The sequence below is a fragment of the Mesorhizobium sp. WSM1293 genome (genome assembly GCF_000513875.1).
GTDB lineage: Bacteria > Pseudomonadota > Alphaproteobacteria > Rhizobiales > Rhizobiaceae > Mesorhizobium > Mesorhizobium ciceri.
Window position 1 is genome coordinate 59,291 of the sequence record NZ_AZUV01000005.1, and the last position, 227,806, is coordinate 287,096.

Sequence of the window (227,806 nt, forward strand, 5' to 3'; positions counted from 1 at the left end):
GCCTGGTCGCGGGCTTCCTGTCCTCGCATGAGCTGTAGTCCTCGTGGCTAAATTTGTCTATTGATATAGACAACTATACAAATTATACCTATTATCTAACGGGTGTCCATGACGGGTGGATGACAGCGATAGAAGACTGGGCGCTGGAAGATTGGGGCAATGATGGTCGGGCGGCTAGCAGCGGACAGCATCGAGCGGCGCAGTGGCGTTTCGCTGTGGCGGCAGATTGCCGACAAGATGCTGCATGCGATCGCCATCGGCGATTTCACGGAGAATGCAGCGCTGCCGCCGGAGGTGGCGCTGGCAGAGCGCTATGGCGTCAACCGCCACACGGTGCGCAGCGCCATATCAGCCCTCGTAAGGGAAGGCGTGCTGCGGGCCGAGCAGGGGCGCGGCACCTTCGTGCTGTCGCGCAAGCGGCTGTCCTATCCGATCGGGGCGCGCACACGGTTTTCGACAGGGCTGCAAGCGCAGACGACGGAACGGCACATCGCCTTGCTCGCCTCGTCGGTCGAGCCGGCCAGCCAGCGCGTCGCCGAGGGACTGGGTCTTGCCAAGGGAGCCGATGTGATCCGCCTGGAAACGCGCGGCGAAGCCGATGGACGGCCGGTGTCGCGCGCGGCGGGCTGGTTCGAAGCCCGGCGCTTTGCCGGTATCGATGCCGCGATGGCCGAGACCGGCTCGATCACCGCCTCGCTGGCGCGGTTCGGCATAGACGATTACCTCAGGCAATCGACCGTGCTGTCGGCGCGCCATGCCGATGCGGCGGACCTTGCCGACCTCGACCTGCAGCCCGGCGCTATCGTGCTGGTCACGGTCGCCGTCAACGTTACGCCGGACGGCCAGCCGATCCAGTTTTCCGAGTCGCGCTTTCCGGCCGAACGGGTGGAGCTGAAGCTGTCGGCGCTGTAGGGAGTGCCCGGCCCAGCTCGGCCGCATTCACTTGCCAGCGGCGGCGCATTTGAGGACCGGCTTCGCCGCCTGCCATGTTATAACCCCACCTCGATCACAGCCTTGATCAGGCCGGATTTCTCATGCGCCCAACGAGCCAGATCGCGCGGCGTGGCGGCGAGTGTGGTGCGGTGTGTGACGAGCTTGGCCAGTGGTACGGCCCCGTTGCGGATCGAGGCGGCGACATGATCGAAGTCGGCGCGCAGCGCGTTGCGGCTGCCGATCAGCGTCATCTCTCGCTTGTGGAATTCCGGGTCGGAAAAGCTGATATCGTCCTTGACGACGGAGACCAGCACCAGCGTTCCGCCATGCGCGACATGGGCGAAGGCCGACTGCACCGACTGGGTGTTGCCGGTGGCGTCGAAGACGACATCGAAGTCTTCGCCTGATGTCGCTTCCCTGACCAGATCGGGCACCGCGCCGCGCGAGCCGTCTAGCGTCTGGAAACCAAGCTCGTTTGCAGCGAAGGCGAGCCTTTCACTGCTCATGTCGAGCAGCGTCACGTCGAGCCCGGCGATGCGGGCGAAGATGGCGGTGCCGAGCCCGATCGGGCCGGCGCCGATGACCAGCGTGCGGGCGCCGGGGTCGGCGCGGGCGCGCCACACGGCATGCGCGCCGATGGCCAGGAACTCGACGGCGGCGGCGTCGGCCAGCGACAGGCCGTTGGCCGGATAGAGATTTTGCGCCGGCACCAGGATGCGTTCGCACATGGCGCCGTCGCGATGCACGCCAAGCACCTCGATCCTGACACAGCAATTGGGCTTGCCGTGCCGGCAGGCGATGCACTTGCCGCAGGAAAGATAGGGGTTGACGACGACGGGCTCACCAATGGCCAGTTCGACGCCTTCGCCGGTCTCCATCACGGTACCCGAGACCTCATGACCCATGATGCGGGGATAGGCGAGGAACGGGTGCTTGCCCTCGAAAATGTGGTAGTCGGTGCCGCAGATGCCGACATGGCTGACCGCCACCAGCGCCCAGCCGGGAGGCGGTGCCTCGGGTGCGGGCCGGTCTTCAAGGACAAGATCGCCGGGCGAACGGCAGAGGACGGCTTTCATGCGCTAATCCAGTCATGAAATCGCCGGCCCGTTGGTGTGGCGGACCGGCGGTTGATTGCGGGGTCGCTACTTGCCGCGGCGGCGCAGGCCGTCGAAGTAGACGATGATGATGATCAGCGCGCCGGTGATGATGCGCTGCCAGAACGAGTTGACGTTGAGCAGGTTGGCGCCGTTGTTGATGGTGGCCAGGATGAAGGCGCCGAGCAGCGGCCCATGCACCGAGCCGACGGCGCCGAACAGCGAGGTGCCGCCGATGACCGACGACGCGATCGCCTGCAGTTCCCAGCCCTCGGCCTGCGTCGGGTTGCCGATGCCGATGCGGGCGGCCAGCAGCACCCCGACGAAGGCGGCGCACAGGCCCGACAGCGTGTAGGCCATGTAGATGGTGCGCTGGACATTGACGCCGGACAGGCGCGAGGCCTCGGCGTTGGAGCCGACCGAAAACAGGTATCTGCCCCAGCGGCTGTGGTGCAGGAAGATATAGGCCGGAATGCCGACCAGGATCACCATCCAGAACAGGTTGGGGATGCCGATGAAGGAATTGCGCGAGAAGGCGGTGAAGGTGTCGCTGTTGATGTTGATCGAATTGCCGTTGGTCATCAAAAGGCCGATGCCGCGCAGCGAGGTCAACGTCGCCAGCGTGATGATGAAGGGCGGCAGGCCCATCTTGACGATACCGAAGCCGTGGAACATGCCGATGGCGACACCGACCAGCAGCGTCACCAGAATGGCGAGCCAGATGGGGAAGCCGGCATTGATCATCATGGCCACGACCACGGTGGCGAAGCCGACCACGGCGCCGACCGACAGATCGATGCCGCCGGTGATGATGACGAAGGTCTGGCCGACCGCCATGATGGCGATCATCGAGCCCTGGCGCAGGAGATTGGCTAGGTTGTTGGCCGAGGCGAAGCTCGTCGTCGTCACGGAGAGGAGGATCCAGAGCAGAACCAGCAGCGCCAATAGCGTCAGCCCGAACAGGACATTATAGTTGCGCTTCGGTTTTTCGACGGCGATCGCCTCGGTGCTCATATCTGTCCTCCCTGCTTTTCTTGTTTCTCGGCGAGCGCCTGAGTGAGAATATCCTCGTGGCTGGCGGCGTGAAAACCGTGCGTCGCCACCAGTTTGCCGCGCCGGAACACATGCAGCGTATCGGCGAGTTCATAGACTTCCGGCAGATAGGACGAGATCAGGATGATGCCGGCGCCCTTTGACAAAAGCGCGCCGAACAGGCGGTAGATCTCGGCCTTGGTGCCGACATCGACGCCGACGGTCGGTTCGTCGAAGATGAACAGCTTGGCGCCGTGCGCCAGCCATTTGCCGATGACGATCTTCTGCTGGTTGCCGCCCGACAGGCTGGATGCGAGCGCGCCACGTGTCGGTGTCTTGATGCGCAGATCGGCGATCTGGCGATCGGCCTGCGTCTTCTCCTGCGTGCTCGAAATCAGCAGATTGTTCGAGATGCGCTTGTAGATCGGCAGGTTGAGGTTGAAGCCGACCGGCAGGTTGAGGCAGAGGCCCTGGTCGCGGCGGCTCTCCGGCGCCAGCGCCATGCCGAGCTTGATCGCGTCATGTTCGGAATTGACCTGTACCTCCTTGCCTTCCCAGAGGATCTGGCCGGCGGATTTGCGGTGGCGGCCGTAGAGCGTGGTGACGAACTCGCTGCGTCCGGCGCCGATCAGCCCATAGAGTCCGACGATCTCGCCGGCGCGGACCGTCATCGAGACATTTTCGAAGCCCTTGCCGGACAGGTTTTTCGCCTCGATGATGGCGGCGCCCGGCGTGAAATGCTCCTTGTGATAGACCTGCTCGATCGAGCGGTTGATCATCATCTTGACCAGTTCGGCATCGTTGGTCTCTGCGATATTGCGGGTGCCGACCAGCGTGCCGTCGCGCAGCACGGATACCCGGTCGGCGAGTTCGAACACTTCCTCCATGCGGTGGCTGATGTAGATGATCGTCACGCCTTCGCCCTTCAGACGGCGGATCAGCGTGAAGAGCTGGTCGGCTTCCTTGCGGGTGAGGTAGGCGGTCGGCTCGTCGAAGATTAGGAATTTGGTGCCGCGCACGGTGGCGCGGGCGGCGGCTATCAGCTGCTGCTGGCCGATGGTCAGGTCGCCGAGCGTGACATGCGCCGGCAGGTCGAAGCCCAGGTCGTCGATGATCGTCTGCGCCTGCCTGACCATGGCGCGCTGCTGCAGGATGCCGAAGCGCGAATTCTCCTCGCCGAGGAACATGTTGGCGGCGACCGTCAGGTGACGGCACAGCACGACTTCCTGGTGCACGGCATTGATGCCGAGCGCCATCGCCTCGTGCGGCGTCGCCAGGGCGGCCGGCTGGCCCTCCCAGACAATCTCTCCGGAGGTGCGCGGCATGACGCCGGTCAGAAGCTTGATGAGCGTGGATTTGCCGGCGCCGTTTTCGCCGACGATGGCGTGGATCTCACCGGACTTGAAGGCGAGGTCGACCGGTTTCAGCGCGTGGGTGCCGGGATAGCGCTTCTCCAGCCCACGCAATTCGAGGATAGTCCGCCCCTGTTCCAGAACGGGTGCGGGATGCAGTTCCTGCGCCGTCGAAATCATGACAATCCTCCCAGATTGGCCTCCCGGATTGGCTTCGCAGGCTGGCCTCACGATTGGCACGCGGCGAGGCAGGGATATGCCTCGAAAACAGCCTGGCTCAGGCGTGCGGATTGCCAAGCCGTTTGTGCGGCAGTTTGTGTCTCCGGGGCGAGGTGCCCCGGAGACGATTGCGGATGCGACGGCTCAGAGCTTCGGATTGAGCAGCGCGTCGATCTTGGGGTCTTTCATGTTGTCCTTGGTCACCAGATTGGCGCCGGTGTCGACATTGGCTTCGACCTTCTCGCCCTTGGAGGCGGCGAGCGCGGTCTTGATGCCGTCATAGCCCATCCGGTACGGATCCTGGACGACGAGGGCGGAAATGACGCCGTCGTTGAGGAACTTGATCAGCTTCTCGTCGCTGTCGAAACCGACCAGCGCCAGCTTGCCGCCAAGGTTGTTTTCCGCGACGGCCTGGCCGACGCCCTGCGCCATGATCAGGTTGGAAGCGAAGATGCCCTTGAGGTTCGGGTTGGCGGTGATCAGGTCGGTGGCGATGTTGAGGCCGGTGGTGGCCTGGCCGTCGGCGTATTTGTCGGCAACCAGCTTGAGGCCCGGATATTTGGCGGCCAGCTGTTCGGTGAAGCCCTGCTTGCGCTGTTCGAGCGAGCCGGCGCCAGGTGCGTTGGTGATCAGGGCAACGTCGCCCTCGATCTTGCCGCCGTTGGCGGCGCCGATGGCGGCTGCGAGGCCGTCGGCAGCGACGCGGCCGCCCTGGACGTTGTCGGTGGTCAGGAACGAGGTGAAGGCCTTGGAGTCGGCACCGGAGTCGATGCCGATGACCTTGACCTTGGCAGCGGCTTCATCGATCGGCTTGCCGAGCGCCTTGAACTCGGTCGGCGCAATGACGATGGCCGCCGGGTTGCTGGCAACGGCGTTCTCGAGGATCGAGACCTGGCCGTTGACGTCGGTTTCAGCCTGGGCGCCGAGTTCCGGCACGTTGACGCCGAGATCCTTGCCGGCCTTGCGGGCGCCGGCCAGAACGATCTGCCAGTAGAAGGACGTGGTGTCCTTGACGATGATCGGAATGGTGACGTCCGCCGCCGAAACCGGCGCCGGATGTATGACGCCGGCGAGCATTGAAGCTGCTGCCAGCGCCATGACGGCGCGGCGGTTGAGAATGTTGGTCACGAATTTCATGAGGTTTCCTCCCTAAGTCGCCCGGTGAACGATACGGAAGCTCCGTTCGGATAGGCGCGGTCCCAAACAGAACTTTATCAATAAAAAACAGTTGCCCTGTTTTGATAGTGCATCGAACAGATCGATGCAAGCGGTGTTTGATCAGTCGTTGCGAGGTCTGGCAGAGGCAGATCCCCAGCCCTGTTCTCCCATTGGCGCCGTCACGCTTCCGTTCCGTTCTGGGAATGTATGGAATATTAATTCCACCAATTCGTCAATATGGAATATCCATTCCTCCATGTGCCGCAGGAACATGAAGTTTCACACCAGCTCCTGCACCAGCGTGTAGGGACGATATTTGGCGTATTCCGTTTCCGGTACGTCGATGTCGAGCAGCTCGAGGTTGCGCGTCAGATTTGCCAGTTTGGCGGTGCCGGTCAGTACGGTGGCGACGGCAGCTTCATGCAAGGGGAATTGGAACGCTGCGGCGGCGAGCGGATAGCCACCCTCGGCGGCGATCCTCTCCATTGCGCCGACGCGGTCGAGCACGTCATGGCTGGCGGGGCGGTAGTCGAAATGTGCGCCTTGCACCGGGCCGGTCGCCAGGATGCCGGAGTTGAACACGCCGCCAATGACCAAGGAGGTCTGCTGTGCCCGGCATAGCGGCAGCAACTCGGCTTCGGCACTGCGGTCGAGCAAGGAATAGCGGCTGGCAAGCAGGATGCAGTCGAGCGGCGCCCGGCGCATCACGTCCAGGCAGATCTGCACCTCGTTGACGCCAAGCCCATAGGCAGAAATGACGCCAGTCCGTTTCAGCTCTTCGAGTGCCTTGAGGCCGCCATCCATCAGGTCGCGAAAATGCAGCTTGGTCTTCTCGATACCATGGGTGTAGGCGCCGATGTCGTGGACAAACAGGATGTCTATCCTGTTTAGGCCAAGCCGCGCATAGCTGAACTCGACCGACCGCATAATGCCGTCATAGGAATAGTCGTAGTCGAGCGCGAAGGGCAGCGGATCGACATAGGAGTGATCGGGAACCTGATCGTCCGGCACCGGGCGAAACAGCCGGCCGACCTTGGTCGACAGCACATAGGAATCGCGCGGCTTGTAACGCAGGAAGTCGCCGAAGCGGCGCTCCGACAGTCCGAAACCGTAGAAGGGTGCGGTGTCGAAATAGCGCAGGCCGGCATCCCAGGCGCCCTGCAGCGTCTCCATCGCCGCTTCGCGCGAACAGGCGCGGTAAAGGCCGCCAAGTGCGGCGCCGCCGAAACTGACTTCGGTGACCTCCAGAGCTGTCCGACCGATACGGCGTTTTTCCATGCAAAACCTCCCCGTTGCCCGCCGCTGACCGGCGCGCAGTCTACTTTATATCAGTAAAATCTAAAGTGTTGCGCCCAGATGCCAGGGCACGAACTCGTTGTCGCCGTAGCCGAAGTCCTCGCTCTTGGTCTTGCGGCCGGAAGCCGTTTCGACGATCAGTTCGAAGATCTCGCGGCCCATGCCGGCGATGGTCTTTTCACCCGAGGCGATGACGCCGCAATTGACGTCCATGTCCTCTACCATCTGGTGGTACATGGTCGAGTTGGTGGCGACCTTGATCGACGGCGTCGGACGGCAGCCGAAGCAGGAGCCGCGGCCGGTGGTGAAGACGATGACGTTGGCGCCGCCCGCCACCTGGCCGGTCGCCGAAACCGGGTCGTAGCCAGGCGTATCCATGAACACGAGGCCACTGCCGGTGACTTTTTCGGCGTAGCCGAAGACGCCGTTGAGCGGCGTCTGGCCGCCCTTGGCGACCGCACCGAGGGACTTCTCCAGGATGGTGGTGAGGCCGCCGCGCTTGTTGCCGGGCGAGGGATTGTTGTCGATCGAGGCGCCATGCTTGGCGACGTGGTCCTCCCACCACTTCACGAAGCCGTCGAGCTTCTGCGCGATCTCCGGCGTTGCCGCGCGGTAGGCAAGCAGATGCTCGGCGCCGTAGATTTCCGTGGTCTCGGAGAGGATGCCGATACCGCCGACGCCGGCCAGGATGTCGACAGCCGCGCCCAGCGCCGGATTGGCCGTGATGCCCGACATGCCGTCGGAGCCGCCGCATTGCAGGCCGACGACGATCTCGCTGACCGGGATCGGCTCACGCTTCAACTGGCCGACTTCCTCGGCGATCTCGGCCAGCACGCCCATCGCTTTTTCCACCGATTTGCGCGACCCGCCGGCGTCCTGGATGTTGAAATGGCGCTTGCCGGCAGCGACGCCCTTCTGGCCGTAGAGGGTGAGCTGGTTGACCTCGCAGCCGAGGCCGACCATCAGCACGCCGCCGAAATTCGGGTGGCGGGCATAGCCGGCAAGCGTGCGGTGCAGCACCATCATGCCGTCGCCGGTGCCGCTCATGCCGCAGCCCTGGCCGTGCACGATCGGCACGAAGCCGTCGATGCCGGGGTATTTCGGCAACAGCGTGCGGTTGGCGGTATCGGCGATGGAATGGCAGACGGTGGCCGAGCAATTGACGCTGGCGACGATGCCGATGAAGTTGCGCGTGCCGGCGCGGCCATCGGCGCGGCGATAGCCCATGAAGGTGCGGGCGCGGTCGGCCTCCGTCGCGTGCTCGGCCTCGCTCGGCGGCACGACCGGCAAGCGGCCGGATTCGAAAACCAGATTGTGCGAATGCACGTGCTCGCCGGCTGCGATGTCCTGTGTCGCGCGACCGATCGCCTGGGCGTATTTCACCACGGCCTCGCCGGCGGCGATCGGCTTGATCGCCACCTTGTGGCCGGGCTCGATCAGCGCACTGGCGACGGCACCGCCCGGCAGCGCGGTGCCGATCTCGATGCGGCCGTTGGCGACGGCGACATTGTCGGCGGGGGACAGAAGAATGCAGTTGGAGGCGTTCACGGGCGGTTTCCTGGGTGATCCTGGGTTGCGCGGGGCGGATTGACACGCGCCTGTTTAGAGATATTGTCTTTTATCGTGAAAAAACAGTTTTGCGTCAATTGTTTTTTCGTGGGGAGTTCCGCATGTCTCCGGGTTGTTCCGGGAAGCAATTTCGCTTCTCAGAGCCATGCGAACGTCATATTGCGCTTCAAACCGTCCGCTGCAAGCGACGGCGTGCAACGGGTCAGGGATGTCGAAGAGCAACAACGTCTACAAGGATGCCTACAACCGCTGCCTGCGGCTGCTCGACGAAACGCGCAGCCTGCCTTCGGAGCCGGAACTGGGCACCTTGCTTGGCGTCAGCCGTACCACGGTGCGCACCATTCTCGCGCGCATGGAAGAGACCGGGCTGATCGCCTGGAACAAGCGCGCCAAGACGGTGCTGCGCGAACCGCTTCCCGATGATTTCTTCCCCGAGGAAGAGACAGACACGCTGGCCGAGATCATCGAACGGTCGTTCATGCGTCGGCTGCTCGCCGGCGGTGCCGAAGCCGGCATGCAGATCAACGAACTCGAACTGGCGCGCGAGATCGGCGTTGGCACCACCAGCGTGCGCGAGTTCCTGATCCGCTTCTCCCGCTTCGGCCTGATCGAGAAACGTCGCAACAGTCATTGGGTGCTGAAGGGCTTTACGCGCGCCTTCGCGCTGGAGCTGACCGAAATCCGCGAGATGTTCGAACTGCGCTCGGCGGCCGCCTTTGCCGCTTTACCGCAGGACAGCGCAGTCTGGACCGATCTCGACCGCCTGGAAGACGAGCATCGCCAGCTGGCAAACGACATTGCCGCCCGCTTCACCGAGTTCTCCGAACTCGACGAGCGCTTCCACCGGCTGATCCACCGGGCATCGCGCAATCGCTTCATCGTCGATTTCTACGATGTCATCGCCATGATCTTCCACTACCATTACCAGTGGAACAAGGCGCAGGAACGCGAGCGCAACGAAGTCGCGATCGGTGAGCATCTGGTCTACATAGAAGCGCTGAAATCACGCGATCTCGGCAAGGTCGACGCCGCTTGCCGCAAGCATTTGAAGTCGGCGCGCCAGACATTGCTGACCTCGATCCCGGAGAGCCGGTCGCTGCAAAAACACTGAGCCGCATCGCGGCTCGCAGCCTTGTTTCATGCATGTCGTTGTCCCAAAACCGCTATACACTTCTGGGCGACATGCCTTGGGTCTGCCGCGTTGCCGCCGCGGCGATTTGGCGATTTTCCACCCGCCGGCCCCGTGCTAGATATGGTTGGTTGCTGCGAAGAGGCAGGGCTTTGGGCGTATCGAGGAGACGATGGAGCATGCCGGTCGCGCTTGTCGCGGCCTATCTGCTGTTGCTCCAGTCGACGCTTGGTGCCTTCGGCGCCGGTCCCAATGCATCGCAACTCGACGCTTTCGGCAATGTCATCTGTACCCATGAAGGCGCAACCCAGCTTCCGGGCGGCAACCAGCCGCCGTCCCATCTGCCGGCATGCTGCGTGCTCGGCTGCAGCATGGTTTTGGCGGCCTTTGCGCCGCCGCCCAATGCCGGTCTGGCGCTGGGCAGCCTTTCCTTTGAAACGGTCGCCTTTGTCTTCCCGGCGGCCATCCATCTCGACTTTGCGCGTGAGCGCTCGCCGTCGAACCCGCGCGCGCCGCCGCTGACGGCCTGAGCCTGTTTGCCCGGCGGAACCTTTCGTGGGCGTACCCATCCAAAGATCTAACTGCTCGCGACCGGCAACGGTGCGACCTTCACTTCATGGAGCAACCATGTCCTATTTTTTCCCTGACGCCGCGCGTCCTATGGCCGGCAGCATTCTACGCGGCATCGAAGAGCGTGTCGGCATTGCCGTGCTGGCTCTTGCGCTGCTGTTCACAGGCGCGCAGTCCGTCTTCGCGCATGAGTTCAAGGTTGGCGATCTTGAGATCGGCCACCCCTGGTCGCGCGCCACGCCGGCCGGCGCCAAAGTGGCCGGCGGTTATTTCACCATCACCAACAAGGGCAGTGCGCCGGACCGGCTGGTGTCGATTTCCTCCGATGTCTCCGAAAAGGCCGAGCTGCATCAGATGGGCGTCAAGGACGGCGTCATGACCATGCGGCCGGTTGCCGGCGGCCTGGAAATTCCGGCCGGCGGCAAGGTAGCCCTTGCACCTGGCGGCTATCATTTGATGTTCATGGGCCTGAAGCGGCAACCCAAACAGGGCGAAAAGTTCTCCGCCACCCTGACCTTCGAAAAGGCCGGCGCCGTCAGCGTCGATTTCGCCGTCGAAGGCATGGGCGGCGGCGCCGTGGACGATCACGCCAATTGACCGCGCCAGCTCGACAAATCTTGAAAATCCGAGGGACCATCATGAACAAATATCTTTTGTCGGCCGGCGCACTTCTCGCGCTCGGAACCAGCGCCGCCTTCGCGCATATCACGTTCGAAACCCAGGAGGCGGCGGTCGGCTCGACCTACAAGGCCGTTTTGCGCGTGCCGCATGGCTGCGACGGCAAGGCGACGACCGCCGTGCGCGTGCAAATTCCGGAAGGGGTGATCGCGATCAAGCCGATGCCGAAGCCCGGCTGGACGCTGCAGACCAAGAAGGGCAAGTACGAGAAATCCTACCAGCTCTACGGTCAGGCGGTGACCGATGGGGTCAAGGAGGTCGACTGGAGCGGCGGCAACCTGCCCGATGAATTCTATGACGAGTTCGTTTTCCGCGCGACGCTGACGGCGGACCTCCCCGTCGGCCAAAAACTCTATTTCCCGGTCGTGCAGGAATGCGACGGTGCAGCCGATCGCTGGATCGAGATTCCAGCGGCAGGGCAGGATGAAGACGCACTGGAAAGCCCGGCACCCGGCATCAAGCTGCTGCCGAAGAAATGATCTCCCAGGCGGCGCGCTCTTTCGAGTGCGCCGCTCTTTTTCGTGGCGGTGACATGAGCACGACCTCCCTCCTGCAAACGGCTTGCATGACCGGCAAACGCACCGGCCGGCTTGCCGTCGGCCTGTTGGCTGTGATCGTGTTTCTTGCCAGCCTTGCCGTGTCAGATCAGGCCTTTGCCCATGCCGCGCTGATCAAGACCGACCCGGCCGACGGCGCGGTGCTGGCACAGGGACCGGCGCAGTTCTCGCTGACCTTCAGCGAGCCGGTCTCGCCTCTGGTGCTGACGCTGGTGAAGCCCGACGGCAAGCCGGTTCCACTGACTGTCTTTCGTCTCAGCGACCAGACCGTCGAGATCGACAATCCGCAGCCGCTCAAGTCGGGCACGCATGTCTTGAGCTGGCGCGTCATCTCCGCAGACGGTCATCCCGTCGGCGGATCGCTGCTGTTTTCCATCGGCGCGCCCAGCGAACCGCCGGCCGTATCCGAAGCCATCGACTGGCCGTTGCGGTCGGCTATCTGGGCGAGCAAAATCTTTCTCTACGTCGGCCTCTTCCTCGGCGTTGGCGGCGCCTTCGCGCTTGCCTGGTTGGCCGGAAGTGCCCGTGCCGGGCAGCGCTTCGTTGCAGCTGCAATCCTGAGCGGGCTGGTCGCGTCGTCCCTGTCGCTCGGATTGCAGGGGCTTGATGCACTCGGGGCGCCGCTCTCCCATCTGGCACAATCGGTCATCTGGCGGACCGGGCTCGGCACCAGCTTCGGCTGGACGGTGCTGGTCGCGCTGATCGCGCTGGGGCTTGGCCTGCTGTCGCTGGCCGGTCCCCGTGCCACCGCCAAGCCATTGGCGCTGGCCGGCCTGGCCGGGGTGGGGATTGCCCTTGCTGCCAGCGGCCATGCCAGTGCCGCCGAACCGCAATGGCTGACGCGGCCGATGGTGTTCCTGCATGGCGTCTGCATCGCGTCGTGGGTCGGCGCATTGGTCCCACTCGGGCTGGCGCTCAAGGGGCAATCGGCGGAGGCCACGCCATTCCTGCGGCGATTTTCTTGGGCGATCCTGCCCGTGGTGGCCGTGCTTGCCGCTGCCGGCACCGTGCTTGCCGTCATCCAGGTGCAAACGCCCGCGGCATTGGTCGACACCGCCTATGGAAGGCTGCTGCTGATCAAGCTCGGGCTGCTGGTCTTTCTGTTCACGCTCGCTGCCGTCAACCGCTGGAAACTCACGGCATCGGCCGAAGCGGGATCGACGGAAGTTCAACGCAGGCTGGTCCGCTCGATCGGCGTCGAGATGTTGATCGTGTTGGCGATTTTCGGCGTTGCCGCGGGCTGGCGCTTCACACCGCCGCCACGAGCCCTGGCGATCGCGGCAGCGCAACCGGTGTCGGTCCATATCCACGCGCTGCAAGCGATGGCCGATCTCAACTTCACTCCCGGCCATGCCGGCCCGGTCGTTGCCTCGATGGTCATCATGAGCGGCGATTTCGGCCCGCTCGACGCCAAGGAGGTAACGCTTGTGCTGTCAAAGCCCGATTCCGGCATCGAACCCTTGAAGCGCACGGCAACCAAGCCCGGCGACGGCAGCTGGCGCGTCGACAACCTCGTCATTCCGGTGCCTGGCCGGTGGACGGTGCGCATCGACATACTGGTCTCGGATTTTCAGATGGTGAAGATCGAGGCGCCCGTCGACATCAGGCCGTAGGCGGGACTGCCAGGTACCTCTACACGGGCACGACCGACAATCCGGGCAACACAATTCGGCGAGGCGGTTGACGCAGGCGTCAAGGCCCGTCAATCATCGCCCGCAAAATCGCGGTCTCAACAAACGATCCGAGAGCAGGGAAGAAACGATGGAAAAAGCCGAAATCGGCCTGATCGGCCTTGGCACGATGGGCTCCAACCTGGCGCTCAACATCGCCGAGCACGGGCACCGCATCGCTGTCTTCAACCGCACTAGGGCGCGCACCGATGCCTTTGTCGAGAATGCCGGCGCGCTCAGGGACATGGTCGTGCCCTGCTACAGCCTTGAAGAACTCGCCGCCGCGATCCGGCCGCCGCGCCCGATCATCATCATGGTGCTGGCCGGCAAGCCGGTCGACGAACAGATCGCGGCACTGCGTGGCGTGCTGTCGGCCAACGACATCGTCATCGATGCCGGCAACGCCAATTTCCGCGACACGATGCGGCGCTTCTCCGAGCTTTCCGGTTCGGGTCTCACCTTCATCGGCATGGGCGTGTCCGGCGGCGAGGAGGGGGCACGCCACGGGCCGTCGATCATGGTCGGCGGCACGGAGGACTCATGGAAGCGCGTCGAGAAGGTGCTGACGGCGATCTCCGCCAAATTCAAGGACGAACCCTGCGCGGCATGGCTCGGCACCGACGGCGCCGGACATTTCGTCAAAACCATCCACAACGGCATCGAATATGCCGACATGCAGATGATCGCGGAGATCTACGGCATCCTGCGCGACGGCCTAGGCATGGGTCCGAAAGAGATCGGCACGGTGTTTGCCAACTGGAACAAGGGCCGGCTCAACTCCTACCTGATCGAGATCACCGCCAAGGTGCTGGCGGCTGACGATCCGAAGACCGGCAAACCGGTGGTCGACATCATCCTCGACCGCGCCGGCCAGAAGGGCACCGGCAAATGGTCGGTCATCGAGGCGCAGCAGCTCGGCATCCCGGCCACCGCGATCGAGGCGGCGGTGGCGGCGCGCGTTCTGTCGTCGATCAAGGACGAGCGGCTGGCGGCGGAAAAGGCCTATGGCAACATCGGCGTGACGAAGATTTCCGGTGACAAGGACGCCTTGCTGAAAGATCTGGAACTGGCGCTGTTCGCCGGCAAGATCGCCGCCTACGCCCAAGGTTTTGCGGTGATGAGCGGCGCGTCGAAGGAATTCAACTGGAACCTGCCGATGCCGACCATCGCCAGGATCTGGCGCGCCGGCTGCATCATCCGCTCGCAGATGCTCGACACCATGGCGGAAGCCTTCAGCAAGGGCGGCGCCTCGACCAACCTTCTGATGGCGCCGGCCTTCATCTCGCTGATGCAGGGAGCGCATCCGTCGCTGCGCCGCATCGTGGCGAGGGCTTCGGAGGCCGGCTCGCCGGTTCCGGCGCTGTCTTCCGCACTTGCCTATTTCGACAGCTATCGCCAAGGCCGCGGCACCTCGAACCTGATCCAGGCGCAACGCGACTTCTTCGGCGCGCACGGCTTCGAGCGTATCGACGACAAAGGCGCGTTCCATGGGCCGTGGGGAAGCGGTGCGGCTGGCTGACAAGCCGGCCCAAGAGCCTAAACGGAAACCGGCGGGCTGAACGCCTGAACCTCGCTGGTGGCGACCAGGCGCTGCAACGATCCGGGTGCGGCGCCGCCGATCCAGCCGAGCACGGAGCGGGCGAGATCGGAGCCGGCCAGGCGGAAGTTCTCGTTGACGACGAGCAATTCCGGCCGGAACAAGTGCAACAGGTCCGACGACTGCTTGGACACGACATCGACGTCGCGGCCAAGCTTGAGGCCGGCATCTTCAATGCCGGCGACGATAGCCAGTGTCGCGGCGGCAGCGCTGCTGACGAAGCCGTCCGGCCTGTTCTCGCGGCGCATCACCTGCGCGGTCCTGGTCCTGATCTGCTCGATCGTGTGATCGATGGAAACGGTGTTGAACGGAATTTCGCTGGCGCCGACCTCGCTCAGCGCATCGGCAAAGCCGTTCAGCGTGTGGCCATAATAGGTCAGCCCGGGTGGCGGCGACAGAAGCGCCAGCTTGCGCCTGCCCATGCTCGCCAGGCGGCGCACGGCTTCCATCGCGAATACATGGTTGTCGAAGTCATGGTAGGGGTGGACCAGGCCCATGTCGGTGCGGCCATGCGTGGCAAAGGGCATGCCGTGCTCGAGCATGTAGCGGGCGCGTGGATCGTTCGGTTGGGTGCGCGAGATGATGACGCCATCGGCCGAGCCGGTCTCGACGAGATAGCGGATCGGCTCCATCGGATCCTGCGAGCGGGAATAGGGCGTGACGATCAGGTGATAGGGCGTTTCGGCGAGCACTTCCGAAACGCCGTAGATGATGTCCGAGACGAAGCTCATGATCTCGCGGTCGGTGTTGAGCACGAGGCTGATGACATTGGTCCTGCCGGTGCGCAGACGCACGCCGGCGCGGTTCGGCCGGTAGCCGATCTGCTTGGCGACGAGTTGGACGCGGCGCCTGGTCTCGGCGCCGATTTCCGGAGCATCCTTCAAGGCGCGTGACACGGTGGTGACGCCGAGCCCGGTCATGAAGGCAAGCGTCTTCAACGTCGGCCGTCCCTGTGCCGAGTTCTCCCCGTTCTTGTCCGTACGCTGTCTGTCCATTCGTCCCGCCCGTCAGGCGCATAGCAGCCGCGGGCCATGTCGGCAATCGCCGTCATAGCGATACGATATGCGTCCCAGCCCCGGCAAAGCGTCAGTATACTGAAACGTTACAGATTGCCAGTATCGAGATGTATGTCCTCGTCATGAGGTGGATGGTTCTTTTTGCGAAACGCATTGGGATTCCAGGAGAAATCGCCCCTGCCGCCGCCTTTTGCCCGTATCAGGCGGCATTTCGGTGTTTGCGCCGCAGCAAACCATGCTGCAGTGCATGAGAAGCGCGATCATTCAGGCGGATTTGTTCGCGGCCCGAAAAAATATCGAGGGCGCTTCGTTGATGGGTTGCACAGCCCGCGCAATTGCCGTATCGAAAATCTGTAACGTTTCAGATTCTGGGAGGAGCCGAAATGCGATACAGATTTTTGACCGCTGCCCTGGCGGCGACGGCTGCACTGCAATTTGCCGGCCAGGCGGCCGCGACGGACCTGGAAGTCACCCATTGGTGGACTTCAGGCGGCGAGGCCGCGGCGGTTGCGGAACTTGCCAAGGCATTCGATGCGACCGGCAACCACTGGGTGGACGGCGCCATTGCCGGCTCCGGCGGCACGGCGCGGCCGATCATGATCAGCCGCATCACCGGTGGCGATCCGATGGGCGCCACGCAGTTCAACCACGGCCGGCAGGCGGAAGAGTTGGTGCAGGCCGGCCTGATGCGCGACCTCACCGACGTCGCCACCAAGGGCAAGTGGACTGATGTCGTGCGGCCGAAGAGCCTGCTCGACGGCTGCACCATCGACGGCAAGATCTATTGCGTGCCCGTCAACATCCATTCCTGGCAGTGGCTGTGGCTGTCCAACGAAGCCTTCGCGAAGGCCGGCGTGCCGTTGCCGAAGGACTGGAATGAATTCGTGGCGGCAGCGCCGGCACTGGAGAAGGCCGGCATCATCCCGCTCGCCGTCGGCGGGCAAGCCTGGCAATCCTCCGGTGCCTTCGACGTGCTGCTTGCGGCTGTGGGCGGCACGGACACGTTCCTCAAGGTCTACAAGGACAAGGATGCCAAGTTCGCCGCCGGGCCCGAAGTCGCCAAGGTCTTCAAGGCCGCGGACGATGCCCGCAAGATGGCGAAGAACACCAATGTGCAGGACTGGAACCAGGCGACCAACCTGGTCATCACCGGCAAGGCGGGTGGCCAGATCATGGGCGACTGGGCACAGGGCGAGTTCCAGGTTGCCGGCAAGACCGCCGGCAAAGATTATACCTGCCTGCCGGGCCTTGGGCTGAACGAGGTCATAGCCACGGGCGGCGACGCCTTCTACTTCCCGCTGCTCAAGGATGCCGACAAGAGCAAGGCGCAGGAGGTGCTGGCCGAGACGCTGCTCGATCCCAAGACGCAGGTTGCCTTCAATCTGAAGAAGGGTTCCCTGCCGGTGCGCGGCGACGTCGATCTCAACGCGGCGAACGACTGCATGAAGAAAGGCCTCGCCATCCTCGCCAAGGGCGCCGTCATTCCATGGACGGACCAACTGCTTTCACAGGACACCCAGAAGCAGAAGGAAGACCTTTTCGCCGAATTTTTCGCCAAGCCGGAATTGACCGTCGAAGACGCACAAAAGCGCTTCGCCGACCTCATCGCTTCGGCGGACTGACGCTGGCGGCAACCCACCTCGCTCCCGGCCTTGCGAATGCAGGGCCGGGAATGCACCGCCCTTACCCAGCCGGCTGACGAGATGAGCAAGAGCGAACGCCCGAACCTTCTGTTCCGCAACCTCAATGCGAAGGTCGCCTCGATCCCGATGATCCTCACCGCCATGGTGGTTTTCGTCGGCGGCACCGTTTGGACGGTGCTCTATTCCTTCACCAATTCGAAGCTTCTGCCGCGGCTGAATTTCGTCGGGCTCGACCAGTACTACCGGCTGTGGGCGACGCCGCGCTGGCTGATCTCGATCGAAAACCTGCTGATCTACGGCGCGATCTCGCTGGTGTTCTCGCTGGTCATCGGCTTCCTGCTTGCAGCACTGCTCGATCAGAAGATCCGCTTCGAGGACACGTTGCGCACCATCTTCCTCTATCCTTTCGCGCTCTCCTTCATCGTCACCGGCCTGGTCTGGCAGTGGCTGCTCAATCCGGATTTCGGCATCCAGCATGTGGTCCGCGACTTAGGCTGGACGAGCTTCAGCTTCGATCCGCTCTACAATTCCAGCATCGTCATCTACGGCATATCGATCGCGGCGCTGTGGCAAGGCACAGGGCTCATCATGTGCCTGATGCTGGCTGGCCTGCGCGGCATTGACGAGGACATCTGGAAGGCGGCGCGGGTGGATGGGATCCCGATGTGGAAGACCTATCTGTTCATCGTCATCCCGATGATGCGGCCGGTCTTCATCACCACGCTCGTCATCATCGCTGCCGGCATCGTCAAGGTCTATGACCTCGTCGTGGCCCAGACCAGCGGCGGCCCGGGCATCGCCTCCGAAGTGCCGGCCAAATACGTCTACGACTATATGTTCTTCGCCCAGAACCTCGGCCAGGGCTTTGCTGCCTCGACCATGATGCTGCTCTCGGTGGTGATCGTCATCGTGCCCTGGGCCTATCTCGAGTTCGGGCGGCGCAAATGAGCATGGCAGACATCACCGCTCAAGCAAGCACCGCCGCCGGCGCGCGCCAGGGCATCACCGATCCCTACGGCCCGAAGCCGCGCCGCGTGATTTCGCGCCGCAACGTCTTCCTATACGGCACATTGTTCGTCATGGCGGTCTACTACCTCTTGCCGCTCTACGTCATGGTCGTCACCTCGCTCAAGGGCATGCCGGAGATCCGGCTCGGCAACATCTTCTCACCGCCGCTCGAGATCACTTTCGAACCGTGGGTCAAGGCGTGGTCGACTGCCTGCACCGGCCTTAACTGCGACGGACTTTCGCGCGGCTTCTGGAATTCGGTGCGTATCACCGTGCCGTCAGTGCTGCTGTCGATCGCCATCGCCTCGGTGAACGGTTATGCACTGGCCAATTGGCGCTTCAAGGGCGCCGATACGTTCTTCATCATCCTGATCGTCGGCGCCTTCATTCCCTACCAGGTGATGATCTATCCGATCGTCATCATCCTGCGCGAGATCGGCCTCTATGGCAGCCTCAGCGGGCTGGTGATCGTCCATTCCATTTTCGGCATGCCGATCCTGACGCTGCTGTTCCGCAATTATTTCTCCTCGATGCCGGAGGAGCTGTTCCGGGCGGCACGTGTCGACGGTGCCGGCTTCTGGGGCATCTTCCTGCGCATCATGCTGCCGATGTCGCTGCCGATCTTCGTCGTCGCCATCATCCTGCAGGTGACCGGCATCTGGAACGACTTCCTGTTCGGCGTCGTCTACACCCGCCCCGACACCTATCCGATGACGGTGCAGCTCAACAACATCGTCAATTCGGTGCAAGGCGTGAAGGAGTACAACGTCAATATGGCCGCAACCATCCTGACCGGGCTTGTGCCGCTCATCGTCTACTTCATCTCCGGCAAGCTTTTCGTACGCGGCATCGCCGCCGGCGCGGTGAAGGGGTGATGGCGATGACGGCAGCCAACGATACCAGCGTTTCGATCCAGGACCTGTCGCTGAATTTCGGCGCGGTGACCGTCCTGGAGACGCTCAATCTGGATGTCGCCGATGGCGAGTTCATCGTGCTGCTCGGGCCGTCCGGCTGCGGCAAGTCGACCTTGCTCAATTGCATTGCCGGCCTGCTCGACGTTTCCGAAGGCCGCATCTTCATCAAGGGCAAGAACGTCACCTGGGAAGAGCCCAAGGACCGCGGCATCGGCATGGTGTTCCAGTCCTATGCGCTCTATCCGCAAATGACGGTGGAGAAGAACCTGTCCTTCGGGCTGCGTGTCGCCGGCACGCCAAAAGAAGAGATCGCCAAGCGGATCACGCGGGCGGCTGAAATCCTGCAGATCGAACCGCTGCTGCAGCGTAAGCCGGCCGCACTTTCCGGCGGCCAGCGCCAGCGCGTCGCCATCGGACGGGCGCTGGTGCGCGATGTCGACGTGTTCCTGTTCGACGAGCCGCTGTCCAATCTCGATGCCAAGCTGCGCGCCGAACTGCGCGTCGAGATCAAGCTGCTGCATCGCAAGCTGCAGAACACCATGATCTACGTCACCCACGACCAGATCGAGGCGATGACGCTGGCCGACCGCATCGCGGTGATGAAGGGCGGCGTCATCCAGCAGCTCGATGCGCCGCAGACCATCTACAACCGTCCGGTCAACCGCTTCGTCGCCGGCTTTCTCGGTTCGCCCGCAATGAACTTCGTCGATGGCCACCTGGAAGACGCCGACGGCGGCTGGCGGTTCGCGGCCGGGGATATCAAGATCCCGCTCGGCACTTACGACTTTGCCAAGCCTCCGGCTCCCGGCCCCGTCACATTCGGTATCAGGCCCGAGCATGTCAGCCTGAACAGCGGCACCGGCTGGCCGTTCTCGATGGCCGCCAATGTCGAGGTGGTCGAACCCATGGGCTCCGACACGCTGGTCTGGCTGAAGCTTGCCCAGCAGAATTTCAGCGTCCGAGTGACCTCGGAACGCACGCCCAAGAACGACGAGGCGGTGACGCTTGGATTCGATCCGATGCGCGCCTCGCTTTTCGACACCGCAACCGGCACACGCATCTAGCTTCCGAGAACCAACCTTCCAACGACGATCCCCAAGCAAAACGGACAGAGACGATGAATTGGTCATTCCAACTTTACAGCGCCCGCAATTTCCAACCCTGGGACGGTGTGCTCGCCATGCTCGGCAAGCTCGGCTACGCCCAGGTCGAAGGTTTCGGCGGCGTCTATGATGATCCCAAGGCATTCCGCGCCGAGCTCGACAGGAACGGGCTTGCCATGCCGACTGGACATTTCTCGATCGATGCGCTCGAGAACGATTTTGACGGCGTGCGCAGAACCGCCGACGCACTCGGTATCACGCTGCTCATCTGCCCTTTCCTGATGCCCGACCAGCGGCCATCCGACGTGGCCGGCTGGCGTGGTTTCGGCGAACGCCTGGCCAAGGTCGGTGACGCCGCGAAAAAGGCCGGCTACGGCTTTGCCTGGCACAACCATGATTTCGAGTTCAAGAAACTTGCCGACGGATCGGTGCCGCAGGACCACATCCTGTCATCCGCGCCCGATGTCAGCTGGGAGATGGACGTTGCCTGGGTGGTGCGCGGCGGCGATGATCCGCTGCCGTGGATCGAGAAACACGGCAAGCGCATCAGCGCCGTCCACGTCAAGGACATGGCCAAGCCCGGCGAGGGGCTGGATGAGGATGGCTGGTCGGATGTCGGCCATGGCACCATCGACTGGGCGGGCCTGATCAAAGTGTTGCGTGCCAGGAGTGCTGCCCAATACTACGTCATGGAACAGGACAACCCCAACGACATCGAGCGTTTCGCCCGCCGCTCCATCGCAGCCGCCAAAACCTATTAGGAGCAACCAGCATGGCAAAGAAACTTGGCATCGGCGTCATCGGCTGCGGCAACATCTCGAAGGCGTATTTTTCGCTGGCGCCGCTGTTTCGCGGCATTGAAATGCGTGCCTGCGCCGACATCAACGTGGAGGCGGCCAAGGCTCGGGCGAAGGAGTTCAAGCTGCGCGCCGACGCCGTCGAAGACCTGCTCAAGGCCGACGACATCGACATCATCGTCAACCTGACCATCCCGGCGGTGCACTATGAGGTGTCAAAGCAGGTCCTCGACGCCGGCAAGCACGTCTATTCGGAAAAGCCGTTCGTGCTGTCGGTCAAGGAAGGGCTCGACCTTAAGAAGCGGGCGGAGAAAAAGGGTCTGCGCATCGGCTCGGCGCCAGACACTTTCCTCGGCGGCGCGCATCAATTGGTGCGCAACCTGATCGACACCGGCAAGCTTGGTAAGGTCACGAGTGGCACGTGCCATGTCATGGGCCACGGCATGGAGCACTGGCACCCCAATCCGGATTTCTTCTTCCAGCCAGGCGCGGGGCCGGTGCTCGACATCGGACCATATTACATCACCAATCTGATCCAGCTGATCGGGCCGGTGAAGCAGGTCGCGGCCTTCGCCACGACGCCAGCCAAGGAGCGCACGATCAGTTCAAAGCCGCGCGCGGGTGAAAAGATACCGGTCAACACGCCGACAACCATCCACGGGCTGCTGGAGTTCGAGAACGGCGCCGTTATCACGCTCAACACCAGCTGGGACGTCTGGGCCCACGGCCACGCGCCGATGGAGCTTTATGGCGAGGCGGGTACGGTGTTTGTGCCGGACCCGAACTTCTTCGGTGGTGACGTTCGCTTCACCGTCGCGGCCAAGCCGGTCAAGAAGCTGCCGAACTGGCCGCATCCGTTCGGCGTGCCCAACGAGATGCATTCGCAAGGCATGATGGCCAACTACCGCACGTCAGGCCTTGCCGATATGGCGGTGGCGATCGCGGAAGGTCGGCCGCACCGCTGTTCGATGGAGCTGGCGCTGCACGCCGTCGACGTGATGACCGGCCTGCTGCGTTCCGGCGAAACCGGCAAGTTCGTCGCCATGCAGACCACCTGCGAACGGCCGGCCGCACTTGGCGTCAAGGAAGCCAAGGCGCTTTTGGCGAAGAAGAAATAGGGCAGCACACCTCAACCCTCTCCCCGTTTCGACGGAGAGAGGGTAAGGGTGGGGGCAGAGCCAACTCGCCGCGTTGTGACGATGCAGCCGACCGGCTCGTTTCCATTCGAGGATTTTCCGATGCCCTACACGCCCGCCGAAAACCGTTACGAGAAAATGATCTACAATCGCTGTGGCCGCTCCGGCCTGAAGCTGCCGGCGATCTCGCTGGGCCTGTGGCACAATTTCGGCAACGACACGCCGCACAAGACCAAGCAGGCGATCGCGCGCAAGGCCTTCGACCTCGGCATCACGCATTTCGACCTCGCCAACAATTACGGTCCGCCGCCCGGTTCTGCCGAAACCGCCTTCGGTGAGATCCTGCGCACCGACTTCGCTGCCTACCGCGACGAACTGATCATCTCGACCAAGGCCGGTTACCAGATGTGGGCCGGGCCCTACGGCGAATGGGGTGGGCGCAAATACATTCTGGCCAGCCTCGACCAGAGCCTCAAGCGGATGGGGCTCGACTATGTCGATATCTTCTATTCGCACCGTTTCGATCCCGACACGCCGCTGGAAGAAACGATGGGTGCGCTCGACCATGCCGTGCGCTCGGGCAAGGCGCTCTATGCCGGCATCTCGTCCTACAATTCGCAGCGCACGCGCGAGGCGGCCGATATCTTGAAGCAGCTTGGCACGCCTTGCGTCATCCACCAGCCGAGCTATTCGATGCTGAACCGCTGGGTGGAGGAAGACGGCTTGCTCGACACGCTCGAAGGGCTCGGCGTCGGCTCCATCGTGTTCTCGCCGCTGGCGCAAGGCATGCTGACGGACAAGTATCTCGGCGGCATTCCGGACGGCAGCCGTGCGTCGCAGGGCAAGTCGCTGAAGACAGCCTTCATCAACGACAAGACCATCGCCAACATCAAGGCGCTCGACGCCATCGCCGGCAGGCGCGGACAGACGCTGGCGCAGATGGCGCTGGCCTGGGTGCTGCGCAAGGGGAGGGTGACCTCGGCACTGATCGGCGCCAGCCGGCCGGAGCAGGTCGAGGACTGCGTCGGCGCGCTCAAGGCGCTCGACTTCAGCGATGCCGAACTCGCCGAGATCGACACCTACGCGCGCGAATCCGACATCAATCTGTGGGCGGCTTCTGCCGAGCGCAAAGGCCCGCCGAGGAAATAGGTCCGCTCGATAAGCCGGCAAAGCGAAAAACGGCGGGCAACCTGCCTGTTGCCCCGCTCCGATCGATGTTCTCGGCCGCCTTGCGGGCAGAATGCTGGAAACAGTAGCAAAAATGCCTGTTCGTCGCTATCTGGGTGGGACATGGATCGTTTGTGCGCGGCGCAAGCGACGCAAGGCGAGTTGGAAACAGGATCATGGCGGCAAGGGATGTGCTGACGAAAAACCAGCTGTGCGTGCTCGAGAAACTCGAGACCGCCAGCGGACCGCTCAGTGCCTACACCTTGCTCGACCAATTGCGCGAGCGCGGTTTTCGCGCACCGCTCCAGGTCTATCGCGCGCTCGACACGCTGGTGAAGTCAGGTTTCGTGCATCGGCTTGAAAGCATCAATTCCTTCGTCGCCTGCGCCGAGCCGCATGACCACAGCCATTCGATGACTGCCTTCGCCATTTGCGACACATGCGGGCAGGTCACCGAGATGTCCGACCACGATGTCGGCCACAGCTTGGACGAATGGGTGCGCTCCACCGGCTTCGCCGCCAAGAAGGCGGTGATCGAGTTTCGCGGGACGTGTGCCAAGTGTTTGGCTGAGGCGGCTTGAGGTGAGTTGAGATTCGGATGATGCCGGCCTGCAAATGGCGGCTTCCTGCCGCTTCCGGTGCTCACGTACGAAAAGTACGCTCCGCTCCGGTTCTCGGAATCCACCATTTTCGGCTCGGCCTGATCTGAATCTCAACACACCTTGCGTTGGTGCTAATGCGCCTCGTCCCAGTTGTTGGCGGCTCGCGCGTCGACATGCAGCGGCACCGACATCGAGACCGCCGGCATCGCCGCGTTTTCCATGACATGACGCACGACCGGGATCGTCGCCTCGACTTCCGCCTCGACGGTCTCGAAGATCAGTTCGTCATGCACCTGCAGCAGCATGCGTGCCGAAAGGCCTGCTTTTTCCAGCGCCTCCTCCATGCGGATCATGGCACGGCGGATGATGTCGGCGGCGGTGCCTTGCAGGCGGGCATTGATCGAGGCGCGTTCGTTGAAGGCGCGGAGCGAGGGGTTGGACGATCTTATGTCGGGGTAATGGATGCGGCGGCCGAAGATCGTTTCGACAAAGCCGTGCTCGCGGGCATAGGCCTTGGTCTCCTCGATGTAATCGCGGATGCCGGGGAAGCGCTCGAAATATTTCTTGATGTAGTTGCCGGCTTCCTCGCGCGGGATCGACAGCTGGTTGGCGAGACCAAAGGCCGAAATGCCGTAGATGATGCCGAAATTGATCGCCTTGGCGCGGCGGCGAACCTCCGAGGGCATGCCCTCGACCGGCACGTTGAACATCTCCGACGCGGTGATGGCGTGGATGTCGGCGCCGTCGGCGAAAGCCTGCCGCAACTGCGGGATCTCGGCGACATGGGCGAGCACCCGCAATTCGATCTGGCTGTAGTCGGCCGAGACCAGCCGATGGCTCTTGTCGGTGATGAAGGCGGTCCTGATCTTGCGGCCTTCGGCGGTGCGCACCGGAATGTTCTGCAGGTTCGGGTCGGAGGACGACAGGCGTCCCGTCGTCGTCGCGGCCAATGCGTAGGAGGTGTGGACGCGCTTGGTGTCGGGATGGATGAAGCCGGGCAGCGCATCGGTATAGGTCGATTTCAGCTTGGTCAGCTGGCGCCAGTCGACGATCTTGCGCGGCAGTTCGTGACCTTCGGCGGCGAGATCTTCGAGAAGCTGCGCCGACGTCGACCACTGGCCGGTCTTGGTCTTGGAACCGCCGGGCAGGCCCATGCGCCCGAACAGGATGTCGCCGAGCTGCTTTGGCGAACCGATGTTGATGCGTTCGCCGATGAGCTGGTAGATTTCCTCTTCGAGGCGAGCGGCGCCCTGCGCCAATTCGCCGGAGAGCCGCGACAGGATCTGCCTGTCGACCGAGATGCCGCGCTGTTCCATGCGCGCCAGCACCGGCACCAGCGGCCGCTCCAGCCGCTCATAGACAGACACCAGGCCCTTGGCGGCAAGCCGCGGTTTCAGCACCAGCCAGAGCCGCAGCGTCACATCGGAGTCTTCGGCGGCATGAGCCGTCGCCTTGTCGATGTCGACCTGATCGAAACCGACCGAGCTTTTGCCCGAGCCGGTCACGTCCTTGAGCTGGAGAGGGGTATGACCGAGCCACTTCTCGGCAAGCGCATCCATGCCGTGACCATGGGGCGTACCGGCATCGAGCACGTAGGAGATCAGCATGGTGTCGTCGAACGGTGCGACATCGATGCCGTAGCGGCTCATGATGACAAGATCGTATTTCAGGTTCTGCGCGATCTTGAGAACCGATCTGTCTTCGAGCAGCGGTTTCAGCACCGCCAGCGCCTCGCGCAGCGGAATCTGGTTTTCGAGCGCGCCACCACCGAGCAGGTCGCCATTGCCGCTCATATGGGCGAAGGGAATGTAGGCGGCGCGTCCGGGAGCCGTGGCGATGGCCATGCCGATCAGTTCCGCCTGCATCGGATCGGCGGATGTCGCCCTGACGTCGAAGGCGGCGATGCCAGCCTCCCGTGCCTCGGCGACCCAGGCTTTCAGGGTCGAGATATCGCGGATGCAGTGATAGGCCGAAATGTCGATCTTGCCGGTGGCCGCGCGCTCCAGCCTTAGTGCCGCGAGCAGGGAGGGGGTATCGCCTTGTTTTGACGTCTCCGCCGTCCCGCCGGCTTCGTCCGGTTCAGTGCCAGGCGCGTTCCGGGCAGCCGGCGGCAAACCGGCGCCAACGTCCGGGCCATGGGCATGATCGGTGCGTTCGACGGTGACCGCGACGGCCTGGACGTCGCCGGCCTCGGTGCTGGTCGCTTCCGCGACACGGCGGGTCAGCGAGGTGAATTCCATGGTCTTGAGGAAACCGATCAGCTTCGGGCCGTCGGGCGCGTGCAGGACGAAATCCTCCAGACCCTCGGTCACCGGTACGTCGTTCATCAGCGTCACCAGCTGACGAGAAATGCGCGCCTTGTCGGCGTTGGCGATGATCGATTCCCGGCGCTTGTCCTGCTTGATCTCGCCGGCCCGGGCCAGCAGCGTGTCGAGGTCACCGAACTGTTCGAGCAATTGCGCCGCCGTCTTCGGCCCGATGCCGGGCACACCAGGCACATTGTCGACCGAATCGCCGGTCAGTGCCTGCAGGTCGACCATCTTCTCCGGCGGCACGCCCCATTTCTCGATGACCTCCGGAATTCCGATCTGGCGGTCCTTCATCGGGTCGTACATGGCGACCGTATCGCCAACCAGTTGCATCAAATCCTTATCGGAGGAGATGATGGTGGTATCGCCGCCGGCTTCGCAGGCGAGCCTCGCATAGGTGGCGATCAGATCGTCAGCCTCGTAGCCTTCGATCTCGACGCAGGGCAGGTTGAACGCCCTGGTCGCCTGGCGGATCAGGCCGAATTGCGGGATCAAATCTTCCGGCGGTGCCGAGCGGTTGGCCTTGTATTCGGGGTAGAGGTCGTTGCGGAAGGTTTTTGACGAATAGTCGAAAATGACGGCGAAATGCGTCGGCACGATGCCTACATCGGTATTGCGGGCGTCGAGCATCAGCTTCCACAGCATGTTGCAGAAGCCGGAAACGGCGCCGACCGGCAGGCCGTCGGATTTGCGGGTCAGCGGCGGCAGCGCGTGATAGGCACGGAAGATGTAGCCGGAGCCGTCGACAAGGAAGAGATGATCGCCTTTTTTCATGCCGGCAGGGATAGCGCGGCGCGGCGGCTTGGTCCATGCCAAAGGCAGCCTCGACTATCGGTTCCGGCAACACCCTGACAGATCGCCGTCACCCTGCTCACGCCCATGTTACAAAACTGTAATTTTCGTGCCCTTGAATCGCCACGTTCAGAGACCCAAATACACGTTATCGGCAGTTTTCGCCGAGTCCGGAGCAAGGCCCGTCCCCCGCCTATCCCGGACACTTGCGGCAGCCTATCCCCCCTCTCCGGGCTGCCGCATCGTTTCGAGTAGAAGGCCGCCGTGGTTCCCCCTCCACCACGGCGGTCTTTTTTTGCCTCGCAGAGACGTTTGCAGCCCGTGGTCCAATGATCGCGGGCTTTTCGTTTTCCCGTCATGCCTTTACGGTTCCGGTTCTGAATCGAAAGGCTTCACATATGTCCGCAGTTTCCCCCGTCCTCGACCGTCTCGACAAGAATCTCGACCAGAGCCTCGAGCGCCTGTTCGGCTTGCTCAGGATCAAGTCCATCTCCACCGATCCAGCCTATGCCGCCGACTGCCGCAAGGCGGCGGAATGGCTGGTGGCCGAACTCGAGCTGATCGGCTTCGACGCCAGCGTTCGCGACACGCCCGGCCACCCGATGGTGGTTGCGCACCATGACGGCCCGGCCGGTTCGCCGCATGTGCTGTTTTACGGCCATTATGACGTTCAGCCGGTCGACCCGATCGAATTGTGGGAAAGCGATCCGTTCGCGCCTGCTGTCAAGGAGGTCGGGCCGGACCACAAGGTGATCGTCGGTCGGGGGTCGGCCGACGACAAGGGCCAGTTGATGACCTTCGTCGAGGCTTGCCGCGCCTGGAAACAGGTGCATGGCAATCTGCCTTGCCGCATCACCATCCTGTTCGAGGGCGAGGAGGAATCCGGTTCGCCTTCGCTGAAGCCGTTCCTCGAGGCCAATGCCGACGAACTCAAGGCCGATTTCGCGCTGGTCTGCGATACCGGCATGTGGGATCGCGACACGCCGTCGATCTGCGTCGGATTGCGCGGGCTGGTGGGTGAGGAGATCACGGTGAAGGCCGCCGACCGCGACCTGCATTCGGGCCTCTATGGTGGTGCCGCCGCCAACCCGATCCGCATCCTGGCCAGGGTGCTGGCCGATATCCACGACAAGGACGGCCACATCACCATTCCCGGCTTCTATGATGGCGTCGAGGAAACGCCGTCGCAGATCCTGAAATCATGGGAGACGCTCGGCGAGACTGCCGAGACGTTCCTGGGACCGGTCGGCCTGTCGATCCCGTCGGGCGAAAAGGGCCGCTCCGTGCTGGAATTGACCTGGGCGCGGCCGACGGCCGAGTTCAACGGCATCATCGGCGGCTATACCGGCAAGGGCTTCAAGACGGTGATCGCGGCCGAAGCCTCGGCGAAGGTCTCGTTTCGCCTTGTCCACAAGCAGGACCCGAAAAAAATCCGGGCCGCGTTCCAGAAGTTCGTCAAGGAGCGCATTCCGGCCGACTGTTCCGTCGAATTCCATCCGCATGGCGGCTCGCCGGCAATCCAGCTTTCCTACGACTCGCCCTTCCTGGCCAAGGCCAAGAATGCGCTGTCCGACGAATGGCCGAAGCCGGCGGTAACGACGGGCAGCGGCGGCTCCATTCCGGTTGTCGGCGATTTCCAGACCTATCTCGGCATGGAATCGCTGCTGGTCGGGTTCGGCCTCGACGACGACCGCATCCACTCGCCCAACGAGAAATACGAGCTCAGCTCCTTCCACAAGGGTCAGCGCTCCTGGGCGCGGATTCTCGATGCCTTGACGCGCTGAGCAGCGGAACCCCTGTTTTCCTGTTGATTTTTCAGCCGATCGCGGCGAGGACGGGCCACAAGATAAAGCGCTGCAGCATCCCCTGCGGGTCAGGGGGCACTGTAGGGCTCGACCGGAGAAGACAATGGCCGATATCCGTTTCCATAAAAACGACCTGCCCGACCTCTCGCACTACAATGTCGGGGCAGTGGCCATCGACACCGAAACGCTCGGGCTCAATCCGCATCGCGACCGGCTGTGCGTGGTGCAGATTTCGCCCGGCGACGGCAGCGCCGACGTCATCCAGATCGCGCCCGGCCAGAAGAAGGCGCCGAACCTCGTCAGCCTGCTGAGGAACCGTGGCGTAACCAAGCTGTTCCACTACGGCCGCTTCGATCTTGCCGTTCTCTACAATGCGTTCGGCGTCATGCCGGAGCCGGTGTTCTGCACCAAGATCGCCTCGCGGCTGACCCGCACCTATACCGACCGCCACGGGCTCAAGGACATCTGCTTCGAGCTTCTCGGCGTCGGGCTGTCCAAGGCGCAGCAATCGTCGGACTGGGCGGCCGAGACGCTGTCGCCCGAACAGCTCGAATATGCGGCTTCCGACGTGCTCTATCTGCACCGGTTGCGCGATGTACTGGCCGGACGGCTGGCGCGCGATGGGCGGACCAAGGAGGCCGATGCCTGCTTCCGCTTCCTGCCGACGCGTGCCAAGCTTGACCTGATGGGCTGGGACGAAGAGGATATTTTCGCCCATAGCTGAGGGCCGTTGGCGCGCTCCGCGGGCCGGTGACCGTTTGGAACCGGATACAGGCCGTCGCGTTCTGTCGGCTCAGTTTGTCGGTGCAATTGGGGATAATGACATGGCGGACAGAAAGCCGATTGCGACCGCGCCGACAGACGGCTCCAAGGTCTCCGTGACCTGGAAGGACAGCGACGGCGTCATCAACGAATCCATCGCGCAATATCGCGACGACGGCTGGTGGGTCTATATCGACAGTCACACGCAAAAGAAGGTCGAGCCGACCAGCTGGCGCCCTGCCGCAAGCGACGACGACGATCAATGAGCGCGCCGCTGGTGAGGCCGGCTGCTTTCGAATAGCCTGAAGCCGTTGATATCGAGGCCGATTCGGGGCTTTCCGGTCCGCGGTCGCCCTCTTGCTCGGAGGAAATCGCTATGGGTGTCGAAAGCCTGCTCGTCTTCATCATCATCGGTGCCATCGCCGGCTGGCTCGCCGGTCTCATCGTTTCCGGCTTCGGCTTCGGCCTGATCGGCAACATCATCGTGGGCATCGTCGGTGCGTTCATCGCCGGCTGGCTGTTTCCGCGGATCGGCTTTTCCATCGGCGGCGGCACTCTCGCCGCGATCATCCATGCCACGATCGGCGCCATCATCCTGCTGGTGCTGGTCAAGGTTCTGAAACGAGCCTGAGGCTCGACAACGCAAAGAGCGCGCAATGAAACAGAATACGCTCTATCTCGTCATCGGCGCGCTCGTCGTCGTGGTCATCGCGCTCGGTATCTATGTCTATCGCGAGCAGACCAAACCCAAGGGCGTCGAGCTCAAGATCGACGACAAGGGCATTTCGATCCAGCAGAACTAAGCCATGCGGGGGCGCGACATGGTTGCTTCTGACGCCCCGGAAGACGTCGATCAGCCCCCGATCACCGTGGCGGAATGGGAGAGGCTGAACAGACCGCCAAGGCGCGAGGCGCTGCTGCGCTATCGTTGGCGGGTGTTTCGCTTTCTGAGGACATCCGCGCCGGTCAGCGAATTGCAGGGGCAAGAGCAGGTATTCCGCGATGCGGTCGTCGCCACCGTGGCCTTCAACCGGCCCGAAATGATCGAATGGCAGATCCACCTGGTACGCCGATACCTGGCCGAGCACGAAAGCTACATCGTTTTCGACAACAGCAACAAGGGCGAGGCAAGGGAAGCAATCCGCGATCTCTGCCGTCGCCAGCATGTCCCCTATGTCGCATTGCCGAAGAACAGGCTGGTCGTCAGCAGATCGCACGGTCAAGCGCTCAACTGGATCGTGCGGAATTTTTTGCCCAGGTTCGGGCCGAAGCTGTTCGGCTTCATCGATCATGACATCTTTCCGACTGAACCGTTTTCGATCCGCGCCCGGATGGAGGGCAAAAGCCTCTACGGCAGCGTGCGGCGCGATACGCCGACGCCAGGCGGCTGGTTCCTGTGGCCCGGCTTCTGTTTTTTCGACGGAAGCCTGTTGCGGCGACGGCTGGATTTCGCCCCGAGCTACAAGTTTCATATGGATTCCGGCGGCGGCAACTGGCCTGTGCTCTACAGGTCGATCGATCCGGCGCTGGTTCGATTCGCTGAAAACAAATCGCTTCGCTTCGGCGCCGGACATGATCAATCCGAGGATTTTTTCGTGATGGTCGATGGCTGGCTGCACGTCACGAACGCCTCGAACTGGAGGCGACAGCCGGTTGACAGGGGCGAACACATTGTCGCGCTGTTGCGGCAAGCCGGCGGTCCCGACCAGCCGGATGTGAAGTTCGAGCCCATCTGAACGAGACAGCGAACAGCGTGGCGTCAGTAACCTGCAAAGAGCAGACGCTGGCCTTTTTGGCTGCCCAACCCCAAGGCCGGCATTCGAACACGACTTAACCCGCCCTTAAATCGCCGCATCTACTCTTCAACCCGAACGCCATAGGCATCGGGGACATCAAGCACAGCGCATGGCGAACCGCAGAGACAGTCGCATCGAACCCAGTTTCGAGGGGCCGCCGCAGGCGCGGTCCTCGGCGGGTCTTTCGGTGAACGAGGAGGATCGCGTCGTGCCGAGCAATCGCAAAGCCTCCGCAAAACGCAAGCCGGCCAAAGGGAAATCGTCGCGGGTCAAGCGCGGCAGAAGCCGGCGCGGCCTGTTCGGCGTGCTCGGCCGGCTATTCTACTGGTGCTTCGTGCTCGCCATCTGGGGCGGCATCGCCGTGGCCGGCATCGTCATCTACTACGGTGCCAAGATGCCGGCGGCGACGACCTGGTCGATTCCCGACCGCGCCCCCAACATCAAGATCGTCTCGGCAGATGGCCAATTGCTCGCCAATCGCGGCATGAGCGGCGGCGAGGCGGTCGGCCTGCACGAAATGTCGCCCTATATCCCGGAAGCCGTCATCGCCATCGAAGATCGGCGCTTCTACTCGCATTTCGGCATCGACCCGATCGGGCTTTCCCGCGCGATGGTCACCAATGTGCTTGGCGGGCATTTCTCGCAGGGTGGCTCGACGCTGACCCAGCAATTGGCCAAGAACCTGTTCCTGACACCCGACCGCACGCTGGAGCGCAAGGTGCAGGAAGTGCTGCTGGCGCTATGGCTGGAGCACAAGCACACCAAGGACCAGATCCTCGAAATGTACCTGAACCGGGTCTATTTCGGCTCTGGCGCCTATGGCGTCGAAGCCGCCTCGCGCCGCTATTTCGGCAAGAGCGCGCGCGACGTCACCCTGTCGGAAGCCGCATTGCTTGCCGGCCTGCTGAAGGCGCCGTCGCGGCTGTCGCCGGCACGCGATCCCAAGGCCGCCGAGGAGCGCTCGCAGCTGGTGCTTGCCGCCATGCGCGACGAGGGCAAGATCAGCGCCAAGGAACTGACCTCGGCGATGAGCGCGCCGGCAACGCGTGCGCCTTCCTATTGGACCGGCTCGGAGAATTACGTCGCCGATACCATCATGGAGGAACTGCCCGACCTGATCGGCGACGTACGCGGCGATATCGTCATCGACAGCACCGTCGACCTGAACCTGCAGAAGCTCGCCGAGCAATCGATCCGCAGGCTGATCGACGACAGCGGCAAGAAACTCAACGTCAGCCAGGGCGCCCTGGTGTCGATCGACGATTCCGGTGCGGTGCGCGCCATGGTCGGCGGCTACGACTATTCGACCAGCCAGTTCGACCGTGCTTCGGAGGCACGTCGCCAGCCGGGCTCGGCATTCAAGCCGTTCGTCTATATGGCCGCTCTTGAAGCCGGCCGCACGCCCGACAGCATCCGCAACGATGCGCCGATCAAGATCGGCAACTGGACGCCCGACAATTACGGCGGCAAGTATTTCGGCAAGGTGACGCTGGCCACCGCGCTGGCCAAGTCTTTGAATTCGGTGGCAGCGCAGCTGACCATGGAGGTCGGGCCGAACGCGGTTGTCGAGGCGGCGCATCGCATGGGCATCCAGTCCGACCTGACAGCCAACACCTCGATCGCGCTCGGCACTTCGGAAGTGACGCCGCTGGAGTTGACATCGGCCTATGTCCCCTTTGCCAATGGCGGCTACAAGCCCGACATCCATTTCATCCGGCGCGTGACGACCACCGAGGGCAAAGTGCTTTACGACAGCGGCGGCGGCAGCGCGCCGCGCGTCATCAAGCCTGAGATCGTCGGCATGATGAACTCGATGATGACGGGCACGGTTGAGATCGGCACTGCCCGGAAAGCGGCTTTCGCCTGGCCATCGGCCGGCAAGACCGGCACCAGTCAGAATTCGCGCGACGCCTGGTTCGTCGGCTACACCGCCAACCTCACCACCGGTGTGTGGTTCGGCAATGATGATGGCAGCCCGATGAAGAAGGTCACCGGCGGTGCACTGCCGGCGCAGGCCTGGCACGAGTTCATGGTTGCGGCCCACGAGGGTGTGCCGGTGCGGCCGCTGCCCGGCACCTGGAAATCGACGCCGGCCGACACAATCGTCCCCGACGAGATACCCTCGGCGAACAACACGGCGCCGGTTCCGTCGACGTCGGTCGGCCAGCAGGCACCAGCGCGGCCAGCAGCGCCGGTTGCCCAAGCGCCGGTCCGCGCGGCTCGTCCCGCCCAAACCGTCGATGCCGATGGCCTTTCCATGCCGGAGGATGACGGCGCCACCGCGTCGATCAAGCACCCGGTGCCGCCAGGCGACGTCGGCGGCCCGCGCAAGAAGCGGCAGACCTCGATCCTCGACCTCCTTGGCGGCTGAGTAGACCCGCTAATTCGCCTTTGGTTTGGCGCTGCCCAGCTTCTTGCTGTCAAAGGTCAGTTTGTCGCTGTGAATCTTGCCGTCGCTGATGGTGAGGTGCTTGGCGCAGGAAAGCGCGCCGGACGACTCTGTCATCAAGTCATACATAAGCAGCGCCTGGTGGTCGTCTCCGAAGGCCGCGATCATGCGCACACCGGTCACATCCTGTGAAAGTTTGGTCAGGCCCTCGAGGTAGGGGGCCTTGCCAGTCGACTGTTGCATCGGCCCATCAAAAACGACGTCGTCGGCGACATAGGATGCTGCCTTTTCGAGGTCGTGTCCTGTCCACGCTTTGGTGAAGGCGGTGGCGATGTCGAGGGGTGCTGTCTGTGTCATGGCTTTGTCCTGATAGATTGATTCAGAACCCCGCACCCTTTCCGCATTCAAGGACCAACGGCGAGCCGGCTTCCCGGTTCCTCCTTTGAGGTGAATGGTGACATTTCGGCCTCTCGCCACCTCGGCGGCGTTCGGCTACATCTGCCGGCTGGAGACCTGAAATGACTGAACTCGACACCCGAAAGACCATCGTGCTGACCGGCGCCAGCCGCGGCATCGGCCACGCCACCGTCAAGCGTTTTTCGCGCGAGGGCTGGCGCGTCATCACCTGCTCCAGGCAGGCTTTCGCCGAGGACTGCCCGTGGCCGGCCGGGCCGGAAGACCACATCAAGGTCGATCTCGCCGATCAGGAGGATGTCGGCATCGCCGTCTCCGAAATTCGCCACCGGCTGGAAGCGCATGGCGGCCAGTTGCATGCGCTGGTCAACAATGCCGGCATTTCGCCGAAGCTCAAGGACGGCAACAGCCGCATGAATTCGATCGACACGCCGATGCATGTCTGGCGCGACGTGTTCCAGGTCAATTTCTTCGCGCCGATCATGCTGGCGCGCGGGCTGTTCAAGGAACTGGCGGCGGCCAAGGGCTCGATCGTCAACGTAACCTCGATCGCCGGAACCCGCGTGCATCCTTTCGCCGGCACGGCCTACGCGACATCGAAGGCGGCACTCGGCTCGCTGACGCGCGAGATGGCGCATGATTTCGGTCCGCACGGCATCCGCGTCAACGCGATTGCGCCGGGCGAAATCGATACCGCGATCCTGTCGCCGGGCACGGACAAGATCGTCGAGACCATTCCTCTCAGGCGCCTTGGCACCACGGCCGAAGTCGCCGACATCATCTTTTTCCTGTGCTCGCAGCAGGCGTCGTATGTGACTGGCTCGGAAATCCACATCAATGGCGGCCAGCACGTGTGACAAAACAGGATGCTCATCCTGTTATGGTGAGAACAGCCTTGCCGCTGAAGCTGCGCTGGCGCAGTGCGTCCAGCGCTTGAGCGACGTCTGTCCACGGCGCCGTCAAGGCCACGCGCGTTTCGAGCCGGCCGGCTGCGACCAGAGCGAGCAGTGAGGCGATGTCCTCGCCGATGCCTGGACCAGACGTGTAGTACGCAAAAGTCTGAAGCCTTGCCCCTTCATGATCCGGAACGAACTGGCGGAATCCGACGGGCGTCAGCTCGCCGCTGCTCGAACCGAACATGACGATGGTCCCGCCAGGTGCGATACGTTCGATCGCGCGTGCGAGGCTTTGGCCGCCGACCGACTCGGTGACCAGCGAGAACGGCCCCTCGGCCAGATCGATCGCTTCGACAACCTGCTCGGCTCCCAGACCGCGGAGATCGTCGGCGTGCCGGGCTGCGGCGATTGCCGTCACCGAGGCGCCTTGCTCGCGGGCGATCTGGATCTGAAAACGGCCGACCGCTCCGCTTGCACCGGTGATCAAGACCTGCTGGCCGGCGAGGTCGCCGCCATGGCGTAGAGTCCTTAGTGCCGTCGTACCGGCGACAGGAAGCGTGGCTGCGGAAACGAAACTGACGTCATCCGGCAGGACGGCGAGACGGTCGATTGGGACTGCGATGCGTTCGGCCCAACCGGCCTCGTCGACCAAAGCAACAACCCGGGCGCCGACGGCTGGCCCGGAACCATCGGCTGCTCTTCGTTCGACAATCCCCGCGATGTCCTGGCCGGGTATCCAGCCCTCGGGGCGTATGGCAAGCAGGCGCAGTTCGCCCCGGTTCAACGAAGTTGCGTGGACAGAGACAAGCGCTTCGTTCGAAGCCGGTTGAGGCTCGGCGATGTCGACGAGCCTCAACCCGGTCGCGCTTTCGGGAGAGATGACCAGGGCGAGCATGGCGTACCTTGTTGCTGGCTTGTCGGTGCCAGCTTGCTGTGGAAAGCACGGCAAGCTGAGTACGAGCCGGAGCTTATCGACTTTCGCTGTTAAAGAATTTAGCTATCATGGCGTTTAATCGCTAAAAACAGTCAACCATGAGACAACCCCTCAGCTACCCCTGGCTCGATCTCGATGTGGATGACCCTGCCGCGCCGGCGATTGTCGTGCGCGTCGACATCCCCGAGACCAGAGCGGAAGTCCCCGCCCATCGGCACCGCAAAGGCCAACTCGTCTTCGCACTCGGCGGTGGCGTCACATGCCGCGTTCCAAGCGGTCTATGGATGGTGCCGCCGCATTGCGGGGTGTGGATCCCCGGCGGCATGGAGCACAGCAATGTCGCAACCGCCAACGCCCGGATTTTCTTCGTCTACATAGAGCCGGGAGCCGCCGATCTACCGGAGCGGTGCTGCACGTTTTCAATCTCGCCCCTGCTGCGCGAATTGATCATCGAGCTTTCCGATCGGGTGGGGGGTGACGGGGCGAGGGGCGAACTCTTGACCAAGATGCTGCTCACCGAATTGCCACGCATGCCTGTCCAGCAATTGCACCTGCCGATCTCGTCCGAGCCACGCTTGAACAGGATCGCCGAAGCGTTGGCGCAAGACCCTGCCGACCGCAGCACACTGGCGGAATGGGCCAACCGCATCGCGCTCAGCGAGAGCAGCCTCGCCCGCCTTGTGGCAAAGGAGACGGGGCTGAGTTTCGGGCGCTGGCGCCAGCAATTGCACTTGATCGTTGCAATTCGGGAACTGGCTTCCGGCAAGAGTGTCCAGCAGGTCTCGGGCGATCTCGGCTATGGTTCCGTTACGGCCTTCATCACCATGTTCAAGAAGGCGCTTGGGAAGCCGCCGGCCAAATACCTCAGCGGTATCGCGCAAAATGGCGGCTCTGCATTCGTGGCGTGATGCTCGCTTGAAAGGGTGGTCGAGCCGATCACGTTGCCAGCGTGCGAGAGTGCAGCTTGGGCTTTGGGACTCAGGCCACCGACGGCTCGGCGGTTTCGCGCCTCAACTCCGGTTTGGAACCGAGAACTTCTTCCACAATCCCGCGCGCAATCTCGCGCTCGCCCATGATCACCGTATCGGCGCCCAAACCCTTGAGATGTTCGACCTCGGCATCGGAATGGGCACGGGCGATGACGTTGATAGCGGGATTGGCGGCGCGGGCGCGGAGCACGATCTGGCCGGCTTCGAAGGCATTGGGGATCGCAAGGATCAGCCGGCTGGCGCCCTCGGGATTGGCGGCGGCGAACACTTCGGCATTGGCCGCATTGCCGGCGACGGTCTCGACGCTGTCCGCTTTCAGCTTCGCCAGCGTCTTGTCGGCGTCCTCGATGACCAGGAAGGGCATTGCCGCGCCTTTCAGGGCCGAGCCGACCAGGCCACCGACACGGCCGTAGCCGATCAGGATGGCATGGCCGGTGAGTGTCGTCTTTGGCGGCGGCCCGTCCTCCTTTTTCGCCGCTGCCGCGACAGAGGCCACCTGGCCCGGCTCCGTCGCCGGACCAACCGGTTTTGCCTCGACCGGTGGTGCCGTCCTGGCGGCGCGCCGTTCCAGCCATGGCTTCATCCAGTCGATGGCCAGGAACATCAGCGGGTTGAGGACAATCGACAGGATCGCACCGGCCAGAATGAGGTCGCGGCCCTGTTCCGGCAGCAGCTTCAGCCCGACGCCGAGTTCAGCCAGGATGAAGGAGAACTCGCCGATCTGGGCGAGGCTTGCCGAGATTATCAGCGCCGTGGCGATGGGATAGCCGAAGGCAACAACGATGGCGAACGCGGCCAGTGATTTGCCGATGACGATGATGGCGAGCGTCGCCAGGATCGGCCAACCATTGCTGATCAGGCTGAACGGGTCGAACAGCATGCCGACCGAGACGAAGAACAGCACGGAGAAGGCATCGCGCAGCGGCAGCGATTCTTCCGCCGCGCGGTGGCTGAGTTCGGATTCGCTCATGATCATGCCGGCGAAGAAGGCGCCCAGCGCCAGCGAGACACCGAACAGTTTGGCCGCACCGAAGGCGACGCCGAGCGCGATGGCCAGAACCGCTAGCCGGAACAGTTCGCGCGAGCCGGTATGGGCGACATAGTGCAGGATCCAGGGAATGACCCGGCGGCCGACCACCAGCATGACGATGACGAAAGCGGTGACCTTGGCCAGTGTGATGCCGACGACGCCCCAGATGCCGTAGCTGGCCGGCAGCGACAGCAGGCCGCTGGCATGGGCGTCGGCCTGCTCCTGGCCGCCGAGCACGCCAGCGAGCGCCGGCAGCAGCACCAGCGCCAGCACCATGGCCAGATCCTCGACGATCAGCCAGCCGACGGCGATGCGGCCGCGCTCGGTCTCGATCATCCGCCGTTCCTGCAGGGCACGCAGCAGCACCACGGTCGAGGCGACCGACAACGCCAGGCCGAACACCAGCCCCGCGCCCATCGACCAGCCGAGCATCCAGGCAAGACCAGCGCCAAGCGCGGTGGCAAAGCCGATCTGGACGATGGCGCCCGGCACGGCGATGGCACGCACCGACAGCAGATCCTTGAGCGAGAAGTGCAGCCCGACGCCGAACATCAGCAAGATGACGCCGATTTCGGCCAGTTCGTTGGCAAGCCCGGCATCGGCGACGAAGCCGGGCGTGTTCGGCCCGACCAGCACGCCGGCTATGAGATAACCGACCAGGGGCGGAATGCGGAAGCGGTTGGCGAGAGCCCCGAAGACGAAAGCCAGCCCCAGACCGGCGACGATGGTGGCGATAAGGGGCGTGTCATGCGGCATTGTCTATGGAGCGCCTTTCAAGTCAGCGATGTTGGATGAGCGCCGCCCAAGGCCGCCGCCTGTTTGCAATATGGTGGATGGTATGTCGGCGATGCAACCCGCAAAGCCGTGAAATCGACGGCGCTGCCGCGAAAATTTGACCGGCAGCTGAGAAAGCTGCCGGCCGGATCGGAATTTGTGCGGAGCTATTCGTCTCGATTCGTCAGGGCCGATCGATGATCAGGCTGCCCGCAGCAAGGCCTCGATTTCCGGTATGGCATGGTTGGTCAATGTCTTGGGAATTTCGGCGGTCACCTTGTCCCCGACCTCCTTGTGCAGCTTTTTGCGCATTGTCCCAAGCACCACCGGCGGCGCGACGAGCACGATCTCGCTGAACTCGCCGTCATGCGCGAGCTTGTAGAGCCGGGCGGCGATTTCATCGGCAAAACGCTCCTTGCCGATGCGGTGCCAGTCCGTATCCTCGACTGCGCTGCGGTGTACGGAGGGACCATCACTGTATCGGCCGGGGCTGTCACTGCCTTGCTCGCGGGTGGGCGGGTTGTCCTGCTGCATTTCCTGCACCACCTCGAGATTCGGATATTTATTGTCACCGGCGTTCCTGAGGAAAAGCGCCTTCTCGCCATCGGCCACGATCACCCAGATACCGTGCTTGAGTATGATTGTGTTCATGATGACAGGGCTCCTTTTTAGCCGCGTGGCGACCTTTAGTTGGCATTCCGCAGCCGGATTTCGATCCGACATGACGGGCCTTTTGAGAACGCACCTCGAGCCGGTAATGTTCCAGTCGGCAGCCACGTCGGCGTTGGACATTCTGGCTATCCCGAGGTCGCGACTTTAATCTACTAACTTGGTAGAATTTAGAAAAAACAGTTTTGCGGCTTTTCTCGCCGGGCGCTAAAAGAGCCACAAATCAAGGCCTGCGACAGCAGCTTGAATCCGCTCTATCTGTAAATGAGAAATATTTTTCTCTTGGCCGGGATGCTTTCAGAAAAGCAATTGCATCCCGATAAGGGATGCGCGAGTGCGTTCCTTCTGGTTTCTCGCGCTCGCGCGTAGAACTGCAGCTCATTGAGGATTCCGCTCGCGTCCATGTCGCACACTGCTCCCAAGCTCAACGCCTTCCCCGTGTTCATGCGGGTTGAGGGCGAAGCTGTGGCCATCGTCGGGGGCGGCGAAGAGGCGCTGGCCAAGGCGCGGCTGATCGGACAGTCGAACGCGGTCCTGCGGATCGTCGCGGAACATGCCGAGCCCGACCTGCTCGCCTTCGTCGCCCAGGCCGGCGCGACGCATTTTGCCGCGGCTTACGAGGCGTCGCAGCTCGAAGGCGCGGTCATGGTGTTTGCCGCCAGCGGCGACGAGGAACTCGACCGCCGGGTGGCCGCGGATGCGCGCCGCCTAGGCATTCCGGTCAATGCCGTCGATCGGCCCGAGCTTTGCGATTTCTTCACCCCGGCGCTGGTCAACCGCGCGCCGGTGGCCATCGCCATCGGCACCGAGGGTGCAGGCCCGGTGCTTGCCCAGATGTTGCGCGGCCGCATCGACCGCATGCTGTCGCCGTCGCTCGGGCCGCTGGCAATTCTTGCGGCTTCGTTTCGCGGGGCTGCCGAGAAGCTGCTGCCGAGAGGCAATGCCCGCCGCCGCTTCTGGAATGATTTCTTCGCTGGCGCTCCTGCGCGCGCGGCTGAAGCCGGCCAGCTTTCGCAGGCGCATGACGCCGCCGTCGATCTTCTGCTGTCGAACACGCCCGCTTGCGGTCACATCGCGCTGGTTGGCGCCGGTCCGGGCGCCGAGGATCTATTGACCTTGCGAGCCCATCGTCTGCTGATGGAAGCCGATGTCATCGTCCATGACGCCCTTGTGCCCGAGGCGGTCGTTGCCATGGGTCGCCGCGATGCCGAGCGCCTGCCGGTCGGAAAGCGCAAGGGCTGTCACACCAAGAGCCAGGCTGAGATCAATGCGCTGCTGGTCGAGCTTGGCCGTGAAGGCAAGCGTGTCGTGCGGCTGAAGTCTGGCGATCCGCTGGTGTTCGGCCGGGCCGGCGAAGAGATGGCGGCACTTCGCGACGCCGGCATCGCCTATGAGGTGGTTCCGGGCGTCACCGCGGCCTTTGCCGCCGCCGCCGATTTCGAACTGCCGCTGACCTTGCGCGGTGTCTCCTCGTCGATGGTGTTCACCACCGGCCACGACCTCAAGGGCAATTCGCTGCCCGACTGGGCCAAGCTCGCGATTTCGGGCGCCACCGTCGCCGTCTATATGGGCCGCTCGGTGGCGGCCGAGGTTGCCGGACGGCTGATCGAGGCCGGTCTGTCGCCGGACACTGCGGTGGCCGTGGTCGAGAATGCCAGCCTCGCCAACCGGCGGCGCTTCCACGGCACGCTTGCCGACCTGCCGTCGCTGGAAGCGCGCGCCGATCTTTCCGGCCCAGTCATGACCATCATCGGCGATGCGGTCGCCGGCGCCAACTTTGAACGGTCCGAGCCGCTGGCGGCATACAGGCATGAAGGCGCGTCCAGTTCGGTCGCCGAAGGAGTTCAGCAATGAAGATACTGACCGCCAACCGCCTCACCGACGGCATCGCCGTCTGGTACGCCGATGGCGGCTGGGCCGAGACGGTGGATCATGCCGACCTCGCCCATGACAAGGCAGCCGATGACAGGCTCGAGGCGATCGGCGCCAAGGCCTATGCCGCCAACGAAGTGGTCGACGTCAATTTGATCGACGCCGAAGTCGTCAACGGCGTCGTCCAACCGGTGCGGCTGCGCGAGAAGATCCGCGCCGCCGGCCCGACCATCCGCAACGATCTCGGCAAGCAGGCTGCGCGGGCAGCATAACCAAGACACCAGGCATGGGCGGACGCGCCCTGAAAGACCAAGCATGTACCGTTACGATGAGTTCGACCACGATTTTGTCCAGGCCCGCGTCGCCGAGTTCAGCGACCAGGTGCAGCGCCGTCTTGCCGGCGAGATCACCGAGGACCAGTTCCGGCCATTGAGGCTGATGAACGGCGTCTATCTGCAGCTGCATGCCTACATGCTGCGCATCGCGGTGCCCTATGGCACGCTGAACGGCAAGCAGTTGCGCATGCTCGGCCACATCGCCCGCAAATACGACAAGGGCTACGGCCATTTCACCACGCGCCAGAACATCCAGTTCAACTGGCCGGCGCTGTCGGACATTCCGGCGATCCTGGCCGATCTCGCAAGCGTCGAGATGCACGCCATCCAGACCAGCGGCAATTGCATTCGCAACGTCACCGCCGACCACTTCGCCGGCGCTGCCGCCGACGAGGTCGCCGATCCGCGTCCCTACGCGGAAATCCTGCGCCAGTGGTCGTCGGTGCATCCGGAATTCTCGTTCCTGCCGCGCAAGTTCAAGATCGCGGTGACGGGGGCCGAGCGCGACCGCGCCGCCATCCAGACCCACGACATCGGCCTGCACCTGAGGAAGAACGCCGCCGGCGAACTCGGTTTCGCCGTCTATATCGGCGGCGGCCAGGGCCGCACGCCAATGGTTGCCCGCAAGATTCGCGACTTCCTGCCGGAAGCCGACCTTTTGTCCTACTGCACGGCGATCCTGCGCGTTTACAACCTCTATGGCCGCCGCGACAACAAGTACAAGGCGCGCATCAAGATCCTCGTCCATGAGACCGGGGTCGAGGAGATCACCCGCCAAATCGAGGCCGAGTGGCAAGAGTTGAAAGACGCCCAGCTGAAGCTGCCGGAAGCCGATATCCGCGCCATCGAGGCCTATTTCGCGCCACCGGCACTCGCTGAGCGGCCGGAAGGCGACCAGGCGGTCAAGCTGGCGCGGCTCGATTCCAAGGGGTTCTCGGAGTGGCTCGACCAGAATGTCGTGACGCACCGCCATCCGGATTATGCGGCTGTGACGATCTCGCTGAAGGGCATCGGCGAGGTGCCCGGCGACGCCTCGGACAGCCAGATGGACGCAATCGCCGACATCGCCGAGACATATGGCTTTGACGAGCTGCGTGTCAGCCATGAGCAGAACCTGATCCTGCCGCATGTGGCCCGCGCCGACCTCAAGGCGGTCTATGATGCGCTGGTCGGCATCGGCCTGGCGACGGCCAATTCCAACCTGATATCGGACATCATCGCTTGCCCGGGCCTCGACTACTGCGCGCTGGCCACGGCGCGCTCGATCCCGATCGCGCAGGAAATCTCGCGCCGCTTCGCCTCGCTTGAGCGGCAGCGCGAGATCGGCGAACTGAAGCTGAAGATCTCCGGCTGCATCAACGCCTGCGGTCATCACCATGTCGGCCACATCGGCATCCTCGGCGTCGAGAAGAAGGGCTCCGAACTCTATCAGGTGACGCTGGGCGGCTCGGCCGACGAGAACACCTCGGTCGGCGAGATCATCGGCCGCGGCTTCTCTTCGGAAGAGATCACCGACGCCATCGAACAGATCGTCGAGACCTATCTCGGCCTTCGGCTCGACCCACAAGAGAAATTCATCGACGCCTACCGCCGAGTCGGTCCCGCGCCGTTCAAGGAGGCGCTCTATGCTGGCGAAGCCAAGGCCGCTTGACCGTATTGGAGACGTCGATGACGGCATCGCCGCCAAAGCGGCGGGGCTCGATGCGCTCTATGGTCATCTGAAGCCGCTCGAGATCATCGAACGCTCGGCCCGCGAACTGTTCCTCGACGAGATCGCGGCGGTGTCGTCGTTCGGCGCGGATTCGGCTGTGCTGCTGCACATGATCGCCAAGATCGACCGGACGCTGCCGGTCATCTTCCTCGACACCGGCAAGCATTTCGAGGAGACGCTCGGCTATCGCGATGCGCTTGCCGCCGATTTCGGGCTGACCAACATAAGGGTGATCAAACCCGAGGAAGCAGCACTCGAACGGATCGATCCGACGGGCAATCTGCACCAAAGCGATACCGATGCCTGCTGCGACGTGCGCAAGGTGGAGCCGCTGGCGCGCGGTGTCGCGCCATTTCGTGCCTGGCTCACTGGCCGCAAGCGTTTTCAGGCCGAGACGCGGGCAGCGCTGCCGGTGTTCGAGGCGGTCGGGCCGCGCATCCGCATCAATCCGCTGGCGCATTGGACGACATCGGACCAGGCCGACTATATGCGCGCGCATGCGCTGCGCGAAAATCCGCTGGTCGCTTATGGCTATCTGTCGATCGGCTGCTTCCCGTGCACGCAGCCGGTGCAGCCGGGCGAGGACGCGCGCAGCGGCCGCTGGGCCGGTCATGCCAAGACCGAGTGCGGCATTCACCTGTCGGGGCTGGAGAAGTCGCTGACCGACGCATCCCTTTAGGATATGCTGATATTCAGGTGGGGCTGGCCTGCAAACGGCGGCTTCCTGCGCTTCCGGTGCTCACGTACTTCAAGTACGCTCCGCTCCGGTTCTCGGAAGCCGCCATTTTCGGCGCAGCCTGACCTGAATCTCAACACATCCTTGGTTCGTTTGACTGTTTAGGAACTTTTTGATGACTGGACCGACGACACCGGAGACCCGGCTCTGGACCCCTGCGGGTTTTCAGGAGGATGAGTGGACGCATGCCGAAAGCGCCGATGCGCTGTCCGGCAACGGCCGCTTCATCCTGCCGTTGCAAATCTTCCTCGATCTCGATCCGGAGGTGCGCCGCTCGGCCAAGGAACGGCTCGGCGTCCTGCTGCAGCCGGGTGATCAGCTCGAGAAGATCGCCGACCTGCTCGACCAGCTGTCGCTGGTGGCGCTGGCCTTTCCGGCCTTCAGCGACGGCCGCTCCTTCTCCAAGGGAGAACTGCTGCGCGGCCGCTACCATTTCGAAGGTGCCGTTCGCGCTACCGGCCAGGTGCTGGTCGACCAACTGCCGCATATGCTGCGGCTGGGCTTCGGCGAGTTCGAGATATCAAACCCCGTGCTGTTGAAGCGCCTGGAGGAGGGCCGCACCGGCGGATTGGGGCTCTACTACCAGCCAGCCGCCGTGCCGGAACCAAAAGGCCCGAAATACTCCTGGCGGCGCGTTCGCAGCAGCTGACGTTGCGGTAATTCCGCGCGTCTTTACAACGCCCCCTGTTCAAGCCTTCTCTTGAGCTTCCGGATGGAAAATCTGGAATGATCGGGGAGGGGTCTTCATGCGTTACGACTATGTCATAGCCGGCGGTGGGTCCGCCGGCTGTGCGCTTGCCGCACGGCTTTCGGAAGATCCCTCGAAAACGGTCTGCCTGATCGAAGCTGGCGGCGAGGGCAGGGATATGCTGATCCGCGCTCCGGCTGGCATTATCGGTATGCTTTCCGGCCGGCCCAGGATCAACAACTGGGCCTTCGAAACCGTGCCGCAGCAAGGTCTTGGCGGCCGCAAGGGCTACCAGCCGCGCGGCAAGGCGCTGGGCGGCTCCAGCGCCATCAATGCGATGCTCTATGTCAGAGGCCATCGCAGCGACTATGACGAATGGGCCGATCTGGGCTGTGAGGGCTGGTCGTGGGATGAGGTGCTGCCCTATTTCCGGCGCGCCGAAGGCAATGAGCGCGGCACTGATGCCCTGCATGGCGGGGACGGCCCGCTGAAAGTGTCGAACCAGCGCTCGCCGAGGCCAATCGCCAAGGCCTTCATAGAGGCTTGTGCCGAAAACCAGATTCGCGCCTTGGACGATTTCAACGGACCGGAACAAGAGGGCGCCGGCTATTTCCAGGTGACCCAATTTGCCGGTGGCGCCCGTAATGGCGAGCGCTGTTCGACTGCCGCCGCCTATCTCCATCCGGTGATGCAGCGGACCAATCTGACCGTGATCACGCGGGCGCACGCCACAGGCATCGTCCTTGACGGCAAGCGGGCCACCGGTATCCGCTACCGGACACGCAAAGGCGAGGCAGTGGCGCAGGCGTCGTGCGAGGTGATCCTGTGTGGCGGTGCCTTCGGTTCGCCGCAGCTTCTGTTGCTGTCGGGTATCGGCCCGGCGGCCGAACTTGCCGTGCATGGCGTTCCCGTCGTCCACGAATTGCCGGGCGTCGGCAAGAACCTGCAGGACCACCTCGATTTCATCGTCGGCTGGAGATCGAAGGACACCGATATGCTTGGCATGAGCCCGCGCGGCGCGTTGGGTTTCCTACGGCATATCGCGCAGTGGCGGCGGGATGGGACCGGGCTGATCGCCTCGCCGGCGGCCGAGAGCGGCGCTTTCGTCAAATCCGACCCGGCGCTTGAGCGCCCTGACCTGCAGCTGCAATTCGTCATCGGGCTGGTCGAAAACCATGCGCGCACGCTGCACTACGGCTTCGGCTTCTCCTGTCATGTCTGCATATTGCGGCCGCACTCGCGTGGCGAGGTTGGGCTGGCCAGCGCCGATCCACTTGCCGCGCCGCGCATCGATCCGCGCTTTCTCAGCGACCAGCGCGATGCGGAGCTGCTGTTGAAAGGCGTGAGGATCACCCGGCAGGTGCTGGCTTCACCGGCGCTGACGCGCTACCGGCACAAGGAAATGCACATCGCCGGCGAGCCAAGCGATGCCGATCTGATGACCCATATCCGTACCCGCGCCGACACGGTCTATCACCCGGTCGGCTCCTGTCGGATGGGCGTCGACGAGATGGCGGTGGTCGATCCGCAACTCAAGGTGCGCGGGCTTGAAGCCTTGCGTGTCGTGGACGCCTCGGTGATGCCGACACTGATTGGTGGCAACACCAATGCGCCAACCATCATGATCGCCGAAAAGGCCGCCGACATGATCAGGGCTGCCTGATAGGAGCTCCAGGCGCGGTGCCTATAGACTGGCGGTCGTTTTACTTTTCTTGGTTTGACGCAATTGCCCCAGGGAAAACGCTACGCGCTTTCCCTGGAAACCGTTCACACCTCTGCTGGAATTGCTTAAGCCGCCGCCCGTGCCTCGCGGAACGACACCAGCTTGCGGCGGTTCTCGTCCCACAACGCCAGTTTAACGCAGCGCAGGCTTTCCAGCAGCGTGACACGGCCGATGTCGCGCAGCTCGGGATAATCCCGCAGCACTTCCTGCAACCGGTAGCACGGCACCTTGGCGGAGAGGTGATGGACGTGATGGACACCGATGTTGCCGGTGAACCAGTTCAGCACCGGCGGGAGGTCGTAATAGGACGATCCGTGCAAGGCAGCGTGCTGGAATTCCCAGTCGACATCCTTCGCCCATTCCGTTTCCTCGAACTGGTGCTGGACATAGAACAGCCAGATGCCGGCCGAACCGGCGAGGATGACGATCGGCAGGTGGACCACCAGGAACGCGCCGGGACCGACGAACCAAATGAGGATGGCTGCTGCGACCGCGATGCCAAGATTGGTGGTCATCGACGACACCCAAGGGGTCAGGCCGCCGCGCATCATGCCGACGGGCAGCCTTTGCTCGAAGATGAACAGCCAGATCGGACCGAGCCCGAACATCACCAGCGGGTGGCGATAGAGACGATAGGCAAGGCGGCCTCGCCACGACATCTGCCGGTATTCTGCAACGGTCAGCGTCCGGATGTCGCCCATGCCGCGTTCGTCAAGATTGCCGGCGCTGGCGTGGTGCGTCGCGTGGGCGCGCCGCCAGCAATCGTAGGGCGTCAGCGTCAGGATGCCGAGCGCGCGGCCGATCCAGTCGTCCGCGTAGCGATTGGCGAAGAAGGAGCCGTGGCCGCAATCGTGCTGGATCATGAAGATGCGCACCAGAAACCCGGCCGCGGGAAGGATGAGGATCAGTCCCCACCAATGGCCATAGGCATAGGCCGCCGAGGACAGGCCCCAGAGTATGGCGAATGGAATGAGAGTGATGGCGAGTTCGACGGTGCTGCGCCGCCTGTCAGGCTTCTTGTAGCGGGCGAGAATCTTCAGCCAGGCGCGCTTGCTGTTGGCGACCGTCTCAGGGGAAATCATGTTCATCAGGAAGCATAGGCGGGGTGCCTCGCCGCCGCAAGGCGACATCACGCAAAATTACTGTGCGTAATTGTCGCGTGGCCCGGCGGTCGAGCCAGCCAACCGCCGGTTCGACCTGCTGATGATTCTGAGCGTCGGTTTTCCGCTGGGGTCGATCGCTATTCGCGATCGAGGATGGGACAGCCGCGCTCGGTGCCAAAAGTCACGCGCACGCGGTCGCCACCCTGTCTGCCGCGGACTGTGATCTCCCGGCGGCCGACGGACTCTATCCTTGCGCGGCGGATGCGCATTCGGTCTGCCTTGTCGAGGGCCCGGTCCTCCGTGCAGCCTCGTTGACGGCGGTCGCGCCGGTCGTCGCGACGGGGGCCTTCGCAATCGTCATAGGCGGGGTCGCAATCTTCCATGAGCTTCAGCCGCGGGCCATGTTTGCCCAATTGCAGCTGCAGATTGTCTGCTTGTGCCGGAAAAGCCGCCAAGGTGATGGCGCCGAGGCCGACAAGCGCCATCAGCGATGAGGTGATCGAAACCTTGCGCACTACGTCCTCCATTTTGAACCACAACACATCTATCCTTAGATGGTTCGGCTCTCCCCGGCTATTGCCGATAGGAGGTTTGCTGCCAAGATCGATTGTTGCGTTAACGCCGGCGCCAGCCGATGTCACCGCGCTCCGCCCCATCGAGGCGGTCGAGCAGTTCTCGGAGCCGGTCGGGAATGTCGGCCTCGGTGCGGAAGGCCGGCAAGGTGCGTAGAAAGCGGGTCACCGCCTCGGCACCCAACTGGCGCCTGACCTCGATGGCCAGCCCTTCTGCCTTTTCGCCCGTGTTGCGGGTCATCGTCTCAAAATCCTGTGTCGGCTTCGAAACTCCTCCAGCAAGGGAATGGTTCCCCCATCCTGCCTGTGGGGCAAGCAAAGCCGGCAGTTAAGGTAAAATTTGAATTAAAATCGAAATGCCTTGCCTGCCATTGTCCGGCCTTGGCCGGTGGCTTCCATAATCGCTTACCCCTTGATTTTTGGCTGCCAAACATCGATATCGGGCACAAAATCCACATCATTCGAGATTGACGGGAAACGGCGATGAGCGACCAGGCAAAAGACGAACGCGCGCCCGATGAAGTCGAGGCGACCGAGCCCGCAGCCGAGCGCACGGAAGGCAGCACCGACGGCGACTATGAAGCCCTTGTCCGGCTGCTGAAGGAAAATGAAGAACTGAAGGACCGCGCGCTGCGCGTGGCGGCCGAGATGGAAAACCTGCGTCGCCGCACGGCGCGCGATGTTCACGATGCGCGCACCTACGCGGTCGCGAATTTCGCCCGCGACATGCTTTCGGTGTCGGACAATCTGCGCCGCGCGCTGGATGCGATTCCCGCCGAGGCCAAGGCATCGGGTGACGCCGGCTTCAAGGCGCTGATCGAAGGCGTCGACCTCACCGAGCGCGCCATGCTGTCGGCGCTGGAACGGCATGGGGTCAAGAAGCTCGCGCCGGAAGGCGAGAAGTTCGATCCCAATTTCCACCAGGCGATGTTCGAAGTGCCCAATCCGGACGTCCCGGCCAACACCGTGGTCCAGGTCGTGCAGCCGGGCTATTCGATCGGCGACCGCGTGCTGCGCCCGGCTATGGTCGGTGTCGCCAAAGGCGGTCCGAAGTTTGCCGCCGCTGAAGCGCCGGTCGAGCCGGGGCCGGTGAACGAGCAGGCTGAGAAAGATGCATAGTTAAGGGAGTAGGGCAGTAGGGCAGTAGGGAAAAGGGCAATCGCACCTTCCGTGCGGCTTCGTGCTAAACATACTGCCCTACTGCCCTATTCCCTTACTCCGCTGGCCTGCAATGAACCCCATCGCGCTTCTCGACTATGCCGGTGTCGCCGTCTTCGCGGCGACCGGAGCGCTTGCGGCTTCGCGCAAGCAGCTCGACATTATCGGCTTCCTGTTCCTGGCCAGCGTCACCGGGATAGGTGGCGGCACGCTTCGCGACGTCATCCTCAACCTGCCGGTTTTCTGGGTCGCCAACTCCGGCTATGTGCTGGTCTGCGCCGCGGTTGCGGTGCTGGTCTTCTTCAGCGCGCATCGTGTCGAATCGCGCTGGAAATGGCTGCTCTGGCTCGACGCCATCGGGCTCGCCGCTTTTTCGGTGATGGGCGCGGCCAAGGGGCTTGCGATTACCGGTTCGCCGGTCGTCTCCGTCATCACCGGCGTGCTCACCGCCACTTTCGGCGGCATTCTGCGCGATCTCCTTGCCGGCGAGCCATCGGTGCTGCTCAGGCCCGAAATCTATGTCACGGCGGCCCTTGCAGGTGCCGGCCTTTACACGCTTGGCGATCTTGCCGGACTGCCGCCGCTCGCCTCGGACCTTGCCGGTTTTGCGGCGGCGTTCCTTGTGCGTGGCGGCGCGCTCAAATTCGGCTGGTCGTTTCCGTCCTACAAGAGCCGGCCCGGCAGGCGGCCGGAAGATATTTTGTGAAAAGGAAGCGAATAGCGAATAGGGGTTGAACGAGATAGCTCCCGCTACTTTCTATTCGCTAGCCTCACGCAGCGAAGCGCTGGGCTTCCCCGCCGTAATAGTTGACGTAGCGTGCGCCGATCTCCTTGACCGGCATCACGACGAACACATCGACCGTCGAGAATTCGCGATCGATGACGCAGCCGTCGCCGATGCGGGCGCCGACGCGCAGATAGCCCTTGACCAGAGGCGGCATCGCGGCGATCGCCGCCTTGGCATTGACCGCCTCGATAGGCATCAGGTCCATCGAGCAGTAGCGCCCGGAGACCGCGCACACGTCCCAGGCCGAATTCGTGCGGCAGTGGTGGGCGAGGTAGGTGAGCGCCTCGGCATGCGCCGCCGGCACGGTGCCGTGAAAGGAAGCGCAACCGGTCATCACACCGATTTCATAATGATTGATGTAAGCCCAGATGCCTTGCCACAACGCTTCGATGGTGCGCTTCGAGCGGTATTCCGGCAAAACGCAGGAGCGGCCGAGTTCAAGGAAACGCTGGCCGGGGTGACGGGCAATGAGCTTGGTCAGCTCGAATTCACCTTCGGAATAGAAACCGCCGGCCGTGGCCGCGATTTCTTGCCGCAGCAGCCGATATGTGCCGACGATGCGGCGATGTTCGGGACCGGAAAGCGTGGTGTCCAAAACCAGCAGATGGTCGCAGAGCGGATCGAACCGGTCGGCGTCACGGCGGTCATGGGCCTGGAACAGGTCCTTCCTGGCGCCAAGTTCGTCGTAGAACACCCGGTAGCGCACTTCCTGCGCGGCCGCGATCTCGGCCTCGTTGCGAGCGAGCCGCACTTCAAGATTGCCTATACGGCCCAGTGCGGCGCCCTTTATGACGGAATCGACGTTACGTCCGGCAAGCAAGGCGCTGCTGGCGTTCGGCCGAGTGTCACATTCCGGCATAACTGTATGCACGAGTGATTCTCCTTCGAGCCATCCCTCTTGGCACGGGGATACGGTGTAGGTGCAACAGGATTGTGACAGTACCGTGATACGACGTCGTGGGCAATACTTCGTCGGCTGGCGAATACGATCAACCGGCTACGTTTAAGTGATCGCCCGGTGCGGAATGGGCGGTGGAAAGCTCAGGCCGCGACGACCTGGCCCTCGACGGCATTGACCAGCGCCTCGGGGTCGAGCGGCTTGGTGACAAAGCCGCTGGCGCCATGGGCCAACACCGCATGGCGGGTCTTTTCCTGGCTGTCGGCCGACAGCACCATGATCGGCACCGGCCGCACGGCACTTTCTTCCTCATGGCGGCGGATGGCGGCAATCGCGTCCAGCCCGTCCATGACCGGCATGTGCAGATCCATCAAGACCACGTCGAAGCGGTCCTTGTGCGCGGCGCCGGTGACAGCCTCGACGGCCGCCTTGCCGTTGCCGACCACCCTGACGCGATGCCCGGCCTTCAGCAGCGTGGCGCGGGCCAGCATGGCATTGATGTCATTGTCCTCGGCGATCAGCACCGACAGGCCGCGCTGGCGGTTGCCGACGGCGCGCAGTGTCGGCGCGCCGCGCTTTTCCGGCTGCGGCGGGCCGAGGCTCGGAGCATGGCTGCTCAACAGTACACGCAAAAGTGTTCCGCCGCGCACCGGCCTGGCCAGGAAGGTTGCGTAGCCACTGGCGCGGAACTCGCCAAGCATGCCGCGATCTGTCGGCGCGATCAGCGTGATCGCCTCACAGTCGGAGAAACCGCTCTGGCGCAGGCGCTTGAGCAGCCTTCCGTCGCCTTCCTCCATCGCTGCATCGACCAGGATCGCGTCGCAGCCGGCGGCGAAAGGCGCGGCCTGTGCGGCGGTGGTGGCGATGTCGACCGCGCCGCCGTTGGCACGGATGGTGCGGGCGATGGCGTCGGCCTCGACGGCGTTCTTCGACAGGATCACCACGCGTCTGCCCGAGAGAGCATTCTGGCGGCCCTGCGGCGCTTCGGTGGCCGCTGTCGCAGGGACTTCGAAGACGAACTCGGATCCCTGGCCGAGCCGGCTGGATACCGAGATCGTGCCACCCATGGCGGCCACCAGGCGCCTGGAGATGGCAAGGCCGAGGCCGGCCCCGCCATGTGTGCGTGTCGACGTGCCGTCGGCCTGCTCGAACTCCTCGAAAATGCGCTCCAGGTCGGCATCATGCAGGCCCGGACCGGTATCGGCGATGGTAAAGCATATGCGGTCGCTGGTTTCGGTGCGTGCGCGTGCAATGCTCACCAGCACGCCGCCGCTGTCGGTGAACTTGATGGCGTTGCCGATGAGGTTGAGAAGCACCTGCCTGACCTTGCCTGGATCGGCGGTGATCAATTGCGGCACGTCGGGTTCGACATGACAACCCAGCCCGATATCCTTGGCGAAGGCGCGCGCCGCCAGCAATTCGATGATGTTGTCGGCGATCTCGCGCACCGACATCGGCTGCGGCTCCGGGTCGAAACGCCCGGCTTCGATCTTGGAATAGTCGAGAAGATCCTCGATCAGGGCAAGCAATGCGCTGGCTGAGGTCGAGACGGCGCCGACATAGGTCTGCTGCTCCGGCGACAGGCTGGTGTCGGCGAGCAACCTGGCCATGCCCATGATGCCGTTCATCGGGGTGCGGATTTCATGGCTGACGGTGGCGAGGAAACGCGATTTGGCCTGGCTGGCATATTCGGCCCGTTCGCGTGCGGTGATCAGCGAGGACTCGGCGCGTTTGCGGGCGGTGATGTCGCGGGCGATGGCGCGGTGCGAAACCGCGCCGCTGTCCTTGTCGCGCACCGACAGTTCGATCCAGGAGAACCAGCGCTGCCCGCTCGGCGTGCTGATAGAGACATCGGTGGAACTCAGGCACTCATGGTCGGAAAAGGCGGCATCGGGAACCATGCCGACCTCGATGCCGAGTTCCGCCAGGGTCTTGCCGGCAAGATCGCGCTGGTCGATCTCGACGAGATCGGCGAAGACCTTGTTGGCATAGACGATGTAGCCATCGCGGTCGCGATGGATGACGAGATCGCCAAGCGCGTCGATCAGGCCGCGAAAGCGCTCATCGCTCTCCTGCATCTCCCACATGCGGTCGGCCAGCGTCTCGATCTCGGCGCGGCTGCGGGCCGTGGTTTCGTCAAGAAGGGCGGCGGTGCGATGTTCGCTCCGCCTGGCGCGCAGATGCATGGCAAGGCCGGCAAGGCCGGTTGCGAGCAATGCAACGCTGATGAACATCGGTGCCCCGGTCAGGTGCGCCAGCCCGGCCATCACCACGATGGCGACGAATGTCAGAAAGGACAGGCCTTCGCGCCTGGAGAATTCCGGCTCGGGCACCAGCGGCGGCGCGGCGACGAAGCGCCGCGTCGACGCCGGCGGGAGCACCGCATCGACATCGTCGCCAGTGTCCGCCTGTTGGCTGCCGGATTGCGCGATCATGCGAAATTCTTGCCAGACAGAGCTTATGGAAAATTGCGGCGGATCGTTCCAATTTTAGCGGATGAGCGCTTTTTGCCGAGGCGCGGCGGGTTTGCCACCAGATCTGGCGATTGCATCCGCCCTTCCGGCAGTTGGGCGGAGTCACATATCCACGACGACGCGGCCGCGGATCTTGCCCTCGACGATATCGCGCGCGGCATCGACGATGCCGTCGAACCCGATGGTGCTGGACAGGCTGGCGAGCTTCTGCAGATCGAGGTCGGTGCCGATGCGGCGCCATGCCTCGAGGCGGACTGCTTTCGGCGCCATCACTGAATCGATGCCGAGCAATGAGACACCGCGCAGGATGAAGGGCGCGACGCTGGCCGGCAGGTCCATGCCGCCGGCCAGGCCGCAGGCGGCGACCGCGCCGCCATAGGAGGTCATCGAGAGCACATTGGCCAGCGTGTGGCTGCCGACAGCGTCGATGCCGCCCGCCCAGCGCTCCTTGGCCAGCGGCTTGGCCGGCTGGGCAAGCTCCTCGCGCGAGATCACCTCGGCGGCGCCAAGGTCCATCAGAAAGGGGCTTTCGGCATTGCGGCCGGTGGAAGCAATGACATGGTAGCCGAGGCTGGACAGGATGGAGACCGCGACCGAGCCGACGCCGCCGGCTGCCCCCGTCACCACCACCGGGCCGCGATCGGGCAGGATGCCGTGCCGCTCCAGGGCCATGACACAGAGCATGGCGGTATATCCTGCGGTGCCGACGGCCATCGCGTCATGCGGGCTGATGCCTTGCGGCAGCGGCACCAGCCAGTCGCCCTTGACGCGGGCACGGCCTGCATAGGCACCGAAATGGGTTTCGCCGACGCCCCAGCCATTCAGCACGACCTTGTCTCCGGCGCGCCAGTCGGGATGCGAGGACGAAATGACGGTGCCGGCGAAATCGATGCCCGGCACCAGCGGCCAGCGGCGGATCACCGGCGCCTTGCCTGTGATCGCCAAGCCATCCTTGTAGTTCACCGTCGTTGCCTCGACCGCGACGGTGACATCGCCTTCCATCAGGTCGGCCTCGGTGAGATCGGTCACGGCGACCGACTGCTTTTTCTCGGCGTCACGCGAAACGAGGATGGCTTTGAAGGTTTCGGACATGTCTTTCTCCGCGATCTTGACGACATGAACTGTGCGGCGATGGCCGCACGGGGTCAATCCTTGGAAGGACTGGCTTTGGGTTCGCGCCGCCAGCCGACCAGCTCGTCGAAGACGACCAACGCCGCGCCAACCGAAATGAAGGCGTCGGCAAGGTTGAAGACGGCGAAGGACCAGACCGGCGTGTGGAACAGGATGTAGTCGATGACGTGGCCGTAGACGGCGCGGTCGATCAGATTGCCGAGCGCGCCGCCGACGATCAGCGCAAAGCCGGTGCGGGCAAGGATCTGGGACGGCGCGATCCGTGTCGCCAGGAACAGCACGAAAGCAACGACGGCGAGCGAAATGACGATCAGCCCGGTGTCGCCGAAGGACGAGAACATCGAGAAGGCGATGCCGGTATTGTAGGTGCGAAACAGCGCCAGGAAGGGCAGCAGATCAACCTTCTCCTGAAAAGGCAGATCGGCCTCGACCAGGTATTTTATCCACTGGTCGAGCGCGATGGCCGCGACGACGAGCAATGCGTAGGGAGACCATGATCTCACGGGCAGGCAACCTTCATTGCTGGTCCAGGATTGGCTCGAGCTTCAGCGCGCCGCGCCGGATCTCGAACAGCATGATGCCGGTGGCAACGGCCAGATTGAGCGAATCGGCACGGCCCGCTTGCGGAATCCTGAGCAGCCTGTCGCAACTCGCAGCCAGGCTTTCGGGCAGTCCCTGCTGCTCGTTGCCCATCATCAGCAGCACGGGCCCGCGGGAAAAATCGACCGAGCGGTAGTCGACGGCGCCTTTCAGGTGGGTTCCGGCGACGAGGCCTGAAAACCCGCCTCGCCAGGCGAGGAAAGCCTCGGTTGTCGCCTTCGCCACCGGCACGGCAAAGATCGAACCCATGGTGGCACGCACCGTCTCCACGGAGAATGGATCAGTGGTATCGCCGACCAGGATGACGCCTTTGGCGCCGACGGCATCGACGGTGCGGATGACGGTGCCGAGATTGCCGGGGTCGCGCACCCGGTCGAGCGCCACCCAGACGTCGCCATTGTCAGCGCGGACATCCTTCAAGGCGAGGAATTTTTGCGAAAAGACGCCGACCACCATTTGCGGGTTGTCGCGACGGGTGATGGCGACCAGCACCTTCTCCGACACTTCGAGCACCATGCCGCCTGCCGCAACCGTGCGTGCGGCCACCTTCTCCACCGCAGCGTTGCCGCGCCCGGCCTTGGCGAAAACCAATGTCCTGATCTGCCAGCCGAGATCGAGCGCATCGATGACCAGCTTCAATCCCTCGGCCATGAAGGCGTTCTGCTGGTCGCGGAATTTCTTCTGAGCGAGCGCCTTGATGTCCTTGACCAGCGGATTGGCGAGGCTGGTGACCTCCTTCACCTGGCCGGGTGCGCCTGCATGCCGCTCGTTCATTCAGCCACCCAACGCGAAAACAATGAGGTCGATAGCGCCCGGCCGGCGGACTTTTCGCGGATGATCAACTCACCCGATTCAACCTTGCCGCCCATACCGGCAAAGGTATCGCGCATCAGGGCGTGGATGGCGAAGAAGGAGGCGCGGATCGAATAGGCGGTCAGCACCACGGCGAGCGGCTTCGGCGTCAGGATCGCCCGGCAGAGGTCGGTCAAATCGGGCAGGTCCTCGAACAATTGCCAGACCTCGCCCTTGGGGCCACGGCCATAGGCCGGCGGGTCGAACAGAATGATATCGTAGCGGCTGCCGCGGCGCTCCTCGCGCTCGGCGAATTTGACCGCGTCGTCGACGATCCAGCGGATCGGCTTGCTGCCGAGGCCGGCCATCTCCTGGTTTTCGCGGGCCCAGCCGATCGCCTTCTTCGAGGCATCGACATGGGTGACCTCGGCACCGGCGCGAGCCGCCACCAAGGAAGCGAGACCGGTATAGCCGAACAGGTTCAGAACCTTGACCGGCCGCTTCGCCGCCGCGATCAGCCCGGCCATGTGGTCCCAGTGGGAAGCCTGCTCGGGAAAGACGCCGACATGACGAAACGAGGTGAAACGGCCGAGATAGTCGATGCCGTCATGCTTCATCGGCCAGGTCTCGCCGAGCGGCAGCTTCGGGAAACGCCAGCGGCCGATCCCCTCCTCGTCGGTGTCTCCGGTGAAGACGGCGTCGGCGCGCTCCCATTCCTTTGCCGGCAAGGCCTTTTGCCAGATCGCCTGGCCCTCTGGCCGCACGATCCGGTAGGGGCCATATTGTTCGAGCTTCTGGCCGGTGCCGCTGTCGAGCAGCGCATAATCGGCATTGGGCGCCACTTCCAGGATCACGGGAAGATGTTCAGTGGGCAGAGCGCCTTCGCGGCGGGCCAGGATGCGCGGCGCCGAGTTCGGTTCGGAACGATTTTCCGTCTTCGCCTCATGGCGCTCGCGCGGTGGCGCTTCCGGTCTGGCAGGAGCCTGGCCGGGACGCGGGCGTGACACGTCCGCCGCACTCTTGGCGGATGGATGTGGACGGTTGTCGCGGCGTTTGTCGCGAAAAGACTTCAAGCGGGGGCAACTCCGAACGGCGTGGCCGCTTTTGACATAGGGCAACCGGCTTCGCAACCAAGTCCGACAGGTCGGCCTCTCCGGTTTATGTCTGCCGGCGATGGACCAATGTCAAAGAAACAGGCAAATCTGCTCGATGTCCCGCTCCGAACGCCTACTCGACCTCATACAGTGCTTGCGCCGGCATCGCCGGCCGGTGAGCGGGCACATGCTTGCCGACGAGACGGGCGTTTCGATCCGCACGCTCTACCGCGACATCGCCACGCTGCAGGGCCAGGGCGCGCCGATCGAGGGTGAGGCGGGGTTGGGTTATGTGCTCAAGCCCGGCTTCATGCTGCCGCCGCTGATGTTCAGCGACGAGGAGATCGAAGCCATTGTGCTCGGCTCGCGCTGGGTCGCCAGGCAGCCGGACCAGCGTCTCTCGGCCGCCGCCGCCAACGCGTTGGCCAAGATCGCAGCCGTGCTGCCCGACGATCTGCGCGAGGATCTTGACGCGAGCACACTGCTGGTCGGGCCTCCTGCCGTGGCCACCGAGGGCATCGACCTTGGTCTGGTGCGGCAGGCCATCCGCAACGAGCGCAAGCTCGGCTTTCTCTACCGCGATGCCGGCGGGGCCGTGTCCCAGCGCGTCGTCTGGCCATTTGCGCTGGGCTTCTTCGACAAGGTGCGGGTGGTGGTGGCGTGGTGCGAGATGCGGCAGGATTTCCGGCATTTTCGCGCCGATCGCATCGCCGAACTCCAAGCAATGGACACGCGCTATCCGCGTCGTCGCCAGGCGCTGCTCAAGGAATGGCGAACGACGCTCGACAAGCCGCGTGGTTCGCGATGACTGCTGCCATATTCTGACAGTAGCCTATCTTATGTTCGCCAAGTCGAAACACCGAACCTTGGAGAGCAGATATGGTCACCCCGAATTTCGTCATCCTCTATGTCGACCAGCCGCAGCAGAGCGGTGCCTTCTACAGCGCGCTGCTCGGTCGTGAGCCGGTCGAAAGTTCGCCGACCTTCGTGCTGTTCGTGCTCGATGCCGGCTTCAAGCTCGGCCTGTGGTCGCGCCATACGGTGGAGCCGGCAGCCGCCACGTCAGGCGGTGGCGCCGAAATCGTGTTTGCGCTGGATACGCCCGATGCGGTCGATGCCGCCCATGCCGACTGGTCCGGGCGCGGGCTGAAGATCCTGCAGACGCCGACCGACATGGATTTCGGCCGCACTTTTGTCGCGCTCGATCCCGACAATCATCGCCTGCGCGTCTACTGGCTGTCCGACGGGGAACAGGCCAATGGGGAACAGAAATGAGCGCGTATTGGATAGCGGTGGCGTCGGCCGAGCATGTCCGGCGTGGTCGCACAGCCGGCTTCATGCAGGTCAACCACGGCAAGGCGGCACCGCTGCGTCGCGTCAAGCCGGGTGATGGCGTCGTCTACTATTCGCCGACCACTGTTTTGGGCGACAAAGACGGCCTGCAGGCTTTCACGGCGATAGGCATCGTGCGGGAAGGCGAGCCTTATCAGGGCGATATGGGCGCCGGCTTCACGCCGTTCCGCCGCGATGTGGCATGGGCCAAGGCCGAGGAAGCGCCGATCAAGCCGCTGCTCGACAGGCTGGACTTCACCGTGGCCAAGTCGAACTGGGGTTATCAGCTTCGCTTTGGCCTTTTTGAAATCGGGGATCACGATTTTCGTGTGATCGCCGAGGCGATGGGCGCCGAAATGGGTGCAACGGTAAACTAGGCCGTGAGCGCCTTGTAGACGGCAACGCCGGCGGCAAGATCCTCGAGCGCCGCTCCGACCGACTTGAACAGCGTGATCTCACCGGCGCTCTCGCGGCCCTTCTTCCGGCCGCGCGCCAATTCGTGCAGATCGGCGACGATGGCTTCCGGTTTCAGCACGCCGGAGGTCAGCGGTTGGACGATGTCGCCGGCTTCCTTGGTGGCGCCGGCGCGGGTGTCGACATAGACGCGGGCAAGCCTGATCGCATCGTCATCGCTCTCGCGCATCGTCGGCGTAAAGCCGCCGACCAGGTCGACATGGGTTCCCGGCCGCAACAATGCGCCCTTGATCAACGGCGTGGTCGTGATCGTCGCCGAGGAGACGATGTCGGCCTGCCCAAGCTCCGTATCGAGATCGCTTGCCGCGCTGGCCGCGAAGCCCTGGGCGCACAGATCGGCCGCGACTTTCTCGGCATTGGCCGGGGTGCGGTTCCAGATGCGGATGGTCTTGATGGGCCGCACGGCCGAGTGCGCCTTGGCGAGGAAGGGCGACAGCGCGCCGGCGCCGACCACAAGCAGCCGCGAGGCATCGTCGCGGGCGAGATAGGAGGCCGCGAGCGCCGAAGCACAGGCGGTGCGCCATTGTGTCAGCCGCTGGCCGTCGATCAGGGCCTCGGGTTCGCCGGTGGCGCCGTTGAGCAGAAGATAGAGCCCCATCACCGCGGGCTTGCCGATGGCATTGTTGTCGGGCGACACGGTGACGATCTTGACGCCGACGTGACCGCCGGCCGACGTGCCGGCCGCGTTGAGATCGGTCCAGGCCGGCATCAAAAGCAGTGTGGAGGCGGCACCATCGGGCCGCTCGATCGTATGATGATGCCTGACCGGCTGCACCGCACCGTCGCGAAACGCCATGCGCAGCGTCTCGACCAGTCCGGGAAAGGTCAGCGCATGGTCGACCTCTGCGGCCGAAATGGTCAGCATGAAAAACTCCGTGAGGACAAAACCGCCGATTGGCGGCTCAAGCGGTCGGCTTCGGCAATGCTGCCCCTTGGGCGGACCCCGGTGCCTGGCTTTGTGATACCGCCGGCGCACGGCTGACCGCCTGGCGCAGGTTCTCGGCTTCGACGCCGCGCTGGCGCGCCAGCTTGCGATAGCGACCCTGTTTGACCCACGTAGCCAGACTGCCGACGATCATGCCGATGGCGAGCGCCAGGAACAGGAAGATGAACAGCGGCAAAGTCAGGGTCAGCTTCGGATTGCCGGGATTGAAGGGGTCCAGCGTGAAGGCGACCAGTTCGCGGTTGGCGACAGCGAGTGCGATCAGGATGATCGCCAGGGGCACGAAGATCGCGATAAGGATGAAGCGATTGAACATGATGTTTTCCGTCGGAAGCTGGCCTGTCCGAAAGGCCGTCAGGCGCTGGCGTCGCGCCTACTTGCCGCCGTTCAGCCTTTCACGCAGTTCCTTGCCGGTCTTGAAGAACGGCACCCATTTCTCCTCGACCTCGACGGATTCGCCGGTGCGCGGATTGCGTCCGGTGCGGGCGGGACGATTTTTCACCGAAAAAGCGCCGAAGCCACGCAACTCGACCCGGTTGCCTTCGGCAAGGGCGTCGGTGATTTCATCAAAGATCGCGCCGACGATGTTTTCGACGTCGCGCAGGAAAAGATGCGGATTGCGCGTGGCAATAATCTGCACAAGTTCGGACTTGATCATGAGACGGGTCCCCGTGAAAGCAGTGCGGTCAAAATTATGAGGATGATTTTATTTGCTTTTTTCACTTGCCCCAAACGGCTTCTCAAGGGTGCCAGACGGAAACGAGACCGTCAAGAAACAAGCGGTCGGCTCCGAGTTCATGGATGACGTCGCTGCTGTAGGCGGGCAGGCCGAGCGCACTGCCGATCGTTTGCGCCATCGCTTTCGAGAACAGGAAGCCGCTGCGCCGTTCGGTATCCTTCCACTCGACGACCTTGAGCTTGGCATCGACGCCCTTGGTCGCCAGCCAGTCGACCGCCACGGTCTCGCCGCCGACGGCGTCGATCAGCCCGTTGGCAACGCCCTGGCGACCGGTGAATATCGAGCCGTCGGCAAGCACCAGCGCTTGTTCGCGGCTCATCTTGCGGCGTTCGGCGACGATGTCGACGAACCAGTTGTAACTGTCGAGGATGAGCTTGCGAACCATGGCGCGCTCGTCGTCATTGGTCGGCTTGAAGGGAGAGGGCGCGGCTTTCAGCGGCGAGGATTTCACCTCCTCCAGCTTGACGCCGAGTTTGTCCATCAGGCCGCTGACGTCGGGATACTGGATCAGCACGCCGATCGAGCCGACGATCGAGGTCTTGCGGGCAACGATGTGATCTGCGGCACTGGCGATCATATAGCCCGCCGATGCGGCGAGCGTGCCGACTTCCGCCACCACCGGCTTGTCGGCGGCCAGCTTGCGCACTTCTTCATAGATCGATTCACCGCCAACGGTGGTGCCGCCAGGCGAATCGATCGACAGGATCACGCCTTTCACCTTCGATGAAAGACGGATGGTTTCCAGCCGCTTGATCAGTTCCTCGTCCTCGGTGATCGTGCCTTCGATCTTGACCTTGGCAATATGGTCGACTGTCGAGCCGCCGAAATCGTCGCCATAAAACCAGGTTGAAAGCGCAATCACCCCAAGGGCTATGATGCCTATGGCGACGACGCGCCAGAATGTCAGCTTGCGCCGCAAACGGCGGCGGTCGATCAGGTCGTCGGCTCTCAGTGCCATGGTCAGCCTTTCAGTCGGCGGGAGGAGACGCTTTTAGACCATGATCCTCCCATCTGGAAGCAGTTCTCTTTTGCGCATGGCGAGACAAGTCGGCGCCTGGACGTGAGGTGCCTATCCGCGTCGACAGTCGACGGGGCCGGATCGGGCCCTCTCCAGGCGTCGGTCTGCTCACATATTCGTGCAATCGCCACCAGGTCGGGCGACGAGACCGATGGCTGATAAATTTTACGCCGCGTGTCTGTTTCTGCTATGGAGAACACGCAGTTGTGCGGACTTCGTTTTCGTCTGTACAAAGGCGGCTGTCACATTTTTGCAGTTTTCGTGGGCTTGTGCTTGCTTGAAAGCGCCGGCGTCCCACCTATAGGCGGTGCCCAAGGGCGGGCAGGGTTAGAAGAAAGCAGTGAATGTTAGCGCGACCGATTGAACCGACCGACGCCGAGGCGGTGTTGGCTCCCCCGGCGGACGGCCGGACGCGCGGCGATGCTTTCGACCGTGCACAGCGTCATTCGCGCCGCGTGCGCGTTCTCAAATTTGCCGTGCCGGTGGCCGCAGCACTGATAGCGGTCGCTTTCCCGGTCTACTCCTATCTCGCCGCACCCGTCTCGGTGAAGATTCAGGCGGAAGGCACTGCCTTTTCCAACGGCAAGCTGGTGATGGCCAATCCCAAGCTCAACGGTTTCACCAAGCAGAAGCAGCCTTATTCGATGACGGCGCTGCGTGCCATTCAGGATGTCAGCACGCAAGGTATCATCGAGCTGGAAGGCATCGACGCCAAGGTGCCGATCGCGTCCGACAATGTGGCGGCGGTCAAGGCCTCGCACGGCACCTACGATCGCGACGGCAATACGATGAACCTGACCAGCGACGTGACGATCACCACGACCGACGGCATGCAGGCCAAGTTCAAATCGGTCTTCCTCGACATGGGCAAAGGCACTATGAAGACAGGAGATCCCGTCGATGTCAGCCGTGGCGGGTCGCGGATCACGGCGGATACGATGTCGGTTCAGGACAATGGCAAGATTCTGGTTTTCGAGAACAAAGTGCGCGTCAACATCGATTCCGCCGCCCTGAAGGCGGCACAGGGAAACAGCGGAGAAACCAATGCGGCTCAGTAGTTCGACGCGGCTCGCGGCTGCAACTTCAGCGTTGCTGCTGCTCGGACTCGTGCCGTCATGGGCGCAGACGACCAGTCAATCAGGCCTCAAACTGTCCGGCGACAAGCCGATCCAGATCGAGAGCGACAAGCTGGAAGTCCGCCAGGCCGACAGTGTCGCCATCTTCACGGGCAATGTCAGCGTCGTCCAGGGGCCGACGTTGATGAAGGCCGGCAAGATGACGGTCTACTACGTCAAGGATCCCAACGCCGCTGCCAAGGGCACGGAGGCCGCGGGTGCGGCGATGACGGGCTCGGCCAACATCGATCACCTGGAGATCTCCGACAAGGTCTATATCAAGTCGGATGCGCAGATCGCGACCGGCGATCAAGGCAGCTTCGATATGAAGAGCCAGGTGCTGGTGCTTTCGGGCAAAAAGGTCGTTCTGTCGCAAAACGACAACGTTCTGGTGGGCTGCAAACTTACCGTGCAGATGAAAAGCGGGCTGGCTCAGGTGGATCCATGCGCTGGGCAACGTGTCCAGATGTCGATCACGCCGCCGCCGAAATCGGGAGCGACGAACCCCTGATGGCCAGCCTGTCGTCGCTGACGGCGCGTCTTCCGGGACGGGCCGCCGGCAAGCTTTCGGCGCCGGCCACGGTGACCGTCGATGCGGGAAAGTTCAAGGGAACCCTGATCGCCAAGGGGCTGACCAAGAGCTACAAGGGCCGCAAGGTCGTCAGCGGCGTCACCATCGGCGTGCGCGCCGGAGAGGCCGTTGGACTGCTCGGCCCCAACGGCGCCGGCAAGACGACCTGTTTCTATATGGTTACCGGCCTGGTGCCGGTGGATGAAGGCACGATCGAGATCGACGGCTTCGATGTCACGTCGATGCCGATGTACCGTCGCGCACGCCTCGGCATCGGCTATCTGCCGCAGGAAGCATCGATCTTCCGCGGCCTCAATGTCGAGCAGAATATCCGCGCCGTGCTGGAAGTGGTCGAAAAGGACCGCAAGGTGCGCGAGCGCAATCTCGACGAACTGCTCGAGGAATTCCACATCAGCCATCTGCGCAAGGCGCCATCCATGTCGCTTTCGGGCGGCGAGCGGCGACGCTTGGAAATCGCGCGAGCGCTGGCGACGCGTCCGGCCTACATGCTCCTCGACGAGCCTTTCGCCGGCATCGATCCGATCGCCGTCGCGGATATCCAGCAACTGGTGCGCCACCTGACGGCGCGCGGCATCGGCGTCCTCATCACCGATCACAATGTGCGCGAAACGCTCGGCCTCATCGACCGCGCCTACATCATCCATGCCGGCCAGGTGCTGACCCATGGAAGGGCAGACGAAGTGGTGGCAAACCCGGATGTGCGGCGACTTTACCTCGGCGAGGGTTTCACCCTCTGAGCGTGAAATTTGTTTCCTGACACGATTTTTGCGGTTCGCGCGGCGCTTTTTCCTCGATTTTGCTCCGAGATAACGCTCCGGTAAGCGAGTTTTGCTACCAATTGCCTTGACAAGCAAAAGCCGGGCCAGTTTCTATGGCCGGCTGCAAAATTCCTTTCCGGAAGTCCGGATACGTAGACGAGGCGTTTGAAACCGAACCATGGCGTTGGCGGCCAAACTACAGCTACGACAATCGCAGTCGCTGGTGATGACGCCGCAACTGATGCAGTCGATTCGGCTGCTGCAGTTCACCCATGTCGAGCTCGAGCATTTCATCGACGAGGAAATCGAGCGCAATCCACTGCTGGAGCGCGCCGAGCCGCAGGACGATGCCGCCAGCGACCAGGCGCAGAAGATCGAGGCGGAGCCGCAAGCCACCACCGAAGGCGACTGGTTCGAAAACGAGACGCAGTGGAGCGCCGAGGCGATCTCGGATAAGCTCGACACGTCGCTGGAAAACCTGTTTCCCGACGACCCGGGCACCAGCGAGCGGCTCGGTCCCGACCTGACGGCGCAATGGAAATCGGCTTCCGGCAATGGTGCGGGTTCCTCATCCGAGTGGTTTGACGCCGGCGATATGGCGACTGCTGCGATCACGCTGCGCGACCATGTCGGTGAACAGGTGGCGCTAGCCTTCGCCGATCCGGCTGCACGTCTGATCGCCGCCGACCTCGCCGACGGCCTTGACGAGACCGGCTATCTGCGTGCCGATCTGGCCGAGATCGCCGCTCGTCTCGGTGCGGATGCCGCCGCCGTGGCGAAGGTGCTGGCGGTGTGTCAGACCTTCGAGCCGGCCGGCCTGTTTGCCCGCGACCTGGCCGAATGCCTGTCGCTGCAGCTTGCCGTGCGGAGCCGGCTCGATCCGGCGATGAAGGCGCTGGTTGCCAATCTCGAACTCCTGGCACGGCGCGATTTTCACGCATTGAAACGGATCTGCGGTGTCGACGAGGAGGATCTGCTCGACATGCTGGCCGAAATCCGGGCGCTCGATCCCCGGCCGGGCATGGCGTTTTCGGGCGGCGCCAGCGACGCGATCGTCGCCGATGTCGAGGTGCGCGCGGCCAATGACGGCAGCTGGACGGTCGAACTCAATGCCGAAACGCTGCCGCGGGTGTTGGTCGACCATATCTATTTCGCCCAGGTCTCTCCGCAGGCCAAGAACCAGGCGGAAAAGGATTTTCTGGCCGAATGCCTGCAGAACGCCAACTGGCTGACGCGCAGCCTCGACCAGCGGGCAAAGACCATCCTCAAGGTCGCCTCGGAAATCGTTCGCCAGCAGGACGCCTTCCTCGTCCATGGCGTGCGGCAGCTGAAGCCGCTCAATCTGCGCACTGTGGCCGACGCCATCGGCATGCACGAATCGACCGTCAGCCGGGTCACAGCCAATAAATACATGCTGACGCCGCGCGGCGTGTTCGAGCTTCGCTACTTCTTCACCGCCTCGATCGCCGCATCGGGCGGCGGCGATGCGCACTCCTCGGAAGCCGTGCGTGACCGCATCAAGCAGTTGATCGACGAGGAGAAGCCCGTCGACGTGCTTTCCGACGATGCAATCGTCGACATGTTGCGCGAAAGTGGCGTCGACATTGCAAGGCGTACGGTCGCCAAGTACCGGGAAGGCATGAATATCCCCTCCTCGGTGCAGCGCCGGCGCGAGAAACGTGCGATGGCCAGCGCCGGGCGCTGAGGCGGGTCGATTTTCCACAAGCCAGCACTTCATTGACAAGCCGCGGTGAACTGGCTAGAAGCCCGCCCGCATGAGACGGGCTAGATGCCCGCATGCGGATGGTCCGTCACGACGTTGGCCTCGGGACGGTCAAAGGGCGGCTTGTGATCAACCGGAAAGTCTGGATTTAAAATCGGCGCAAGTGACGCCGCAAAGCTTGTGCGCACGGATCACGAGTATAAACTCGGGCCAGTTTGAAGCCTGAGCAAGGAAGGTCAGTTTTCAGATGAATCTGCGCATATCGGGAAAACACATGGACATCGGCGATGCGTTTCGGACACGCATCAACGATCGTGTCGGCGAAGCGATCGGCAAATATTTCGATCGCGGCTTTGCCGGACATGTCACGGTCATCAAATCGGGTTCGCGCTATTCGGCGGATTGCATGATCCGACTGGATTCCGGCGCTTCGCTGCAGGCCACCGGCGATGCCCAGGATCCGACGCTTGCCTTCGAGGCGGCGGCGGACCGTCTGGAAACCCGCCTGAGGCGCTACAAGCGCCGGCTGAAATCGCACAATTCGGGCGCCGCCAACGGCCAACCGACCGACATAGCCTACACGGTGATGGCGCCGCTTGCCGATGACGACGAGGACATTCCGGAGAATTTCGCGCCGGCCATCGTCGCCGAATCAACCATGACGCTGAAGACCATGTCGGTGGCGTCGGCGGTCATCGAGCTCGACACCAAGGACAGCCCGGTCTTCGTCTTCCGCAACGCGGGAACCGACCATCTCAACATCGTCTATCGCCGACCCGATGGAAATATCGGTTGGATCGACCCGTCGACGACCAAGGTCGCACAAGCGTGACGACAACGGTCGCACGGTGACGACAAGGGTCGCACGGTGACGACGAGGTCGCACTGGGATAAGAGCCGGCCGCACGAGGGGTGAGGACTGGTGACGGCAGGCGAACAAGGGATTTTCAAGCATGGATCTGAGCGATCTTATCAACGTTCCGGCGATATTGCCGGCGTTGAAGGCGAACTCCAAGAAGCAGCTGCTGCAATTGCTGTCCGAACGGGCGGCGGCGATTTCCGGCATTCCGGAGCGGGAGGTGTTCGACACCATCCTGCAGCGTGAGCGGCTGGGTTCGACCGGCGTCGGCAACGGCATCGCCATCCCGCACGGCAAGCTGGCCGGCGTGAAGCGCATCGCAGGTGTTTTCGCCCGGCTGGAGACGCCTGTCGATTTCGAATCGCTGGACGATCAGCCCGTCGATCTGGTGTTTCTGCTGCTGGCGCCGGAAGGGGCGGGCGCCGATCACCTCAAGGCACTGTCGCGCATCGCGCGAGTGCTGCGTGACGCCGACACGGTGGCCAAGATCAGGGGTACGCGCGACGCCGCGGCTATCCACGCGCTTTTATCGGACACCCAGGCCTCGCACGCGGCCTGATTTTTCTGGTGAGACGACATTCAAGGGCCGCCACGGGCGGCCCTATGCGTTTGAGCCTGCTGGTCGCGCCTAACAGGGCGGCGCGCTGGGCCTTAGTGGATGGCGACCGTGGTCAGGTCGTTTTCCATGGCACCGGCCAGTGCGCGGTCACGCGCGTCGGAAAGCAGGATCGGCTGGCCATTGGCGGCAAACAGCGCCCACAGTTCCATGCCGGGAGCGATTTCGCCGAGATTGGGGAAACGGCCGAGCAATTCGTCGCTCGAGACCTTTCTGAGATAAGCGACCGAGCCCTCGCCGAGATGAGCGAATTCGCCATTGGTCATGGTGATAGTTTCAGTTCTGGTCATTTCAAAGCCTCCTTGGCGCGAGGACGCCGCTCAAGGCCATCCCGCATGAGAGCCATCGGTAAAGATCAGTCTTTCACCGATATGTTTATTTTCCGTACCAGCCGTTCGGACTCCGGCCGATCGAGGTCGATCGCCAAAAGGCCGTTCTTCAACTCCGCTGCGATCACCCGCATGCCGTCGGCCAGCACGAAACAGCGCTGGAACTGGCGCGCGGCGATGCCGCGATGAAGAAATTCGCGCTCGGTGTCGTCGGTCTGACGGCCGCGCACGACCAACTGGTTTTCCTCCGTGGTGACATCGAGATCGCTTTCGGCGAAACCGGCGACCGCCAATGTGATGCGCAACCTTTCGGTTTTGCCGTCGGCGCCGCTGAGGCGTTCGATGTTGTAGGGAGGGTAGCTGTCACCGGACTTCGCCAGGCGTTCCAGGGTCTTTTCCATGGCGTCGAAACCAAGCAGAAGCGGGCTGGAAAAGGGCGTCATTCGGCTCATGTTACACTGTCCTCTCAAGAGCGACATAAAGTGGAAAAACCCAGATGGCATTTTTCCCGATGGCCTTGATATGGTCCGCCCCGCGACCAAGTTCAAGCCGTCAACAGACCCGCCCAAAAAGACCAGGCCGTGGACTCACAGGAATGACAGACATGGCGCTTGAAACGGCGAGCAGATGCAAGGAAAAGCGCGCGGGTCGGGATTGTCTTCCCCGGTCGAGCGGTTCGGCCTGGCAGCTCGCGGCCGCTTCGGCGTCATTTGGATGTTCCGATCGGATCGATGCAAGTCCACGACCTCGCCAAACAAGGAATTGAAATGCCCCAGTCACGCAAGATCATCATCGACACGGATCCCGGCCAGGATGATGCCGTCGCCATATTGCTGGCGCTCGGCAGCTCCGAACTGGAGATCGTCGGCATATCAGCCGTTGCCGGCAACGTGCCGCTGAAGCTTACCGAAAAGAATGCCCGCAAGATCTGCGAGCTGGCCGGCCGCCCGGACATCAAGGTCTATGCCGGTGCCATCCGGCCCCTGACGCGCGAACTGGTCACCGCCGAGGAAGTGCATGGCAAGACCGGCCTCAACGGTCCGCAATTGCCCGAACCGACGATGAAGCTGCAGGACCAGTACGCGGTCGATTTCATCGTCCAGACGCTGATGAGCGAAGAAAGCGGCACGATCACGCTTTGCGCGCTCGGCCCGCTCACCAACATTGCGCTGGCGCTGATCCGCGAGCCGCGCATCGCACCGCGCATCAAGGAAATCGTGCTGATGGGCGGCGGCTTCTTCGAAGGCGGCAATGTCACCCCGACCGCCGAATTCAACATCTATGTCGACCCGCAGGCCGCAGATGTCGTGCTCAAATCCGGCATTCCGATCGTCATGATGCCTCTCGACGTCACCCACAAGGCGCTGACCACCGCCAAGCGCACGCAGGCCTTCCGCGCGCTGGGCACCAGGGTCGGCACCGCCACCGCGGAGATGCTGGAGTTCTTCGAGCGCTTCGATGAAGAGAAATACGGCACCGACGGTGGCCCGCTGCACGATCCTTGCGTCATCGCCTATCTGTTGAAGCCGGACCTGTTCAAGGGCCGCAACTGCAACGTCAGCGTGGAAACCGCCTCGGAACTGACCATGGGCATGACCGTGATCGACTGGTGGGGCGTCACCAAACGGCCGAAGAACGCCATGGTGATGCGCGACATCGACCATGATGCGTTTTTCGCTTTGCTGGTGGAGAGGCTGGGGCGGCTTAACTGACCGCCAGAACAGAACTGAACTTGTGAGCACGCGTCTTCACTCATTGAGAAACCGATAGGTGTCTCCGCCGCGCTTATGATGTTGCCGCTCGATGGGGATGACCGAACCGACAAGGTGCGGCATCCCCACTTCATCATCGATGGATGTCACCGCGTTGTTGCCATCAAGGCGGACATCGTATGTGTAATACAGCCCGCGCCCGGCAGCCATCTTCGGATTGATGGGCATTAACCTCACATACTCGATAGTGCCCATCACACGCTGAGTTGCCACAACCGGATTGTCCTGGTTCATCGCAATCGGGATCAGCGCCGCCAGGGGCAGTGCGCAGAAGAATACGACACCAATGACTGCGTCTCGGTATTCTGCCTGAAACAGAAGCAGGCGGTTTCTGAGAGAAGATACTGTTGCCATGATTCAATTCACGAATCGGTAGAAGACGAAGCCATTGTCGCGCGTGACGCGTTCGATGTTTGTGCGCGAGCCGATCAGATGCGGGTGATCGTCATCGATAAGGACAGACGAACCGTTCTCGATAGAAACCAGATATATGCCGCGGCCATGGTCCAACCGGACACTTTCGACGTTTGCCTCGACTGTGTCGACCGATCGGATCGGGCTGGCGTCGTTGATCCATTTGTTTGCCGCCAACATGATCATAACCGCAAACGCACCAATAAAGAGGATCACGCCAGGCGCGTTCCTCTTCAAACCATCCCAAGTCCAAAAGACAGACATGAATCCCTCAAGTCAGATTCATGTGGTGGTGGGACAGCACACTTTCAATCTGTTGCCATTCCAGGGTGCTGCAACTCCTTGCGGCGCCGGCTCGGCCGCCTTTACTTCGACCGCGAAAACGCCAGCCACAGGCCGCCGCCGACCATGAAGCTGCCGCTGATCCTCGACAAAAGCTTGATGCGGCCGGCCGACAGCAGGCGCCCGGCGCGGCCGGCGGCCAGCGCGTAAGTCGAATCCGAGAAGGCGGCGAAGATCATGGCGGTCAGACCCATGACGGCGATCTGCAGCGAGTAGTTGCCTTGCGGCGAAATGAACTGCGGAAAGAAGGCGCCGAAGAAAATCAGCGTCTTGGGGTTGCTCAGCGCCACCAGCAGGCCCTGCAGGAAGAAGCCGCCGCGCGGCTTTCTCGCTGTTCCATCGGCATTCAACGTGCCCTTGGAACGGAACATCTGCACACCCATCCAGATCAGATAGGCGGCACCGATCAGCCGTACCCATTCGAACCAGTGGCCCATGCCTGCGATCAGCGTGTTGAGGCCGATGCCGACGATGGCGATCATCACGGCAAGCCCGGCCTGCGTGCCGGCGACGTTGGCGAGGCCGGCGCGCGAGCCATGGCGGATGCTGTTGGCAATGATCAGCGTGACCGTCGGACCGGGCACCAGGATAATGACGATGCAAGCGAGGACATAGGCGGCGTAGAGTTCGAGCGACATGCTTTTTCCCCAGGAATACCGCCGAGGCGGCGCGGCTGAGGATAATCAATGCATGGCGGCGATAGCGATGCAAGCCGGTGCGCGAAGCGCCGCGGCACGCCAACGCGTGCGATTCAGGCGCCGACCGGCCAGGGCAGCGTTGCCTCATAGGCGGCCGCCGCCTTGAGCACGGCAAGGTCGCCGCGTGGCCGGCCGATCAGCTGCATGCCCATCGGCCGCCCTCTATCGTCGAAGCCGACCGGCACATTGGCCGCCGGGCAGCCGCCCAAGGTCGCGAAGGCGGAAACCTGCATCCAGCGGTGATAGCTGTCCATTGTGCGTCCGGCGACCTCACGCGGCCAATGCGTATCGATGTCGAAGGGGAAGACCTGTGCTGTCGGCAGCGCAATCAGATCATAGCGGGCGAAGATCGACAGAAGCGTGCGATGCCAGGACGTGCGGATGACCGAAGCGGCGCGGATCTGCGGCGCCGTCAGCCGCGTTGCGTTCTCCACTTCCCAGATGGCTTCCGGCTTGAGCAGGCGGCGCTTTGCGGGATCGTCATAGTGGGTTTTGAGCGCGCAGCCGCTGCTGGCCTGGCGCAGCGTCACGAAGGCCTGCCACAGCGCTTCGAAATCGAAATCCGGCAGCAGGGGCTCGGTCGCGAAGGACGCCTCCGCAAAGCGGCCAAGTGCCGCCTCGCACAGGCCGAGAATGCCTGTTTCAACCGGCAGATGACCGCCGAGGTCACCGAGCCAGGCGATGCGGCCACCAGTTGCGGGTATTCCAAGCCCTTCGAGGAACGAGCCGGGTTTGTCGTAGGACAATGGCGCGTGCGGGTGGTAACCGGCCTGCACATCGAGCAGCAGCGCCATGTCACGGACGTTGCGGCCCATCGGCCCGTCGACGCCCATCTGCGCATGGAAGACTTCGAAATCGGGTCCACCGGGAACAAGTCCTTGCGACGGGCGGAAGCCAAAAACATTGTTCCAGGCGGCCGGGTTGCGCAGCGAGCCGCCAAAGTCGCTGCCATCGGCGACGGGCACCATGTCGAGCGCCAGGGCAACGGCCGCGCCGCCGCTCGAGCCTCCGGCGGTCAGGGCCGGATCGAAGGCGTTCAGCGTCGGCCCGAACACGGCGTTGTAGGTGTTGGAACCAAGCCCGAATTCGGGGACGTTGGTCTTGCCGATGATAATGGCGCCGGCATTGCGGATGCGCTCGACGAAGAAATCGTCCTCCTGCGGCACGAAATCGGCGAAGATCGGCGAGCCGAAAGAGGTCCTGAGGCCCGTGGTCGAGGCGAGGTCCTTGATGGCCATCGGCAGGCCGAAGAGCGGGTTGGTTTTGGCTCGCGTCGGGCTGGCATCGGCCGCATCGGCTTCGCGCAGGATATCGGCGCGATCGCGCAAGGAGACGATGGCGTTCACCAGCGGATTGACCGCCTCGATGCGGTCGAGGAATGCCGCCACCACCTCGTGCACGGAAAGCTCTCTCTCCCGGATCGCGCCGGCGAGTTCGACTGCGGACAGGCGGCAGATGTCGCCTGCCGGCGGCACGGCATGTTTTGTTTGAGGACGCAGCATTTTAACGGGTTTCCTGCAGCGCCTGATCGACGTCTTTGGCGAGCGGGATCGCCGGTTGGGCGCCAGGCTTCAGGCAGGCCAGCGAGCCGGCCGCGCCGGCGCGCGCCAGCGCCTGTTCGAGCGTGAGGCCCGACGACAGGCTGGCGGCGAAATAGCCGCAGAACGTATCGCCGGCGCCGACCGTGTCGACGGGGACGATCTTGCGCGCAGCAACGGCCAGGAACTCGGTCGGTGTCGCCGCCATCACGCCATCGCCGCCGAGCGTGACGACGACGGTGCGGCCGGTCTTTCCGGCAAAGTCCCGCATGCGCGCCGCCCGATCGCGGCCTTGCAGCGACAGCGCTTCGCCATACAGGTCGAACTCGGTTTCGTTGGCGACGACATAGTCGGCCTTGCCGAGAAAGCCGGCTGCTTGCGCTTGGAAAGGTGCTGTGTTGAGCACCGCGATGGCGCCGGCCGCCCTTGCCTGGTCGAGGGCGGCATCGACGGTGGCCAGCGGAATCTCATTTTGCAGCAGCACGACGTCGCCTTTTTTCAGAAAGGCCTTGGAGAGATCGCCGGGCACCACGGAAGCGTTGGCGCCCGGCACCACGGCGATGATGTTCTCGCCGTCGTCGGCGACCATGATCAGTGCCGTGCCGGTCGAGGCGTGAGTCTCGGCAACGCCGGACAGGTCGACCTTGCCGTCGCGCAGCAATGCCAGTGCCTCGGCGGCGAAGCTGTCCCTGCCGACGGCGCCGACCATGCGCACCGAGGCGCCGGCGCGTGCGGCGGCCAGGGCCTGGTTGGCGCCCTTGCCACCAGGCGCGGTGGTGAAGGCCGAGCCGCCCACCGTCTCGCCGGGGCTCGGCAAGCGGTCGACCTTGGCGATAAGGTCGAGGTTGATCGAGCCGATGACGATAATCAAGCAGGGCCTCCTGGCAACGCAAATTCAAAATGCCGGAGCGTCTTCGTGCGTCCGGGCGAACGCAGATCGTTCCGATTGCGTGGAAGCTAACCTGTAAGGCCGCGGCTTGCCAGACCACGCGCATGGTCCAGCCCGATTTGAGTTGTCGCGGCCTTATTCGCAGCGCACGGTGACCGTGCCCTGATAGTTGCCGGCGGGAAAGATACCGCTCGACTTGGTGGCGGTGAGGTCGACCTGCATCGCGTGGGTGCCGTTGGCAACCCTCTGCGGCACACTTCCGTTGACATCGGCCCCCGAGCCATCGAGGCGGAAGACCGAAGCGAACGTCACGTTGGTGCCACCGCCGCTCGGCGCGGACGAGAATGCGGCAGGCGCCGGCGCCGAAACCGAATAGCAGTCAAGCAGGTTGAGTATTGAGCATAACAGGGAGCTTGCCACCACGGTGGCGCTGGCGCTCGATCCGCCTGCCTGTTTGGAGCCCAGTATGCTGATGGCGGGACTGGCCTTCATCGTTCCGGACGCCCCGACCATGATGGTGCAGGTGCCGATGATCGCCGCCTGCATCGGAAGGCAGGAACCGGCAAGTGCCGCCATCGCAAACAGCGCGCGGCTACTGCTTCTTCTTTTTCTTGCCATCGCCATTTCCGGTTCTGATGCTCCAGCCTTCGTTGGCCCACCCCGGTGATGCGGTCGCGGGAGCGGTGGCGGCAATACTCGCCGTCTGGCCGTCGGTGCCGAGGCCCATTTTGAGGAGCTTCAGCTCCAGCTGAAGGCGCTCGACCTCAAGCTCGTAGAGACGGCTGCAATCGACGCGCTTGGGCGTACGCCCGATGGGGATCACCACGCGGCCGTAAGTGGCGACATCATTGTCGGACTGGCTGTTGCCTCTGATGACGCCGAGATCGACATAGGCGCCGGAGCCGGAGACGGCGGAACGGCAAGTGGTGCCATCCGCGGCATGGACCTCGTCCTGGCCCTGGGGCAAGGTGACGCCGGGCAGGTTGAAGCCGCTTTCGTTCTGGTTGAGGTTGTAGACGTCCTCGGCCCCGGCCGGCGAGGCACCCGCCCAAACAGCCGCGAGCGCCAGTGTCAGGACTTGCGGCGCCCAAAAAACTTTCCGCATATCTGTGCCCTTATCTGCGTCTGTTGATTGGGAAAGGGGATGCTTTCGGTACAGATACGCACTTTACGCTCGGCAGCGCCGCCGAAAGGCACAACCACAAGGACAGAACGGGAGGCCTGGGAGGCCAGTTGGAAGACATTTGGAGAGACCCTGGCATCTACCGGCTGGAAATCCTGATCGTAGACGTGAATTTCGACCCGGATGTTGCGGTCGTAGGGATTGGCGGGGAAGACGCGAACCGCAAAGACGTCGGTGAAGCTGTTGATCTCGCCACGCATCGGCGACATCGACTGAGCCTTGGCGGCAACGGGCGCCAATCCGACGGCCAACGCCGTCGCCAGGATTCGAGCATGTTTCACGACCCCTCCTTCGCTCGCGTCATTCGCAGCGCAGCGTTACCGTTGCCTGATAATTGCCGTTGGCGAAGCGATTGCTGCCGCCCTTGGTTCCGGCAAGGTGAACCGAGACGAGATCTGCGCCGGGGGTGGTGATGCTGGTTGTCGAGCCGGTCTCGACGATGGAATGCGCGCCGGCGGCGGAGTAGGTGGGTGTCCAGGTCGTCGACGTGCTGTCGGCGGATGGCACCGTCATGGTGGTGACCGGGTCGACGCTCAGCGACACACCTCCGGTCGTCGTCAGCGTCACGGTTCCAGCCGAGCCGCCGCTGTTGTGGGAGCTCAGGGACTGGAGATCGGGACTGGCCGTCATCGTACCGTTGGTGGCAACGACCAGCGTGCAGGTGGGCGCGATCGTGCCGTTGAAGATGACATTCTGCGTCGTGGCCAACGCGGCCTCGTCGACGCTGGCAACCAGCAGAGCTGCGCCGCAGGCGGCGCGAAACAATGTCATCGAGACCTCCTATCAAGCCGGATCGTCCGGATTAATATGAGAGCATCATCACTTTATCGTGGTTAATTTAGAGTTACCTAAAATAACGCCTCAAAATAACAACTACAGGAACCGGAGGTTGCCCTCGGTTGCAAAAGCGGAACCACAGCGTAAATAGCGCTTATACTTGATAGCGCCGATATAACCATGTTTTTCTTCGCAATATCGAGAAAAATCGATATTACGATACCTGCCCGGCTTCCCAACCCAGAATGGCGCGCTTGCGGGTCAGGCCCCAATGATAACCGGTGAGGTCGCCTGATTTGCCGATGGCGCGGTGACAAGGCACCACGAAAGAGAGCGGATTGGCGCCGTTGGCCGCACCGACCGCACGGCTGGCGGACGGTGCGCCGATGCTGGCCGCAATCGAGGAATAGGTGCGGGCCTTGCCCATCGGGATCTTGAGCAGCGCCTCCCAGACGCGAACCTGGAAGTCGGTGCCGATCATGACGACATGCAGCGGCTGGTCGGGGCGCCACAGCGTCGGGTCGAAGATACGGGCGGCATAGGGGCCGGTGGCAGTCATGTCCTCGACATAGATGGCGTTCGGCCAGCGGCTGGACATGTCGGCGAAGGCGGCGCGTTCCTCGCCGGGGTCGCTGAAGGCGAGGCCGGCGAGCCCGCGCTCGGTGGCCATGATCAGGGCGGTACCGAACGGCGAGGAATGGAAGCCGTAGCGGATGGTGAGCCCGGCGCCGCGTGTCTTGTAGTCGCCCGGCGACATCGCCTCGTGCGTGACGAACAGGTCATGCAGCCGGCCGGGGCCGGACATGCCCAGTTCGAATGAGGTCTCGAGCAGCGGCATGCCGGAATCGAGCAGCCTGCGCGCATGGTCCAGTGTCACCGCCTGCAGGAAGGCCTTGGGCGACAGGCCGGCCCAGCGGGTGAAGAGTTTTTGCAGGCCGGTCGGCGTCTCGCCGACCTCCTCGGCCAGCTCTTCGAGGGAAGGCTGATCACGATAGTCGAGACTGATCTTCTCGATGGCACGGCGCACGATCTCATAATCGCTGCCCTCAGGCGTGATGTCCTTTTTGAGGACTGCGGTGTGTGTGCTCATGGAACTGTCTCCTTGAGCCGGAATATCGCCCCTCGGGGCGTCGATCGCCACCCGAAACTTGCCTTCTTGCGGCGCATACCCAGATAGGCACCGGATTCGAGTCCAGGAATCGCTCGCGGCTGCCTCAGCGTGTCTTGGCGGTCGCCAGCGCGCGCGAAAAGGCGGTGGCAAAACTCTCGCGGGAATCGGGGTCCAGGAACGATCCGATCGGCACGTTCTGGCCTTCACCTTGCACCGTCATGCCTGTGATGCCGATCTCGGCGTGACGGGCCACCGAAAACCGCGCCCAGAACGGATTGAAGCGATGCGCTTCCGATTTCCCGGAGGGGGCTGTCTTGCGGATGTCGAGGCTGGTGCGCGAAACCGAGACTTCTTCGCGTGCGCGAGCGGCACGATAGTTGATGCGAAAGGCGATGTAGACGGCGGCCACGTCGAGGCCGAAGAAGCCGAATACCGGCCAGGCGCCGCGCGACAGGAAAAACGCGCCTGTCACCAGCCAGCCGAACAGCAGCGCGCCCATCAGGACGAAGAAGCCTGTCCGGCCCAGAGACCGGTGCGGGGTCAGTAGCGCCTGAAAGAATGGCTCGTCGGCCTGAAACGAGGCGTTTGTGTCGCTCATGAGGGGATATTATAGGAGGGAAATGGCAAGCCCCAAGTCCAAAGATTCTTCCCTGTCCAAAAAAGAGCCGTTGCCCGCACGACGCGATGGTTCGAACGCAAAGCCGCGCCCGAGGCCGGTGCGACGTGCGTCACGCTACAGCCCGGCCGAAGTTAACGAGATATTCCGGCGCTTTTCCGTCCAGCGGCCCGAGCCGAAAGGCGAACTCGAACATGTCAACGCCTTCACGCTGCTGGTCGCGGTGGTGCTGTCGGCGCAAGCGACGGATGCCGGCGTCAACAAGGCGACGCGGGCGCTGTTCAGGGCCGCCGATACGCCGCACAAGATGCTGGCGCTGGGGGAAGCAAGGGTCGGCGAATATATCCGCACCATCGGGCTGTGGCGCAACAAGGCGAAGAATGTGATTGCGCTGTCGCAGGCGCTGATCCGCGACCATGGCGGCGAGGTACCCGATAATCGTGATGAATTGGTCAAGCTGCCCGGGGTGGGGCGCAAGACCGCCAATGTCGTGCTCAACATGGCCTTCGGCCAGCACACGATGGCGGTCGACACGCACATTCTTCGCATAGGCAACCGGCTCGGATTGGCGCCCGGCAAGACGCCGGAACAGGTCGAGCAAGGATTGTTGAAGATCATTCCGGACGAATATATGCGCCATGCACATCACTGGCTGATCCTGCATGGCCGCTACGTCTGCAAGGCGCGCAAGCCGGATTGCCCGGCCTGCGTCATCGCCGACATCTGCAAGGCCGAGGTCAAGACGACCGATGTGCCGGCACCGCTGGTGCCGATCGCACCGCTCGACCCGGTCGAAGAGGTTCAGGACCGAGGCGGAACGGCGGCGTAGTTCAACTCTCCTCCACAAACACCTCTTCGCGCTTTTTCTTGACCGCCGGCAGGAAGACGACGGCGAGCACGGCGAGCGCTATGAGCAGCAGGCCGGCGCTGATCGGTCTGGTCACGAAGGTGCTCGGGTCGCCGCGCGAGAGGATCATGGCGCGGCGCAGGTTTTCCTCGAGCAGCGGGCCGAGCACGAAGCCGAGCAGCAGCGGTGCCGGTTCGCAGCGCAGCTTGGTCAGGAGGTAGCCGAGGAAGCCGAAGAAGGCGACGGCGTAGAGATCATAGACGTTGCTGTTGACGCTGTAGACGCCGATCGAGCAGAACGCCATGATGATCGGGAAAAGCACGTAATAGGGGATCGTCAGCAGCTTCACCCAAAGCCCGATCAGCGGCAGGTTGAGGATGATCAGCATCAGATTGCCGATCCACATCGAGGCGATGATGCCCCAGAACAGCGCCGGCTGTTCGGTTGCGACATTGGGGCCGGGCACGATGCCCTGGATGATCATGGCGCCGATCATCAGAGCCATGACCGGGTTGGCCGGAATGCCCAGCGTCAGCATCGGGATGAAGGAAGTCTGCGCACCGGCATTGTTGGCCGATTCCGGTCCGGCGACGCCTTCGATGGCGCCCTTGCCGAACTCCTTCGGGTTTTTCGAGACGCGTTTTTCGACCGTGTAGGAGGCAAAGGCTGCCAGGATCGCGCCGCCTCCCGGCAGGATGCCGAGCGCCGAACCGATGATCGTTCCGCGCACGATGGGCGCTGCCATGCGCCGAAAGTCCTCGCGGGTCGGCATAAGGCCGGTGACCTTGCGGATCATCACGGAGCGCTCATCCTCGTTTTCGAGGTTGCGCAGGATCTCGGCGATGCCAAAGACGCCGACCGCCACCGCAACGAAATTCAACCCGTCGGCATATTCCCGGATTCCAAGCGTGAAGCGCGGCGTGCCGGTGTAAATGTCGGTGCCGACAATGCCGAGCAGCAGGCCGAGCACGACCATGGCCAGCGCCTTGACGATCGAGCCGTGGGCGAGCGCGACGGACGAAACCAAGCCGACGATCATCAGCGAAAAATACTCGGCCGCGCCGAATTTCAGCGCGATCGCCGTCAGCGGCGGGGCAAAGATGGCGACGAGGAACGTCGACACGGTTCCGGCAAAGAACGAGCCGATGGCCGCGATCGCGAGGGCCGCCCCGGCGCGGCCGTTCCTGGCCATCTGGTAGCCGTCGATCGCGGTGACGGCGGACGAGGATTCGCCGGGCATGTTGATGAGAATGGCGGTGGTCGAGCCGCCATATTGCGCACCGTAATAGATGCCGGCGAGCATGATGAGGGAGGAAACCGGGTCGCCGATCTGGAAGGTGATGGGCAAAAGCATGGCGATGGTCGCGGTGGCGCCGATGCCGGGCAGGACGCCGATCAGTGTGCCGAGAAGGACGCCGATCAGGCAGAAACCGAGGTTGGTCAGCGACGTCGCCGTCGAAAAGCCGAGCGCAAGGTTGTCGAGCAGATCCATGCTCATCGCCTTACGATACCGACCACGGGGCCAGCCACGGGCCGAAGCGGCGGAACGGCAGGCCGAGCGCGTAGCTGAAGACAAGGAATGCAAACAATGTCAGGCCGGCCGACAGCACGAGCGCGGTCATCGGTTTCATGCGGCGGCTGGCAAACGACGCGATCAGCGCCGTCAGGAAGATCGACGGGATGAATCCGAGGCCGCGCACCGTCAGGCCGAAGAAGATCGGAGCAGGCAGGATGAGCAGCATGCCGCGCCACGCAATATGCCCGATCGCTTCGCCCTCGACGCGTACAGCCTGGACGAGAATGACGGCGCCAAGCAGGATCAGCACGATCGCCAGGACCAGCGGAAAATAGCCTGGCCCCATGCGCAACGCGGTGCCGATTTCGAGGCCGAGCGATTGCAGCGCGAACCATGCGCCGAAGCCGATGAACAGGGCGGCGCACAGGCCGTTGGCCCTGTCGATCGCGAAAGGTTTCATGATGGTTCTCCCAAGCCCGAGTGGGTAGCGGATGCCGAGCGAACAGGGGCGCCGGTGGCGCCCCTGTTCAAACCTCAGTCGGCGTACTGGCCGGCGGCTTCGATGATCGGCTTCCAGCGCGCGATCTCACTTTCCAGCTTGGCCTTCAGTGCGGCGGGCGTCGCATCGGCCTCGGGCGATGGCTTGGTGCCGAGTTCGGCGAAGCGGGCCGCGACGTTCTGGTCCTTCAGCGCGACCTGAAGCGATTTCGACAGGCGTTCGGTGATCCCGGCCGGTGTGCCCTTGGGTGCATACAGACCGTGCCAGATGCCGACCTGCACTTCGGGAAGGCCGCCTTCCACCGTCGTCGGGACGTCTTTCAGCACATCGAGGCGCTCCGGCGAGGTGACGGCATAGGCCTTGATGGTGCCGCCCTGGATCTGCTTGGTGGTGTTGGTCGTCTGGTCGCACATGATGTCGACCTGACCGCCGAGGAGATCGGTCATGGCCGGGCCGGTGCCCTTGTAGGGCACGGTGACCAGCGGCGTCTTGATGGCGCTCATGAACAGCATGCCGCACAGATGCGAGGCCGCACCGATGCCGGCATTGGCGACGGTTATGGAATCCTTGTTGGCCTTGGCGTACTCCACCAACCCCTTGAGATCGGCCGGCTTCAGGTCCTTGCGGCCGACGATGGTCATCGGCACCTCGGTGACGAGGCCGACATATTCGAAGGCGTTCAGCGTGTCGTAGGCGAGCTTTCTGTACAGCGTCGCACTTGTCGCCATGCCGATATGATGGAGCAGCAGCGTATAGCCGTCAGGCTCGGCGTTGGCGACGCGGCCGGCACCCAGCGTGCCGCCGGCGCCGCCGACATTCTCGACGATGACCTGCTGGCCGAGATCCTTCGACATCGCTTCGGCGACGAGGCGCGTGACCGTGTCGGTCGGCCCGCCGGCCGCAAACGGCACCACAACGGTGATGGTGCGTTCAGGATAGGTCTGCGCGCTGGCCGCGAACCCATAAAGCGTGACGGCCGCGGCAGCAGCCAGAGTGGCGACAAATCTTCTCATCGTGATCTCCTCCCGGGATATGAATCTCCAACGCCGCGCGGAACTCCTCTCAACACCGGCTGCGCATGAAGCAACAACTAGGGCAAGCTAGCAAATAGCAACTGGGCGGCAAACTGCCGATATCCGCAAACATCCGCACTCGATGGGTGGATAATGTCGGAGGGTGATCGCCACCCTAGTAGCCGTAGCCGCGCGCCATCGCCGCGGCGAAGACCGGGATGAGCAGGAAGATGAAAGCTTCGGCGCGGATATAGGTCTTCACGGACGCAAGTTCGGTCGCCGGCACCTGGAACGAGGCATTGCCGCTCGCCTGCCTGTTCCAGGATATGAAGCGGACGGTCGGGATGATCGACAGCAGGCCGACAGCGCCGAACGCCGCTATCTTGGCCCAGAACACCCAGTTGTAGACGTAGAATTCCCAGCCCTTGAGGCCATAGAAGACACGGCCGATGCCGACGACGATGATCAGCGCGGCGATGACGCCGTAATGGCGGTCGATGCCGGCGAGCCTCTTGAGCGTCGCAGCACCCAGATCGCCGCGGATCAGGACGAATTCGGCGCCGATGATCCCCGCCAGCGAAAACACCAGCAGATGATGGAAGATCGCAAGCACAAGATCGGTGGTATCCATGCTCTTTTCCCTGGGTTTGACGCCACCAATGCGCGCCTGAAAAAAGGTCGCGCTGGCGGGTGTTGAATCAGCCTGCGGTGAAAAATAACATCGTCGCGCAAAATTCCCATAGCGGCGCCTGGATGATGGGCCGTGTTGCCCTGGCCCCTTGCGCAGCACCGGCGATTTGCTAAGCGCTGGCGATCCGTGCGAGGCAGATCCCATGAACAATCCGCAAGCGACCAGTGCTCCTGTCATCGAAACGAAGCGAACCATCCTGCGGGCACACCGGCTGGATGATTTCGACACCTATGCCGCGATGTGGACCGATCCCGTCGTCACCCGCTTCATCGGCGGCAAGCCGCGCACGCGCGAAGAAAGCTGGATGCGCTTCCTGCGTCACGCCGGCCTGTGGTCGTTGCTTGGCTATGGCTTCTGGGCGATCGAGGAGAAGGCGACCGGGCGCTTCATCGGCGAGGCCGGGTTTCACGATCTGAAGCGCGACATGGAACCATCGATCGAAGGCATTCCCGAGGCCGGGTGGGCGCTGGTTCCGGCCGTGCACGGCGCGGGCTTCGCCACCGAGGTGGTTGGCCGCGTCCTGGCATGGGGCGAAGTGATTTTCGGGCGCGAGAAGACCGTCTGTATCATCGATCCGGAAAATGGCGCTTCGCTGAGGGTGGCTGCCAAGTGCGGTTACCGGGAAGTGGTAAAGACCACCTATCACGACGCTCCGACCATCCTGCTGGCGCGGTGACCTGAGCGGCGCGGCTGACCGCTGCGGGCGCCGGCATGATGGCACCTGTCGCCAGCAACGATGACGAGGCGGGCCGCGCCAAGAACCGCCGTGTGGTTCTGGTCAAGTTGAACTGGGCGAGCCTTCCAATCAGGCCGCATTCTACGGCAGGGCGTCCGCTGCCAGGCTTGCCTGCTCGAGCATGGAGGCGTCCTCGCCGAAGGCGCGGGTGGCGCGGGCCGCTGCCTCGAGCAGCGGACGCTTCATGCGCTGCAGAAAGGCCGCGTCGACGCGCGTGCTTGGTCCAGCCAGGGTCAAGGCGCCGAGCAGGACGCCCCCTGGCCCGAATACCGGCGCCGACACGCCCCCCGTCTCGGGGTCGCGGTCGCCGACGGCGAGACAGTTGCAGGTCTTGCGGATGGTCTCGTAGGGTTCGCCCTGCTGGCCCGAAAACGCTGCGAGCACGCGGCCGCCCGAGCCGAGCAGCAAAGGCAATACGTCGCCTTCGCGTATCGTGTAGCGGATCGGGTGCTTGGATTCGACGCGGTAAAGACAGGTGCGGACATCGCCCGAGCGAACGTAGAAGGCAACGCTTTCCCAGCTTCGCTCGGAAAGATCGCGCATGATCGGCAGCAGGATGTCGACCGCCACGACCGAACGCTGGTAGAGCGCACCGAGCCGAAACGTCGCGGGTCCGACGCGGTAGCGCCCATTGTCGAGGCGCTCGAGCAATCGTCCGCGCAAAAGGGAATTCGCAAGCCGCAGGATGGTGCTCTTGTAGAGGCCGGTGCGCGCCGCGATTTCGGCCAGGCTGAGCGACCGGTCCTCCGTGCTGAAGGCATCGAGGATGGCAATCGCCCGATCGAGTGCTGCAACACCTTCGGCGCGGTCGATTTCCGCATCTGCCGATTTGCTTGGCGAGTCCATGGCGGTTCCAGTTTGAAGAAAGCCGAGCGACGCGACTGTGTCGCGCCGCCAAATCGTTCTGTCCAGCAGAATATCGTTTCCGTTGACAGAACTCCGTAACATCTGCTTGAAATCGATGACGGGTCTGGATGCAGGCGCGTTTTGGCGGGCACCGGAGGAGGTGTCGTGATTTGGAGGAATCCCATGCTGGACAGACGCAGATTTTTGATGAGCACCGCAGCCGTGGGTGCCGGGCTGATGACGTCGCATCTTTCTCCCGCTTTCGCCGAAGGCGCGCCCCAGATACAGCTCTTCGTGCCTGCCGCACCGGGTGGTGGCTGGGACCAGACGGCGCGCACGATCGACCAGGTGCTGCGCAGTGAAAAGCTCATCTCGGGTTCGCAGATCACCAATGTCGGCGGCGCCGGCGGGACTGTCGGGCTGCCGCAATTCATCAGCCAGTGGAACGGCAAAGGCAATTCCCTGATGGTTGCCGGCATGGTCATGGTTGGCGCCATCATTGCCAACAAGGCCGCCAACAATCTGACGCAGGTCACCCCGATCGCCCGCCTTACCGGCGAGTTCGAGGCCTTGGTCGTGCCGGCGGAGTCGCCGTTCAAGACGGCCGCTGATTTCGTCGCCGCGCTCAAGGCCGATCCGACAAAGGTTCCTGTCGCCGGCGGCTCCGCAGGCGGTTCCGATCACATCCTGTTCGGCCTGATTGCCAAGACTGTCGGCGTGCCGGCGACAAACCTGTCCTACGTGCCGTTCGCCGGCGGCGGTGAGGCGTTGTCGGCGCTGCTCGGCAACCAGGTCGCGGCCGGCATCTCCGGCTTTGGCGAGTTCTCCGAGCAGGTCAAGGCGGGCGCGCTGCGGCTGCTCGCCATCTCGGCAGACAAGCGCCAGGACGGCATCGATGCGCCGACGCTGAAGGAGGCCGGCATCGATGTCGAACTGTTCAACTGGCGCGGCGTCTTCGCACCGCCGGGCATTTCCGACGCCGACAAGGCAGCGATGATCACCCTCATCGAGACCATGGCCAAGAGTGACGCGTGGGCGACCGAATGCAAGAACCGCAACTGGACGCCGATCCTGCTCACCGGCGACGACTATGCGAAGTTCGTCACCGAGGATTCAGCCCGCATCGAGGCGATCCTGAAGGATCTCGGGCTCGCCTGATCCATCGTCATAGGGGCGGCGCAGGTCGCCCCTTCTCGCATGAAATGCAAGCCGGCATGACCCTGCGGTGGGGAGCAAGCATGCGGCGCCGGGCATTTTCGCCAACCATACTTGGCCAGCTCTCCTGGGGAGGACAATCATGAGCACCAGCGACCAGCAGCCGGCGCCGTCGCGGCTTGCCGTGCCGGAATTGTTGATAGGCATCGGGCTCCTGGCCTGCGCCGGCGCCGTTGCCTGGCAGACGCTGGCGATCCCGGTGTCGCCGCTCTACTCCAAGGTCGGCCCGACCGTCTTTCCCTACCTTACCATGGTTGGCCTGGTGGTACTTTCGCTGTTGCTCATCCTTGCCGCGCTTCGCGGCGGCTGGCAGCCGGAGGAGGAAAAGGAGACGCCGACCGACTGGAAGGCAATGGGCTTCGTCGTTATCGGCCTGATCGCCAATCTGCTGCTCATCCAACCGCTCGGCTTCACGGCGGCATCCGTCATCATGTTCGTGCTCGTCTGCTACGGCTTCGGCAGCAAGCGTACGCTGCGGGACGTCGTGCTCGGCCTTATCCTGGCGCTGGCCGCCTATTTCGGCTTCGCCAGGGCGCTCGGCGTCAACATCGGTGCCGGTTTCATCGAGAACCAGCTGAACACGGTCATCGATGCGTTCATCACCATGTTGAGGGGCTGACGCCATGGAAACGCTCGGACATCTGGCACATGGCTTCTCGGTCGCCTTCACCCCGGTCAACCTTCTGTGGTGCCTGCTCGGCACCACGCTTGGTACCGCCATCGGTGTGCTGCCCGGTCTTGGGCCGGCGCTGACCATCGCGCTGCTTTTGCCGATCACCTATCAGGTGGCGCCGGAGGCATCCTTCATCCTGTTTGCCGGCATCTATTACGGCGCCATGTACGGCGGCTCGACGACGTCGATCCTGCTCAACACGCCCGGCGAAAGCGCCACCATCGTCACCGCGCTGGAAGGCAACAGGATGGCGCGTTCCGGCCGCGGCGGTGCAGCCCTCGCCACTTCGGCGATCGGCTCATTCGTAGCCGGCACGATCGGCACGATGGGCGTCGCTTTCCTGGCGCCGGTGGTGGTCAAATTCGCGCTGGCCTTCGGTCCGGCCGAATATTTCTCGCTGATGGTGCTGGCCTTCATCACCGTCTCGGCGGTGCTCGGCTCGTCTTCCGTTCGCGGCCTGACCAGCCTGTTCGCAGGCTTCGTCATCGGCATGATCGGCGTCGACCTGCAGACCGGCCAGCCGCGCTTCACCTTCGGCATGACCGAACTGCTCGACGGCGTCGACGTCATCATCGCCGCCGTTGGCCTGTTTGCCGTCGGCGAGACGCTGTACATGGCCTCGCGCCGCTATGCCGGCAAGGACGAGATCGTGCCGCTGAAGGGCTCGCTCTACATGACGGCGGCCGAGTGGGGGCGTTCGTGGAAACCCTGGCTGCGCGGCGCCGCGATCGGCTTCCCGATCGGCGCCATGCCGGCCGGCGGCGCCGAAATCCCGACTTTCCTGTCCTATGCCATCGAAAAGAAGCTGTCGAAGCACAAGCAGGAGTTCGGCACGGTCGGCGCCATCGAAGGCGTTGCCGGCCCCGAGGCCGCCAACAATGCGTCCGCAGCCGGCGTGCTGGTGCCGATGCTGACGCTTGGCCTGCCGACCTCGGCGACGGCGGCGATCATGCTGTCGGCGTTCCAGAGCTACGGCATCAATCCCGGACCACTGCTTTTGACGACCCAGGGCGACCTCGTCTGGGGGCTGATCGCCAGCCTGTTCATCGCCAACGTCATCCTGGTCATCCTCAACCTGCCGCTGATCGGGCTGTGGGTGCGGCTGCTGAAAATCCCGGCGCCGCAGCTCTATGCCGGCATCCTGGTGTTCGCCACGGTCGGCACCTATGGCATTTCGCAATCGCCCATCGACCTCGTCATCCTCTATCTGCTGGGGGCCGCCGGTTTCCTGATGCGGCGGTTCGATTTTCCGACCGCGCCTGTCATCATCGGCATGATCCTTGGGCCGCTCGCCGAAACCCAGTTCCGCCGGGCGATGACCATCTCGAATGGCGACTGGTCCGTGTTCTACACCCACAAACTGTCGCTGACACTGCTGACGCTCGCCTTCATCGGTCTCGCCGGCCCGCATATCTGGGCCTTCATCGAGCATCGTCGTCGGCGCGGACCGGAGCATGTGCCCGGCGATGCCTGATCGATCCCTGATGCCATGACAGAACTGCTTTCCGGTATTCGCGTCCTCGACCTGACCAATGTCCTGGCCGGCCCCTATTGCGCCTACCAGCTGGCGCTGCTGGGCGCCGACGTGATCAAGGTCGAGGCGCCGCAAGGCGGCGACCTCGCCCGCCAGCTCGGCGGCTCGCCGAAGCTGAACAGCGCCGGCATGGGCGCCTCGTTCCTGGCTCAGAACGCCGGCAAACGGTCGGTTGTGCTCGACCTCAAGAAGCAAGCCGATCGCGAGCGCTTTTTCGATCTGGTGGCCAGCGCCGACGCACTGGTGGAGAATTTCCGCCCCGGCGTGATGGATCGGCTGGGGCTTGGCTACGAGGCACTGAAGACGGTCCGTCCAAGCCTCGTCTATTGCGCGATATCGGGTTTCGGCCAGACCGGGCCGATGCGCGACAATCCCGCCTATGACCAGATCATCCAGGGCCTGTCGGGGATCATGAGCATCACCGGCACACCGGAAACGGCGCCGCTGCGGGTCGGCTATCCCGTCGCCGACACGCTTGGCGGACTGGTCGGCGCGTTCGCCATTACCTCGGCGCTGGTGCGGCAGAAGACGAGCGGCGAGGGTGCCTTTCTCGACGTCTCGATGCTCGAATGCACACTTTCCGCACTTGGCTGGCCGGTTTCCAATTATCTGACCGCAGGTATCGACCCCAAGCCGATGGGCAATGAGAACATGACGGCGGCACCCTCCGGTGCGTTTCGCACCGGCGACGGGCTCATCAACATCGCCGCCAACAAGCAGGAGCAGTTCGTGGCGCTGTGCCGGCTGATCGGCCGGCCGGAACTGGCTTCCGATACCCGCTTTGCCGAGCGCGAGACGCGCAAGCGCAACCGTGCGGCGCTTAAAGTCGAGATCGAGGACGCCCTGGCGGGCGCGCCGGCCGCGGCCTGGGAAGAGATGCTCAATCGCGCCGGCGTGCCTGCCGGCAGGGTGCTGACGATCCCGCAAGTGCTGGCCGAGCCGCAAGTCCTCGAACGCCAGGTGACCGCGCATTTCGACGATGTGGCTGGCATGGACAAGCCGCTGACCGTTCTGCGCGGCGGCTTCATGGTCGATGGCGAGGCGCCCTTGCCGACAAAGCCGCCGCCGGCGCTCGGCGAACATATGGGCGAGGTGTTCGCCGACCTGCCACCCCGCGCCAAGACAAAGGCACGCGCATGAGCGGCACGGAGAAGACGGGCCGTGAGCGCGGCGAGGAATGGTGGCAGACCGACATCATCGAGATGCGGCCTGGTGTCATCCGGCTGCGCGGCTACGAGATCCAGGATCTGATCGGCCGCGTCAGCTTCCCGGCTGTCATCTGGCTGATGCTGCGCGGCGAATTGCCCAGCGAGGACCAGGCAGAGTTGCTCGGCATTGCCTTGGGAGCCGCCGTCGACCACGGACCGCAGGCGCCATCGATTGCCATCGCGCGCATGGCGGCAACCTGCGGCGTCGGCATCAACAGCGCCATGGCCTCGGCCATCAACGTGCTCGGCGACGTGCACGGTGGCGCCGGCGAGCAGGCGCTTTCTTTTTATGGCGACATTGCCGTGGCGATCGATGCCGGGATGACGCTGAATGAAGCAGTCTCGGCGCGGCTCGACCGGTTCTTCGCCGAGGAGAAGGGCTATGTGCCGGGGCTCGGACATCGCTTCCATCCGGTCGACCCGCGCGCGCCGCGGCTGCTGGAACTGACCCGCGAATTTGCCGTGCGCGGTGCCGTCAATGGACGTTTCGCCGACATTGCAGAAGCGATCGAGGCTGACGTCGCGCGACGCAAGGGGAAAAAAATACCGCTCAACATCGATGGCGCAACCGCCGTCATCTATGGCGAACTCGGTTTTCCGCCGCCGCTGACGCGAGGGCTTTTCGTGCTGTCGCGCTCGGTCGGCATCCTGGCGCATGCCTGGGAGCAGTCCCAGCAGGCCGAGCGAAACAAGGGGCCGCTGCCGCGCGAGTGGCTGTGGGCCTATACCGGCACGCCGGTGCGGCCGTTTCCCGAAAGCGATGACCCCGGCGAGTGAAGCTTTACGCCTGGTCCACCTGCAAAGGCTGAGGGATCTTCAGCGTCTTCACCAACGTTGAAAGATCCGGCTCGTCGATAAGCATGGCCGCATCGGCAGGCGCCAGCCAGGCCCGCTGGCGTCGTTTGGCTTCCTGCCAGTCGGCCAGTTCCTCGGTCACGTCAAGCAGATAGACGATGACGTCGACGCGGACAAAACGGTTGGCCAGCCGCTTCCAGTAGGAATAGGTGCCCGCCGGCTGCTTCAGCGTCTTGCCGAGCACGCCGGCTTCCTCCTGCGCCTCGATGGTGGCCGCCTTGCGTCCGCTCTTGCCCTTCATCGGCCAGCCCTTGGGAACGATGAAGCGCCTGGTGGTACGTGACGTGACCAGCATAACCTCGATGTCGCCGTGCGCGGTCTGCCGAAAAGGAATAGCCGCCACCTGGCGGATCCTCTCGCCCTTCTTTGCCTTGCGTACGGCCTTCTTCTTGGTGGCTGCCATTCGTCAATCCAGTCGATGCAATGCCGCATAGCGCGACAAGGCGTCGTTGCAAAACCAAAACTTTCGCATGTGCCGAAAGACACCCGAAATACCTAAGTCGGCTAAATAAACGAAAAAGGCCTTGATGTCAGCGGCAATTGCTCACGGCGGTGGTGCCGATTATCTGAGTCTGGCAGCTTGGCTTGAGCTGCTGCACGACCGGTGGCGGTTGCTGAACGATCTGGCGGTCCTGGGCACGATTCTGCTGCTGTTGCTGCTGATATTGCTGCCGTTGTATCCTGTTTTGCAGGATTTGCAGGTCGTTCTGCCGGATCAGCGCATTGTTGCCGGTAGCGGAATTGAGCGCTTGCGCGGAAGCCGGCAGGCAAACACCCGCCAGCATTGCCGTGGCCAGCATTGCCACTGTGAAGATCGTTGATGGCCGAAGTGCCGACATCCGCTCATTCCCGCGCAAAAACTCTGTCCTTAGATATAGGGCGTTTGCGCGGCGATGCCATGGCAAGCGGGTCGAGCATCACGAAATCGGGCAGTCCAATCGCATTGTTCTGCGATTTTGGCTGGGAACCGCAGATAGTCGTCATATGACGACTATGAAACGTCAGTGGCTTTGGTCAGTGTCCCCACGTAAATTTTCGGTTTCATCCGGCATAAGTTAATGTATTCTAATTGAGTCAGAGCTCCGCAAGTGGGAATGCGGATGCTCTGTTTTAATGCATTGAACCTTATTGCGCAGTGCCGGCATCCTTATTGCAATTGCATGAGCAGAGCATAGCGGTGGCGTCGGACTCAAGCAGGCATTGAGACGCGCCCCCGTAAACCGGGGGGTAAGTGCATGGCTTTGTTCACAGGGCGCGTTGCCGTATTGTCGTGCGCATCGGCCGACGACGGTTCAGCCAGGGCATGTTCTGCGGAAGCTCTTGGTGATGCCGCGGCGACTCAGAAGGGTTTGCCCGGTCGGCCGAATCAATGTCTCGCCATTCTGCCCAAACGGCTAGCCCTCTTGCTTTGCGCTACGGCACTGGCGGGGCTGGTCTTTCCTTACGCTCAATCCCCTGCCCATGCGCAGCAATTGTCCATCAATACGGATGGTGCGCCGGGCGACAATGGTGATGACGGAATCGGTACTGCTGACGCCGGAGGCGGCCATTCGCCGGTGGCGCCGGCTACGGGAACGAATAGTGTCGGCCGCACGACCTCCGGGGAGGCCGCTTTCGTTGGCAGCGCCCGGGGTGGGCGCGGCGGCGATGGCGGCTCGGCTGTCCATGCAACAGCCATCCCGCCTTTTGTAGAGATCAAGGGTGGTAAAGGCGGCGATGGCGCCAAAGGCGGAACAGTCGATATAACAAACAACGCATCCGGCGCCCTCGAAACATCGGGGGACAATGCTCCCGGCATATCGGGCGACGCCGGCGGTGGGGATGGTGGTAACGGCGCATGGGCTTTCGCCATCGCGGTAGGCGGTAAGGGCGGCGTCGGCGGGCGGGGTGGCGATGGCGGCACGGCGACCGTGACCACCACGATCGAAAGCAATATCATCACGCACGGGGTCAATTCGAACGGCATCACCGTCAATTCCAGCGGAGGGCGCGGCGGCAATGGCGGCTTGGGCGCTGCGATCGGTGCCGGCAAGGGTGGCAATGGCGGCAATGGCGGTTTCGGCGGTGACGCGAAAGGCGATAATGCCGGCTCCATTTCCACGGACGGGGCTTTCTCGAAGGGTATGCTTGTGCGGTCGGCGGGCGGCGTTGCCGGTGATGGTGCAAGTGGTTTCGGTATCGTGGGTAACGGCGGCAATGGGGGCGTGCCGACAATCGGCGGCAATGCCGAGGGGATAAATTCCGGGACCATCACAACTCGGGGAGATTTTGCCAGCGGCATGGTCGTGCAGTCGGTGGGCGGTGGCGGCGGCGACGGCGGTGGCGGTCTAGGTCTGTTCGGCGGTGGCGGCGCGGGTACGGATGGCAATGACGGCCGGGCAGCCACGGGGACCAACACCGGCAACATCACCACCAGTGGCCTGGGCGCCATCGGCATGCTGGTCGAGTCGGTGGGCGGCGGCGGCGGCGATGGCGGCGGCGCTATAGGTCTCGTGTCGATCGGTGGCAAGGCAAGCGGTGGCGGCCAGGGCGATACGGCGACCGGCAATATTGGCGGCGTCGTCAAGACCGGCGTCGATGGAAACGGCGGCGACGGCGCGCATGGCATTCTGATCCAGTCGGTCGGCGGTGGCGGCGGCAATGGCGGCTACGCCATCGGCGTAGCGCCTGCAATTTCGGTCGCCATCGGCGGTGGCGGCGGCACTGGCGGCAAGGGTGGCGTGGTCAACGTCGATCAGGCCGGCAACGGTGTGACCGTCGAGACGAACGGCCGTTCCGCTAGCGGCATCATCGCACAGTCGGTCGGCGGCGGCGGCGGCAATGGCGGCGGCGCCATTGCCATTGGCGGCCTGGTGGGTGTGTCGGTAGGCGGATCAGGCGATGCGGCGGGTGACGGCGACAAGGTGAATTACAACGTTGCGAACGCCAAGGTCACCACGCTCGGGGACGATTCCATCGGCGTGCTTATGCAGTCGGTGGGCGGCGGCGGCGGCAATGGCGGGTTTGCACTTTCCGGCTCGACCGTCGCAGCAGTGGGCGTCGGCGGCAGTGGCGGCAAGGCGGGTAAAGGCGGCGTGGTCGACGCGACCGTCGGCGGCACCGTCAACACCTCGGGGGATCGGTCGACCGGCATCGTTGCCCAATCGATCGGCGGCGGCGGCGGCAATGGCGGCTTTTCCGGCGCTGCCAGCTTCGGCGCCAGTGTGGGTGTCGGCGGCAGTGGCGCAGGCGGCGGCGATGCCGATGCCGTCACGCTGCGCACGGCTGATGGCGCGATGCAATCGATCACCACGGACGGCGCGGATTCGGCCGGCCTGATCGTGCAGTCGGTCGGCGGCGGCGGCGGCAATGGCGGCTTTTCCGGCACACTGTCGGCGATTGCCGGCTTCGGCATGGGGGGAAGAGGCGGCGCGGCCGGCAAGGGCGTGGCGACGGAAGCCACCTATAATGGTTCGGTCGAGACTTTCCGCGAAAGGTCGGCCGGTATCATCGTGCAATCAATCGGTGGCGGTGGCGGAAATGGCGGCGGCCAGTTCGGCCTGAGCGTCAACGCAAGCGTGGGCATCGGTGGTTCGGGCGCGGGGGGCGGCGAAGCCGGGACGGCAAAGTTCTTCTCGACGACAACACTTGACGTCACGACCCATCAGTCGGACTCGGCCGGCGTCATCGTGCAGTCGGTCGGCGGCGGCGGTGGCAATGGCGGCTTCTCGTTGAACGGCGCGGGTCTTGTGGCTGCTGTCAGCATCGGCGGCAAGGCCGGCACTGCCAGCGACGCCAAGGCAGTGACGGTCGGCATCAATTCAGGGCTGATTCACACGCTTGGCGACCGCTCCACGGGTATCATCGCCCAGTCGATCGGCGGCGGCGGCGGCAATGGCGGCGGCACGGCTTCCGCCGGCCTCGGCGCCAACGTCACAATCGGTGGCAAGGGAGGTGGCGGCGGCACGGGCTGGACCGTCGATGTCACCAATGGCGCGGCGGTACACACCGAAGGTGTCCAGTCTCATGGCATCCTGGCGCAGTCGATCGGCGGCGGTGGCGGCTCAGGCGGATTTGCCGTCTCGGTTGGCGGGCCGTCCTTCTCGCTTGGCGGCGATGGCGCGTCGGGCGGCGGGAGCAAGAAGGTCTATGTCGAAAACACAGGCCTGATCAGCACGGACAAGGATATGTCGATCGGCATCTTCGCGCAGTCGGTCGGCGGCTCGGGCGGCGACGGCGGGTTTGCGATGGCGGCCGGCGCCTTTGCCGCGGTCGGCATCGGTGGCAAAGGCGGGGCCGGCGGCGCGGCCGGCGAGGTAGAGGTCAAGAACACCACCAACATCACGACGGTGGGCTCCCTCTCACACGGCATTCTCGCCCAGTCGGTCGGCGGCGGTGGCGGCAATGGCGGATCTGTCGGAACGTTTGCCGTCGGTCTGTTCGGCGCCGCTTCCGTGGCGATCGGCGGCGGTGGCGGCGATGGCAATCTCAGCAACCAGGTCACGGTCACCCACAAAGGTGACATTCATGTCGGCGGCATGGGCTCGAAGGCCATCCTTGCGCAATCGGTCGGTGGCAGTGGCGGCAACGGCGGTTCGGCTTATTCAGGCGCGGTCAGCGCTGGTCTCTACGTGTCCGCTTCGGTCGGGGTTGCCGTGGGTGGCGAGGGCGGCAACGGAGGCAATGGTGGAAAGGTAACGGTTCGGGCTGATGGCAACCTGATTGCCGACACCGACGCAGCCGGTTCCGGCGGCATCGTTGCCCAGTCCATCGGCGGCGGCGGCGGCAATGGCGGCCGCGCTGCCACGATTTCGGGTGCAGCCAGCACGGGAGTCAGCGTTTCACTCGGTGTCACTGTTGGTGGCTGGGGTGGCGACGGTGGCAAGAGCGACCTCGTCATCGTCGACAGCGGCATGAATGGCGGCGGCAGCATCGTTACCAAAGGCGCCAACGCGATCGGCATCCTCGCGCAATCGGTGGCCGGTAGCGGCGGCAATGGCGGCGATTCCTGGGGAGCTGCAGGCGGCTTCGGGGTCAACGCCAGCATCAATGCGACGGTCACCATCGGTGGCGGCGGCGGCAAGGGCAACATCAGCGGCGATGTCGCCGTTCACAACGCCATGACGATCAAGACGGGTGGGGACATGAGCGCCGCGATCGTTGCCCAGTCGATCGGCGGCGGCGGCGGCAATGGCGGAGCAACCAATGGCGCGACGGCCGATCTCGGTACAGAAAACGGCGTCAACGTCGCCGTCAACGTTGGTGTTGGCGGGGCGGGTGGCACAGGCAACAAGTCCGGTGCCGTGGATGTTACGAATTCCGCCAATTTGACCACCGACGGCGACTATTCGTCCGGCATTGTTGCCCAATCGATCGGCGGCGGTGGCGGCATGGGCGGTGCGACAAACACGCAGGCCTTCCACGTCGGCGGCACCGCCGGCACGAGCGTTACCGCAAATGTCAGCATCGGCGGCAATGGCGGCGAAGGCAACGATGCCGCCTGTGCCGCGGACGCAGGTGGCAATGCCACTTGTTTCGATGGCAAGGTCGGTGTCGCAGTCGATAATTCGGGCGAGATCCGCACAAGCGGGTTCAACTCGGTCGGCATCCTCGCCATGTCCATCGGCGGCGGTGGCGGCGGCGGCGGCTCGGCTTCGACCAAAGAGGATATCGTCGGCCCAGGCGATGCTGGCGAGACTTCGGTCGGTATCGGCGCGGCGATCGCGCTCGGTGCCGGCGGCGCTGGCAATGGCGGCACGGTTTCGGTGACCAACCGCAATCTGATCGTCACGGACGGCGCCGATTCCTATGGCATCAGCGCCAATTCGATCGGTGGCGGCGGCGGTGTCGGCGGCTCGTCCAGCTCTGGCGTGCTTGGCACTTACGCAATCGGCGGCTCGCTTGGCGGTGCGGGTGGCAAGGGCGGCAATGGCAACCAGGTCGATGTCGTCAATATGGCCGGCGCAACGATATGGACCAAGCAGGAGCGCTCGATAGGCATCTTCGCGCAGTCGGTCGGTGGCGGCGGCGGCGCAGGTGGTGCCGGCGAAAGCAAGGGCAAGAGCGATGGCGGTGAGGTCGCGGTAAACCTGTCGCTTGGCGGCTCGGGTGAGGTCGGCGGCAACGGCGGCAAGGTCAATGTCGAAAACAGCGGCATAATCCAGACCGACAAGGCCAATTCCCACGGCATCCTGGCGCAGTCGATCGGCGGCTCCGGTGGCGTCGGCGGCGCGTCCGGCACGTCATCCACCGACTCGAAGATCGCCATCACGCTGAGCCTCGGCGGCGCCGGCGGCGCTGGCGGTACCAGCGACAAGGTTCACGTCCAGAACTTCCAGAGCGGTTCGATCCTGACGCAGGACGACAACTCGCACGGCATCTTCGCACAGTCGGTGGGCGGCGGCGGTGGTGCGGGTGGCGCTGGCTCGACGGAGACCGGTAAGGCCGAGACGGCCGTTACCATGTATATCGGCGGCCAAGGCGGCAGTGGCAGCATCGGCGGTGAGGTCGAGGTCAACAACTTCGGCAAGATTGAAACACTGGGCTATATCTCGCACGGCATTTTTGCGCAGTCGATCGGCGGTGGCGGTGGTGCCTCGGGTGCCGCGACCGGCGCATCGGAAGCAGACATGACAATCGGTGGCGGTGCCAGCATACCCAACGGGATTCCGATCCCGGTGGTCGGCGACCCCAACGACCCCGACAACGAGGCCGATGGTGGCAAGGTCACCGTCACCAACGATGGCGAGATCATCACACACAAGGATGGGTCATACGGCATCTTCGCCCAGTCCATCGGCGGCGGTGGAGGATATGGCGGGACGGTTTCGTCCGACTTCGCCGGGTCCGATTCCTTTGCTCTCAGCCTGGGCGGCAAGGGCGGCAACGGCGGCGATGGCGGAGATGTGAGGGTTGAGGTTTCCGGATCGATCGAAACCTTCGGCGCCCGCGCGCATGGCGTCGTGGCGCAGTCGGTGGGCGGCGGCGGCGGTGTCGGCGGCGACGCAAAAGGTAAAACCTCGAACGCGCTCGGCATCGGCGGCCTTGGCGGCAATGGCGGCGATGGCGGCGACGTGACCGTGATCCGCACCGGCACCATCACCACGCATGGTGTCGATGCGGTCGCCATCATCGCGCAGTCGGTCGGCGGCGGCGGCGGCATCGGCGGCGCCGGCTTCGGGCGCTTCGGCGCCACGGCGGATGGCGGCAGCGGCATCGACAACAACACCATCGGCTTCAACACATTTGCGGGCGCCAAGGGCAATGGCGGCACGGTGACCATCCAGCAGGACGGCGAGATCGTCACCGATGGCGAGCGGGCGCACGGCATCGTGGCCCAGGCGGTGGGCGGCGGCGGCGGCCTGGCCGGCACGCTCTCCACCGGCGCTGCCGGTTCCGGCGGTGGCATCGGCGATGCCGCGGCGGCGACGGCGACGGCCATGAGCCAGGTCTGGGTCAAGGGTGCGAGCTCGTATGCCATGTTCGGACAGAGCGCGACCGGCATCGGCGACGCGCACGCGGTTACGCTGACCGCGGGCGACAGCCTGTTCGCGCAGGGTGCTGGTTCCGTGGCCGCCTACGGCGAAAGCACAGCCAACGGCGCGAAAGGCAACATCACCATCAATCTCAACGGTCATTACACGATTGGCGGCGCCGGAACCGGCGTTGCCGCCATGCTCGTCGGCGGCGCCAACAACGCGCTGACCAACCACAGCCTGCTCTACGCAATGGGAGCGACGCCGACGTTCGAGATCCAGACAGCGGATATCCAGGCATTCCAGACCTTCCTGTTGGCGCCCGGTCCCGTCGTGCCGACCAATGCGATCCTGGAATCGCTGCTCGATGATTTCAGTCCGCTGGCCATTACCGGCACGTCGGGTGATGACCATGTCGACAATTCGCCGCTGGGCGACACGCTGGGACGCGTCATCGGCAACATCGATCTCGGCGGCGGCAACAACAGCTTCCACAATTTTGCCGATGCCTCGATGGTCGGACTGAAAACCATAGATCTCGGCGGCGGGCTGTTCACCAATGACGGGCTCTATACCAACCAGGGCATCGGCGTGGTGGCGAAGGTGGATGTCGGCGGCAGCTTCAAACAAAACCTCTTCGGCGATTTCGTCACCGATGTGGATCTCAACAACCAGATCACGGATGCCCTGGCACTAACGGCGGCCGGTGACTTCAACGGCGAAGCGCCGCTGAATTTCCTGTCGATCGATAAGCTGTTCACGGAATATGTGGTCGCCAATGGCTCGGGGATGACCGACTCCGGCATAGCAGCGAAGACCTTGCATCCGGCAGTGGGCTTCAACTTCCAGTTCCGGGTGGATGGCGGCACCGATCTCGTTCTTTACGCCGACAACCCGACATTCCTGGAACTGGCGCAGGATCCGGGGTCCGGCACCACCGATCCCGGCGTGTTCCAGATGGCGCAGTACCTTGACGATGTCGAGGCAGCATCGACCCCGGACAACCCGATGGCCAGGCTGATCAACATGCTGCGCTTCCTGCCCAATGAAGAGGAACTGGGTGCAGCATTGACCCGGCTCACACCGCATTATGCCGTGCATACGTTCGACATGATCAACCGCGAAGCCGACATGATGCTGGAAGCGGCGCGTGAGTGTACTGGCGTGCCTGCCTACAAGAATCCCGACGGCCGCTGCGTCTGGGCAACGATCAGCCCGCAGGCCGAGTACGGCCGCGACGCGGGTGCTGGCACTACAAGCCGCGACGACGTCCTGAAGACGATGTCGCTTGGCGGCATTGGCGAGATTGGCCAGAACTGGTCGCTTGGCGCCACCATCGGCCGCACAGAGTTCGATTCCAAGATCGGCTTTGATGGAGACCTGCTGTCGGAGACCACCGGTGAGGCCTGGCAGGCCTACGCGCTGGCCAAATATACCAACAAGAATTACTTCGTGGACTTTGCACTCGGTGGCGGCACGGGCTCGTTCAAGGGCGAACGCGACACCCATATCGACCCGGCATTCTACATTCCGGGCGAAACGTTGGCGGGTGATTATCTCGACGAGGTAATGCTGCCTGGCATCGGCAGCAGCGTCACCTACACACAGAAGACCGCGATGTTCGGCGGCTCGGCGCGGTTGGGTTTCACCCGGGAGATGGGCGCGTTCTATCTGCAGCCGACAGTGCAGTTCGACGCGCGCTGGCTGCGTGTCTCAGGCACGGAGGAGGGTTCGGTCGCCGCCTTCAACTTCGATGGCTCGGCCAACACCTACTATTCTGCAACCCCTGCAATCGAGATCGGCACCGACATCGCGCTCAGCGACATTGCCAGCCTTCGCGTCTACGGCAAGGCCGGGGCGGAGTTTTCCAACAAGGAGTGGGAAATCGAAGGTCGCTTCGCGGCGGCGGAGAATCTGCCTGGCAACCCCGCATTGCACTTGACGGAGGCCGTCGATTCGCCGCTCTATCGGGTCGGCGCCGGCCTTGAACTGAATGGCGTCAATGGCGTCGGCATGTCCGTCAGATATAATGGCGCCTTCGGCGAAACGGTTAAACAGAACGCGATCAGCGCGTCTCTCAAGGTCAGCTTCTAGCTGGCCCGAGGCGGAGCCGGGCGGGAGGGGTCTTGATGAGGAAGTTCGCGTATTTCTTGGCGATGCTGGGTGTTGCCTGCACCGTCGGTGTGCCGGCCGTGGCGGCGCAAACCAAGAGCGACAAGGCGGTCGCGGCACCGGCTGCCGCCGATGCGCCGCAGTTGCCCGGTGGCGCGTCGGCACTGTCCGAAACCCACGGCGACTGGACGGTCAATTGCCAGATATCAGGCGCGACCAAAACCTGCAGCCTGTCGCATCAGCAATTCAACAAGCAAAACAATCAGCGCCTGCTGGCGATCGAGCTGTCGAGCAAGACCGGCGAGGATGCCACGGGAACGCTTGCGCTGCCGTTCGGCCTGGCGCTGGCCAAGGGGGTGAGCCTGACCATCGACGATCAGAAGCTGGACGGCAGCCTGGCGTTCAACACCTGCCAGGTCGTCGGCTGTCTGGTGCCGGTGATGTTCGATGCGACTGTCACGCCGCTGCTGAAATCAGGCACCACGCTGAAGATCGACGCTTTCGCGGCAGACACCGGACAAGCGGTGAGCTTTTCCATTCCGCTCAACGGCTTCGCCGGCGCACTTGCCCGAACCGCGGAGCTTTTGACCAATTGATGTGAGCCGCAGGACTTAAAGCGCGCGCCGCCTGAACGCAGTCTCGCGGCAGGGCGGTGCGTCACTGCAGCAGAACATCTTTCAGTCAAACGACGATTGTTTTAAGCCGTTCGGCGATCAGGGCGGCAAGCCGAGCCGCCACTTCGTCCTTGCTCATCTCCGGCCATTCCTCGACACCGGCCTTTGACACGATCCGCACCCGGTTGCGATCGCCGCCCATCACGCCCGAAGAGCCGACGCCGCTTCCCTGCGACACGTCGTTGGCAACGATGAGATCGGCGCCTTTCTTCTTGAGCTTGGCCTCGGCGTTGCGCAGGAGATCCTGTGTCTCGGCGGCGAAGCCGATAACCAGGCCGGGTCGCTGGCTGTGATGGCCGACGCCGGCGAGAATGTCGGGATTCTCGACCATGCGCAGCACCGGCGGCCCTTCGCCCGCGACCTTCTTGATCTTCTCACCGGCCGAGTTCTCGGTGCGCCAGTCGGCCACGGCGGCGACGAACACCGCCGCATCTGCGGGCAAGAGCCGTTCCACCGCGTCGCGCATCTCCTGCGCACGCTCGACGTGAATGGTCTTCACTCCGGGGGGATCGGCGATGCCGACAGGGCCGGAGACGAGGCGCACATCGGCGCCGAGCCTGGCCAGTGCTGCCGCGATGGCATGGCCCTGCTTGCCGGACGAGCGGTTGGCGATGTAGCGCACCGGGTCGATCGGCTCATGGGTCGGGCCGGAGGTGACGATGATCTTGCGCCCCGACAGCGGCCTGGGGCCGACATCGAGCAGCGCCTCGACCGCGGCAACGATCTCCAGCGGCTCGGCCATGCGGCCTTCGCCCGTCTCATTGCTTTCGGCCATCTCGCCCCTTGCCGGACCGACGAAGGTGACGCCGTCCTTCTGCAGCGTCGCGCGGTTGCGGCGGGTGGCCGGATGCGCCCACATTCTGGGGTTCATGGCCGGCGCCATCAGCACCGGCTTGTCGGTGGCGACAAGCACGGTGGAGGCCAGATCGTTGGCGTGGCCGTTTGCGAGCTTCGCCATCAGGTCGGCGGTGGCGGGCGCCACCACCAGCAGATCGGCCTCGCGCGACAGCCTGATATGGCCGACATCGTGTTCGTCATTGCGGTCGAACAGCTCGGTGAAAACATGGTCGGCGGAGAGCGCGCCGACCGACAGCGTGGTGACGAATTCCTGCGCGGCCGATGTCATGACCACCCGAACCGCAGCCCCGCGCTCGCGCAGCCGGCGGATCAGATCCAGCGCTTTGTAGGCGGCGATGCCGCCGCCGATGATGAGCAGGATGCGCTTGCCGGAGAGGCTCATGCACCCTCCCAAGGATTGACTATGCTGATACCGCAATCGGAAAAGTCAGCAACATTTCTAGTCACCACCGCAAAGCCCCGCGAGCGAGCAACCGAGGCGATCTGTGCGTCAAATTCGCGTATAGGACGTGCCAGAAATCGTCTGTTCGAAGCAATCTCCGCGTATGCTTCGGCTTCGCGGTCACCGAACGCGAGCACTGGGGTCTTGAGCCATTTGGTGAAAAAGGCCCCGATGACACTACCCAGTGCAGCCTTACGCGTTCCGTCCGGCATGTTCGCAAGCCCAACGAGCAGCTCTGCCTTGGTCATCGCCGTGACATATGAGCGGGTCGCGAGCGAGCTATCCATCCAGGTAGCCACCCCTGCATCCGGCCGTGGTTTGAAGGTTTCCGAGATAACATTCGTATCCAGCACGAACATGGTTAGTCAAATTTCAGTGGCTCGCGCGGAGGGCCGCGCTCCGGCAACTCGACATCGAAACCGCCATGGGGCTCAACCAGCCTACGAATCGCGGCATAGAGTGACTCTCCCCGAGGGTCTTGGTCCACACCGTCCGAAAGAACACTCTTGGCAAGAACGCTACGCGCTTCCTCTTCCATGGAGACTCCCCTCACGGCAGCTCGCTCACGCAGTTTCTGCTTCACGTAGGTGTCGAGATTGCGGATGGTAAGTGTGCTCATGTTTTTGCTCCTTACCTCAACCTAGTCCATGAAAGCGTTGCTTTCAATGATAGCAATGCCGGCACTGCTGTCACCGAGACTCAGATCATCTTCCAGGCGATATAGACCAGCGTCAGCGCGATCACCCAGAGTGCCCAGCGGCCGGAGCGGCTGTAGCGCGCTTCGGCCTTGCCGATGGCGTGGGCAGTGGTCTCGTCGAAGCGCAGGCCATGCTCGGCCATCAGGTCGATCTCGCGCGACAGCCGGTCAGTGCGCGCCGCAAGCTCGGGCACCTGGCGGGCCAGCGTCAGCAGCGCCTTGGCGCCATCGCGCGCATCCATCATCATGCCACGCGGCCCAAGATTGCCTGATATCCAGTCGCCGACCACCGGCTCGGCAGTCTTCCACATGTTGAAGGCCGGGTCGAGCGTGCGCGCCACGCCCTCGACCACCACCATGGTCTTCTGCAGCAGGATCAGTTCGGGCCGCGTCGCCATGTCGAAGAGCTCGGTAACCTCGAACAGCAGCGTCAGAAGCTTGGCCATCGAGATGGTCTCGGCCGGCTGGCCATGGATCGGCTCGCCGATCGCCCGGATCGCCTGCGCGAAGGCCGCGACATTGTGCTGGCGCGGCACATAGCCGGCCTCGAAATGGACCTCAGCGACGCGCAGATAGTCGCGCGTGATGAAGCCGTAGAGGATTTCGGCGAGGAAGCGGCGCTCCTTCTTGCCGAGCCGGCCGGCAATGCCGAGATCGACGGCGACGATGGTGCCGTTCGCCTCGACGAACAAATTGCCCGGATGCATGTCGGCGTGGAAAAATCCGTCGCGCAGCGTGTGGCGCAGGAACGACTGGATCAGGTTGGTGGCGATGGTTTTCAGATCGTGGCCCGCCGCGACCAGTCCGGCAATGTCGTTCATCTTGACGCCGTCGACCCATTCCATGGTCAACACGTCGCGGCCGGTACGCTCCCAGTCGACGGACGGCACGCGAAAGCCGGGGTCGTGCCTGGTGCTTTCACCGAGCTCCGAGAGGGCCGCCGCCTCGAGGCGAAGATCCATCTCGATCTTGGTGGTCTGAGCCAGCGTCTGGGTGACCTCGACCGGCCGCAGCCGGCGGGACGAGGGGATGTATTTCTCCTGCAGGCGAGCGGCAAGGAAATAGCTTTCGAGATCCTGGAAGAAGCGGCGGCGCACGCCGGGCCGGATCACCTTGACCGCCACCTTGGTGGCAACGCCGTCATGCATGGCATCGGCGGCATGGACCTGGGCGATGGAGGCGGCGGCGACCGGATCGCCGAATTGCGCGTAGAGATCGCCGACTTTGCGCCCGAGCGAGGCTTCGATGGCCGCTATGGCTTCGGCCTTCGGAAAGGTGTGCATCTTGTCCTGCAACATGGCGAGATCGAGCGCCATGTCGTTGCCGACGACGTCGGGCCGCGTCGCCAGGAACTGGCCGAGCTTTACATAGGAGGGACCGAGCCGGACGACCGCTTTGGCCAGCCGGTCGCTGCGCTCATAGGCCAGCGCGCGGCGGCGCGTGAACAGCCGTGCCATCCGCCAGCCGAACTTCGGCAGGCCGGACAGTTCCTCACCCGGCAGAGCGGCGACGACACCCTCGCGGACCAGCACCCAGCCGGCCCTTACGAGCCGGAATCCTGCACTGACATTGCTCATGGCAGCGCCAACCCTGCCGGCTCTTTGAACCGGCATAGCACGCGTCGATTGTGAGAAATGCGGTCCGGCCTCAAAGCTTCCAGCCCGAATGAAGTGCTGCAATACCGCCGGAATAGTTGCGGAAGGAAACGCGGTCGAAGCCGGCGCGGGAAATCATCGTCGTGAAGTTCTGCTGGTTGGGAAACCTGGCGATCGATTCGACCAGATAGGAATAGGGCTCGCCGTCGCCGGTGACCATCTTGCCGATCTTTGGAATGGCGTTGAACGACCAGGCTTCATAGGCCTTGTCGAGCAGCGGCATCTCGACCTCGGAAAATTCCAGGCACAGGAAGCGCCCACCGGGCTTCAGCACGCGAAACGCTTCGCCCAAGGCCACCTCGATGCGCGGTACGTTGCGGATGCCGAAAGCGATGGTATAGGCATCGAATGTGGCATCAGGGAAGGGCAGTTCCTCGGCATTGGCCTCGACGAAATCGGTGTTGCCGGACAGGCCCTTCTTTTCGGCCCGGTCGCGGCCGACAGCCAGCATCGAGCCATTGATGTCGAGCACGGTGGCATGGGCATTGCCGTGGCTGGCATCGACGATGCGAAAGGCAATGTCGCCGGTGCCTCCGGCAACGTCGAGCACCTTCCAGCCCGCCCGTTTAGGCGGATTGAGCCAGGTGACCATGGCGTCCTTCCACAGCCGGTGCAGGCCGGCCGACATCAGATCGTTCATCAGGTCGTAGCGGTTGGCGACCTTGTGGAAAACATCGTTGACCAGGGACTGCTTGTCGCCAGCCCCTACACGCTTGAAACCATAGGAGGTTTCCATGCCGCCCGCGGCCGTGGTTCTCTCAACTGACATTTTTTTGATCCGTCATAAAACCGGCGGGACCATAGCCGATCGATGGTGCGGGCGCTATTGTTTAAGGCGCGGTGTTCAGCCGCGCTTCCAGGTGGCGGGTTTTCGAGACCTGGACGGACCGACGGGATGATTGAATGCCTTTGAAAGCGGAACTGCACTGCCACATCGAAGGGGCAGCGGCGCCCGAACTCGTCATCCGCCAGGCGCAGAAATACGGCAAGGACACCTCGCCCTATATCCAGAACGGCTCCTTCGTCTGGCACGATTTCACCTCCTTCCTGGCGGCTTATGATTTTTCCGCCGATCTGTTCCGGACCGAGGAGGACTATGCGCGGCTGGCCGACCACTATCTGACCAGCCTTGCCCGCGACGGCGCCATCTATTCCGAGGTGTTCACCTCGCCGGACCACGCTAAAAAAGCCGGCCTGTCGCCCAAGGCCTATACCGACGCGCTCGGCGAAGGCATGGCCCGCGCCAAGGCCAAGACCGGCATCGAGGGCCGCATGATCGTCACCGGCGTGCGCCATGTCGGCGTCGAGTCGATCGAGCAGGCGGCGCGCTTCGCGGCGCGCTGCGGGCATCCGCTGGTCACCGGTTTCGGCGTTGCCGGCGATGAGCGGGTCGGTGATATGGAGGACTATGTCAGGGCTTTCGAGATCGCTCGCGAAGCCGGGCTCGGCATCACCATCCATGCCGGCGAACTGACGGGCTGGGAGACCGTCCAGGCGGCGCTGGATCACATCCGCCCGTCCCGCATCGGCCATGGCGTGCGCGCCATCGAGAACCCGGACCTCGTCCGGCGCATCGCCGACGAGGGTGTCGTGCTGGAATGCTGCCCCGGTTCCAACATCGCGCTCAAGGTGTTCGACAGTTTCGCCGATCATCCGTTTCCGGCCCTGCAGGCGGCAGGCTGCAAGGTGACGCTCAATTCCGACGATCCGCCCTATTTCTGGACCTCGCTCAAGCGTGAATACGATATCGCTACCGAGCATTTCTCGATGAACGACAAGGCGCTGACCGCCGTCACCAGAACGGCCATCGAGGCCGCTTTCGTCGATAGAAAGACAAAGACGGCACTTCTTGCCCGGTTGAACAGCGCGGCACGCTGATTTCCGCCGACAAAGCTGTGGTCGGTGCGGGCCAAGCGGTTCCTTGGCCGGCGCATTGCCGCTAGGGTTCGCCCAGGCAGCTTGAAGCGCGGCGCGTCCGAAAGGGCGATGCGCGCATTTTCGGGCGCAGGCATCAGGAGAACACCATGCAGGGCGTCACCGTCGTCGACCACCCGCTTGTCCAGCACAAGCTGACCATCATGCGCAAGAAGGAAACCTCGACGGCGGGCTTCCGCCGGCTGCTGCGCGAAATCTCGCTGCTGCTCGGCTACGAGGTCACCCGCAATCTCGAACTGACGACGACGACCATCGAAACGCCGATGGAAACGATGGAAGCGCCGACGCTCGAGGGCAAGAAACTGGTCTTTGCCTCGGTGCTGCGCGCCGGCAACGGCTTGCTGGAAGGCCTGCTCGACCTGGTGCCGGCGGCGCGCGTCGCCCATGTCGGTCTCTACCGCGATCACGAAACGCTGGAAGCGGTCGAATATTTCTTCAAGGCGCCGAGCGACCTCGCCGACCGGCTGGTGATCGTCGTCGATCCGATGCTGGCCACCGCCAATTCGGCGATCGCGGCGATCGACAAGCTGAAAGAGCGCGGCGCCACCAACATCCGTTTCCTTTGCCTGCTGGCGGCGCCCGAAGGCATCGAGCGCTTCATCAAGGCGCATCCGGACGTTCCCGTCTTCACCGCTTCGATCGACCGCCAGCTCAACGAGAAGGGCTACATCATGCCCGGCCTCGGCGACGCCGGCGACCGCATGTATGGGACCAAGTAATATCAGACCAAGTCGCCTGGTACGATTTACCAAATATTTACGCAAAGGCGCGGTTTTGGCGCGCGTTAAAGCGGCAAACACCATCCGGGCTTAACGATCGGCTGTCACTCCAGCGCCGCGCGTCCGTTTCGGACGCGCAAAGGACGCTGTAGCACTTTGATTTTGTGCATGAGCCTTTCCGAAAATCGTTCCCGATTTTCGGGGTCATGCGGCGAGGCCGATCCATGCTGCGCAAACTTCTGATCCTCGCCGTTTTCGCCGGTACATCGGCATCGATACCGATTGTGTATCAGTCGAATCCGCAACTCGTCGAAAACCTGCTGAGGTCGGCGGTGCCGGGCAAACAAGCGGTCGAAGCCCAGCCGAACGTCAATCTGGCATCGGTGCCCAACAAGCCCGCGGCACCGCTGCCGATGGGCCGCAAGGTCCTCGTCGCGGCAGACGAACGCGGGCATTTCTCGTCACCCTTCAAGCTCAACGGACGTCAGGTCGACGGCATGATCGACACCGGCGCTACATTGGTCGCCATCAACATTTCGACGGCACGCAGGATCGGCCTGTCGCTGAACGCTTCCGACTTCAACCGCGAGGTCAACACCGCCAACGGCACCATCAAGGCGGCCGTGGCCATGATCGACCGCCTGCAGATCGGCAGCATCACCGTCAATGACGTCCAGACCATCGTGCTCGACGACAGGGCGCTGCGCACCAATCTGATCGGCATGAGCTTCCTCAACCGGCTCGACAAATACCAGGTCGAGAACGGCACGCTGCTGCTCGTCCAGTAAGGCTATTCGTTTTCCCAAATTCCCAAGGGAAAGCGCTATGCGCTTTTTCCCGGGGAGAACCGTTTCACACTTTTCCTGGAATTGCTCTAGCCGCGCGGCAGAATCCGCCGGATGACCGACTTGTCGGCGGGCGGCTTCGAGGCGCCGACCATATAGGCCGAAAGCACGGTTGCCGCGGCGGCCTCGGCATCGGCCGATGAGCGGGCATGGATCAGCGCCAGCGGCTCGCCGATCCCAACCTCCGCACCGACTGGCAATAGTCTGGTGATGCCGACCGCAGGGTCGATCTGGCCGTCCGGCCGCGTGCGACCACCTCCCAGGCCGACCACAGCGAGCCCGATATCGCGGGTGGCGATGCCGGTGACGAAGCCATTTGCGGTCGCCTTGACGGCAAGTTCGATCGCCGCCGCAGGCAGATATTTTTCCGGTTTCTCGACGAAATCGGCGGGGCCGCCAAGCGCGGCCACCATGCGTGCGAAAGTGGCGGCGGCGCGGCCGCTGGCGAGCGTCTCGGTGGCGCGCCGCATGCCATCCTGGTTGGACGACACCAGCCCGGCCGACTGCAGCATTTCGGCGGCCAGCGCCAGCGTCACATCTTCGAGCCGACGGTCACGATACCGGCCGGTGAGGAAATCGACGGCGTTGCGCACCTCGACTGCGTTGCCGGCGGCCGACGCCAGCGGCTCGTTCATGCCGGTGATCAACGCCGAGGCCTTCAGTCCGGCGCCGTTGGCGATCTCAACCAGGCTGTTGGCGAGTGCGGTGGCGTCGCGCGATTTTTCCATGAAGGCGCCGTTGCCGACCTTGACGTCGAGCACCAGCGATTGCAGCCCGGCCGCCAGCTTCTTCGACAGGATCGAAGCGGTGATCAGCGGCACCGATTCGACCGTGCCGGAGACGTCGCGGATCGCATAGAGTCGTCGATCGGCGGGCGCGAGGTCGGCGGTCTGGCCGATGATGGCACAGCCTGTTTCGAGCACCGCCTTGCGAAACAGCGCGACATCAGGCTGGCTGATGTAGCCCGGGATGGCATCCATCTTGTCCAGCGTACCGCCGGTGTGGCCAAGGCCACGGCCCGAGATCATCGGCACATAGGCGCCGCAGGCGGCGACGATCGGCGCCAGCATCAGCGAGACATTGTCACCGACGCCGCCGGTCGAATGCTTGTCGGTGACCGGGCCTGGCAGGTCCGACCAGTCGAGCACATCGCCGGAATCGCGCATCGCCAGCGTCAGCGCCACGGCCTCGTCGCGGTTCATGCCGTTGAAGAACACCGCCATGGCGAAGGCGCCGGCCTGGCCGTCGGTAACGGCGCCTGACGTCACGCCCGCGACGAAGCCGGCGATCTCCTCCTCCGACAGCCTGAGGCCATCGCGCTTGCGGCGGATGATTTCCTGGGGAAGCATCAGATCTCCAGCAGTCCGTCGCGGAACACGCGCTGCAGGATCGTCGCCAGCCGCGCGCCGCCGACCGGCGCCATGTCCTTGGTCTCCTGGTGCGAAAGCTCGGCCCCGGTCATGCCGGCCGCCAGATTGGTGATGACCGAACAGGCGGCGACGCGCAGTCCGAGGAAGCGGGCGAGAATGACCTCCGGTACGGTCGACATGCCGACCGCATTGGCGCCCATGATGCGCGCCATGCGGATTTCGGCCGGCGTTTCGAAGCATGGGCCGGAGAACCACATATAGACGCCCTTGTGCAGGGTGGTGCCGGTCGCTTTTGCCGCCCGCTCGATGGCCTGGCGGATGCCGGCATCATAGGCTTCGGTCAGGCCGACGAAACGCCGGTCGCTTGGTTCGCCGATCAGCGGGTTGGTGCCCGAGAAATTGATGTGGTCCGATATCAGCATCACCGAGCCCGGCGGCATGTCCGGATCGACCGAGCCGGCGGCATTGGTGAGGATCAGTTTCGTGATGCCGATGCCGGCAAGCACTTCCAGCACCGGCCGCATCGCCGCGGCGTTGCCGTGCTCATAGTAATGGGCACGGCCCGACAGCAGCAGCACCGGCACGCCGGCAAACAGCCCTGCCACCACTTCGCCGGCGTGCCCGGTGACACCGCTTCTGGGAAAGCCGGGCAGGTCGGCATAGGAGATGCGGATAGGGTCCTCGATCTGGTCGACCAGACCGCCGAGGCCCGAGCCGAGCACCAGTGCCGTGGCCGGCGCCAGGCCGTCCAGCCTTTCGACGAGATGATCCAGGGCTTTTTCCGTCATCGTTGCCAGCTGTTCATTTGAGCCTGTTGCTCATTTCAAAATATCGCCGCGGAAGCCGTAAGGCAGCATGTCGCCCATGGTCACGGTTTCGGCCACACCCGCATTGTCGCAGAGATAGAGCTTTGTTTCCGGCCGGCAGAATTCGGCAAGCCGCTGGCGGCAGCCGCCGCAAGGCGAGCATTTGGCCATGCGTTCGGCAAGCACGGCGATTTCCACGATCTTGCCGCCGCCGCCCATAATGTAGTGGCCGAGCGCCGTGGTCTCGGCGCACCAGCCTTCCGGATAGGAGGCGACTTCGATGTTGGCGCCGGTAAAGACGCGACCGTCCTCGGTGCGCAAGGCAGCGCCGACCGGAAACTTAGAATAGGGCGCGTAGGCCTTGGCCATGGCGGCCTTGGCGGCCTCGAACAGATCATGCGACATTCAGCGTTCTCTCCGATGATCGTGTTCAAAACCCGGCGCAAAGCCGACCCGTCGCTCAACGTTCCTTGACGTAAGGCACGCCGCCGGCGCGTGGCGGGATTGCCTTGCCGATGAAGCCGGCGAGCAGGATGACGGTGAGGATGTAGGGCAACGCCTGCATGAACTGCGCCGGCACCTTGCCGATGATGGGCAGCGGGGATCCCTGCAGGCGGATCGACGCAGCGTCCAGGAAGCCAAACAGCAGGCAGGCGAACATGGCGTTGACCGGCTTCCACTTGGCGAAGATCAAGGCTGCCAGCGCGATATAGCCCTTGCCGGCAGTCATGTCCTTCACGAAGCCGCCATTTTGCACCATCGACAGGTAGGCGCCGGCAATGCCGGTGAGGATGCCGGTGCAGATCAGCGCCCGGTAGCGCAGCCAGGCGACCGAGATGCCGGCGGTGTCGACGGCGGCCGGGTTCTCGCCGACGGCGCGAAGGCGCAGGCCGAAGCGGGTGCGAAACAGCACCCACCAGGTGAACGGCACCATCAGGAAGGCAAGATAGACCAGGATCGAGTGGCCCGACAGGAGTTCGGCATAGATCGGTCCGATGATCGGCACGTCGCGGATGGCCTCGGCGCCCGGCAAGGTGATGGCCTCGAAGCGCTCGCCCGGTTGCAGCGCCGGCGTGCGCCCGCCCTGCTGGAACCAGGCCTGGCCGAGGATGATGGTTGAGCCGGCGGCGATGAAATTGATCGCCACGCCGGAGACGATCTGGTTGCCGCGATGAGTGATCGAGGCAAAGCCGTGGATCATGGCGAAGGCGACCGAGATCACGACCGCCATGCCGAGGCCGAGAAAGGCCGAATGGAACACGGAAGCTGCGGCCGCACCGGCGAAGGCGCCGACAAGCATCTTGCCTTCGAGGCCGATGTCGAAGATGCCGGCGCGTTCCGAATAGAGCCCGGCGAGGCAAGCAAGCAGCAGCGGCACCGAGAGGCGGATGGTGGAGTCCAGTGTCTGGATGATCGCGTTGAACACATCCATCTCAGGCACCTTTCCCCTTGACCGCTTCCATGCCGACCGATCGCGGACTGAACGAGGCAAACAGCGCCTGGATGTAGGGCCGGAACATGTGCTCGAGGGCACCGGCAAACAGGATCACCAGGCCTTGAATGATGACGATCATGTCGCGGCTGATTGCCGGCATCTCGAAGGCGAGTTCGGCGCCGCCCTGGTAGAGCATGCCGAACAGGACCGCCGCCAATACGATGCCGACAGGGTGCAGGCGGCCCATCAGCGCCACGGCGATGCCGACGAAGCCGGCGCCGGAAACGAAGTCGATGGCGACATTGTGCTGATCGCCCATCACCGGATTGAGCGCCATCATGCCGGCCAGCGCGCCCGAGATCATCATGGCGGTGATGATGATGCGGGTTTCGGAAATGCCGGCATAGCGTGCCGCCTTCGGGCTGTGACCGTAGGTGCGCATCTCGTAGCCGAGCTTGGTGCGCCAGATCAGCAGCCAGACCAGGAAGGCCATGACCAGCGCCAGCAGGAAGGTGACGTTGAGCGGCGCCGAACGGATCTTGGCGCCGAACAGCTCGATGATCCAGTTGAGTTTGGGCAATTCCGCGCCGGCGAGGAAGTTGCGCGTCTGCGGCGCTTGCGAGGCGGCTGGCTTCAACGGGCCGACCAGCAGGTAAACCATGATCGAGGCGGCGATGAAGTTGAACATGATGGTGGTGATGACGATGTGCGAGCCACGCTTGGCCTGCAGATAGGCCGGGATAAGCGCCCACAATGCGCCCACCGCCGCCGCAGCAATGATCGCCAGCGGGAAGGTCAGCCACCATGGCAGTGTACTGTCGAAGCTCAGGCAGACGATGGCGATGCCAAGGCCGGCGATGTAGGCCTGCCCCTCGGTGCCGATGTTGAACAGGCCGCAATGCGCGGCCACCGCCACCGAAAGCCCGGTGAAGATGAAGGTGGTGGCATAAAACAGGGTGAAGGCGATGCCTGTGCCTTTGCCGAAGGCGCCTTCGACCAGGATGACGGCGGCGCGCAACGGATTCTCGCCGACCAGAAGCACGACGAAGCCGGCGACGAGGAAGGCGACGAACAGGTTGATCAGCGGGATCAGGCCATAATCGGCCCAGGCCGGGAGTTTGGCGTAAGGCGTGCTCAAAGTGCTGCCTCCTGGTGCTCGACGCCGGCCATCAGCAGGCCGAGCTCGCCTTCGGTCGCTTCGGAGCCGCGCTCGCCGACGATGCGGCCGGCAAACATCACCAGGATACGGTCGGACAGCGAACGGATCTCGTCCAGCTCGACCGACACCACCAGCACCGCCTTGCCCTGGTCGCGCATGGCGATCAGGCGCTTGTGGATGAACTCGATGGCGCCGACATCGACGCCGCGTGTCGGCTGGCCGACGATCAGCACGCCCGGGTCCTGTTCCATCTCCCGTGCCAGCACGATCTTCTGCTGGTTGCCGCCGGAGAAATTGGCGGTCTTCAGCCGGCAGTCGGCCGGGCGGATGTCGTATTTGGCGATCTTGTCCCTGGCATCGTTGCGGATGGCATCGATGTTGAGGAACGGCCCCTTCAAATAGCGGGGATCATCGTGATAGCCGAGGATCGAATTCTCGTTCTCCTCGAAGGCCAGCACCAGCCCGACGTGATGGCGGTCCTCCGGCACATGCGCCAGGCCACGGTCGCGCAACTCTCCGGGGTCGGCGGCACCGGTCAGGTCGATCGGCTTGCCATCCAGCATGACCGAGCCGGAAACGGCACGCCTGATGCCGGAAATCGCCTCGAGCAGTTCGGATTGTCCGTTGCCGGCGACACCGGCGATGCCGACGATCTCGCCGGCCCTGATATCGAAGGAGATGTCGTCGACCATGGTGACGCCGCGCGTATCCCTGACCGTCAGGTTCTTGACTGCGAGCTTGACGGCGCCGGCCTCTGCCTCGCCCTTCTCGACCCGCAAGAGCACGCGCCGGCCGACCATCAGCTCGGCCAGTTCCTCGACAGTCGTCTTCCTGGTCTCGCGCGTCGCCACCATCGTGCCCTGGCGCATGACCGACACCGTGTCGGTGATGGCCATGATCTCGCGCAGTTTGTGGGTGATCAGCACCACCGTCTTGCCCTGGTCCTTCAACTGCCGAAGGATGCGGAACAGATGGTCGGCCTCGGCCGGCGTCAAAACGCCCGTCGGTTCGTCGAGGATCAGGATCTCGGCGCCGCGATAGAGCGCCTTCAGGATCTCGACACGCTGCTGCAGGCCGACCGGCAGTTCCTCGATGATTGCATCGGGATCGACTTCCAGCCCGTATTCACGCTCCAGCCGCTCCAGTTCGGAGCGCGCCTTGGCGATGCTCTTCTTCAAGAGCGCATCGCTTTCGGCGCCGAGGATGACGTTCTCCAGCACCGTGAAATTGTCGACCAGCATGAAGTGCTGGTGCACCATGCCGATGCCGAGCGCGATGGCGTCATTGGGGGTCTTGATCGAAGCCGGCTGGCCGCCAACGCGGATCTCGCCGCTGTCGGCCTGGTAGAAGCCGTAGAGGATCGACATCAGCGTCGACTTGCCAGCGCCGTTCTCGCCGACAATGCCGTGGATCGTGCCGCGACCGATCTCAAGATTGATGTCCCGGTTGGCGCGCACCGCACCAAAACTCTTGTTGATGCCGATCAACTCGATTGCGGCTTGCGCCATGCAGCCTGTCCCACTCTTATTTTTTTATCGCTTGGTCAAAACGCCTAGCATGACGCTCCGCCCGTGCCAATTGGCGGATCAGGTTCACTCTCGACAAATCCCGGTGCGCTTGTCAATTTGCAACGTGGCCGGGGCCTTCACATTCGCTAGTATGACGGAGCCGAAATTCGCATTGCGGCGCAAGACATCGCGGTGAAGACTGGGGAATTCACATGACCATGCCCGCCAACCGGCTGACGACGCTGGAAATCCGCGCCGCCGAGCAGGAGAAGACCATCGAGGAACTGTCCGGCCAGATCGCCGAGCAGTGGAAAGTGATCGAGCGCATGCAGCGCAAGCTCGACGCGCTGACGGATCGTTTCCTGGCGCTGGAGGAGCAGACGGGAGATGAAGTGCCTGTAACCAAGCCGCCGCACTGGTGAGGAAAAAGGGAAGGGCGCACGCCATGGCCAGTGAAAGCGATCGCATTGCACGGGCCAGCGACTATGTGCGTGGCCTGATGAACGATGCGGAGCGCGAACGGGCCGAACGTGATCTGGAGATCGACCCGGCCTTCCGCGACGAGGTCGTGCGACTTGCCGAGCGCATGCACGTCTTCGACCGTGCCGAACCGGGGGATGGCGAAGAGCGCTGGAAGCAGATCACGCAGCGCATTGGCGACCTGCCGCAGATGCGTAGTTCTGGCCTGAGCGACGCCAGGCCGCCAACCGTGATCCGAAGCCTGTCGCAGCGGCCATACGGCGTGGGCGTCCACGCGCTGGGCGGCCGGCGTGGATTTGTGGTTGCCGCCGGACTGATGGTGGCGTTCGTGCTCGGTTGTCTCGTCGCGAAGCTGCTATAGGCGAGGCCGGCGAGACATCAGAGCCATCGTCTCGCCGTCCGAACGGCATATCTCAACGATGTTCCAGCCGAGGGCCGCGTAGAAACCACGCGCATCCCATGTGTAGAGATAGAGCATCTCGACGCCCCGTGACGCCGCATGGGCTTCCGTTGCCTTGACCAGCGCGGTGGCGATGCCTCGGCGTCGATACTTTGCATCGACAACCAACCCGGCCAGCCATGGCGTCAGATCATGCGCGGGCTCCAGTTCGTGGCGGACCAGCAGGCATGTCCCGACCGGGGTGTCGCCGATCCGGGCCACGAATGCCGCCTCGAAACCGTCACCGGCGATCAAGTCGCGAAGCCCTGCCGCATCTTCCCCGAGAGTCCTTCCGGTTCCCTCGAAAAAGGCAGACAGGCGCAGTTGCGCGACCGCTGCTACGTCGTGCTCGCCCATGGGTCCGATCGTCGGCTGCATCTGTATCTCGAAACGGTGTCCGGCACGGAGCGAAGGTTTCGCTCGATCCGGTAAAGGCAAAACCGCCAGGCTGGCGCCCGGCGGTTTGCAGATCATGGCTGTATGTTCGTGCCGCTCAATAGGGGCAGGCGTTGTCAGTCGTATAGTCGTGTACTTCGACCTTGCCGGCAATGATGTCGGCCTTGGCCTTTTCGACGGCCGCCTTCATCTCGTCCGTCACCAGCGCCTTGTTGTTGTCGTCCATGGCGTAGTCGACGCCGCCTTCCTTGAGGCCGAGATTCTCGACGCCGCCCTTGAAGGTGCCGTTCTTGCCGTCCATGAAGGCGGTGTAGACGGCGACGTCTACGCGCTTCAGCATCGAGGTCAGTACCTTGCCGGGCTGCAGGCCGTTCTGGTTGGAATCGACGCCGATGCCAAGCTTGCCGGCATCCGCCGCCGCCTGCAGCACGCCGACGCCGGTACCGCCTGCCGCGGCGTAGACCACGTCGGAGCCCTGGTCGATCTGCGTCTTGGCGATCTCGCCGCCCTTGGCCGGATCGTTCCAGGCAGCCGGCGTGTCACCCGTCATGTTCTGGATGACATCGGTCGCGCCGGCCGATTTGGCACCGCCGACATAGCCGCATTCGAACTTGCGGATCAGCGGGATGTCCATGCCGCCGACGAAGGAGACCTTCTTCGACTTCGAGGCCATCGCCGCCATGATGCCGACGAGATAGGAGCCTTCGTTTTCCTTGAATACCAGCGAGCGGACATTGGGCATGTCGACGGCGTCGTCGATGATGGCGAAGTTGAGATCGGGATATTCGGCCGCGACCTTCTTCAGCGCATCCTCCCAGGCGAAGCCGGCCATGACGATCGGGTTGTGGCCGTCCTCGGCGAAGCGGCGCAGCGCCTGCTCACGCTGCGAGGCGTTGGAGACCTCGAATTCGACGTAGGCTGTGCCGGTTTCCGTCTTGAATTTCTCGGCGCCGTGATAGGCAGCCTCGTTGAAGGATTTATCGAATTTGCCGCCGAGATCATAGAGGATGGCCGGCTGGACATCCGCGGCGAAAGCCGGAAGAACCATTGCGGTTGCGGCCAGGAGGCCGAGAACGATACGTTTCATGTGATCCACACCCTGTCGGTTATTTTTTCCGTTACGCACCGCATGCCGGCCCGGTTCTCCGGCAGGCATGCGACGTCAGCCAGGAGTGTATTCCCTCCCGCTCGGCGGCAATCTGGCATGGCCCGAAACAAAATTCACGCGGAATTTTGACCTTTTGGAAAAGCTTGGTGCAGGCAAGCCGCACCGCAGCTTGTCCTTGCGCCAAGTGTCAGGCGGAGGCGGCGGCAGGGATGGCGCAATCGACACCGGTGCCTTTGAGGTTGCACGTGCCGTAAGGGTTCTTTGCCAGATATTGCTGGTGATCGGCTTCGGCGAAGTAGAATTCGGCCGCCGGGACGATCTCGGTGGTGATCCTGCCGTGGCCGGCACCGCGCAGCGAGGTCTCATACGCATCGCGCGAGGCGCTCGCCGCCAACAGTTGCGCCTCGTCGCTCGTGTAGATCGCTGAACGATAGGCGGTGCCGACATCATTGCCCTGGCGCATGCCCTGCGTGGGATCGTGGCTTTCCCAGAACAGCTTCAGAAGCCCAGCATAGGAGACGATCCCGGGGTCATGGACCACCAGCACCGCTTCGGCATGACCGGTTAGCCCGGTGCAGGTCTCCTGATAGGTCGGATTGGGCGTCAAGCCGCCGGCATAGCCGGCCGCGGTGACCCAGACGCCTTCGATCTGCCAGAACAGCCGCTCCGCAGCCCAGAAGCAGCCGAGCCCGAACATGGCCGTCTCGAGCCCCTCGGGATAAGGACCCTTGAGCGGTCTTTTCAAGACCTTGTGCCTGGATGCGGTCGGGATCGCCCTGGCGCGGCCCGGCAGGGCCTCGGAGGGCTTCGGCAGATTGAGCTTCTTGTTCAGCATATCGCTGAGAAAGAACATGCGCGGGTTTCCCTCTCTTCGCGGAAAGCGGATCAGTTTGCGACGAACTGTCCGGCGCGACGTTGCCGCCTGTAGCCTATCGCATAGAGCAGGAAAGCCAGCACCGCGAACACGGCGAAGCCCGGCTGGTTCAGCACCCAGGCGATGGCGCCATCCCATAGCAGCGGGCTGGTCTTGGTTCGGATGAAGGTCTCGAAGGCGGCCCGCGTGTCGGGCGAGACCGCCAGCCAACTGCTGTTGAGCGGGGTCAGCACCAGCACGGAGGCCGCCACTGTGCGTGTCGCGTCGAGCACCGCCATGATGACGGAAATCGACAGCGCGATCATTGCAGCAAGACGAAAGACGAAGCGAAACATCAGAACCCTCCTCCGGGCTGGTCCTCTCCCGAGGGGCTTTTCAGAGATAGAATGCGCATGGCTGGATCGCAATCGCCATACGCGAATTTGCAGACTCCAAACTCAGGTCAACGGAGGGCCGGACGACAGTCGGTCGGGTCGCTTTTCATTGACATGTGAGGGCAGCTATGCTAATAGTTTGGGTATGGCGTTGACCTGCGCCGATGACCCGCCGCACAGGCGGGTTTTTGCGTTTGGTGCTCGCAAACCGACGCGCCGGCGAAGTCTCCCAAGACCGTGTGAACCCGGATTTGTTGCCCGCGCGAATTATGCGGCCGGCTTCCTTTTGTGCCGGTGGACACGCCAGACAGCAAAAACGCCGCCGCCGATGGCGCCGATCACCAGACCGGCCAGGCCGGTGAACACGGCGAAATAGCCGCAGGCGCCCTCGAAACAGCTCATCTCGGTGGCATCGGCGATCACCGAGCCGATGGCGAATCCGCCCACGGCGCCGATGACCGCGCCCAGGACGATGCCGAGCAGCGCGGCGATGACCGAGACGAAGGCCGATGGGCTCTCGGTTTTCGGATTGACATAAACGGCATCGGCTTCGGATCCATGGCGCAGCAGATAGATGCAGAGCGCGCCGATGGCGATTTCGGCGCCGGTGATGACAAGCGCCTGGCCCGAGAAGACGAATCCCGGCACCGTAGGGGCATAGGCATGGATGACCAGCAGCCCGACGATTATGGCAATCTGCCAGATCGTGAACTGGCGCGGGAAGCGGGCCGAGCGGCCGAAGGCGAGGCCGAGCAGGTAAAGCCCCCACAGGATGGTGACGATGTCGACGACGAGCCCGCCATAGATAAGGTAAAGCACGCTGTCTGGCAGGCCGGTGGCGCCGACCGCGGGCCAGACGGAGATCAGGCCGTAGACTGACCACGCCATGACGAAGACAAGCCAGCCCACCGGCACGAAGGACAGTCCGCTGTCCGGCCGCCTGACTGGCGTTTGTCCATTGCTCGATGTCATCTCCGCACAATGCCCCCGCAAAGCCTTGGCACCCGACAGGCAACTCCGGGGGAAGTCAAGGGCGGCCGTCCCTGCGGTCCTGCCTGTGCACACCATTGCAGCGGCGGCGCCCGCAAAAACGGGCATGCCGGCGGCCTCGTGAAACACTGTGTGGCCGGCAAAGCGAATAGACTGCCGTTATGGCTTGGCATTCGCCGTCGGATCGACTAGATGAGCCCCGCGCCTGTTGCTTCGACGGCTCAGGTGCAGGGGAAGGCGTTTGCTGGTTGGCGACGCCGATGGCGAAAGTTTCGTCTTGCCCCAAGGGAGGTGCATCTCCCCAACCCGCGCGGCAAAACCGGCCGACGCGACATGCATGGACGGAGAGGTGGCCGAGTGGTTGAAGGCGCACGCCTGGAAAGTGTGTTTACGGGAGACCGTAACGCGGGTTCGAATCCCGCTCTCTCCGCCATCCTGCTTCGCTCTACGAGCTTCGCAGGACAAGCCCGAGCCTCTGCGCGAAGGAGGGTGGTAAACATCCCGCCGCGCTCTGCCCTTGAAACCTGCCAATCACAGGAGATGGCATGCCGAACGATGTAATCGTGCGCGACAGCAATGGCGCTCAATTGAATGACGGCGATTCCGTCACGCTGATCAAGGACCTCAAAGTCAAGGGCACTTCGGAGACGATCAAGCGCGGCACATTGGTGAAGGCCATCCGCCTGAACGGCAATCCCGGCGAGATCGAATGCAACACCAAGCAAGTGAAAGGCCTGGTGCTCAAGACCGAGTTCGTGAAGAAGGCGTGAGCCTCAAGGCGGCGAGCGATCTCGATGGCTCCTTCGGGATTTTGGAGAGCCTGCCGTCGCCAAGTGGAAGCGGAGCCGTTGAGCGTCCGGCACATGATCGCTGCGCTGCGAAATTGATAATTTCGCCGACCAGGCACAATCAAAAAACTGCCAAGACCCAAGTCTGGAACCTCCGGCCTCGTTGCGCGTTTCACGGCGTCCCGTTCGCGGACCCGCCGGATATCTCTCCAAGCGCGCAAAAAAACCAGGAGCCCGCTTCATGCACGACAAGCTGTTTCATTCCCCGGTCGCACTCTCGGTCGGCCTTGGCTTCAAACGCGAGATTGCGTCGCTGGCCGAAATGCACGACTTCCTCACCAATTGGACGACCTCCCGCCGCGGCCCGCTCTACCGCAACGCGGTGGAAGCATGTGAACTCGCCATCCCAGGCTATGTGACCATCGAGCAGGCCCGCCACGCGCTCGTCCAGTTTGCGCAAGCTTCTTGTATCCTGTGGCCGGACCTCGAGCCGGTGGCGGGCGTGCACGCCGTTGCGCGTGGCTATGGCGGCTACGCCGCCTGAAGATCGATACCCTCCGTGGCGGCTAAAGCCACACCACCATAGAAGGCCCGGCTGGCCCCAGCCGGGCTTTCCCGTTTCCGGCAGCTCGCAAGCAAATCGCAATCCTGTGGCTGGCCACCTGCCTTGCGCGACAATCCCTGCGTGTCGGGAAGAGCCCGCGCAAAAATCTTTATGAAATTCCTATTTCTTTCCACTGCGCCCCGTCTCGAACCTTTATGGCGATCGGGTCCATATTCCCTTCAGAAAACACAACCGGTTTCGTCGCCAAAGATGCGACGGGACACTTTCGATATTGCGAACTCTCCTGTCAAGTTCGCAAAGTACAAAAGAACAAAAGGAATAAAAACAATGGATATGGCTGTTATCGGGATCGGAATTTTGTTCTTCACCCTTTGCTTCGTTTACATCAAAGTTTGTGACGCGCTCTAGAGCGAGGCTGAAAAAATGATCGTCGACTATATTCTTGGTGGCGGCGTTACGCTGTTCCTGCTCGCCTACCTGACATACGCCCTCGTTCGTCCAGAACGCTTCTGAAGGCACGGAAAGCCACAGCCATGACACTGAACGGTTGGATACAGATCCTGGTCTATTGCGGGATCGTCATATTGCTGGTGAAGCCGCTCGGCGGCTACATGCACCGCGTCTTCAACGGCGACCGGACGCTGCTCTCGCCCGTCTTTGGCCCGCTCGAGCGCGGGCTGTACCGTGTTTGCGGAACCAGCGAACGCGAGGAACAGCACTGGACCACCTATGCGGTCGCCCTGCTGCTCTTCAACCTTGCCGGCTTCCTGGTGCTCTACGCCCTGCAGCGCCTGCAGGGCAGCCTGCCCTACAACCCGGCCGGCATGACAGCGGTTGAACCAGGGCTCGCCTTCAACACCGCCGCCAGCTTCATGACCAACACCAACTGGCAGAACTATGGTGGCGAGAGCACGATGTCCTATCTCGTGCAGATGGCCGGGCTGACGGTGCAGAACTTCGTTTCGGCGGCCACGGGCATTGCCATAGCCATCGCGCTGATCCGCGGCTTTGCCCGGGCTTCGGGCAAGTCGATCGGCAATTTCTGGGTCGATATGACCCGCTCCACACTCTATCTGCTGCTGCCGTTCTGCATCGTGCTGACGCTGGCCTATGTCTGGCTCGGCATGCCGCAGACGCTGGGCGCCTATGTCAACGCCACGACGCTCGAAGGCGCGCAGCAGACCATCGCCGTCGGCCCGGTCGCTTCGCAGGTGGCCATCAAGATGCTCGGCACCAATGGCGGCGGCTTCTTCAACGCCAATGCCGCGCACCCGTTCGAGAACCCCGACGCGATCTCCAACCTGATCCAGATGGTGTCGATCTTCGCCATCGGCGCCGCCTTGACCAATGTCTTCGGCCGCATGATCGGCAACCAGCGCCAGGGCTGGGCGATCCTCTCGGCCATGGGCGTCATGTTCATCGCCGGTGTCGCCATCTGCTACTGGGCGGAAGCCGCCGGCAACCCGCTGGTGCATGCGCTGGGCATCGACGGCGGCAACATGGAGGGCAAGGAGACACGTTTCGGCATCGCCTTGTCGGCGCTGTTTGCCGTCATCACCACGGCCGCTTCCTGCGGCGCTGTCAACGCCATGCACGGCTCGTTCACGGCGCTCGGCGGCATGATCCCGATCATCAACATGCAGCTTGGCGAAGTCATCGTCGGCGGTGTGGGCGCGGGCCTCTACGGCATCCTGATGTACATCGTCGTCGCCGTCTTCGTCGCAGGCCTGATGGTCGGTCGCACGCCCGAATATCTCGGCAAGAAGATCGAGGCCAAGGAGGTCAAGATGGCGATGCTGGCCATATTGTGCCTGCCGCTGGCGATGCTGATCTTCACGGCCATCGCCGTCGTGCTGCCGACCGGCGTGGCGTCGATGGGCAATGCCGGCCCGCACGGCTTCTCGGAGGTCCTCTATGCCTACACGTCGGCGGCGGCCAACAACGGTTCGGCCTTTGGCGGCCTCAGCGGCAACACGCCCTGGTACAACATCACCATCGGCATCGGCATGCTGATGGGCCGCTTCCTGGTCATCATCCCGGCACTGGCCATTGCCGGCTCGCTGGTGGCGAAGAAAACGGTTCCGGCCTCCGCCGGCACCTTCCCGACCGATGGCCCGCTGTTCGTCGGGCTGCTGGTCGGTGTCATCCTGATCGTCGGTGGCCTCACCTTCTTCCCCGCGCTCGCCGTCGGGCCGATCATCGAGCACCTGGCGATGGCTCACGGGCAGACCTTCTGAGGCCGCCATGTCGTGGTTCAATGCCATGCGCCGCAAGGTCGCCCACAGGGACGATCACGGAAAGGAGGAGGGACCTCCTCCTTTCCCGACCCTGTCGACGTTTCTCGGCCTTGCGGCAGTCATGCTCGTCCTCTGGCTGCTGGCCTACGGGCCGCCCCATCTCTTTTCGGCATCCGATCATCCGGTGCCGTCCAACAACACCGAAGCCGGAGCTTCAAAATGAGCAACTCGAAATCAGCCAGCATCATGGATGCCAGCATCCTGCTTCCCGCCATCGGCGGCGCCTTCCGCAAGCTCGACCCGCGCACGCTGGCCAGGAACCCGGTGATGTTCGTCGTTGCCGTCGTCTCGGCGCTCACCACTGTGCTGTTCGTCAAGGACCTGGTCTCCGGCGGCGGCAATCTCGGCTTCACGCTGCAGATCATCATCTGGCTTTGGTTCACCGTGCTGTTCGCCAACTTCGCCGAAGCGGTCGCAGAAGGCCGCGGCAAGGCGCAGGCGGATTCGCTGCGCAAGGCACGCACCGAGACCAAGGCCAAGCTTTTGACCGGTGAAGACCGCACCAAATACAAACTTGTGCCCGGCACCAGCCTCAAGGTCGGCGATGCCGTGCTGGTCGAGGCCGGCGACATCATCCCGTCCGACGGCGAAGTGATCGAAGGCGTCGCTTCGGTCAACGAGGCCGCGATCACGGGCGAATCCGCGCCGGTGATCCGCGAATCCGGCGGCGATCGTTCGGCGGTCACCGGCGGCACGCAGGTGCTGTCCGACTGGGTTCGCGTGCGCATCACGGCGGCTTCCGGCCACACCTTCCTCGACCGCATGATCTCGCTGGTCGAAGGTGCGGAGCGCCAGAAGACGCCGAACGAGATCGCGCTCAACATCCTGCTCGTCGGCATGACGCTGATCTTCGTGCTGGCCACCGCGACGATCCCGAGTTTTGCTTCCTATTCGGGCGGCTATATTTCGGTGACCGTTCTGGTGGCGCTGTTCGTCACCTTGATCCCGACCACGATCGGGGCGCTGCTTTCGGCCATCGGCATCGCCGGCATGGACCGTCTGGTGCGATTCAACGTGCTGGCCATGTCGGGTCGCGCCGTGGAAGCCGCAGGCGACGTCGACACGCTGCTGCTCGACAAGACCGGCACGATCACGCTCGGCAACCGCCAGGCGACGCAGTTCCGCCCGGTCAAGGGCGTCACCGAACAGGAACTGGCCGACGCGGCCCAGCTTGCCTCGCTCGCCGACGAAACGCCGGAAGGCCGTTCCATCGTCGTGCTGGCCAAGGAGAAATACGCCATCCGCGCCCGCGACATGGCAACGCTGCACGCCACCTTCGTGCCCTTCACAGCACAAACCCGTATGAGCGGCGTCGACATCGATGGTTCGTCGGTGCGCAAGGGCGCCGTGGATTCCGTGCTTGCCCATGTCAACCAATCGACGGTCGCAGCTCATGCCACGCGGCCCGGCAGCGATACCGTCAGGGATCTCCAGGCCATCGCCGACGAGATCGCCAAGTCCGGCGGCACGCCGCTGGCGGTCGAACGCGACGGCCGCCTGCTCGGCGTCATCCACCTCAAGGACATCGTCAAGGGCGGTATCAGGGAGCGCTTCACCGAACTGCGCCGCATGGGCATCCGCACGGTGATGATCACCGGCGACAACCCGATGACGGCGGCGGCCATCGCCGCGGAAGCAGGCGTCGACGACTTCCTCGCCCAGGCCACACCGGAGGACAAGCTGAAGCTGATCCGCGACGAACAGGCCAAGGGCAAGCTGGTTGCCATGTGCGGCGACGGCACCAACGATGCGCCGGCCCTCGCGCAAGCCGATGTCGGTGTCGCCATGAACACCGGAACGGTCGCCGCCCGCGAGGCCGGCAACATGATCGATCTCGACAGCGATCCGACCAAGCTCATCGAGATCGTCGAGATCGGCAAGGCGCTCTTGATGACGCGGGGCTCGCTGACGACCTTCTCGATCGCCAACGACGTCGCCAAGTATTTCGCCATCATCCCGGCGATGTTCGCCGTCTTCTACGTCGCACCGGGACAGACGACCGGTCCGCTGCAGGCACTCAACGTCATGCATCTGGCGACGCCGCAGAGTGCCATCCTGTCGGCCATCATCTTCAACGCGCTGATCATCATCGCGCTGATCCCGCTGTCGCTGAAGGGCGTCAAATATCGGGCCATCGGCGCCGGCGCGCTGCTCAGCCGCAATCTTCTCGTCTATGGCCTCGGCGGCCTCATCGTGCCTTTCGTCGGCATCAAGGCGATCGACATGATCGTCACCGCGCTTGGCCTCGCTTAACTCTTTGTTTTAACGCAATTCCCTAGGGAAAACCGCTTCACACTTTTCCTGGAATTGCTTTGAGGAACATCTCCATGCTCACCCAGATAAGACCCGCGATCATCATGATCGTCTTCTTCACGGTCCTGACCGGCCTGATCTATCCCCTGGGCATGACCGGCATCGCCCAGGCGCTGTTTCCGCGGCAGGCCAATGGCAGCCTGGTCGAGAGGGACGGCAAGATCATCGGCTCCGAATCGATCGGCCAGGGGTTTGCCAGCGACAAGTATTTCCACGGCCGCCCTTCGGCTGCCGGCGACGGCTACAATGCAGCCGCCTCGAGCGGCAGCAATCTCGGCCCGACCAGTCCCAAGCTGATCGACCGCATCAAGGGCGACGCCGAGAAGTTGAAAGCGGAAAACCCGAACCAGCCTGTTCCGATGGATCTGGTGACGACGTCCGGCAGTGGCCTCGATCCCGACATCAGCCCGGAAGCCGCCTACTTCCAGGTCGCCCGGGTGGCCAAGGCCAGGGGCATCGAGGAGGCCAGGGTCAAGGCGCTTGTCGATGCCCAAGTCGAGGGCAGGGAACTCGGCTTCATGGGCGAGCCTGTGGTCAATGTGCTTGGCCTCAACCTTGCGCTGGACGTAGCGAAAGAGTGAATGGCGGCGGCCGGGGATCGACAGTACCCCCGGCGCCATCCATGATCGATCCCGATGCCTGACGACAGAAGCAGCGACACCAGACCCTCGCCCGACGCACTGCTTGACCATGCCGAGCGGGAGGGTCGCGGCCGCCTAAGAATTTTCCTCGGCGCGGCACCCGGCGTCGGCAAAACCTATGAGATGCTGATGTCGGGCCGCGCCAGGCTGGCCGACGGCGTCGATGTGGTGATCGGCGTCGTCGAGACGCATGGCCGCAAGGAGACGCTGGCCCTGGTCGAGGGCTATGAGGTCATTCCCCGCTGCAAGGTCGACTACAAAGGGCGCATCCTCGACGAGATGGATATCGATGCCATCCTCGCCCGGCGCCCGGCGCTGGTTCTTGTCGACGAACTCGCCCACACCAATGCGCCCGGCAGCCGCCATCCCAAGCGCTATCTCGACGTCCAGGAGATCCTGACGCACGGCATCGACGTCTATACGACGCTCAACATCCAGCATGTCGAAAGCCTGAACGACGTCGTCGCCCAGATCACCAAGGTCAGGGTTCGCGAGACGGTTCCCGATTCCATCATCGACCAGGCCGACGATGTCGAGATCATCGATCTCACCCCCGACGACCTGATCAAGCGGCTCGAGGAAGGCAAGGTCTATTTCCCCAACACCGCGCAGCGCGCGATCGAGAACTATTTCTCGCCGGGCAATCTGACGGCGCTCAGGGAACTGGCGCTGCGCCGCACCGCGCAGCGTGTCGACGACCAGTTGCTCATCCATATGCAGGCGCACGCCATTCCAGGACCGTGGGCGGCAGGCGAAAGGGTCCTCGTCTGCCTCGACGCGCGACCTGGAGGAGCGGCCCGCGTGCGCTATGCACGCAGGCTGGCCGACCGGCTGCGTGCGCCGTGGACGGCGCTGCACGTCGACAGCACGCGCTCGGCCAGCATGCCCGAGAATGACAAGGACCGGCTGGCGACGAACCTGCGCCTTGCCCAGCAGCTTGGCGCCGAGGTGACGACCATTCCGGGTCAGAATGTGGCGCAGGACATCGTGCGTTATGCGACGGCGAACAATTTTACCCATATCGTCGTCGGCAGGCCGACCCGGTCGCGCTGGCGCGAATTGATCGAAGGCTCGCTCACCTACGATCTCATCCGCAATGCCGGCGATATCAGCGTCCATGTCATTTCGGGAAGCGAACGCGGCACCGAGGCGGCGTCGCGGAGCGTCAAGGCGGCCGACGAGCAGTGGCAGTTCGAAATCTGGCCCTATCTCAAGGCGACGGCCTTTGTCATCGGCTCGCTCGCCTTCGCCGTCCTTCTCGATCAGTTTCTCGACGTTCGCAATCTGGCGATCATTCTGCTCATTGGGGTGCTGGCATCGGCGGTGACCGGCGGCCTGTGGCCGGCTCTGTATGCTTGTTTCGTCAGCGCCCTTGCTTTCAATTATTTCTTCCTGGAGCCGCGCTATACGCTGACGATCAGGGATCCGGAGAGCATCGTCGCGCTTGGGGTCTTTCTCGTCGTTGCGGTCATTGCCAGCAATCTGACGGCGCGCGTGCAGCGCCAGGCGGTCGCCGCCCGCTCGCGGGCGCGGGCGACCGAGGATATCTATCTTTTTTCGAAGAAGCTCGCCGGCGCCGGGACGCTGGACGACGTCCTCTGGGCCACGGCCTTCCAGATCGCCTCGATGCTGAAGTTGCGCGTGGTGCTGCTTTTGCCGGAAGACGGGACGATCACCGTCAAGGCCGGCTATCCGCCTGACGACACGCTGGCCGAAGCCGACATCGCCGCCGCCCGCTGGGCCTGGGAGCATAATCGTGCCGCGGGTCGCGGCGCCGACACGCTTCCGGGCGCCAAGCGCCTCTATCTGCCCTTGCGGACAGGACGCACGCCCATCGGCGTCGTCGGCCTCGACAACGACAAGCAGGGACCGTTGCTGACGCCCGAGCAGCAGCGGCTTCTCGACGCACTGGCCGACCAGGCGGCAGTCGCCATCGAACGTATCCAACTGGTCGCCGACGTCGACCGGGCCAAGCTCGCCGCCGAGGCGGACAGGCTGCGCTCGGCGCTGCTCACCTCCATTTCCCATGATCTGAAGACGCCGCTCGCCGCCATCATGGGCGCCGCCGGCACGCTGCGGGATTTTTCAGCAGCACTTCCCGAACCGGATCGGGCCGAACTGCTGTCGACGGTGCTCGACGAATCCGAGCGGTTGAACCGCTTCATCGCCAATCTGCTCGACATGACCAAGATCGAGTCCGGCGCGATGGAGCCGAACTACGCCTTTCACTATGTCGGCGACATCGTCGGCTCTGCCCTGCAAAGGGCCAGGAAAATCATCGGCGAGCACAAGATCGAGACGGACATCCCCAGGGATTTGCCGATGTTGAAGGTCGACCCGGTGCTGTTCGAGCAAGCGTTGTTCAATCTTCTCGACAATGCGGCGAAATATGCCCCGGCCGGCTCGACGATCCGCGTCCAGGGCTGGACCGACAATGGCTCCGTCCTGCTGCAGATCATGGATGAAGGGCCGGGCATTCCTCCCGGCGATCTGGAACGGATTTTCGACACCTTCTACCGGGTGCGCAAGCGCGACCAGATCCGCGCCGGCACCGGGCTCGGCCTGTCGATCTGCCGCGGCTTCATCGAGGCGATGGGTGGCACGATCACGGCGGCAAACCGCACCGACGGTTCGGGCGCGGTCTTCACCATCAAAATGCCCAAGCCGGCAAATCCGCCCAACTTCGACGCTTCGAATACCGACGATGTGGGTGACCTGGCATGACAAACTCGAACGTCAGGATACTGGTCGTCGATGACGAGCCGCCGATCCGCAAGCTGCTGCGCGTCGGCCTCGGCAGCCAGGGCTACGCGATCAGCGAGGCGCCGAATGCCAGGGCGGCCATCGAGCTGATGGAGGCGGAGAAGCCGGACCTCGTCCTGCTCGACCTTGGCCTGCCCGGCATGAGCGGCCATGAGTTGCTGCGCAAATGGCGCGACGACGGCCTCGACATTCCGGTGGTCATCCTGTCCAGCCGGACCGACGAGGCCGGTATCGTCCAGGCCCTGGAGCTCGGCGCCGACGACTATGTCACCAAACCCTTCGGCATGAACGAACTGGTCGCACGCATCCGCGTGGCGCTCCGCCACAAGTTCCAGCAGCAGGGAGAGAAGCCGATTTTCCAGACCGGCGATCTCAGCGTCGATCTGGTCAAGCGCATCGTCAAGGTCGAGGGCAAGGAGGTAAAGCTGTCGCCGAAGGAATACGACATCCTGCGCATGCTGGTGCAGCACGCCGGCAAGGTGCTGACCCACCATTTCCTGTTGAAGCAGGTCTGGGGCGACTCGACCGACGTGCAGTATCTCAGGGTCTATGTGCGCCAGCTCAGGCAGAAGATCGAGAAGAGCCCTGACCAGCCGCGCTACATCACCACCGAGACCGGCGTCGGCTACCGCCTGCGCGAGGTCGAATGAGCGGGTTGGGCGCTTCTAGCCAGTAGCTTCCAGCTGCTGGCCAAGCGGCTTGGAAACCCGCAAGGCCGCGAGACAGCCGACAATGCCGAGCGGGACGAAGGCAAGAAACAGCCAGGACGCGACATTCGCCGCCGCGTCGTGGTTCAAACCTTGCGAAAAGCCGCTGGCATTGGCGACGATGCCGGCAAGGGCTGCACCCACGGCGTAGCCGATGCGCTGCATGGTCGGCACCGCCGCCGAGGCGATGGTCTGCTCGCTCTTCGGGGCGGAGGCGACGATGACGCGTGTCAGGAACGGCCAGGCGATGCCGAACCCGCCGCCTTGCAACAGGGCGCAGATCAGGATGAGCGGGATGGAACCCAGGGGTATCGTGTAGGCAAAGCCGGCGATGCCGGCCGCGATCATCACCGCGCCGCCGATGATAATCAGCCGCTCGCGCCGCGGCGGCGCGTTGGCGACCAGGATCGACAGGATCGACCAGGCGATCGATTCGGCGGCGATGATGTAGCCGGTGGTCAGCAGCGGAATGTCGTGAAGGCTGGTCAGCAGCAGCGGCCCGTAGACGCCGAAGGAACAGGTGGCCACCGAAAAGGTGGCAACCATGGTCATGCCGGCGCCGACCGGCGTGCGCCATGAGAACAGCCGCGCCGGGAACAGCCGCGAAAGCGGCTTCAGCGCGTCGATGGTGAAGAACAGCAGCAGGCCGATGAGGCCGAAGGCCATCAGCAGCGAAGAGCGCAGCAAGGCGATGTCGACGCCGGCCGAGGCGATCAGCACCACGGCAACGGCAAGGCAGGCAAGGGCCGCGAACGGGAAGGGCGGCGCCCCGCCTGCGCTCGCCTTCGGCCTCGTCGCCTCCGGCGTGTCGAGCACGATGAAACTTGCCAGCGCCATGGCTGCGCCGCCGAGGGTGAAGATGCCGAAGGCCCAGCGCCATGACAAAAGCTCGGTCATGATCGCGCCGAGCAATGGTCCGCTGAAGGCGGCGACGCCCCAGATCGCCGACATGATGCCGAAAAGCTGCGGCCAGATGGCGCGCGAGAACAGTCGTTCGACCGAGACGAAGGCCAGCGACACCAGCGCACCGCCGCCAAGTCCTTCGATCAGGCGGCCGGCGAGGAACAGTTGCATGGAAGGCGAGGTGGCGCAGATCAGGGCGCCTGCTGCGTAGAGCAGGGCTGCGACCACCATGTTGGTGCGCAAGGGGACATAACTCACCAGCCGTCCGGCGGCCGCGCCGGCAACGATGGCACCGAGTTCGTAGATCGCCAGCGACCAGCCGACGAGCTGCACGCCCGCCAGTTCGCCGACCATGGCCGGCATCACCGTTGCCACCATCGTCTCGTTGGTGGCGTGCAAGAGGATGCCGAGGCTGATGAAGCAGAAGCGCGCCAGGTCGCCGCTTGCCCATAATCCGCGCCAGTCGACCTTGTTTGTGCTGATCCCGGTCATTTCCACCCCTGTCTTGCATATCTCGACGCCAGCGCAGGACGCCAGAAGCCAGTACGGCTTTCCGGCAGGACCATGCGGTTCGACAGCGCCGGATCGGGCGCCGCATCGAGGCGTTGTTGCGTTCGGGGGCAGGCTTGTAAAACCTCAACCGGGGTTGAGCTCAAGCGGTTTTTTGAGGACCGTTCGCGCGGCAGCCTTTCCGATTGGCGGGTTCGTTGCGCGATCAGTTCTCGGTGCTGCGCAGCTGGAACTGGCTGACGCCGATCGCGAGGTTCATGCCGGTCTGCGTCTGCAAGCTGAGCGGCTGCAAGGTGAAGGCCTGAGCGGAGCCGCCGACCAGGAGATTGGCGCCGGCGCCGACGGCGGCCGTCACCTCGGCGCTGGCGCCGATGTAGTCGCCGGCCAGCGCACCCGGCGCGTAGATGTTCTTCAGCGGCGTCAGCACGATCCACTGCATGACCGTCTGCTTCGTCGTGCCGATGTCGAGGCCGTATTTGTTGACGGCGCCGAAATAGGCTTCCGGCGCGAAGCTCTTGTCGGCGGGGTTGAAGGTGCAGCTCAGATCCTTGCTCGAGCCGAAGATGAAGCCGGTGCCGCCGCCAATGGCACAGTCAAGCGTACCGAGCTCTATGCCTCGGTCCTGCGCCTGCGCTGCTCCGACAAACACGGTAGCGAATATGGCAGCAGCAATGGCTGTCTTCAGCATGATGGTCCCCTCAAAAATCAACGGCGCGGAACCATCCTATCTGGTTCCGCGCCGCGGGGTGAGGGGTCATGGAGCGCACGGCTCCATGCGATCACTTGAATGAATGGATCAGCTGGAGCGAGGTCACGGCCACGGCAAGGTTGACGCCGGTCTGCGCCTGGACGCTGAGCGGCTCCAGCATGAAGGCGCTGTCCAAGCCGCCAACCAGCAGATTGGCGCCGCCGCCGGTCACCACGCTCGCCTCGGCGTTGACGCCGTAATAGCTGCCGGCGAGATCGCCTCCGTCACGGTCCCGGGTCGCAGCCAGCACGGCCCAAACGAGCTGGCCCTGATGCGTCTGGCCGACATCGAGGCCGATCTTGGAGATGACGCCTGTGTAAACCTCGGACGGCCCGTGATGATGAGGCCGGAAGACACAGGACACGCCCTTGTTGGAAGCGACGATATAAGCGGTGCCGCCGTCGATGGTGCAATCGAGCGTGCCGAGTTGCAGCTTGCCGGCGCTGGCTGGAGCCACCGCGAACATCGTCGTGGCGAGGGCAGCGGCGCAGGCGAGTTTCTTGATCATGGGAGGGTCCTTTCGCAAATTGCTTTTCGATAACGGCTTGGGAGGCCAGACCGTTCCGCTGAAAACTTGGCGCGATCAAGGCAGGGGCCGAAAGCCTCCTGCCGGGGTTAATGCGCAGTTGCGAAGTGCGTCTTTTCGGACACGCCAAGAATCCCGCGGCACTTGGATGTCACGCGGCTTTGTATGGGAAGCGTTTGCCGAAACCGAGATCAGCTGACGCGGGCGAGGCCATCCTTGGCCGGCTGGTAGGTCGGGTCGAGGCGAACGGCTTCCTTATAGGATTTCGCGGCTTTGGCCTTGTCACCGCGCCGCTCGTAGATCAGCGCCTGGTTGGCCCAGGCCTCGGCGTTCTTGCCGTCGAGCTTGATCGCCATGTTGAAATCGGAGAAGGCGTTGTCCTCGTCATTGGTTGCCAGATAGGAGAGGCCGCGGCCGTTGTAGGGCTCGGCGGCGTCCGGCGCCAGCGAGATGGCGGTCGAGAAATCCTCGATGGCGAATTTGTGCTGGCCCTGGCTCTGATAGATCAGGCCTCGATTGTGGTAGGCGCGCGCGTCGGTCGTATCGAGTTGGATCGCCTTCTGAAAGTCGTTGAAGGCGTCCTGGGTGCGACCCGCCTTGCGGTAGAGATTGCCGCGGCCGATATAGGCGGCGTCATAGTTCGAGTTGATCTGGATCGAACGGTTGTAGTCCGCGAGTGCGGCTTCCTGGTTGCCGAGGAAGCGCTGGATGAGCGCACGATTCGAATAGGCCTGGAAGAAATTCGGATTGAGCTGGATGGCTTGATTGAAATCCTTGAGCGCCGCCTGGTACTGACCGCCACGGCCATAGGCCGAGCCGCGCACATTGTAGCCTTCGGGATCCTGGGGATTGCGCTGGATGACCGCCGACAGCGAGGAAATGTTCTCGCTCGAGCCTTGCGCCTTGTCGATGTTGTTGAATTCACCGGTCGGGCCCGCCGTTTGGCAGCCGGCAAGCGCCAGTCCGGAGAGCAGGGCCGCTGTCAGGGCGAAACCACGCAATGCGGTCCCGCGCTCCACGCTCGTTGCGTTCATGTCTGCCCTGTCCTCACTTCAAGCCGCGTCGTTCAGATCCGGCTCCCCCTCCGGACCGGTCACATCAAAACAAAAAGGTGGCGGCGATTCCACATCGCGCCACCTCTGATATCCTTCGAAAAGGACGAAAAATTGGCGTTAGAACCGCGGCGGACGCGGAGCGCCAGCTGCACCACCAGCGGCGCCGGCAGCAACAGGGCGCGGCGTCATCGGCAGCAGGCCTTCGCGCTGGGCGCGCTTGCGGGCCAGCTTGCGGGCGCGGCGAACGGCTTCAGCCTTTTCGCGGGCGCGCTTCTCGGACGGCTTCTCGTAGTGACCGCGCATCTTCATTTCGCGGAAAATGCCTTCGCGCTGCATCTTCTTCTTGAGAGCGCGAAGCGCCTGATCAACGTTATTGTCGCGGACGAGTACCTGCACGGGCAATCCTGTCTTTCGGGTTTGATATCAACAGGCAAGCGGTCATAGCCGCTAGCCTCCGCGGCGGTTTACACCACGAATTGTGGCGGCTGATAGCAGAATCATGCCGCGCTGTCCACAGCGGAATCGCTCTGGGCAAAAGGTATTGATGCCCGCAGACGTCAGCGGCTGGCCTAGCGCATCCCGGCGGCGTTGGCGGAAATCCCGCATCTCGCGGTAGCGGCTGCTGTTTAAGCTGCTGTTTAATTAGTTATCAAGGCGGGAAAATGCTTGCTCATCGGTTCAATTAAAATCAAGCTTGCGGCAATTGGGGTGGGATTACTCGGGCAGCCTCCTGGCGTTGGAGGATGATCCGAAGAGGGGGCCGATTTGAAGGTCGAATTTTGCACGTCAGTGCCGATGTTTTTTGGACATGAGATTTCGTCGACGAACAACACGCTCAGGCAGCAGAAAATTGCGCTGGAGGACAATCCCGCCTTCGAAGGAGCATATCTCAGGCCGATAGCCGTGGACCGAATTGCGCGAAGAAAGAATAGCTACTTTGTCGTAAATTCAAGAAGTGAATACATAGAAGAAATAGCAAGAAACGGCCTTTCTTCCGCTAAAACGATTGTGTCGGTCGCAACCAGTGTCGAATATGAATCCAGAGATTATGGCGTATTTCTTTGTAACATATTTACGATTGTAGAATTTAAAGGCTGTGACGCCAAGACGTTGGACAATATCATTGATATGTACCAGGAATTTTTTCCGCGGCTTTTCAGCAGGGGAAAAATCCCTGAAGGCATTTCCATCCTGGATCAATCGGCGCTCGACAAAATAGCCCGCTTTGCCGGGGTTTCACCCGAAGATGCGCAAATTTCGAAAGTCTCCCTGTGCGGCAGCTATGCGGAGTTCTTCGCCATCTTCCCGGAGGGGCAATCTGCGGATTGCCCTGTCGATGCCGGGAAACATTACAAGGTAAAGGACGATCAGCAATTCATCGACATAGAATACGCCAGTGGGAAAAATTCACGGGTGATATCGGGCTATTCCATCTTCGGGCTCATAACCGATGATCCGGACGAGGCGTACAAGATTTTCAAGGAGATGGTTTTCCATGTGAATTACCACTGGAACCTCATCCGTGACCTTCGTGACGGGGTACAGCAAAGGTTCCTGAACCTGATCGCCGACGAGGCCAAGGCGAGCGTGCTTGCCAAGACCATCAAGGAAATCGACAGGCAAAGCGACCTGATCCGCGCGCTGACCTATGAGGCCGACAGCATTTCGGTCTGCGAATGGGCAGAGGAGCGCAACCTCTATCAATCGCTTTGGAATGGGTGGAAGGGCGATGAGCTCGTCGGCGCGACGTCCGGCTACATCGAGGACGTCAAGTCGTCCGTCTCAAGACGATATGACGAAAGAACGTCGAAATACGAAGGTATCATCCAGATTCTGCTGACGTTCATTACGCTACTTACTATAGTGTCGATAGTGTTTCAAACGGTGGATTTTGTCTATTCGAGTTCTGAACCGATGTCTCAGATGTGGCCGCAGAATATTGTGCGACTGTACTGGTTTGGCTTTACGTCTATATTTTTTGCAGTGGTTTTCATCGCCTCTCTGGCGGTCAGATCGCGGCAAAAATAGCGAGATGGAATTTGGCTCCGGCATCCCTGGAGACTGAGATTTCACGCAGAAATTCGTCCAGGCCATTGGTCGGATCATCGCGGCAGGGGTGTAGAAGAAGGAAGAGACGGGTGACGCTCGTTGTCGCCTCCGCCCTTTCGTCGCCGTGCTGCAGAGGGCTGGCTCGGCGGCAGCAAGCGCCAGCCGCCAGTCTTGTCCGTGAACATGCATCCCGCCGCTGGAATTGCTCACGTCCGGTTGATCGACACGCCGCCATCGGCAAACAGAGCCGCTCCGGTGGTGAAGCTCGAGGCATCGGAGGCGAGATAGAGCGCCGAGCGGGCGATCTCCTCCGGCATCGCGACACGCTTGAGCGCATGCAGGCCTTCGACGAAGGCCCGTGATTCCGGAGTCTTGAAGGTTGCCGCCGGCGTGTCTGTGCCGCCGGGCAGCAGCGCGTTGACCCGCACGCCTTTCGGGCCGTATTCGGCGGCAAGCACCTGTGTCAGTCCGATCAGGCCGGCCTTGCTCGCGGCATAACTGGTCATGCCTGGCATGCCGACTGTGTGGCCGACGAAGGTGGAGGTGAAGATCAGCGAACCACCGCCACGCTCGACCATTGCCGGCACCTGGTATTTGGCGCCGAGAAACGCGCTGGTGAGATTGGTGTCGAGCGTCTCGCGCCAGCCTTCCAGCGGCAGTTCGGCTATCGGTCCCATCAGGCCGACAGCGCCGGCATTGTTGAAGGCGATGTCGAGCCCGCCGAATTTTTCGACCGCCAGATCGACAAGGGCCTTTGCGTAGGCTTCGTCGCGGACATCGCCCGCAAGCGCGATGGCGATGCCATCGGCATCCGCGATTTCGGCGACAAGCGCGTCGAGCTCGGCCTGGCGGCGGGCGGCGACGATGACCTTGGCGCCTTCCTCGGCAAAGAGTTTTGCCGTGGCGCGGCCGATGCCGGAACTGGCGCCGGTGACGATGGCGACCTTGTTGGCGAGTGCGAACATTTTTGCATCCTTTTCTTCGCGCCGGCTTGACCGGCAGTTGGGATGCTTGGTCGCAGATCGAGGCAAAGCGAGCCACCCGATACCCGCCAAGATGCTGGAAAGCGCCGACGCGCCGGATGCGTCTTTTTCACCACGGCGCAAAACGGCAAGCGCCGTCGCAAACAGCGCAAGGGTGGAAGCGCTGTTTCGCTAGTGATACACCTCGCGCGCCGGGACCGACTGAACGCCGGCCGCCATTCGCGAAGCCTTTTTGGGGCGAGGTTGGGACGTTGAAGAAATATTCGGTATTCGCCATCGCCCGTGAAGCCATGCGCGGCCACAAGGGCTGGGAAGAACAGTGGTCCTCGCCTGAGCCCAGGAAAGAATACGACGTCATCATCGTCGGCGCCGGCGGCCATGGCCTGGCCACCGCCTATTACCTCGCCACGGTTCACGGCATCACCAATGTCGCGGTGCTGGAAAAGGGCTGGCTCGGCGGCGGCAACACAGGCCGCAACACCACCATCATCCGCTCCAACTATCTCTATGACGAGAGCGCCGGCATCTACGACCATGCACTGAAGCTGTGGGATGGGCTGAGCCAGGAGCTCAACTACAACGTCATGTATTCGGCGCGCGGCGTCATGATGCTCGCGCACAATGTGCACGACGTGCAGGTGCTGAAGCGCCACGTGCACGCCAACCGGCTGAACGGTATCGACAATGAGTGGCTGACGCCGGAGCAGGCGAAGGAATTCTGCCCGCCGCTCAACACCTCCAGGGATGCGCGCTATCCGGTGGTCGGTGCGGCGCTGCAGCGGCGCGGCGGCACGGCGCGCCACGATGCGGTTGCCTGGGGCTATGCGCGCGGCGCCTCGGCGCGCGGCGTCCATATCATTCAGAATTGCGAGGTCACCGGGGTCAAGCGGGCGGCCAATGGCGCGGTTTTGGGCGTCGACACGACGCGCGGCTTCATTGGCGCCAAGAAGGTCGGCGTCGTTGCCGCCGGCCATTCCTCCGTCATCATGAATATGGCCGGCGTGCGCATGCCGCTGGAAAGCTATCCGCTGCAGGCGCTGGTGTCGGAACCGGTCAAGCCGGTGGTGCCCTGCGTGGTCATGTCGAACACGGTGCATGCCTATATCTCGCAGTCCGACAAGGGCGAGCTGGTGATCGGCGCCGGCACCGACCAGTACGTCTCCTATTCGCAGACCGGCGGCCTGCACATATTGCAGCACACGCTGGACGCCATCTGCGAGATGTTCCCGATCTTCACGCGCATGAAGATGCTGCGCTCGTGGGGCGGCATCGTCGACGTCACGCCCGACCGCTCGCCGATCCTGGCCAAGACGCCGGTGCCCGGCCTTTATGTCAATTGCGGCTGGGGCACGGGCGGCTTCAAGGCGACGCCGGGCTCGGGCCATGTCTTTGCCCACACCATCGCCAAAGACGATCCGCATCCGATCAACGCGCCTTTCACCATCGAGCGCTTCCGCACCGGCCGGCTCATCGACGAGGCGGCGGCGGCGGCGGTGGCGCACTGATGATGGCTGGGATGGCTGTCGCGATGCCGCTGATGCTGGCGGGGGAACACGTGCTGGCGGGGGAACGGGGCATGTTCCATTTTCCGTCGGCTGACGAAGTGCGCACGCAACCGATCAGCCGCACCGGCAACGAGACCGTCTGGCCGTTTTCGGTCGACGACGGCACGCTGGCCTGCGTCTGGAGCGGCGGCCAGCGGGTGGTGATGTTCTTCGAGGGACGTCCCGAAGGGCTTGACGAAGACGAGACATTCCAGCCGCGTCAAGTCATCGTCACCACCGATCCGATGCAACTCACTCTCGGCAACATGGCGTCGCGCGATCTGTTTCGTCCCGCTGCAAGCGTGGAGGAACGCATCCGGCTCGTCGCGCCGTTCGCGACCCTGGGACAGAAGCTTTGCGATCAACCGGCGGGCGCCCGCGTCGGCCACGGCGAATTGTAGGAACGAACAAATGCTTCTCATCCGCTGCCCCTATTGCGAGGAAGAGCGTCCGGAACTCGAGTTCCGCAACGCCGGCGAGGCGCATATCGCGCGCTCGGCCAATATGGCCGGCGAGAGCGACGACGATTTCGAAAAGTTCTTCTTCATCCGCTCCAACCCCAAGGGCATCATCTATGAGCGGTGGCGGCACATGCATGGCTGCGCGCGTTTCTTCAACGCCGTGCGCGACACCGTCACCGACAGGTTCGTCATGACCTACAAGGCCGGCGAACCCAAACCCTCCAAGCTGCCAGGAGTTGGCAAATGAGCGGCGCGTCGTACCGCATTTCCGGCGCCGGCCGCTTCAGCCAAGCCAAGACCGCGCGTTTCAGCTTCGATGGCCAGTCCTATGCCGGCATCGAGGGCGACACGCTGGCCTCGGCGCTGCTCGCCAATGGCGTCCATCTGGTCGGCCGTTCGTTCAAGTACCACCGTCCGCGCGGCATCCTGTCGGCGGGCGCCGAGGAGCCGAACGCGCTGGTCGAAATCAGGCGCGACGCGGCACGCAAGACGCCGAACGTGCGCGCGACCGTGCAGGAGCTTTATGACGGGCTCGAGGCGCAGTCGCAGAACCGCTGGCCGTCGCTGTCCTTCGACGTCGGTGCGGTCAACGACATCGCGTCGCCGATGTTTTCGGCCGGCTTCTACTACAAGACCTTCATGTGGCCCAAGGCGGCATGGAAGAGCCTGTACGAGCCCAAGATCCGCGCCGCGGCCGGTCTTGGCGTTTCCCCGGACCAGCCCGATCCCGACCATTATTCGTCACGCTATGCGCATTGCGACGTGCTGGTGCTGGGCGGCGGTGCGGCGGGCATCGCTGCGGCATTGGCAGCGGCGGAGACCGGCGTGCGCGTCATCCTCGCCGACGAGCAGGCCGAGTTCGGCGGCAGCCTGCGTTTCGAGAGCGGCGCGAAAATCGACGGCCAGGACGGCTTTGCCTGGGCGCAAGCTGCGGTGGCGAAGCTCGCCGCGATGGACAATGTCCGCGTGCTCCCGCGCACGACGGCGTTCGGCTATTACGCGCAGAATTTCGTCGGCCTGGTCGAGCGTGTCAGCGATCATCTGAAGGCTCCCGGCCACGATCTGGCGCGCGAGCGGCTGTGGCAAGTCAGGGCCAAGCGCGTGGTGCTGGCCTCGGGCGCCATCGAGCGGCACATGGTGTTCGCCGACAATGACCGGCCGGGCATCATGCTGGCGGGTGCCGCGCGCACCTATCTCAACCACTATGGCGTCGCGGTCGGCAGGAATGTCGGCGTCTACACCGCCAATGATTCCGCCTATGCAGCGGCGATCGACCTGAAGAAGGCCGGCGTCAACGTGGCGGCGATCGTCGATTTGCGCGACAATCCGACCGGACCGGTGATCGACGAGGCGAGGGCGCTCGGCATCGAGGTCAATTTCGGCCGCGCGGTGATCCGCGCCGGCGGCAAGCTGCGTGTTTCCTCAATGACGGTGCAACCGAAGAATGGCGGCGGCGAACGCACCATTCCAGTCGACGCGATCCTGATGTCGGCCGGCTGGACGCCGTCGGTGCATCTGTTCTCGCAGTCGCGCGGCAAGGTCGCCTTCAACGAGGAGACCAAGCGCTTCGTGCCGGGCACCTATGCGCAGGACTGCGTCTCGGTCGGCGCCTGCAATGGTACCGACGGCCTATCGGCGACGGTCGACGAGGCCTATGCCGCGGGCGCCAAAGCGGCCAGGGATGCGGGCGCGAAAACCGCCAAGGGTACGAAGCCGAAGGTCGACACCTCCGAGAGCTGGTCGCGCGGCATGCTGGGTGCGGCTCCTGGCGCCGGGCCGGACATAACGGTGAAGGCGTTTGTCGACTTCCAGAACGACGTCACCGCCAAGGATATCCGCCAGGCGGTGCACGAAGGCATGCGCTCGATCGAGCACGTCAAGCGCTTCACCACCAACGGCATGGCCACCGATCAGGGCAAGACCTCCAACATGCACGGCCTGGCGATTGCCGCCGAGATGCTGGGAAAGCCGATCCCGGAGGTCGGCCTGACCACGTTCCGGGCGCCCTATACGCCGGTGACCTTCGGCGCGATCGTCAGCCATGCGCGCGGGCCGCTGTTCGACCCGACGCGTAAAACGGCGATCCATCCCTGGGCCGAGGCGCAAGGCGCGGTGTTCGAGGATGTCGGCCAGTGGAAGCGCGCCTGGTATTTCCCCAAGGCGGGCGAGGACATGCATGCTGCTGTCGACCGCGAATGCGTCGCCGTGCGCAAGACGGCCGGCCTGTTCGATGCCTCGACACTGGGCAAGATCGAAGTGGTCGGGCCGGACGCGGCCAAATTCATGGAGCTGCTCTACACCAACCCATGGGAGAAACTGGAACCCGGCCGCTGCCGCTATGGCATCATGCTGCGCGAGGACGGCTTCATCTATGATGACGGCGTCGTCGGCAGGCTGGCGCCCGACCGTTTCCATGTAACGACGACGACCGGTGGCGCGCCGCGCGTCATGAACCATATGGAGGATTATCTCCAGACCGAGTTCCCGCATCTCAATGTCTGGCTGACCTCGATCACCGAGCAATGGGCGGTCATTGCCGTGCAAGGCCCCAAGTCGCGTGACATCATCGCGCCGCTGGTCGAAGGCATCGACATGTCCGACGAGGCGCTGCCGCACATGTCGGTGCGCGAAGGCAAGATCTGCGGCGTGCCGACGCGGCTGTTCCGCATGTCGTTCACCGGCGAGCGCGGCTTCGAGGTCAATGTGCCGGCCGACTATGGCCAGGCGGTCTGGGAAGCGCTGTGGGCCGAAGGCCAGAAGCACGGTGCGGCTGCTTATGGCACCGAGGCGATGCACGTGCTGCGCGCCGAAAAGGGCTACATCATCGTCGGCCAGGACACCGATGGCACGGTAACGCCGAACGACGCCGGCCTCGACTGGGCGGTCGGCAAGAAGAAGACCGATTTCGTCGGCATCCGCGGCCTGACTCGGCCGGACCTTGTCGCCAAGGGCCGCAAGCAGCTGGTGGGCCTCAAGACCAAAGATCCCAAGGTGGTGCTCGAAGAAGGCGCGCAGATCGTCGAGGATCCGAAGCAGGCGATCCCGATGAAGATGATCGGCCATGTCACTTCGAGCTACTGGTCGGAAAATTGCGGCCGCTCGATCGCGCTGGCGCTGGTCGCCGGCGGCCGCGACCGGATGGGCGACACGCTCTACGTGCCGATGCCGAACGGGGTGATCGAAGTGGAGGTTACCGGCATGGTGTTCTTCGACGAGACGGGAGGGCGCCTCAATGGCTAAGGCCGCTGCAAGGAAGACGACGCCAGCTGCATCGTCTTCGGTAGAACGCCGTCCGGCGCTGGCCGGTCGCAGCACAACTGCCGCCGCCGTCAAGGTCGAGGTGCTGCCGCCGGCCGAGCGCATTTCGCTGCGTGCGCCGGAGGCTTCGGTCGCAGCGCTTTCGAAGGCGCTTGGCGTGGCCTTGCCGAACAAGCCGAAAACCTCTGCCGCGAAGGGTGGGCGCACCGCTCTGTGGCTCGGCCCCGACGAATGGCTTGTCATCGATGAGGCCGGCAACGATCCGCTCGCCGATTGCGCCAAAGTATCCGCGCTGCATTCGGCGGTTGGCGTCTCGCATCGCAACATCGCGATATCAGTGACGGGCACTGGGGCAGCGGCGACGATCAATGCGGGCTGCCCGCAGGATCTGTCGCTCGACGCCTTCCCGGTGGGCGCGGCGTCGCGCACCATCCTGGGCAAGACCGAGATCGTGCTGTTGCGCACAGCCGCCGATGCCTTCCGGGTCGAATGCTGGCGTTCCTTCTCGGACTATGTCTTTACTTTCCTGTCCGAGGGATCGCGCGACGCGGCGGTCTGAACTCGGAACGTTTTGCAGGGCACGCTCGTTCTGCATCCGCACGCCGAGGGAGAAATGCCGATGCCGTCGAATTCCGCGCCGAAGTCGCCGGTCAAAAAGACATCGGCCGTCCGCTCGCTCGAACATGAGCGACGTGAAGCCCCGAGCGCCGAAGAGGAACTCAAGGAAGGCCTTGAAGACACGTTCCCGGCCAGCGATCCGGTATCCATTACCGGAACCGCCATCCCCGGCGCACCGGCGAAACCGGGCAAGGCCAAGACCGTGCCGGGGCGCAAGAAGCGCAAGACCTAGTATTCCATCGGGCCAGATCGCATCGGACCTTCTCAATCTCCTTGGGCGTGCTATTTAAAGCGCTTTGGGAGATGAAAATGCCGACAAAAGCGATCGTTTGGGGCGAGAATGTCCACGAGCAGACCAATGAAGCCGTGCGCGAACTCTATCCCTTGGGGATGCACGGCACCATCGCCGCCGCGCTCAATCAGGACAAGGGCATCGAGGCGGCCACCGCAACCTTGCAGGAGCCCGAGCACGGCCTGAGCGAAAAGCGTCTGGCAGCCACCGACGTGCTTTTGTGGTGGGGCCACGCGGCGCATGGCGAGGTCAAGGACGAGATCGTCGAGCGGGTGCAGAAGCGGGTCTGGGAAGGGATGGGCCTGATCGTGCTCCATTCCGGCCACTACTCGAAGATCTTCAAGCGGCTGATGGGCACGCCCTGTTCGCTGAAATGGCGCGAGGCGGGCGAGCGCGAGCGCGTCTGGGCGATCAACCGCGGCCACCCGATCGCGCAAGGCATTGGCGAGTGCCTGGAGATCGGCGAGACCGAAATGTATGGCGAGCCGTTCGCGGTGCCGGAGCCGCTGGAGACGGTGTTCGTCTCCTGGTACGAGGGCGGCGAGGTGTTCCGGTCCGGGTTGACCTACCAGCGCGGCGCGGGACGGATCTTCTACTTCTCGCCCGGCCACGAGACTTATCCGATCTATCACAATGAGGGCGTGCAGCAGGTGCTGCGCAACGCCGTCCATTGGGCGCACAACCCGGCGCCGGCATGGTCCGGCATCACCAATGCGCCGAACGTGCCGACGGATGCGGCCAAGGAGAAGATCGTGCAGAAGGGGCTGCGCCTGCATGCCGATGGCGACAAGGGCCTGAGCTGATTGGGGCGGCCTGAGCTGATCGGGGCCTGAGTTGCCCAAGGCGTGAGTTGATTTTGGGGGCTTGGGGCTAATGCATCGAATTCTTCTGCTCGGCACCGGCGGTATCGCCGGGCATCATGTCGAGGAGTTTGCCGGGATTCCCGGCTGCAGCATCGTCGCCTGTGTCGACCAGGTGCCCGGTCGCGCTGCGGCGTTCGCCGCGGCCAGCAAGATCGGCGATTCTTTCGAGAGCCTGGAGGCGGCGATCGCCTGGGGCCAGTTCGATGCCGCCATCAACGCGACGCCGGATGGTGCGCATAGGGCGACGACGCTGGCGCTGCTCGGCGTGGGAAAACATGTGTTTTGCGAAAAGCCGCTGGCGCCGAATCATGCCGACGCACTTGCTATGACCGAAGCGGCCGAGGCTGCCGGGGTGATCAACATGGTCAATCTCACCTATCGCAACTCACCGGCGATCCACGAGGCGCGGCGCATGGTTCAGGCCGGCGCGATCGGCGCGTTGCGCCATGTCGAGGCGAGCTACCGGCAAAGCTGGCTGGTCAGCAAATCATGGGGTGACTGGCGGGTCGAGGACAAATGGCTGTGGCGCTTGTCCAGCCGGCACGGTTCGACCGGCGTGCTGGGCGATGTCGGCATCCATATCCTGGATTTCGCCACCTATGGCGCCGGCCAGGATATCGTCAGCCTGCATGCCGATCTGGTGACGTTTCCGAAGGCCGAGGGCGAGCGCATCGGCGACTATGTGCTGGACGCCAATGACAGCGTGGCAATGACGGCGCGGCTCGATTGCGGCGCGCTCGCCACGATCGTGGNGAGCCGCTACATGACCGGTCACGCCAACGATTTGTCGCTGGCCCTGCACGGCACCCAGGGCGCCATCAAGGTCGAGACCGACGGCAAGGCATCGAGCCTGTCGGCCTGCCTCGGCGGGGATGTCGATCTTCAGCGCTGGCGGACTTTGGATCTGCCCAGTGTCAAGCGCAATGCGCGACGCTTTGCCGATGCGCTGGATGCAGGCCGGAATGGCGATCCGTCGTTCCGGCGCGCCGCCGACATGCAGAAGCTGATCGACGCAGCCTTTGAGAGTTCAGCGGCGAAGCTGCCGATTTCGGTCGCTTGAAGCTGGCCGGCTTGTGCCGGCCAGACGTGATCTTTGCTGATATCAGAATGCGCTCGGCACAATCCACGGATTGATGCTGATGCCGAGCCGCGGGCCCTTGCCTTCAGCGGTGTTTTCCGTGGCACCTTTCTTCTCGACCGAACCGGTCGAAGCGCAATCGAGCTTCAGGTTGGTCTTGGTGTCAACGCAGGCCGCCACCGGCGCATGCTTGACCGGATGGGTGGTGTTGGCGGCGAAAGCCGAGCCCGAAAGTGCCAGCACGGCGGCGAGGGTGAGGAGTGTCTTTTTCATTGTCAGTCTCCGGTTTCCGGGTCGAATTCAATTCGTACCGACGGGTGAATTTTTTTCGTACATGTACGATACGCTGTACATATACGCCGTCGATTAGGAATTCAAGGGAAAACCGTACGCGTACGATAAATTTTTCGTTAACCAAGAAATCCCCCCAGGGTTTGGCTGGAGCGGAGAGAAAATATGGAAATGAAAGGGAACGGCGTTCAGCAGTTGACCGGTGTCTCGGTCAACGGCGGGACGTTTTGCGTGCTGAGCGTGGCGAGCGTGAAATCGCACATCCGCTTCACGAAGGCCTGCGGGTCGCCGAAGGGGTAGAATGGAAAGGTGATGAGCAGCGAGATCGTGCCGTGGCCGACCGCCCACAGCATGGTGGCGATGGCGCGCGGATCGCCCTGCAATTTTCCGGCGGCAACGCAGGCCTCGACCCGGCTGATCAGCGCCTTCATCGCCGGGTTGCTCTCTTCCATGTCGTCGTAGCTCCTGCCTTCCGGCAGCTTGGTCTTTTCGGTCATGAATACGGTGCGGTATTCGTTGGGATTGCCGAGCCCGAAGGCGGCATATTCCGTCATCACCGCCTGCAAGGCTGCGATCGGATCATCGGACGGATGCTCCTCGATGCGGCGAGCAAGCGTCTCGAATGCGTCCTCGGCCAGAGCGAACAGGATGTCCTGCTTGTCGGCGAAGTAGGAATAGACGGACATCGGGGCGTAGCCGACCCGCTTGGCCAGCTTGCGGATGGTCAGGCCCTCATAGCCCTCTTCCTGGACAAGCTTATGCGCGGCCTCGAGCAATTCGGAGCGCAGTTCTGCCTTTTGTTTCTCGCGGCGTGTCTGGACGCTCTGCGGCAAGATCTGGTGCCTTCGGTTGGGTTGGTGGCTGGCTAAATTATATACGCTGTACGGAAACGGACAAGGGCACGGGAAGTTCCCAAACGGTATGCTTCGGATCGTGCCGACGCTTGTCGTAATTTGGCAGCCCCGTGATCAGCACCGTTCCTCTCTCGAAACGGCCCATCACGCCTCCCTGTCGATCAGTTCTGCGGCAAGACACGAAAGCAGCTTCACCGCCTCGCCATAGGTTTTCGCCTTCTCGGGATTGGAGGCATTGCCGTCCAGCGCCCGTTTGAAGACGCCTTGGCAGATTGCAGCCAGCCGGAAGAAGGAAAAGGCGAGGAAGAACGTCCAGTTGCCGATACCGGTGAGCCCGCGCCGCCGGCAGTAGGCGGCGACGTAGTCCTCTTCGGAAGGCAGGCCGAGTGCGGAACGATCGATACCGCCCAGGCCGCGAAAGCCGGAAGCGTGCGGCAGCCGCCATTGCATGCATTGATAGGCGATATCGGCGAAGGGGTGGCCTGATGTCGAAAGTTCCCAGTCGAGCACTGCCAGAACCGTTGGCCGGTCCGGCGCGAAGATCAGATTGTCCAGCCGGTAGTCGCCATGGACCAGTGAGATCCGGCCGTCATCTACGGGCATATGCGTTTCCAACCAGGCAATCAGCCGGTCCATGTCGGCGACGGTGCCGGTTTCCGAGGCACGGTACTGGCTCGTCCAGCGCGCCAGTTGGCGCTCGAAATAATTGCCCGGCCGGCCGAAATCGCCGAGCCCCACAGTCTCGACATCGACCTCGTGCAGGGCGGCGAGGGTGTCGTTCATGGCATCGTAGATGGCGGCGCGTTCATCATTGTCGCCAGCCTCCGGCAGAGCCGGATCCCAGAAAATGCGGCCGTCGAGGAAATCCATCACGTAGAACATGCGGCCGATGGGCGAGCCTTCCGCCGACAGATGCAGCATGGCCGGCACAGGCACGGCGGTGCCGGCAAGCGCGCTCATCACCCTGAATTCGCGGTCGACCTGGTGCGCCGATTTCAGCAATTGCCCCGGCGGCTTGGCGCGCAGCACGTAACGGCCGCTTGCCGCCGTCAAAAGGTAGGTCGGGTTCGATTGGCCGGATTTGAACTTCTCGACTGCAGCAAGCCCGGAAAAGCCCGGTATGCTCGCCTCGAGGTAAGGTGCAAGCGCTGCCTGGTCGAGAACGGGATCACTCATGCCGTCTCGGGCTGGCGTTCGATCAAGGTCAGCGTCAGCCAGCGCGCGGTCAGTGCCGGCTTCTTCGAACCCTCGATCTCGATCGTCACGTCATGCGCGGTCTGCACCCAGCCCGACGGCCTGACCTTGACGTCGGCCAGCACGAAACGCGTGCGGATGCGCGCGCCGGTTTTCACCGGCGCCAGGAAGCGCAGCGAATCGAAGCCGTGGTTGACGCCCATCTTGCCGTTTTCCAGCGGCGGCATGGTCTCGAAGGTCATCGCCGACAACAGCGACAGCGACAGGAAGCCGTGCGCGATGGTGCCGCCGAACGGCGTTTCACGCATCGCCCGCTCCGGATCGCAGTGGATGAACTGATGGTCGTCCGTGGCGTCGGCGAACTGGTCGATCATGCGTTGCGTGACCACCCGCCACGGCGACACGCCGACCTCCTTGCCGACACTGGCCAGAAGCACATCGAGACTGATCGGTTCCACGCTCATGTCCTCCAGTTCACCCCCGGCTTCTGTGGCCGGAAAATGTCATTCCTTGAACAAGGTCAGCCCATGCTGCACCGACTGTCCGCCATCGATCGGCAGGATGGCGCCAGTGACATAGCTGCCTGCACGGCTGCACAAATAGAGCGTTGCGCCGGCAATGTCATCCGGTGCGCCGATACGGCCGATCGGAACATGGCTGCCGACGTGCCTGGCCTGTTCCTCTGTCGCGGTGGCAAATGCCGTCATCCGGCTCTGGAAGGGGCCGGGGGCAAAGGCGTTGACGGTGATGCGGCGGGCGGCGAACTCGAGCGCCAGTGTGCGCGTCAGATGATGAACCGCAGCCTTCGAGGCGGTGTAGGAATAGGCGTCGTCGGCCAGCGGCTGCGTGCCCATCACCGAACCGAGGTTGATCACCCTGGCCGGATCGGCGTCGCTGGCGGCGGCATCGAGCAGCGGCAGCAATTCACGGGTCAGGTGGAAGACCGCGGTGACGTTGACGCCAAACACCTTGGCCCATGCCGAATAGGGGAAGCTTTCCAGCGGCGCGCCCCAGGAGACGCCGGCGTTGTTGACCAGAATGTTCAGCCGTTCGATGCGCGATTTGACCTCGGCCACGAGTGCGGCGATGCCGGCTTCGCTGGAAACGTCGCCGACGAAGCCGTCGGCCCGGCCCGGTGCACCAAGCTGGTTCAACTCTTCGGCGACCTTGATACAATCCTCGCCCTTGCGCGACGCGATCATCACGCTGGCGCCGGCCTTGACCAGCGCGGTCGCCGCCATGCGGCCGATGCCGGTCGCGGCACCCGTCACCAGCGCGGTCTTGCCGGCCACCGAAAACAGTTCGTCCAGATAGCTCATCACAATTCTCCGCGCTCGGCATGCGGGCAAACAGTTCGTTGACAAGGCTATCCGAAGTACGGTCATCCTTGCCACTGACAAAATGCCTGGCGTGTATGAAGGGTTAGCGACCGATGACGGAGATGAATCTCGGCATGACCGAGCGGCTGAAGCCAATCCACGCGCGCGTCGCGGCCATGGTGCGCGACGAGATCATGCCGCTCGACCATGAATTCCTCAGCGAAGTGGGCAAGGCAGGCAACCGCTGGGTCTACAGTGCGCGTCAGAGCGAGATCCTCGAAGGGCTGAAGAAGACCGCAAGAGAGCGCGGCCTGTGGAATTTCTGGCTGACCGGCTCGGAACGCGGCTATGGCCTTTCCACCGTCGAATACGCCTATCTGGCCGAAGAGATGGGCAAGGCGCATCTCGGCGCCGAGACCTTCAACTGCTCGGCGCCCGACACCGGCAACATGGAGGTGCTGGAGCGACACGGCTCGACCGACCACAAGAAAGCATGGCTGGAACCGCTGCTCGACGGCAATATCCGCTCGGCCTATCTGATGACCGAGCCGGATGTCGCTTCATCCGATGCCACCAACATTGCCATGCGCTGTGAACGCCACGGCGGCGACTATGTGCTCAATGGCGAGAAATGGTGGGCTTCGGGCGCCGGCGATCCGCGCTGCGCCATCTACATCGTCATGGTCAGGACCGGGGGCGATGACGAGCCGCAGCACCGCCGCCATTCGATGATCCTCGTGCCATCAGACACCAAAGGCGTGACCAAGGTGCGGGCCATGCAGGTCTATGGCGATGACGACGCGCCGCATGGCCACATGCATCTTCGCTTCGACAATGTGCGCGTACCGGCGTCGAACCTGATCCTCGGCGAGGGCAGGGGGTTCGAGATCGCGCAAGGGCGGCTCGGTCCCGGCCGCATCCACCACTGCATGCGCGCCATCGGACAGGCCGAGATGGCGCTCGAGATGCTGTGCCAGCGTTCCGTGCGCCGCGAGGCCTTCGGCCAGAAGCTGGCAAAGCTCGGCGCCAATTTCGACATCATCGCCGAATGCCGCATGGAGATCGAGATGGCGCGGCTGCTCTGCCTCAAGGCGGCGTGGATGATCGACCAGGGCGATGCGCGGGCTGCTGCTCCCTGGATCAGCCAGATCAAGGTGGTCGCACCGCGCGTCGCGCTCAAGGTCACCGACGAGGCGGTGCAGATGTTCGGCGCGCAAGGCATCAGCCAGGACACACCGCTGGCGCGGTCGTGGACGCATCTGCGGACCTTGCGCCTTGCCGACGGGCCGGACGCCGTGCATCGCCGTCAGGTGGCGCGGACGGAGTTGAGGAAATACACGCAGGAGAAGGTCTGAGCGCCGGCATCGTCATGCGGGCGCGACCCGAGGCTCGAGCGAGGAGTGTTCCGATGACCGTCCCATCCGAAATGAAGGCGCTGCTGCTTGTCGGCGATGGCTACACCAGGACGCGGAGCGGCAGTGTGCTGGAGGCGATGGAGCCCTATCTCGAGCCGGGCAGCATCGCGGTGCCGACACCGGGCCCCAGCCAGGTGCTGATCAAGGTCAGCCTCGCCTCGATCAATCCGTCCGATGTCGCCTTCGTCAAGGGCCAGTACGGCCAGCCGCGCGCCAAGGGCCAGCCGGCCGGTTTCGAGGGTGTCGGCATTGTCGTCGCCAGCGGGGACGAGCCCTATCCCAAAAGCCTGATCGGCAAGCGCGTGGCCTTTGCCACCGGCGTCACCAACTGGGGCTCGTGGGCCGACTATGCCGTCGCCGAGGCGGCTGCCTGCATCCCGCTGCTCGACACCGTTCGCGACGAGGACGGTGCGGCGATGATCGTCAACCCGCTCACGGCGCTCGCCATGTTCGACATCGTCAAGGAGGAAGGCGAGAAGGCCTTCGTCATGACCGCCGGCGCCAGCCAGCTCTGCAAGCTGATCATCGGCCTGGCCAGCGAAGAGGGTTTCCGGCCGATCGTCACCGTGCGCCGCGACGACCAGATCGCGGCTCTGAATGCGCTTGGCGCGGCGCACGTGCTCAATGAAAGGGCGCCGGATTTCAAGGCGGCGCTGCGCGAGGTGATGAAGGCCGAACAGCCGCGCATCTTCCTTGACGCGGTAACCGGGCCGCTTGCCTCCGCCATCTTCGACGTCATGCCGAAGCGGTCGCGCTGGATCATCTATGGGCGGCTCGATCCCGAAGCCACCGTTATCCGCGAGCCCGGCCAACTGATCTTCCAGCACAAGCATATCGAAGGGTTTTGGCTGAGTGAGTGGATGCGCCAGTTCCGCGACCGTCGCGGCCCGGCGATCCTGGAAGCGCAGAAGCGTTTTTCCGATGGGCGCTGGTCGACCGACGTGACGGCGGTGGTGCCGCTTGCCGAAGCAATGGCGCGGCTGCCAGCCGAACTGGCCAAGCCCAACGGCAAGGTGTTCATCCGGCCTTGAAGGAAAATGGCTGGCGGGCGAAGTCCAGTTACTGCAAAAAAGGGGCTGCTTGTGAGAAAATGGTGGTTTGTCCCGATTGTCCTCATGTCGATGGCCAGTACCATTGGTGCACAGGCTGCCGAAAAGTTCCCGCCGTTTTGGCGCAAGGCGATGACGAACGATCCCAGTACGAATTACTTTCTCAAGAAATATTCGGCCCCGCTGGATGATCCTGCCGGGACCGCGGTCAGGAATATCATGCTGGCGCGGGTCGTCGGCGCCGAATGTCAGGCCTCCAGACTCAACAAGGCCAAGATCAAAGCCTATCGCGACAGGACGATCGGGCCGCTCACGCCTGAGCAACTCAAAACAGCTGCATTTGAAGGTGGCAGTGCGTTGCGCAGTTTCAACTACCAGGATCTCGCTCACCTCTGTGCCGGCATCGACTATCAGTTCGGGCCGAAAGGCGTGCTGATTCCGGGGGCTGTTCTTGCTGGTAAGGGCGAGCCGAAATATCCCTTTGATCCGCGCAACCCCTATTTTCGTTTGCCCGAATTCACTGACGATTAGTCAGGTCGCCAGCCTCGGACGGCAGCCATGAAGGTGGGAACGCATATTCGAGGCGAAGGAGGTGCGGCCCTGACGTTCGTCAGCCCTCTATGCCACGCCGCTTCGTCCGTGATATGCCGCCGCCATCGAATGCCGGGACAGGCTGGACTGATCCAGTTCCGGGATTGTGTGGAGCGCCTTGATGACGATTTCCAAGCCGGTTTTCGACCGTTTGGGGTTTGGCCTGTGGATCGGAGCGTTCCTGGTCGTTCTTGCCCTGGTCCTGTGGTCACCGCACACGCGGACGGTATGGCAGGCCTATATCGACGGCAGCGAGGCGCTTCAGGCCGGTCTGCCGCTCTACGACACCCAGTCCGAGATGGGGTATCTCTACGCGCCGGCCTTTGCCACGCTCTACACTCCAATAGTCAAGCTTGGTCCGCATCTGGGCGGCTTGGTTTGGCATTCCATTGGCTTTGCGGTGCTGACCTACGCCGCGATGCGGCAGGTGCGCAAGCTCGGCGGCGGCGAACTGACATGGCTGCTTTCTTTCGGTCTTTTCCTCGCTTTGCCGATGGCGGTGGGGGCGATCCGCAACGGCCAGGCGACGATCCTTTTGACCGGCGCTTGCTGGCTTCTCACCCTGTCGGCGCTGGAAGGGCGGCGGGCGGAGACGTTCTTCTGGGCTTCGCTTGCCATCATCGCCAAGCCGACCGCGATCATAATGCTGTTGTTGGTAGGAGCCCTTCGGCTCCGGTTGATACCGGTGCTGGTGCTGGCGCTGCTGTTCGTGCTGGCACTGCCTTACGCTTTTGCTCCCGCCGGCTATCTCAACGATCAGTATCGTGTCTTCATCCAGATGCTGACCTCCATGGCCGTCGACAACACCAGCCATTTCGTGCCCACCGATTTCACGGCACCGTTCACCACGATAGGACTGCCGATACCGGAAATCGGCGCAACGATCGTGCGCATGGTCATGGCCCTGTTTACGCTTTCTGCCGTCATCTGGTTCGACCGCAGGCTCGAACAGGGAAAGGCGGCGCTGGCGATCTTCCTGACAGCCACTTTCTACATGTGCGTCTTCAACCCGCGCGTCGAGCCAAACACCTTTGCCATGATCGCGGTACCAGCCGGTCTTGCCATCGCCCTGTTGTGGCGCGAAGAACGGGGCGGCGTCCTTGCCTCGGTGCTGTCGACGACGCTGTTCGTGACCGGGTTGAGCGGCGTCGAGCGCCATGTGCACGATTTCCTCTTCCCCTGGTTCCGGCCGGTCGCCGTCACTTTCATCGCCGGTTTGCTGATCTGGTGGTTTTGGGCCAAGGCACGGGAAAAGGTGGTGAATGCGGGAGTCGCCAATGGTTGAGTTGCGGCCGAGCCTCGATATCGTCGCACCGTTCTTCAACGAGGCGGCATCGGCATCGGCCTTCGCGCGCCTGCTCGGCGAGCTCGAAGTGGCCGTGGCACAACGCTTCGGCATGGGCGTGCACAAGATCCTGGTCGATGACGGCAGTCGTGACGATGGTGCCGTGCGGTTTTCGCAAGCGCTGACGGGGTCGTGGGAGATCGTGCGCCTCAGCCGCAATTTCGGCAAGGAAGTCGCGGTGCTCGCCGGCCTCGACCAGTCGCGCGGCGACATGGTGCTGATCATGGACGCCGACCTCCAGCATTCCCTGGACATCAGCCTGAAGCTGATCGCCGAGCTGGTGGACCATCCGGACATCGACGTCGTCTATGCGCAGAACGACCGCCGCGAGGCGAGCTGGCGGCGCAGCCAGCTTGCACGGCTTTTCTACAGCCTGATCAACTCGAGCCAGCGTTTCGACATTCCCGAAAATGCCGGCGACTTTCGCGTCATGCGCGGCGCCGTGGCGCGCGCGCTGACCAGCCTGCGCGACAAGCGGCGCTTCAACAAGGGCCTGTTTGCCTGGGCCGGCTTTCGCCAGAAGGCGTTGCCCTATTCGCCGGAAGGCCGCGCCAGCGGCACGTCGAAATGGAGCCGGCTCAACCTGATCGCCTTCTCGCTCGAAGGTTTTACTTCCTTTTCCGTCATTCCCTTGCGTCTCATCAGCCTCAGCGGGCTGCTCGCGGCGTTGGCCGGTGCGCTCTATGGCGCCAAGGTGCTCTTCGAGGTGATCTTCTACGGCATTGCCGTCCCGGGCTACCCCAGCCTGCTGGTTGCCGTCGTCCTGCTCGGCGGCCTCAACCTGACCTTGCTTGGCCTGATCGGCGAATACGTCTGGGTCACGCTCAGCGAGAGCAAGGATCGCCCGGTCTATCTCGTGCGCGACGTCGTGCGCAGCGTGGCCCCCGCCGATCGGCCGGAGCCGGGCACTTCGAACAGATGACGCGGCGCATCCGCCTGATCGCCGACGATTACGGCCTGGCGCCCGGCGTTTCCGCCGCGATTCTCGACCTGCTCGATCGCGGCCGCCTGACCGGCACCAGCTGCATGACCGGCTTTCCGGAATGGGAAGCGGAGGCAGAGCGCATAAAACCGCTGTGCGGCCGGGCCGCGGTCGGGCTGCATCTCACCTTGACCGACCAGCCGGCGGTCACCGGCCGGTCGAGCCTGGCGCCGGAAGGCCGGCTGCCACCGCTCCGCGCACTGGCCTTGCCTGTTCTGCGCGGCCGCATCGACGAGCGCCATGTTCATGCCGAGCTTGACGCCCAGTACAGCCGCTTCGTCGAGGCGCTTGGCCGCCGCCCCGATTTCGTCGACGGGCATCAGCATGTGCATTTCCTTCCCGTCGTGCGCACATGGCTGCGCGCGCGGTTTCCAGAAGGCGCCGACAGGCCGGCCCTACGCGGCGGCCCGGCGCTGGCCGCAGGGTCGAAGGTCGCCGCGATTGCCGCGCTCGCTGCCGGGTTCAACCGTTCGATGCAGCGCGCCGGCTTCATCGTTTTCCACCCGCTCGCCGGCATCTATGACTGGCGGCAGCCCGAAAAGTTCACTGCGGTTCTGCAGGCCGCCGTCGAAGGGTTGCCGGAACGGGGGCTGTTCATGTGCCATCCCGGCCATGTCGACGAGACGCTGCGCGCGCGCGACACGATGCAAGGTGTGCGCGAGGTCGAATTCGCGGCCCTGGCATCGGACGCGTTCGGAGCCAGCCTGGCCCGCGCCAATGTCGCAATCATGGATGGCAGGGGATGAACGACGCCGAGCGGCCCCCGCGTTCGACCGGCAACAAGATCGTCCGCTTTGCCATTGTCGGACTGGCCAACACAGCCATCGACCTTGCCAGCTTCTTCCTGCTGCTCAAGCTCGGTGCTTCGCCGCTGCCGGCCAACGTTGCTGCCTGGTTCATCGCCGTCACCTTTTCCTTCGCGGCGAACGGCTTCTGGTCGTTCGAGCGCAATCGAGCCATCCGGCTGCGTGACGCATTCCTTCGCTTCGCCTCGCTTGGAGGGCTGATTTCGCTCGGCGTCTCCAGCCTCTCCATCGCCCTGTTTGCCGGCATCGCCGGAGTGTGGCCGGCAAAGATCGCCGGTGTCGTGGTGGCGGCGGTGCTGAATTTCCTCGCCGCGCGCTGGTCGATCGAAGGCCGGTTCTTGAGATAGGCGGAACTATTTTTCTTACGAAATTCCGGACGGAAAACCGCTACACACTTTTCCCTGGATTTCTTTACTCCGCCGGTTCCACATTGGTGTAGGCGGCTTCCTCCAACTCGCGCTTCAGTCGCGCTTCCTCATGGGTCTTCGGCGTGACGAAGCGGCCAAGCAGGAGATAGGCGACCGGCGTCAGGAACAGTGTCGAGACGGTGGCCAGCCCCAGGCCGCCGACGATGACCCAGCCGAGCGCGACGCGCGCCTCGGCCCCGGCGCCGCTCGCCAGCACCAGCGGCAAGCCGCCGAGCACGGTGCAGATCATCGTCATCATCACCGGCCGCACGCGGATGATCGAGGCCTGCTCGATCGCTTCGCGCACGCCAAGCCCGCGATCGCGCAGCTGGTTGGCGAATTCGACGATCAGGATGCCGTTCTTGGCCATGACGCCAACCAAAAGCACCAGGCCGATCTGGCTGTAGGCGTTGAGACTGGTGCCCGAGAGCAGAAGCGCGAAAATCGCGCAGGCCAGTCCGAGCGGCACCGTCGCCATGATGATGACGGCACTGACGAAACTTTCGAACTGGGCGGCCAGCACCAAAAGGATGATGACCAGCGCGAAGCCGAAAATGGTGATCATGGCGCTGTTGGTTTCGCCCAGCGTCGCCGCCTCGGCCAGAGGCAGGATGCGGCTGCCCGCAGGCAGCAGCGGCGTGGCGATCTCCTCGGCGCGGGTGAGCGCGTCGCCAAGTGCGAAGTCGCCACTGAGGTTGGAGGTGATGGCCACCGAGGGCTGCTGCTGTTCGCGCGACAGTGATGGCGGTACGGCACGTTCGGTCAGCGTGGCGATGGTCGACATCGGCACGAAACGTCCGTCTGCCGTCTTCAGGAAGATGTTTTCCAGATCGGTCGGATCGTTGATCGGATTGGTGGTCGAGACCAGCTTCACGCCGTAGCTGCGGTCGGCAATGTAGACGTCGACGACATCGTTGCCGTCGAGCATGGCCTGCAAGGTGTTGGCCAGTCCCGATATGTCGATGCCGAGGTCGGAGGCGCGCTCGCGGTCGATGGCCACGGCGAGCTGCGGTTGCGTCGGGTCGATCGACAGGCGCGGTGTCTGGAAGCGCGCGTCCTTCTGCATCTCGGCGATGATCTTCACGGCTGCGTCGCCGAGCGCCTTGCGGTCGTTGCCGACCAGCGCGAACTGCAGGCCGTTGCCGGCGCCACGGATGCCGAGGCTGTTGGGCTGTACCGGGAAGATGCGCACGCTCGGCACCTGCCTGGTCAACTGGCTGATCTCGGCCATGATCTCCTGCTGGCTGCGGCTGCGCTCGTTCCACGGCGCCAACGTCATCACCATGAAGCCGGAATTGTAGGAGCCGTTCTGGCCGGCATTCTCGAAGGTCGAGCGGATCTCGCCGGAATCGCGCATCGGCTGGATCAGTCTCTCGATCTTCTGCATCTGCTGCGTCGTATAGTCGAGGCTGACGCCTTGCGGGGCGCTGATGCGCAGAAGCACGGCGGCGCGGTCCTCGGTCGGCGTCAGCTCCTGGCGGATGGTGCCGAACAGCGTGAAGGCGGTGCCGGCAAACAGCACCGCGACCAGAAGCACGATCCATGGCGCGTCGAGGCAGGCGTGTAGGCCGCGCTTGTAGGCCGTACTGAGCGCGCCGCCGATGCGGGCGCCGATGCCATGGCCCCCTTCGTGGTGGAGCGATGCGCTGGTCAGCATGCGCGAGGCGAGCATCGGGCACAGCGTCAGCGCCACAACGCAGGACAATAGCACCGACATGGCAAGCACGAAGCCGAATTCGCGGAACAGGCCGCCGGTCTGGCCGGGCAGGAACGAAATCGGCACGAAGACGGCGACCAGCGTCAAGGTGGTGGCAATGACGGCGAAAAACACTTCCTGCGCGCCAAGCACGGCGGCGGCGCGGGGCCCCATGCCTTCATTGCGTCGTCGCACGATGTTTTCGAGCACGACGATGGCGTCGTCGACGACCAGTCCCGTCGCCAGCACCAGAGCGAGCAGGGTCAGGATGTTGACCGAGAAGCCGGCCAGATAGATGGCAGCGATGGTGCCGATCATGGCGACCGGCATCGACAGGCCGGGGATCAGCGTCGCGCGCCAGTCGAGGAGAAACACATAGATGACGATCAGCACCATGGTCACGGACAGGCCGAGTGCGATCTCGACCTCGTGCACCGCGCCCTTGACGAAGACGGCGTCGTCGCTGGTGATCTTGATCGACATGCCCTTGGGCAGGTTTTCCTGCAGCTTGGCGACGGCGGCCTGGACACCGGTCGAGATGTCCAGCGTGTTCGATTCCGCCTGGCGGATGATGCCGATGCCGATGCCGGTCTTGCCGTCCGAGCGCAGCGTGGTCTGGCCGACGTCGGGACCGAGCGTGACGGTGGCGACGTCGCGGATGCGCGTCGTGCCGCCGACAATGATGTTTTCGAACTCTTCCGGCGTGGTCACGTCGGCAGTCGTGCGGACGATCAGGTCCTGGTTGGTCGTGGTGATCGAACCGGCAGGCGAATCGAAAGCGACCGAGGCAAGGGCGGCCCTGAGATCGGCAACCGTGAAGCCGAGGCTGGCCAGCTTGTTCTGGTCGACATCGATGCGAAAGATCTTGTCGCGGTCGCCATAGACCTGGACGTCGGCAACGCCGGGCACGGCGGCAAGCTCGTCCTCGATCTGGTCCTGGACCACCACGGTCATGTCCTGGATCGACATGTTGTCCGAGGTCACCGCCAGTCGCATCACGGCGTCGGAATTGGCGTCGGCCTTGACGATGCGCGGCGGATCGGCGGTGTCGGGCATCTGATTGGCGACGCGGCCGACAGCATCACGCACGTCCGAGGCGGCGACATTCAGATCGACGCCGTCGTTGAACTCGATGGTGACGCGGCTCGAGCCGAACGAGGAAGACGACGAGATCGACTTGACGCCTGAGACGCGGGCGACGGCGCCCTCGATCGTGTCGGTCAGTTCGCGGTCGACGGTCTCGGCCGCCGCGCCCTCGAAGGTGGTGGAAACAGTGACGACCGCGCGGTCGACATCAGGCAGTTCGCGGATCTCGACGCCGTAGAAAGCGGCCAGGCCGGCGACCGCAATCAGTGTGTTGAGCACGAAGGCCATGACCGGCCTGCGGATGAACAGGGCGGTGAAGCCGGTCTCGCTGGCGGTGTTGATGGTTCCGGTCATGAGCCTGCGGCGGCGTCCGCGGCGCGCTGCTCTTCGCCGGCAAGGCGAACCGCGCCGCCCTCGCTGACGCTCTGGGTGCCTTCTGTGACCACCATGTCGCCATTGTCGATCTCGGCGTCGATCAGCACGGTCTCGGTGTTGCGCTGGATGATGCGCACCGGGACCCGCCTGGCCTTGCCATCCTCGATCTGCCAGACATAGGCGCCGTCCGACCCCCACAGGATCGCCAGCGGGCTGACGGCCGGATAGGTTTGCCCCGGAAATTTCATGGTGATGCCGAACGACATGCCGGCGCGCAGCGAATCGGCCGGGTTGGCGATCTTGGCCTTGACCAGCAGGGTGCGGCTCTTTTCATCGATGTGGTTGTCGATGGCCGAAACGGTGCCGCTATAGGCGTTGCTGGGATTGGCGATCGGCGTCGCCGTCAATTGCGCACCGACCTTGACGGCGGCGGCGAAGCGCTCGGGCACCAGGAAATCGACCAGGATCGAGGACCGGTCGTCGAGCGTGGCGATGGCCGACTGGTTGGTGACGTAATTGCCGGCCGAGATCGGCAGGATGCCGACGGTGCCGGCGATCGGCGCCAGGATCGACCGGCGCTGCAGTGCAAGTTCCGCGTCCTGAAGCGCCAGCTTGGCGCCCGCCAGCACCACCTCGGCGTCAGCCACGGCTACCGGGGTCGCGGCATTGGAGGCACGCAGCGACTTGACGCGGTCGAGCTTGGACTGAGCGTCCTGCAAGGCGAGCTTGGCACGGTCCTGAGAGATCACTTCGGTCTCGGAATCGAGGGTGGCGAGGATCTGTCCCTTTTCGACATGGCTGCCGGACTCGACCAGCAGTTCGGCGAGGCGGCCGGAGCTGTAAGGATTGACGGTCACCGAGGCGTTGGCACGGCCGGTGCCGATCGCCTGTAGGCGGTCGTTGATAACAGCCGAAGTGGCCGCCAAGGCGACCACGTTCACCCGCTGATTGCCGTTGCGGCCGTTTGCCTGCCTCGCGTTGGCGGCACCGGTTTCAGCCGGGGGCGTTGCCGCGTAAGCCCAGTCGATGCCCCAACGTGCCAGCACGTCCGGTGCGCCGGGATAAAAGCGCAGCCAGGCGGCTGCCGCCACCACCAGCACCATGAGTGCAAAAAGTATCTGTTTCCAGGCGGCCATCAGCACTCCGGTTGGTAAAACAATCCTTCCGTCTACCGGTTTCCCGAAATGAAGCAGACGCAGCGAGGCTATTGTAAGGCAAAGAAGCCGTCTCGATATCGCGTCTTTATGACAATTCTCCGGGTGCTGCGCACATTAAATATATGTAACGTTTGAGAAAATATGCGTAACGCTTCGGATCATCGCATATGCACTAACGCAGACTTTCCATCTCGCGAATGCGTTTGGCGCCTTCTGCTTCCAGTTGCCTGGTGACGGCGCCGATCAGCGTTTCGGCGACGACGAAAAGGGCCGCCGATGAATCCCATGCCGACGGCACCGCGGTTCGTCCGGCGATGACATGGCGAGCAAGGCGGGCGATCGGCGACAGCCACTGGTCGGTGAACAGCACGATCTGCACGCCACGCTGATGCGCCTTCTCGGCGAAGCGGAGGAGGCTGTCCTGGTAGCGCCTGATGTCGAAGATGACCAGCACGTCGCGCTTGCCCATGTCGATCAGCCGGTCACGCCACATGCTTTCCTGCCCGGCGAGGTGAAAGACATCCGGCTGGATGATGGCGAGGTGGGCGGCCATGTAGCGCGCCAGCGGATCGGTGAAGCGGCCGCCGATCAGGAAGGTCTTGCCGCGCCGGTCCGCCAACCGGGCGGCGATGTCGGCAAGCTGCTTGTCGGACAGGTGCCTGAATGTCTCGCGCATATTGTCGAGCGTCGCTTCCAGCATCGGCGACACGGTCCCGCCGCCGGGCGAGGGCGGATTGAGCGTCCTTGTCGCCGGCGATTGCAGTTGCGCCGCCAGTTCGTCCTGCAGGCTCGACTGGAACTCCGGATAGTTCTGAAAGCCCAACCGGGCGACGAAACGCAGGATTGTCGGCGAGGAAACGCCGGCTGCGGCCGAGAATTCAGCGACCGTTTTCAAGCCGATCATCGGGTAGAAGGCAATCAGTGTCTGGGCCGCGCGCCGTTCGCTGGCCGGCATCGTGCCGATGCGGTCGGCGATCAGTTCGGCAATGTTGGAAATCATCTTTTCCCCACCCTTGGCTCGGTCGATGGTCTTTTCCGAAATCGCATTTGACAAAGCCGGACAAACTGTATGAAATCATCCACAGGGACGCAATGAGGCAAAATACGTAACATACGATACAGCGCTCCCCGGGGACGGCAGAGTATGGAGAAAGCACGGCCCGCCAGCCTTGCATCGTCTGATACCGTAAGGGTGACGAACCCCGGCGGATCAAGCCCTTTCGTGCTGACCTGCGATCACGCCTCGAACTTCCTGCCCGCCGAATTCGGCACGCTCGGCCTTGCTGTCGAGGACCTGTCGCGCCACATCGCCTGGGATCCCGGCGCGCTGCCGGTTGCCCGCCGCATGGCGCAGGCGCTCGACGCGACGCTGGTCGAAACCCGCATTTCGCGCCTTGTCATCGACTGCAACCGGCCGCTTGACGCGCCCGACCTGGTGCCGCCGGTCAGTGAGACAACGGCCATACCGGGCAATGCCGGCCTGTCGGAAAGTGAGCGTGCCGCGCGTGTCGCGCTTTCGTGGCGCCCTTTCCACGATACGATTGCGGATATCATCAGCCACAGGCTGTCGCACGGTCAGGAAACGCGGCTGGTTTCGGTCCATTCCTTCACGCCGGTATACAAGGGCCGCAACCGGCCCTGGCATATCGGCATCATCCATGACGAGGATCGCCGGCTGGCGGCGCCGCTGATATCGGCGCTGAAGCGGCTTTCCGGTGTCACCGTCGGGGTCAACGAGCCGTATTCACCTGATGACCGAGTCTATTTCACGCTGGAACGGCATGCGCGCTCGCGCGGACTGCCCTGCGCGATGATCGAAATCCGCAATGACGAAATCGCCGGCGAGACCGGGCAGCGGAAATGGGCGGATCTGCTCACGGGCATTTTTTCGGATCTGGAGCCAGAGGAGGCCGGACACACCAGATCGCATTCAGTCGGAAAGTCAGTTCAATCGGCTAGCTAGGGCGGGATCTCATCCCGACCCGAAAACCAACAGGGGACACTAAAATGGCAGCACCGGGTTATACTGAAGTTGACAAGGCGGAGGACGTAAAGCACCTCCACAGCATGGGCTATGCCCAGGAATTGGAGCGGCGCCTCAGTCGCTTTTCGAACTTCGCCGTTTCCTTCTCCATCATCTGCATCCTGTCGGGCGGCATCAATTCGCTGGCCCAGGCCACCTCCGGCGCCGGCGGCATCGGCATCGGCATCGGCTGGCTGGTCGGCTGCTTCGTTTCGCTGACCTTTGCGGTCGCCATGTCGCAGATCAGCTCGGCCTATCCGACGGCCGGCGGCCTCTATCACTGGGGTTCGATCCTCGGCAACCGCGGCACCGGCTGGGTCACCGCATGGCTCAATCTGCTCGGCCTGATCACCGTGCTCGGCGCCATCAATGTCGGCACCTGGACGTTTTTCATCGGCGCTTTCGGCCCGACGCTCGGAATCGAAGGCACGCTGACAAACCAGATGATCTTTCTGATCATCATCACCGGCGCGCAGGCGCTGATCAACCATCTCGGCATCAAGCTGACGGCGAAGCTGACCGATTTCTCGGGCTATCTCATCTTCTTCGGCTCGATCCTGATCGCCATCGTCTGCCTGGCTTCCGCTGAGACCTGGGATTTCAGCCGTCTCTTCACCTTCAAGAACTATTCCGGGGACGCAGGCGCCGGCGTGTGGCCATCCGTCTCGAATGCCTGGGTGTTCGCGCTCGGACTGTTGCTGCCGATCTACACGATCACCGGTTATGACGCTTCCGCGCACACCTCGGAGGAAACCATCAAGGCGGCTTCTTCCGTGCCGCGCGCCATGGTCATGTCGGTGATCTGGTCGGCCGTTTTCGGCTATCTGTTCCTGGCCGCCTTCGTGCTGATGATCCCGAACATGGACGATGCCGCCAAGCAGGGCTGGAACGTGTTCTTCTGGGCCTTCGACCAGCGTGTAAGCCCCGGCATCAAGGAGTTCGTCTACCTCGTCGTGTTCGTCGCGCAGCTGCTGTGCGGCCTTGCCACGGTGACGTCTGCCTCGCGCATGATCTTCGCCTTCTCGCGTGACGGCGGCCTGCCGGGTTCGGCGGCACTCGCCAAGGTCAGCCCGACCTACCGCACGCCGGTGGCGGCGATCTGGACGGCTTCGATCCTGTCGGTGCTGTTCGTCTGGGGTTCGACGCTGGTTTCGGTCGCAGGCACTTCGGCCTACACCATCGTGGTTTCCTGCACTGTCATCTTCCTGTTCCTCTCCTTCACCGTGCCGATCGTGCTCGGCATGCTCGCCTGGGGCACGCCGAAGTGGGACAAGATGGGTCCCTGGAACATGGGGCGCGGCGTGTTCATGCTGTTCGCCTTCCTGTCGATCGTCTCAATGATCCTGATCTTCATCATCGGCATCCAGCCGCCGAACGATTGGGCGCTCTACATCACCGTCGGCTTCTTCATCCTGACGGCAGTCGTCTGGTTCGGCTTCGAGAAGCGCCGCTTCCAGGGGCCGCCGCTCGGCGACATCATTGCGGCGCGTCAGGCGGCCATCAAGGCGGCCGAACAGGCAGTCGGCGAAACCGGCCACTGACCTCCACCATCATGGCCATGGCCGGCATCGTGCCGGCCATGGTTTCGTTCAACTCATTCAAAGCCCAAGCGCTGGAGTGCCAAAGGAATGGCCGGAAATTTCTCGTTCGATCAGTTGAAGAAAGCGGTCTCCAGCGGTGAGATCGACACCGTGCTGGCCTGCATCGTCGACATGCAGGGACGGCTGGCGGGAAAACGCTTCCTGGCGCAGTACTTCGTCGATTCCGCGCATGACGAAACGCATGGATGCAATTATCTGCTGGCCGCCGACATCGATATGGAGCCGGTGCCGGGCTACAAGGCGGCGAGTTGGTCGAAGGGCTATGGCGATTTCGTCATGAAGCCGGATCTCGCCACGCTGCGGCGCATTCCCTGGCTGGAAAAGACCGCGCTCGTGATCTGCGACGTGCTCGACCACCACACGCATGACGACCTGCCGCATTCGCCGCGCGCCATCTTGAAGAAGCAGGTCAAGCGGCTGAGCGAGCGCGGCTATATCGGCTATTTCGCATCCGAGCTCGAATTCTATCTGTTCAACGAGACCTACGATTCGGCCCGCAAGAAGCACTGGCAAGGTCTCGACACCGCATCGCCCTATATCGGCGACTACCAGATCGGCATCACCACCAAGGAAGAAGGCGTCATGCGCCGGCTTCGCAACGAAATGGAAGCGGCCGGCATTCCGATCGAGAATTCCAAGGGCGAGTGGGGTCCGGGCCAGGAAGAGATCAATGTGCGCTATGCCGAGGCGCTCGACATGGCCGACCGCCACGTCATCCTGAAGAACGGCGCCAAGGAAATCGCCGAGTCCGAGGGCAAGGCGATTTCGTTCATGTCCAAGTACAATTACGGGCTCGCCGGCAATTCCAGCCACATCCACAATTCGCTGTGGAGCGCCGACGGCAAGACACCGCTGTTCTTCGACAAAAAGGCCGACTGGACGCTGTCGACACTCGGCCAGCAATGGGCTGCCGGCCAGCTCAAATACGCCAAGGAATTCACCTGGTTCCTGGCGCCCTATATCAACTCCTACAAGCGCTTCCAGGCCGGCACCTTCGCGCCGACCAAGATCATGTGGAGCGAGGACAACCGCACCGCAGGCTTCCGCCTGTGCGGCGAGGGCACCAAGGGCATCCGCATGGAATGCCGCATCGGTGGCGCCGACCTCAACCCGTATCTTGCTTTCGCAGCCCTGATCGCCGCCGGCCTTGCCGGCATCGACGAAAAGCTGGAATTGCAGAAGCCGTTCGTCGGCGATGCCTATCAGGCATCTCGCCTGCCGGAGATTCCGAAGACGCTGCGCGATGCCACCGACACGCTGGCGAAGTCGAAGATGCTCAAGCAGGCGCTCGGCGAGGATGTGCTCGAACACTATGTCCACACCGCAAAGTGGGAGCAGTTCGAATACGACCGCCGGATTACGGATTGGGAACTGCACAGAGGGTTCGAGCGGTATTAGGTATCGACGGTTCGTCGGCGCCCCCCCCCTTCACTCTTAGCCTCTCCCCGTGGGGAGAGGCTGTCGGCAGGCAGATGAGGGGCAGCGCCAGGCCACACGATTTTGTTGTAGAATACGAGGACTTACAAAATGACCGAGACGGTCAAACTCATTACCCCCGTCGATGGCTCGATCTATGCCGAGCGGCCGATTGCTACAGACCAGGCGATCAACGCCGCAGTGGAACGCGCCAAGGCGGCGCAAGAGAAGTGGGCTGAGACACCTATCGTCGAGCGCGGCAAGTACATGTTGGCTATGCTGGAAGCGCTGGTCGCGATGACCGACGAGATCGTGCCGGAAATCGCCTGGCAGATGGGGCGGCCCGTGCGCTATGGCGGCGAATTCGGCGGCGTCAAGGAACGCACCAACTACATGGTCGAGATCGCCGAGCAGGCGCTCAAATCGGTGCCGGCCTCCAACCCGAAGGACGGTTTCCGCCGCTATGTGAAGAAAGACCCGCTTGGCGTCGTCATGGTGATCGCGCCGTGGAATTATCCCTATCTGACCGCCGTCAACACCATCGTGCCGGCGCTGATGGCCGGCAACACCGTGATCCTGAAGCATGCGGCGCAGACGCTGCTGGTCGGCGAGCGCTTTCAACGGGCTTTCGACGGAGTGGGTCTGCCCAAGGGCGTGTTCCAGAATGTCGTGCTGAACCACGCCCAGACCGAAAGGCTGCTCGGCTCGGGCAAGATCGACCACGTCAATTTCACCGGTTCGGTCGGCGGCGGCCGCGCCATCGAAAAGGCGGCGGCGGGCACCTTCATGACGCTCGGCCTCGAGCTTGGCGGCAAGGATCCGGCCTATGTGCTGCCCGACGCCAAGATGGACCATGCGGTCGCCAATCTGGTCGACGGCGCCTTCTACAATTCCGGCCAGTGCTGCTGCGGCATCGAACGCGTTTATGTGCACGAGAAGGTCTATGACGAATTCGTCGAAGGCTTCATCGCCGAGACAAAGAACTATGTCGTCGGCAATCCGCTCGATCAGGCGACGACGATGGGACCGATGGCGCAGGCGCGCTTTGCTGACCTGATCCGTGAACAGAAGGCGGAAGCGCTGCGCAAGGGTGCCAAGGCGCACATCAACATGAAGGTGGCTAACGACAAGGCTGGTTCGCCTTATCTGGCACCTGAGGTGCTGACAGAAGTCGATCATCAGATGAGCGTCATGCGCGAGGAAAGCTTTGGCCCGATCGTCGGCATCATGAAGGTGCGCAACGACGAAGAGGCGATCGCGCTGATGAACGACAGTCCCTACGGGCTGACCGCTTCGATCTGGACGCGCGATACCGAGCATGCCGTGGCGATCGGCAACCGCGTCGAGACCGGCACGGTGTTCATGAACCGCTGCGACTACCTCGACCCGGCCTTGGTCTGGACCGGCGTCAAGGACACCGGCAAGGGTGCGGGCTTGTCGGCCATCGGCTACGACAATCTGACCCGGCCGAAATCATTCCATCTGCGCGAAGCCATCTGATTTATTGAAAGACAAAAATGTCCAAGCTGATCTCCAAATGGAACTACCCCACCACCGTCCGCTTCGGCGCCGGCCGCATCAAGGAATTGCCTGAGGTGCTGGCGGCCACCGGCATCAAGCGGCCGTTGTTCGTCACCGACCCTGGACTGGCGAAACTGCCGGTCGTCGCCTCGACGCTGAAGATTCTCGACGACGCCAAGGTTCCCTACGGCGTCTTCTCCGAGGTCAGGCCTAACCCGGTCGAGTCCAATCTGACCGCCGGCATCGCCGTGTTCAAGAAGGGCAAGCATGACGGCGTCATCGCCTTCGGCGGCGGTTCGGCGCTCGATCTCGGCAAGCTGATCGCCTTCCAGGCCGGGCAGGTCAGGCCGGTATGGGATTTCGAGGATGTCGACGACTGGTGGACGCGCGCCAATTCGGACGCCATCGCGCCGATCATCGCCGTGCCGACCACCGCCGGGACCGGATCGGAAGTTGGCCGCGCCGGCGTTATCACCAATGAGGCGACGCACACCAAGAAGGTCATCTTCCATCCGAAACTTTTGCCAGCAATCGTTATTGCCGATCCGGAGCTGTCGGTCGGCATGCCCGGCTTCATCACCGCCGGCACCGGCATGGATGCGCTCGCCCACTGTCTCGAGGCCTATTGCGCGCCGGGCTATCATCCGATGGCCGACGGCATCGCCGTCGAAGGTGTGAGGCTGGTCTTCGAGAACCTGCCGAAGGCCTATGCCAACGGCAGGGATCTCGTCGCGCGCGCCCACATGATGAGCGCCGCCGCCATGGGCGCCACTGCCTTCCAGAAGGGGCTTGGCGCCATCCATTCGCTGTCGCATCCGGTCGGTGCGCTCTATGACACCCATCACGGCATGACCAATGCGGTGTTCATGCCCTATGTGCTCGCCTTCAACCGTGACTCCATCGAGGAGCGTATCGGCCGGCTCGCCGCCTATTGCGGCATCAAGGGCGGCTTCGACGGGTTCGCCAAGGCGATTATCAAGCTGCGCAAGGAATTGAAGGTGCCGCATGCGCTGCCGGGCCTTATCAAGGGGCTCGACATGGACAAGAAACGCAAGGCGCTGATCGCCGACATGGCGGTGGTCGATCCGACCGCCGGCGGCAACCCGGTCAAGCTGACCAAGAAGGCGGCGCTGACCTTGCTCGAAAACGCCATTGCCGGCACGGTCTGAGGCGTTTTCCGCGCCGCAAAGTGATCTGAAAAGGGGCTATGAAAACAAGGGGGAGGATGACGGGCAAGGCACAAACTAGTTAGCCGGAAAAAGAATCGCGGAGCGATTGCTACATCAGGTTAAAAAGAGTTTACTTTTTCGCACTGCGAGCAGCCGCTTTCACAAAGCTTTCATCTGGCTGTCACATGAAAACGATACCGCATCGCAGGCGTCCAACGGCGTCAGTTCAACGGAGAGAACACATGTTCAAGTTCACGGGGAAAGTGCTTTCCCTTTCGGCCGCGGCGCTTTTCGCGTCGACGGTGATTTCGTCCGCGGATTCGCTGGACGATCTCGTCAAGGCTGCCAAGGCGGAAGGCCAGCTCACCACCATCGCGCTGCCGCATGACTGGTGCGGCTATGGCGATGTCATCGCAGGTTTCAAGGCGAAGTATCCGGAAATCACCGTCAACGAACTCAACCCCGACGCCGGCTCCGGCGACGAGGTCGAGGCGATCAAGGCCAACAAGGACAACAAGGGCCCGCAGGCGCCCGACGTCATCGACGTCGGCCTGTCCTTCGGCCCGACCGCCAAGGCCGATGGCCTGATCCAGCCTTACAAGGTGTCGACCTGGGACTCGATCCCCGACAGCGCCAAGGATGCCGACGGCTTCTGGTACGGCGACTATTACGGCGTTCTGTCGTTCATGGTGAACAAGGACCTGATCAAGGAGTCGCCCACCGACTGGGCCGACCTCTTGAAGCCGGAATTCGCCAACGCGGTCGCTCTTGCCGGCGATCCGCGCGTTTCAAACCAGGCCATCCAGGCTGTCTACGCCGCCGGCCTTTCCGGTGGCGCCGCAGCCGGTGAAGCTGCCGGCACTGCTGGCCTAGACTTCTTCAAGAAGCTCAACGCCGCCGGCAATTTCGTTCCGGTCGTAGGCAAGCCGGCAACGCTTGCCCAGGGTCAGACCCCGGTCCTGATCAACTGGGACTACAACGCGCTCGCCGGCCGCGACACGCTGAAGGGCAACCCGCCCGTCGACGTCATCGTGCCGAAGACCGGCGTCGTCGCCGGCGTCTACGTGCAGGCGATCAGCGCCTACGCGCCGCATCCGAATGCAGCCAAGCTGTGGATGGAATACCTCTACTCCGACGAAGGCCAGATCGGCTGGCTGAAGGGCTATTGCCACCCGATCCGCTTCAACGATCTCGCCAAGAACGGCAAGATCCCGGCGGACGTGCTGGCCAAGCTGCCGCCGGCGGAATCCTATGCCTCGGCCGCGTTCCCGTCGCTCGACGAGCAGGCTAAGGCCAAGGAAGCTATCAGCAAGAACTGGGACGCCACTGTCGGCGCCAACGTCAAGTAAGACTTGAAATCCACCGGGCGGCCGCGAGGCCGCCCGGTCCTTCCTCGAAGACGGTAGCCGGCGCATGACCGATCTCTCGCTTTCAAATCAGGCATTCGCCACCAAGCCGGTGCCGCCGAAGGAGGCGACCGCCTTCCGCTTGCCGACGCAATGGATAGGCGTGGCGCCGTTCTTCATCTTTGCCCTAATGTTCTTGATCCTGCCCACGCTCTATCTCGTCGTGGGAGCCTTCCGGAACGGTGAAGGCGGGTTCACGCTCGACAATATTCTGCAGCTGGTCAGCGATCCGTCGATCAGCAATTCCTACTGGTCTTCGATCAAGATCAGTTTCTGGTCGGCCATCATCGGGGCGTTTGCCGGGCTCGCCATCGCGATCGCGATCGTGCGCGGCGGACTGCCAAGCTGGACGCGCTCCGCGACCCTGACGTTTTCGGGCGTCGCCTCGAATTTTGCCGGCTTGCCGCTCGCCTTCGCGTTCCTGGCTACGCTCGGCCGTGTCGGTATCGTCACGACGCTTCTGCGTGACGTGCTCAACATCAACATTTACGCGATGGGCTTCAATTTTCTCACCACAACCGGCCTGATCGCGGTCTATCTGTTCTTTCAGATTCCCCTGATGGTGGTCATCATCGTGCCAGCCATCGACGGCTTGAAGAAGGAGTGGGGCGAGGCTGCGGCCACGCTCGGTGCCACGCAGGCGCAGTACTGGCGCATGGTTGTCATCCCTGTGATATGGCCGAGTTTTCTCGGTACGGTCATCCTGTTGTTTGCGAACGCCTTCGGCGCCATCGCCACCGCTTATGCGTTTGCCGGTCCGACGCTTAATATCGTTCCGATCAAGCTCTACTCGCAGATGAATGGCGACGTGCTGCACAACCCGCAACTCGCTTATGCCATAGCCTTTGGCATGATCGTCATCACCGGGCTTGCGAATGTCTTCTACATCTGGTTTCGGACTCGGTCCGAAAGGTGGCTCAAATGAAGTCGGGTAAGTTCTGGGCCTGGGTCGTCTTTGTTGTCGGGGCTGCCTATTTCTTTATTCCGTTGATGGCGACGGTCGAGTTCTCGCTGCGCATGCGGCGCGGCGTCCACTCCTTCGACGCCTATCAAGTCGTGCTGGGAGACGCGCGCTTCCAGTCAACTTTCCTCTTTTCAGTCATCGCTGCGCTCTGCACCATTATCCTGGGGGTGCTGATCGTGGTGCCGGCGGCATACTGGATCCGGCTGCGTCTGCCTCAGCTCAGGCCAATCGTCGAATTCATCACCCTTTTGCCGCTGGTCATTCCGGCAATCGTCATCGTCTTCGGCTATATCAGGATGTACGGCTCGAACTCGCCGCTGCCATTCTTGGCAAGCAATTGGGGTGCGAACGCGTTGCTTGTCATTGGCTATACGACGCTGTCTCTGCCTTACATGTATCGGGCCGTTGACACCGGTCTGCGCACCATCGATGTGCGTACGCTGACCGAAGCCGCGCAAATTCTGGGTGCGGGCTGGGGCACCATCATCACCCGCGTCATCCTGCCCAATGTGCTGATCGCGGTGTTGTCCGGCGCATTCCTGACTTTCGCCATCGTCATTGGCGAGTTTACAATGGCCAGCCTGCTCAGCCGTCCGGCTTTCGGCCCGTATCTGCAGAACATCGGCGCCAACCGTGCATACGAGCCCGCAGCCCTTGCAGTGATCGCCTTCGCCATCACCTGGGGCTGCATGTCGCTGATCCAGATCCTGTCCCGCTTCGCGCCGAAATCGGCGAACCGCCCAAATTGATCGAGAGAACCACGCCATGGCCGACCCATTCCTCTCCATCCAGCACGTTCGAAAATCTTTCGGCGCCACCACGGTGGTGGAGGATTTCAATCTCGACGTAGAGCGCGGCGAATTCGTCTCCTTCCTCGGGCCATCCGGCTGCGGCAAGACGACGGTGTTGCGCATGGTTGCCGGTTTCGAGGAGCCGAGCGCGGGCACGATCGTCGTCAGCGGCAAGGACATTACGAGACTGAAGCCCAACCAGCGCAATGTCGGCATGGTGTTCCAGGCCTATGCGCTGTTCCCGAACCTGACCGTGGCGCAGAATATCGGCTTCGGCTTGAAGGTCGCTGGCATGCCGAGGGCGGACATCGATGCCCGCGTCGCCGAGATGCTCGGCATCATCAAGCTGCCGCAGATGGCGGATCGCTATCCCTACCAGCTCTCGGGCGGCCAGCAGCAGCGCATCGCGCTAGCCCGCGCCATCGCGCCGAAGCCAAAGCTGCTGCTGCTCGACGAGCCGCTGTCGGCGCTAGACGCCAAGGTGCGCGTGTCGCTGCGCGAGGAAATCCGGTCGATCCAGAAGAAGCTCGGCATCACCACCATCTTCGTCACGCACGACCAGGAAGAAGCGCTGTCGATCTCGGACCGCATCGCCGTCATGTATGGCGGCAAGGCCGAGCAGGTCGGCACGCCATTCGAGATCTACAATCGGCCGGCAACCAAATTCGTCGCCAATTTCGTCGGCACGCTGAATGTGCTGGAAGGCACCGTCACCGATGCCGCCGCGGGCACGGTGCGGGTCAATTCCGAACAGGTCTCGCTCAAGGGCAAGCTCAACGGTTCCAAGTCGGGCGACACGCTGTCCCTGGCGCTGCGTCCGGAAGCTATTTCGCTGGGCCGCCAGCCTGGCCGTGACTCCAGCCTATCCGGAGAAATCTCCGAAGTGCATTTCCTCGGATCGGTCATCCGGGTTCGTGTCGGCATCGGCGGCAACACGGTCTCGCTCGACACGTTCAACAGCCCGGCAACGCCGCCCCCCGCAGTTGGTGAGAAGGCCGAGATCTCGTTTTCTTCGAGCGATATGCTCGTGCTGCACTAGGCTGCTGCGCTTGTTTGGAATGAATGGCTGTATCCCGGTTAGCGAAGGGGGAAGGATGCTTCCGCCCGCGTGGCATGGGCTGCAGTGCAGGGAAGTCCGCGTTTAAGCGCGCCCCATATCAGATGATTTCAATGTCGGTGTGGACGGCGATTTGTCAGGAAGCAATTCGAGGTATTTTCTGCCGGCTCGAGCTTGCCGGGCAATCAACAATTTCCAGCCGCTTTGCCGCTGCCAGAATCTCGCTTCCCGGCTATAAGAGGCCATGGTTCTTTTCGAACTGACACTCGTTCTGCTGTTGATCGCCGTTGCGCTGACGGCGCTGTCGCGGCGCGTGCAGGTTCCTTATCCCTCTTTGCTGGCGCTGGCAGGGGTGGCCATCGCCTTCGTGCCTGGCGTGCCGACCATCGAGATCGACCCGGAACTGGCGCTTGCCCTGTTCATCGCGCCGGTGCTGCTCGACGCCGCCTATGACACGTCGCTGCGCGATCTCAACCGCTACAAGGTACCGCTTGTGCTGCTGGCGCTTGGTGCCGTCCTTTTCACGACAGCGACGGTGGCGCTGGCCGGCTGGGCGATGGCAGGTCTGCCGATTGCCGCGGCCATAGCGCTTGGCGCCATCGTGGCGCCGCCCGATGCGGTTGCGGCATCGGCCGTGCTTGGCCAGTTCAAGGTGCCGCATCGCATCACTGCCATTCTGCAAGGCGAGAGCCTGCTTAACGACGCCACCGCGCTGCTGATTTACCGAATGGCGATTTCTGCGGCAGCAGGCTCCATTCTGCTGAGCAGCGCCGTTCCGATGATCCTGCTGTCCACGCTCGGCAGTCTTGCGGCCGGCTATCTGCTTGGCCGGTTGTCTCTGATGACGCTGGGCCGGATCGAGGACCCGGCGAGCGGCACTGTGGTGCAATTTGCCGGCACGTTCGGGGTCTGGATCCTGGCCGACAGGATCGGACTGTCGGCCATCATCACCATAGTCGTCTATGCCATGACGATCGCCCGCACCGCGCCGCGCCGCATGCCGGCCAGAAACCGCATCAGCTCTTATTCCGTCTGGGAAACGGCGGTCTTCGTGCTCAATGTTCTGGCTTTCGTGCTGATGGGCCTGCAGGCGCGTACGATCGTCGGCCGGCTTGCCGGGCAGGGGCAGACCGATGCGTTCGTCCTGGCCGGGACAGTGCTCGCCATCGTCATCGTCTCACGCTTCGTCTGGGTTCTGGGGTGCGGCGCGATCATCAGGTGGTTTGACCGTTTCGGCGTGGCTGATCGTCAGCGTGACGCTCCGTCGTTTCGTGGCGGCGTGCTGATCGGCTGGTGCGGGATGCGCGGTTTGGTGACGCTTGCGGCGGCATTCGCCCTGCCGGCTGAATTCCCGGCCCGCGACCCGATCGTGCTCGCTGCCTTCACGGTCGTCCTCGGCACGCTGGTGCTACAAGGCATGAGCCTGAAGCCGCTGCTGCGCCTTTTGAACCTCAACCCTGACGAAACGGTCGACCGCGAGGTTGCGCAGGCGCGTGTTGTGGTCATGCAGGCGGCGCTCGACATATTGAGCGGCAAGACATCGGACGCGGCGGCCGCGGTGCGCGAGCAATATGCCGCTCAACGCAAGATCGCCAAAAACCCCGACGATGCCCAGGCGGCGACCGAGTATGACCGCTTGCGTCTTTATGCGATCAAGAGCCAGCGCGACGCGCTGGAGGAATTGCGCCGCAATGGGACGATTGGCGACGAAGCCTATCATCGCCTTGAGGAAGAGATCGACTGGACCGAACTGGCCGCGTCGCCACCCGGCCGGTTCCAGCCGCTGAATACTTGAGGCATCGCACGCCGTTTTCCGGCGCACGGAAGATACCGAAGTGCTTCGGGATCGGTGCATGATCCCGGTCAGGGGCAAGGCTGGTCCAAGCCACGTCCATTCTCCTGCACATTGCAACCGCGGCATCGAACCGCTACTGCCAACACGAAATTGAGCCGGATAAGCAATGAAGCTGGTCAGCTACAACATCCAGTACGGGTTCGGCAGCGACGGGCGCTACGATCTTTCGCGCGCCGCGCGCATCGTTGCCGGCGCCGACGTCATTGCACTGCAGGAAGTCGAGCGTCACTGGCAGCGCAGCAATTTCGACGATCAGCCGGAACTGCTTTCCAGCCTGCTGCCCGACTATCACTGGGTCTATGGCCCGGCCTTCGACATGGACGCCAGCGAGCGGCATGACGGCCGCCTGGTCAACCGGCGCCGCCAGTTCGGCACCATGGTGCTGTCGAAACTGCCGATCGTCTGGTCGCGGCTGCATGCGCTGCCGATGCGCCGCACGCTGCGGCCGCTCAACACCCGCAATGCAGCACTTGAATGCATGATCCGCACGCCGGCAGGGCCGGCGCGGGTGTTGTCGCTGCATCTCGCCCATATCGCGGCCGAGGAGCGGCTGGAGCAGATCGACTATCTCCTGGCCGAGCATCGCCGGGCACCGTCCGACGGCGGGCCGTGGAGCGGCGTCGACGACGAGCCCACGCGCAACTGGACCAGCGGCGAAGCGGAGCCGGAAAACCCGCTGGCGGCGATCTGGATGGGCGATTTCAACATGGAGCCGGGCAGCGCCGAATATCGCCGCATCGTCGGCAGCACGCCCTACCATCGGGGTGCCGCCTATCTCAGCGGTTTCGTCGATGCCGCCGCTGTTGCCGGGGAGCCGGTTCCGGACTTCCACACCCATGTGAAGACCATCGACGGCAGACTGGCAAAGCGCCGGCTCGACCATTGCTTCGTCGGCGGCATGTTCGCCGGGCGGGTGCGTTCGATCGGTGCCGATATCGACGAGGTTGCGTCGGATCATTTTCCGTTGCGGGTCGACATCGACCTGGAAACGCCCGGCATTGCCACATGACGCTTTTCGTCTTTTTCGCAGTGCTTGCCGCCGCCGCCATGCACGCGATCTGGAACGCGCTGGTCAAGGTCCATCTCGACCGCTTCCTGTCGATCACGCTGATGACGCTCGGCATGGGCGCGGCAGCACTCGTGGTGCTGCCTTTCGTCGAAGTGCCGAAGGCGGAGGTGTGGCCCTACATCATCGCCTCCGTCATTTTCCACATGGGCTACCGCACCTTCCTGATCGGCGCCTACAAGGCGGGCGATTTCGCCCAGACCTATCCGCTGGCGCGGGGCACCGCACCTCTGCTCTCGGCCTTTGGCGGCATGTTCGTCGTTGCCGAGATTCCCGGCCCGTTCGCCATGCTCGGCATCTTCCTGTTGTCGGCCGGCACGCTGGTGATGTCGTTTCGTGGCGGCGCACATCTGGAAAAACTCAATCTGCGCGCGGTCGGTTTTGCGCTCGGCACTTCCATCTTCATTGCCAGTTACACGCTGTCCGACGGCAGCGGCGCGCGGCTGGCGGCAACCGCGCAGAGCTATGCAGCCTGGCTGTTCATCTGCGATGCTTTTGGCGCCTTGGTGCTGTGCCTCATCTTCCGCGGGCCGAAGGCGCTGCCGGTGTTGGCGCGCGACTGGAAGGCAGGGCTGTTCACGGGCGTGCTCAGCGGCGCCGCCTACTGGATCGTCATGTGGGCGATGACCAAGGCGCCGATCGCCTCCGTGGCCTCGCTGCGCGAAACCTCGATCCTGTTTGCCATGATGATCTCGGTCTTCGCTCTCGGCGAAAAAATGACCGGCTGGCGCGGTGCCGCCGCGCTCAGCATCGTCGCCGGTGTCGTTGCGCTCAGGCTCGGCTGATTTCGACCCTAATTGAGCACGGTCATCAGCTGGCCACGTCGTTCCGGACTGAAACGGATGACGACGATGATGCAGATGGCGACCACGCCTGCGAACAGCGCCAGGGCATAGCCATAGCTGCCTTCGGCGCTTTCCGCGATTCCTGCCTGATAGGGGCCGCCATAGGACGCGGCGAGATTGCCCGCCTGATAGATAAAGCCGGGCAAGGTCGCCCGCACCGCCCCGGGCGAAAGCTCGTTGAGGTGCACGGGGATGACGCCCCAGGCGCCCTGGACCGCGACCTGCATGACGAAGGCGCCGATGGCGAGCATGAACGGCGTGGTCGAGTAGGCCCATAGCGGGATCGACGGCAAGGCGATCAGGCAGGCCAGCGTGATGGCGTTGACGCGGCCGATCTTTTCGGACAGCGCGCCGAACGCCAGGCCGCCGACGATGGCGCCGATATTGGCGATGATGGTGATCCAGCTCACCGTATGCGGATCGAAGCCGTGCTGCTTCTTCAGGAAGGTCGGGTAGAGGTCCTGCGTGCCATGACTGAAGAAATTGAAGAACATCATCAGCACGACGGCATAGAGCGCGACACCCCAGTGTTTCTGCAGGGTTTCCCACATGCCCGGTCGAGCCGTCTTCTGCGCTTCGACGAAGGCCGGCGATTCCGGCACATGCGAGCGGATGAAGAGCACAATCAGCGCCGGCACGAAGCTGAGCAGGAACATGGCGCGCCAGCCGATCGTGTAGCCGCCGATCGTCTGCTGATAGAGCAGGCCATAGACCACCGCCGCCAGCAGATAGCCGGCCGGATAGCCGCATTGCAGGATGCCGGAGACCATGCCGCGTGCGCTCGGCGGAATGGATTCCATGGCCAGCGAACTGCCAAGCCCCCATTCGCCGCCCATGGCGATGCCGAACAGCGCACGCAGGGCGAGGAAGATGCCGAGATTGGGCGAGAAGGCGGCCAGCGCGCCGATCACCGAATAGCTCACGATGTTGAGCATGAGGATCGGCTTGCGCCCGTATTTGTCGGCAAGCATGCCGAAGAAGAACGCGCCGATGAAGCGTGTGGCCAAGGTCAGGAACAGCGCCTTGGAGACCGCGGGCACGTCGGCGTGGAATTCGGTCGCGATATCGGTGAGCAGGAATGTCAGAAGGAAGAAATCGAAAGCATCGAGCGTCCAGCCCAGGAACGAGGCGAGGACGGTCTTCTTCTGCTGCGAATTAAGGGGCAAATCTTCCTCCTCCACCATCATCGATGTGAGGAATTATCAGCCAGTTCAGGGAAGACCGGTGGTCACTTTTTCGCGCGGCTCATTTGATCGAACGCCCGCTGAGGTGCAATAAGGGGCGACCGGTGCCATCTGTCGATGAACTCGATCGTGGCTTGACGGTGAGTCTAGATTTCGAGATCAAACACCATCAGCCCGTCCGTGCCGCCTTCCAGGGCAGCGACCAGGCGTGCGCCGGCGCGCTGGTGCGCTTCATGCACAAGATAGGCATCGCGCGCGGCAGCATCGCGGAAGTCGATGGTGAAGCCATGGGTGAAGCCGCGTGCGAACGGCTCCGGGCTGACATTGGCGCTGAATTTTACGGCGTCCATGCCGTCGATCAGCTGTCGCAGCGCCTCGAGATCGGCATGGACCGCCGTGCGCTCGGTAGCGGCGACATCATTGCGAAATCTAGCGAAAACACAGTGCCTGATCATGTCTTGCTCCTCAGCGGCTAATCAGCCCGGTTTCCGGAAAACACCGCCGGCGGCAGCGGCTCGCGGCCGAGGACCAGATCGGCTCCTTTTTCACCGACCATTATTGTCGGCGCATTGGTGTTGGATGAAGGCACGCGCGGCATCACCGAGGCGTCGCAAACGCGCAGGCCCTCGATGCCGCGCAACCGCAGATCCGGTGTCACCACGGCCATGTCGTCATGGCCCATGCGGCAGGTGCCAACCGGGTGATGGTCGGTTTTGGAGGTGCGACAGGCATAGTCGAACAGCTCGTCGTCGCTGGCGAGCGACGGCCCGGGCAGCACTTCGCGCAGCACGTAAGGGGCAAGCGCCTTCTGTCGCATGATCTGGCGCGCCAGTCGCAGCCCCTTGATCGACATGGCGCGGTCATAGGGATCGGACCAGTAGTTCGGATCGATCAGCGGGTGGTCGGACGGGTCGGCACTCTTCAGCCGCACCGTGCCGCGTGAGCGCGGCCGCAGGAAGGCCGAGTTCAGGGTGACACCTGGATTGTTCAGCTTCTCGACGCCGGCCTCGATGCCGGATCCCAAGCCGAGATGGAACTGAATGTCGGGCGAGGCGGCGGTCGGGTCGGCGTACCAGAAGCCGCCGGTCTCGAACAGGCTGGAGGCCACCGGGCCTTTCTTCAGCAGCAGATATTGCAGACCGGCCCAGGCCGTGCGGTGCAGCTTGGCGTAGTTGTCATAGGTGTGATCGCCGGTGCATTCGGCGATGACGAACAAATCGAGATGGTCCTGCATGTTGGAGCCGACGCCGGGCAGGTCATGCACCGGCGTCACGCCGACCGACTTCAGATGGTCTGCGGGGCCGATCCCCGACTGCATCAGGAGTTTCGGCGAGCCGATGGCGCCGGACGAGACGATCACCTCGCGTTCGGCGCGCAGGATTTTCTTCTCGCCGCCCGGCCTGTCGACCACCTCGACGCCGATAGCGCGACCGTTCTCGACGACGATGCGCGTCACCAGCACATCGGTTCGGAGGGTCAGGTTCTTGCGGCTGCGGATCGGCTTCAAATAAGCGACCGAGGCGGAGGAGCGTCGGGCATCCTTCTGGGTCAGCTGGTAGTAGCCGACGCCTTCCTGGGCAGCGCCGTTGAAGTCCGGGTTGAAGGGGATGCCCATCTCCTGGCCGGCACGGAAATAGGCCTCGCAGATAGGCAGCGGCGAAATCGGGTTGGACACGCCGAGCGGGCCCTGGTCGCCATGAAAGTCGTTGGCGTAGCGCTGGTTGTTTTCGGCGCGCTTGAAATAGGGCAGCACGTCGCGATAGCCCCAGCCGGCGAGGCCTTCTTCCTTCTCCCAGGCGTCGTAGTCGCGGGCATTGCCGCGCGTGTAGATCTGCGCGTTGATGGACGAGCCGCCGCCGACCACCTTGGCCTGCGTGTACCAGAAGACGCGGTCCTTCATGTGCTTTTGCGGCACGGTCGACCAACCCCAGGAAGCAATGCCTTTGGTCATCTTGGCGAAGCCCGCCGGCATGTGGATGTAGGGGTGCCAGTCCTTGCCGCCGGCTTCCAGCAGCAGGACCGAATTGCTGGGATCTTCGCTCAGCCGGTTGGCCATAACGCAGCCGGCAGGACCGGCGCCCACGATGATATAGTCAGTCATTTCCTGATCCATTCATAGCCGTGGCACCGAGAGCGCGCCGTCGACATTGATGATCGAGCCGGTCGAAAAGCCGAGCTTGCCGCCGGCGAGCGTCGCCACCACCGCGCCGATGTCCGATGCTTCGCCCCAGCGTTTGGCCGGAACCAGGCCGCCGTCGATAAGGGCGTCATATTTGGCGGTCACGCCTGAGGTCATGTCGGTGCGGATGATGCCGGGCCGGACTTCGAAGACGCCGATGTTTTCAGGCGCAAGCCGCAACGCCAGGTTCTTCACCCACATCGAAAGCCCGGCCTTCGAGATGCAGTAGTCCGGCCGTTCCGGCGACGCCATTTCAGCACTGACCGAGGTGATGGTGATGATCGATCTCTGATCGCCTGGCGCAGCCAGCATCGCCTTGGCGACAGCCTGGCTGAGGAAGACGGTGCCGCGCAGGTTGATGCCCAGCGTGCGGTCGAAATTCTCCGGCTTGAGGTCCAAGAGGTCACCGCGCACCACGGCGCCGACGCCGGCATTGTTGACCAGGCAGTCGATGCGGCCGAAGGCGCGCATCGCGGCATCGACAAGTGCTGTATGGGTGTCGAGGTCCGCGATGTCGCACCTGACATAGGCGAATTTTGCGCCACGCTTGGCGATGTCGGGGGCAAGTCCGTCAGCGGCTGTTTCGGCAAGGTCGGCGACCAGAATATCGAAGCCGGCATCCGCCAGTGCCTGGGCGCAGGCGAGGCCGATGCCGCGCGCGCCGCCGGTGACGATGGCGGCGGGGCGGGTCATGCGACGAGGTCCGTCTTGCGGATGTGGTCAGCAACGCGCAGCGCTTGGGCTGCAATCGACAGCGCTGGGTTGACCGCCGCCGAGTTCGGCAGGAAACCGGCGTCGACGACGAACAGGTTCCGGTGGTCGAAGGAGCGGCAGTAGGGGTCGAGCGCCGCCGTCGCCGGATCGTCGCCCATCTTGATCGTGCCGCATTGATGCGACGGCGTGCGCTTGTCGAAGGGGCGCGACAGCACGATGGGATAGCCGCAGGCGCGGAAGTTTTCGCGCATTACCTTGTTCAGCCCGTCGAGCGACTGCATGTTGGAGCGCCGCCACTGCATGACGATGTCCTTGCCGTCGACCATGATGCGGCTTTCCGGGTCGGGCAGGTCTTCGCACATAAGGTACCAGTCGACGGCGTGGCCGGCCATGAAGTCGAGCGCGAATCCCGGCGTGTACTTGACATTGGCCCGCAGCATGTTGCCGTCGATCTTGCCGAGCAGTTGGACGTTCCCCAGCGGCTTACCGCCCTTGCCGTCGGACAGATAGTAGTCGTTGAGCATCAGCGTCTTCTGGTAGACGGCATCGTTGCGGCGGCGCGGATCGATCGCCAGCATGGCGCTGGAATTGTGGTTCATGAAATTGCGCCCGACCTGATCGGAGCGGTTGGCAAGGCCCTTGCCATCAGGAGACGGTGATCGCAGCAGGATGACGGCGGAATTGACCGCGCCAGCGGAGAGGATGACCAGTTTCGGCGCGACCTTTTTCAGCTCACCATTCTGCCGATAGTGGATGGCAGCAATGGTTTTGCCGTCGGTCGATGCCTCCAGGTACTCGACATAACAGCCGGTCTCGAGCCGGATGTTGGTGTCCTTCAGGGCCGCCGTCAGCGGTCCTGTCTGCGCGTCGACCTTGCCCTGGCCGGTGTTGGGAAACGCATCCCAGCCGGTCTTGCCCTCTTTCAGCCAGGTGTCGATGTCGACGCCGAGCGGCAGCGAGGCCGGATGCAGGCCGAGGTTTTTCAGCTCGGCGCGGGCGCGGGCGATCGGCGCCTCGTCGGGCACCGGCTTGTAGGCGTAGGGGATCGAATGGAACGGCTCGGTCGGATCCTCGCCCAGTGCACCGCGCACGCGAAACAGCTGTTCGGCTTTCGAATACCAGGGCTCGAATTCCTCATAGGAGAACGGCCATGCCGGCGAGACCCCGCCAAAGTGCTCCATGGCGGCGAAATCTTCCTTGCGGTAGCGGATCAGCACCGCGCCATAGAACTTCGAATTGCCGCCGACATAATAATAATTGCCGGGGTTGAAGGCGGCGCCGCCGGCCTCACGCCACATCTCCTTCGGCCTATAATGGCCGTCGACGAAGATCGAGCGCGTGTCGCGCGCGTGCGGCGTCGCCGGCAACGGCTCGCCGCGCTCGAGCATCAAGATCGAGGCGCCGCTGCCGGCAAGGCCGGAAGCGATCGTGGCGCCGCCGATGCCGGAGCCGATGATGACGATGTCCGGATTTCTCATGGCCTAAATCGCGTCCCGACGCGCTTTAGTTTTTTGTTTTGATGCATGTCGTTGCCCCAAAACCGGATCCACTTTTGGGCGACATACATCAGCGAATACGGGTCTCGGTCGCCGGATCGAAGAACACCGCCTTTGTCAGGTTGAAGGCGAGCGGCGTGTTGGTGCCCGGCTGAATGTTGGCGTCGGCGCGCAGCCGCGCCACCACGCCCTTGCCGCCGAGATTGGTGACGGCGAAGGTGTCCGAACCTGCCGGCTCGACGACCTCGATGTGACAGTCCGCGGTTGCGATGTGCGAGGCGTTGCGCTCGGCACCTTCCGGATCGGTCAGGGCTTCGGGACGGACACCGAAGATGATCGGCTTGCCCTGGAATGCCGACAGGCCCGCCGGCGCATTGGCCATCGGCAGGTTGATCGGCTCGCGCGCCTCGCGCTGCAGCACGACGGACAACGCATTGCCTGACGTACCGATCGTCGCCGGGATCAGGTTCATCGCCGGCGAGCCCATGAAGTCGGCGACGAAGAGATTGCTCGGGTTGTTGTAGATTTCGGCCGGCGTGCCGAACTGCTGCACCTCGCCGTCGCGCATCACGGCGATCTTGGTCGCCAGCGTCATCGCCTCGATCTGGTCGTGGGTGACGTAGACGATGGTGGTGCCGGTGGTGGCATGCAGGCGCTTGATCTCGATGCGCATGTCGACGCGCAGCTTGGCGTCGAGGTTGGACAAAGGCTCGTCGAAAAGGAACAGTTTGGGGTCGCGCACCAGCGCCCGGCCCATGGCGACGCGCTGGCGCTGGCCGCCCGAAAGCTGGCTAGGCTTGCGCTGCAAGAGGTGGCCGATCTGCAGCACCTTGGCCACCTTGTCGATCGCCTTCTGGCGCTCCGCCGCCGGCACGCCGCGCATCTCCATGCCGAAGGAGATGTTTCCGGCCACCGTCATGTTCGGGTAGAGCGCATAGCTCTGGAACACCATGGCGATGTCGCGCTTGGAGGGGTGCAGATCGTTGATGGCGCGGCCGTCGACCCGGATTTCGCCCGAGGTGATCGTCTCCAGGCCGGCGATGGTGTTGAGCAAAGTGGACTTGCCGCAGCCGGAAGGGCCGACCAGCACCAGGAAACCGCCTTTCTCGAGCTCGACATCGATCCCTTTCAGGATCTCGACCTGGCCGAAGCGCTTTCTCAGACCATCAATTTCCAGAAAAGCCATCAGATCATCCTTTGACGGCGCCAGCCATGAGACCGCGCACGAAGTAGCGGCCGGCGAGCACATAGACGAGAAGGGTGGGCAGTGCCGCGATCATCGCGGCGGCCATGTTGACGTTGTATTCGACGACGCCGGTCGACGTGTTGACGACGTTGTTGAGCGCCACCGTCATCGGCATCGCGTCGCCGGTGCCGGCGTAAGCCGAGGCGAACAGGAAGTCGTTCCAGATGTTGGTGAACTGGTAGATCACGGTAACGACGAAGATCGGCATCGAGTTCGGCAGCATGATGCGGCGGAAGATCTGGAAGAAGGATGCGCCGTCGACCTGTGCCGCCTTGACCAGTTCGGTCGGAAACGCCTCGTAGTAGTTGCGGAAGAACAGCGTGGTGAAGCCGATGCCGTAGACGACGTGGACGAAGACCAGGTTGACCGTCGGGTTGCCGAGACCGAAGCTCGTTCCGACCGAGTTCTGCAGTGTGACGCCGAAGCGGCCGAGGCTGCCGAGGATGGTCGCCATCGGCAACAGCACCGACTGGAACGGAATGAAGCAGGCAAACAGCATCAGCCCGAACACCAGCGTCGCGCCGCGAAAACGCCATTTGGTCAGAACGTAGCCGTTCAGCGCGCCCAGCATGGTCGAAATCAGAACGGCCGGAACCACCATCTTGATGGAGTTCCAGAAATAGCCCTTGATGCCGGCGCAGGTGAGGCCGACGCAGGTCTCGCCCCACGCCTTCAGCCACGGGTCGAAGGTCGGCGCCTTGGGCAGCGCCAGCATGTTGCCGTTCTGGATCTCGTCCATGGTCTTGAACGAAGTCACCAGCATGACGAACAGCGGCATCAGGTAAAACAGCGCAAACAGCGCCAGCAGCCCGTAGATGACGATGCGGTTGAGGGTCTTGACGTTGACGCCGCCGGAGGCCTGGCGGGCGGGAGTGGTGACGGCGCTCATCGCGGCTTCTCCCGCAGTTCCGAATAGAGATAGGGCACGATGATGGCGACGATGGTCATCAGCATGATCACCGCACTGGCCGAGCCGACGGCCATTTCGTTGCGCTTGAACGTGTACTCATACATGAAGTTGGACGGCAGCCACGCCGAGCCGCCGGGCCCGCCGCTGGTCAGTGCGACCACGAGATCGTAGGACTTGATGGCGAGGTGCGCGAGCACGATGAATGCCGACAGGAAGATCGGCCGCAGCAGCGGGATGACGATGCGGCGATAGAGCTGGAAGGTGGTGGCGCCGTCGATCTGCGCCGCCTTCATGATCTCGCCGTCGATGCCGCGCAGGCCGGCCAGGAACATCGCCATGATGAAGCCGGAGGCCTGCCAGACGCCGGCAATGACCACCGTGTAGATGACGAAATCCTTATTCTTGATCCAGTCGAAATGGAAGCTCGTCCAACCCCATTGATGCAAGGTCTGCTCGAGACCGAGGCCGGGATCCAGGAACCATTTCCAGGCGACGCCGGTGACGATGAAGGACAGCGCCATCGGATAGAGATAGATCGGCCTCAACACGCCTTCGCCGCGGATCTTCTGGTCGAGCAGGATGGCCAGGAACAGGCCGAGCGCCAGGCAGATTGCGATGTAGAGGAAACCGAAAATACCCATATTGGTGATCGACGTGTACCAGCTCGACGGCGGGTCTGTGTCGAAGGTCCAGCCCCACAGCCGCTGATAGGCGCGCGAGCCGGTTAGGACATAGGACGGGAAGGTCTTGGAATTGGTGAAGGACAGATAGATCGTCCACAGGATGAAGCCGTAGACGAAGACGATGGTGATGGCGAAGCTCGGCGCCAGCACGATCTTCGGCAATGCGTCTTGCAGGCGCGAGCGCACCGAGGCGCGTGGCCGCGCATGCTCCGGCGTCAGCTTGATCTGGCTTGTCGCTACTGTGCTCATGGGGCTCCTCCCGTCGACTCGCGGCCAACCAGCTTCGCGGATCTATGTTCGCGGATCTGGGCCTTCCCCGCCGGAGCGGGGAAGGCGTTTTTGGTGCGTGGCGCTTACTTGGCGTCGTCGATCGCCTTGACCAGCTCGGTCACGGCTTCGTCCGAGGTCTTGATCTGACCATGGACGAATTTGGAGACGACATCCTTATAGGCATTGGCGACCGCCGGCGGCGCGCCGTAGCCCTGGGCCAGCGAACCGAACAGCGTGCCGCCTTCATTGGCGGCCTTCAGGTCGGCGATGCCCTTCTTGCCGCAAGCGTCGAAGTCGGTGTCCGGAACGTCGGTACGGGCCGGAACCGAACCCTTGACGACGTTGAAGGCCGACTGGAAGCTCTTCGACAGGGTGGCGGTGGCCAGTGCGACCTGGGCGGCCTTGCGGTCGTCGGGAACATTGAACATGCCGAACATGTCGGAGTTGTAGATCACCGAGCCGTCGGTGCCCGGGAAGCGATAGCACAGGAAGTCGGTGCCCGGGGTCTTGTTGGCGGCGTGGAACTCGCCCTTCGCCCAGTCGCCCATGACCTGCACCAGGGCATCGCCCTTGATGACCATGGCGGTGGCAAGGTTCCAGTCGCGGCCCGAGAAGTTGGGGTCGACATAGGTGACGAGCTTGGCCAGATTGTCGAACGACTTCTTCATCGTGTCGGACTTCAGGGACTCGTCATCGAGGTCGTTGAAGGCCTTCTTGTAGAACTCGGGTCCGCCGGTCGACAGCACGACGGAGTCGAACATGGTGGCTTCCTGCCAGTTCTGGCCGCCGAGAGCGAGCGGGATCACGCCTGCCGCCTTGGCCTTGTCGAGCAGGGCAACGAAGTCGTCGAAGGTCTTCGGCTCGGTGCCGCCGATCTTGTCCAGGACGGCCTTGTTGATCCACAGCCAGTTGACCGAGTGAACGTTGACCGGCGCCGCGACCCACTTGCCGTCATAGACCGAAAACTTCTGCAGGGCTGCCGGAACGGACTTGTCCCAGCCTTCCTTCTTCGCCGTTTCGGTCAGGTCGCCCATGACGCCGGCGGCTGCATAGTCGAGCACGGTGTAGCCGAGCATCTGCGAGGCGGTCGGATAATTGCCGGCCGCGACCATCGCCTTCAGCGCGGTCATGGCGGCATCGCCGCCGCCGCCGGCCACCGGCACATCCTTCCAGGCATAGCCTTCCTTGGCCAGATCACCCTTGAGGACGTTGAGAGCAGCCGCTTCGCCGCCCGAGGTCCACCAATGCAGCATCTGGACTTCCTTGACGTCCTCGGCGTGGGCCGCGAAAGCCAGGCCCGACGCGAGAGCCGTTCCGATAAGCAGTTTGCGCAACATGTACTTCCTCCCTTGTTGCATTACACGACCGGCGGATGCCGCCGGGTTCTTCTCAACTCAGCCGACCCACCACCCGGTGCGCTGGCCGCGATGAAACTGGATTGTCTTTTCCTCGGTATAATCCTCGACGGCGCGTTTGCCGAGTTCGCGTCCGAGACCGGACTGCTTATAGCCTCCGAAAGGCAGCTCGGGATAACCTTCCATGAATGTGTTCACCCAAACGGTTCCCGAACGCACGCCGCGCGCGACCGACATGCAAGTGTCGATGCTGGCGCTCCACACGCCCGCCGACAAACCATAGGGCGTGTTGTTGGCGATGTGCAACGCCTTTTCAATCGATTCAAAAGTCAGCACCGAGAGCACCGGGCCGAACACTTCCTCGCGCGCTATGGCCATGTCCTCGGTGACGCCGCGGATGATGGTGGGATCGAGGTATTGACCGATATTGGAGGCCAATTGCTTGCCTCCGCTGTAGATGCTGCTGCCCTCGGTCGCGGCTGCCGCAACGTAACCGGCCACCTTGGCCAAATGGTCGGACGAGATCATCGCGCCGACCTTGGTTTGGTCATCGAGCGGATCGCCGACCGTGACCCTGGCGGTAAGCGCCTTGACGGTGCTGAGAAAATCGTCGGCGATCGCCTCGTGCACGATCAGCCGGCTGCCGGCATTGCAGCACTCGCCGGCATTGAAGAAGCCGCCGAACACCGCCGCATCGGCGGCCGCTTCGAGGTCGGCGTCCTGGAAGACGATCTGGCCGTTCTTGCCGCCGAGCTCCATCGAGACTTTCTTCAGCGACTGCGCGGCGGATGCCATCGTCATCTTGCCGACGCGGGTGGAGCCGGTGAACGAGACCATTTCGACCAGCGGGTGGCTGACCATCGGCGCACCGACATCGGCGCCAAGTCCGGCCAGGATATTGACGACGCCGGCGGGCAGGCCGGCCTGCATCAGGATGTCGCCGAGCACGAAGGTCGAGGCCGAGGTCATTTCGCTCGGCTTGACCACCGCCGTGCAGCCGGCGGCGAGCGCGAAGGGCAGTTTCTGGCTGACGATCAGGAACGGGAAATTCCACGGGGTGATGATCGAGACGACGCCGATCGGTTCGCGCAGGACGACACCCAGCATGGCGTCGCCGAGATTCGCGTAGGTTTCACCATGCAGCGTACGGGCAAGCGAGGCGGCATAGCGCCAGATGTCGACGGCGCCGCCGATCTCGCCGCGCGCCTGGGCGATCGGTTTGCCCGATTCCAGTGCGTCGAGCCGGGCGATGTCTTCCAGCCGGCCCTCGATCAGATCAGCTGCCTTGAGCAGGATCGCGGCACGTTCGGCCGCCTTCATGCGCGGCCATGGACCCGTTTCGAAAGCCCTGTGGGCGGCAAGCACAGCGGCTTCCACTTCGGCCTCACCGGCCTGCGCATAGTGCGAGACGGTGAAGCCGTGGCCGGGGCTGTTTCGAGCAATCGTGCGGCGGGCATCGACATGCTTGCCGTCGATCAGCAGCTTGTAGCCTTTCGGGGCTTCGGCCGCCTCGGCCGGCATGGCGATCTTCAGGGGTGCGTTCATATGTTTGCTCTAGGATCTCGAAAAGGCCGGCTTCTGCTTGGCCTTGAAGGCATCGACGCCGGCCTTCAGATCGCCGGTCAGGGCGATGAAGCCGCTGGCCAGCGCTTCGGTGGCGGCGGCACTTTCCTCGCCTTCGGCGACCGCGATCATCAGCTTGGCGGCTTCCGTCGCCAGCGGGCCGCGCTCGGCGATCTTTTCCGCCCACGCCTTTGCTTCGTCGTGTGCGTTGCCAGTTGCGACCACCCGGTCGACGATGCCCAGGGCGAGTGCCTCGGGGGCGAGAAGGATCTCGCCGCCCAGCGCCATGCGGCGCACCGTCTGCGCGCCGAAGCGGCGCACGGCGCGCTGCGTACCGGACCAGCCGGGCACGACGCCAATCGAGGTTTCCGGGAAGCCTAATTTCACTTGTGTTTCCGCCACGCGCAAGTCGCAAGCCGCAGCCAGTTCCAGGCCGCCGCCAAGCGCATGGCCGGACAGGACGGCGATTGTCGGCTGCCGCAGCCGCGCCAAGCGGTCGAAGACGCGGTGGCCGTAGCGCACCCACTGCACCTGGAAATCGGCGGCACTCATCTGCGCCCAGGCTTCGACATCGCCACCGGCGCAAAAGCCCTTGCCTTCGCCGCGCAGCAGCACGACGCGGACGCCCTCGGCCATCTCGGCCGCGTCGAGCGCCGTCTCTAGCGCCCGCAGCATCGGAATGTCCAGTGCGTTGAATTTCTCCGGCCGGCGCAGCGTGATGGTACCGATGGCGCCATCCTGCTCGAAGGTGACGAGAGGCTCAGCCACGCGCGCCTCCGAGCGAGGCGCCGCCATTCAGCGACAGGCCTATCGGTTGCTCCTGATAGAGGGCTGCCGGTGTCGTCTTGAGGTCCCTGGCAACGGCCAACGGAATTTCCGACTGGGCCAGCACATCCCGCTGCAGATCGATGCCGGGTGCGAGTTCTGTGACGACCAACCCCTCCGGCGTCAGCTTCATCACGCAGCGCTCGGTGACATAGGTGATGTCCTGTCCCTGCGCCACCGCGCGCTTGCCCGAAAACGAGATGTGCTCGACTTCGTTGACCACCTTCTTGACCTTGCCCTCGTGGTCGATGCGGATGCCGCCATCGGCCAGAGACAGCTTGGCGCCGGCATTGAAGAAGCCGGAGAAGACGATCTTCTTCGCCCGTGCGGTGATGTCGACAAAGCCGCCGGCGCCGGCGGTGACATGCGGCCGCGCCGACAGCTTCGAAACATTCACAGAGCCGTGTCGATCGATCTGCAGGAAGGACAGCAGCGAGGCGTCGAAGCCGCCGGCCTGGAAATAGATGAACTGGTGCGGCGAGGGCATGAAGGCGTCGGCGTTCGATGAGCAGCCGAATTTGAAGTCGAGCAGCGGCACGCCGCCGACCGCGCCCTGTTCGATCACCCAGGTAATTTTGCCGTGCTGGCCTTCCTCGAGAAGGATGCGCGGCACATTGGCGGAAATGCCGAACCCGATGTTGACGGCCATGCCGTCGCGCAACTCCATGGCGACGCGGCGCGCGATCACCTTCTGCACGTTCATCTCCGGCGTGCGGAAGCTCGACAGCGGCCGGAAGATTTCTCCGGAGATCGCCGGGTCGTAGGGTGTCAGCGTCGTCTGCAACTGGTCGGGCGCGACGACGATATGGTCGACCAGAACGCCGGGCACGCGCACGTCATGCGGTTTCAGCGTGCCGTTCTCGACGACGCGCTTGACCTGCGCGATGACGATGCCGCCATTGTTGCGGGCGGCGAGCGCCTGTTCGAGGCCGCCGAGATAGGCGCCCTCATGCTCGTAGGTGAGGTTGCCGCGCTCGTCGGCCGACGTGGCGCGGATGATCGACACCTGCGGCACGATGGAGCGGAAATAGAGCCATTCCTCGCCGTCGAACTGCTGCACCGAAACGATCGGCTCGCTGGCGGCGGCGTTCATGGCGCAGCCCTGGTGGCGCGGGTCGGCGAAGGTGTCGAGGCCGACCTTGGTCAGCACGCCCGGCCGCTTGGCCGCGGCTTCGCGGTGCATATCGAACAGGATGCCGGACGGCACGTTGTAGGCGGCGACCGAATTGTCGCCGATCATCTTCCAGATCTGCGGCGGTTCGGAAGAGGAGGGGCCGGACGGGTAGGAGCCGCACAAAGTACGCTTCAGCAGTCCCGGCTTCGCCAGATGGTCGATGCCTTTGATGCCATACATGTCGCCGGCTGCGATCGGGTGCAGCGTGGTGATGTTCTTCGGATGGCCTTCTGCGTCGAAGCGTTCGCCGATCGCGGCGAGCACCGCATCGGGGCAGCCGAGGCCGCTCGACGAGGACACCGACACGACCATGCCGTCCTTGACCAGGCCGGCTGCCTGCGCTGCGGAGACCACCTTGCTCAATTCACACTCCCGAGCTTAGGCTCGATTGCGACCGCCTTGCCTGATTTCGCGGTTTGCAATGCTGCTTCGACTGACGCCGATGACCAGATGCTGTCCTCGCCTTGCGCGCGGATGGCGTTGATCATGAACTGCCTGACGATCGTGCTGGCACCGATCAAGCTCCATTTGAGGCTCATGCAGCGCCTCCCGAACCGGCCGCCCTGTTTCGAATGCGGCGATCCGGGCCGCAGCTTTCCCTGACCACCAGATTGACCGCGCCGATATGGTCTTCGGCCCGTGTTGTGCGTGACTGGATCATTTTCAACATGACATGGGCGGCGCGTTCGCCGAGGCCCGCCGAGTCCACCGCGACGCTGGTCAGAGCCGGCATGTAGTGCTCGGCCTCGGCCACATCGTCGAAGCCGACGATGGCGAAATCAACTCCCGGCTCAAGCCCGCGCTTGCGCAGCGCCAGCATGGCGCCAAAGGCGACGGCGTCGTTGAAGCAGAGTGCCGCGGTCGGCGGTTCAGCCATTGCGAGAGCGGTTTCGAGGCATGCGATACCACCTCTGCGGCTGGTCTCTCCCTCGACGACCAGAGTGTCGCGGTCGGAGATGCCCTGCGTCTCGCAGGCTTCGCGAAATCCGCCAAGCCGCTCGTGATAGACGACGAGATCGGACGAGCCGCCGAAGAAGACCAGCCGGCGATGTCCCTTGCCGATCAGATGAGCGGTGGCGAGATAGGCGCCGCGATGATTGTCGGGCGCGATGACCGGAATGCGGCTCTCGGGAAGCCGGCGCATGGCGAAGACCACCGGCAGACCTGCCGTCTCGATCCGCCTGAAGGCGCCCGGCGTCGTGCCGCGAGCCGGCGACACGATGAGGCCGGCGACGCCTTGCTCCATCAGCGACTTCAGCACTTCTTCCTGGCGCACCGGATTTTCCGCCGTGTTGGCGATGAACGGCACGATGCCGGCCGACTGGAAGACCCGCTCCATGCCAACCGCCAGCTCCGCGAAGAAAGGATTGGTGAGATCGTTGATGACCATGCCGATGACGTTGGAGTGCGCCTTGCGCAGATTGGCGGCGCCGCGGTTGTAGACGTAACCGACATCCTCGATCGCCTTGCGCACCCTGCTCGCTGTTTCGGGCCGGATCAGTCCGCTGCCCTGGAGCACGAGCGATACCGTCGATTTGGACACGCCCGCTTCGCGGGCGATGTCGAATATCGTCGCCTTGGCCCGGTTGGCCATCCAGATGCATCCTCCCGACTGCAGGCCCAAAACTATTGGAACGTTCTAATCTCTGCTCCGCTCGTGAGTCAATCGGGATTTTTCCCGCGCCTCGAACATCGATTGTGCGTACTCAAATGGCATACTCCATAAGGCTTTCCTGTTGCAATGCAGCATTTCATCCTGCAGGGAGTTCGAATCTTAAAGGTCCTTGATTTATTGGAACGTTCCATTTAGTAGCGTTGTGAAGGGAGCGATGGATGGACATTTCCTTGCCTGGTGAGGGTGGCGGCAGCACCCGGTACACGCTGGTTGGCGAGCCCGTGCAGCCTGACATCGGCGCGCGATTTTCGCGTATCGCCTATGCCGCCGCGCACGTCGTTGCCGATCCGCTCGCCATGACCGATCCGTGGTCCAGACCGGTGATCGACTGGGAGAGGACGATGGCGTTCCGTCACCATCTGTGGCGGCTGGGCTTTCGCATCGCCGAAGCGATGGACACGTCGCAGCGCGGCATGGGCTTCGACTGGGCAAATGCGCAGGAATTGATCCGCCGCTCGATCGCCGAGGCGCGCACGGTCGATGGCGCCGATCTCGCCTCGGGCGCCGGCACCGACCATCTGGCGCCCGCCGCCGCCAAAACAATCGATGACGTCATCAAGGCCTATGAAGAGCAGTTCGCTTTTGTCGAAGGGCTCGGCGGCAAGGCGATCATGATGGCCAGCCGGGCGTTGGCGGCAGTTGCCAAAGGGCCGGACGACTATGTCAGCGTCTACGACCGCATCCTGTCACAGTCCTCCGGCAAGGTCATCCTGCACTGGCTGGGCGACATGTTCGATCCGGCGCTCAGGGGCTATTGGGGCAGCGAGAATTTCGAGGTCGCTCTCGATACAGTCGTTGCCATCATCGAATGCCACGTTGCCAAGGTGGAGGGGATAAAAATCTCACTGCTCGATGCCGGCAAGGAGGTCGCGCTGAGGAACCGTCTGCCGGACGGCGTCGTCATGTTCACCGGCGACGATTTCAATTATCCCGAACTGATCGCCGGCGACGAGAAAAGGCACTCGCACGCATTGCTGGGTATTTTCGACGCGATTGCGCCGGTTGCCAACGCGGCGCTGGCGAAACTGGCGGAAGGCGACCGCGCCGGCTTTGACGCGTTGATGGCGCCGACCGTGCCGCTGTCGCGAAAGATCTTCGAGGCGCCGACCGAGTATTACAAGGCCGGCATCGTCCTCATGGCCTGGCTGAACGGCCATCAGGATCATTTTGCGATGGTCGGCGGTATGCAGTCGGCGCGCGCCATCCGTCACTATGCCGACGTGTTCCGCCTTGCCGACCAGGCCGGATTGCTGGCCGATCCGGAACTGGCGGTGACCAGGATGAAGAGCCTTTGCACCGTCGCGGGTGTTTGAAGCGCGGAAAGTGGTTCTCATCATCGACGTAACAGGCCAGGAATGCCGGGCGTCGCTAATGTCTCCGCCACAGCCAAAAAGGCGCGATTGCCTCGTCTGGATGAAAAATGGGCTTGGTCGCCCTTCCCAGATCGGCAGGTGGCATTCCTGCGGGATCATGGTGCGTCAGGTCGAGAAGCAGCGGCCCAAGCCGATCCGGATCGACAGTTTCGGCCGACATGGTGTGTGGCTTGTTCTCGTGCGCAACAAGCCAGTGCAGCGCCTGGACCAGTCCCAGTCCCTCGGCTGTCTTGTGTTGCCAGAGATTGTCACCGACCGAAGACAGGACACGGGCCAGCGACGTCCAGCCTTGCAAGGTAAACATGGCGTAGTGCCTGGGGCGCGTGCGGGACAGTTCCCTGGGCAAGGAGCCATCGGCTGCGATCTGGGTTGCTAGTCTCTCCCGAGCATAGAGGCTGATCTTGGCCAGGGTGGCGCTGTCGCCAAGAAACGTGGCGATCGATGCCCGCTGCAAATCGTAATATGTTCCTTGGTTGCTGCTGCTGCAGAAGGCCGTCGCGGCTGCCGGCGCGGTGTCCAGCCATTCGCAGTAGGAACCGAGCCAGGCTCTGAACGCCTCGCGATCCTCGTCGCCCAGTACTCCTGTTCGCTCGAGCAGGCGTACGGCATCCAGGAAGAAATAGAAATCCTTCAGCTCGATGATGCCGTGGCCGGACCCTTCATTGTTGTCGTGGCCCGACCGCACCTGCGCATAGCGCAAATGCGGGTTCATTCTTGTCCTGGGATCGATAAACCATGCGCGAATGAGCCTGGCGGCGTGGACGGCATAATGATGCCCATCAAGCACGGTTGCGGCGAGCGCAAGCACGGTTGTGTCGTCGAAGACGCGCTGCAAGCGTGTGCGATCGTAGGTTTCGCTTCCTGCTGCATACAATGCCGTGCCGGGCACGCGTTCGCCATCGCGCCGGATATAGGGCAGGCCGTCGGGTCTGTCGGGGTCGGGCCACCAGTAAGGCGCGGGGTGAAAATAGTCCTGGGGATCCCCGCTGGGGGCTAGGCCAGTCTTGTCGAGCACGCTGAACGGACCGCGGGCGAGTGCCTGTCCGGCCGCGGTTTCGAGATGGTGCAGGATGGGCCCGTCCTTCACCGCGTGGGCCAGGGCGTCTTCGTCATAAAAGGCCAGGCGGGAGGCATCAAGCCGAGCGGCGACTGCCTTGGCGTCACATTGATCGACCATATCGACGATCGCCTGATCGCGGCTGACCAGACGCGCGACGAAGCCGGCCTTGCCGATCTCCAGATGCGAACGCCCTGAATCCAGGCGCGCCACCCAGCCCGCTTTCTGGAGCAGCCCGGCATCCGCTGCCCGGACCGGGCGTGGAAAATCCCAGGCGTCGTCGCGGTAGCGGTCCCAGGGGCCGGGAACTGCCAACCGCCACAGCATCTCGATTTTTGGCCGCCTTCCGTAACCATAGTTTTCGTCGAACAGTTGCGTGGTATCGGCTCGAAACATGATCTGCGGCTCTTCCTCGGCCGGCGGCTGGAAGCTCTGGTCCAGCAGAAGCGCATTGTCGACAATGCGCGCCATGGGCACCACAGCGTAGGGAAGGTGCGGGTTTTTCTCGATCGCGGACCGTATCCGCTGGAACGCAGAGTCTGTCAGGTAGCAGTTCCCGTCCCAGGGCATCAGCCATTTTGCCCTGTCGCGGGCAATCGCGAGCGCGGCGTTGCGAGCCCCATTGTTGTTCATCACATAGAGGTTCTTGCTGCGGCGGATGTGCGTTTCGTAACGCGCGGACTGTCCGCTCGCCCGGCCCTTCTCTGAGAATCGGAGGTCGCCGGCAACAAGCTGGTCGACGTCCCAGGATATCTTCCGGTACTGATCGAGTTCGAAGGGGATTGTATGAAAATTCTGGCGGCGGCTTTCGAGCAGGCCGATGATCCGGGCTTCCTCGTCGGTGTCGACTATTCGATTGACGATCCAGAATTTTTCGCAGGCGTCGAAGACCGGTTCGTTGTCCAGAATGAACAGCACGTTGTCGAATGACTGGCCCTTGCGGTGTCGCGGTTCCAGATCATTGCCGATGATCCGGACAAGCATGAAGCTGTCGGCAATCTGCGAGATCGGCGACGCCGTGTAAGTCTCGCGGGCGGCCTCGATCCGCTTGCCGAGTCCGCGCCGGTATTCAGCGTTCTGCTTTGCGGAAATGAGCGCGTTGCCCAATGTCGACCACGGCGACCGCAATTGCGTGCGCACACGGTTCAGTTCGCGATATATCTTCGGCCAGGACGATAGTTTTGTCCTACCGGACTGTGAACTCATGACGGCACGCAGGGAGACCGGATCCCGATCACCGCCTCGGGGATGCGCGCGGTTTCGCCAATCATTCCGACTTCGATCCTGGACCATTTTTGAGCGTGAGGCGACGAAGCCCTGAATTGTGCGACACGATCAATCATGGAAAACGTCTCTCGCATGTAACGTTGCGAATGTCCTGTTACGTTCTGCTGCATAAGTGACGGCAGGTTGCCAGGCAACGCCGACAGGACAATGCGATAAATCAAATCCGAAAACCACATAGCATGGCAAATGCCCCGGCATCGGCGATTCGCCTTCACGCAAAGGCAAGCTCGCAAAAGATGCGCCGGTGATCGCAATTTTCTTGGAACCAATCCTCCCGGCGCGCGACCAAGCGATGTGTCCAAACATGGTTGTGGCGGCCGCATTCGACCGCCATTGCATCGAATGCATGAGTTATCTGCCACTCCCCGCATATCGCCTCACGGCCCTAGCCTCGTCCGTCCTGCATTGTTGAACCCGACAACCCTTTGCTTACTATACGGTTTTCCAGGCCTTGCCGGCTGCTCCTATGCGTGCTTACTTGTGGTTGTTTTCATGAGGGGGATACAATCATGCGTTTTCTACTTGCTGCGGTCGCCATGCTGTCGTTCGCCGCCACCGCGGCTCTGGCCGATCCAGCTTCGGATTTCAAAAGAGCCGATCAGGCATTGAACCAGACCTTCAAGCAAATCCAGAAGCGGCTTACGGATGATTCCGACGGCAAGGCACGGTTCGTGAAAGCGCAGAGAGCGTGGATTGCGTTCCGCAACGCCGAATGCACGTTTCAATCCAGCGGTGACGATGGTGGCTCCGCGGCGCCGATGGTTGCCGCTGCTTGTCAGGCTGACCTGACCAAGGCTCGCACCAGGCAGTTGAAGGCCTACCTGAACTGCCAGGAGGGTGACCTCTCTTGCCCGGTGCCATCAGAATAATCTGGAGTGACAAAATGCCGAATTTCAAGATGAGATATGTGCTGATCGCGCTTGTGCCGTTGACGGTTGCCGGTTGCGTCAGCGCTGAGGATCAGCGCGCAATGGATCAGCAACAGTGCGCGTCTTACGGCTACAGGCCAGGAACCAACAGGTTTGCCGACTGCATGATGCAACAGACCTCACAACGTTCAGAAGATGAGCAGCGCTCATTGGATCGCATGGCCGCGCAAGAACAGAGAGACAAGGATCGCAAGGAAGCGCGTCGAAAGGACGACAGCTACATCGATCCAAGGCCGAGTTACGACAAGGACGGCAATCCGAATTTCGACACTCAAGGCAATTACCAAGGGTGTCACGGCGCGGGATGTTTGGTCGACAATCCAGACAATAACGATGACGATGACCAGTAGGCTGGCTCCGCGAGGCTCTCCTTCCTGCCCCCTATAGTCCGGACCTCAACCCAATCGAGAAACCCTTCGCCAACTTCAAGCACTACATGCGGCGTTGCGCCAGGTGCAGGCTAGAAGTCAACCCAAATGCGAACCGCTCTACCTCTGGCGAACAGCCGGGAAATGCCGATCCTGCACACGCGATCCGCGATTCCATCAGCTTGAAGGATGGTTCCGGAACTTTTTGCCGCAATGGCAGGTTCGAGCGACATGACGAAACTATCTGACCCCTGGCCCGCCGTTCCCAGCAAGCTGCACGGCGGCCAGGATATCCCGGAAGAGAGCATTTCTATCCATGCTCATACCGCAGGCAGACGGTTGACCGGCGCGATTTACTCCAGGTGTTCTGGAGGAAGAGCCGGGGCATTGAGCGCTGGAACCGAGCCAGCTGCAACGATCATCGAATTTCCCCGAAGAAAGTACCTGCCTCTAGAAGCGCTTTCGGATCAGGGGCCGTTTCAGGGCAAAGCGGGCGATATTGTCGAGCGTTCTTGGCACCGCCATCTCCCCGATGCCCTCAATGGCGCCCTTGGCCGCTGCGTCCTCACGAAAGCGCACTATCCATTCTTCCGTGAGGCTGTCCCGTTGAACAGTGAATCTCGAATTGGCGGTGTCTTCCGGGACCTGGACGCCCATATAATCCGCCACAGCTTCCAGATAGGGCCGTGGGTCTTGCTGCAAATCTTCGTAGACGAATTGACGACAATCCAGCCCCGCAAGTTGTAGGTAGGACCTCCAGAACGCATAGCTTCGATCAATCTGGAAATACGCTTGGCTGATGTCGGCGAAGCTATAAGGAACAGAGCGCGGATTGACTTTCCCTTCGTGCCGGCTCGTCCACACTCCAGACATCCTAGCTCGGTAGAACGAAATAGCTTGCTGAATTCGGTCGCGACGTTCCAACAAAATGAATTCCAAGCCGTGTTTTCTTCGAATCTCGAATAGAAAATCCTTTCCGAATTTCTCCTTACACCAGGCCAGATGGCGCGGAAACAACTTGATCGCAAACCGCCCGTTGTCGGTCGACGCTTTCTCGATGACCGCTTTTTCAAGATCATCATAGGTGCGGGGATCGAAACGTAGATAGGCCGGATCAAGCCATTCCTCCGACCGTCCCATCAGGCCAGTTGCGTTCGTCAGGCTTCCCAGCCAGTTCGAACCGCTTCTTCCCTCTGTAAGAATCGCAACGCCCCGCATAAACTCCTCACTTCACCTTGTCCCGGAACGCATGCCGCAAGGCCCGCTTATCTTCAACCCAAATCAGTGCTGCGTTCCCGCCCCAGGCCCAGGAACACCGTGCTCAGCTTATTGCCGCCGTGATCTTCGTTGCCATCTTGTCGGCATCACCAGGGCTTTGGCTGGATTCTAGACCAGATGACCACGCAATTCATCTAGGCCGCCGCATCGGCCGCCATCGTCATCGTGGGCGTGTTCGCCGTCGCCGACACGTCGCCACGCGATTGCTGCGCCTGCCCAGGAGTGTCCTCTGTCGAATAACCGTGAGGGTTGTTTTCGCCGCCATCACTATTTTTGTGAACCAATTCACCCGAGGCGCGACCAAGTGATGTGTCCAAACATGGTTCATCAAGGAGAACGTCTTATGTTTACTGTCTCGAGAAACGTCTTTTTGGCCGCCATCGCCGTTTCGGTGCTGGCCGGCTGCAAGACAACCGCTCCCAGGGAATGCGACAAGCTGAAGCCTGGCGTCACCTATAACGGCAAATGCTGCGGCATCGGCGAGCCTTGCCGCGAAGGCAAGGGCGGCGGCGACAGGCCGGGAAATACGCCTGATCCAGCGCCGCAATGATCTGATTGCGTGTCGCCCGTTCCGGTCAGCGCTGGGACGGGCGGGTTGCGCTCGAAAGCTCGCCAACGTCCAGCCTCCCCTTGAGGCACCGAAATCGTCCACCTCTGTGTAACGCGCGCCCTGGACGGCCCTGTGCCACGCTGTGCCCTGCTTATCCCAAGTGAGGCGTTCTTCCGCCAGCACCTCGACGCTGCTCATCCCGCGCGTCATGCCCACGCGCTTTGTCTGGCGAGCCGGCCAGCATGTCGATCCAAGTCTGATTTGTCTGGTTGGATGGTGGGCGTGACAGGGATTGAACCTGTGACCCCTGCAATGTCAATGCAGTGCTCTCCCGCTGAGCTACACGCCCATCCGAAGCCGCGCATACACCATTTTTGATCCAGCGCGTCAATAGCAGGAAAAAGGAAAGAAGGCGTCGTCTCGCCGCAGTGGCGAAGAGGTGCGGCGCCTCGCCTAGAAAACGGCTCAGGCCGCCTGCAGCATCTTCTCCACCTCGTTGACGAGGTCGCGCAGATGGAATGGCTTCGACAGCACCTTGGCGTCTTTCGGCGCCTTGGAATCCGGGTTCAACGCAACGGCGGCGAAACCGGTGATGAACATGACTTTCAGATCGGGATCGATCTCGGTGGCGCGGCGCGCCAGCTCGATGCCGTCCATCTCCGGCATGACGATGTCGGTCAGCAGCAGCGAGAACGGCTCTTCGCGCAGCCGCTCATAGGCGCTGGCGCCATTGTCGAAATCGCTGACCTGGTAACCGGCGCGCTCCAGCGCCTTGACGAGGAACCGACGCATATCGTCGTCGTCTTCCGCCAGAAGAATGCGTGCCATGATATCCTGTCCGAATCACCCGCCCGAGATTGCCGTTGGGCAAGCCCGTTAACCATCCTGTATATGAGGAGGTGAGGGTAAACATCAAGTGAACGCGGACGGCGATGATCCATATTTGCCGGGGGTGTGCCGCCGCTGAAATGCTGGACACGCGGCCTGCAAGGTGGCACTTTCACATCATGATGCACTGGTGTTTTCGGGTTCGTTCAAATTGAAGACGGCAGCCGAGGATTTTTCGGTCTTTCCACCCTTCGAAATCCGGTCGGGCGCCGAGCAGCGCGTCCCCTTCCTCTTCAATTCGCCGCATAGCGGCCGCTACTATCCCGAACGGTTCCTGGCCATGGCAAGGCTGGACCGCAACGCCATCCGCCGGTCGGAAGACTGTTACGTCGATGAGCTGTTCGGCGGTGCCGTGGCGCTCGGCGCGCCGCTGCTGGCGGCGAATTTTCCGAGGGCCTATCTCGACGTCAATCGCGAGCCGTGGGAGCTCGATCCTCGCATGTTCGCCGAGCCAGTGCCGTCCTTCTGCAACATCCGCTCGGCGCGGGTGGCGGGTGGGCTTGGCACGGTGCCGAAGCTGGTCGGCGAGGGGCTCGACATCTATTCCGGCCGCCTGCCGCTGTCGGAAGCCGTTGCCCGGATCGAAACCGTCTACAAGCCCTATCACGAGACGCTGAAGCGGCTTTTGACCCGGACCCATGCGCGGTTCGGTTTTGCCGTGCTGATCGACTGTCATTCGATGCCGGCGAGCATCCGTGTCGGCGACAGCGGGCTGCGGCCCGACTTCATCATCGGCGACCGTTTCGGCATCTCGGCAACCGCCGCCCTGACCGAGACCGCGATCGGCCTGCTCAGCGCCATGGGCTATTCGGTTGCCCACAACAAACCCTATGCCGGCGGCTTCATCACCGAGCATTACGGCCGCCCGGCGCGCCATCTGCATGCGCTGCAGATCGAGGTCAATCGCGGGCTCTACATGAACGAACGGACATTCGAGAAGGCCGCCGGCTTCGATGCGCTGGCCGACGATCTGACGCGGTTCTCAGCCGACCTGATGTCGATGCCCGACCATCATTTCATCGACCTGCCGCTGGCCGCGGAGTGAAATCGCGGCGTAAAAAAAGACCGCATCGTTTGCACGATACGGTCGAAGTCTAGGGAGGAAACGCCCAAGGAGGGCATGGACAGGAAACCCTGTCCGAGGTCAAGGGTATTGTGCGTTGCACAAATGTCAAGCGACCTTCAGGCTTTTTTAATTCACTCTGATGTGGAAATTGCGTTTCGACGACGCTTATGTGACATCCGGGCAACAGATGCCGTCGCGGAGAAGTAGTCGAACACACTTGTTTTGGTACGAAATTGGCGGCAGAGCACGGCTCGGACATGCTGCAGTGCGGGAGAATCAGTTGGACATCAGTGTCGATTTCATGCGCCGCATCGCGCAGGTGGCGGCGGCGGAGACCTTGCCGCGCTTTCGTGCCCAAGGCGCGGTCGCCAACAAGGAACAGGGCAGTTTCGATCCGGTCACCGAGGCCGATCGCGAGGCCGAGCGCGCTATCCGGGCGTTGATCTCTGCCGAGTATCCCGACCATGGCATTCTTGGCGAGGAGCATGGCAGCGAGAACATTTCGAGCCGGCATGTCTGGGTGATCGACCCGATCGACGGCACGCGCGCCTTTATTTCCGGCCTGCCGGTGTGGGGCACGCTGGTCGGGCTGACGGTCGACGGTGACGCCGTTGCCGGCATGATGGCGCAACCCTTCACCGGCGAGCTGTTCTACGCCAACGCCTCAGGTTCGCACTATGAGGGGCCGGGCGGGCCGCGAAAACTGACGACCCGCAAGACGACGAAGTTGGACCAGGCGACGCTGTTCACCACCACGCCGGCGCTATTCAAAGGCGAAGCGCGCAACCGTTACGATGCATTCGAAAGACAGATCCAACTCGCCCGCTATGGCGCCGATTGCTATGCCTTCGCCATGATCGCTTCGGGAAGCGTCGATATCGTCGCCGATCCCGGTTTGAAGCCATACGACATCGTGGCGCTGATCCCGATCATCGAGAAGGCAGGCGGTGTGGTCACCACATTCGATGGGGGGCCGGCGGAAAAGGGCGGCGATGTCCTGGCGGCTGCAACGCCGGAACTCCACGCAGCTGCCATGGCCGCCTTGCGCGGCTGACCAGCGACCGGCGGCCGTCAGGCCGTGGGGTCGTCGCTGCCGGGAATGAAAGCGTCGAAGGCGGCGAGCAACTGCTCGCGGTACAGATCTGCTTCCTGCAGGATTTCGTGGCGGGAGCCGTCTATCATCAGCAATGAACCGAGCCGCAGACGCCTGGCGTAGGCTTCGACAGCCCTGGTCGAGACGACCTGGTCGGCGCCGGCGGCGATGATCAGCAGCGGGACCTGGATCCGGGCCATGAAGTCGGGGTCGCTGACGGCTTCCGAAGCTTTCGCGGCTGCCCGCAGCCAACGGATCGTCGGCCCGCCAAGCGCCAGTTGCGGGTATTCTTCATAGATCCGTGTGTTGCGCCGATAGCGTTCCGGGTCCGATGTCAGCTTGTTGGTCTCGAAAGGGGCCGTTACCCTCGGCCGCGGACCCCAGGCGGCATAGAGCCGGCCGAGGCCAAGAGCGCAGAACAGGGAACAGACGCGGCGAACCGTCGAGATCGAGACCGGCAGGTCGGGCAGCGTCAGGAAGGGCGCGATCAGCACCATGCGCCGGACGCGGTTCACCATCGACGGCGCGGCCAGCAGGGTGATCAATGCGCCTGCCGAATGGGCCAGGATGTAGTAGGGTCCGCGGCAATCGGGCAGCACGATCTCCTCGAAGAACTGTTCGAGGTCGGCGGTGTAGTCGCGGAAGCTGCTGACGTAGCCGCGCTGGCGATCGCGGATCAGCCGGTCTGAATCGCCCTGGCCGCGCCAGTCGAGCGTGGCGATGCCAAAGCCACGATCGGCAAGGTTGCGGATGGTTTCGAAATATTTCTCGATGCACTCGTTGCGGCCGGTGAGCAGGACCACGGTGCCCTTCATCGGGCGAGCGACCGCGCCGAACAGGCCGTAGCGGATATTCTTGCGGTCACGCGTGGTGAAGAAGCCGCCGGCGGCGTTTTCCGGCCGCGGATTGCCCTCGATTTCGTGAAAAAGGGAGTTTTCGGTGAAAAGATCCGTCATTCGGCGCTTCGTGCTCGGCGTCTCGCATGCCCGCCTGCGCTGGCCGGCTCCGCTAAGGTGATAGACGCCCATGCGCCAAAAGCCAAGGAATTCCCGGTGACTGACTGGGCTGCAACAGGGAAGGCCGGAAGCCGCTTGAAAGCGTGCTTCCGGCCTCTGTCGATCCGGGAGGAAGGGACGTTACACCCGGTCGGCCTCGTTGCGGTGCCTGTTGTGCAATCGGCGCCGCCAGTCCTTGATCCTGGAATGGACCTTAGCGCCGGCTGCCTGAACGCGCGCCGAAGTGCCGGTTCATCTGCCGTTCATCAAGGGTCCGGCCGCCGTGGCTTTTGCCGCCAGGTGAAATCTTGAAATGCTTTCCAGCGCTCCCCAAATGTCTCGTGCGGTCGCCAATGTCGGGGCCGCTGGCCCACCCGAAACGCCGCTCAAGGGTTTCGCACCGGCCATACGCAAACCATGTTGCTCAACAGGAGAACACCTCATGCGTCACGTTGATTTTTCCCCGCTTTATCGCTCGACCGTCGGCTTCGATCGTCTGTTCACGATGCTCGATTCGCTTGCGCAGCCGGATGGCGCGCAGACCTACCCGCCCTACAACATCGAGCGCACCGGTGAGGATTCCTACCGGATCTCGATGGCGGTTGCCGGCTTCTCTGACGAGGAAATCTCGATCGAAGCCCATCGCAACGTGCTGACCGTCAAGGGTGAGCGCAAGGACGAGGGCACCGGCGAAGGCTCTGAACTGCTCTATCGCGGCATTGCCTCGAGAGCCTTCGAACGCCGCTTCCAGCTTGCCGACCACGTCGAAGTTGTCGGTGCTTCGCTGAAGAACGGCCTGCTGTTCGTCGACCTCAAGCGCAACATCCCCGAGGAGCTGAAGCCGCGCAAGATCGCCATTACGGCGTCTTCGGCCAAGGCCAAGCAGATCGAGGCCAAGACCGCTGCCTAAAGTACAAGTCTCCTCCCGAGACGGAAGCGGCGCCGAAAGGCGCCGCTTTTTTGTTGTCGGGGATTTCGGTATCAGGCGATCAGCTGGCCAAAACGGTCGACCTCATCGGCCGTCGTCGCGAAGCTGGTGACGAAGCGATACAGCAACTCGTCCTCGCTGATGTGGCCGTCAAAGCCGTGCGGCTTGTGCCAATCATAGAACGCCGCACCCGCTGCCTGCAGCTTTTCAGCTTCGGCTTTCTTGATCACTGCGAAAACCTCGTTTGCCTGCGGCAGCCATGCCAGCTTGGCCGTGGCCGAATCCTCGATCGCGGCGGCAAGGCGTGCGGCCATGGCGTTGGCGTGGCGGGCGGTGTCCAGCCACAATCCGTCTTTGAAATAGGCCTCGAACTGCGCCGCGACGAAGCGCGATTTCGAAAACAGCTGGGCGGCGCGCTTGCGCAGGAACGCCAATTCCCTGGCACGATCAAGATCGAACAGCACGATCGCTTCGGCGCACCAGCAGCCATTCTTGGTGCCGCCGAAGGACAGGATGTCGACGCCGCGTTTCCAGGTCATTTCGGCTGGCGACGTGTCGAGCGCGACCAGCGCATTGGCAAAGCGGGCGCCGTCCATGTGCAAGGGCACCGAATATCGTTTGGCGATCGCCGCGATCGTCTCGATCTCATCCAGGCCGTAGATAGTGCCGACCTCGGTCGACTGGGTGATCGAAACGGCCATCGGCCGTCCCCAATGGACGATTTCCGGTGCGAAACGGCCGATGGTCCTTTCCAGATTGTGCGGATCGATCTTGCCCAGCGCGCCATCGATCTCATGCAGGCGTGAGCCGCCGGAAAAATACACCGGCGCGCCGCATTCGTCCTCGATGACATGCGATTCGCGATGAGCAAAGGAAATGCCGCCCGGCTTGTTGTAAGCGGTCAGCGCCAGCGAGTTGGCGGCCGTGCCGGTGGCGACGAAGAACACCGCGACCTCGCGTTCGAAAATCTCGCTGAAGCGCTGGTAGACTGCCTGGTCGAGCGCTCCGTCGCCATAGGCGGTGGAAAAGCCGCCGGCATTGGCCGACAGGCCGGCGGCAATGTTGGGGTGGGCGCCTGCCCAATTGTCGGAAGCGAAGAACATGCATCTGCCTATGTCTTGGGAGAACGGGGGGTTGGGGAAAATCAGACTGAAGTTGACCGGTTTCGCGTGCTGATCGCAAGGGCCAGGCGCCGGAAAAACGGTAAAGCCAGCCAACGGGCAAAGCCCAAGCCGACGACTGAAGCTTACGTTTTTCCTCAGCTTCACGACATTTTCTGTCGCGAATGCCCCAAGTTTTTTGCAAATCGGTCTTGTGTGCGTCCGGGATTTCTGCCATAAAAATTTAGGACAGTAGTGCTGTCTTATTTTGTCGCACAAAACGAGCTGGATTGGCGTATCATTTGGGCCTCTCCGGCTGTTGCCGCGAGCGACAGGTGGACAGCCAGACTCTGGCCTGTACGATTACCGGATGCGATCCATGCGGAAAGCCGCCTGGTTCGACAGGATTTCGCAAGACGTGCCACAAGGATCAGGGTGAGCCAAGCGCTTGCCGAGGCAAACCAGCGCCTGAATGGCTGGGAAGGAGGACAGGAGATGACGGACATGACGCACTCTGCGACGAACGGCCAGGCCGCGCAGACGAAAGCGGCAACCGTCAAAACCACCTTGCGATCCAATATTGGCCGAAGCGCCAACGGATTTTCCGCCCAGGGCCTCTACGATCCGCGCAACGAGCATGACGCCTGCGGCGTCGGCTTCATCGTCAACATGAAGGGCGTGAAGTCGCATCAGATCGTCGAGGACGGGCTGGCTGTGCTCGAAAACCTGACGCATCGCGGCGCTGTCGGCGCCGATCCGCTGGTCGGCGATGGCGCCGGCGTACTGGTGCAGCTTCCCGACCAGTTCTTCCGTGAGGAGATGGCAGCCCAGGGCATCGAGCTGCCGCCGGCGGGCCAGTACGGCGTCGGACACTGGTTCATGCCGCAGGACGCGGCCCTTCGCGCCCATATCGAGGACATCATTGCCGAATCGGCGCAATCCGAGGGACTTCCGCTCATCGGTTTCCGTGACGTGCCCGTCGACAATTCGTCGCTGTCGAAGGCGCCCGACATCGTGGCATCCGAGCCGTTCCATCGGCAGATCTTCATCGGCCGCACGCCAGACATTACCGATGACGAGGAATACGAGGCCAGGCTCTATCTGCTGCGCAAGGTCATCTCGGGCCGCATCTATGCCGAGAACGACAACAAGGACATCGGCGCCTATTGCGTGTCGCTGTCGGCGCGCACCATCGTCTACAAGGGCATGTTCCTGGCTTATCAGGTCGGGGCCTACTACAAGGACCTCAAGGACCCGCGCTTCGAAACCGCGCTGATCCTCGTCCACCAGCGCTTCTCGACCAACACGTTCCCGTCATGGAAGCTGGCGCATCCCTACCGCATGGTCGCCCACAATGGCGAGATCAACACCGTGCGCGGCAACAACAACTGGATGGCTGCGCGCCAGGCGTCGGTCGATTCCGAACTGTTCGGCAACAACATCTCGAAGCTGTGGCCGATTTCCTATGACGGCCAATCCGACACCGCCTGCTTCGACAATGCGCTCGAGTTCCTGTTCCAGGGCGGGTACAGGCTCAGCCATGCCATGATGATGCTGATCCCAGAAGCCTGGGCCGGCAACAAGCTCATGGATGCCGATCGCAAGGCCTTCTACGAATACCATGCGGCATTGATGGAGCCGTGGGACGGACCGGCGGCGGTGGTCTTCACCGATGGCCGCCAGATCGGCGCCACGCTCGACCGCAATGGCTTGCGCCCGGCACGCTACATCGTCACCGACGATGACCGCGTCATCATGGCCTCGGAAGCCGGCGTGCTGCCGGTGCCGGAGGAGAAGATCGTCAAGAAGTGGCGGCTGCAGCCTGGCCGCATGCTTCTGATCGACCTGGAGAAGGGGCGCATCGTCTCCGACGAGGAGCTCAAGTCGGAGATCGCGACCAAGCATCCCTACAAGACCTGGCTCGCCAACACGCAGCTGATCCTCGAAGATCTGAAGCCGGTCGAACCGCGCGCGTTGCGCAAGGATGTCAGCCTGCTCGATCGCCAGCAGGCATTCGGCTACAGCCAGGAGGACACCAAGCTGTTGATGTCGCCTATGGCGACGACAGGCCAGGAAGCGGTAGGCTCGATGGGCACCGACACGCCGATCTCGGCGATGTCGGACAAGTCGAAGCTGCTCTACACCTATTTCAAGCAGAACTTCGCCCAGGTCACCAACCCGCCGATCGACCCGATCCGCGAGGAGCTGGTGATGAGCCTGGTGTCCTTCATCGGGCCGCGGCCCAACATCTTCGACCTTGTCGGCAATTCGCGCCGTAAGCGGCTCGAAGTGCGCCAGCCGATCCTGACCAATGGCGATCTCGAAAAGATCCGCTCCATCGGCCACACCGAGGACCGTTTCGACACCAAGACGATCGACATCACCTATGGCTCCGCCGAAGGCGCCGCGGGCATGCAGGGCGCCATCGATCGGTTGTGCGAGCGGGCGGAGGCGGCGGTTGCCGGCGGCTACAACATCATCATTCTGTCCGACCGCCAGGTCGGGCCCGACCGCATCGCCATCCCGGCGCTGCTGGCGACGGCGGCGGTCCATCATCACCTGATCCGCAAGGGGCTGCGCACCTCGGTCGGCCTCGTCGTCGAATCCGGCGAGCCGCGCGAAGTGCATCATTTCTGCTGCCTCGCCGGCTATGGCGCCGAGGCGATCAATCCCTACCTCGCCTTCGACACGCTGCTCGACATGCACAAGCGCGGCGAACTGCCGAAGGAAGTGGACGCCTACGAAGTCGTCTCGCGCTACATCAAGTCGATCGGCAAGGGCATCCTCAAGGTGATGTCCAAGATGGGCATCTCGACCTACCAGTCCTATTGCGGCGCGCAGATTTTCGACGCCATCGGCCTGAAGACCGATTTCGTGCAGCAATACTTCACCGGCACCGCGACGCTGATCGAAGGCGTCGGCCTGGACGAGATCGCGGCCGAGACGCTCAGCCGCCACAATGACGGTTTCGGCAACGACCCCGTGCTGCGCAACAGCCTCGAGGTCGGCGGCGAATACATGTTCCGCATGCGCGGCGAGGCGCATATCTGGTCGCCAGATGCTGTCGCCACCTTGCAGCACGCCGTGCGCCAGGGATCGTGGGAAACCTTCAAGGACTATTCCGCCCAGATCGACAGCGAGACGGCCCGCGCCCAGACCATTCGCGGCCTGTTCAAGCTCAAGCTGGCCGGGGAAACCGGCCGCAAGAAGGTGGCGCTCGACGACGTCATGCCGGCGGCCGACATCGTCAAGCGGTTCTCGACCGGAGCGATGTCGTTCGGCTCGATCTCGCGCGAAGCGCACACGACGCTGGCGCGCGCGATGAACCAGATCGGCGGCAAGTCGAACACCGGCGAGGGCGGCGAAGAGGCCGACCGCTATCTGCCGCTGCCGGGCGGCGGCAAGAACCCGGAACGCTCGGCGATCAAGCAGATCGCCTCGGGACGTTTCGGCGTCACGGCCGAATACCTCGTCAACTCCGACATGATGCAGATCAAGGTGGCGCAGGGTGCCAAGCCCGGCGAGGGCGGTCAGCTGCCCGGCCACAAGGTCGACGCCACCATCGCCAAGGTCCGGCATTCGACGCCGGGCGTCGGCCTGATCTCGCCGCCGCCGCATCACGACATCTATTCGATCGAGGATCTGGCACAGCTGATCTACGACCTGAAGAACGTCAATCCGGCGGCCGACGTGTCGGTCAAGCTGGTGTCGGAAGTCGGCGTCGGCACGGTTGCGGCGGGCGTCGCCAAGGCACGTGCCGACCACATCACCATCTCTGGCTATGACGGCGGCACCGGTGCCTCGCCGCTGACGTCGCTCAAGCATGCCGGCAGCCCGTGGGAAATGGGCCTTGCCGAGACACACCAGACGCTGGTGCTGAACGGCTTGCGGTCGCGCGTTGCGCTGCAAGTCGATGGTGGCTTGCGCACAGGGCGCGACGTCATCATCGGCGCGCTGCTCGGCGCCGACGAGTTCGGCTTCTCGACCGCACCGCTGATCGCGGCCGGCTGCATCATGATGCGCAAATGCCATCTCAACACCTGTCCGGTCGGCGTCGCGACGCAGGATCCGGTGCTGCGCAAGCGCTTCAAGGGCACGCCCGAGCATGTCATCAACTTCTTCTTCTACGTCGCGGAAGAGGTGAGGGAGCTGCTCGCCGAGATGGGCTACACCCATATCGACCAGATCATCGGCGACACCGATCTTCTGGAAAAGCGCGACCTGATCGTGCACTGGAAGGCGCGCGGGCTCGATTTCTCGAAGATGTTCTTCAAGCCGGATGCGCCGCATGAAGCGGTGCACTGGACCGAGCGGCAGAAGCACCCGATCGACGACGTGCTCGACCGCAAGCTGATCGAACTGGCCAAGCCGGCGCTCGAGAGCAAGCTGCCGGTCAAGATCGAGGTCGATATCCGCAATGTCGACCGCTCCGCAGGCGCCATGCTGTCGGGCGAAGTGGCCAAGCGCTTCAAGCACAAGGGCCTGCGCGAGGATACGATATCGGTGAAGCTGACCGGCACTGCCGGCCAGTCCTTTGGCGCCTTCCTGGCGCGCGGCATCTCGTTCGAGCTTGTCGGCGCCGGCAACGACTATGTCGGCAAGGGCCTGTCGGGCGGCCGCATCGTCATTCGGCCGCCGGAAGAGGCCAAGATCGTCGCGGCTGAATCCATCATCGTCGGCAACACGGTGCTCTATGGCGCAACCGAGGGCGAAGCCTATTTCGCCGGCGTCGCCGGCGAGCGTTTCGCCGTGCGCAATTCGGGCGTCGCCGCCGTCGTCGAAGGCGTCGGCGATCATGGCTGCGAGTACATGACTGGCGGCATCGTCGTCGTCATCGGCAAGACCGGCCGCAACTTCGCCGCCGGCATGTCTGGCGGCGTCGCCTACGTGCTCGACGAGGCGGGCGATTTCGCCGAGCGCTGCAACATGGCGATGGTCGAGCTGGAGCCGGTTCCGGAAGAAGACGATCTGATGGAGAGGCTGCTGCACCATGGCGGCGACCTCGACCACAAGGGTCGCGTCGACGTCTCCGGCGACATGACCAGCCATGACGAGGAGCGGCTCTACCAGCTGATCTCGAACCATGTGCATTACACCGGGTCGGTGCGTGGCCGCGAGATTCTCGACGACTGGGCGACGTTCCGGCCGAAGTTCCGCAAGATCATGCCGGTCGAATACCGCCGCGCCCTGATCGAGATGGAACGCATGCGCATGGGCGTCGCGGCGGAATAGGCTTTGCAATGGCCGGGGAGCCCAGGCTTCCCGGCCCATCTTCACCGACAGTTTGACCTCCGGCGCAAGGTTGCCATGGCTGCCTCAAGGGGTTAACGGGTGCGGCGAAAACCGCACCATCTGGACAGCAGGAACTGGACTATGGGCAAGGTAACAGGCTTTCTCGAAATCGACCGGCAGGTGCACAAGTACCAGCCGGCCTCCGACCGCATCCGGCATTTCCGCGAGTTCACGCTGCCGATGTCTGACAAGGAGGTCGAGAAACAGGCCGCGCGCTGCATGGATTGCGGCATTCCGTTCTGCCACGGGCCGACCGGCTGCCCGATCCACAACCAGATTCCAGACTGGAACGACCTCGTCTACAATGGCGACTGGGACAATGCGATCCGCAACCTGCATTCGACCAACAATTTCCCGGAGTTCACCGGCCGCATCTGCCCGGCGCCTTGCGAGGAAGCCTGCACGCTGAACCTCGAGGACATTCCCGTCGCCATCAAGACGGTCGAGCAGGCGATTGCCGACAAGGCCTATGAAACCGGCCATATCAGGCCCTATCCGCCGGAGAAGAAGACCGGCAAGCGGGTCGCCGTCATCGGCTCCGGCCCGGCCGGCATGGCGGCTGCCCAGCAGCTTGGCCGCGCCGGTCACGACGTCCATGTCTACGAGCGCGAAAGCCGGCCCGGCGGGCTGATGCGCTACGGTATTCCCGACTTCAAGATCGAGAAGCACTATATCGACCGGCGCATCGAGCAGATGCAGGGCGAGGGCGTGACCTTCCATTGCGGCGTCAATGTCGGCGTCGACAAGCCGGTTGCCGAACTGCTCGCCGAACATGATGCCGTGCTCTATTGCGGCGGTTCCGAAACGCCGCGCGCGGCCGGTATTCCCGGCGACGATCTCGGCGGCGTGCATGACGCGATGCCCTATCTGGTGCAGCAGAACAGGCGGGTAGGCGGCGAACCGATCCAGTCGGTGGCGTGGCCGTCGCATCCTATCATCGCCGGCGGCCAGCATGTCGTCGTCGTCGGCGGCGGCGATACCGCGTCCGACTGCGTCGGCACCGCTTTCCGCCAAGGTGCGGTGCGCGTCACACAGCTCGACATCCGCCCGCAGCCGCCGGAGAAGGAAGACAAGCTTTCGGTCTGGCCATACTGGGCGACGAAGATGCGCACCTCGTCCTCGCAGGCCGAAGGCGCCGAGCGCGAATTCCAGGTGGCGACGCTCGAATTCATCGGCGAGGAAGGCCAGCTGACCGGCGTCAAGTGCTGCGAGGTCGACGACAAGCGCAAGCCGATCGCCGGTACCGAATTCGTCATTCGTGCCGATCTCGCTTTCATCGCCATCGGCTTTGCCGGGCCGGCCGCGGCCGGTGTGGCGAGGGAATTGGAGGGTGAGATGAAGATCGCCACCGACAGCCGCCGCTCGCGCAATGTCGAGGCCAATGACCGCGACTACAAGACCAGCGTCGACAGGCTCTATGCGGCCGGCGACGTGCGTCGTGGCCAGTCGCTGGTCGTCTGGGCGATCCGCGAGGGCCGCCAGGCGGCGCGCGCGATCGACGAGGCGTTGATGGGGTCGAGCGTTCTCCCGCGCTGAGCCCGGCCTCAGAGCCGCGCTGCGACACTAACGATTGATCGCGGTCGTGGTGTCGGTCGCGGCTGCGGCCTTCGGTGGCCAGGAGAAGTCGTCGGCGCGGCCGGGCGATGCAATCGGTGCCTTGCCCTCGACCACAAGCTTTTCACCGGGCAGGTCCGGATTGGCCTTTGCCGGCGGTGCCGCGCCAAGCAGCTCCGAGCCGCCGTCGAGTGCCGGATCGCTGAGCAGCATCGGCGCAGTGCGGTCGATGACGATGGGGGGCGCGGCCGGCGCCGGCGTCTCGACAGGGGCGCCCGCCGGAGCGGACGGTGTAATCATGCTTCCCGGCGCGGTCAGGCCGAGGATCTTCAGCAGCGGTTTTTCGGTGTAGAAGGCGAGCTTGCGCTTGCCCGCCTTCGAGATATTGATGCCGTCATCGGCGCGCAGCCGCACCGGCTGGCCGTTGATGTCGGGGCCGCTGGTGACGAAGGCGCCGTTCTCGTCGACAAAGCCGTCCCAGATATCGACGAATTCGCCGCCATGGCTTTCTGCGGCCTGATGGTAGATGTCGTTGAAGGCAAGCATATCCGAGGTCATCTTCGGCACCCGGAACGCCGGCATGCCGACCCAAAGGAAGGGGACCTTGGCCGCGGCGATGGCTTTGCCCAGCGCGTCGGTTCTGCGTTCATATTCCTTGGTCCAGTTCTCGGAGCGTGGCTGTTCGCGCACGTCGCCCACCTTCATCGACTGGCGGTCGTTGGAGCCCAGCATGACGATCACGGCGGCGGGTTTTTCGGTCTCGATCAGCGATTTGATCTGTTCGGGCCAGTTGTAGAAATCATCGCGCACGAAGCCGGACGAGCCATTGCTGCGAACGACGATCCTGACGCCGGCATTCTCTGCGAAAGCGGTGTCGAGGCCTTCGGCGAGGCCGGCCGCCATGAAGTCGCCGACCACCAGGACGGTGCGGGCGTCCGGCGCCTTGTCGACCACCGGGATTTCCGGTTCCGCGGGCGGGCGCGGGGCGCGGGGTTTTTTCGCCTTGGGCCTGGGCCTCGGCTTCTGGATATCCAGGGGCGGCTCAATGCGCTCGCTGCGGCGCGGAAACAAAAGGTCGCGCAACGACCAGCCGCGGTTTTGCTGCTCCTGCGCCATGGCCGGCGCATGAAAGGCGCCAGCCACGCCGACGGCAAGCACGACCACGGCCAGGACGAGCACCGGCATGCGACGAACAAGCCCTGCGATGCGCGCAGCCGAAGCCAATCGTTTCCTCCGTCCCTTGGCGCAGTCCTGCCGAAAAACCGCATCGGTTTCTCGGCAAATGCCGCGCCAGATTGCTACAGTGTCCTTTGCGCGCCTGGAAGGCCGCGCGGCACCGCAGGCGGCTCTATTTCTGCCGGAGCCACTTCAGCACTTCCATGCTCGGATAGCCGTCCTGGGTCAAGCCGGCCTTGGCCTGGAAGGCCATGATGGCAGTCTTCGAGCCGTCGCCGATCTTGCCGTCGAACTTGCCGTCGTAAAGGCCATGCTGGGAAAGCCGCTTCTGCAGCTCCTGTCTTTCCTCGAAAGTAAGCTTGGTGAAAGGCCGCTTCCAGTCCTGCACCAGACCGCTCGAGCCGGCGATTTCGTCGGCAAGAAGGCCGACGGCCAGCGCATATTTGTCGGCGTTGTTGTAGGCCTTGATGACCGTGAAATTCTTGATCATCAGGAAGGCTGGCCCGCTGCGGCCGTCCGGCACCTTCAGCGTCGCCTTGTCGGAGCCGTTCTTGAACGGCTTGCCGTTGGCCCTGACGACGCCGAGCGCCTGCCACTGCGACAGTGTCTTGGAACCGCCGGGAAGTTTTCCGGCTGGCAAGGCGACCTCATAGCCCCAGGTCTTGCCGGCTTGCCAGCCATTCTTCTTCAACAAATTGGCTGATGTCGCCAGCGCATCGGGGATCGAATTCCAGATGTCTCGCTTGCCATTGCCGTCCATGTCCACGGCATAGTGCAGATAGCTGGTCGGGATGAACTGGGTGTGGCCCATGGCGCCGGCCCAGGATCCGCTCAGATGGCTTTCGTCGATGTCGCCGGTCTGCAGGATCTTCAGCGCGGCGATCAGCTGTGTGCGGGCGAATTTCGCCCGCTTCGGATCGGCGTAGGCCAAGGTCGCCAGCGAGCGCACGACGTTGCGCATGATGTCGTCGCGCTTGAGGATCTCGCCATAATTCGATTCCATCGACCAGATGGCCAGCAGGATGTAACGGTCGACGCCGAACCTGGCCTCGATCCGATCCAGCCACGGCTTCCATTTCCTGGCCATCTGCTGGCCGACGGCGACGGACTGATCATGGACGCGGTTGTCGAAATAGTCCCAGGCAGGGGCCGTGAATTCAGGCTGCGTGCGCGCCTTTTCCAGCACCACGGGATCGATATCCCTGATGTTCCTGAAGGCCTGGTCGTAGAGGGCGCCGGAAACGCCGCTCTGCACGGCGGTGGCGCGGAAGCCGGCGACCCATTGCCGGAAACCGGCATCTGCGAAAGCGGGGCCAGGCATCAGCAGAGCGAGCGATAGGCTGGCTGCCGCCATGACGCTGGTAAAAATTTTTGCGGCATTGCGAACGGACATCTTTTCCTCCTTCTCTGTCTCAGGAAAGACCATTCATCGCCGAACCAGGTTAGGAATTAGTTTACCATAGGTGCCACCGGGAACGAAAAGACGCTTCGAAGCTTTACCGGTGGACGTTCCCCTCAGTTTCCCAGTAATCCCCAATTCCGGCGTGAAAATGTCTTGAAACGGGGATTGCGGAGCTGGCCCTCAAACGGATAATTGAAAGCATGAAGAGAGTTCGCAAGGCAGTCTTCCCGGTCGCCGGTCTCGGCACACGGTTTCTTCCGGCCACCAAGGCTGTCCCCAAGGAAATGCTGACCGTCGTCGACCGGCCGGTGATCCAGTATGTGGTGGATGAGGCGCGCGAGGCCGGCATCGAGCATTTCATCTTCGTCACCGGTCGCAACAAGGCCGTCATCGAGGACCATTTCGACATCCAGTTCGAACTCTATGACACGCTGGCCCAGCGCGGCAAGGACGACCAGCTCGCCCGCCTGCAGCGGCTGCAGCCGGCGCCGGGGCAGACCAGTTTCACACGCCAGCAGGTGCCGATGGGACTTGGCCACGCCGTCTGGTGCGCCCGCGAGCTCGTCGGCGACGAGCCCTTCGCGCTTTTGTTGCCCGACATGATCATGCAGTCGGAGAAGAGCTGCACGAAGGCAATGGTCGAGCTCTACGAGGAGACCGGCAACAACATCATCGCGGTGCAGGAATGCGATCCCGCCGAAACCCACAAATACGGCATCGTCGGCCGCGGCGAGGACACGCATCACGGCTTCCGTATCACCGAGATGGTGGAAAAGCCGAAGGCCGGCACCGCGCCGTCCAACCTCTACATCAACGGCCGCTACATCCTGCAGCCGGAGATCTTCAAGATCCTAGAAGGTCAGGAAAAAGGCGCCGGCAACGAGATCCAGCTCACCGACGCCATGCTGAAGCTGGAAAAGCAGCAGCCTTTCTACGGCTACCACTATCGAGGCCGCACGTTCGACTGCGGATCGCCGGAGGGTTTTGTCGAGGCCAATGTCGCCTTCGCGCTGTGGCGCAGCGACATGAACGAGAACATGGCGGGCGTCATCCGGACGCTTCTCGACGAGCTGAAGCCGTCAGAGCGCCGTGGCGCTGCGTTTTAAAACATCCTAGCGAGCGGCCGGATGTCGTTGGTGCGGCCGTTCAGCGCTGCACCTTGACGCCGAGGAAGATGCTGTTGGCGGTGTAGTCCCGGCCCGGCAGGTTGCTGGTCAGTTTCTCGGTCCTCACTCTTGTGGTCAGGCCCGCGTAGCGGTTCAGCCACCAGGTCAGGCCGGCCTCGGCGCTCAACACCCTGTCATGGCCGTCGATGCCGATGTAATCACGCCAGTCGAGACCCAGAGCCGCGTTGGCGGTGAGGTTGGCGCGAATCTGGCGTTCGCCTGTCAGGCGACCGGAATAGAGGATGTCGCCGCTCTCGCCCGATGTGGTCGTGGGCTCGACGGTGGTCCGCCCGGTCAGGCCGATTATGGTGCCGCGCTCGGGTGACCATTTGAGGTCGGCGTTGACGGTGGCACCCGAGATCGCATCAAGGTTTTTGTCGTCGATCGCTTCCCTGAGCCAGCCGGCCGAGAATTCGCCCGACAGCTTCTCACCCATGTCGAGTGCAAGGCCGGCGCGGGCGCCGAGCCGCGTCGACGAGCGCTCGAAGCCTTCATTGTCGATGCGTTGATCATAGGTCCGGCGGCCGACCTCGATTTCGGTGAAGGGGGTCAGGGCGGGGGAGATCTCGTAGCCGGTGCGCAACGTCGCCGTGTAGAGCGTCGAGTCCTGATCCTTCTGCGACAGCGAGGTGCCGTCCGAGAGCTTGGCGTCGCCGTAGAAGTCGTGCGAGACCGCGCCGGTCAAGGTGTACTGCATCTTGCCGAGATGCTTTTCGACGGCCAGGCTGCCATCGATGGTCTGCCGCAGCGGCTGCTTGCTGACGCCGGCAATGGCGTCCGGCGATGATGCCGATTCCGGCACGGCCTCGTAGCCGAGCTTGGCGATGGCGCGCAATTCATTGTCGAGATCGACATTGAGCTGGCCTTCGATGCGGCCTTGCTCGTCGTGAACCGGGTAACCCGAGACGGTCTCGCGAAAAAGGCCATAGCCGTCGATCGTGGCGGAGTTCTCGCGCCAGTCGGAGGCGGCGGAAAAGCGCAGCGCCGTCTCGGACAGCAGCGCCGACTTGCCTGCACTGCTCGAATCGCCGTTCGAGGTGGCGGTCAGGCCCTGTTCGATCGTCGGCCGGATGACGAAGGAGCCCCATTTGACGCCGGTGGCGGCAAACGGATCATCCTCCAGCTTCTTCTTCTGGCCTTCGATGGCGTCCGTACGCTCCGCTCCTGGGTCGAGCTTCTGCCTGTCGGCGCTGTCGATGGTGAGTGCGCGGCGGTTGGCCGTGTCCGCATCGGTCTCTGCAGCATCGGTGGCGTCCGCCGTTGAGGCGGTCGTGGAAGCGGTGATGTCGGAGGTGTCGGCCGTCGATTTCTTCTTCTTTTTCGACTTGTCGGCAGCCTTGTCCTTGGCTTGGTCAGCCGCATTCTGCCTGGCGGCCGATGAGCGGCGGCGCGGCTTGGGCGGCGCCGCCGTGTCGGCGGACGTGTCGTCAGTGGCTGCCGGCGGGTCAAAGAGGCTGCCGGTCGCGGTGGCGTCGCCAGCGTCGGCGTCATCAGGCACGGCACCGGCGCTGGCCGGCAGATAGGTGCGGGCCGGCGTATTGTCCTGCGCGGCGTTGGCCGGCTGTTGACCCTGCGCTGCCAAGGCCAGCTGTCTCGCCTTGCGCTGCTGGTCGGACAGGATCGCCGATTCCGAAACTTCGCCGCGCAGTTCGGTTTCCTGGGCATGGAGCGCCGTTGGGCGCAGCAAGGCAAACATGCTGGTTGCCAGCAGCAAGGCGCAGACCGCCTTGCCCCCACGTCGCGTCGAATTTTCTGGCTGGACCCCGGACATCGCCACCACTGCTTGCGCGGCGCACGCGCGCCATACTTACCGAACCGTAAATGGGGATGGTTAACGGAGGGTTGAGGCAGCGGCCCGTCAGCTGCCTGAAGCGCTGATTTCCAAAGGGATTCATACTGCGTGCGTTTCTCGCCTGCCGTCGTCTGAAACCACCGCACACGTTTGGGCGATATGCCTGGGGCCATTTCCGTTGGACAGCGCGCCGGCAAAGCGCTAATCGCATCAGCCATGCATGCGGGATCCCTGGATAAGAAGCCTTTGGACAGGCAAGCCTCGATCGCTTCGGCGCTGAGGACGGTGGCGACAGAACAGGCTGGTGTCGCAGCCCTCGCCGAGGCGCTGGAGAATGGGCTGGCCGCGCCTTTCGCCCAGGCGGTCGAGATGATCTCGGGGATTGAAGGCCGGCTCATCGTCACCGGCGTCGGCAAAAGCGGCCATATCGGTTCGAAGATCGCGGCGACGCTGGCCTCGACCGGCACGCCGGCTTTCTTTGTCCATCCCGCCGAAGCCAACCACGGCGATCTCGGCATGATCGCCAGGGACGACGCCATCATCGCCATGTCGTGGTCGGGCGAAAGCAAGGAACTGATGGGCATCGTCGCCTATTCCAGGCGCTTTTCCATTCCGCTGATCGCCATCACCGCCGGAGAGACATCGGCGCTGGCGCGGGCGGCGGACGTGGTGCTGCTTTTGCCGCGCGCTCCGGAGGCCTGTCCGCACGGCCTGGCGCCAACGACATCGACACTGCTGCAACTGGTGATGGGCGACGCGCTGGCGATCGCGCTGCTCGAAGCACGCGGCTTCACGCCGGACCATTTCCGCACCTTTCACCCGGGCGGCCAGCTCGGCGCCAATTTGACGCAGATCCGCGAGATCATGCATGTCGGCGACAGGCTGCCGCTGGTGGTTGCGGGCACTGGCATGCAGGACGCGATCCTGGAACTGTCGCGCAAAGGATTTGGCTGCGTCGCGATCACCGATGTCGACGGTGCGCTGGTCGGCATCATCACCGATGGCGACATCCGCCGTCACATCGGCAGCAATCTGCTGGCGATGACGGTGGATCAGGTGATGACAAGAGGTCCGAAGACCGCGACGCCGGACACGCTGGTGGCAACGGCGCTGCAGACGATCAACAATTCAGCCATCACCAGCCTGATGGTGGTGGAGGGCCGGAAACCAGTCGGCCTCATCCACCTGCATGATCTGCTGCGTATCGGCGCCGCCTGAACGTTCAGACCGCCTCGACGGTCAGTTCCAGATCCGTATCGGCCGCACCCGTCACGCGCACTTGCGTGCCGGCCGGCAGGTCAGGGCCGGAGACACGCCACAGTGTGTCGCCCAGCTTGATGCGGCCGCGCCCGTCACGGATCGGTTCGGCAAGTGTCGCCATCCTGCCGACCATTTGCGCGCCGCGCCGGTTGAGCAGCGGCTGATCGGTCGGGTCGTTGCGGCTGCCGACCAGCTTCTTGCCGACATAGGCCGAGACCAGCGACAGCGCCAGGAAGGCGAGGACCTGGACCTGCCATGTCCAGAAGCCGGTGTCCCAGATCAGCAGCGACACAGCGCCGATGATCAGCGCGGCGATGCCGATCCACAGCATGAAGATACCCGGCGCGATGATTTCCATCACCAGCAGGACGAAACCGAGAACCATCCAGTTCCACGGGCCGAGTTCGGAAACGATGCGGTCGATCATTGGTTTCGACCTCAGTTGTCGGTTGGGCGAACGACTGGCGGGCGCGCGGCCTGCCTCTGCGAGCCGGTCGTGCCCTCGCTGCGGAAGACTTCCTTGGCGATCTCGCCAATGCCGCCGAGCGAACCGATCAGCGACGATGCCTCGAAGGGCATCAGCACGATCTTGCTGTTGGTCGCGGTGCCGATCTTGCCCAACGCTTCGGTGTATTTCTGGGCGACGAAGTAGTTCAGCGCCTGCACATCCCCTTTGGAGATCGCTTCCGACACCACCTGGGTGGCGCGGGCCTCCGCCTCGGCCGAACGCTCGCGCGCCTCGGCATCGCGGAAGGCGGCTTCCTTGCGGCCTTCGGCCTCGAGGATCTGCGACTGCTTGAGGCCTTCGGCGGCAAGGATCTGGGCGCGCTTGTTGCGTTCCGCGGTCATCTGCCGGCCCATCGATTCGATGAGGTTGGCCGGCGGGTTGATGTCCTTGATTTCGACCCGGGTGATCTTGATGCCCCACGGGTGGGCCGCTTCATCGACGACGCGCAGCAGGCGCTCGTTGATGGCGTCGCGGTTCGACAGGAGTTCATCGAGATCCATCGAACCCATGACGGTACGGATGTTGGTCATCGTCAAATTGAGGATGGCGTTCTGCAGGCCGGAAACCTGGTAGGCGGCCTGCGCGGCGTTGAGGATCTGGAAAAAGGCGATGCCGTCGACACCGACGATGGCGTTGTCGCGAGTGATGATTTCCTGGCTTGGAACGTCGAGCACCTGCTCCATCATGTTCATCTTGGCGCCGATGCGGTCGATGAACGGGTAAATGAAATTGAGACCCGGGCTCAGTGTCTTGGTGTAACGGCCAAAGCGCTCCACCGTATAGTTGTAGCCTTGCGGGATTGTCCTGATGCCTTTGATCAGCAGCACCAATACCAGAAGGGCAAGTGCACCAACCGCAATATCGAAACCACTGAAATCCATTTGGCTCTCCCTCAGACGAAGGCCGCACAAGCCATTCTCGCGCGGCCGACTTCACCAAAGACTTAAGTGTGTTTCAGATGCGTTACAATCAGGTGATGACGGATTGTTTGCGGGTGCGATCAGCGGTTGAAGGCAAACAATCTTGCATCCGTGTCCTCCAGCCCGTTGATCGAAGCCGGGACAATCTCGGAAGCGATCTGCGAGAAGGTGATGCCGTTGCCGCCGTAGCCCATCACCGCATGGATGCGCGGGTGGCGGGGAATGGCACCGATATAGGGCAGGCCGGTGGTTGTGGTGCCGAACGAACCGGTCCAGGCAAAATCGGGCCTGGTGTCGAGATGCGGAAATACCAGGCCGAACTTCTCGGCGATGCGTGTGCTCTTGTCGGCGATCAGCTCGTCGCGCCGCGCTTCGTCGACAAAATCCTCGTCCTCGCCGCCGCAAATGACCCGGCCGTCGATCGTCGTGCGCATATACAGATACGGCTCCGACGCTTCCCAGATGAACGCTGCGTCCGGCCAGAGCTTTCGCGGTTGCGGGCGTGTTGCGATCGCCCATGTCGAGATGATCCGGTGGGCCGCGGCCGGCACGATCTCCACAAGTTCGTAGCCGGTGGCCAGAACAACATGTCGCGCGGTTATGGTCGGGCCATCCCTGGTCGCGACGACAACAGCTTCGGCGCTATCCTCGATCACTGTCGCTTCGACGGGGGCGTAGAAGCGGGCCTTGCGCTGAAGGGATTTCAGCAGCAGGCCAGCCGTCAGCTTACGCGGGTCGAGCGCGATGTTGCCGTGGCTGAGAATGGCGCCTTCGCGGTCGATGCCGAATGTCTCCGCCAGCGGCGCCGGCGTCAGATGGGTCGCGGCGATGCCGGCTAGCCGCCGTGCCTTGGCCTCGTCGCGCAGTTCCGACGGACCAAGTATCGTGCCAGACAGATAGAGCGACGGCGTCCGGCTCAGGCCACAGTTGATGCCGAGTTCGGCGATGCGTCCGGCGAGATTGGAGACGGCGAGCCGCGAGCGCCGCCAGGCCTGCTGCGCCGAGGCTCTGCCGATCATCTTCGAAAGCGTGGAGAGAGGCTGGTCTATTTCGAATGCCACCAGTGCGGTGGTTGCGGCCGTCGAGCCCTTCAGCGGACCGCGCCGGTCGATACAGATCACCCGATGGCCATCGGCCGTCAGCGCCTCGGCCATCATGGCGCCGCTGATGCCCATGCCGACGACCAGCACATCTGCCTTGACGTCCCGGACCAGGCCGTCCGTCGGCACCGCAGGCGCGCGATAGGCTGACCAGACGGGCTGGCCAGTTCTGAGGTCGAGTTTGCGGGACATCGCATTCTCCGGCGGCGCGCCTTAACGCCCCGGAGCTTGTGTTGTTCCGGAGTTAGAGCGGCGAGCTGCTCTAACTCCCGTTGACGAAATTCCCAAGGGAAAGCGCTATTCGCTTTTCCCGGGAAAACCGTTTCACACTTTTCCTGGAATTTCTCCTAGACCCAGCCAGACAGTTCGCGCCGCACCATCGCCTCGATCACCGCCATCCCCTCCGCGCTGTCGTTGAGGCAAGGGATATGGGCGAAATTCTTGCCGCCGGCATGGTGGAAGGTTTCGGCCGCCTCGCGGCCGATCTCATCCAGCGTCTCGATGCAGTCGACGGAAAAGCCGGGATTGACGACGGCGATCGACTTGACGCCGTCCTGTGCGAGTTTCTCCACCGTCTTGTCGGTATAGGGTTGCAGCCATTCCTGCGCGCCGAAGCGCGACTGGAAGGTGATGATCAGTTTCTTGTCATCCCAGCCGAGCCGTTCGCGCAACAGCCGCGTCGTCTTCTGGCAGTGGCAATGATAGGGATCGCCCTTCTCGAAATAGGGTTTTGGAATGCCGTGATAGGAGGTGATGACCACCTCCGGCTCGAAATCCAGCGTCGCCAGATGCCGTTCGATCGAACGCGCCAGCGCCTCGATATAGACCGGCTCGTCATAGTAGGGCGGCACGCTGCGGACGGCCGGCGCGCGGCGCATCTTCATCAGCGCGCGAAACAGCTGGTCGTTGGCTGTTGCCGTGGTCGTCGCCGAATATTGCGGATAGAGCGGAAACGAAAGAATGCGATCGCAGCCCTGGTCGGCCAGACGCTGGGCAATGCTTGCAGTCGAAGGATTGCCGTAGCGCATCGCCCAGTCGACGACGACATCAGGCAGGTCGCGCAGCGCTTCGGCCAGCTTTTCGGCCTGGGCACGGGTGTAGGTGCGCAGCGGCGACTCGTTCTTTTCCCGGTTCCAGATCCGGGCGTAATTGGCGCCGGACTTCTTGGGGCGCGTGGTGAGCACAAGTCCATAGAGGATCGGATACCAGATCGCCCTGTTGAGCTCGATGACGCGCGGATCGGACAGGAATTCACGCAGATACCGCCACATCGGCTTGAAATCGGTGCCATCGGGCGTGCCCAGATTGACCAGCATGACGCCGATCTTGCCCGCCTTGACCGGCGGATGCCCAGCGGGCAACGGGCCGAGCGCTTTTGCGACCTTGGGATCGGCAGGGGTGGGAAGCGTCATAAGGGTTCTCCGGGAGACGCGAACCTAACCATCTTGCGCGCGCATTCAATGCAGCGTCTGGCCGCACCTTAAAGCGGATTGTCCGAATGGATTCAGACGGCCCGCTTTAAGTCTTTGTTTTTATGCATGTCGTTCTCCCAAAACCGAGGTCACTTTTGAGCGACATGCATTAGCCCGAAAACAGGACGCCCGTCCGGTTTTCGGACGGGCGGTGTCATTCAGGCATATAAGCGAGCTATTTCGGCGGAATGGTCAGCGTTGCGCCGACAGGAAGCCGGCGGGGCTCGTAGCCCTTGTTGGCGCCCGAAATGACCTTCCACCTGGCGCCGTCGCCATAGGCTTTCTTGGCCAGATCCCAATAGGTGTCGCCGGCAACGATGACATGGCTGGCTTCCGCTGGCGCGGCCTCAGCAGGCTTTGCCGGCTCGGCCGGTGCCGGCGCGGCTGGTGGCGCTGGCGGGGGAGGTGCTCCTTCCGTCGATATGGCCGGTGGTGTGTTGGCTATATCGCCCGAGTTGGCCGGCAATTCAGGCATTGCCGGTGCCGCTTCGGCAGGCTTGGCGGCTTCAGCCGGTGCGGGCGCCGGGGTGGCCGGCGCTGCTTCGGCTGGCTTGGCCGGATCGCTTGCCGGGGCCGCAGGCGCCGCGGCGACGGTCGCGGCTATTTCGGTGATGCGGCCGTCGAGCTTCGGCGTATAGGGCCGGTGGGCGCCGAGATAGTCTGCAACCACCTGTTCGAGGCCGGGGCCGTAGTCGTAGGCATTCCTGGCCTTGTCGGCAAAGACCTTGTAGCCGTCGCCGCCCTGGCGAACATAGTTGTTGGTGGCGACCAGATAGTCCTTCTCCGGCTTGATCGGCGTCCAGGCACCGCCTTCCATGACCTCCACCGATTTGACCCGGCCGGCATTGGGCGCAACGGATTTGTCGAAGGAATATTTCAGGCCGGCGACCTGGGGGAAGCGCCCGGCGCCGTCCTCGACCTGACTGAGACCGCCCTCGAGGCCGGCCACCAGATCCTTGCCCGAAATCTGGAAGGTCGCCAGCGTGTTCTGGAAGGGCAGCACGGTCAGCACCTCGCCCATAGTGACGGTGCCCTTGTCGATCGAGGCGCGCAGGCCGCCGCCATTGGAGATGACGATCTCGACGCCCTGTCCCTTGACGCGGTCGAGGATGGCGTCGGAGACGAGATTGCCCATCGCGCATTCGCGGGTGCGGCAGCTCTCGCGACTGCCGTCGATGACGTCGGTGGTTTCGGCCACTTCCTTGTTCTTCAACGCCTCGATCGGCGCCCCAAGCTCCTTGATGCGGGCGAGCACGGCCGGGTCAGGGGTGATCGACTTGTCGAGATAGATCGGGTCGCCGCTGGCCGATTTGACGACGCCATTGTCGTCGAACACCACCTTGAACTCGCCGAGATATTTCGAATAGGAGGCCGCCTGCACCACCGGCACCTTGTAGCCGTCCGGATTGTCGACCATCGTCGGGTAGGGGCCTTCCGCCTTCGGGTCGGTGTTCGACAGCAGGGAATGGCTATGGCCGCCGACGACGACATCGATGCCCGGGATCTTGGCGATGACGTCACGTTCGCGCCTGTAGCCGATATGGGTCACGGCGATGATCTTGTTGACGCCTTCGCCCTTGAGCTTCTCGACTTCGGCGGTGATCGACTTGACGTCGTCCTCTATCGCGACGTTGGGTCCGGGAGACGCGAGATCCGGCGTGTCGTTGGTGATCGCGCCGATGATGCCGATCTTCTGGCCGCCGACCTCGACGACAACAGATGGCTTGACGCGGTCGCCGAGCTTGGATTGCGCGTTGGCCTTCACATTGGCGCCGAGCACGGGGAACTTGATCATGTCGAGGAACGGCGCCAAGGCGGCCTCGCCGTCGTCGAATTCATGGTTGCCGAGGGCCATGGCATCGAACTTCATGTCGTTGAGGAATTCGCCTTCGACCTTGCCCTTATAGGTCGTGTAGAACAGCGAGCCCTGGAAATTGTCGCCGGCGCTGAGCAGCAGCACGTTCTGGCCTTCCAGCTTCTTGCGTTCTTGGGCGATCGCGGTGATCAGCCGGCCCGCGCCGCCGATGCACTCGCCCTTGGTCTCCTCGTCCGCCGAGCAGGTCGATTCATATTTGTTGTTGCCTTCGATGCGGCTGTGCCAGTCGTTGATATGCAGGATGTTCAGCGTGTAGTCGGCAAAGGACGCGCCGGCCGACAGGCCGAGGGTTGAGGCTGACAGGGCTGCAATGGCGGCAAGCTTCTTCATCTTCGTCTCCCGGAAAGCTGATCAGAGGCCATTAGCGCTCTTGCTTGACTGGAACATAACAGCCGGCGCTTTGGCCATGTTCCCATCGCGTTCCGGATGACGCAAGCGGAATCCGGGACCCTTTGCCGGCACAAAAAAGGACGGCGGCCAACCGGCCGCCGTCCTTGGAAAATGGTCGTGGGTTCAGACGCGCCTTGTCAGCACGAAATTCTGACCGCTGGAGCTCGTGCAGTTGAGCTGGCTTGTCGACACCATCAGGCAGTTGAAGCTGACCGCGGTCTGGCGGATCAGCGAGGTGCCGTTGATCTGCACCGATGTGGCGCCGGTCATCGTGTAGCTGCCGTCGGCAAGCTTCTGGCCGGTGTCGGTGGCTACCGTCGTGAAGGTGCCGCCGGTGAAGGTCGACAGGCCGGTGCCCTTGGCGTCGATCCACGAGCCCTCGACGCCTTTCGGCGCCGCTGCCATCGGCGGTTGATCGGGGCCGCTGGTCGCACAGGCGGCGAGCATCGCCGCAATGGCACCCGCCACGCTCATCGAAAGAATTTTGCGCGCAATGATCATGTGAAAATCCTCTCCTCTCGCTTCGGCCCAAAAATCGGAAATCGATTTTCGACAAGCACGAGGCGTGCATCCAAGTTTCCAGAGCGACGTGCGTCCAGATGAATACGTATCGCTATGGTCCGCATCCCTTCAATCGCCCGATTTCCGGGCGATTGCAAGGCAGTGAGGCAGGTGGGCGGTGCTGCTATCGCACAAGGATGTTGCGGAACTGCCACGGGTCGTTCCGGTCGAGGTCTTCCGGGAACAGGCCGGGACGGTTATCGAGCGGCGTCCAGTCGGTGTAGTAGCCCTTGACCGGTCCGAGATACTGGGACTGCACTTCCAGGCACCGCCTGTAGTCCATCTCGTCGGCTTCGACGATGCCGGCCTTGGGATTCTCCAGCGCCCAGACCATGCCCGAGAGCACCGCCGAGGTGACCTGCATGCCGGTGGCGTTCTGGTAGGGGGCCAGCTTGCGCGCCTCGGCGAGCGACAGCTGCGAGCCGTACCAGTAGGCATTCTTGTCGTGGCCGTAGAGCAGCACGCCGAGTTCGTCGACGCCGTCGATCAACTCGTTCTCGTCGAGCACATGATGCACCGGCTGAGGCTTGCCGGCGGCGCCGAACATCTCGTCAAGCGACAGCATCGCGTCGTTGCAGGGATGATAGGCATAGTGGCAGGTCGGGCGGTAATGCACCTTGCCCTTCTTCGAACGCACGGTGAAGAAATCGGCGATAGAGATCGCCTCGTTATGCGTCACCAGCAGGCCGTATTGCGCGCCGGGCGTCGGGCACCACGAGCGCACGCGCGTGTTGGCGCCCGGCTGCTCCAGGTAGATGGCTGCCTTCGAGCCGTGCTTGTGCTTCTTGGCGTTCTTCGGCATCCATGACTCGTGTGTGCCCCAGCCAAGCTCCGCGGGCTGCAGGCCCTCGGAGATGAAGCCTTCGACCGACCATGTGTTCCAGAACACATCCATCGGTTTCGGCTTCTTGGTGCGCTGGGTGTCGCGTTCGGCGATGTGGATGCCCTTGACGCCTGCCTTCTTCATCAGCTTGGCCCAGCCCTCGCGGTCGTCCTGCGCGGGCTCCGAGAACTCCAGGCCAAGATCGGTGGCGAGATTGACCAACGCCTGCTTGACGAACCACGAGACCATGCCTGGATTGGCGCCGCAGGTGGAGACCGCCGTGGCGCCGCCGGGCTTGTCGTGCTTTTCCTTGAGCAGCGACTCGCGCAGCGCGTAATTGGTGCGGCTGGCGTTATCGGCCTTGGCGTCGAAATAGAAGCCGAGCCACGGCTCGACGACGGTGTCGATGTAGAGCACGCCGAGCTTGCGGCAGAGCCGCATCAGGTCCACCGAGCCGGTATCGACCGACAGGTTGATGCAAAAGCCCTGGCCGCCGCCATTGGTCAGAAGCGGGGTCAGGAGCTTCTTGTAGTTCTTCTCGGTCACCGCTTCCTGGACGAAGGTGATGCCGCGCTCGTCGAGCAGCTTGCGGTCGGTGTCGCGCGGATCGATAACCGTCATGCGCGACTTGTCGAACTTGAAATGGCGTTCGATCAGCGGCAGCGTTCCCCGGCCGATCGAGCCGAAGCCGATCATCACGACAGGGCCGCTGATCTCACCGTAAACGGGCCAGTTTTCATTCGCCATTTTATCGAGCACTCCTTCAAAGCCCAGGAAACTGGGAAAACGCACACACAAAACCGGGCATCTTTGCCCGGCGGCCATGCGCTACATCACAGATCATTGTCACAAACCAGCGAAAAGCGCCAACCAGCGATCAGTCGTCATTGGCCATGTGGTTAAGGACCGTCATCAGCCGGTCGCGGTCCGATGTCAGGCCCTTGTAGTCGAGCTGGGCGAGATCGAGTGCTTCGAGCTGGGCGGCGAAAGACACCGCGAGCTTCGCCCGATCAGGGTGCCTGGCCAGCACGGCGAGCGGGTCGAGATGGATGCGGATGGTGAACAGGATATCGCGTGAAACAGGCAGTTTGCGCAGGGTTTGCCGCTCGACGCGAATGAAGGCATGGGCGTCGATGTCGCCATCGGGAAAGCGCGACGGCCGGTTGGTGGCGCGGTCGATGCGCTGCAGGTCGGAGAGCGGATGGTAGAGCGCGTTGTCGGACTGGATCGACCAGTTGTAGCGCTCGACGGCCTGCCCCTGGAGGCCATCGAACATCCGGTTGATGAGTCCCGCCGGACGCGTGCCCGGGCCGAAACCCGGCACCGGCGCGTGGATGTCCTGCAGCGGCTTGCCGAACTTTTCCAGGAGCGACCAGGAGGAGGGAAAGCAGAGCGAGCCGGCGACCAGCCGCCAGCCGCTGTCACTGCTGCGCATCAGGATCAGGTCTTCCTGGACGAGCAGTGAGGCTTTGGCCAGCGGCGCATCGGCGAGGGAAGCAGGCAGACGGCTCGCCGCGCCCGCCACCTCGACGCCTGATCCGCCGAGCCGATGGGTTTCGGGGAACCTCTCCGGGAGATGCGCAGCGAGCAAGTCGAGCACTTCCTGCTGGGCGTCGCGCGTGCCGTCCTCCTCGACGAAAACGCGCTCTGGGATTTCGGCATAGAGCCGGTGCTTTTCGGCGAGATACGGCAGCAGATGGCCGTCGACCTCGATCCAGGCCGCCGGGTCGAGCGGCTTCAGCCCGATGCTGAACAGTTTCGACGAGCCGTCATAGGGCGTGTGGGTGGGCAGCGTATGTTTTGGGGACGTCATGTCTCAGGTCAGTCTTGCCGGGATCAGTCCGCGCAGCGAATTGCCGACGAACAGGGACTTGGCGGATTTCAGATCGTCCAAGCTGTAGATCGCTTCGCGGGCGCGGCCTTCATCCAGAAGCTGCGCGCGCAATACGCCAGGCAGCAGGCCGCAATCGAGCCGGGGCGTCGCCAGCACGCCGTCGCCGAGATCGGCAAAGACATTGGTGATCGTGCCTTCACAGATCTCGCCACGCTCGTTGGCCATAAGCACCTCGTCGGCCTGCGTGATGAGGTGTTCGGCACGGGCACGCGTGTAAAGCTGTCGCCGGCTGGTCTTGTGGCGCAGCAGCGTGTCGTTCGAATCGAGCCTCGTCCGCGCCAGCCGCAGCATCCAGACCTTGTCGGCGGCGAGCGGTTCATAAGGCTGCGCAGAGGCCGTCACCTCGCCATCGTGCGACAGGACGAGACGCGTGCGCGTGGCAACGCCGGAACCGCCGACCGCGCTGCTCAGCGCCTCGCCGACCGTGCCTGGATCACAGCGGAAGCCGAGTTCCGCCGCCGAGCCATAGAGGCGCGCAAGATGACGATCGAAGCGCAGGAAGCCCGAGCCGGGTTCCCAGCGCATGGTCTCGATCAACTGAAAGTCGGCGGTGTTCCCGTCGCGAAGCGCGCTTTCAGCAGACACTCCTGATACTCCTCCTGCGCCGTCGAATCGAAGACGACGCCGCCTCCGACATTGTAGACGGCCTCGCCGCCCGAAAAGAACGAGATGGTGCGGATCGCCACGGAAAAGCGCATCGGGCCGCCGGGCGCGATCCAGCCTATGGCGCCGCAATAGGCATTGCGGGGCGTGCCTTCCAGGTCGCGCAGGATCTCCATGGCACGGATCTTAGGCGCGCCGGTGATCGAACCGCAGGGAAACAGCGCCGCAAAGATCTGGCGGATAGAGAGACCCGGCAGCAGTTTGGCCCTGACGTCGCTCACCATCTGATGCACGGTCGGGTAAGTCTCGATGCGGAACAGCGCCGGCACGTCCAGCGTGCCCACCTCGCTGATCAGCGAGATATCGTTGCGCAGGAGATCGACGATCATCCGGTTTTCGGCCTGGTTTTTCTCGTCATTGCGCAGGAAGATCTTCTGCCGTTCGTCCTCGGCTTTGGTGGCGCCGCGCGGCGCCGTTCCCTTCATCGGATGCGTCTCGATCATGCCCTCGGCGTCGATCTCGAAGAACAGTTCAGGCGAGCGCGACAGCACGATGGGTTCACCGAGCGCGATCAGCGCGCCATATTTCACCGGCTGACGTTCAGTCAACGCATCGAAGGCGGCCAGCGGCTCGCCTGACCATTGCGCATGCACGGGAAAGGTCAGATTGCCCTGGTAGCAATCACCTTGCCGGATGTGCTGGTGCAGCCGCGAGAAGCGTTTTTCATAATCCTCGGGCGACCACGTCGCACGGGCGTCGAAGATCGGGCCATTGGTCGCCGCCATATTGCGCGGCGGCACCGCCTGTTCGACCGGGGCATCGAAAACCCCAAGGCACACGAGTGGGGCGCGGCGTCCATTCGGCAGCAGGGGAACGAGCTTGGGTTCGAGCAGGTAGCCCGCCTCATACGAGAAATAGCCGGCAAGCCATTTGCCTGCATCATGCGCGGCTTGTGCTGCTTCCAGAGCCGGCCCGAAATCGCCTGCGTCGTGCGCCACGATGATATCGGCCGGCCGGTCGAAAACGAGCTGGCGCGCGCTTTTGTCATTGCGGAAAATTGCGGCGGGCAGGGACATGGGCACCGAATGCTGCGGTCAATGAAGCCATCAACCGCTCTATATGGGGTGCCGCCCGCGCGCAATCGAGGGAACGGCACGCTGCCTCTTAAAGCCGACCTTTGGGCCAACTCAGGAACCAAGAGCAAACGGCGACGCCGATATGGCGCCGCCGCTTGCAATCTTCAGGTCGTGCCTGGCGATCAGCTGTTGCTGGAGGTTCCGGCTGTTGGAAACTGCTTGGCGAATTCCTTCTCGTTGCCGGCGGCGAGCAGCTTGGCCTGCTCGATCCAGCGTTCGCGCGCGATGCGGCCATCGAAATTCATGACGTCTTCGATCCGTTTGATATCGGCCGCTGTCCAGGACGCGATCTGGGCGAAGCTGGTGACGCCTTGTGCCTTGAGCAGTTTCTCATTGACCGGACCGATACCGATCAGCCGACGCAGATTGTCGGGCTTTCCGGATGCTGAGCCGGATGCAGGCTTGGCTGTTGCAGGCTTGCTCGTTGCGGATTTGGCTGGAGCCGAGGTTTTGGTGGCGGCGGGTTTCGCCGCCGGCTTGGCAGGGACCGCCTTGGCAGGGACCGCTTTCGCAGCGGCCGGTTTGGCCGGCGCGGGCTTTGTGGATTTGGCCGTCGCGGGGGTCGACATCAGGGCCGCCGGCGCCTGGCTTGCCGGTTTTGCCGCGCTGCTTCCGGCGGCAGGTGCGGCCGACGCTTCGCGCAGCCGGCGCTCAAGGTCGGCGCGGGTCTTGCCGCATGCATCGAGTTCGTCGGTCAGGCGGTCGCTGTCGGTGCGCAGCCTGTCGCGTTCGCTGCGTGTACGGTCGAGATCGCCGCGCAAGCTGTCGAGTTCACCGCGCAGGCGCCCCCAAAGGAACCAGCCGACCAATACGCCTATCAGGAACGCCAGGACCACGTAGAAAAAAGTGCCCATTGTCTCTCTCCAGTCAGATCCGTCTGCCGTGGGTCATGATCTTCGGCGAAGGACTACTCTTGGTGGTTCCGCGGTAAGCAGAACAGCCGGCTTCGGTTCGAGCTGTCGGCGATCGGCTTTGCTTGCCCATGGCCAACGGCCGTTGTCGCGTTCGCCTGAGCGCCACGGCCGGCTGAGATTTCTCCTCGCCGATCCGCATGCGCTCCGGCTGAGCTTGGAGCGAAGGCTATCATAGAGCTTGTGGAAAGCTATCGGAAAACTTCGGTGGAGAGTACTTCAAGAACAGATATTTAGGGCGATAGTAGAGCTGTCCCAACATGCATTCCGGCTAAACTGTTAGAGCGACGCCTGGGGGCATTTCAAGTGTCAAGCGCTTCCAGCTCGTCGATCAGGCCACCGATGACGCCAAGTCCGATCTGCCAGAAGGCGGGATCGGTGGCGTCGAGCCCGAAGGGCGCCAGAAGCTCGGAATGATGTTTGGTGCCGCCGGCGCGCAGCATTTCGAAATACTTGTCCTGAAAGCCGCGCTCGGCGTTCTGGTAGACCGCGTAGAGCGAGTTCACCAGGCAGTCGCCGAAAGCATAGGCATAGACATAAAAGGGCGAATGGATGAAGTGCGGGATGTAGGTCCAGAACACCTCGTAGCCTTCGCGCAGCTTGATGGCGGGACCCAGACTTTCGGCCTGCACTTCGAGCCAGAACTGACCGAGCCTGTCGGAGGTCAGTTCGCCGTTCTTGCGTTCGGCATGCACCTTGCGCTCGAATTCATAGAAGGCGATCTGGCGCACGACCGTGTTGATCATGTCCTCGACCTTCTGGGCGAGCATGGCCTTGCGCTCACGCCGGTCGGTGGTCTGGTCGAGCAGCGAGCGGAAGGTCAGCATCTCGCCGAAGACCGATGCCGTCTCGGCCAGCGTCAGCGGCGTCGAGGCCATCAGCGCACCCTGGCCGCCGGCCAGCACCTGATGCACGCCATGGCCAAGCTCGTGCGCCAGCGTCATCACATCGCGCGGCTTGCCCATGTAGTTGAGCAGGACATAGGGATGCGCCGACGGTACGGTCGGATGCGCGAAGGCGCCAGGCGACTTGCCGGGCCGCACCGGCGCGTCGATCCAGTTGCGGTCGAAGAAGGTTCGCGCGATCTCGGCCATGTCGGGCGAAAAGCGCTGATAGGCGGACAGCACGGTGTTCCTGGCCTCGTCCCAGCCGATGATCGCCTGGGGCGTATCCGGCAACGGCGCGTTGCGGTCCCAATGGTTCATCACCTCCATGCCCAGCCAGCGTGCCTTCATCGCGTAGTAGCGGTGCGAGAGGCGCGGATAGG

The 227,806-nt window shown here is 63.2% G+C and carries 215 protein-coding genes, 2 tRNA genes and 1 pseudogene (2 of these 218 cut by a window edge); 106 read left to right on the top strand and 112 right to left on the bottom strand.

Annotated elements, in window-relative coordinates:
• Positions 1-29: the 5' portion of a phosphonate C-P lyase system protein PhnG gene (gene phnG / locus M729_RS0108190; protein WP_013529524.1), read on the bottom strand. It extends 433 nt beyond the left edge of the window; 29 of the gene's 462 nt are visible here — the first part of the coding sequence; its start codon is at positions 27-29; its stop codon lies off the left edge, out of view.
• A gap of 133 nt (positions 30-162) precedes the next feature.
• On the opposite strand from phnG, the gene phnF reads away from it, so the two are divergent.
• Positions 163-912, top strand: a complete 750-nt coding sequence (gene phnF / locus M729_RS0108195) for a phosphonate metabolism transcriptional regulator PhnF (RefSeq protein WP_024504427.1) — start codon at positions 163-165, stop codon at positions 910-912.
• A 77-nt stretch (positions 913-989) separates the two neighbouring features.
• Here the strand turns inward: phnF and M729_RS0108200 are convergent, their stop codons facing one another.
• The 6 genes from M729_RS0108200 to M729_RS0108225 all read right to left on the bottom strand — a co-directional run bounded on the left by M729_RS0108200 (position 990) and on the right by M729_RS0108225 (position 8,632).
• On the bottom strand, positions 990-2,009 hold the full coding sequence (locus M729_RS0108200; protein ID WP_027161300.1) for a zinc-binding alcohol dehydrogenase family protein: 1,020 nt from the start codon (positions 2,007-2,009) through the stop codon (positions 990-992).
• 66 nt (positions 2,010-2,075) lie between these two features.
• Positions 2,076-3,041, bottom strand: a complete 966-nt coding sequence (locus M729_RS0108205) for an ABC transporter permease (protein ID WP_027161301.1) — start codon at positions 3,039-3,041, stop codon at positions 2,076-2,078.
• Complete coding sequence (locus tag M729_RS0108210; RefSeq protein ID WP_027161302.1) at positions 3,038-4,591, bottom strand: sugar ABC transporter ATP-binding protein; 1,554 nt, start codon at positions 4,589-4,591, stop codon at positions 3,038-3,040. Before M729_RS0108210 ends, M729_RS0108205 begins: the two co-directional genes overlap by 4 nt.
• Before the next feature lie 183 nt (positions 4,592-4,774).
• The gene (locus M729_RS0108215) at positions 4,775-5,767 is read right to left on the bottom strand and encodes an ABC transporter substrate-binding protein (RefSeq protein ID WP_027161303.1); all 993 of its coding nucleotides are present in this window, start codon (positions 5,765-5,767) and stop codon (positions 4,775-4,777) included.
• A 300-nt stretch (positions 5,768-6,067) separates the two neighbouring features.
• The gene (locus M729_RS0108220; protein ID WP_013529530.1) at positions 6,068-7,066 is read right to left on the bottom strand and encodes an aldo/keto reductase; all 999 of its coding nucleotides are present in this window, start codon (positions 7,064-7,066) and stop codon (positions 6,068-6,070) included.
• Between the two features lie 60 nt (positions 7,067-7,126).
• Complete coding sequence (locus M729_RS0108225; protein ID WP_027161304.1) at positions 7,127-8,632, bottom strand: altronate dehydratase family protein; 1,506 nt, start codon at positions 8,630-8,632, stop codon at positions 7,127-7,129.
• Positions 8,633-8,861: 229 nt separating this feature from the next.
• Here M729_RS0108225 and M729_RS0108230 point away from each other — a divergent pair, with 229 nt between their 5' ends.
• The 6 genes from M729_RS0108230 to gndA all read left to right on the top strand — a co-directional run bounded on the left by M729_RS0108230 (position 8,862) and on the right by gndA (position 14,776).
• On the top strand, positions 8,862-9,764 hold the full coding sequence (locus tag M729_RS0108230) for a GntR family transcriptional regulator (protein ID WP_013529532.1): 903 nt from the start codon (positions 8,862-8,864) through the stop codon (positions 9,762-9,764).
• A 197-nt stretch (positions 9,765-9,961) separates the two neighbouring features.
• The gene (locus M729_RS0108235) at positions 9,962-10,312 is read left to right on the top strand and encodes a DUF2946 family protein (RefSeq protein WP_024504422.1); all 351 of its coding nucleotides are present in this window, start codon (positions 9,962-9,964) and stop codon (positions 10,310-10,312) included.
• 97 nt (positions 10,313-10,409) lie between these two features.
• Positions 10,410-10,949 (top strand): copper chaperone PCu(A)C, encoded by a 540-nt coding sequence (locus M729_RS0108240; protein WP_027161305.1) that lies wholly within the window; start codon positions 10,410-10,412, stop codon positions 10,947-10,949.
• A gap of 41 nt (positions 10,950-10,990) precedes the next feature.
• Positions 10,991-11,509, top strand: coding sequence for a YcnI family protein (locus M729_RS0108245; RefSeq protein ID WP_013529535.1), 519 nt, complete (start codon positions 10,991-10,993; stop codon positions 11,507-11,509).
• A 53-nt stretch (positions 11,510-11,562) separates the two neighbouring features.
• Positions 11,563-13,200: a copper resistance CopC/CopD family protein gene (locus tag M729_RS0108250; protein ID WP_032808164.1), complete on the top strand. Its 1,638-nt coding sequence runs from the start codon at positions 11,563-11,565 to the stop codon at positions 13,198-13,200.
• Between the two features lie 148 nt (positions 13,201-13,348).
• Complete coding sequence (gene gndA, locus M729_RS0108255) at positions 13,349-14,776, top strand: NADP-dependent phosphogluconate dehydrogenase (protein ID WP_027161307.1); 1,428 nt, start codon at positions 13,349-13,351, stop codon at positions 14,774-14,776.
• Positions 14,777-14,793: 17 nt separating this feature from the next.
• On the opposite strand, the gene M729_RS01000000134770 is transcribed toward gndA, so the two are convergent.
• On the bottom strand, positions 14,794-15,849 hold the full coding sequence (locus tag M729_RS01000000134770) for a LacI family DNA-binding transcriptional regulator (RefSeq protein WP_013529538.1): 1,056 nt from the start codon (positions 15,847-15,849) through the stop codon (positions 14,794-14,796).
• A gap of 404 nt (positions 15,850-16,253) precedes the next feature.
• On the opposite strand from M729_RS01000000134770, the gene M729_RS0108265 reads away from it, so the two are divergent.
• The 8 genes from M729_RS0108265 to M729_RS0108300 all read left to right on the top strand — a co-directional run bounded on the left by M729_RS0108265 (position 16,254) and on the right by M729_RS0108300 (position 24,219).
• Positions 16,254-17,492 (top strand): ABC transporter substrate-binding protein, encoded by a 1,239-nt coding sequence (locus M729_RS0108265; RefSeq protein ID WP_013529539.1) that lies wholly within the window; start codon positions 16,254-16,256, stop codon positions 17,490-17,492.
• An 81-nt stretch (positions 17,493-17,573) separates the two neighbouring features.
• Positions 17,574-18,461 carry a sugar ABC transporter permease gene (locus tag M729_RS0108270; protein ID WP_024504415.1) on the top strand — a complete coding sequence of 296 codons (888 nt, stop codon included), beginning with the start codon at positions 17,574-17,576 and terminating at the stop codon, positions 18,459-18,461.
• 2 nt (positions 18,462-18,463) lie between these two features.
• Positions 18,464-19,396: a carbohydrate ABC transporter permease gene (locus M729_RS0108275; protein ID WP_024504414.1), complete on the top strand. Its 933-nt coding sequence runs from the start codon at positions 18,464-18,466 to the stop codon at positions 19,394-19,396.
• A 5-nt stretch (positions 19,397-19,401) separates the two neighbouring features.
• Positions 19,402-20,499, top strand: coding sequence for a sn-glycerol-3-phosphate ABC transporter ATP-binding protein UgpC (gene ugpC / locus M729_RS0108280; protein WP_027161308.1), 1,098 nt, complete (start codon positions 19,402-19,404; stop codon positions 20,497-20,499).
• Between the two features lie 53 nt (positions 20,500-20,552).
• Positions 20,553-21,299: a sugar phosphate isomerase/epimerase gene (locus M729_RS0108285; protein WP_027161309.1), complete on the top strand. Its 747-nt coding sequence runs from the start codon at positions 20,553-20,555 to the stop codon at positions 21,297-21,299.
• Between the two features lie 11 nt (positions 21,300-21,310).
• Positions 21,311-22,453, top strand: a complete 1,143-nt coding sequence (locus M729_RS0108290) for a Gfo/Idh/MocA family oxidoreductase (RefSeq protein ID WP_027161310.1) — start codon at positions 21,311-21,313, stop codon at positions 22,451-22,453.
• A 120-nt stretch (positions 22,454-22,573) separates the two neighbouring features.
• The gene (gene mgrA, locus M729_RS0108295) at positions 22,574-23,620 is read left to right on the top strand and encodes an L-glyceraldehyde 3-phosphate reductase (RefSeq protein WP_027161311.1); all 1,047 of its coding nucleotides are present in this window, start codon (positions 22,574-22,576) and stop codon (positions 23,618-23,620) included.
• 194 nt (positions 23,621-23,814) lie between these two features.
• Positions 23,815-24,219, top strand: a complete 405-nt coding sequence (locus M729_RS0108300; RefSeq protein WP_013529546.1) for a Fur family transcriptional regulator — start codon at positions 23,815-23,817, stop codon at positions 24,217-24,219.
• Positions 24,220-24,371: 152 nt separating this feature from the next.
• Here M729_RS0108300 and polA read toward each other — a convergent pair whose 3' ends face one another.
• Positions 24,372-27,323 carry a DNA polymerase I gene (gene polA, locus M729_RS0108305; RefSeq protein WP_027161312.1) on the bottom strand — a complete coding sequence of 984 codons (2,952 nt, stop codon included), beginning with the start codon at positions 27,321-27,323 and terminating at the stop codon, positions 24,372-24,374.
• Positions 27,324-27,739: 416 nt separating this feature from the next.
• Between polA and M729_RS0108310 the strand changes: the two genes are divergently transcribed.
• From M729_RS0108310 to M729_RS0108340, 7 genes are all read left to right on the top strand, one after another.
• Entirely contained in the window at positions 27,740-29,125 is a 1,386-nt protein-coding gene (locus tag M729_RS0108310) for a M20/M25/M40 family metallo-hydrolase (RefSeq protein ID WP_027161313.1), read from the top strand.
• Positions 29,126-29,249: 124 nt separating this feature from the next.
• Positions 29,250-29,870: a ribonuclease D gene (locus tag M729_RS0108315; RefSeq protein ID WP_013529549.1), complete on the top strand. Its 621-nt coding sequence runs from the start codon at positions 29,250-29,252 to the stop codon at positions 29,868-29,870.
• Between the two features lie 100 nt (positions 29,871-29,970).
• Positions 29,971-30,174, top strand: a complete 204-nt coding sequence (locus M729_RS0108320; RefSeq protein WP_013529550.1) for a hypothetical protein — start codon at positions 29,971-29,973, stop codon at positions 30,172-30,174.
• A 110-nt stretch (positions 30,175-30,284) separates the two neighbouring features.
• Positions 30,285-30,539 carry a GlsB/YeaQ/YmgE family stress response membrane protein gene (locus tag M729_RS0108325; protein WP_013529551.1) on the top strand — a complete coding sequence of 85 codons (255 nt, stop codon included), beginning with the start codon at positions 30,285-30,287 and terminating at the stop codon, positions 30,537-30,539.
• A 25-nt stretch (positions 30,540-30,564) separates the two neighbouring features.
• Positions 30,565-30,711, top strand: coding sequence for a hypothetical protein (locus M729_RS1000000137015; RefSeq protein WP_013529552.1), 147 nt, complete (start codon positions 30,565-30,567; stop codon positions 30,709-30,711).
• A gap of 18 nt (positions 30,712-30,729) precedes the next feature.
• The gene (locus M729_RS0108335; protein WP_027161314.1) at positions 30,730-31,644 is read left to right on the top strand and encodes a hypothetical protein; all 915 of its coding nucleotides are present in this window, start codon (positions 30,730-30,732) and stop codon (positions 31,642-31,644) included.
• Between the two features lie 169 nt (positions 31,645-31,813).
• Entirely contained in the window at positions 31,814-34,075 is a 2,262-nt protein-coding gene (locus M729_RS0108340; RefSeq protein WP_027161315.1) for a transglycosylase domain-containing protein, read from the top strand.
• A gap of 9 nt (positions 34,076-34,084) precedes the next feature.
• On the opposite strand, the gene M729_RS0108345 is transcribed toward M729_RS0108340, so the two are convergent.
• A complete protein-coding gene (locus tag M729_RS0108345) occupies positions 34,085-34,450 on the bottom strand; it encodes a nuclear transport factor 2 family protein (RefSeq protein ID WP_027161316.1) in 366 nt (121 codons plus the stop codon).
• A 161-nt stretch (positions 34,451-34,611) separates the two neighbouring features.
• Here M729_RS0108345 and M729_RS0108350 point away from each other — a divergent pair, with 161 nt between their 5' ends.
• Positions 34,612-35,364, top strand: a complete 753-nt coding sequence (locus M729_RS0108350) for an SDR family oxidoreductase (protein WP_013529556.1) — start codon at positions 34,612-34,614, stop codon at positions 35,362-35,364.
• 13 nt (positions 35,365-35,377) lie between these two features.
• Here the strand turns inward: M729_RS0108350 and M729_RS0108355 are convergent, their stop codons facing one another.
• A complete protein-coding gene (locus M729_RS0108355; protein ID WP_027161317.1) occupies positions 35,378-36,298 on the bottom strand; it encodes a zinc-binding dehydrogenase in 921 nt (306 codons plus the stop codon).
• A 137-nt stretch (positions 36,299-36,435) separates the two neighbouring features.
• Here M729_RS0108355 and M729_RS0108360 point away from each other — a divergent pair, with 137 nt between their 5' ends.
• Positions 36,436-37,245 (top strand): helix-turn-helix transcriptional regulator, encoded by an 810-nt coding sequence (locus M729_RS0108360; RefSeq protein WP_027161318.1) that lies wholly within the window; start codon positions 36,436-36,438, stop codon positions 37,243-37,245.
• Positions 37,246-37,315: 70 nt separating this feature from the next.
• On the opposite strand, the gene ybaL is transcribed toward M729_RS0108360, so the two are convergent.
• Positions 37,316-39,112, bottom strand: coding sequence for a YbaL family putative K(+) efflux transporter (gene ybaL / locus M729_RS0108365; protein ID WP_024502843.1), 1,797 nt, complete (start codon positions 39,110-39,112; stop codon positions 37,316-37,318).
• A 219-nt stretch (positions 39,113-39,331) separates the two neighbouring features.
• Complete coding sequence (locus M729_RS0108370; protein WP_013529560.1) at positions 39,332-39,781, bottom strand: host attachment family protein; 450 nt, start codon at positions 39,779-39,781, stop codon at positions 39,332-39,334.
• A gap of 420 nt (positions 39,782-40,201) precedes the next feature.
• Between M729_RS0108370 and cysG the strand changes: the two genes are divergently transcribed.
• The 6 genes from cysG to M729_RS0108400 all read left to right on the top strand — a co-directional run bounded on the left by cysG (position 40,202) and on the right by M729_RS0108400 (position 46,804).
• Positions 40,202-41,653 (top strand): siroheme synthase CysG, encoded by a 1,452-nt coding sequence (gene cysG, locus M729_RS0108375; RefSeq protein ID WP_027161319.1) that lies wholly within the window; start codon positions 40,202-40,204, stop codon positions 41,651-41,653.
• Complete coding sequence (locus M729_RS0108380; RefSeq protein WP_013529562.1) at positions 41,650-41,943, top strand: DUF2849 domain-containing protein; 294 nt, start codon at positions 41,650-41,652, stop codon at positions 41,941-41,943. Before cysG ends, M729_RS0108380 begins: the two co-directional genes overlap by 4 nt.
• A 43-nt stretch (positions 41,944-41,986) precedes the next feature.
• The gene (locus tag M729_RS0108385; RefSeq protein WP_027161320.1) at positions 41,987-43,657 is read left to right on the top strand and encodes a nitrite/sulfite reductase; all 1,671 of its coding nucleotides are present in this window, start codon (positions 41,987-41,989) and stop codon (positions 43,655-43,657) included.
• Positions 43,632-44,396 (top strand): phosphoadenylyl-sulfate reductase, encoded by a 765-nt coding sequence (locus M729_RS0108390; RefSeq protein WP_013529564.1) that lies wholly within the window; start codon positions 43,632-43,634, stop codon positions 44,394-44,396. Before M729_RS0108385 ends, M729_RS0108390 begins: the two co-directional genes overlap by 26 nt.
• Positions 44,397-44,568: 172 nt before the next feature.
• Positions 44,569-45,102 (top strand): DUF934 domain-containing protein, encoded by a 534-nt coding sequence (locus M729_RS0108395; protein WP_027161321.1) that lies wholly within the window; start codon positions 44,569-44,571, stop codon positions 45,100-45,102.
• A 97-nt stretch (positions 45,103-45,199) separates the two neighbouring features.
• On the top strand, positions 45,200-46,804 hold the full coding sequence (locus tag M729_RS0108400) for a GMC family oxidoreductase N-terminal domain-containing protein (RefSeq protein ID WP_027161322.1): 1,605 nt from the start codon (positions 45,200-45,202) through the stop codon (positions 46,802-46,804).
• 125 nt (positions 46,805-46,929) lie between these two features.
• Here M729_RS0108400 and M729_RS0108405 read toward each other — a convergent pair whose 3' ends face one another.
• From M729_RS0108405 to M729_RS0108415, 3 genes are all read right to left on the bottom strand, one after another.
• On the bottom strand, positions 46,930-47,952 hold the full coding sequence (locus tag M729_RS0108405; protein ID WP_013529567.1) for a fatty acid desaturase: 1,023 nt from the start codon (positions 47,950-47,952) through the stop codon (positions 46,930-46,932).
• 152 nt (positions 47,953-48,104) lie between these two features.
• Complete coding sequence (locus M729_RS0108410; protein WP_348626662.1) at positions 48,105-48,608, bottom strand: hypothetical protein; 504 nt, start codon at positions 48,606-48,608, stop codon at positions 48,105-48,107.
• The gene (locus M729_RS0108415) at positions 48,583-48,780 is read right to left on the bottom strand and encodes a hypothetical protein (RefSeq protein WP_024502834.1); all 198 of its coding nucleotides are present in this window, start codon (positions 48,778-48,780) and stop codon (positions 48,583-48,585) included. The genes M729_RS0108410 and M729_RS0108415 overlap by 26 nt, the downstream gene beginning before the upstream one ends.
• A 242-nt stretch (positions 48,781-49,022) precedes the next feature.
• On the opposite strand from M729_RS0108415, the gene grpE reads away from it, so the two are divergent.
• On the top strand, positions 49,023-49,658 hold the full coding sequence (grpE, locus tag M729_RS0108420) for a nucleotide exchange factor GrpE (protein ID WP_027161324.1): 636 nt from the start codon (positions 49,023-49,025) through the stop codon (positions 49,656-49,658).
• Between the two features lie 112 nt (positions 49,659-49,770).
• Positions 49,771-50,403, top strand: coding sequence for a trimeric intracellular cation channel family protein (locus M729_RS0108425; protein ID WP_013529571.1), 633 nt, complete (start codon positions 49,771-49,773; stop codon positions 50,401-50,403).
• A gap of 64 nt (positions 50,404-50,467) precedes the next feature.
• Here M729_RS0108425 and M729_RS0108430 read toward each other — a convergent pair whose 3' ends face one another.
• The 6 genes from M729_RS0108430 to M729_RS0108455 form a co-directional block, all read right to left on the bottom strand.
• A complete protein-coding gene (locus M729_RS0108430; protein WP_032808105.1) occupies positions 50,468-51,343 on the bottom strand; it encodes a GNAT family N-acetyltransferase in 876 nt (291 codons plus the stop codon).
• 182 nt (positions 51,344-51,525) lie between these two features.
• On the bottom strand, positions 51,526-53,817 hold the full coding sequence (locus M729_RS0108435; RefSeq protein WP_027161326.1) for a PAS domain-containing hybrid sensor histidine kinase/response regulator: 2,292 nt from the start codon (positions 53,815-53,817) through the stop codon (positions 51,526-51,528).
• 141 nt (positions 53,818-53,958) lie between these two features.
• On the bottom strand, positions 53,959-54,948 hold the full coding sequence (locus M729_RS0108440) for an MDR family oxidoreductase (RefSeq protein WP_024502831.1): 990 nt from the start codon (positions 54,946-54,948) through the stop codon (positions 53,959-53,961).
• Positions 54,949-55,001: 53 nt separating this feature from the next.
• A complete protein-coding gene (lspA, locus tag M729_RS0108445) occupies positions 55,002-55,490 on the bottom strand; it encodes a signal peptidase II (RefSeq protein WP_013529575.1) in 489 nt (162 codons plus the stop codon).
• A gap of 13 nt (positions 55,491-55,503) precedes the next feature.
• The gene (locus M729_RS0108450; protein ID WP_013529576.1) at positions 55,504-56,361 is read right to left on the bottom strand and encodes an RNA methyltransferase; all 858 of its coding nucleotides are present in this window, start codon (positions 56,359-56,361) and stop codon (positions 55,504-55,506) included.
• Complete coding sequence (locus M729_RS0108455) at positions 56,358-57,452, bottom strand: class I SAM-dependent rRNA methyltransferase (RefSeq protein ID WP_013529577.1); 1,095 nt, start codon at positions 57,450-57,452, stop codon at positions 56,358-56,360. The genes M729_RS0108450 and M729_RS0108455 overlap by 4 nt, the downstream gene beginning before the upstream one ends.
• 136 nt (positions 57,453-57,588) lie before the next feature.
• On the opposite strand from M729_RS0108455, the gene M729_RS0108460 reads away from it, so the two are divergent.
• From M729_RS0108460 to M729_RS0108470, 3 genes are all read left to right on the top strand, one after another.
• Positions 57,589-58,281: a YafY family protein gene (locus tag M729_RS0108460; RefSeq protein ID WP_024502830.1), complete on the top strand. Its 693-nt coding sequence runs from the start codon at positions 57,589-57,591 to the stop codon at positions 58,279-58,281.
• Between the two features lie 71 nt (positions 58,282-58,352).
• A complete protein-coding gene (locus tag M729_RS0108465; protein ID WP_024502829.1) occupies positions 58,353-58,748 on the top strand; it encodes a VOC family protein in 396 nt (131 codons plus the stop codon).
• Positions 58,745-59,182 carry an EVE domain-containing protein gene (locus M729_RS0108470; RefSeq protein ID WP_024502828.1) on the top strand — a complete coding sequence of 146 codons (438 nt, stop codon included), beginning with the start codon at positions 58,745-58,747 and terminating at the stop codon, positions 59,180-59,182. The genes M729_RS0108465 and M729_RS0108470 overlap by 4 nt, the downstream gene beginning before the upstream one ends.
• Here the strand turns inward: M729_RS0108470 and M729_RS0108475 are convergent.
• The 4 genes from M729_RS0108475 to sppA form a co-directional block, all read right to left on the bottom strand.
• Positions 59,179-60,144, bottom strand: a complete 966-nt coding sequence (locus M729_RS0108475; protein WP_027161327.1) for an ornithine cyclodeaminase family protein — start codon at positions 60,142-60,144, stop codon at positions 59,179-59,181. The genes M729_RS0108470 and M729_RS0108475 overlap by 4 nt on opposite strands.
• A 37-nt stretch (positions 60,145-60,181) precedes the next feature.
• The gene (locus tag M729_RS0108480; protein ID WP_024502826.1) at positions 60,182-60,538 is read right to left on the bottom strand and encodes a DUF1049 domain-containing protein; all 357 of its coding nucleotides are present in this window, start codon (positions 60,536-60,538) and stop codon (positions 60,182-60,184) included.
• A 57-nt stretch (positions 60,539-60,595) separates the two neighbouring features.
• The gene (locus M729_RS0108485; RefSeq protein ID WP_006200394.1) at positions 60,596-60,880 is read right to left on the bottom strand and encodes an integration host factor subunit beta; all 285 of its coding nucleotides are present in this window, start codon (positions 60,878-60,880) and stop codon (positions 60,596-60,598) included.
• Positions 60,881-60,962: 82 nt separating this feature from the next.
• Positions 60,963-61,919 (bottom strand): signal peptide peptidase SppA, encoded by a 957-nt coding sequence (gene sppA, locus M729_RS0108490; RefSeq protein WP_027161328.1) that lies wholly within the window; start codon positions 61,917-61,919, stop codon positions 60,963-60,965.
• 404 nt (positions 61,920-62,323) lie between these two features.
• On the opposite strand from sppA, the gene lptC reads away from it, so the two are divergent.
• The 6 genes from lptC (at position 62,324) to ptsN (ending at position 67,585) form a co-directional block, all read left to right on the top strand.
• Positions 62,324-63,037: an LPS export ABC transporter periplasmic protein LptC gene (gene lptC / locus M729_RS0108495; RefSeq protein ID WP_013529584.1), complete on the top strand. Its 714-nt coding sequence runs from the start codon at positions 62,324-62,326 to the stop codon at positions 63,035-63,037.
• Positions 63,024-63,605, top strand: coding sequence for an LptA/OstA family protein (locus M729_RS0108500; RefSeq protein WP_013529585.1), 582 nt, complete (start codon positions 63,024-63,026; stop codon positions 63,603-63,605). Before lptC ends, M729_RS0108500 begins: the two co-directional genes overlap by 14 nt.
• On the top strand, positions 63,605-64,423 hold the full coding sequence (gene lptB, locus M729_RS0108505) for an LPS export ABC transporter ATP-binding protein (RefSeq protein ID WP_013529586.1): 819 nt from the start codon (positions 63,605-63,607) through the stop codon (positions 64,421-64,423). Before M729_RS0108500 ends, lptB begins: the two co-directional genes overlap by 1 nt.
• Before the next feature lie 199 nt (positions 64,424-64,622).
• Positions 64,623-66,149 (top strand): RNA polymerase factor sigma-54, encoded by a 1,527-nt coding sequence (gene rpoN, locus M729_RS0108510; RefSeq protein ID WP_027161329.1) that lies wholly within the window; start codon positions 64,623-64,625, stop codon positions 66,147-66,149.
• A 265-nt stretch (positions 66,150-66,414) separates the two neighbouring features.
• Positions 66,415-66,999 (top strand): ribosome-associated translation inhibitor RaiA, encoded by a 585-nt coding sequence (gene raiA / locus M729_RS0108515; protein ID WP_013529588.1) that lies wholly within the window; start codon positions 66,415-66,417, stop codon positions 66,997-66,999.
• Between the two features lie 121 nt (positions 67,000-67,120).
• The gene (gene ptsN, locus M729_RS0108520; RefSeq protein WP_013529589.1) at positions 67,121-67,585 is read left to right on the top strand and encodes a PTS IIA-like nitrogen regulatory protein PtsN; all 465 of its coding nucleotides are present in this window, start codon (positions 67,121-67,123) and stop codon (positions 67,583-67,585) included.
• 92 nt (positions 67,586-67,677) lie between these two features.
• On the opposite strand, the gene M729_RS0108525 is transcribed toward ptsN, so the two are convergent.
• Positions 67,678-67,932: a DUF1150 family protein gene (locus tag M729_RS0108525; RefSeq protein WP_013529590.1), complete on the bottom strand. Its 255-nt coding sequence runs from the start codon at positions 67,930-67,932 to the stop codon at positions 67,678-67,680.
• 65 nt (positions 67,933-67,997) lie between these two features.
• On the bottom strand, positions 67,998-68,423 hold the full coding sequence (locus tag M729_RS0108530; RefSeq protein WP_013529591.1) for an Hsp20 family protein: 426 nt from the start codon (positions 68,421-68,423) through the stop codon (positions 67,998-68,000).
• Positions 68,424-68,738: 315 nt separating this feature from the next.
• On the opposite strand from M729_RS0108530, the gene M729_RS0108535 reads away from it, so the two are divergent.
• Positions 68,739-69,683 (top strand): nucleoside hydrolase, encoded by a 945-nt coding sequence (locus tag M729_RS0108535; protein WP_024502823.1) that lies wholly within the window; start codon positions 68,739-68,741, stop codon positions 69,681-69,683.
• 36 nt (positions 69,684-69,719) lie between these two features.
• On the opposite strand, the gene M729_RS0108540 is transcribed toward M729_RS0108535, so the two are convergent.
• From M729_RS0108540 to M729_RS0108590, 11 genes are all read right to left on the bottom strand, one after another.
• Positions 69,720-70,097 (bottom strand): hypothetical protein, encoded by a 378-nt coding sequence (locus M729_RS0108540; protein ID WP_027161330.1) that lies wholly within the window; start codon positions 70,095-70,097, stop codon positions 69,720-69,722.
• A 3-nt stretch (positions 70,098-70,100) separates the two neighbouring features.
• Positions 70,101-70,421: a hypothetical protein gene (locus tag M729_RS0108545; RefSeq protein ID WP_013529594.1), complete on the bottom strand. Its 321-nt coding sequence runs from the start codon at positions 70,419-70,421 to the stop codon at positions 70,101-70,103.
• A gap of 101 nt (positions 70,422-70,522) precedes the next feature.
• A complete protein-coding gene (locus M729_RS0108550; RefSeq protein ID WP_013529595.1) occupies positions 70,523-71,137 on the bottom strand; it encodes a LysE family translocator in 615 nt (204 codons plus the stop codon).
• Between the two features lie 113 nt (positions 71,138-71,250).
• Positions 71,251-72,699: an amidase gene (locus tag M729_RS0108555; RefSeq protein ID WP_027161331.1), complete on the bottom strand. Its 1,449-nt coding sequence runs from the start codon at positions 72,697-72,699 to the stop codon at positions 71,251-71,253.
• A 1-nt stretch (position 72,700) separates the two neighbouring features.
• Positions 72,701-73,606 (bottom strand): ribokinase, encoded by a 906-nt coding sequence (locus tag M729_RS0108560; RefSeq protein ID WP_027161332.1) that lies wholly within the window; start codon positions 73,604-73,606, stop codon positions 72,701-72,703.
• A gap of 153 nt (positions 73,607-73,759) precedes the next feature.
• On the bottom strand, positions 73,760-74,242 hold the full coding sequence (locus M729_RS0108565; protein ID WP_027161333.1) for a hypothetical protein: 483 nt from the start codon (positions 74,240-74,242) through the stop codon (positions 73,760-73,762).
• The gene (locus M729_RS0108570) at positions 74,217-74,729 is read right to left on the bottom strand and encodes a hypothetical protein (RefSeq protein WP_027161334.1); all 513 of its coding nucleotides are present in this window, start codon (positions 74,727-74,729) and stop codon (positions 74,217-74,219) included. The genes M729_RS0108565 and M729_RS0108570 overlap by 26 nt, the downstream gene beginning before the upstream one ends.
• Positions 74,696-75,088, bottom strand: coding sequence for a hypothetical protein (locus M729_RS0108575; protein WP_027161335.1), 393 nt, complete (start codon positions 75,086-75,088; stop codon positions 74,696-74,698). The genes M729_RS0108570 and M729_RS0108575 overlap by 34 nt, the downstream gene beginning before the upstream one ends.
• A 19-nt stretch (positions 75,089-75,107) precedes the next feature.
• Positions 75,108-75,578: a hypothetical protein gene (locus M729_RS0108580; protein WP_027161336.1), complete on the bottom strand. Its 471-nt coding sequence runs from the start codon at positions 75,576-75,578 to the stop codon at positions 75,108-75,110.
• Between the two features lie 220 nt (positions 75,579-75,798).
• Positions 75,799-76,674 (bottom strand): bifunctional helix-turn-helix domain-containing protein/methylated-DNA--[protein]-cysteine S-methyltransferase, encoded by an 876-nt coding sequence (locus M729_RS0108585; protein WP_024502817.1) that lies wholly within the window; start codon positions 76,672-76,674, stop codon positions 75,799-75,801.
• 124 nt (positions 76,675-76,798) lie between these two features.
• Positions 76,799-77,293, bottom strand: a complete 495-nt coding sequence (locus tag M729_RS0108590) for a DUF2244 domain-containing protein (RefSeq protein WP_013529603.1) — start codon at positions 77,291-77,293, stop codon at positions 76,799-76,801.
• Positions 77,294-77,315: 22 nt separating this feature from the next.
• On the opposite strand from M729_RS0108590, the gene nth reads away from it, so the two are divergent.
• The gene (nth, locus tag M729_RS0108595; protein ID WP_027161337.1) at positions 77,316-78,140 is read left to right on the top strand and encodes an endonuclease III; all 825 of its coding nucleotides are present in this window, start codon (positions 77,316-77,318) and stop codon (positions 78,138-78,140) included.
• Position 78,141: 1 nt separating this feature from the next.
• Here nth and M729_RS0108600 read toward each other — a convergent pair whose 3' ends face one another.
• The 4 genes from M729_RS0108600 to M729_RS0108615 form a co-directional block, all read right to left on the bottom strand.
• Positions 78,142-79,650, bottom strand: coding sequence for a tripartite tricarboxylate transporter permease (locus M729_RS0108600; protein ID WP_027161338.1), 1,509 nt, complete (start codon positions 79,648-79,650; stop codon positions 78,142-78,144).
• A gap of 10 nt (positions 79,651-79,660) precedes the next feature.
• Positions 79,661-80,134: a tripartite tricarboxylate transporter TctB family protein gene (locus M729_RS0108605; RefSeq protein WP_027161339.1), complete on the bottom strand. Its 474-nt coding sequence runs from the start codon at positions 80,132-80,134 to the stop codon at positions 79,661-79,663.
• Between the two features lie 74 nt (positions 80,135-80,208).
• Positions 80,209-81,186, bottom strand: coding sequence for a tripartite tricarboxylate transporter substrate-binding protein (locus M729_RS0108610; protein WP_032808115.1), 978 nt, complete (start codon positions 81,184-81,186; stop codon positions 80,209-80,211).
• 175 nt (positions 81,187-81,361) lie between these two features.
• The gene (locus M729_RS0108615) at positions 81,362-81,817 is read right to left on the bottom strand and encodes a DUF2214 family protein (protein WP_024502811.1); all 456 of its coding nucleotides are present in this window, start codon (positions 81,815-81,817) and stop codon (positions 81,362-81,364) included.
• 202 nt (positions 81,818-82,019) lie between these two features.
• On the opposite strand from M729_RS0108615, the gene M729_RS0108620 reads away from it, so the two are divergent.
• Entirely contained in the window at positions 82,020-82,553 is a 534-nt protein-coding gene (locus M729_RS0108620; RefSeq protein ID WP_013529609.1) for a GNAT family N-acetyltransferase, read from the top strand.
• 5 nt (positions 82,554-82,558) lie between these two features.
• Positions 82,559-82,663 (top strand): annotated as a pseudogene (locus M729_RS1000000139185) (DUF4892 domain-containing protein); the annotation flags it as partial.
• A 31-nt stretch (positions 82,664-82,694) separates the two neighbouring features.
• Here the strand turns inward: M729_RS1000000139185 and M729_RS0108625 are convergent.
• A complete protein-coding gene (locus tag M729_RS0108625; RefSeq protein ID WP_013529610.1) occupies positions 82,695-83,459 on the bottom strand; it encodes an IclR family transcriptional regulator in 765 nt (254 codons plus the stop codon).
• A gap of 183 nt (positions 83,460-83,642) precedes the next feature.
• Between M729_RS0108625 and M729_RS0108630 the strand changes: the two genes are divergently transcribed.
• The 5 genes from M729_RS0108630 (at position 83,643) to M729_RS0108650 (ending at position 88,866) form a co-directional block, all read left to right on the top strand.
• Positions 83,643-84,617 (top strand): tripartite tricarboxylate transporter substrate-binding protein, encoded by a 975-nt coding sequence (locus M729_RS0108630; RefSeq protein ID WP_027161341.1) that lies wholly within the window; start codon positions 83,643-83,645, stop codon positions 84,615-84,617.
• A gap of 139 nt (positions 84,618-84,756) precedes the next feature.
• Positions 84,757-85,293 (top strand): tripartite tricarboxylate transporter TctB family protein, encoded by a 537-nt coding sequence (locus M729_RS0108635; RefSeq protein ID WP_027161342.1) that lies wholly within the window; start codon positions 84,757-84,759, stop codon positions 85,291-85,293.
• A 4-nt stretch (positions 85,294-85,297) separates the two neighbouring features.
• Positions 85,298-86,821 carry a tripartite tricarboxylate transporter permease gene (locus tag M729_RS0108640; RefSeq protein WP_013529613.1) on the top strand — a complete coding sequence of 508 codons (1,524 nt, stop codon included), beginning with the start codon at positions 85,298-85,300 and terminating at the stop codon, positions 86,819-86,821.
• Positions 86,822-86,836: 15 nt separating this feature from the next.
• On the top strand, positions 86,837-88,021 hold the full coding sequence (locus M729_RS0108645) for a CoA transferase (protein WP_027161343.1): 1,185 nt from the start codon (positions 86,837-86,839) through the stop codon (positions 88,019-88,021).
• Positions 88,018-88,866, top strand: a complete 849-nt coding sequence (locus M729_RS0108650; RefSeq protein WP_027161344.1) for a citryl-CoA lyase — start codon at positions 88,018-88,020, stop codon at positions 88,864-88,866. Before M729_RS0108645 ends, M729_RS0108650 begins: the two co-directional genes overlap by 4 nt.
• A 4-nt stretch (positions 88,867-88,870) precedes the next feature.
• On the opposite strand, the gene M729_RS0108655 is transcribed toward M729_RS0108650, so the two are convergent.
• Positions 88,871-89,347: an NUDIX hydrolase gene (locus M729_RS0108655; protein WP_027161345.1), complete on the bottom strand. Its 477-nt coding sequence runs from the start codon at positions 89,345-89,347 to the stop codon at positions 88,871-88,873.
• 127 nt (positions 89,348-89,474) lie between these two features.
• Positions 89,475-89,783 (bottom strand): hypothetical protein, encoded by a 309-nt coding sequence (locus M729_RS0108660; protein ID WP_027161346.1) that lies wholly within the window; start codon positions 89,781-89,783, stop codon positions 89,475-89,477.
• A 633-nt stretch (positions 89,784-90,416) separates the two neighbouring features.
• Here M729_RS0108660 and M729_RS1000000139670 point away from each other — a divergent pair.
• Together M729_RS1000000139670 and M729_RS0108670 are read left to right on the top strand one after the other, a co-directional pair.
• Complete coding sequence (locus M729_RS1000000139670) at positions 90,417-98,492, top strand: autotransporter outer membrane beta-barrel domain-containing protein (protein ID WP_280940158.1); 8,076 nt, start codon at positions 90,417-90,419, stop codon at positions 98,490-98,492.
• Between the two features lie 35 nt (positions 98,493-98,527).
• A complete protein-coding gene (locus M729_RS0108670) occupies positions 98,528-99,106 on the top strand; it encodes an invasion associated locus B family protein (protein ID WP_027161348.1) in 579 nt (192 codons plus the stop codon).
• Positions 99,107-99,191: 85 nt separating this feature from the next.
• Here the strand turns inward: M729_RS0108670 and coaBC are convergent, their stop codons facing one another.
• From coaBC to ubiE, 5 genes are all read right to left on the bottom strand, one after another.
• Complete coding sequence (gene coaBC / locus M729_RS0108675) at positions 99,192-100,424, bottom strand: bifunctional phosphopantothenoylcysteine decarboxylase/phosphopantothenate--cysteine ligase CoaBC (RefSeq protein ID WP_024502802.1); 1,233 nt, start codon at positions 100,422-100,424, stop codon at positions 99,192-99,194.
• Positions 100,421-100,843 carry a type II toxin-antitoxin system VapC family toxin gene (locus M729_RS0108680; protein WP_027161349.1) on the bottom strand — a complete coding sequence of 141 codons (423 nt, stop codon included), beginning with the start codon at positions 100,841-100,843 and terminating at the stop codon, positions 100,421-100,423. Before M729_RS0108680 ends, coaBC begins: the two co-directional genes overlap by 4 nt.
• 2 nt (positions 100,844-100,845) lie before the next feature.
• Positions 100,846-101,103, bottom strand: a complete 258-nt coding sequence (locus tag M729_RS0108685; protein ID WP_027161350.1) for a hypothetical protein — start codon at positions 101,101-101,103, stop codon at positions 100,846-100,848.
• Positions 101,104-101,183: 80 nt separating this feature from the next.
• Positions 101,184-102,758 carry a 2-polyprenylphenol 6-hydroxylase gene (ubiB, locus tag M729_RS0108690; protein ID WP_024502800.1) on the bottom strand — a complete coding sequence of 525 codons (1,575 nt, stop codon included), beginning with the start codon at positions 102,756-102,758 and terminating at the stop codon, positions 101,184-101,186.
• A 70-nt stretch (positions 102,759-102,828) separates the two neighbouring features.
• Entirely contained in the window at positions 102,829-103,605 is a 777-nt protein-coding gene (gene ubiE / locus M729_RS0108695; protein ID WP_024502799.1) for a bifunctional demethylmenaquinone methyltransferase/2-methoxy-6-polyprenyl-1,4-benzoquinol methylase UbiE, read from the bottom strand.
• 134 nt (positions 103,606-103,739) lie between these two features.
• Here ubiE and M729_RS0108700 point away from each other — a divergent pair, with 134 nt between their 5' ends.
• The 3 genes from M729_RS0108700 to M729_RS0108710 all read left to right on the top strand — a co-directional run bounded on the left by M729_RS0108700 (position 103,740) and on the right by M729_RS0108710 (position 106,278).
• Positions 103,740-104,714, top strand: coding sequence for an adenosine deaminase (locus M729_RS0108700; RefSeq protein ID WP_027161351.1), 975 nt, complete (start codon positions 103,740-103,742; stop codon positions 104,712-104,714).
• A 146-nt stretch (positions 104,715-104,860) separates the two neighbouring features.
• A complete protein-coding gene (upp, locus tag M729_RS0108705; RefSeq protein WP_013529626.1) occupies positions 104,861-105,490 on the top strand; it encodes a uracil phosphoribosyltransferase in 630 nt (209 codons plus the stop codon).
• Between the two features lie 224 nt (positions 105,491-105,714).
• Entirely contained in the window at positions 105,715-106,278 is a 564-nt protein-coding gene (locus tag M729_RS0108710; protein ID WP_024502797.1) for a TIGR02281 family clan AA aspartic protease, read from the top strand.
• Positions 106,279-106,364: 86 nt separating this feature from the next.
• Here the strand turns inward: M729_RS0108710 and deoA are convergent, their stop codons facing one another.
• Genes deoA through M729_RS0108740 form a run of 6 tightly spaced genes read right to left on the bottom strand, consistent with a single transcriptional unit; the run spans position 106,365 to position 112,613 of the window.
• On the bottom strand, positions 106,365-107,684 hold the full coding sequence (gene deoA, locus M729_RS0108715) for a thymidine phosphorylase (protein ID WP_027161352.1): 1,320 nt from the start codon (positions 107,682-107,684) through the stop codon (positions 106,365-106,367).
• Positions 107,684-108,493 carry a purine-nucleoside phosphorylase gene (locus M729_RS0108720; RefSeq protein ID WP_024502795.1) on the bottom strand — a complete coding sequence of 270 codons (810 nt, stop codon included), beginning with the start codon at positions 108,491-108,493 and terminating at the stop codon, positions 107,684-107,686. The genes deoA and M729_RS0108720 overlap by 1 nt, the downstream gene beginning before the upstream one ends.
• A gap of 30 nt (positions 108,494-108,523) precedes the next feature.
• Positions 108,524-108,916 (bottom strand): cytidine deaminase, encoded by a 393-nt coding sequence (gene cdd, locus M729_RS0108725; protein ID WP_013529630.1) that lies wholly within the window; start codon positions 108,914-108,916, stop codon positions 108,524-108,526.
• A 55-nt stretch (positions 108,917-108,971) separates the two neighbouring features.
• A complete protein-coding gene (locus M729_RS0108730) occupies positions 108,972-109,943 on the bottom strand; it encodes an ABC transporter permease (RefSeq protein WP_013529631.1) in 972 nt (323 codons plus the stop codon).
• Position 109,944: 1 nt separating this feature from the next.
• A complete protein-coding gene (locus M729_RS0108735; RefSeq protein ID WP_027161353.1) occupies positions 109,945-111,084 on the bottom strand; it encodes an ABC transporter permease in 1,140 nt (379 codons plus the stop codon).
• Positions 111,081-112,613 carry an ABC transporter ATP-binding protein gene (locus M729_RS0108740; RefSeq protein ID WP_027161354.1) on the bottom strand — a complete coding sequence of 511 codons (1,533 nt, stop codon included), beginning with the start codon at positions 112,611-112,613 and terminating at the stop codon, positions 111,081-111,083. Before M729_RS0108740 ends, M729_RS0108735 begins: the two co-directional genes overlap by 4 nt.
• A gap of 212 nt (positions 112,614-112,825) precedes the next feature.
• Here M729_RS0108740 and M729_RS0108745 point away from each other — a divergent pair, with 212 nt between their 5' ends.
• A complete protein-coding gene (locus M729_RS0108745; RefSeq protein WP_027161355.1) occupies positions 112,826-113,035 on the top strand; it encodes a SlyX family protein in 210 nt (69 codons plus the stop codon).
• 23 nt (positions 113,036-113,058) lie between these two features.
• Entirely contained in the window at positions 113,059-113,454 is a 396-nt protein-coding gene (locus M729_RS0108750) for a hypothetical protein (protein WP_027161356.1), read from the top strand.
• On the opposite strand, the gene M729_RS0108755 is transcribed toward M729_RS0108750, so the two are convergent.
• The 5 genes from M729_RS0108755 to M729_RS0108775 all read right to left on the bottom strand — a co-directional run bounded on the left by M729_RS0108755 (position 113,449) and on the right by M729_RS0108775 (position 117,256).
• Positions 113,449-113,910, bottom strand: coding sequence for a GNAT family N-acetyltransferase (locus M729_RS0108755; RefSeq protein WP_027161357.1), 462 nt, complete (start codon positions 113,908-113,910; stop codon positions 113,449-113,451). The two genes, M729_RS0108750 and M729_RS0108755, sit on opposite strands and share 6 nt — an antisense overlap.
• A gap of 115 nt (positions 113,911-114,025) precedes the next feature.
• Positions 114,026-115,015: a BMP family ABC transporter substrate-binding protein gene (locus M729_RS0108760; RefSeq protein ID WP_024502791.1), complete on the bottom strand. Its 990-nt coding sequence runs from the start codon at positions 115,013-115,015 to the stop codon at positions 114,026-114,028.
• A 208-nt stretch (positions 115,016-115,223) separates the two neighbouring features.
• On the bottom strand, positions 115,224-115,889 hold the full coding sequence (gene msrA / locus M729_RS0108765; protein WP_027161358.1) for a peptide-methionine (S)-S-oxide reductase MsrA: 666 nt from the start codon (positions 115,887-115,889) through the stop codon (positions 115,224-115,226).
• 32 nt (positions 115,890-115,921) lie between these two features.
• Positions 115,922-116,245 (bottom strand): hypothetical protein, encoded by a 324-nt coding sequence (locus M729_RS0108770; protein ID WP_024502789.1) that lies wholly within the window; start codon positions 116,243-116,245, stop codon positions 115,922-115,924.
• A 306-nt stretch (positions 116,246-116,551) separates the two neighbouring features.
• Entirely contained in the window at positions 116,552-117,256 is a 705-nt protein-coding gene (locus M729_RS0108775) for a hypothetical protein (protein WP_164919868.1), read from the bottom strand.
• A gap of 361 nt (positions 117,257-117,617) precedes the next feature.
• On the opposite strand from M729_RS0108775, the gene M729_RS0108780 reads away from it, so the two are divergent.
• The 10 genes from M729_RS0108780 to M729_RS0108830 all read left to right on the top strand — a co-directional run bounded on the left by M729_RS0108780 (position 117,618) and on the right by M729_RS0108830 (position 127,291).
• Positions 117,618-117,707: transfer RNA gene (locus M729_RS0108780), tRNA-Ser, on the top strand.
• Between the two features lie 112 nt (positions 117,708-117,819).
• Complete coding sequence (locus tag M729_RS0108785; protein WP_013529641.1) at positions 117,820-118,044, top strand: alkylphosphonate utilization protein; 225 nt, start codon at positions 117,820-117,822, stop codon at positions 118,042-118,044.
• A 259-nt stretch (positions 118,045-118,303) separates the two neighbouring features.
• A complete protein-coding gene (locus M729_RS0108790) occupies positions 118,304-118,606 on the top strand; it encodes a DUF982 domain-containing protein (RefSeq protein WP_013529642.1) in 303 nt (100 codons plus the stop codon).
• A 444-nt stretch (positions 118,607-119,050) separates the two neighbouring features.
• Complete coding sequence (locus M729_RS01000000134785; RefSeq protein WP_032808122.1) at positions 119,051-119,140, top strand: K(+)-transporting ATPase subunit F; 90 nt, start codon at positions 119,051-119,053, stop codon at positions 119,138-119,140.
• Positions 119,141-119,160: 20 nt separating this feature from the next.
• The gene (gene kdpA / locus M729_RS0108805) at positions 119,161-120,864 is read left to right on the top strand and encodes a potassium-transporting ATPase subunit KdpA (protein WP_027161360.1); all 1,704 of its coding nucleotides are present in this window, start codon (positions 119,161-119,163) and stop codon (positions 120,862-120,864) included.
• A gap of 25 nt (positions 120,865-120,889) precedes the next feature.
• Positions 120,890-121,087, top strand: coding sequence for a hypothetical protein (locus M729_RS0108810; RefSeq protein WP_224621338.1), 198 nt, complete (start codon positions 120,890-120,892; stop codon positions 121,085-121,087).
• Positions 121,084-123,177 carry a potassium-transporting ATPase subunit KdpB gene (gene kdpB / locus M729_RS0108815; RefSeq protein ID WP_027161361.1) on the top strand — a complete coding sequence of 698 codons (2,094 nt, stop codon included), beginning with the start codon at positions 121,084-121,086 and terminating at the stop codon, positions 123,175-123,177. The genes M729_RS0108810 and kdpB overlap by 4 nt, the downstream gene beginning before the upstream one ends.
• A gap of 74 nt (positions 123,178-123,251) precedes the next feature.
• Positions 123,252-123,818 (top strand): potassium-transporting ATPase subunit KdpC, encoded by a 567-nt coding sequence (gene kdpC, locus M729_RS0108820; RefSeq protein WP_027161362.1) that lies wholly within the window; start codon positions 123,252-123,254, stop codon positions 123,816-123,818.
• Positions 123,819-123,872: 54 nt separating this feature from the next.
• Positions 123,873-126,602, top strand: a complete 2,730-nt coding sequence (locus tag M729_RS0108825; protein ID WP_027161363.1) for a sensor histidine kinase KdpD — start codon at positions 123,873-123,875, stop codon at positions 126,600-126,602.
• Entirely contained in the window at positions 126,599-127,291 is a 693-nt protein-coding gene (locus tag M729_RS0108830; RefSeq protein ID WP_013529648.1) for a response regulator transcription factor, read from the top strand. Before M729_RS0108825 ends, M729_RS0108830 begins: the two co-directional genes overlap by 4 nt.
• 15 nt (positions 127,292-127,306) lie before the next feature.
• Here M729_RS0108830 and M729_RS0108835 read toward each other — a convergent pair whose 3' ends face one another.
• From M729_RS0108835 to rpsU, 5 genes are all read right to left on the bottom strand, one after another.
• On the bottom strand, positions 127,307-128,743 hold the full coding sequence (locus tag M729_RS0108835; RefSeq protein ID WP_027161364.1) for an MFS transporter: 1,437 nt from the start codon (positions 128,741-128,743) through the stop codon (positions 127,307-127,309).
• A 223-nt stretch (positions 128,744-128,966) separates the two neighbouring features.
• Positions 128,967-129,449 carry a DUF992 domain-containing protein gene (locus M729_RS0108840; RefSeq protein ID WP_013529650.1) on the bottom strand — a complete coding sequence of 161 codons (483 nt, stop codon included), beginning with the start codon at positions 129,447-129,449 and terminating at the stop codon, positions 128,967-128,969.
• Between the two features lie 91 nt (positions 129,450-129,540).
• A complete protein-coding gene (locus M729_RS0108845) occupies positions 129,541-130,017 on the bottom strand; it encodes a DUF992 domain-containing protein (RefSeq protein WP_024502781.1) in 477 nt (158 codons plus the stop codon).
• A 209-nt stretch (positions 130,018-130,226) separates the two neighbouring features.
• On the bottom strand, positions 130,227-131,069 hold the full coding sequence (locus M729_RS0108850) for a tetratricopeptide repeat protein (protein WP_013529652.1): 843 nt from the start codon (positions 131,067-131,069) through the stop codon (positions 130,227-130,229).
• 138 nt (positions 131,070-131,207) lie between these two features.
• Positions 131,208-131,486, bottom strand: a complete 279-nt coding sequence (gene rpsU, locus M729_RS0108855) for a 30S ribosomal protein S21 (protein WP_013529653.1) — start codon at positions 131,484-131,486, stop codon at positions 131,208-131,210.
• Positions 131,487-131,855: 369 nt separating this feature from the next.
• Here rpsU and M729_RS0108860 point away from each other — a divergent pair, with 369 nt between their 5' ends.
• Positions 131,856-133,118, top strand: a complete 1,263-nt coding sequence (locus M729_RS0108860; RefSeq protein WP_156949282.1) for a hypothetical protein — start codon at positions 131,856-131,858, stop codon at positions 133,116-133,118.
• A gap of 227 nt (positions 133,119-133,345) precedes the next feature.
• Here the strand turns inward: M729_RS0108860 and M729_RS0108865 are convergent, their stop codons facing one another.
• The gene (locus tag M729_RS0108865; protein WP_024502779.1) at positions 133,346-134,104 is read right to left on the bottom strand and encodes an SDR family oxidoreductase; all 759 of its coding nucleotides are present in this window, start codon (positions 134,102-134,104) and stop codon (positions 133,346-133,348) included.
• 269 nt (positions 134,105-134,373) lie between these two features.
• Here M729_RS0108865 and M729_RS0108870 point away from each other — a divergent pair, with 269 nt between their 5' ends.
• The 8 genes from M729_RS0108870 to M729_RS0108905 all read left to right on the top strand — a co-directional run bounded on the left by M729_RS0108870 (position 134,374) and on the right by M729_RS0108905 (position 142,218).
• Positions 134,374-135,627, top strand: coding sequence for a sarcosine oxidase subunit beta (locus M729_RS0108870; RefSeq protein ID WP_013529656.1), 1,254 nt, complete (start codon positions 134,374-134,376; stop codon positions 135,625-135,627).
• Positions 135,627-136,067, top strand: a complete 441-nt coding sequence (locus M729_RS0108875) for a hypothetical protein (RefSeq protein ID WP_024502778.1) — start codon at positions 135,627-135,629, stop codon at positions 136,065-136,067. The genes M729_RS0108870 and M729_RS0108875 overlap by 1 nt, the downstream gene beginning before the upstream one ends.
• A gap of 10 nt (positions 136,068-136,077) precedes the next feature.
• Positions 136,078-136,374 carry a sarcosine oxidase subunit delta gene (locus M729_RS0108880; protein ID WP_013529658.1) on the top strand — a complete coding sequence of 99 codons (297 nt, stop codon included), beginning with the start codon at positions 136,078-136,080 and terminating at the stop codon, positions 136,372-136,374.
• Positions 136,371-139,367: a sarcosine oxidase subunit alpha gene (locus M729_RS0108885; protein ID WP_027161366.1), complete on the top strand. Its 2,997-nt coding sequence runs from the start codon at positions 136,371-136,373 to the stop codon at positions 139,365-139,367. The genes M729_RS0108880 and M729_RS0108885 overlap by 4 nt, the downstream gene beginning before the upstream one ends.
• Positions 139,360-139,944 (top strand): sarcosine oxidase subunit gamma, encoded by a 585-nt coding sequence (locus M729_RS0108890; RefSeq protein ID WP_027161367.1) that lies wholly within the window; start codon positions 139,360-139,362, stop codon positions 139,942-139,944. The genes M729_RS0108885 and M729_RS0108890 overlap by 8 nt, the downstream gene beginning before the upstream one ends.
• Positions 139,945-140,004: 60 nt before the next feature.
• Positions 140,005-140,235 (top strand): hypothetical protein, encoded by a 231-nt coding sequence (locus tag M729_RS0108895; RefSeq protein WP_027161368.1) that lies wholly within the window; start codon positions 140,005-140,007, stop codon positions 140,233-140,235.
• A 77-nt stretch (positions 140,236-140,312) separates the two neighbouring features.
• Entirely contained in the window at positions 140,313-141,098 is a 786-nt protein-coding gene (locus tag M729_RS0108900) for a ThuA domain-containing protein (protein WP_027161369.1), read from the top strand.
• 70 nt (positions 141,099-141,168) lie between these two features.
• Entirely contained in the window at positions 141,169-142,218 is a 1,050-nt protein-coding gene (locus M729_RS0108905) for a Gfo/Idh/MocA family oxidoreductase (RefSeq protein WP_027161370.1), read from the top strand.
• A gap of 42 nt (positions 142,219-142,260) precedes the next feature.
• Here the strand turns inward: M729_RS0108905 and M729_RS0108910 are convergent, their stop codons facing one another.
• The 5 genes from M729_RS0108910 to M729_RS0108930 all read right to left on the bottom strand — a co-directional run bounded on the left by M729_RS0108910 (position 142,261) and on the right by M729_RS0108930 (position 145,894).
• Positions 142,261-142,509 carry a DUF680 domain-containing protein gene (locus tag M729_RS0108910; protein WP_013529664.1) on the bottom strand — a complete coding sequence of 83 codons (249 nt, stop codon included), beginning with the start codon at positions 142,507-142,509 and terminating at the stop codon, positions 142,261-142,263.
• A 206-nt stretch (positions 142,510-142,715) separates the two neighbouring features.
• Positions 142,716-143,360, bottom strand: a complete 645-nt coding sequence (locus M729_RS0108915) for a TetR/AcrR family transcriptional regulator (protein WP_013529665.1) — start codon at positions 143,358-143,360, stop codon at positions 142,716-142,718.
• 165 nt (positions 143,361-143,525) lie between these two features.
• Entirely contained in the window at positions 143,526-144,557 is a 1,032-nt protein-coding gene (locus tag M729_RS0108920) for a phosphotransferase family protein (protein ID WP_024502772.1), read from the bottom strand.
• On the bottom strand, positions 144,554-145,039 hold the full coding sequence (locus tag M729_RS0108925) for a MaoC family dehydratase (protein ID WP_263484965.1): 486 nt from the start codon (positions 145,037-145,039) through the stop codon (positions 144,554-144,556). Before M729_RS0108925 ends, M729_RS0108920 begins: the two co-directional genes overlap by 4 nt.
• A 39-nt stretch (positions 145,040-145,078) precedes the next feature.
• Positions 145,079-145,894 (bottom strand): SDR family oxidoreductase, encoded by an 816-nt coding sequence (locus M729_RS0108930; RefSeq protein ID WP_027161371.1) that lies wholly within the window; start codon positions 145,892-145,894, stop codon positions 145,079-145,081.
• 113 nt (positions 145,895-146,007) lie between these two features.
• Here M729_RS0108930 and M729_RS0108935 point away from each other — a divergent pair, with 113 nt between their 5' ends.
• From M729_RS0108935 to M729_RS0108965, 7 genes are all read left to right on the top strand, one after another.
• On the top strand, positions 146,008-147,249 hold the full coding sequence (locus M729_RS0108935) for an acyl-CoA dehydrogenase family protein (protein ID WP_027161372.1): 1,242 nt from the start codon (positions 146,008-146,010) through the stop codon (positions 147,247-147,249).
• Positions 147,250-147,302: 53 nt separating this feature from the next.
• Positions 147,303-148,340 carry a zinc-binding dehydrogenase gene (locus M729_RS0108940; protein ID WP_013529671.1) on the top strand — a complete coding sequence of 346 codons (1,038 nt, stop codon included), beginning with the start codon at positions 147,303-147,305 and terminating at the stop codon, positions 148,338-148,340.
• An 84-nt stretch (positions 148,341-148,424) separates the two neighbouring features.
• The gene (locus tag M729_RS0108945; RefSeq protein WP_050596209.1) at positions 148,425-148,889 is read left to right on the top strand and encodes a hypothetical protein; all 465 of its coding nucleotides are present in this window, start codon (positions 148,425-148,427) and stop codon (positions 148,887-148,889) included.
• Positions 148,890-149,070: 181 nt separating this feature from the next.
• Positions 149,071-150,234, top strand: a complete 1,164-nt coding sequence (locus tag M729_RS0108950; RefSeq protein ID WP_032808127.1) for a glycosyltransferase 87 family protein — start codon at positions 149,071-149,073, stop codon at positions 150,232-150,234.
• Positions 150,227-151,216, top strand: a complete 990-nt coding sequence (locus tag M729_RS0108955) for a glycosyltransferase family 2 protein (RefSeq protein ID WP_032808129.1) — start codon at positions 150,227-150,229, stop codon at positions 151,214-151,216. The genes M729_RS0108950 and M729_RS0108955 overlap by 8 nt, the downstream gene beginning before the upstream one ends.
• On the top strand, positions 151,213-152,022 hold the full coding sequence (locus M729_RS0108960) for a ChbG/HpnK family deacetylase (RefSeq protein ID WP_027161376.1): 810 nt from the start codon (positions 151,213-151,215) through the stop codon (positions 152,020-152,022). The genes M729_RS0108955 and M729_RS0108960 overlap by 4 nt, the downstream gene beginning before the upstream one ends.
• Positions 152,019-152,429, top strand: coding sequence for a GtrA family protein (locus M729_RS0108965; RefSeq protein ID WP_013529676.1), 411 nt, complete (start codon positions 152,019-152,021; stop codon positions 152,427-152,429). The genes M729_RS0108960 and M729_RS0108965 overlap by 4 nt, the downstream gene beginning before the upstream one ends.
• A gap of 64 nt (positions 152,430-152,493) precedes the next feature.
• Here the strand turns inward: M729_RS0108965 and M729_RS0108970 are convergent, their stop codons facing one another.
• The 3 genes from M729_RS0108970 to M729_RS0108980 all read right to left on the bottom strand — a co-directional run bounded on the left by M729_RS0108970 (position 152,494) and on the right by M729_RS0108980 (position 157,803).
• On the bottom strand, positions 152,494-155,625 hold the full coding sequence (locus M729_RS0108970; protein WP_027161377.1) for an efflux RND transporter permease subunit: 3,132 nt from the start codon (positions 155,623-155,625) through the stop codon (positions 152,494-152,496).
• Entirely contained in the window at positions 155,622-156,782 is a 1,161-nt protein-coding gene (locus M729_RS0108975; RefSeq protein WP_013529678.1) for an efflux RND transporter periplasmic adaptor subunit, read from the bottom strand. The genes M729_RS0108970 and M729_RS0108975 overlap by 4 nt, the downstream gene beginning before the upstream one ends.
• Positions 156,783-156,975: 193 nt before the next feature.
• Positions 156,976-157,803: a MurR/RpiR family transcriptional regulator gene (locus tag M729_RS0108980; protein WP_013529679.1), complete on the bottom strand. Its 828-nt coding sequence runs from the start codon at positions 157,801-157,803 to the stop codon at positions 156,976-156,978.
• A gap of 144 nt (positions 157,804-157,947) precedes the next feature.
• Between M729_RS0108980 and M729_RS0108985 the strand changes: the two genes are divergently transcribed.
• The 12 genes from M729_RS0108985 (at position 157,948) to M729_RS0109040 (ending at position 172,457) form a co-directional block, all read left to right on the top strand.
• The gene (locus M729_RS0108985) at positions 157,948-158,766 is read left to right on the top strand and encodes an N-formylglutamate amidohydrolase (RefSeq protein WP_024502760.1); all 819 of its coding nucleotides are present in this window, start codon (positions 157,948-157,950) and stop codon (positions 158,764-158,766) included.
• Positions 158,767-158,810: 44 nt separating this feature from the next.
• Positions 158,811-160,367, top strand: coding sequence for an amino acid permease (locus M729_RS0108990; RefSeq protein WP_013529681.1), 1,557 nt, complete (start codon positions 158,811-158,813; stop codon positions 160,365-160,367).
• Positions 160,368-160,454: 87 nt separating this feature from the next.
• Positions 160,455-161,825: a glutamine synthetase family protein gene (locus M729_RS0108995; RefSeq protein ID WP_013529682.1), complete on the top strand. Its 1,371-nt coding sequence runs from the start codon at positions 160,455-160,457 to the stop codon at positions 161,823-161,825.
• 129 nt (positions 161,826-161,954) lie between these two features.
• A complete protein-coding gene (locus M729_RS0109000; protein ID WP_027161378.1) occupies positions 161,955-163,343 on the top strand; it encodes an aldehyde dehydrogenase family protein in 1,389 nt (462 codons plus the stop codon).
• Positions 163,344-163,360: 17 nt separating this feature from the next.
• Positions 163,361-164,533, top strand: coding sequence for an iron-containing alcohol dehydrogenase (locus tag M729_RS0109005; RefSeq protein WP_013529684.1), 1,173 nt, complete (start codon positions 163,361-163,363; stop codon positions 164,531-164,533).
• A gap of 242 nt (positions 164,534-164,775) precedes the next feature.
• Complete coding sequence (locus M729_RS0109010; protein WP_027161379.1) at positions 164,776-165,882, top strand: ABC transporter substrate-binding protein; 1,107 nt, start codon at positions 164,776-164,778, stop codon at positions 165,880-165,882.
• Positions 165,883-166,069: 187 nt separating this feature from the next.
• A complete protein-coding gene (locus tag M729_RS0109015; RefSeq protein WP_224621361.1) occupies positions 166,070-166,864 on the top strand; it encodes an ABC transporter permease subunit in 795 nt (264 codons plus the stop codon).
• Complete coding sequence (locus tag M729_RS0109020) at positions 166,861-167,652, top strand: ABC transporter permease (RefSeq protein WP_013529687.1); 792 nt, start codon at positions 166,861-166,863, stop codon at positions 167,650-167,652. The genes M729_RS0109015 and M729_RS0109020 overlap by 4 nt, the downstream gene beginning before the upstream one ends.
• 16 nt (positions 167,653-167,668) lie before the next feature.
• The gene (locus M729_RS0109025; protein WP_013529688.1) at positions 167,669-168,733 is read left to right on the top strand and encodes an ABC transporter ATP-binding protein; all 1,065 of its coding nucleotides are present in this window, start codon (positions 167,669-167,671) and stop codon (positions 168,731-168,733) included.
• Positions 168,734-168,995: 262 nt separating this feature from the next.
• A complete protein-coding gene (locus M729_RS0109030; protein ID WP_027161381.1) occupies positions 168,996-170,546 on the top strand; it encodes a sodium:proton antiporter in 1,551 nt (516 codons plus the stop codon).
• Between the two features lie 166 nt (positions 170,547-170,712).
• Positions 170,713-171,615 (top strand): endonuclease/exonuclease/phosphatase family protein, encoded by a 903-nt coding sequence (locus M729_RS0109035; protein ID WP_027161382.1) that lies wholly within the window; start codon positions 170,713-170,715, stop codon positions 171,613-171,615.
• On the top strand, positions 171,612-172,457 hold the full coding sequence (locus tag M729_RS0109040; RefSeq protein WP_013529691.1) for an EamA family transporter: 846 nt from the start codon (positions 171,612-171,614) through the stop codon (positions 172,455-172,457). The genes M729_RS0109035 and M729_RS0109040 overlap by 4 nt, the downstream gene beginning before the upstream one ends.
• An 8-nt stretch (positions 172,458-172,465) precedes the next feature.
• Here M729_RS0109040 and M729_RS0109045 read toward each other — a convergent pair whose 3' ends face one another.
• The 14 genes from M729_RS0109045 to M729_RS0109110 all read right to left on the bottom strand — a co-directional run bounded on the left by M729_RS0109045 (position 172,466) and on the right by M729_RS0109110 (position 187,710).
• On the bottom strand, positions 172,466-173,683 hold the full coding sequence (locus M729_RS0109045; protein WP_027161383.1) for an MFS transporter: 1,218 nt from the start codon (positions 173,681-173,683) through the stop codon (positions 172,466-172,468).
• A gap of 164 nt (positions 173,684-173,847) precedes the next feature.
• Entirely contained in the window at positions 173,848-174,156 is a 309-nt protein-coding gene (locus M729_RS0109050; protein ID WP_013529693.1) for a Dabb family protein, read from the bottom strand.
• A gap of 17 nt (positions 174,157-174,173) precedes the next feature.
• Positions 174,174-175,802, bottom strand: a complete 1,629-nt coding sequence (locus M729_RS0109055) for a choline dehydrogenase (RefSeq protein WP_027161384.1) — start codon at positions 175,800-175,802, stop codon at positions 174,174-174,176.
• Between the two features lie 12 nt (positions 175,803-175,814).
• Positions 175,815-176,573 (bottom strand): 3-ketoacyl-ACP reductase, encoded by a 759-nt coding sequence (locus M729_RS0109060; protein WP_013529695.1) that lies wholly within the window; start codon positions 176,571-176,573, stop codon positions 175,815-175,817.
• Positions 176,570-178,072, bottom strand: coding sequence for a GMC family oxidoreductase (locus M729_RS0109065; protein WP_027161385.1), 1,503 nt, complete (start codon positions 178,070-178,072; stop codon positions 176,570-176,572). The genes M729_RS0109060 and M729_RS0109065 overlap by 4 nt, the downstream gene beginning before the upstream one ends.
• Positions 178,073-178,160: 88 nt before the next feature.
• Positions 178,161-179,276, bottom strand: a complete 1,116-nt coding sequence (locus M729_RS0109070) for an ABC transporter ATP-binding protein (RefSeq protein WP_013529698.1) — start codon at positions 179,274-179,276, stop codon at positions 178,161-178,163.
• Between the two features lie 4 nt (positions 179,277-179,280).
• Positions 179,281-180,225: a carbohydrate ABC transporter permease gene (locus M729_RS0109075; protein WP_027161386.1), complete on the bottom strand. Its 945-nt coding sequence runs from the start codon at positions 180,223-180,225 to the stop codon at positions 179,281-179,283.
• Positions 180,222-181,178 carry a sugar ABC transporter permease gene (locus M729_RS0109080; protein WP_024502750.1) on the bottom strand — a complete coding sequence of 319 codons (957 nt, stop codon included), beginning with the start codon at positions 181,176-181,178 and terminating at the stop codon, positions 180,222-180,224. Before M729_RS0109080 ends, M729_RS0109075 begins: the two co-directional genes overlap by 4 nt.
• A gap of 104 nt (positions 181,179-181,282) precedes the next feature.
• Positions 181,283-182,536: an ABC transporter substrate-binding protein gene (locus tag M729_RS0109085; RefSeq protein WP_013529701.1), complete on the bottom strand. Its 1,254-nt coding sequence runs from the start codon at positions 182,534-182,536 to the stop codon at positions 181,283-181,285.
• A gap of 57 nt (positions 182,537-182,593) precedes the next feature.
• Positions 182,594-184,099 carry an aldehyde dehydrogenase family protein gene (locus M729_RS0109090; protein ID WP_032808133.1) on the bottom strand — a complete coding sequence of 502 codons (1,506 nt, stop codon included), beginning with the start codon at positions 184,097-184,099 and terminating at the stop codon, positions 182,594-182,596.
• Between the two features lie 9 nt (positions 184,100-184,108).
• Positions 184,109-184,885, bottom strand: coding sequence for an enoyl-CoA hydratase/isomerase family protein (locus tag M729_RS0109095; RefSeq protein ID WP_027161388.1), 777 nt, complete (start codon positions 184,883-184,885; stop codon positions 184,109-184,111).
• Positions 184,878-186,479 (bottom strand): acyl CoA:acetate/3-ketoacid CoA transferase, encoded by a 1,602-nt coding sequence (locus M729_RS0109100; protein WP_024502746.1) that lies wholly within the window; start codon positions 186,477-186,479, stop codon positions 184,878-184,880. Before M729_RS0109100 ends, M729_RS0109095 begins: the two co-directional genes overlap by 8 nt.
• Positions 186,476-186,655: a hypothetical protein gene (locus tag M729_RS0109105; RefSeq protein ID WP_027161389.1), complete on the bottom strand. Its 180-nt coding sequence runs from the start codon at positions 186,653-186,655 to the stop codon at positions 186,476-186,478. Before M729_RS0109105 ends, M729_RS0109100 begins: the two co-directional genes overlap by 4 nt.
• Positions 186,652-187,710: a LacI family DNA-binding transcriptional regulator gene (locus tag M729_RS0109110; protein WP_027161390.1), complete on the bottom strand. Its 1,059-nt coding sequence runs from the start codon at positions 187,708-187,710 to the stop codon at positions 186,652-186,654. The genes M729_RS0109105 and M729_RS0109110 overlap by 4 nt, the downstream gene beginning before the upstream one ends.
• Positions 187,711-187,949: 239 nt before the next feature.
• On the opposite strand from M729_RS0109110, the gene M729_RS0109115 reads away from it, so the two are divergent.
• Positions 187,950-189,104, top strand: a complete 1,155-nt coding sequence (locus tag M729_RS0109115; protein WP_027161391.1) for a dihydrodipicolinate synthase family protein — start codon at positions 187,950-187,952, stop codon at positions 189,102-189,104.
• 55 nt (positions 189,105-189,159) lie between these two features.
• On the opposite strand, the gene M729_RS0109120 is transcribed toward M729_RS0109115, so the two are convergent.
• The gene (locus M729_RS0109120) at positions 189,160-191,427 is read right to left on the bottom strand and encodes an alginate lyase family protein (RefSeq protein WP_027161392.1); all 2,268 of its coding nucleotides are present in this window, start codon (positions 191,425-191,427) and stop codon (positions 189,160-189,162) included.
• Between the two features lie 129 nt (positions 191,428-191,556).
• Positions 191,557-191,856, bottom strand: a complete 300-nt coding sequence (locus tag M729_RS1000000138350) for a hypothetical protein (protein WP_156949283.1) — start codon at positions 191,854-191,856, stop codon at positions 191,557-191,559.
• 188 nt (positions 191,857-192,044) lie between these two features.
• Here M729_RS1000000138350 and M729_RS0109135 point away from each other — a divergent pair, with 188 nt between their 5' ends.
• Entirely contained in the window at positions 192,045-192,377 is a 333-nt protein-coding gene (locus M729_RS0109135) for a lysozyme inhibitor LprI family protein (RefSeq protein ID WP_224621359.1), read from the top strand.
• A 14-nt stretch (positions 192,378-192,391) separates the two neighbouring features.
• The gene (locus M729_RS0109140) at positions 192,392-192,787 is read left to right on the top strand and encodes a hypothetical protein (RefSeq protein WP_027161394.1); all 396 of its coding nucleotides are present in this window, start codon (positions 192,392-192,394) and stop codon (positions 192,785-192,787) included.
• Between the two features lie 468 nt (positions 192,788-193,255).
• Here M729_RS0109140 and M729_RS0109145 read toward each other — a convergent pair whose 3' ends face one another.
• Positions 193,256-194,023: a Stf0 family sulfotransferase gene (locus M729_RS0109145; RefSeq protein ID WP_027161395.1), complete on the bottom strand. Its 768-nt coding sequence runs from the start codon at positions 194,021-194,023 to the stop codon at positions 193,256-193,258.
• 403 nt (positions 194,024-194,426) lie between these two features.
• Here M729_RS0109145 and M729_RS0109150 point away from each other — a divergent pair, with 403 nt between their 5' ends.
• Positions 194,427-194,633, top strand: coding sequence for a hypothetical protein (locus M729_RS0109150; protein ID WP_013529712.1), 207 nt, complete (start codon positions 194,427-194,429; stop codon positions 194,631-194,633).
• Between the two features lie 274 nt (positions 194,634-194,907).
• Here M729_RS0109150 and M729_RS0109155 read toward each other — a convergent pair.
• Positions 194,908-194,982 (bottom strand) — tRNA-Val (locus M729_RS0109155).
• Between the two features lie 116 nt (positions 194,983-195,098).
• Complete coding sequence (locus M729_RS0109160; protein WP_006199474.1) at positions 195,099-195,461, bottom strand: response regulator; 363 nt, start codon at positions 195,459-195,461, stop codon at positions 195,099-195,101.
• A gap of 163 nt (positions 195,462-195,624) precedes the next feature.
• Between M729_RS0109160 and M729_RS0109165 the strand changes: the two genes are divergently transcribed.
• Entirely contained in the window at positions 195,625-196,566 is a 942-nt protein-coding gene (locus M729_RS0109165) for an N-formylglutamate amidohydrolase (RefSeq protein ID WP_013529713.1), read from the top strand.
• Positions 196,567-196,867: 301 nt separating this feature from the next.
• Positions 196,868-197,641, top strand: a complete 774-nt coding sequence (gene hisN, locus M729_RS0109170; protein ID WP_024502739.1) for a histidinol-phosphatase — start codon at positions 196,868-196,870, stop codon at positions 197,639-197,641.
• A gap of 17 nt (positions 197,642-197,658) precedes the next feature.
• Here the strand turns inward: hisN and M729_RS0109175 are convergent, their stop codons facing one another.
• The gene (locus M729_RS0109175) at positions 197,659-198,636 is read right to left on the bottom strand and encodes an alpha/beta hydrolase (RefSeq protein WP_027161396.1); all 978 of its coding nucleotides are present in this window, start codon (positions 198,634-198,636) and stop codon (positions 197,659-197,661) included.
• 481 nt (positions 198,637-199,117) lie between these two features.
• Between M729_RS0109175 and M729_RS0109180 the strand changes: the two genes are divergently transcribed.
• Complete coding sequence (locus M729_RS0109180; RefSeq protein ID WP_013529716.1) at positions 199,118-199,585, top strand: Hsp20 family protein; 468 nt, start codon at positions 199,118-199,120, stop codon at positions 199,583-199,585.
• A 71-nt stretch (positions 199,586-199,656) separates the two neighbouring features.
• Here the strand turns inward: M729_RS0109180 and M729_RS0109185 are convergent, their stop codons facing one another.
• A complete protein-coding gene (locus M729_RS0109185; protein ID WP_013529717.1) occupies positions 199,657-200,706 on the bottom strand; it encodes a low specificity L-threonine aldolase in 1,050 nt (349 codons plus the stop codon).
• 492 nt (positions 200,707-201,198) lie between these two features.
• Here M729_RS0109185 and gltB point away from each other — a divergent pair, with 492 nt between their 5' ends.
• Together gltB and M729_RS0109195 are read left to right on the top strand one after the other, a co-directional pair.
• Positions 201,199-205,935 (top strand): glutamate synthase large subunit, encoded by a 4,737-nt coding sequence (gene gltB / locus M729_RS0109190; protein WP_027161397.1) that lies wholly within the window; start codon positions 201,199-201,201, stop codon positions 205,933-205,935.
• A 141-nt stretch (positions 205,936-206,076) separates the two neighbouring features.
• Positions 206,077-207,531 carry a glutamate synthase subunit beta gene (locus M729_RS0109195; RefSeq protein ID WP_013529719.1) on the top strand — a complete coding sequence of 485 codons (1,455 nt, stop codon included), beginning with the start codon at positions 206,077-206,079 and terminating at the stop codon, positions 207,529-207,531.
• A gap of 27 nt (positions 207,532-207,558) precedes the next feature.
• On the opposite strand, the gene M729_RS0109200 is transcribed toward M729_RS0109195, so the two are convergent.
• On the bottom strand, positions 207,559-208,773 hold the full coding sequence (locus M729_RS0109200; RefSeq protein ID WP_013529720.1) for a DUF459 domain-containing protein: 1,215 nt from the start codon (positions 208,771-208,773) through the stop codon (positions 207,559-207,561).
• A gap of 124 nt (positions 208,774-208,897) precedes the next feature.
• Positions 208,898-210,118 carry a lytic murein transglycosylase gene (locus tag M729_RS0109205; protein ID WP_027161398.1) on the bottom strand — a complete coding sequence of 407 codons (1,221 nt, stop codon included), beginning with the start codon at positions 210,116-210,118 and terminating at the stop codon, positions 208,898-208,900.
• A gap of 209 nt (positions 210,119-210,327) precedes the next feature.
• Between M729_RS0109205 and galU the strand changes: the two genes are divergently transcribed.
• Entirely contained in the window at positions 210,328-211,233 is a 906-nt protein-coding gene (galU, locus tag M729_RS0109210; RefSeq protein ID WP_013529722.1) for a UTP--glucose-1-phosphate uridylyltransferase GalU, read from the top strand.
• 40 nt (positions 211,234-211,273) lie between these two features.
• Here galU and M729_RS0109215 read toward each other — a convergent pair whose 3' ends face one another.
• A complete protein-coding gene (locus M729_RS0109215) occupies positions 211,274-213,064 on the bottom strand; it encodes an outer membrane beta-barrel protein (RefSeq protein WP_027161399.1) in 1,791 nt (596 codons plus the stop codon).
• A 237-nt stretch (positions 213,065-213,301) separates the two neighbouring features.
• On the opposite strand from M729_RS0109215, the gene M729_RS0109220 reads away from it, so the two are divergent.
• The gene (locus M729_RS0109220) at positions 213,302-214,303 is read left to right on the top strand and encodes a KpsF/GutQ family sugar-phosphate isomerase (RefSeq protein ID WP_024502733.1); all 1,002 of its coding nucleotides are present in this window, start codon (positions 213,302-213,304) and stop codon (positions 214,301-214,303) included.
• 4 nt (positions 214,304-214,307) lie between these two features.
• On the opposite strand, the gene M729_RS0109225 is transcribed toward M729_RS0109220, so the two are convergent.
• The 12 genes from M729_RS0109225 to M729_RS0109280 all read right to left on the bottom strand — a co-directional run.
• The gene (locus M729_RS0109225) at positions 214,308-214,772 is read right to left on the bottom strand and encodes an NfeD family protein (protein WP_013529725.1); all 465 of its coding nucleotides are present in this window, start codon (positions 214,770-214,772) and stop codon (positions 214,308-214,310) included.
• An 11-nt stretch (positions 214,773-214,783) separates the two neighbouring features.
• Positions 214,784-215,734: an SPFH domain-containing protein gene (locus M729_RS0109230; RefSeq protein ID WP_013529726.1), complete on the bottom strand. Its 951-nt coding sequence runs from the start codon at positions 215,732-215,734 to the stop codon at positions 214,784-214,786.
• 119 nt (positions 215,735-215,853) lie between these two features.
• The gene (locus tag M729_RS0109235; protein ID WP_027161400.1) at positions 215,854-217,065 is read right to left on the bottom strand and encodes an FAD-binding oxidoreductase; all 1,212 of its coding nucleotides are present in this window, start codon (positions 217,063-217,065) and stop codon (positions 215,854-215,856) included.
• 155 nt (positions 217,066-217,220) lie between these two features.
• Complete coding sequence (gene hemH / locus M729_RS0109240) at positions 217,221-218,285, bottom strand: ferrochelatase (RefSeq protein ID WP_027161401.1); 1,065 nt, start codon at positions 218,283-218,285, stop codon at positions 217,221-217,223.
• Between the two features lie 235 nt (positions 218,286-218,520).
• Positions 218,521-220,551: a bifunctional UDP-sugar hydrolase/5'-nucleotidase gene (locus tag M729_RS0109245; RefSeq protein ID WP_027161402.1), complete on the bottom strand. Its 2,031-nt coding sequence runs from the start codon at positions 220,549-220,551 to the stop codon at positions 218,521-218,523.
• Between the two features lie 183 nt (positions 220,552-220,734).
• On the bottom strand, positions 220,735-221,112 hold the full coding sequence (locus tag M729_RS0109250) for a hypothetical protein (protein ID WP_013529730.1): 378 nt from the start codon (positions 221,110-221,112) through the stop codon (positions 220,735-220,737).
• A 184-nt stretch (positions 221,113-221,296) separates the two neighbouring features.
• Positions 221,297-222,742, bottom strand: coding sequence for a homospermidine synthase (locus tag M729_RS0109255; RefSeq protein ID WP_027161403.1), 1,446 nt, complete (start codon positions 222,740-222,742; stop codon positions 221,297-221,299).
• A 130-nt stretch (positions 222,743-222,872) separates the two neighbouring features.
• Entirely contained in the window at positions 222,873-223,808 is a 936-nt protein-coding gene (locus tag M729_RS0109260) for a DUF3445 domain-containing protein (RefSeq protein ID WP_027161404.1), read from the bottom strand.
• A 3-nt stretch (positions 223,809-223,811) separates the two neighbouring features.
• Entirely contained in the window at positions 223,812-224,474 is a 663-nt protein-coding gene (locus M729_RS0109265; protein WP_013529733.1) for an aminotransferase class IV family protein, read from the bottom strand.
• Positions 224,423-225,568, bottom strand: coding sequence for an aminodeoxychorismate synthase component I (locus M729_RS0109270; RefSeq protein ID WP_027161405.1), 1,146 nt, complete (start codon positions 225,566-225,568; stop codon positions 224,423-224,425). The genes M729_RS0109265 and M729_RS0109270 overlap by 52 nt, the downstream gene beginning before the upstream one ends.
• A gap of 182 nt (positions 225,569-225,750) precedes the next feature.
• Complete coding sequence (locus tag M729_RS0109275; protein ID WP_027161406.1) at positions 225,751-226,482, bottom strand: NADH dehydrogenase; 732 nt, start codon at positions 226,480-226,482, stop codon at positions 225,751-225,753.
• A gap of 359 nt (positions 226,483-226,841) precedes the next feature.
• A protein-coding gene (locus tag M729_RS0109280; protein ID WP_027161407.1) for a M3 family oligoendopeptidase crosses the window boundary here: on the bottom strand, positions 226,842-227,806 show its 3' portion. 868 nt of this gene lie beyond the right edge of the window; the window shows 965 of its 1,833 coding nt (coding positions 869-1,833); the start codon falls outside the window, past its right edge; its stop codon occupies positions 226,842-226,844.

Excerpts from the sequence above, each read along its gene's own strand:
- M729_RS0109160 (WP_006199474.1), bottom strand. The coding sequence starts at position 195,461 with ATGGCACGCATTCTTCTGGCGGAAGACGACGACGATATGCGTCGGTTC.
- M729_RS0108340 (WP_027161315.1), top strand. The coding sequence starts at position 31,814 with ATGGCGAACCGCAGAGACAGTCGCATCGAACCCAGTTTCGAGGGGCCG.
- nth (WP_027161337.1), top strand. The coding sequence starts at position 77,316 with ATGGCAAGCCCCAAGTCCAAAGATTCTTCCCTGTCCAAAAAAGAGCCG.
- M729_RS0108320 (WP_013529550.1), top strand. The coding sequence starts at position 29,971 with ATGGCGGACAGAAAGCCGATTGCGACCGCGCCGACAGACGGCTCCAAG.
- cysG (WP_027161319.1), top strand. The coding sequence starts at position 40,202 with ATGTCGCACACTGCTCCCAAGCTCAACGCCTTCCCCGTGTTCATGCGG.
- M729_RS0108350 (WP_013529556.1), top strand. The coding sequence starts at position 34,612 with ATGACTGAACTCGACACCCGAAAGACCATCGTGCTGACCGGCGCCAGC.
- M729_RS0108650 (WP_027161344.1), top strand. The coding sequence starts at position 88,018 with ATGAGCGGCACGGAGAAGACGGGCCGTGAGCGCGGCGAGGAATGGTGG.
- M729_RS0109015 (WP_224621361.1), top strand. The coding sequence starts at position 166,070 with ATGTTCTTGATCCTGCCCACGCTCTATCTCGTCGTGGGAGCCTTCCGG.
- M729_RS0108910 (WP_013529664.1), bottom strand. The coding sequence starts at position 142,509 with ATGAAAAAGACACTCCTCACCCTCGCCGCCGTGCTGGCACTTTCGGGC.
- M729_RS0108370 (WP_013529560.1), bottom strand. The coding sequence starts at position 39,781 with ATGAACACAATCATACTCAAGCACGGTATCTGGGTGATCGTGGCCGAT.
- M729_RS01000000134785 (WP_032808122.1), top strand. The coding sequence starts at position 119,051 with ATGATCGTCGACTATATTCTTGGTGGCGGCGTTACGCTGTTCCTGCTC.
- M729_RS0108895 (WP_027161368.1), top strand. The coding sequence starts at position 140,005 with ATGCCGTCGAATTCCGCGCCGAAGTCGCCGGTCAAAAAGACATCGGCC.
- M729_RS0109085 (WP_013529701.1), bottom strand. The coding sequence starts at position 182,536 with ATGTTGCGCAAACTGCTTATCGGAACGGCTCTCGCGTCGGGCCTGGCT.
- ybaL (WP_024502843.1), bottom strand. The coding sequence starts at position 39,112 with ATGCCGCATGACACGCCCCTTATCGCCACCATCGTCGCCGGTCTGGGG.
- M729_RS0108640 (WP_013529613.1), top strand. The coding sequence starts at position 85,298 with ATGGAAACGCTCGGACATCTGGCACATGGCTTCTCGGTCGCCTTCACC.
- M729_RS0108465 (WP_024502829.1), top strand. The coding sequence starts at position 58,353 with ATGGTCACCCCGAATTTCGTCATCCTCTATGTCGACCAGCCGCAGCAG.
- M729_RS0108840 (WP_013529650.1), bottom strand. The coding sequence starts at position 129,449 with ATGCTGAAGACAGCCATTGCTGCTGCCATATTCGCTACCGTGTTTGTC.
- M729_RS0109005 (WP_013529684.1), top strand. The coding sequence starts at position 163,361 with ATGTCCAAGCTGATCTCCAAATGGAACTACCCCACCACCGTCCGCTTC.
- ptsN (WP_013529589.1), top strand. The coding sequence starts at position 67,121 with ATGGATCTGAGCGATCTTATCAACGTTCCGGCGATATTGCCGGCGTTG.
- M729_RS0108670 (WP_027161348.1), top strand. The coding sequence starts at position 98,528 with ATGAGGAAGTTCGCGTATTTCTTGGCGATGCTGGGTGTTGCCTGCACC.
- M729_RS0109175 (WP_027161396.1), bottom strand. The coding sequence starts at position 198,636 with ATGACGGATCTTTTCACCGAAAACTCCCTTTTTCACGAAATCGAGGGC.
- M729_RS0109185 (WP_013529717.1), bottom strand. The coding sequence starts at position 200,706 with ATGTTCTTCGCTTCCGACAATTGGGCAGGCGCCCACCCCAACATTGCC.
- M729_RS0108710 (WP_024502797.1), top strand. The coding sequence starts at position 105,715 with ATGCTGCGCAAACTTCTGATCCTCGCCGTTTTCGCCGGTACATCGGCA.
- M729_RS0108935 (WP_027161372.1), top strand. The coding sequence starts at position 146,008 with ATGACGGAGATGAATCTCGGCATGACCGAGCGGCTGAAGCCAATCCAC.
- M729_RS0108250 (WP_032808164.1), top strand. The coding sequence starts at position 11,563 with ATGAGCACGACCTCCCTCCTGCAAACGGCTTGCATGACCGGCAAACGC.
- M729_RS0108750 (WP_027161356.1), top strand. The coding sequence starts at position 113,059 with ATGGCCAGTGAAAGCGATCGCATTGCACGGGCCAGCGACTATGTGCGT.
- M729_RS0108425 (WP_013529571.1), top strand. The coding sequence starts at position 49,771 with ATGAACCCCATCGCGCTTCTCGACTATGCCGGTGTCGCCGTCTTCGCG.
- M729_RS0109235 (WP_027161400.1), bottom strand. The coding sequence starts at position 217,065 with ATGTCCCGCAAACTCGACCTCAGAACTGGCCAGCCCGTCTGGTCAGCC.
- M729_RS0108885 (WP_027161366.1), top strand. The coding sequence starts at position 136,371 with ATGAGCGGCGCGTCGTACCGCATTTCCGGCGCCGGCCGCTTCAGCCAA.
- M729_RS0108395 (WP_027161321.1), top strand. The coding sequence starts at position 44,569 with ATGACTGGACCGACGACACCGGAGACCCGGCTCTGGACCCCTGCGGGT.
- M729_RS0109080 (WP_024502750.1), bottom strand. The coding sequence starts at position 181,178 with ATGAGCACAGTAGCGACAAGCCAGATCAAGCTGACGCCGGAGCATGCG.
- M729_RS0108730 (WP_013529631.1), bottom strand. The coding sequence starts at position 109,943 with ATGGATGTGTTCAACGCGATCATCCAGACACTGGACTCCACCATCCGC.
- M729_RS01000000134770 (WP_013529538.1), bottom strand. The coding sequence starts at position 15,849 with ATGGACAGACAGCGTACGGACAAGAACGGGGAGAACTCGGCACAGGGA.
- M729_RS0109060 (WP_013529695.1), bottom strand. The coding sequence starts at position 176,573 with ATGACCCGCCCCGCCGCCATCGTCACCGGCGGCGCGCGCGGCATCGGC.
- M729_RS0108385 (WP_027161320.1), top strand. The coding sequence starts at position 41,987 with ATGTACCGTTACGATGAGTTCGACCACGATTTTGTCCAGGCCCGCGTC.
- M729_RS0108810 (WP_224621338.1), top strand. The coding sequence starts at position 120,890 with ATGCGCCGCAAGGTCGCCCACAGGGACGATCACGGAAAGGAGGAGGGA.
- M729_RS0108220 (WP_013529530.1), bottom strand. The coding sequence starts at position 7,066 with ATGGAAAAACGCCGTATCGGTCGGACAGCTCTGGAGGTCACCGAAGTC.
- M729_RS0108555 (WP_027161331.1), bottom strand. The coding sequence starts at position 72,699 with ATGCTGCGTCCTCAAACAAAACATGCCGTGCCGCCGGCAGGCGACATC.
- M729_RS0108865 (WP_024502779.1), bottom strand. The coding sequence starts at position 134,104 with ATGTTCGCACTCGCCAACAAGGTCGCCATCGTCACCGGCGCCAGTTCC.
- M729_RS0108600 (WP_027161338.1), bottom strand. The coding sequence starts at position 79,650 with ATGGATCTGCTCGACAACCTTGCGCTCGGCTTTTCGACGGCGACGTCG.
- M729_RS0108950 (WP_032808127.1), top strand. The coding sequence starts at position 149,071 with ATGACGATTTCCAAGCCGGTTTTCGACCGTTTGGGGTTTGGCCTGTGG.
- M729_RS0109000 (WP_027161378.1), top strand. The coding sequence starts at position 161,955 with ATGACCGAGACGGTCAAACTCATTACCCCCGTCGATGGCTCGATCTAT.
- ubiE (WP_024502799.1), bottom strand. The coding sequence starts at position 103,605 with ATGTCAGTTGAGAGAACCACGGCCGCGGGCGGCATGGAAACCTCCTAT.
- M729_RS0108565 (WP_027161333.1), bottom strand. The coding sequence starts at position 74,242 with ATGGCAAGAAAAAGAAGAAGCAGTAGCCGCGCGCTGTTTGCGATGGCG.
- coaBC (WP_024502802.1), bottom strand. The coding sequence starts at position 100,424 with ATGAGCCTCTCCGGCAAGCGCATCCTGCTCATCATCGGCGGCGGCATC.
- hemH (WP_027161401.1), bottom strand. The coding sequence starts at position 218,285 with ATGACGCTTCCCACCCCTGCCGATCCCAAGGTCGCAAAAGCGCTCGGC.
- rpoN (WP_027161329.1), top strand. The coding sequence starts at position 64,623 with ATGGCGTTGGCGGCCAAACTACAGCTACGACAATCGCAGTCGCTGGTG.
- M729_RS0108500 (WP_013529585.1), top strand. The coding sequence starts at position 63,024 with ATGCGGCTCAGTAGTTCGACGCGGCTCGCGGCTGCAACTTCAGCGTTG.
- M729_RS0108985 (WP_024502760.1), top strand. The coding sequence starts at position 157,948 with ATGGAGAAAGCACGGCCCGCCAGCCTTGCATCGTCTGATACCGTAAGG.
- M729_RS0109260 (WP_027161404.1), bottom strand. The coding sequence starts at position 223,808 with ATGACGTCCCCAAAACATACGCTGCCCACCCACACGCCCTATGACGGC.
- M729_RS0108345 (WP_027161316.1), bottom strand. The coding sequence starts at position 34,450 with ATGACACAGACAGCACCCCTCGACATCGCCACCGCCTTCACCAAAGCG.
- M729_RS0108630 (WP_027161341.1), top strand. The coding sequence starts at position 83,643 with ATGCTGGACAGACGCAGATTTTTGATGAGCACCGCAGCCGTGGGTGCC.
- M729_RS0108740 (WP_027161354.1), bottom strand. The coding sequence starts at position 112,613 with ATGGCGCAAGCCGCAATCGAGTTGATCGGCATCAACAAGAGTTTTGGT.
- M729_RS0108995 (WP_013529682.1), top strand. The coding sequence starts at position 160,455 with ATGGCCGGAAATTTCTCGTTCGATCAGTTGAAGAAAGCGGTCTCCAGC.
- M729_RS0108960 (WP_027161376.1), top strand. The coding sequence starts at position 151,213 with ATGACGCGGCGCATCCGCCTGATCGCCGACGATTACGGCCTGGCGCCC.
- M729_RS0108830 (WP_013529648.1), top strand. The coding sequence starts at position 126,599 with ATGACAAACTCGAACGTCAGGATACTGGTCGTCGATGACGAGCCGCCG.
- M729_RS0108785 (WP_013529641.1), top strand. The coding sequence starts at position 117,820 with ATGCCGAACGATGTAATCGTGCGCGACAGCAATGGCGCTCAATTGAAT.
- M729_RS0108965 (WP_013529676.1), top strand. The coding sequence starts at position 152,019 with ATGAACGACGCCGAGCGGCCCCCGCGTTCGACCGGCAACAAGATCGTC.
- M729_RS0108900 (WP_027161369.1), top strand. The coding sequence starts at position 140,313 with ATGCCGACAAAAGCGATCGTTTGGGGCGAGAATGTCCACGAGCAGACC.
- M729_RS0109105 (WP_027161389.1), bottom strand. The coding sequence starts at position 186,655 with ATGAGCCTCAAATGGAGCTTGATCGGTGCCAGCACGATCGTCAGGCAG.
- deoA (WP_027161352.1), bottom strand. The coding sequence starts at position 107,684 with ATGCTTCCCCAGGAAATCATCCGCCGCAAGCGCGATGGCCTCAGGCTG.
- M729_RS0109220 (WP_024502733.1), top strand. The coding sequence starts at position 213,302 with ATGCATGCGGGATCCCTGGATAAGAAGCCTTTGGACAGGCAAGCCTCG.
- M729_RS0108605 (WP_027161339.1), bottom strand. The coding sequence starts at position 80,134 with ATGAAACCTTTCGCGATCGACAGGGCCAACGGCCTGTGCGCCGCCCTG.
- M729_RS0108325 (WP_013529551.1), top strand. The coding sequence starts at position 30,285 with ATGGGTGTCGAAAGCCTGCTCGTCTTCATCATCATCGGTGCCATCGCC.
- M729_RS0108635 (WP_027161342.1), top strand. The coding sequence starts at position 84,757 with ATGAGCACCAGCGACCAGCAGCCGGCGCCGTCGCGGCTTGCCGTGCCG.
- gltB (WP_027161397.1), top strand. The coding sequence starts at position 201,199 with ATGACGGACATGACGCACTCTGCGACGAACGGCCAGGCCGCGCAGACG.
- M729_RS0108685 (WP_027161350.1), bottom strand. The coding sequence starts at position 101,103 with ATGAGCACACTTACCATCCGCAATCTCGACACCTACGTGAAGCAGAAA.
- M729_RS0108450 (WP_013529576.1), bottom strand. The coding sequence starts at position 56,361 with ATGAACGAGCGGCATGCAGGCGCACCCGGCCAGGTGAAGGAGGTCACC.
- M729_RS0108285 (WP_027161309.1), top strand. The coding sequence starts at position 20,553 with ATGAATTGGTCATTCCAACTTTACAGCGCCCGCAATTTCCAACCCTGG.
- M729_RS0108290 (WP_027161310.1), top strand. The coding sequence starts at position 21,311 with ATGGCAAAGAAACTTGGCATCGGCGTCATCGGCTGCGGCAACATCTCG.
- M729_RS0108700 (WP_027161351.1), top strand. The coding sequence starts at position 103,740 with ATGCCTTTGAAAGCGGAACTGCACTGCCACATCGAAGGGGCAGCGGCG.
- M729_RS0108930 (WP_027161371.1), bottom strand. The coding sequence starts at position 145,894 with ATGAGCTATCTGGACGAACTGTTTTCGGTGGCCGGCAAGACCGCGCTG.
- sppA (WP_027161328.1), bottom strand. The coding sequence starts at position 61,919 with ATGGCACTGAGAGCCGACGACCTGATCGACCGCCGCCGTTTGCGGCGC.
- M729_RS0108955 (WP_032808129.1), top strand. The coding sequence starts at position 150,227 with ATGGTTGAGTTGCGGCCGAGCCTCGATATCGTCGCACCGTTCTTCAAC.
- M729_RS0108875 (WP_024502778.1), top strand. The coding sequence starts at position 135,627 with ATGATGGCTGGGATGGCTGTCGCGATGCCGCTGATGCTGGCGGGGGAA.
- kdpC (WP_027161362.1), top strand. The coding sequence starts at position 123,252 with ATGCTCACCCAGATAAGACCCGCGATCATCATGATCGTCTTCTTCACG.
- M729_RS0109215 (WP_027161399.1), bottom strand. The coding sequence starts at position 213,064 with ATGTCCGGGGTCCAGCCAGAAAATTCGACGCGACGTGGGGGCAAGGCG.
- galU (WP_013529722.1), top strand. The coding sequence starts at position 210,328 with ATGAAGAGAGTTCGCAAGGCAGTCTTCCCGGTCGCCGGTCTCGGCACA.
- M729_RS0109195 (WP_013529719.1), top strand. The coding sequence starts at position 206,077 with ATGGGCAAGGTAACAGGCTTTCTCGAAATCGACCGGCAGGTGCACAAG.
- M729_RS0108645 (WP_027161343.1), top strand. The coding sequence starts at position 86,837 with ATGACAGAACTGCTTTCCGGTATTCGCGTCCTCGACCTGACCAATGTC.
- M729_RS0108580 (WP_027161336.1), bottom strand. The coding sequence starts at position 75,578 with ATGACATTGTTTCGCGCCGCCTGCGGCGCAGCTCTGCTGGTTGCCAGC.
- M729_RS0108775 (WP_164919868.1), bottom strand. The coding sequence starts at position 117,256 with ATGACATCGAGCAATGGACAAACGCCAGTCAGGCGGCCGGACAGCGGA.
- M729_RS0108200 (WP_027161300.1), bottom strand. The coding sequence starts at position 2,009 with ATGAAAGCCGTCCTCTGCCGTTCGCCCGGCGATCTTGTCCTTGAAGAC.
- M729_RS0108990 (WP_013529681.1), top strand. The coding sequence starts at position 158,811 with ATGGCAGCACCGGGTTATACTGAAGTTGACAAGGCGGAGGACGTAAAG.
- M729_RS0109035 (WP_027161382.1), top strand. The coding sequence starts at position 170,713 with ATGAAGCTGGTCAGCTACAACATCCAGTACGGGTTCGGCAGCGACGGG.
- M729_RS0109090 (WP_032808133.1), bottom strand. The coding sequence starts at position 184,099 with ATGAACGCACCCCTGAAGATCGCCATGCCGGCCGAGGCGGCCGAAGCC.
- M729_RS1000000138350 (WP_156949283.1), bottom strand. The coding sequence starts at position 191,856 with ATGCATTCGATGCAATGGCGGTCGAATGCGGCCGCCACAACCATGTTT.
- M729_RS0108570 (WP_027161334.1), bottom strand. The coding sequence starts at position 74,729 with ATGCGGAAAGTTTTTTGGGCGCCGCAAGTCCTGACACTGGCGCTCGCG.
- M729_RS0108530 (WP_013529591.1), bottom strand. The coding sequence starts at position 68,423 with ATGAGCCGAATGACGCCCTTTTCCAGCCCGCTTCTGCTTGGTTTCGAC.
- gndA (WP_027161307.1), top strand. The coding sequence starts at position 13,349 with ATGGAAAAAGCCGAAATCGGCCTGATCGGCCTTGGCACGATGGGCTCC.
- M729_RS0108405 (WP_013529567.1), bottom strand. The coding sequence starts at position 47,952 with ATGAACATGATTTCCCCTGAGACGGTCGCCAACAGCAAGCGCGCCTGG.
- M729_RS0109145 (WP_027161395.1), bottom strand. The coding sequence starts at position 194,023 with ATGCGGGGCGTTGCGATTCTTACAGAGGGAAGAAGCGGTTCGAACTGG.
- M729_RS0109065 (WP_027161385.1), bottom strand. The coding sequence starts at position 178,072 with ATGAGAAATCCGGACATCGTCATCATCGGCTCCGGCATCGGCGGCGCC.
- M729_RS0108480 (WP_024502826.1), bottom strand. The coding sequence starts at position 60,538 with ATGTTCAATCGCTTCATCCTTATCGCGATCTTCGTGCCCCTGGCGATC.
- M729_RS0108610 (WP_032808115.1), bottom strand. The coding sequence starts at position 81,186 with ATGAGAAGATTTGTCGCCACTCTGGCTGCTGCCGCGGCCGTCACGCTT.
- M729_RS0108925 (WP_263484965.1), bottom strand. The coding sequence starts at position 145,039 with ATGAGCGTGGAACCGATCAGTCTCGATGTGCTTCTGGCCAGTGTCGGC.
- M729_RS0108890 (WP_027161367.1), top strand. The coding sequence starts at position 139,360 with ATGGCTAAGGCCGCTGCAAGGAAGACGACGCCAGCTGCATCGTCTTCG.
- M729_RS0108300 (WP_013529546.1), top strand. The coding sequence starts at position 23,815 with ATGGCGGCAAGGGATGTGCTGACGAAAAACCAGCTGTGCGTGCTCGAG.
- M729_RS0109230 (WP_013529726.1), bottom strand. The coding sequence starts at position 215,734 with ATGGATTTCAGTGGTTTCGATATTGCGGTTGGTGCACTTGCCCTTCTG.
- lptB (WP_013529586.1), top strand. The coding sequence starts at position 63,605 with ATGGCCAGCCTGTCGTCGCTGACGGCGCGTCTTCCGGGACGGGCCGCC.
- M729_RS0109255 (WP_027161403.1), bottom strand. The coding sequence starts at position 222,742 with ATGGCGAATGAAAACTGGCCCGTTTACGGTGAGATCAGCGGCCCTGTC.
- lptC (WP_013529584.1), top strand. The coding sequence starts at position 62,324 with ATGTTAGCGCGACCGATTGAACCGACCGACGCCGAGGCGGTGTTGGCT.
- M729_RS0108435 (WP_027161326.1), bottom strand. The coding sequence starts at position 53,817 with ATGATCGCGCAATCCGGCAGCCAACAGGCGGACACTGGCGACGATGTC.
- M729_RS0109110 (WP_027161390.1), bottom strand. The coding sequence starts at position 187,710 with ATGGCCAACCGGGCCAAGGCGACGATATTCGACATCGCCCGCGAAGCG.
- M729_RS0109275 (WP_027161406.1), bottom strand. The coding sequence starts at position 226,482 with ATGGGCACTTTTTTCTACGTGGTCCTGGCGTTCCTGATAGGCGTATTG.
- M729_RS0108485 (WP_006200394.1), bottom strand. The coding sequence starts at position 60,880 with ATGATCAAGTCCGAACTTGTGCAGATTATTGCCACGCGCAATCCGCAT.
- M729_RS0109075 (WP_027161386.1), bottom strand. The coding sequence starts at position 180,225 with ATGAGCGCCGTCACCACTCCCGCCCGCCAGGCCTCCGGCGGCGTCAAC.
- M729_RS0108720 (WP_024502795.1), bottom strand. The coding sequence starts at position 108,493 with ATGACGGAAAAAGCCCTGGATCATCTCGTCGAAAGGCTGGACGGCCTG.
- kdpB (WP_027161361.1), top strand. The coding sequence starts at position 121,084 with ATGAGCAACTCGAAATCAGCCAGCATCATGGATGCCAGCATCCTGCTT.
- kdpA (WP_027161360.1), top strand. The coding sequence starts at position 119,161 with ATGACACTGAACGGTTGGATACAGATCCTGGTCTATTGCGGGATCGTC.
- M729_RS0109140 (WP_027161394.1), top strand. The coding sequence starts at position 192,392 with ATGCCGAATTTCAAGATGAGATATGTGCTGATCGCGCTTGTGCCGTTG.
- M729_RS0108980 (WP_013529679.1), bottom strand. The coding sequence starts at position 157,803 with ATGATTTCCAACATTGCCGAACTGATCGCCGACCGCATCGGCACGATG.
- M729_RS0109245 (WP_027161402.1), bottom strand. The coding sequence starts at position 220,551 with ATGAAGAAGCTTGCCGCCATTGCAGCCCTGTCAGCCTCAACCCTCGGC.
- M729_RS0108660 (WP_027161346.1), bottom strand. The coding sequence starts at position 89,783 with ATGTCGGCACTTCGGCCATCAACGATCTTCACAGTGGCAATGCTGGCC.
- ugpC (WP_027161308.1), top strand. The coding sequence starts at position 19,402 with ATGACGGCAGCCAACGATACCAGCGTTTCGATCCAGGACCTGTCGCTG.
- M729_RS0108850 (WP_013529652.1), bottom strand. The coding sequence starts at position 131,069 with ATGAACGCAACGAGCGTGGAGCGCGGGACCGCATTGCGTGGTTTCGCC.
- polA (WP_027161312.1), bottom strand. The coding sequence starts at position 27,323 with ATGAAAAAAGGCGATCATCTCTTCCTTGTCGACGGCTCCGGCTACATC.
- M729_RS0108430 (WP_032808105.1), bottom strand. The coding sequence starts at position 51,343 with ATGCCGGAATGTGACACTCGGCCGAACGCCAGCAGCGCCTTGCTTGCC.
- M729_RS0109025 (WP_013529688.1), top strand. The coding sequence starts at position 167,669 with ATGGCCGACCCATTCCTCTCCATCCAGCACGTTCGAAAATCTTTCGGC.
- M729_RS0108440 (WP_024502831.1), bottom strand. The coding sequence starts at position 54,948 with ATGTCCGAAACCTTCAAAGCCATCCTCGTTTCGCGTGACGCCGAGAAA.
- M729_RS0109205 (WP_027161398.1), bottom strand. The coding sequence starts at position 210,118 with ATGTCCGTTCGCAATGCCGCAAAAATTTTTACCAGCGTCATGGCGGCA.
- M729_RS0108475 (WP_027161327.1), bottom strand. The coding sequence starts at position 60,144 with ATGCTGACCATTTCGGCCGCAGAGGTCGACCATGCGCTGACCTTTCCC.
- M729_RS0109135 (WP_224621359.1), top strand. The coding sequence starts at position 192,045 with ATGCTGTCGTTCGCCGCCACCGCGGCTCTGGCCGATCCAGCTTCGGAT.
- M729_RS0108355 (WP_027161317.1), bottom strand. The coding sequence starts at position 36,298 with ATGCTCGCCCTGGTCATCTCTCCCGAAAGCGCGACCGGGTTGAGGCTC.
- M729_RS0108970 (WP_027161377.1), bottom strand. The coding sequence starts at position 155,625 with ATGACCGGAACCATCAACACCGCCAGCGAGACCGGCTTCACCGCCCTG.
- M729_RS0108770 (WP_024502789.1), bottom strand. The coding sequence starts at position 116,245 with ATGTTTCGCTTCGTCTTTCGTCTTGCTGCAATGATCGCGCTGTCGATT.
- M729_RS0108590 (WP_013529603.1), bottom strand. The coding sequence starts at position 77,293 with ATGAGCGACACAAACGCCTCGTTTCAGGCCGACGAGCCATTCTTTCAG.
- M729_RS0108745 (WP_027161355.1), top strand. The coding sequence starts at position 112,826 with ATGACCATGCCCGCCAACCGGCTGACGACGCTGGAAATCCGCGCCGCC.
- mgrA (WP_027161311.1), top strand. The coding sequence starts at position 22,574 with ATGCCCTACACGCCCGCCGAAAACCGTTACGAGAAAATGATCTACAAT.
- upp (WP_013529626.1), top strand. The coding sequence starts at position 104,861 with ATGCAGGGCGTCACCGTCGTCGACCACCCGCTTGTCCAGCACAAGCTG.
- M729_RS0108615 (WP_024502811.1), bottom strand. The coding sequence starts at position 81,817 with ATGGATACCACCGATCTTGTGCTTGCGATCTTCCATCATCTGCTGGTG.
- M729_RS0108940 (WP_013529671.1), top strand. The coding sequence starts at position 147,303 with ATGACCGTCCCATCCGAAATGAAGGCGCTGCTGCTTGTCGGCGATGGC.
- M729_RS0108545 (WP_013529594.1), bottom strand. The coding sequence starts at position 70,421 with ATGTCTGTCTTTTGGACTTGGGATGGTTTGAAGAGGAACGCGCCTGGC.
- M729_RS0108240 (WP_027161305.1), top strand. The coding sequence starts at position 10,410 with ATGTCCTATTTTTTCCCTGACGCCGCGCGTCCTATGGCCGGCAGCATT.
- M729_RS0109020 (WP_013529687.1), top strand. The coding sequence starts at position 166,861 with ATGAAGTCGGGTAAGTTCTGGGCCTGGGTCGTCTTTGTTGTCGGGGCT.
- M729_RS0108760 (WP_024502791.1), bottom strand. The coding sequence starts at position 115,015 with ATGAAACGTATCGTTCTCGGCCTCCTGGCCGCAACCGCAATGGTTCTT.
- M729_RS0109010 (WP_027161379.1), top strand. The coding sequence starts at position 164,776 with ATGTTCAAGTTCACGGGGAAAGTGCTTTCCCTTTCGGCCGCGGCGCTT.
- ubiB (WP_024502800.1), bottom strand. The coding sequence starts at position 102,758 with ATGAGCAATGTCAGTGCAGGATTCCGGCTCGTAAGGGCCGGCTGGGTG.
- grpE (WP_027161324.1), top strand. The coding sequence starts at position 49,023 with ATGAGCGACCAGGCAAAAGACGAACGCGCGCCCGATGAAGTCGAGGCG.
- M729_RS0108270 (WP_024504415.1), top strand. The coding sequence starts at position 17,574 with ATGAGCAAGAGCGAACGCCCGAACCTTCTGTTCCGCAACCTCAATGCG.
- M729_RS0109030 (WP_027161381.1), top strand. The coding sequence starts at position 168,996 with ATGGTTCTTTTCGAACTGACACTCGTTCTGCTGTTGATCGCCGTTGCG.
- M729_RS0108265 (WP_013529539.1), top strand. The coding sequence starts at position 16,254 with ATGCGATACAGATTTTTGACCGCTGCCCTGGCGGCGACGGCTGCACTG.
- M729_RS0108525 (WP_013529590.1), bottom strand. The coding sequence starts at position 67,932 with ATGACCAGAACTGAAACTATCACCATGACCAATGGCGAATTCGCTCAT.
- raiA (WP_013529588.1), top strand. The coding sequence starts at position 66,415 with ATGAATCTGCGCATATCGGGAAAACACATGGACATCGGCGATGCGTTT.
- M729_RS0108755 (WP_027161357.1), bottom strand. The coding sequence starts at position 113,910 with ATGCAGCCGACGATCGGACCCATGGGCGAGCACGACGTAGCAGCGGTC.
- M729_RS0108230 (WP_013529532.1), top strand. The coding sequence starts at position 8,862 with ATGTCGAAGAGCAACAACGTCTACAAGGATGCCTACAACCGCTGCCTG.
- M729_RS0108470 (WP_024502828.1), top strand. The coding sequence starts at position 58,745 with ATGAGCGCGTATTGGATAGCGGTGGCGTCGGCCGAGCATGTCCGGCGT.
- msrA (WP_027161358.1), bottom strand. The coding sequence starts at position 115,889 with ATGTTCTTTCTCAGCGATATGCTGAACAAGAAGCTCAATCTGCCGAAG.
- M729_RS0108390 (WP_013529564.1), top strand. The coding sequence starts at position 43,632 with ATGCTGGCGAAGCCAAGGCCGCTTGACCGTATTGGAGACGTCGATGAC.
- M729_RS0108680 (WP_027161349.1), bottom strand. The coding sequence starts at position 100,843 with ATGTTCGTGCTGGATACGAATGTTATCTCGGAAACCTTCAAACCACGG.
- M729_RS0108975 (WP_013529678.1), bottom strand. The coding sequence starts at position 156,782 with ATGGCCGCCTGGAAACAGATACTTTTTGCACTCATGGTGCTGGTGGTG.
- M729_RS0109250 (WP_013529730.1), bottom strand. The coding sequence starts at position 221,112 with ATGATCATTGCGCGCAAAATTCTTTCGATGAGCGTGGCGGGTGCCATT.
- M729_RS0109055 (WP_027161384.1), bottom strand. The coding sequence starts at position 175,802 with ATGACTGACTATATCATCGTGGGCGCCGGTCCTGCCGGCTGCGTTATG.
- M729_RS0108620 (WP_013529609.1), top strand. The coding sequence starts at position 82,020 with ATGAACAATCCGCAAGCGACCAGTGCTCCTGTCATCGAAACGAAGCGA.
- M729_RS0108920 (WP_024502772.1), bottom strand. The coding sequence starts at position 144,557 with ATGAGTGATCCCGTTCTCGACCAGGCAGCGCTTGCACCTTACCTCGAG.
- M729_RS0108205 (WP_027161301.1), bottom strand. The coding sequence starts at position 3,041 with ATGAGCACCGAGGCGATCGCCGTCGAAAAACCGAAGCGCAACTATAAT.
- M729_RS0108535 (WP_024502823.1), top strand. The coding sequence starts at position 68,739 with ATGCCCCAGTCACGCAAGATCATCATCGACACGGATCCCGGCCAGGAT.
- M729_RS0108315 (WP_013529549.1), top strand. The coding sequence starts at position 29,250 with ATGGCCGATATCCGTTTCCATAAAAACGACCTGCCCGACCTCTCGCAC.
- M729_RS0108825 (WP_027161363.1), top strand. The coding sequence starts at position 123,873 with ATGCCTGACGACAGAAGCAGCGACACCAGACCCTCGCCCGACGCACTG.
- M729_RS0109225 (WP_013529725.1), bottom strand. The coding sequence starts at position 214,772 with ATGATCGACCGCATCGTTTCCGAACTCGGCCCGTGGAACTGGATGGTT.
- M729_RS0108415 (WP_024502834.1), bottom strand. The coding sequence starts at position 48,780 with ATGACCCGCAACACGGGCGAAAAGGCAGAAGGGCTGGCCATCGAGGTC.
- M729_RS0108360 (WP_027161318.1), top strand. The coding sequence starts at position 36,436 with ATGAGACAACCCCTCAGCTACCCCTGGCTCGATCTCGATGTGGATGAC.
- M729_RS0108550 (WP_013529595.1), bottom strand. The coding sequence starts at position 71,137 with ATGTCGCTCGAACTCTACGCCGCCTATGTCCTCGCTTGCATCGTCATT.
- M729_RS0108380 (WP_013529562.1), top strand. The coding sequence starts at position 41,650 with ATGAAGATACTGACCGCCAACCGCCTCACCGACGGCATCGCCGTCTGG.
- phnF (WP_024504427.1), top strand. The coding sequence starts at position 163 with ATGGTCGGGCGGCTAGCAGCGGACAGCATCGAGCGGCGCAGTGGCGTT.
- M729_RS0108585 (WP_024502817.1), bottom strand. The coding sequence starts at position 76,674 with ATGAGCACACACACCGCAGTCCTCAAAAAGGACATCACGCCTGAGGGC.
- M729_RS0109050 (WP_013529693.1), bottom strand. The coding sequence starts at position 174,156 with ATGATCAGGCACTGTGTTTTCGCTAGATTTCGCAATGATGTCGCCGCT.
- M729_RS0108245 (WP_013529535.1), top strand. The coding sequence starts at position 10,991 with ATGAACAAATATCTTTTGTCGGCCGGCGCACTTCTCGCGCTCGGAACC.
- M729_RS0108540 (WP_027161330.1), bottom strand. The coding sequence starts at position 70,097 with ATGGCAACAGTATCTTCTCTCAGAAACCGCCTGCTTCTGTTTCAGGCA.
- M729_RS0109115 (WP_027161391.1), top strand. The coding sequence starts at position 187,950 with ATGGACATTTCCTTGCCTGGTGAGGGTGGCGGCAGCACCCGGTACACG.
- M729_RS0108400 (WP_027161322.1), top strand. The coding sequence starts at position 45,200 with ATGCGTTACGACTATGTCATAGCCGGCGGTGGGTCCGCCGGCTGTGCG.
- M729_RS0109150 (WP_013529712.1), top strand. The coding sequence starts at position 194,427 with ATGTTTACTGTCTCGAGAAACGTCTTTTTGGCCGCCATCGCCGTTTCG.
- M729_RS0108880 (WP_013529658.1), top strand. The coding sequence starts at position 136,078 with ATGCTTCTCATCCGCTGCCCCTATTGCGAGGAAGAGCGTCCGGAACTC.
- M729_RS0108625 (WP_013529610.1), bottom strand. The coding sequence starts at position 83,459 with ATGGACTCGCCAAGCAAATCGGCAGATGCGGAAATCGACCGCGCCGAA.
- M729_RS0108210 (WP_027161302.1), bottom strand. The coding sequence starts at position 4,591 with ATGATTTCGACGGCGCAGGAACTGCATCCCGCACCCGTTCTGGAACAG.
- M729_RS0108460 (WP_024502830.1), top strand. The coding sequence starts at position 57,589 with ATGTCCCGCTCCGAACGCCTACTCGACCTCATACAGTGCTTGCGCCGG.
- M729_RS1000000137015 (WP_013529552.1), top strand. The coding sequence starts at position 30,565 with ATGAAACAGAATACGCTCTATCTCGTCATCGGCGCGCTCGTCGTCGTG.
- M729_RS0108655 (WP_027161345.1), bottom strand. The coding sequence starts at position 89,347 with ATGGCAGCCACCAAGAAGAAGGCCGTACGCAAGGCAAAGAAGGGCGAG.
- cdd (WP_013529630.1), bottom strand. The coding sequence starts at position 108,916 with ATGTCGCATGATCTGTTCGAGGCCGCCAAGGCCGCCATGGCCAAGGCC.
- M729_RS0108790 (WP_013529642.1), top strand. The coding sequence starts at position 118,304 with ATGCACGACAAGCTGTTTCATTCCCCGGTCGCACTCTCGGTCGGCCTT.
- M729_RS0108945 (WP_050596209.1), top strand. The coding sequence starts at position 148,425 with ATGTCGATGGCCAGTACCATTGGTGCACAGGCTGCCGAAAAGTTCCCG.
- M729_RS0108275 (WP_024504414.1), top strand. The coding sequence starts at position 18,464 with ATGGCAGACATCACCGCTCAAGCAAGCACCGCCGCCGGCGCGCGCCAG.
- M729_RS0108845 (WP_024502781.1), bottom strand. The coding sequence starts at position 130,017 with ATGATCAAGAAACTCGCCTGCGCCGCTGCCCTCGCCACGACGATGTTC.
- M729_RS0108310 (WP_027161313.1), top strand. The coding sequence starts at position 27,740 with ATGTCCGCAGTTTCCCCCGTCCTCGACCGTCTCGACAAGAATCTCGAC.
- M729_RS0108335 (WP_027161314.1), top strand. The coding sequence starts at position 30,730 with ATGGTTGCTTCTGACGCCCCGGAAGACGTCGATCAGCCCCCGATCACC.
- M729_RS0109120 (WP_027161392.1), bottom strand. The coding sequence starts at position 191,427 with ATGAGTTCACAGTCCGGTAGGACAAAACTATCGTCCTGGCCGAAGATA.
- M729_RS0109270 (WP_027161405.1), bottom strand. The coding sequence starts at position 225,568 with ATGTCCCTGCCCGCCGCAATTTTCCGCAATGACAAAAGCGCGCGCCAG.
- M729_RS0108215 (WP_027161303.1), bottom strand. The coding sequence starts at position 5,767 with ATGAAATTCGTGACCAACATTCTCAACCGCCGCGCCGTCATGGCGCTG.
- M729_RS0108235 (WP_024504422.1), top strand. The coding sequence starts at position 9,962 with ATGCCGGTCGCGCTTGTCGCGGCCTATCTGCTGTTGCTCCAGTCGACG.
- M729_RS0109070 (WP_013529698.1), bottom strand. The coding sequence starts at position 179,276 with ATGGCTTTTCTGGAAATTGATGGTCTGAGAAAGCGCTTCGGCCAGGTC.
- M729_RS0108835 (WP_027161364.1), bottom strand. The coding sequence starts at position 128,743 with ATGACCGGGATCAGCACAAACAAGGTCGACTGGCGCGGATTATGGGCA.
- M729_RS0109040 (WP_013529691.1), top strand. The coding sequence starts at position 171,612 with ATGACGCTTTTCGTCTTTTTCGCAGTGCTTGCCGCCGCCGCCATGCAC.
- M729_RS0109180 (WP_013529716.1), top strand. The coding sequence starts at position 199,118 with ATGCGTCACGTTGATTTTTCCCCGCTTTATCGCTCGACCGTCGGCTTC.